Genomic DNA, 225964 nt, shown 5'->3' with positions numbered 1-225964 from the left:
AGGTCCTCGCCGCGCTGGTCGAGACGGGAGTGGGCGGCGAGGTCACGGGGGTCGACGGTGCGGTTCATCTTGGCGGCGCGGCTGGCCTCGGCCTCGTCGTTCGTCTTCTCGGTCAGCATGCGCTCGATGGCGACCTCGGTGGGTTCGAGGTCCATGGTGACGGCGACCGTACGGATCACGTCCGGGGTGTGGACCAGCAGCGGCGCGAGGAAGTTCACGCCGACCGGGGTCATCGGCCACTCCTTGACCCAGGCGGTGGCGTGGCACCAGGGCGCCCGCGTGGACGACTCCCGGGTCTTCGCCTGGAGAAAGGTGGGCTCCATGGCGTCGAGCTCGGCGGGCCAGGCGTTGCGCTTGGTCATGGCCTGGATGTGGTCGATGGGGTGGTCGGGGTCGTACATGGAGTGGATCAGGGAGGCGAGGCGTCCCTGACCGAGCGGCTGCCGTACCCGGATGTCGGCTTCCTGGAGCCGTGAGCAGATGTCGGTCAGCTCACGCGCCATGACGACGGCGAGTCCCGCGTCCCGGTCGACCTTCCGGCCGCCGTGCGGTCGGGCGGCGCGCGCCATGGCGTGGGCCTCGGCGGCCAGTTCACGGGTGAAGTGCATGCAGGCGACCAGATAGGCGCGGTGCTGCTCGCTGCTGGTCGACACCATGGACTGGAGCTGGTCGTAGGACTGCTGGAGCCAGCCAGGGGTGCGGTCGTTGCCGCGCTGGGCGACGTCCTTGGCGTGTGCGTCGGGGTCGGCGGGCAGGGTCCGGGCGAGCATCTGGAGGCGGGTGACGAAGCCGTCGCCGTTCGCCACGTGTTTGAGGAGGGTGCCGAAGCGGTCGACGAGGGCCTCCTGGTCCTCGCTGTCGCGCAGTCCGACGCCGGGGCCCTCGATCTCGATGGCGGCCGTGACGGTCCGCCGGTCGGCGTGCAGCAGTACGGCGATCTCGTCGGGCCCGAAGGGGGCGGCGAGCCAGGTGATCCGCCCGATGCCCGGGGGCGGCCCGATCTCGACCTCACGCCCGTCGGTCCCGGTGCCCGCCTCCATGACGCCCGAACGATAGGTGGTGCCCTGCCGCAGGGTCCGCTTGTAACTGCGGTTGATCTCGAACCACTTGTAGAACGTGCGGTTCTTGTACGGGACGTACACGGCGGCCAGGGCGAGCAGCGGGAAGCCCGTCAGCAGGCCGATGCGCAGTACGAGCGGGAGGCTGATGAGCCCGCACACCATGCCGAGGAAGGCGCCCGCGATGATCAGGGCGATCTCGCCGGTCTCGCGGTTGCGGCCGATGACCGCGTTCGGCCGGGCGCGGCCGATCAGATAGGCCCGGCGGGGCGTGACCTGATGGGGCACATGGGACGTGGTCGTCAACGCCCTTCACCTCCCGTGCGATTGCTGCTGTTGTTGCGGGTGTTGCCGGCATGGGGGGTGTCGGCCGGGCTGGACCGCGGCGAGGGCGCGGCGGTGGGTCCGCCGGAGCCGGGGCCGCGGGTGCTGTGTGCGGCCACGCCGCCGGACATGGAGTTGGCGGGGCGGGGCGGCGCGGAGTGACCGCCGGCGTTGCTGTCGGCGCGGGTGCTGTGTGCCTTGATGCCCTGGGCGACGAGGGTCGCGGGGGAACTGATGACGGCGGCGGCCTTGCGTTCGGCGCCCTGCATGATGCGGTTGTTGCGGCCGGCCGCGATGTCGTCGCCGAAGCCGGGCACAAAGCGGTAGATCATGGCGCTGGAGAAGATCGCCAGCAGGATGATGGCGAGTCCGGAGACCACGGCCGCGACCGCGTTGGGCCCGTCGTCGGTGGCCAGGGCCCCGGCGAGGCCGAGCACGATGACGATGACCGGCTTGACCAGGATGACGGCGATCATGAGTCCGGCCCAGCGGCGGACATGGCCCCAGAGGTTCTTGTCCACGAGGCCCGCGTAGACGACGACTCCGAGGAGGGCGCCGACGTACAACAGGACGGCCCTCAGGAAGAGTTCCAGATAGAGGACGCCCGCCGCGAGGATGGACACCAGCGAGATCAGGATCAGCATGATGGGGCCGCCACCGATGCCTGTGCCCTTGTCCAGGGCGCCGGAGAAGGTGCCGAAGAACGTCTCCGTCTGGTCGCCGGTGGCTTTGGCGAGGACATCGCTGACCGCGTCGGTCGCCGAGACGATCGTGTAGAGGATCAGCGGGGTGAAGGCCGAGGCCAGCACGGTGAGCCAGAGGAAGCCGATCGCCTCGGACAGGGCGGTGCTGAACGGGACGCCCCGCACCGCCCGCTTGGCGACGGCGAGCAGCCAGAGCACCAGGGTGAGGATGGCCGAGGCCGCGAAGACTATGGCGTACTGCTGGAGGAACTTCGGGTTGGTGAAGTCGACGTTCGCGGTCTCCTTCACGGCGCCGTTGAGCTTGTCGACGGTCCAGGAGGCGGCCTCGGCGCAGCCCTTGGCGAGTGCGGAGAGGGGGTCGAGGGCGTTGGTGAGGGGGTTGTCGGTGCCGCCGTGGGTGCCGGAGGTGTTGTCCTTTTCGCAGTACTGCCGTGCGGGGCCGAGAATCAGGTCGCAGTTGCCATCCGGCGAAGTCGGCGTCGGGGAGGGCTCCGCGACGGCTCGGGTGGCCAGCAGGACCGCTGCGGTTTGCACTGTCAACAGTACGGCGGTGACCTTGAGTACTCGGCGTCGGCTACCGGGCATAGGTGAAACCTCCGAACTCCTCGACGGCCTTTGAGATCTCGCCGGACGTCGAGATCTTGTTGTCGCCGTTGACCGGCGCTGGGCCCGACTTCTGCGAGAAGGTGTCGACCTTCCAGTCTCCGCCGGACCAGCGGAGTTGGAGCGTCATGGTGAACCAGTCGCTGCTGACCGGGTTGGTCGAGTCCTCGCCCGCCGTGCCGAACACGCCCGTGCACCACACCTCGACCGTCGCGGCGGTGTCCGCGTACTGAGGGGTTTTGGTGCCGATGGGCATCGCCCGCGAGACATAGGTATGGCCCGCGGCCGGGTTGCCGTTCTCGTCCAGGCCGATCTTGTCCAGGAAGTCCTTGTTGTATGCCTTGTTGAGCTTGTCCTCGAGCGCGGACACCTGGTCGGGGACGAACACCTGCTGCACGATCTCGCTGCGCCGCGCAGGCTTGAGGATGTCGGCTGAAACCAACGCCACCGCATAGTTCGCCGCGGCCGACTGTGCCCCCTGTTCGTCATGGGCGAAGCCCGAGGGGATGTCGTTCGTCTTGGACTGGACCGGGCGGGTGCCGCTGGCCGCCGTCGGGGCCGGGGTTCTCTTGCCGTGGGCGCCGTCCGACGGGGAGTCCCCGCCGCCACGGTTGGCGAAGGCGATCGCCGCGATCAGCAGCACGACCACCCCGACGACCGTGACCAGACCTCGTGACGAGGACCGGCTCCGCCGCGCCCCGCCGTACACGTCACCGCCCCGGTCGGGCAGCCGGGTTCGGGTCTGGCCGACCCCGCCGTACTCCCTGTCGCCTCCGCCGGAGGCACCGTCACCGAGACTCACGCCGCCACGCCCCCTCGACTTCGTAGCCGTTCCGCACCCCGCGTCGAAACGCGTAGTAGTACGACGGTAGCCGTGCTGGTTCCCGCGCGGGCGCGGTGTGGTGACTCGACATCAGGGAAACGCAACCTCAGCCGGTGGGCGCGACGGACGGATGGGTCGGAGGAGGAACCGGGCGCGCCCGGCCGGACACTGATGGTGCGCCGGGCAGGCCCGGCGGTCCGGGGTCGGCCCGGACGGCCGGGGTCAGACGGCCATGCCGTACACGATCGTGAAGAGTGTGCCCAGTGAGCCGATGATGAAGACTCCGGTGAGGCCCGCGATGATCAGGCCCTTGCCCTGTTCGGCGCTGAACGTGTCGCGCAGAGCCGTGGCGCCGATGCGCTGTTTGGCCGCGCCCCAGATCGCGATCGCCAGGCAGAGCAGGATGGCGACGGCCATCACCACCTCGACCATCACGCGAGCCTCGTTGCCCAGGCTTCCAAAAGGACCCCAGTCTGGGGCGATACCGCCGATGATCGTGTTGATGTCACCTTTTGCGGCCGCCAGATGCATGTAAGTCACCGCCCCTAGTGGGTAGTTCCGTATCCCCTGCCACGGTCGCAGAGGCCAGGGACATTGTCGCTGACAATGGCGCCTGCGCATGTCGACTTGGCGTCATTGATTGGCGAGTTTCGTAGCTGTCCCTTGCCTTCGGTCCGCCGAGGGCCGTAGCGGGGGGAATGGAGCGGTGCATCGTGGGGCGTATCGTCCTGTGTGTATCACGGCGGGTCATGCCGGGCAATGAGGTCTCGGGGGAGCCCGCGGTGCGGCTCGGTCCGGCTCGGTCCGGCCGAACGGCCATGGGATACATCTCGCACGTATGTTCGGGGTCGCAGTCTGCCGGGGTGTCCGGGCCGGAGCGGGTGGTGCGCCCGAAGGGGCGAAGTAGATCCCGCTCGAAAGCCCGTGCTGACCTGCGGCGATGAAACCTCACAGAGGATTTTCAGAGTACGCACGGGATTTTTCTCACTTTGGTGGGTCACAGTAAGAGGTGATGAACCGCATCACCGGCCCCTCTCGACACCAGCGGCACGCGTTCCTGGGCGCTCTCGTGCTGCTGGTCGCCGCGACTTCTTCCGTGTCGGCCGCCGACGGTGGTCCCGAACCGCTCGGTGTGTCCGCCGAGGCGGACAGCAGCACGGCCGGCGTCAAGGTCGGTGCGCTCTTCGGCACCAGCGGGGCCCTGGAGGGCGGTCACTTCTGTACCGCCTCCGTGGTGCACAGCAAGCGGGGCAACCTGATCGTCACCGCCGCGCACTGTCTGGGCCGGGGCGCCATGTGGTTCGTCCCCGGCTACCGGGACGGCAGGGCGCCGTACGGGGTGTGGAAGGTGAGCAAGACGTTCGTCGGCGGCTCCTGGAGCGGTGCCCAGAACGAGGACGGCGACATCGCCTTCGCCACGCTGGAATCCGTCAAGGGCGCCCAGGCCGAGGACATCGTCGGGGCCAACAAGTTCGTCACGGGGCGGGAGACCGGGGCCACCGCCGTCACCGTCACCGGGTACCCCAGCTCCCAGGACACCCCGCTGGTCTGCGTCAATACGCCGACCGCCGAGAGCGACACACAACAGCGCATCGAGTGCCCCGACTTCACGGGCGGCACCAGCGGCAGTCCCTGGGTGAACGACGACGGTGAGGTCGTGGGCGTCCTCGGCGGCCATGAGCAGGGCGGCTCCACGCCGGACGTCTCCTACAGCACCGTCCTGGGCGACGAGGCCGCGGCCCTCTACCGGACCGCCTCGGGCTCCTAGTACCGGCACAAACGGCCCCGCCCCCGCCTGTTTCGGCGTCGGCCGCTGCCGGGGAAGTGGCCGATCTCGTACGTTTGGGGCCCGGACCAGGACTTCTCGGAGCCCGGTCGCCGTTTTCGTCTCTACACTGATCCTCGGCGGACTCCCGGGCGGCGAGGGGCGGTTGACGGTGCGTAAGGCGTGGATCTGGGTGACCGTCGCCGTCGGTTCCGCACTGAGCTTTGTGATGCTGCTCGTCATCGGCGTGTACCTGGTCGCCGGAAACCTCGCGGGCGGGGTCGGGAGGGGGGCCGTCCAGCTCGCCAGGAACACCGTGCCCGCCGAATACGTCTCGCTCGTGGAGGAGTGGGGCGACCTGTGCGGCGCGATCAACCCCGCGCTGCTCGCCGCCCAGCTCTACCAGGAGAGCGGCTTCGACCCGAACGCCAAGAGCCCCGCGCAGGCCCAGGGGATCGCACAGTTCATCCCCGGCACCTGGGCCACCCACGGCATCGACGCCAACGGCGACGGGGTGGCCGACGTCTGGGACCCGCGCGATGCGATCCCGTCCGCCGCCTCCTACGACTGCAAGCTCGCCTCCTATGTGAAGGACGCGCCCGGGGACCCCACGGAGAACATGCTCGCCGCGTACAACGCGGGGGCGTACGCGGTCATCAGGTACCAGGGCGTGCCGCCCTACCGGGAGACCCAGAACTATGTGAAGACCATCACGACGCTGGAGGAGAGCTTCGCGGCGCCCAGGCAGCGGGTCGCCCCGTCGAAGCAGGCGGCCGGCGCCATCTACTTCGCGCAGAAGAAGCTCGGCACCCCCTATCTCTGGGGTGGCAACGGTACCCCCGAAGACAGCGGGCGTTTCGACTGCTCCGGGCTGACCAAGGCCGCGTACGAGAGCGTGGGCATCACGTTGCCGCGTGTCGCCAACGATCAGTACAATGCGGGACCGCACCCGAAACGCAGCGAACTGCTGCCCGGGGATCTGGTGTTCTTCTCGCACGACCCGAACGATTCTCGCGCCATCCATCACGTCGGCATCTACGTCGGCGGGGGCTACATGATCGACGCGCCCCGGACCGGTGCCGTGATCCGTTTCGACCCCATCGACACCTCCGACTACTTCGGGGCGACGCGTGTCACCGAAGATGGCGCGAAAGCGCTGCCCACGTCGGTGTGAATCGGGGTGTGAGGGACGTGCGAAAGGAAGGCCGGCGGCCGGAACCCTCTGCTGTACGCACCCCCTGATCTGCGATGACGAGTCTCGCTTCGGTAACGTCTGCATGATCGTTCGGTGGAGTGTGGAACGTAGGGAAGAGGGCTGCACGTTCCTTTTGACGTAGCGCCTCGACGCCGGCAGCAAGGCCCGGCGTGGAGCGGGTCTACGACCACGGGGGTGTTGGAGCGGCGCGCACAGGGGCGCGTCCGCGCGACGGAAAGACGACGAAGGGGCCGCGCACGATGGCTGGACTCGCCGAATCCGGGTCGAACCCCGACGTCGATCTGCTCTATGACATCAATGGCCTGGCCAAGGAAGCCCCGCACTGGTTCGACCGCCTCATCGGGTTCGTCGGTGAGTACGGACTGCTGCTCGCCATGGTGCTGCTGGTCCTGTGGTGCTGGTGGGGCGTGCGCCGCAGAGGCGGCGAGGGCGCGGCGTCCTCCGTGGCCGCGCTGATCTGGGCTCCGCTGGCCGCCGCTCTCGCGGTGCTGGTGAATGTGCCGATCCGGGGCTTTGTGGCACGGCCCCGGCCCTTCGTCGACCATCAGGGACTGGACGTCCTGGTCGCCGGCAAGACCGACTACTCCTTTGTCAGCGACCACGCCACGCTCACGATGGCGATGGCGGCGGGACTCTTCGTCGCCCACCGGACGTTCGGCCTCATCGGCCTCGGCCTGGCGCTCCTCGAAGGGTTCTGCCGGGTCTATATGGGCGTGCACTACCCGACGGACGTCGTCGGCGGCTTCGCCCTCGGTACCGCCGTCGCCCTGTTGCTCTCCCCGCTCGCCGCCGCCCTGCTCACCCCGCTCACCAAGGCGATCGAACGGTCGCCGCGCGCCGGATGGCTGATCCACGCACGCGGGGCAGGGGCCGCGAAGTGCGCGGTCCCCGGTGCCCGGACGTCGTCGCCGCCCGAGGCACGGGACCTGGCAGCCTGACCCCCCAGCGCCCTAAAGCGCCTGCGGGAACGTGAAGAAGCCGTTCGGGTCGTACTGCCGCTTCAGCTGTGCGAGGCGGGGAGCGGCGTCGCCGTAGTACGCCTGTCGCCAGTTCGTCAGGGTCGGGTCCGTGTAGTTCTGGTACGCGGCTCCGGAGGCATGGGTGCGCAGGGAGCCGTGCGCGGACGCCAGCCAGGACCGGGCCGTGGTGCCCGAGGTGCCCGCGCGCCAGCTCGCGATGTACTGGGCCAGCATGCGCGAGCGGCGGTGGACGAAGGCCGTCGCCGTCGGCGCGACCCGGTTGACCGCACCGCCGAGCGCGGTGAACGCCACACTGCCCGCGCCGCCCCGGGTCTGCTCGATCTGCTTCAGGATCGCCGCGATGCCGGCCGTGGGGATCGAGCGGTCGAAGAAGTCCGAGTGGGCCGCATAGGTCTCCCGGCCGAGGGCGCCCTGCGGGGAGTGGCCCGGGGTGCTGCCCGGCAGATGGCACTGGGCGTCGGAGGTGAAGGAGGAGCAGCCCGCGTACACCTCCATGGCCGCCTCGTACGAGCGCCTCCGGAGCGAGACGCTGCTCGCCGGGGAGCCGACCCGCGCGGCCAGCCGGTCGACCGCGTTCTGGAGCTCCCCGTAGGTGCCGAGCGAGAAGGCGGCGACGGAGACGGTGGAGGTGCCGGCGTTCTCCAGATGGCAGGAGGACCAGATCTCGTCGGGCTGGTCGGGGCCCCACTCCTGCCAGGCCGCGAGGACGGCGGCGGCCTTCGACCAGGGCCAGGTCAGATAGGCGGACACCGCCTGGGGTGCCGGGTGGGTCTTGAAGCGCAGTTCGGTGACGACGCCGAAGTTGCCGTTGCCCGCGCCGCGCAGGGCCCAGAAGAGGTCCTTGTTCTCGGTGGCGTTCGCCACGAGTTGTTTGCCGTCCGCGGTGATCAGGGTCGCCTGGGTGAGGCTGTCGCAGGTCAGCCCGTACGCCCGGGAGATCACTCCATGGCCGCCGCCGAGGGTGAGGCCCGAGACGCCGACGCTGGGGCAGGAGCCGCCGGGTATGGTCACGCCCTTCGCGGTCAGGGTGCGGTAGATGTCGATCAGCCGGGAACCGGCGCCGACGACCGCCTCGCCGGTGCTCGCGCGGATCGTGTGCAGGTTGCCCACATCGATGATCAGCCTGTTGTCCCCGGAGGACCAACCCGCGTAGGAGTGGCCTCCGTTGCGGATCGCGACCTTGACGCCGTGGGCGCGGGCGTAGGACAGCGCGGTGCGGATGTCGTCCGCGTGCGCCACATAGGCGACCGCCGCGGGCTTCAGGGAGTCGAAGCGGGTGTTGTAGAGCTGGTGGGCGGTGGACCAGGAGCGGTCGCCGGGGCGGACCAGGGTGCCGTCGAGGTCCCGGGCCAGCGCGGTCCAGGAGGCGGCGGTGGCGCCGGTGGCGGTCGCGGGCGGGGTCGTCCGCAGGGCTGTCGCGGTGGCGGACGCGAAGCCGCTCGCGTCCTTTGCCGCGCCGCTCGCACCGTGTGCGCCGCCGCTGCATGCGGCGGTCACCGCCGTCGCGACCGCGGCGGTGGCTCCGCCCATGAAGGTACGTCGTTGCATATGCGCCTCCCTCGGGTTCCGTGGAACGAGACGGGCCCCCAGGTGGGGGTCCGTAGGGAAGTGCCACAGAATCGCTACGACATCAGTAGGTATGTAATGGGGTCATCCGATATAGACCGGCTGTTCCGGTCTCGACGGGAGCGTGTTCCGAAGGGCGGTTCGACCGGACTTTCGGAAAACGTCCTAGCCGGAAGTGTGCACCTCGGCGTCCGTCCTGGCCAGACTCCGAGCTCTGCGCGCCGGGCCCCGCCAGCCGCATGTGCACCGCGCCACACAGAAACGGCCCTGTTCGACCGTTGTCGTGCGGTGTTCTTCCGGACCGGCGGGGGCGTCCTGTTGTTCCACTTCGACAACGTTACCCAGGGCAGGTGGGCCGCCATGCGATGCGCGTGACGGGTGCTCCCACCCGTCGTTAAGCGGAACGACAGGAGGGGCACCGGGACCGGACCGGCGGGGGGTAGGCGGGCGATGGTGGTGCGGCAGCAGGTTCGGGTCGGTGCGGCGGTCGTGGCGTTGGCGGGACTCCTTCTCTGCGGTGCCCTGCTCACCGGATGTGCGAGCCTCGGGATCGCCGCCGAGGACGCCCGTCCGGGTACGGGGGCCGTCGGGGTGCTCGAGCGGTCCGCCGCGGTCCTGGTGCGGCAGGGCAGTTCCCGGGCGCGTACGTCGATGGAGATGGCCACCGGCGGTACCCGGGTCACCATCCGGGGCGAGGGTGTCTACGACTACCGCGACCGGCTCGGGCGCCTGACCGTGACGCTGCCGCAGGACCCCGCGGGCGCCGAGGAGCATCTCCCCATCACCGAACTGCTCGCACCGGGTGCCCTGTTCATGAAGAACCGGGGTGCGGGGGTGCCCGCCGACAAATGGGTGCGGGTCGACACCACCACGCTGAGCGACGGCAATCTGGTCACCGGCGGCGCCACCGACCCGTACACGGCGGTGGAACTGCTCCGCGGGGTCCGGGCGGCGACCTATGTGGGGCGGGCCGAGGTCGAGGGGGCGTCGGTGCGGCACTACCGGGGGGTCGCCGACATCGGGCTCGCGGCCCGGAGGGCGTCCGCCGGCGACCGGGAGCCGCTGCGGGCGGCCGCGAAGGGGTTCGCCACATCCGAGGTGCCGTTCGACGCCTACCTCGACGACCGGGGCCGGGTCCGCAAGGTCCGCCACCGCTTCAGCTTTGTCAACGGCCGCCGGAAGACCGCGGTCGAGGTGACCTCGACGACCCTGCTCTACGGCTTCGGGGTCCCTGCCGAGGTGCGGCTGCCGGCGTCCGGGGACATCTTCACCGGGGAGATCGCGGCGCAGTGACCCGGGCCGGGGAGCGGGTCGCTTCCCGGCGCCGTGCCGCCGAGCATCGATGCCGCTACCGGCCGGAAACGCCCGGGGCCCGGGTCGGGGCGCGGCCGTGAACTGGTGCCGCTGAGGGGCGGGAAATGGTCCGTCCGTGCCATGCGCCGCCCGTCACAAGCTCCCTACCCTAGGAAGCCGGTGACGGCAGGAAGAGGTGATGCACGTGGCTTCGCTCGGCGGTACCGCAGTTCAGGACCACGTCGCCCTCGCCGAGATCGAGCTGTGCGGCGACCTGATCATCGCGGCCTCGTCCGCGCTGGAGGACCGGCTGAGCCTGGAGAGCATCGACGAGGTGCTGAAGGTGGCCGAGGAACGGCACGCCTCTCGCGGGTGAGCGGCGAGGCGAGGGCGGGTGCGCCGCGGTGCGGGTGACCACCCGGCGGCCCGCGCGGCTGTCGGGGCCGCCGGTTTCCGCGGGCCGTTTTCCGGAAGGCTCCGCCGACGTCCGGCCGTGTTCACGCCGTGTCCAGCGGTTTCCGCAGGGTGGGCGGAGTCCCGCAGTGTGGTCGAAAGATTTCGGAGGGTGTCCGGAAGGTCCCGGTCTCGCGAAATGTTAAGAACGTCACGTCCGGGGTGCCGCGCCGGCGGCGGGTCGGGCCGTCACGCCCGGACCCGCCATCGTCGGCTCATGTCCGCAGCAGGCGGCCGATCGCCTTGGAGGCCTCTTCCACCTTCGCGTCGATCTCCGACCCGCCCTTGAGCGCGGCGTCCGCCACGCAGTGGCGCAGATGCTCCTCCAGAAGCTGCAGCGCGAAGGACTGCAGGGCCTTGGTGGAGGCGGACACCTGCGTGAGTATGTCGATGCAGTAGACGTCCTCGTCGACCATCCGCTGCAGCCCGCGGATCTGGCCCTCGATACGGCGCAGCCGCTTGAGGTGCTCGTCCTTCTGGTGGTGGTAGCCGTGGATGCCGCGGTCGTGGTCGGTCACCACGGTCCCGGTGTCCTCGGAGGGCGCCGTCGCGCCGGCCTCGGTGGTCATCGCGTCCTCCTGATCGACGGTGGTCCGGGGTGCGGGTCGGGACCGGTGGCCTCTGGACCCGCCTTCCCTGTGCCCGCGCAGCGGACATATACCCCCGGCGGGTATATGGTAACGAATTTTGCCGGGTATGCGGCGCTTGCCCGCTTACCCGGCCAAGGTCCGGCACCAGGCTCGTACCACGCCTGTGACCTCTCCATACCGCCCCCGTGCCGACCACGGTGCCCGATGGGCGACACTGGGGGACGGCCCCTTAGCCGTGAACGGATGATGCGCCTAGCATCAGCCTGACCGAAACCGAAGCATCCTGAGGACCCCACGTGCGCTTTCGTCTGACCCCCAGGGAGACGAGCTTCTACGACATGTTCGCCGCATCCGCGGACAACATCGTCACGGGCTCGAAACTCCTGATGGAACTGCTCGGGGCGGACGCCTCCGGCCGGACCGAGATCGCAGAGCGTATGCGGGCCGCGGAACACGCCGGTGACGACGCCACGCACGCCATCTTCCACCAGCTGAACTCCTCGTTCATCACGCCCTTCGACCGCGAGGACATCTACTCCCTCGCGTCCTCCCTGGACGACATCATGGACTTCATGGAGGAGGCCGTCGACCTGGTCGTCCTCTACAACGTCGAGAAGCTGCCCAAGGGCGTCGAGCAGCAGATCGAGGTGCTGGCCCGAGCCGCGGACCTCACGGCCGAGGCGATGCCGAATCTGCGCACGATGGAGAACCTCACCGAGTACTGGATCGAGGTGAACCGCCTGGAGAACCAGGCGGACCAGATCCACCGCAAGCTGCTCGCCCATCTGTTCAACGGCAAGTACGACGCGATCGAGGTGCTGAAGCTCAAGCAGATCGTGGATGTGCTGGAGGAGGCCGCGGACGCCTTCGAGCACGTGGCCAACACCGTGGAGACCATCGCGGTCAAGGAGTCCTGAGCGGTCGATGGACACCCTTGCTCTGATCCTGACCGTCCTGGTCGCGCTCTTCTTCGCGTATACGAACGGCTTCCACGACTCGGCCAATGCCATCGCCACCTCGGTCTCCACCCGTGCGCTGACGCCGCGGGCGGCGCTGGCGATGGCGGCGGTGATGAACCTCGCCGGTGCGTTCCTGGGCAGCGGGGTGGCGAAGACGGTCAGCGAGGGACTGATCCAGACGCCCGAGGGCGGCAAAGGGATGGGGATCCTCTTCTCGGCGCTGCTCGGAGCCATCGTCTGGAACCTGATCACGTGGTACTTCGGCCTGCCCTCCTCGTCCTCGCACGCGCTGTTCGGCGGGATGGTGGGCGCCGCGATGGCGGGCGGTACGACGGTGTACTGGTCCGGGGTCCTGGACAAGATCGTCACCCCGATGTTCCTGTCGCCGGTGGTCGGCCTCGTCGTCGGCTATCTGGTGATGACCGCGATCATGTGGATCTTCCGCCGGACCAATCCGCACAAGGCCAAGCGCGGTTTCCGCATAGCGCAGACCGTATCGGCGGCCGGCATGGCGCTCGGCCACGGTCTTCAGGACGCGCAGAAGACGATGGGCGTCGTGGTGATGGCCCTGGTCATCGCGGACGTCGAGGACTACGGGGACCCGATCCCGGTGTGGGTGAAGCTGGTCTCCGCGGCGATGCTCTCACTGGGGACGTACGCCGGCGGCTGGCGCATCATGCGCACGCTGGGCCGCAAGATCATCGAACTGGACCCGCCGCAGGGGTTCGCGGCGGAGACGACCGGCGCGTCGATCATGTTCGCCACGGCGTTCCTCTTCAAGGCCCCGATCTCGACGACGCATGTGATCACCTCGGCGATCATGGGTGTGGGAGCCACGAAGCGGGTGAACGCCGTGCGCTGGGGCGTCGCCAAGAACATCGTGCTGGGCTGGTTCATCACGATGCCGGCGGCCGCGCTCGTGGCGGCCTGCGGCTTCTGGCTGATCAACCTGGCGTTCCTCTGACCTCCGACCTCGGGCGCGGCCCGGGTGCAGAAAGGTTTCTCCTCCGGGTGGCCCCCCTCGTCGACCCGTGACACCCCCTCGGATGCCCCGTGACACCCTTTGGCTGCCCGTGGCATCCCTTCGGCTGCCTGTGGCATCTCGAGCCGGGTCCGGCCCCGGCGCCGCACCCGGCTCGAGATGCGAGGCGGGACGCGGGGGCAAGACTGGAGCTATGAGCACCAAGGCACTTCTTGAGGACGGGCCGGAGGAACTGGCGGGCACGGTGGTGCCGATCGTTCCTCCGGGGCAGGAGCTGAAGATCCCGCACCGTGGTGGCTATGAGCACTACAAGGTCACCACGCGCCATGAGGAGGTCGAACAGGAGAAGGTCACGGTCTACCGGTGGTGGGAGCGGACGGAAACCGCCGAGTAGCCGGTCCGCAGCCCTTCCGGACATGCGGCGGGGCCCGCCCCCGGGAGCCAGGGGCGGGCCCTCTTCCTCCTCGCGGTGGCACCGCCATGCAGCACCGCGAGGGGTCTTGCCGGACCGTCGGCTCGAGCCGGAACGGTCCGGGATCTCAGCCGAAGCGGCCCGAGATGTAGTCCTCCGTCGCCTGGACCGAGGGGTTGGAGAAGATCCGCTCGGTGTCGTCGATCTCGATCAGCTTCCCGGGCTTGCCCACGGCCGCCAGGTTGAAGAACGCGGTGCGGTCCGAGACACGTGCCGCCTGCTGCATGTTGTGCGTCACGATGACGATCGTGAAGCGTTCCTTCAGCTCGCCGATCAGGTCCTCGATGGCGAGGGTGGAGATCGGGTCGAGGGCGGAGCAGGGTTCGTCCATCAGCAGGACCTTGGGCTCGACCGCGATCGCGCGGGCGATGCACAGGCGCTGCTGCTGGCCGCCGGAGAGGCCCGAGCCCGGCTTGTTCAGGCGGTCCTTCACCTCGTTCCAGAGGTTGGCGCCCTTGAGCGACTTCTCGACGACGTCGTTGAGTTCCGACTTCTTGTAGCTGCCGTTCAGGCGCAGACCCGCCACCACGTTGTCGAAGATCGACATCGTGGGGAAGGGGTTGGGGCGCTGGAAGACCATGCCCACCTCGCGGCGGACGGAGACCGGGTCGATCCCGGGGCCGTACAGGTCCTCGTCGTCCAGCAGCACCTTGCCCTCGACACGTCCGCCCGGTGTCACCTCGTGCATACGGTTGAGCGTCCGCAGGAACGTGGACTTGCCGCAGCCGGAGGGGCCGATGAACGCCGTCACCGATCGCGGCTCGACCGTCATCGAGATGTCCTCGATCGCTTTGTGGGAGCCGTAGTAGGCGGTGAGTCCGCTTACGTCGATTCGCTTGGCCATGACTACTTCACTTCCAGTATCAGTCGCTGAGGGCCCCGCCCGCCGGAGCCGGATATCGCCGCCTCGGGCGGTCCGGCCACGCGGCGGGGGCCGCAAGGGTTAGCGCGGGGCCTTCCAGCGGGCGATGCCGCGGGCCACCAGGTTGAGGATCATCACGAAGGCGATCAGCGTCAGCGATGCCGCCCAGGCACGGTCGTACGCGGCGTCACCGCCCGCGCCGTACTGCTGGTAGATGTACAGCGGCAGCGACGCCTGCGCACCCTCGAAGGGGTTGGCGTTGATGAAGCGGTTGCCGAACACCAGCAGCAGCACCGGCGCGGTCTCGCCCGCGATACGGGCGATCGCCAGCATGACGCCGGTGGTGATGCCGCCGAGGGAGGTCGGCAGGACCACCTTCAGGATGGTGCGCCACTTGGGCACGCCGAGCGCCAGGGACGCCTCGCGCAGCTCGTTGGGGACGAGCTTGAGCATCTCCTCCGTGGAGCGGACCACGACCGGCATCATCAGGATGGCCAGGGCGAGCGAACCGGCGAAGCCGAAGGGCTGCATCTCGAAGATCAGCATCAGGCTGAGGATGAACAGACCGGCGACGATCGACGGGATGCCGGTCATCACGTCGACGAAGAAGGTGACCGCCTTGGCGAGCCTGCCGCGTCCGTACTCCACCAGGTAGACCGCGGTGAGCACACCGATCGGCGCGCCGATCAGGGTGGCGAGGCCGACCTGCTCCAGGCTGCCGAGGATGGCGTGATAGATGCCGCCGCCCGGCTGGGAGTCGGCGACCACGCCCATCGAGTGGGTCAGGAAGTAGATGTCGAGGACCTTCACACCGCGCTTCACGGTCACCCAGACCAGGGAGACCAGCGGGATCAACGCGAGCAGGAAGGCCACCCACACCAGGGCGGTCGCGATGCGGTCCTTGGCCTGGCGGCGGCCCTCGACGCGTGCGGCGATGCCATAGGTGGCGAGAACGAAGACGATCGCCGCGATCACACCCCACTGGACGTGGCTGTGCAGTCCGGCGGCGGTGCCGATGCCGATCGCGACGGCGATCGAACCGGCGGCGATGGCCCAGGGGGACCAGGAGGGAAGGCTGGCGCCGCGCAGGGTGCTGGGGCGCTTGTCGGCGACGGCTGCGGTGCTCATGCGTTGGCCCCCGAGTACTCCTTGCGGCGGGCGATGATCATGCGGGCCGCGCCGTTGACCAGCAGGGTGATGACGAACAGGACCAGACCGGAGGCGATCAGCGCGTCACGGCCGAACTCCGACGCCTCGCTGAACTTGCTGGCGATGTTCTGGGCGAAGGTGCCGCCGCCCGCGTTGAGCAGGCTGCCGTGGATGAGGAAGTCCGGGGAGAGCACGGTGGCGACGGCCATCGTCTCGCCGAGCGCACGGCCGAGGCCCAGCATGGAGGCGGAGATCACGCCGGAGCGGCCGAAGGGCAGCACGGCCATGCGGATGACCTCCCAGCGGGTGGCGCCGAGGGCCAGGGCGGCCTCCTCGTGCATCCGCGGGACCTGGCGGAAGACCTCGCGGCTCACATTGGTGATGATCGGCAGGATCATGATCGCGAGCAGGATGCCGACGGTGAGCATCGAGCGCGGGGGGCCGCCTTCCCAGGAGAGGACGCCGGTCCAGCCGAAGTAGTCGTTGAGCCAGCCGAAGAGTCCGTTCAGCTGCGGTACGAGGACCAGGGCGCCCCACAGGCCGTAGACGATGGACGGCACGGCGGCGAGCAGGTCGATCACATAGGCGATGGGACCGGACACCTTGCGCGGGGCGTAGTGCGTGAGGAAGAGCGCGATGGCGACCGCGATCGGGACCGCGATGACCATGGCGACCACCGAGGAGACCACCGTGCCGAAGGCCAGCACGGCGATGCCGAACACGGGCGGCTGCGTGCCGGTGTTCCACTCGAGGGTGGTCAGGAAGTTGCCGTGGTCCTTGCTGATGGCCAGGGACGCACGGTACGCGAGGAAGGCCGCGATCGCGGCCATGAGTACCAGCAGCAGGATGCCCGAGCCGCGGGAGAGACCGAGGAAGATCCGGTCTCCGAGACGGCTGGTGCTGCGGCGCGCGTGGTTCTGCCCGGCGGCGGAGGGCCGGGGGGTGGGGGGAGGCGCTTCTGTGTTCTCTGTCGTTATGTCCATCGGGATCTCCGGTCTGCGGAGCCACACGCGGTGTGCGGCTCCAGGCGGCGGTGCACCGGACGGGTGCGGTCCGGCCCCGTGTGGGGGCCGGACCGCACTTCATGTCAGCTCAGGCCCTCGATGGTGGTGCGGACCTTGGAGATGATGCTGTCGGGGATCGGGGCGTAGTCGTTGTCGGCCAGGACGCCCTGGCCCTCGGTGCTCGCGATGTAGCGCAGGAACGCCTTGGTGGCGGGCAGGGTGTCCGCCTTGTTGCCCTTGTCGCAGGCGATCTCGTAGGTGACCAGGACCATCGGGTAGGCACCGTCGGCCTTGGTGGCGTAGTTCAGCTCGAGCGAGAGGTCCTTGCCGGTGCCGACGACCTTGGCGTCCGCGATGGCCTTGGTGGCGTTCTCGACGCTGGCCTCGACCGGGGCGGAGGCGCCGGTGTCGATGGCGACCGAGGTCATGTCCTTGGCGTACGACAGCTCGAAGTAGCCGATGGCGCCCTCGGTCTGCTTGACCTGAGAGGCCACACCCGAGGACTGCGGAGCGGACTGACCGCCCTTGGCCTCCCACGCCTTGCCGCCGGCGTACTTGCCCCAGACGGACGGGGCCTGGGCCTTGAGGTACTTGGTGAAGTTGTCCGTGGTGCCGGACTCGTCCGAGCGGTGGAACGCCTGGATCTTGGTGGACGGAAGCTTGGCGTCCGGGTTCAGCTTCTGGATCGCCTTGTCGTTCCAGACCTTGATGTCGCTGTTGAAGATCTTGGCCAGCGTCTCGGCGTCCAGCACCAGGTGGTCCACGCCCGGCAGGTTGTAACCGACGGCGATCGGGCCGCCGACCATCGGCAGGTCGATGCCCTGGCCGTCGGTGCAGACCTTCTTGGAGGCGTCGACCTCTTCGGGCTTCAGCGCGGAGTCCGAACCGGCGAAGGCGACCTGACCCTGGGTGAACGCGGTCACGCCGGCGCCGGAGCCGCCGCCCTTGTAGTTGATCTGCACGCCGGGGCAGGCCTGGGAGAACTGCGCCACCCAGGCGTCGATGGCGTTCTTCTGCGCGGAGGAGCCGTCGGCGAGCAGCTGGCCCTTGGCGTCGTCACACTTGATCGAACTGGCGTTCGCGGACGCGGAGGAGGAGGCGCTCTTGTCGCCGCTGCCCTTGCTCGTGTCGTCGGAGCCGCACGCCGTGAGGGCCAGGGCGCCGGAGACGGCGAGAGCACCGAGGGTGAGGGCCCGCCGGTTCATGCGCTGAAGCTTCACTTTCGAGGAGTTCCTTCCAGGAGCCGCCGGCCTGATTCGGCGGCGTGCGAAGTGTGGGGTGAAGGGGGCGCGTCCGTCAGGCCGTGTCCCCATCCGGTAAGGCCGAAATTAGGCAGATCAGATGAAGCCGCCTGTGGCCGTAAATGAACGGAGGGTGAACCCCTGTGGACGGTGCGGTTAGGTCACGGAACGCTTACATCGAGGACACGGGGTGATTCCGGCTGGTGACCCTGCGGCATGTGACTCCACGCAGCCGATCGTGCCCGTATCGTGCCCGCTCATTCCCTACTGTGTCAGGAAATATGCCCCGTGATGTCCCTCTCGTCGTCACGGAGAGGTGAGAAGAGGGTGACCCGCTACCTCGGGTCCAGCGCGTCCAGGAGGGCGTCCACCAGGTCCCGGTCCCGCGGCTGGGTCAGCCGGTGGCGGGCGTCCGCGGGCGGGAGCCAGAGGAGGCGGTCGACCTCGCTGTTCGGGAGGAAGGAGCCGCCGGTCGCCTCCGCCGCCCAGTAGTCGACCTGCTTGGGCCGGCCGCCCGCCTCATAGCGGACCGTGGGCAGGCGCACCCCGGGAACGGCGCGGCAGCCCGTCTCCTCCTCGACCTCCCGCAGCGCCCCCGCCAGCGGATCCTCACCGCGCTTGAGCTTGCCCTTCGGATGGGACCAGTCGTCGTACTTCGGCCGGTGGACCAGGCAGATCTCCAGTGCGCCGTCGACTGGGGAGCGGCGCCACAGGACACAGCCCGCGGCGTGGACGGTGTCGTCGCTCATGGGGCCGCTCCTGCTCCTCTCCGGTGTCCGTGACGTGCCTCGGTGCTGCTGCGCTCTGCGGGGGCACCCGGCCTACGGCGCTACGGGCCTAGAGGGTCCCCACGGTCTGCTTCTGCCACGCCTGCTGGAAGGCGAACCGAGCCGCCTCCACCTCATGACGCTGATCGGCGTGCAGCACGCCGAGGGCGTACGCCGTCGCCGGGGCGATGCGCGGGGTGCGCGCCGCCGAGGCCGCGGCGGCGGCGGCCTCCGAGGCGTCCCGGTGCCGGTTCAGGGCCTGGCCCGCCGCCGAGAGCCGGGCGTCGACGGCCGCGTCCTCGCCGTAGAGCACCTCCTGGGCGTAGCGGTGCAGCCGCAGCAGCAGCCTGACCTGGTGCCAGGGGCCGTCCTGGGGGTGCGGGGCGGGGTCCGGGGACAGGCCGTGCACCAGGGCCTCGGCGTTGTACGGATGGCCCGCGGTGAGCAGTGGCAGCGCGGCCACCGCGTCGCTCAGCCGCTCGCCGGCCGCGTCGGCCGCCGGGCGCAGGTCGGCACCGGTGGCGGCGGGGGCGAGCGGGACCTCGCTGGCGAGGACGGCGACACTGTCCGCCACCGCGTGGAAGCGGCTCGATCCGAGGGCCCCCAGGGCCGCCGAGTGGGCACGCGTCCGGGCCAGGGTCAGCTGGCGCTCCAGCAGGGCGCCCGCCTTCGCCGCGCCGACGGTCAGACTGCCCCGGTCCGCGACGGCCTGCTGGGCGCGCGGACCGCCGGCGGGTCTGGCCGCGCCCGCCGGCTGCGGGGGAAGTGCCGAGGAACCCGACAGCCGGTGCAGCGCCGCCAGCAGCCGTTCGAGCCGGGCCGCGCAGGCGTGCTCACGGGCGAGTGTGCCCGAGAGCCAGGCGAGCTCGGGGCGCATCCGCTCGGACCACTCGGCGTCCAGGAGGGGACGGAAGGTGTGCAGGGTGCCGCTGATACGGCGGGCCGAGCGGCGCAGGGCCAGCGCCGCTTCCCCGGGATCCTCCGCCCCGCCGGCCGCGCCACCGCTCTCGCGGTGCGCTCGCAGCGACCGGAGGAACTCCGTGGCCTGGGCCCGCAGATAGTCCGCGAGGGCGTCCCCGGTCGGGGTGCCCGCCTGCTCCTCGGGACCCCGCCGCGCCGAAAGCGGTGCGGAGACCGGGAACTGGGGGGAGGGCCCGGCCGGGGGGCCGGTCGGGGGATCAAGGTGTCGTTGTGCCACGCCGGCGCCTCCGGGCGTCTATGAGCATCTCCTGGATGTTCCGCAGGGGCTGGCCGTCCGCGTCGGTGGCGTGCCGGGTCCACTCGCCGTCCGGGCCCAGGTGCCAGGAGTCCGTGGTGTCGGACATGCCGGTCTCCAGCAGCCGGTTGAGGGCCGCCCGGTGAGCCGGGTCGGTGACCCTGACCAGCGCTTCGATGCGGCGGTCCAGATTGCGGTGCATCATGTCGGCGCTGCCGATCCACACCTCGGGCTCGCCGCCGTTGCCGAAGACGAAGACCCGGGAGTGTTCCAGGAAGCGGCCGAGGACGGACCGTACACGTATGTTCTCCGACAGCCCCGGGACGCCCGGGCGCAGCGCGCAGATGCCGCGCACCCATACGTCGACCGGGACGCCGGCATCCGAGGCCCGGTAGAGGGCGTCGACGATCGCCTCGTCCACCATCGAGTTGACCTTGATGCGGACGTACGCCGGCCGGCCGGCCCGGTGGTGCTGGATCTCCTTGTCGATCCGTGAGATCAGACCGTCGCGCAGGGACTTGGGGGCGACCAGCAGCCGGCGGTAGGTCTCCCGGCGGGAGTAGCCCGACAGCCGGTTGAAGAGGTCGGACAGGTCCGCGCCGACCTGCTGATCGGTGGTCAGCAGCCCCAGATCCTCGTAGAGGCGTGCGGTCTTGGGGTGGTAGTTGCCCGTGCCGACATGGCTGTAGCGGCGGAGCGTCTCGCCCTCCTGCCGTACGACGAGGGACAGCTTGCAGTGCGTCTTCAGCCCGACGAGCCCGTAGACCACATGGCAGCCCGCCTCCTCCAGCTTGCGGGCCCAGGTGATGTTGGCCTGCTCGTCGAAGCGGGCCTTGATCTCGACCAGCACCAGGACCTGCTTGCCGGACTCGGCCGCGTCGATGAGCGCGTCGACGATCGGCGAGGTCTCCGAGGTGCGGTACAGCGTCTGCTTGATGGCGAGCACGTCCGGGTCGGCGGCCGCCTGCTCCAGGAACGCCTGGACGGAGGTGGAGAAGCTGTCGTACGGATGGTGCAGCAGGACGTCCCGCTCACGCAGCGCCGCGAAGATGTCGGGCGCGGACGCCGACTCGACCTCGGCGAGGTCGCGGTGGGTGCCCGCGATGAACTTCGGGTACTTCAGCTCGGGACGGTCGAGGTTGGCGATGCCGAAGAGGCCCGTGAGGTCCAGGGGGCCGGGCAGCGGGTAGACCTCGGCCTCGGAGATCTTCAGCTCGCGGACCAGCAGATCGAGGACATAGCGGTCGATGGACTCCTCGACCTCCAGGCGCACCGGCGGCCCGAAGCGGCGCCGCATCAGCTCCTTCTCCAGCGCCTGGAGCAGGTTCTCGGCGTCGTCCTCCTCGACCTCGAGGTCCTCGTTGCGGGTGATCCGGAAGGTGTGGTGCTCCAGCACCTCCATGCCCGGGAACAGCTCCTCCAGATGCGCGGCGATCACGTCCTCGATGGGGACGTAGCGCTGGGCGGATGCCTCCAGGAAGCGGGGGAGCAGCGGCGGGACCTTGACGCGCGCGAAGTGGCGGTGGCCGGAGACCGGATTGCGCACGACGACCGCGAGGTTGAGCGAGAGCCCCGAGATATAGGGGAAGGGGTGCGCGGGGTCGACGGCCAGTGGGGTGAGGACCGGGAAGATCTGGTGGCGGAAGAGCGTGAACAGGCGCGCCTGCTCCTTGTCGGTCAGCTCGTTCCAGCGGACCAGATGGATGCCCTCCTCCGCGAGCGCGGGGGCGACGTCCTCCTGGAAGCAGGCCGCGTGCCGGGCCATCAGCTCCCGGGAACGGGCCCAGATCATCTCCAGCACCTCGCGGGGCTGGAGGCCGGAGGCCGAGCGGGTGGCCACACCGGTGGCGATACGGCGCTTCAGGCCCGCCACCCGGACCATGAAGAACTCGTCCAGGTTGCTGGCGAAGATCGCCAGGAACTTCGCCCGTTCGAGCAGGGGCGTGTTCGGGTCCTCGGCCAGTTCGAGCACGCGCTCGTTGAACTGGAGCCAGCTGCGTTCCCGGTCGAGGAAGCGGCCCGGGGGCAGCTGGGCGCCCTCGGCCTCCTCGTACACGTCGAGATCGGCGTCGATGTCCGGTTCCAGATCGGAGACCGCCCCGGGCACGATGTTCGGGCGGTGCGCGGTGATGGACCCCACGGAGGGCCGCTGGTTCTGCATGGTCGCGCGACCCGAGGGCTCTCCGCCGGGAGGGGTGGGGGCAGGGTGCGCCGGTGCCTGGGCGTTCTGCTGGCTCATAAACCCATTGTTCCGCGCCGACCGGGTGACGGGCGCGTCGGAGGGAGCGGGAAGCGCGGCGGGGGGATGCCCGGGTTCCGCACCGGACCCGGTCTCCGGGGGCCCGGGGAGCGCGCCGGGTCTGTTCTCCGGGGGCGGCGGGGGCTCTGGGGCGGCGGGATGCATTGGCCGAGCGTCGCAAGCCCGTCTGAATCAATGGTTACGGCGACATGACGTACGGGAAAGCGGGGACGGGCTCGCCGACGTCCGGTGCGGTGCCGTGGGGCGCGGCGCGGCGCCGGAGAGTGCGGGGCGGCGCTACGGAGTGCCAGGCGGCGCCACGGAGCGTGAGGGGGCTCGAAGTGAGCGTGTACCGTCCGGTCCCGTCACCTGCGGGAGCGGCCCGTCCGGTGCCTCGCGGAAATTCTTCTCGGAAGGGCGAACCGATCGCGGGGGCTCGTCCGATGAAGGGGCGTGAGGGAAACGAGAAGTGACGGGGAGCTGCTGCGTGCGGCGGCGGACGGGGACCGTCGGGCCTTCGAGGAGCTGTACCGGCGCTATGCGCCCTGGCTCACGGCACGGCTCCGCGGCAGATGCGCCGACAGAGGAGTCGTGGACGACGTCGTGCAGGAGACGTTCCTGGCGATCTGGCGCGGCACCGCGCGCTACCGCGAGGACGGCGATGTGGCCGGCTGGATCTGGCGCGTGGGTGCCCGCCGGCTGGTGGACACGCTGCGCGGCGACGGCGCACGCGGACGGCTGCGCCAGACGCTGGCGCGACTGCGGCACCGCCCTGAGGTCTCCGCGGAGGAGCGGGTCCTGGCAGGAGTGGAGCACGGCGATCTGGCGGGGGCGCTGACCCGGCTCTCGCCCGAGCTGCGGGCCGTCCTCCAGGCGACGGTGGTCGACGGACTCACGACCAGGGAGGCCGCGGTCCTGCTCGGCATTCCCCCCGGCACGGTCAAGACACGGGCGCAGCGGGCGCGCAAGCGGCTGCGGGAGGAGCTGGCATGAGGGACGACAGACACGACGGCACCGGATGGCACGCGGACGCCGAAGACCTTCGCGCCTATCTCCGCGGCGAGCTGGAGGCGCCCCGGCTGTGGTCCGTGGACACGCACCTGCTGGCGTGCGCGCCCTGCCGTCTGGCCCTCGCCGAGGCCGACGATCCACGCGTGCTGGAGCTGGGCTGGGAGCGGCTGGACGCCGAGCTGGACGCCCCCCGGCCGGGTCTTCTGGAGGCGCTGCTGATGCGGTGCGGCGTCGCCGACCACACCGCGCGGCTGCTGGCCGCGACCCCCGTGCTGCGGGCCTCGTGGCTCGGCGCGGTCCTGCTGGTGGTGGCCATGACGGTGGCGACTGTGTACACGGTGGACTCCCCCGCTCTCTTTCTCGCCCTCGCTCCGCTGCTGCCGCTGGCGGGTGTCGCGCTGTCGTACGGTCCGGCCCTCGACCCGACCTATGAGATGGCGCTCGTCGCCCCGCTGCACGGCTTCCGTCTGCTGATGATCCGCACGGTCGCGGTGCTGGTCGCGAGCCTGGGGCTGAACGGCCTGGCGACCCTGGCCCTGCCCGGGTACGGGCTGCGTGCGCTCGCCTGGCTGCTGCCCGCGCTCGCGCTGACCGCGACCGGGCTGGCGCTGGCCGCACGGCTGGGTCAGGTCCTCGCCCCCGTCCTGGTCGGCGGCGGCTGGATCGCCCTGCTGGTGGTGGCGGCGACGACGGGCCACGGGGAGCTCTCGCCTTTCACGGGAGCGGGCCAGGGCGTGGCGGCGGCGGTCGCCGTGACCGGGGCCCTTCTGCTGCACCGTCTGCGCGACACCTTCGACACCTCGTCGGCCCCGTCCCTCGCCCTCGACTTCGTTCACAGGAGTGCCTGATGACCACCGCCCCCACCGTCTCGGCCTCCGGCCTGACCCTGCGCTACGGCGGCACCCCGGCGCTCGACGATGTCTCCCTCCGTCTCCGGGAGGGTGTCACCGGTCTGCTCGGGCCCAACGGCGCCGGCAAGACGACCCTGCTGAGGGTGCTCGCCACGGCCGTGCCCGCCGACCGCGGCGCCTTCACCGTCCTCGGGCACGACCCGGGCACGGCCGCGGGCCGCCAGGAGGTGCGGCGGCTGCTCGGCTATCTGCCGCAGAACCCCGGTTTCCACCCGGATTTCACGGCGTTCACCTTCGTCGACTATGTGGCGATCCTCAAGGAGCTCACCGACCGGGCGGCCCGCCATCGCGAGGTGCGGCGCGTCCTCGAGGCCGTGGACCTCTCCGATGTGCGGGGCACCCGCATCAAGCGGCTCTCCGGCGGCATGCGCCAGCGCATCGCCCTGGCGGCGGCGCTCATCGGCGACCCGGGCCTGCTGCTGCTCGACGAGCCGACGGTCGGTCTCGATCCCGAACAGCGCATGCGTTTCCGGGAGTTGATCGCCCATGCGGGCGAGGGGCGGACGGTGCTGCTGTCCACCCACCAGACCGAGGACGTGGCGATGCTCTGTCATCGCGTCATCGTCCTGGCCCGCGGCCGGATCCTCTTCGAGGGCACTCCGGCGGAGCTCACCGCACGGGCGGCGGGACGGGTGTGGAGCAGTACGGAGCGGGACCCGGCGGCCCGGGCCAGCTGGCGCACGGGCCTGGGCACCTTCCGCAATGTCGGCGAACCGCCCGAGGGCGCCGACCTTCTCGACCCCACCCTGGAGGACGGCTATCTGCTGGTCCTCGACTCGGAGCCCGCGGAGGTGGCGCCCGTATGAGCACCGTCGTCCAGGAGGCCCCCGTGGTCTCCGCCCCTGTGCGGCCCGGCCGCCGCCGCTCGGCCGCCGCGGTCCTTGCGCTCGCCCGGTTCGAGGCCCGTGAACTCCTCCTGCAGATCCCGGTGTTGGTGTTCTTCACGCTGTACATCGGTTACACGGGCTGGAAGCTGTTCTTCCCCGGGGACGGCATGCTCGACTATCCGGTCCTCCAGGACGTCGACCGTGCCACCCAGTCCGGCTCGATGCTCCTCGGTATCCCCGTTCTCATGGGGGTGAACGCCGCCGCGGTGTGCTCCCGGCGCCACGGCCTGGACCAGCACTTCGACGTCCTGGTCGTCGAGCCCTGGCGGCGTACGGTCGCCCATGTGCTGTCCGCGGTGCCGTTCGCGGCGGTCACCGCGCTGGTGGTCGGCGTCGAGTTCTGTGCCGCGGCGCTCACCCCCGGTGCGGCCGGCCGGGGATCGATGGCCGAACTCGTGGTGGGGCCGCTGGTGGTGCTTCTGTCCGGGGTCGTGGGGGTGCTGATCGCGCGGCTGCTTCCGAGCCCGGTCGGCGGTCCGCTGGTCGTGGTCGTCGGTTTCGCCCTGATGATGTTCGGCCTCGCGGCCGTGGGGGACGGAGAGCACTGGCTGCAGTGGCTGTACCCGGTCGTCACCGAGCAGGGCCTCGATCCGATCCCCTCCGGGATCATGGGCCGCCCGGCCGCTTGGCACGCCCTGTATCTGGTGGGCCTGACCGCACTGCTGCTGTGCCTGGCGGTCCTGCTGAGCGGGGGACGCGCCCGTCTGCTGAAGGCGCTGACGGTGGTCACGCTGGCCGCCACGGCCGCGGGAGTCGCCGGACAGTCCCCGAGCCCGGGTGCCGCCCTGGTCGCCGACCGCGCCAAGCTGAGCGGCACTCCGGCGGAGTTCCAGTCGTGCACGGTGTCCGGCCGCTCGACGTACTGCTCCTTCCCGGAGTGGAACGGCTGGCGGAAGCAGTGGGCACAGGTCGTCGACCGGGTCCAGGGCCTCGCGGGCGGCGGTGCCGGAGGGGCGGGGCTGACGATCCGGCAGCGGATACCGGTCGTCTACGACCTGGGCGGCGACTCCGCCATCGATCCCCTGGACACACCGGGCGAGGTCACGGTCGGCACACGCTGGGGCGGCAACCGGGTCCCCGAGTTCGCCGTCGGGGTCGCCGCGGTCCTGGTCGCCGGTGACGAGCAGGCGGCCGGCGGACTGTGCGACGCGCGGATGGTGACCGTGATGTGGCTGGCGATGGCCGCGCAGGACGACCCGATGACGGCCTTCCGCAACGTCCGGCTGAGCGACAGCCTCGAGGGCTCCGCCACCGTCCTGGCGCCCACGAATCCGCTCATCATGAGTGCCGAACAGACCCGGATCGTCCGGGAACTGCTGGAACGTCCGCGGTACGGCGTCACGGCCCGCGTCAAGGCTCACTGGACGGAGCTGACGTCCCCGAAGACCACGCAGGCGAGGGTCGCGGAGCTGCTCGGGGTGCCGGCGGCGCGCGGGGCCGGGCTGGAGGAACCGTGCGCGGGATAGGCGGCGGTCACCTCGGGATCCGCGAGCTGGCGCCTCCGGTGTGGCGGGGCCTTCCCCGGTGGGCCCTGGGCGCCGCCTGCGGGCTGGGTCCTGTCCTCGTCGGACTCGCCCGGCTGATCCCCGGCGGACTCGACGGAGCACTCGCCCTGGTGCTGATGCGGTGCGCCGCGCTCGTGCCGGCCCTGGGCCTGGCGTGTGTGCTGGACGATCCGGCCCGGCACTCCACCGCGACCGTCCCGACCCGGCGGTCGGTGCGGAGCGCACTGCGGATGGCACAGGCGGTGCCGCTCGCCGCACTGAGCTGGACGGCCGCCCTGCTCCTGGTGCCCGGGGACATACGGCCCCCGGCCGGTGACCTCGCCCTGGAGGCGGCGGCGCTCACGGCCCTGGCGCTCGCCGGTGCGGCGGCGGCCGTGCGGTTCACCGAGGCGCCGCAGCCGGGACCGGGCGTGGCGGTACTGCTGCTGATGGGCACGGCGCTCGCGCTGCTGCTGCCCGAGCGATGGTGCCTGTTCGCCCGGCTGGGCAGCACCCAGTGGGCGGAGGCCCATCAGCGGTGGGCGGTACTGCTGCTGCTCACCGTGCCCGTGGTCGCGCTGCTCCTGCCGGAACCGATACGCCGGATGAGGCTGCCGGACGTCGCCCACCGCTGAGGGCACCCACGGCCTCGGCGGCCGTCGCTCAGGTCTCCGTCCGGTACATCAGATCCGTCTCATGGGTGAGGAAGCCCAGCCGCTCATAGACGGCGAGCGCCGCCTTGTTGTCCGCGTCCACATACAGCATGGCGGTCGGGAGGCCCTGGGCGGCGAGGTGGCGCAGACCGATCGTGGTGAGGGCACGGCCGAGGCCCCCGCCCTGGGATCCGGGGCGGACGCCGAGGACGTACACCTCGCCGAGCTGCTCCTCCGCGTGGACCTTGGTCCAGTGGAAGCCGACGAGTTCGGTGCCCCGGGCGTTCTCGCGCTCCGCGAGAAAGAAGCCCTCCGGGTCGAACCACGCCTCGGCCTTGCGGTCGTCGAGATCGCGCTGGCTGAGGGAGCCCTGCTCGGGGTGGTGGGCGAAGGCCGCCGCATTGACGGCGAGCCAGGCCTCGTCGTCCCGGCCGGAGACGAAGGGGCGCACGGTGACGCCCTCGGGCAGCTTCGGCTCGGGCAGGTCGAGACCGGTCAACGGGCGGCGCAGCTGGCGCAGTTCGCGGAAGAGGGTGAGTCCGAGGACCTGGGCCAGATGCCGGGCCGCGGAGTGGCCGCCGTGCGCCCACACCCGCAGTCGCTTGCCGGAGGCGGCGAGCAGGGCGGAGCCGAGCGCCCGGCCGTGGCCATGGCCACGGTGGGCGGGGTGCACGACCAGCTCGGCGGCCGGGGCCTCCACCGGATCGGTGTCCTCCAGCTGGGCGTATCCGACGAGCATGTCGCCGACCGTCAGCAGAAGATGGGACACGCCTTCTCGTCGCCCGCCGCGCAGCTGCAGCCGCCCCTGTTCGGACACGGCCTGCTGTCCGTCGACGCGGGCGGCCTCCGCGAGCAGCGCGAGCACGGCCTCGGCCTGCTCGGGAGAGAGCTCCAGGACGGTGTCGATGGAGCGGGGCGATGCCGGGCGGGCGGTGTCGTCGCTGGTCATGAGTACGAGGGTAAAGGGCGCACACCGGAAAGGGGAGGCAAAGGCAATCTGCTCGTAACCCGGAAACCCCTGTTTTGCTACGCGCGTTGACTCTATCCTGCGCAGGGCCTTTGCAGCGCAATTTCGGACAGCTCACACGGGCGGCCCGGCCCTGCATCCCGGGCTACCCACATACACACTTCACACAGGAGGGCTCATGCCTCCCTCATCCCGTCGTAGACGACGGCTCCACCGCGTTCTCGGGGTCGGAGCGGGTCTGGCCACCGTCGGTGCCCTGGTGGCGGCGCTGCCGGCCATGGCCAACGGCAACGGGCCGAAGAACGACAAGCGTTACCAGGACGTGCAGCTGCTGTCCTTCAACGATCTGCACGGCAACCTGGAGCCGCCGGCCGGTTCCTCGGGCCGGGTCACCGAGGTGCAGAAGGACGGCACCGTCAAGACCATCGACGCGGGCGGTGTCGAGTACCTCGCCACGCACCTGCGGAAGGCCCGCAAGGGCCACGACTTCTCCGTCACGGCCGCGGCCGGTGACATGGTCGGCGCCTCGCCGCTGCTCTCCGGGCTCTTCCACGACGAGCCGACCATCGAGGCGCTCAACGCTCTGAACCTGGACGTCACCAGCGTCGGCAACCACGAGTTCGACGAGGGCGCCAAGGAACTGGCCCGTCTGCGGAAGGGCGGCTGCCACCCGCAGGACGGCTGTTACACCAAGGGCAAGGACAAGTTCCGCGGAGCGGACTTCCCCTACCTGACCGCCAATGTGACGGACGAGAAGAGTGGCAAGCCGCTCCTCGACCCGTACTTCATCTGGCACAAGAAGGACGTCAAGATCGGCTTCATCGGTGTGACGCTCAAGGGCACGCCGAACATCGTCACCGCGGAGGGCGTCAAGGGCCTGAAGTTCGGCGACGAGGTCGAGACGATCAACAAGTACGCCAAGGAGCTCCAGAAGAAGGGCGTCCAGTCGATCGTCGCCCTGATCCACGAGGGCGGCGTGCCCGTGTCGGGCGACTACAACTACAACTGCGACAGCCCGGGCCCGGGCGACGGCATCTCCGGCCCGATCGTCGACATCGCCAAGCGTGTCTCCCCGGCGGTGGACGCGCTGGTCACCGGCCACACCCACCAGGCGTACGTCTGCACGATCAAAGACCCGGCGGGCCAGCCCCGCATGGTGACCTCGGCGTCCTCGTTCGGCCGGCTGTACACCGACACCACGCTGACGTACGACCGGAAGACCGGCGACATCGCCCGTACCGCGGTCGCCTCCGCGAACCACGTGGTCACCCGTGACGTCGCCAAGGCGGCCGACATCACCGCCCTGATCAACAAGTGGAACGTGATCGCGGCTCCCATCGCGTCGCGGCCCATCGGCTACATCGCCGGTGAGATCGGTGTCGAGGGCACCGAGTCCCCGCTCGGCGACCTGATCGCCGACGCGCAGCTCGCTCACGCCAAGTCGCTCGACCCCACGACCGAGCTCGCCCTGATGAACCCGGGCGGCATCCGCGCCCCGCTCACCTACCCCGCGAGCGGTGCCGAGGGAGACGGTGTCGTGACGTACGGGGAGGCGTTCACGGTCCAGCCGTTCGCCAACACCGTGAACCTGGTCAGCCTGACCGGTGCCCAGGTGATCACCGCGCTGCAGCAGCAGGTCAGCGGTGCGAACGAGGCCGCGCCGAAGATCCTGCAGATCTCCGAGGGCCTGACCTACACGCTGGACCTGACCAAGTCGGGTGCCGCGCGTGTGGCCGTGGACTCGATCAAGCTGAACGGCAAGCCGATCGACCCGGCGGCCACCTACCGTGTCGCGATGAACTCCTTCCTCGCGGGCGGCGGCGACGGCTTCACCGAGCTCGGCAACGGCAAGAACATGCTGATCGGCTCGGACGACCTGGCGGCGCTCGAGGCGTACCTGAAGGGCAACTCCTCGGCCACGGCGCCGTACGCGGTCCCGAAGGCGGACCGGATCACGATCGTCAAGTGATCGTCGGCCCGTCCCCGTCCGATGACGTTCCCCGGACGCTCCTCGCGTCCGCCGGCGTCCGTCGGCGGGGACGGGCCGCGCCGTTTCCGCCCCGAGGAGAGCGCCTCCGGCGCCGGCCAGCCCGGCACGATCCGGAGATCAGGGGCCGCCGAAGCGGCCTTCGCCCCTAGCCGCCGGGGGCCGGGCCGAACCCGCGGAGCGCCGGCCGCGGCTCAGGAAAGTCCGCCCGGCACCGTCTCCGGTGGCGTGTCCGGCGGGGGGACGGGCGCCCCGGGCAGTCGTACGGTCGCCAGCGTGCCACCGCCGTCCGCGCGGGTCAGGGACACCTCACCGCCGGCCCCCTGGACCGTGCGGGCCACGATCGACAGTCCGAGACCCGAGCCGGGCAGTGCCCTGGCGCTCGGGGAGCGCCAGAAGCGGTCGAAGACATGCGGAAGTTCCTCGGCCGCGATGCCGGGGCCGTGGTCGCGGACCGTCAGGACACCGTCCGCCAGGGCGACCTCGACCGTGCCGCCCTCGGGGCTGAACTTCACCGCGTTGTCCAGGATGTTCACCATCGCCCGCTCCAGCGTGGCCGGCTCCGCCCGGACGTACCAGGGCTTGAGATCCGCCGTGATCGTCAGCTCCGGGCCGCGCAGCCGGACCCTTCGCAGCGCCTCCTCGACGATGTCCTGCCACTCCAGCACCTGGGTCCGCTCCGCGTGCTGACCCTGCTCCGGCCGTGACAGTTCCTGCAGATCGCCGATGAGCGCGGCCAGTTCGGACATCTGGGCCTTCACCGAGACCAGCAGTGCCGCGCGGTCCGCCGGGGGCAGGGGGCGGCCCGTCTCCTCGCTGCGGGTGAGGAGCTCGATGTTGGTGCGCAGCGAGGTCAGGGGCGTACGCAGCTCGTGGCCGGCGTCCGCGATCAGCTGCTGCTGGAGTTCACGGGAGCTGGCCAGGGCCGAGGTCATCGAGTTGAAGGAGCGGGACAGCCGGGCGATCTCGTCCTCGCTGTGCCGGTCCACCGGAATGTGGGTGGTCAGGTCCTCGGTTCTGGCGATGTGCTCGACGGCCTCGGTGAGCTTGTCGACGGGGCGCAGTCCCGCGCGGGCCACGGCCAGGCCGACCGCACCGGCGCCGATCACTCCCACGCCGGAGACGACCAGCAGCAGCAGGGCCAGGTCCTTGAGGGTGCTCTGGGTGCTCTTGAGCGGCACCGCCACCAGGAGCGCGGTGTCCGGGTACAGCCGGGGCTGGCCGATGCTGCCGGTGGTGACCACCAGGGGCACGGTCAGCACCCGTACGTCGTTGCCCTTGGTGTCCGTGCCGTTGCGGAGGATCCCCTTGCCGCTGGCCGCGCTCCGGATCACGTCCTTGTCGGCGTCGGAGATCTTGACCATGCCCATGGACTGCGCGGAGAGGCAGCTGGCGCCGTCCGCCTTGACCAGCTGGAGGTAGTAGTTCTCGCGGACCCGGAAGTCACCGGCGTCCGACTCGGGGGACTGGGGACAGCTGGCCAGGGTGCCCAGCACCTTGGAGTACTCCTGCGGCCTGGCCGCCGACTTCTGAAGATCGTTGTCCACCTGCTCGTACAGCTTGCCCTGGACGACGAACCAGCAGCTCATCGACACCGCGGCCACCCCGAAGGCCACCGCCGCCGCCACCAGCAGGGCCAGCCGGGAGCGGAGCGGGAGGGAACGGAACCGTCGGATCACTCGGCGCCGCCCTGCCGCAGGACATAGCCCACCCCGCGGACCGTGTGCACCAGTCGCGGCTCGCCGCCCGCCTCGGTCTTACGGCGCAGATACATCACATAGACGTCCAGGGAGTTCGACGACGGCTCGAAGTCGAAGCCCCACACCGCCTTCAGGATCTGCTCACGGGTCAGCACCTGGCGCGGATGGGCCATGAACATCTCCAGGAGCGTGAACTCGGTGCGGGTCAGCTCCACCGGCCGCCCGCCCCGGGTGACCTCGCGGGTCGCCAGGTCCATCCGGAGGTCGGCGAAGGTCAGTGCCTCGTTCTCGGAGGCGCCGACCGCCGCGGCCGCGTACGAGCTGCGGCGCAGCAGGGCGCGGATACGGGCGAACAGCTCGTCCAGTTCGAACGGCTTGACCAGGTAGTCGTCGGCTCCGGCGTCGAGGCCGGTGACACGGTCGCCGACCGTGTCACGGGCCGTGAGCATCAGGATGGGCGTGGTACTGCCCGCGCCGCGCATCCGGCGTGCCGCGGTCAGACCGTCCATGCGCGGCATCTGGATGTCCAGGACGACCAGGTCCGGCTGATATGCGGTCGCCTTCTCCAGCGCGTCCGCGCCGTCCATGGCGACCTCGGTGGCATAGCCCTCGAAGGCGAGGCTGCGCTGGAGTGCTTCGCGCACGGCCGGCTCGTCGTCGACGATCAGGATGCGCTGGGATTCACGGTCGCCTTCGGCGGGGCTCATGGATGTGGAGTTCCTCAAGGTGCGATCGGTCGGGGCTGGACACTTTCAGCCTCGCACGTTTCCCTGCTCGGACGGCAAGGAGCGACTCGGGACCGCTGGGGACCGTACGGCGTACGGGTCAGCCCAGTACGGCGGTCAGGCGGTTCAGCGGGACCTTGCGGCGGTGGGTGCGGGCGGCGCTGGTGCGCAGGCCCATCAGCTGCGGGACCGCCACCTCCGCCACCCGGGTCTCGGGGGCCGAGAGCTCGTCCGTCTCGAGCGTGCGGGAGACGGGCGCGTGCAGTTCGTACGCCACGGCGAGGGCCAGGGAGACCCGGGCCGGGCCGACGGGAGCGGTCGCCTCGTGGAGAACCTGCTTGATCATGTCGTACTCCTTACCCAACGCCCGGCGGGTGCGCGTTCAGCTCTGGGAGCCGGAGCGCAGCGTCGCCAGGTCGGCCTTCACGGTGTTGATCGGGATGGCGAAGCCCAGGCCGACACTGCCCGCACTCGACGATGTCGAGTCCGAACCGGCCGAGTACATCGCCGAGTTGACGCCGATGATGTTGCCGTTCATATCGATCAGGGCGCCGCCGGAGTTGCCCGGGTTCAGGGACGCGTCCGTCTGGATCGCCTTGTAGGTCGTGGTGGAGTTGCCGGTGTCGCCGTTGAACTGGCGGCCACCGAACTCGAAGGGCCACCGGCCGTCGCCCTGGCTCGGTGCCTGGCCCTCGTCGGTCGAGACGGTGACGTCCCGGTCGAGGGCGGAGACGATGCCGCTGGTGACGGTGCCGGACAGGCCCTCGGGGGAGCCGATCGCGACGACCTGGTCACCGACCTGGAGCCCGTCGGAGTCGCCGAGCGTGGCGGCCTTCAGACCGGAGGCCCCCCGCACCTTGATCAGCGCCAGGTCCTTCCTGCTGTCGGTGCCGACCACCTGTGCGGTGTAGGAGGCGCCGCTGCTGGTCGTGACCTTGATGGTGGAGGCGCCGGAGACCACGTGGTTGTTGGTGATGATCTCGCCGGCGTCGGTGACGATCACTCCGGAGCCGGTGGACCTGCCGTCGGCCGAGGTGGCGCTGATCTCCACGATGCTCGGGCTGACCGCCGCGGCCACCCCGGCCACCGTGCCCCGCTTGCCCGTGGGCACCACGGCGGCACTGGTGGAGCTGGAGGTGACCGTGTTCTTGCCGGTCAGCTCCTGGATGCCGTAGGCGGTGCCGCCGCCTATCGCCGCGGCGACGATCGCCACGGCGGCGAGGAGGGCGAGCGGACCCCTGGCGCGCTTCTCCGGTGTGGCCACCGGCTGGGCCGGCGCGTACGAGGGAGGGGGCGGCCAGGTGGGGTTCACGGAAGACGAGACGTACTGCTGGTCGGGGTGCGGGAACTGCTGCCCGGCCCCCTGGGGGTACTCGTTCTCGCCGCTGCTGCGGAAGCTCTCGGTCATGTAAGAGAGAATGTCCCGCGATCATGAGAACCGGCTGAATCACCCCTGAGAAGCCCGACAGAACCGCGTATGTCCGATGTAAAGGCGGCTCGGCCGCGCGGAACCCGAGGTCCTGCGGACCCTGGGGACGCCGTGGTGACACGCGACGCTCGTGACCCGTCGGCGGGTCACGGGAGGACGCCCTAGTCGCATCCGCAGGAGCGCCGTACCACCAGCCGCGACGGAAACAGCTTCAGCCGCTCCCTGCGCGACCCCGCGACCCGCAGCCCGTCGTCCAGCACCAGGTCGACGGCCGCGCGGGCCATCCCGGACCGGTCCGAGGCGACGGTCGTCATCGGCGGGTCCGTGAGGGCCGCCTCCTTGACGTCGTCGAAGCCGGCCACGGCCAGCTCCTCGGGGACGTCGATGCGCAGCTCCCGCGCCGCCCGCAGCACACCGATCGCCTGGTCGTCGGTGGAGCAGAAGATGGCCGGGGGACGGTTCGGTCCGGACAGCAGTTCGAGGCTCACCCGGTAGGCGTCATAGCGGTTGTAGGGCGCCTGGAAGAGCCGGCCCTCGGTGGGGATCCCGGCCTCCTGCATGGCGCGCTGCCAGCCCTCGACATGGTCGGAGACCGGGTCGCCGACCGCCGGGGTCTCCGCGGTGCCGCCCATGCAGGCGACATAGGGGTGGCCGTGCTCCAGGAGGTGGCGGACGGCGAGCTGGGCGCCCCCGAGGTCATCCGTGACCACCGCGACGTCGTCGATCGCCTCGGGCCGCTCGTGCAGCAGCACCACCCGGGCGTCCCATGCCTCGATCTCGGCGGCGGCGTGGTCGCTGAGCGCATGGCTGACCAGGATCAGCCCGGAGACGCGCATGCCGAGGAAGGCCCGCAGATAGTGGACCTCGCGCTCGGCCACATAGTCGGAGTTGCCGACCAGCACCATCTTTCCGCGCTCGGCGGCGGCCTGCTCCACGGCGTGCGCCATCTCCCCGAAGAAGGGCTGGCGGGCATCGGGCACGATCATGCCTATGAGGTCCGTGCGCCGCGACGCCATGGCCTGGGCGACCCGGTCGGGCCGGTACCCCAGTTCCTTGATCGCGGCGAGGACCCGCTCTCGCGTGGCCGGTGCCACCGGCCGGGGTCCGTTGTTGATGACATAGCTCACGACGGCGGTGGACGTCCCCGCCAGTCGTGCCACATCGTCCCGAGTCACCTTGGCCACGCGCGGAGTCTACGCGGATGGACCGGCTCTGGGCAGGGAATACGCCGATTCCGGGGCCCGGCGACAGTGACTTCTAGGCCTCGGCCGCGACCTCGGTCGCCGAGCGCGGTGACGTCTCGTCCGATTCCTCCGTTTTCGGGTGGCTCGATTCGGTCTTCGTCGTCTCCTCCCGGCCGGCGCCGCCCGACCGGGAGCCGCCCGTACCTGAGCGGTCCGGCTTCTCGGGGGTCACAAAGCGGTAGCCCACGTTGCGGACCGTGCCGATCAGCGACTCGTGCTCGGGGCCGAGCTTGGCGCGCAGCCGCCGTACATGCACATCGACCGTGCGGGTGCCGCCGAAGTAGTCGTAGCCCCAGACCTCCTGGAGGAGCTGGGCGCGGGTGAAGACGCGGCCCGGGTGCTGCGCGAGGTACTTCAGCAGCTCGAACTCCTTGAAGGTCAGATCGAGGACGCGGCCCTTGAGCTTGGCGCTGTAGGTCGCCTCGTCCACGGACAGGTCGCCGGTGCGGATCTCCATGGGGGAGTCGTCCGTGATCTGTCGGCGGCCCAGGGCCAGCCGCAGCCGGGCCTCCACCTCGGCGGGTCCCGCGGTGTCCAGCAGGACGTCGTCGATGCCCCAGTCGGCGGTGACGGCCGCGAGTCCGCCCTCGGTGACGATCAGGAGCAGGGGACAGCCGGGTCCCGTGGACCGCAGCAGCTGGCACAGGCTGCGCACCTGGGGGAGATCGCGCCGCCCGTCGACCAGGACGGCGTCGGCGCTCGGGATGTCGATGAGGGCGGGGCCCTCCGCCGGGGCCACCCGCACCTGGTGCAGGAGCAGGCCGAGGGCGGGGAGCACCTGGGCCGACGGCTCGAGGGCGTTGGTGAGGAGCAGCAGAGAACTCATCGCATCCCTCCCCGGGCCTCCAGGCCGTGTCCGAGCCGGGGGGATCCCCCTGCCCGAGCCGTCTTCTGTCCGTGCGCGGTTCGCTCACCCATGACGTCTGGTTCCTCCTCGGTCCCTGCGATGGGGGCACCTCCCGTGTCCCGGTGTCCCGTACCTGAGCGGTCTCCCGCCTCGGCGCGGCACCTCCGAAAGCACAAAAGGACCCGGGGGCTGCGCTGCCCGAGTCCTCTGCCCAGCAGAATAGCCCACATGAGTAACGGTCCGGCAGGTCATATCGGACGATTCGCCGTTCGTCCGCGTCCCGGGGCGTACCACCGCGGCCGTCTGCGGACGTTTCTGCGCACGGCCGACGGGGTGCGGATCGACGCCGCCCACGACCCGGGGGCCGCCGTGGCGCACGGCACCGGAGGCGTTGCCTCCGACGCCCCGGGGGACCTTGCGATCGTCGTCGCGCACGGCTTCACGGGCGATCTGGAGCGGCCCCATGTCCGCCGGGCGGCGGACGTCCTGGCCCGCTACGGTGCGGTGGTCACCTTCTCCTTCCGGGGCCACGGGGCGTCGGGCGGCAGATCGACGGTCGGCGACCGCGAGGTGCTCGACCTGGCGGCCGCGGTGCGGTGGGCGCGCGAGCTGGGTCATACGCGGGTGGTCACGGTCGGCTTCTCGATGGGCGGATCGGTGGTGCTGCGGCATGCGGCACGGCACGAGGAGGGCGCCGGCACCGACGCGGTGGTGGCCGTCAGCGCCCCCGCCCGGTGGTTCTACCGGGGCACCGCCCCCATGCGGCGGCTGCACTGGCTGGTGCTGCGGCCCGAGGGACGTCTGGTGGGCCGCTACGGGATGCGCACCCGGATCGACCACCGCGTCTGGGACCCGGTACCCGCCTCGCCCGTGGAGTCGGTGCCCCTGATCGCGCCGACGCCCCTGCTGATCGTGCACGGGGACCAGGACAGCTATTTCCCCCTCGACCACCCCCGGATGCTGGCCGAGGCCGCCGCCGGCCACGCCGAACTGTGGCTGGAGCCGGGCATGGGTCATGCCGAGCACGCCAGCGACGACGCGCTGCTGGCCCGGATCGGCGGATGGGCGGCCTCGCGCGCGGGCAGGCGCCCGGCGAGGCACTAGCCTGACCGTGTTCACCACAACCGAGTTGAGGAAGCAGATGGCAAAGGGCACGGTGCGTTACTGGGCCGCCGCCAAGGCCGCGGCCGGCACCGACGAGGAGCCGTACGACGCGACCACGCTGGCGGAGGCCCTGGACGCCGCCCGCGGTCGACACCCCGGCGAACTCGTCCGCGTCCTGCGGCGATGCTCCTTCCTCGTGGACGGTGATCCCGTCGGGACCCGTGCGCATGAGACGGTACGGCTGGCCGAGGGCGGCACGGTCGAGGTGCTCCCGCCGTTCGCAGGAGGATGAGCGAAGCGATGAGCAACCAGCCGTACGAGGGCTACGACGCGGGGTACGACCCCTACCGGCAGCAGGGCCGGCCGCAGCAGTCGGGGCCCCAGCAGGGGTGGTACGACCCGAACGCCCACGGCCCGCAGGCCGGTCGTCCGCAGCCGCACCCCCAGCAGCAGCCTTATGCGCAGCGCCGGGAGGGGCAGCCCCACGAGCCCGGGCAGCCGATGCCGCCGCGGACGCCGGGGTACGGGCCGCAGCACGGCTGGGCGGCGGCCGGCGCCGACGGCCTCGGCCACCCCGCCCACACCGCGGCCCCGGAGGCCGGTGCCACCCGGACGGCGGCACCCGAGGCGCCCCCGGTCGACCTCTCCGCCCTGCCCGCCAACCAGCGCGCCCGGCTGGAGGGACGCTCGCCGATCATCGAACCCGGGCTGCAGCCCGCGGTCCTCACCGCGGTCCTCGGGGCGCTGCTCGCGGGGGCCGCGGCCCTCGGGACGTACGCCCTGGTGGTACCGCTGGTGATCCTCCAGGGGGTGACGGCCGCCGGATGGTTCCGGCTGAACGGCATGTGGCCCGCCCGGCAGGGCATCGCACTGGCGTTCCTGGGTGCGGTCACCGCGGACATCGCGCTGCTGGTGGCCGGCCGCGAGAACGCGCCCGCCGCCATCCTCGGCACCCTCGGCGTCTGGGTCCTGCTGGCCCTGGTGCTGCAACTGCGCTCGCACGCCGATCCGGACACCCGGATGCAGGGGCTGATGGCGACCGTCGCCTCCTCGGCCCTGTCGATCGTCGCCACCGGCTATCTCGCCGCCGTGCCGGACGCCGTCACGGTGGGCGCCGTCGCGGTCGCCGTGACGGTCCTGGCGCGGGCGCTGCCGCTGCCGACGGCGGTCTCCGTGGTGGTGGCCCTGCTGGCCGCGGCGGGCGCGGGCATCGCGATGGGCGGCCCCACGGGCCTGGGCACCTCCGGAGCCTTCCTCGGACTGGCCGCGGGCGTCTGCGCCCTGATCGGGCACCGGGTCGCCTCCTACGACTATCCGTCCCGCTTCGTCCACTTCACGGCGGGGGTGGCCTTGCCCCTGACGGCGGCGGCGCCGGTGCTCTATCTGCTGGGACGTGCCCTCGGCTAGTGCTGTGACCGGCAAACCTTCCCGGTCACAGCACTAGGCGCATGTCACAACTGATCGACAATCCTGCTGCGGCAAGGATCCACGGGGTTACAGTCGCGGCGGCAGGCGGCCGGGCTGCACCCTTTCACAGCAGGTCAGCGACTGCCGTCGTCGACCGTCGAGGTGGGGGAAACACCGAGCATGCGCGCACTGCGAATACTTCTGATCGTCGCCGTGATCCTGGGGGGCCTCTTCGTGCTGGTGGACCGCGTGGCGGTGCACTTCGCGGAGAGTGAGGCGGCCGGCAGGCTGAAGACCTCCGAGAACCTGGCCCGGACGCCGGACGTGTCCATCAAGGGCTTCCCCTTCCTCACCCAGGTGGCCGGCGGCGAGCTGGACGACATCGAGGTCGGCATCAAGGACTACGAGGCGCCGACCGGCAAGGGCGACGAGAAGATCCGCATCGACGATCTGAACGCGGACATGAAGGGCGTGAAGTTCTCCGGGAACTACCGCTCCGCCACCGCGTCCACCGCCACCGGCACCGCGCTCATCACCTACGCCGAGCTGCTCAAGACCGCCAACTCCGAGACCACCCAGGTGGCCCCCGGTATCACCGCCCGGGTCATCGGTCTCTCGGACGGCGGCAACGGCAAGATCAAGGTCGCGGTCGAGGTCGAGACGGCCGGCATCAAGGTGCCGACCCCGATCCATGTGCTCAGCTCGGTGACCGTCCAGGGGGACAGCGTGAAGGTGAACGCGGACACCCTGCCCACGTTCGGCCCCGCCGAGCTCGCCGAGGGCCGGATCCGGTCGATCACGGACTTCCAGCAGAAGCTGGACCGGCTCCCCGGTGGCATCCGGCTCGACAAGGTCGAGGCGGCGAAGGACGGGGTGGAGATCACGGTGAAGGGATCGGACGTCAGGCTCGTGGGCTGAGGATCCGTCCTTTCCCCGAACTCGCTTTCCCCGGACTCTCCTGAGCGCTCGGGCTTCCCTCGGACTCGCTTTCCGTGGGCCGGCCCGGGCGCTTCGGCTTTCTCCGGACTCGCCGGACCGGGAATCCTGTGCGAGCGGGCTTACCTACGGCGGGTACGGGTACCTGTGCGTGGTGCGGTGGACGAGTGTCCGAAGAGCGAGACGCCCTTGTCCGTACCGCAGATGGAACGGCGGAAACGGACGCCCGCCCGCCGTTCCGCGGCCGTCCCGGGGCTCTTGTCGTCCCGCATCGTGGACGATCGCATCTCACCATGCGACACCCCGGTGACATGTGCACCGGTCCGTCCCTACGATCGACCCCATGCAGCGACAGGCGGATCTCACGAAGCGGCGGGCAGTAGACCTGTGCCGCGTCGCCGCCATGCTCTGTCGCACGTCCTGAGCGGGAGCTCCGACTCCCGTATTTCGCCGGCCCTGACCTTGTGACACGGGGCCACTGTGTGTCGCGTACGCCCCTGTCGAGCCGCGTACCCGCACCCCATTCGACTCGCACGCCCTGCCGCAACTGCCCCGGAGGAGAAAGCATGAGCCGCAGCGAGGTCCTGGTAGACGCCGACTGGCTGCAGGAGCACCTGGACGACCCGAACATCGCCGTCGTCGAGGTCGACGAGGACACGTCGGCCTACGAGAAGAACCACATCAGGAACGCCATCCGGATCGACTGGACGAAGGACCTCCAGGACCCGGTCCGCCGTGACTTCGTCGACCAGGCCGGCTTCGAGAAGCTGCTGTCCTCGAAGGGCATCGCCAACGACACCCTGGTGATCCTCTACGGCGGCAACAACAACTGGTTCGCGTCCTACGCCTACTGGTACTTCAAGCTCTACGGCCACGACAGCGTCAAGCTTCTCGACGGCGGCCGCAAGAAGTGGGAGCTGGACGCCCGCGAGCTGGTCGAGGAGGTGCCCGCGCGCACCGAGACCGACTACGAGGCCAAGCCGCAGGACGTGTCCATCCGCGCCTTCCGTGACGAGGTCGTCGCCGCGATCGGCGTGCAGAACCTGGTCGACGTCCGCTCGCCCGACGAGTTCTCCGGCAAGCTGCTGGCCCCCGCCCACCTGCCGCAGGAGCAGTCGCAGCGTCCGGGGCACGTTCCGACCGCCCGCAGCATCCCGTGGTCGAAGAACGCCAACGACGACGGCACCTTCAAGTCGGACGACGAGCTCAAGGAGCTCTACGCCGCGGAGGGCGTCGATCTGGCCAAGGACACCATCGCCTACTGCCGCATCGGTGAGCGCTCCGCGCTGACCTGGTTCGTCCTGCACGAGCTGCTCGGCGTCCAGAACGTCAAGAACTACGACGGCTCCTGGACCGAGTACGGCTCCCTCGTCGGTGTCCCGATCGAGCTCGGCCCCGCGAAGTAATCCCGGACCCCGGACCTACCCCGAAGGAAGAACCATGTGTGGAGCGAAGGCCGGCGGCCCCGACGCCTCGACGATCAAGCCCGGTGAGACCACGATCCAGGGCCAGGTGACCCGCGACGGCGAGCCCGTCGTCGGCTATGTGCGCCTGCTGGACTCGACGGGCGAGTTCACCGCCGAGGTTCCGACCTCGGCGACCGGACAGTTCCGTTTCTATGCGGCCGAGGGCACCTGGACCCTGCGCGCCCTGGTGCCGGGTGCCACCGCGGACCGTACGGTCGTTGCCCAGAAGGGCGGTCTGGCGGAGGTCGCGATCGCCGTCTGACGGCACTCTCCACGACGGTCCCAGGGACCGTATGCGCACGGTCGAAGGGCCGCACCCCCGGGGGTTGGACGCTTACCGGTCGGGGTGCGGCCCTTCGGCGTGCACCGGCATAGCCTGGAGGTATGTACGCACGGCGGCGTCACCTCTACTTCGCCATGATGGGTACCTGCATCGGGCTGTTCGTCCTGGCCTGGGGAGTCGTGCGGTTGTGGTCGGTTCCCGCGGCCGTGGGGATGTGCCTGGTCGCGATGGTCATCCCGCCGCTGGCCGCGATGGTGGCCAATCGCCGCGGCCCCGAGGACCGCTGGTGGGACGACCCGTCCGGCGATCCGAAGTCGGACGACTGGTGGGACGAGCTGGACGGCAAGAAACGGCGCTGAGGTGAGCGCGCCTCCCGGTTCCGCGGGAGGCGCACGGCGTCCGTATCGGTACGCCCGGTCGTCGGGTCGGTAATCGATACGCCCGGTCGCGGGTCAGTAGACGAGGGCCTGGGTGTCGTCCGCCAGCGCCTCCTGGACGAACACCTGTGCGCCCGCGATCCGCACACCCTCGATGACGTCCTGCTCGGTGATCTCGCGCCGCGCCGCGCACTGGGTGCACAGGGTGAGGCGCCCGGCCGCCAGCACCGACTCGATCAGGTCGGGCAGCGGTGCCGCGTGCGGCAGTTCGAACTCGGCGGCACGGCCCGGCAGCGCGAACCACGAGGACTCCCCGGTCAGCCAGAGCGAGACATCGACTCCGCTGGCCACGGCCACGGCCGCCACGGTGAACGCCTGGGAGCAGCGCTCGGGGGCGTCCGCCCCGGCCGTCACCTTGATCACGAGCTTCTTCGCCATGATTGAATCGTAATCAGATCCTTTACAACTCTGGGCATTGCCCTGGTGTCTTCTCTCCGGCGCGTGAACGAGAACGCGCTTTCCCGTTGTGTGGGGGACCACCTTGGAAGTACCTGAAAGACCCGAACAGACACCCGAGGTCCAGGAGGGGGCGCAGGTCGCCGTCGAGGTGCCCCGCGCCCGCCGACGTGGGCGTACCGCCTTGCTCATCGCCGCCGCGGCCGTGCTCGGCGTCGTCGCCGGCACCTGCACCGGTTACCTGGTGCAGGTCGGCCGCACCCCGACCCCGTTGCCGCCGTTGTCGCAGCCCGTCGTGAAGCAGGCCAAGGGCGAGGTGGAGCCGTTGTCGGCCGCGCAGGACCGGCGGGTGCGCACCGACGGTGACCTGCGCAAGCTGCTGCTCTCGCGGCCGAGCGGGGCGCGGAACGCGCTGGAATCCGACGGCTGGCTGGACCTCGCCGAATACATGCACTCCTTCGACAAGCCGGCCGTGGCTTTCCAGCATCTGGTCGACATCGAGTTCCGCCGCGTCGCCGTGGCCGCCTGGGAGACCACCGACACGCACTTCGTCGAGATCGACCTCGTGCAGTTCCACCAGGAGGAAGAGGCGGGAGCCCAGGAGCATGCCGACAACGGGATGTACTGGGCGGAGCGGGACTCCGGCAATCACAGCCGGCCCATCCCCGGCACCGAAGAGGGCATGACGTACGTGGACAGCACGCCCGAGCGCAAGCCGGGCTATCTCCCCGTGTACTCGGCCCAGGCGCACGCCTGGCGCGGTGACATCGCGATGGACATCTACATCTACGACACCAAGCCGATACCCGAGAAAGAGATCATGAGTCTGGCCGAACGGCAGGTGGGGCGGCTGTGAGCGAGCACCCGGACAGGGAGACGCCGGAACCGTCCCCCACCACCGATCCGGCCGCCGGGCCCGCGCCGTCCGACGCTCCCCCGCACACCGCGGTCGGGTCCGGACCGGTCGACGGCACGGATGTGGTCGGCGGGGGCCCGGCGGCCGACGGGGCGGATGTGCCCGACGGCGCCGGCACGACCGACACGGCCGGTGCGGGCACGGCCGACACGGATGCGACCGACGACGCGGACATGGCCGACAAGGCTGCGGCCGGCGGGGCGGGCAAGGTCGACAAGGCTACGGCCGACGAGGCGGAAGCGGCTGGCGAAGCCGATGCGGCCGGGGCCGATCCGGTCGGCGGGACCGATTCCGCCGGAGCGGCCGGGTCGGCGGGTGAGGCCGGTCAGGTCGACGGCACTCCCGTGGCCGGGACCGAGCCGGCCGGGCTTGGGCCGTCGGCGGAACCGGAGGCGGGCGCCGCCGTGAAGCCGCGCCGGCGTCGCCGGATCGGTCTGATCGCCGGATGCGCCGTACTGTTCGCCGCGCTCGTCGGCGGCACCGGCTTCACCGTGGTGACCGTCCGCGACGCCGACCGCGACCCCGGTGACCCCGTCTGGCGGCTGCCCGCAAAGGCGTCCTCGGAGGAGAAGCAGCCCGAGGACGCCGGACTGAAGGGGATGCTGCTGCCCTTCGGCGCCAGTGGATACGGGCGCGGCCCGGACCTCGGCCAGTACGGCGCCGACGCCGAGCTGAGCGGAGCGCAGGCCACCGCACTGCGCAAGGAGTCGCTGCGGAACCTGCCCCGCTCCCAGCGGCGGCTGATGGAGAAGCAGATCGACAAGCAGCACATCACCGGCATGGCGATGCGCAGCTATCTCAGCGTCGAGGACCCGGTCAACCAGGACACCGACGACGCCTTCGTCATGGAGATCGTGCTGTCCCGGATGGAGAACCGGGGGGCCGTGCGCTCCCTCACGGCCGTCCAGCAGGAGTTCCTCTCCGCGCTGGACATCTTCCGGGCCGGACCCAGGATCGAGGGCCACAAGAACGCCCGCTGCTTCCTGCCTCCCAAGGACTCCAAGGAAAAGCTCGAGTACCTGTTCTGCAGCGGCTATGTGGGCGACGTCCTGGTCAGCGCCACCGGGTACGGGCTCAAGCCGATGGACACCAAGGAGGCGGCCCGGTTCCTCCGCGACCAGCTCGACCGCATCAAGGACCCGGGGAAGGCCGTATGAGCGAGCAGCAGCAGACACCGGAGACCGCCGCCGCACCGTCGGTGCCGGAGGCGCCGCCGACGTCGGACACACCTCCGGCCGCCGACGCAGCACCGATACCGGAGGTGCCGCCGGCTCCGGAGGCGCCTCAGGACCCCGCCGTACCGTCGCTGCCGGAGATGCCGCCGGTACCGGAGATGCCTCCGGCCGCCGCCGTCCTCCCCGAGCAGCCCGCACCCCGGAAGGACCGGCGGGTCCTGCGGGCCGTACTGCGCTGGACCGCGGCCGTCGTGGTGTTCGCGGTGGCCGGGTCGGGGACCGCGTACGGCATCGTCCGCATGGAGCGCACCGACGTGCCCGGCCTGGCCACCGCCTCGGACGGGCGCTGGGACTACCCGGAGATCGTCAGGCCGCCGCTGCCCTCCGGCAGCCCCGCCCCGCGCGCCGAGTCCAACAAGGCCGGGGCGCACCACGCCGACCTGCGCGCCCTGGTGCTGCCCGCGCCCGAGGGGGCCCGCGAGGACAAGGCCCTGCGCGGCGCGGACGGCTGGCTCCCGACCAAGGATTTCCTCGCGGAGTACGCGCTGCGGGACGAGCGCAAGAAGTTCGGGCAGCAGCTGACCGACCACGGGCTTCGGCATATCGCCGCCCGCGGCTGGACCACGCCGGACGGCACCCGCACCCGGATCTATCTGCTCCAGTTCAACAGTGCCGCGCTCGTGGACCACCTGGTCGGAGAGGGGCTCACCTCCTTCAACAGTCCGGGCTATCAGGTGCGCGGAGCCGAGACGACCGTCGACGAGGACTTCCCGAAAGAGGCCCGCGTCGACGGCGTCTGGTATTCCGTCTACGCCGAGGCCAAGCCGTACGGCGCCGAGCAGGTGCGGCAGGCCTATCTGCTGGCGGGCGACACCCTCGCGGTGATCCTCCAGTCCCGCACGGGCGCCGCCCGCGCCGTCCCCTTCCACCAGACGGTGGCCCTGCAGGGCGAACTGCTCGCCTGAGCGGGTGGGCGTACCTCGCCAAGAGGGCCGGACCCCGGCCGACTAAGCTGGGGTCCGGCCCTCCGTACGTACCACCGCGCTCGACAAGGAGCACCCCGTGGAGATCTTCTTCGCAACCCTGCTGGTCCTGGTATGCGTCGGCGTCCTCGCCTTCGCCGGATTGACCGTGAAGAAGCTGTACCAGGGCCAGCGCTGATCCCCGCGTCCCCGACGTACACGACATCCACGACGCCGCCCACGACGAAAAGCTGCTCATGATCGAGATCCCGTCCGACCTCCACAAGGACCTCGTCCCGCTCGCCTTCCTGCTCGGCAACTGGGCCGGTGCCGGCGTGCACGACTTCCCCGGCTCCGAGAAGTGCAACTTCGGGCAGGAGGTCTCCTTCACCCACGACGGGCGTGACTTCCTGGAGTACCACTCCCACACCTGGGTGCTGGACAACGACGGGAACAAGGTCAGGCCGCTGGAGTCCGAGGCGGGCTTCTGGCGGATCGACGCGGACCGCAAGGTCGAGGTCACCATGGTCCGCGACGACGGGGTCGTCGAGGTCTGGTACGGCGAGATGGCGCAGAAGAAGCCGCAGATCGACCTCGTCACGGACGCCGTCGCCCGGACGGCGGCCTCGGGCCCCTACACCGGCGGCAAGCGGTTGTACGGGTATGTCAAGAGCGACCTCATGTGGGTCGGCGAGAAGCAGACCCCCGAGGTCCCGCTGCGCCCCTATATGTCGGCCCATCTGAAGAAGGTCGTCACCCCGGAGGACGTCGAGCGCTGGGCGAAGGCCCTCCCCGACGACATGCCCGACGACGGCATCGCCTTCTTCAAGTAGGCGGCGGCGCTGGCATCCGTTCCCGGACCGGTGTGTCCATGACCGGACCACGACACGGCCGCCGGTCCTAGACTGGGACCGTGGTGAGCACCGACTGGAAGAGCGATCTCAGGCAGCGCGGCTATCGGCTGACTCCGCAGCGACAGCTTGTGCTAGAAGCCGTGGACACGCTGGAGCACGCGACCCCCGACGACATCCTCTGCGAGGTGCGGAAGACGGCGTCCGGGGTCAATATCTCCACCGTCTACCGGACCCTGGAGCTCCTGGAGGAGCTCGAGCTGGTCAGCCACGCCCATCTGGGGCACGGCGCGCCGACGTACCATCTCGCGGACCGGCACCACCACATCCATCTGGTGTGCCGCGACTGCACCGATGTCATCGAGGCCGACCTGGACGTGGCGACCGAGTTCATCGCCAAGCTGCGGGACAGCTTCGGCTTCGACACGGACATGAAGCACTTCGCGATCTTCGGCCGCTGCCGTAACTGTTCCCTCAAGGGTTCAACTACCCCATCGTAGGCTGGACCCATGAAGAGTCCTCTGCTGTCCCTGCCCGGCGCCGTCCCCGCCGAGGGCGTGGACGAAGGCGTCGCCGCCCACTACGGCGATCTGTTCCGTGAGCAGCGTGCCCTGGCCGACGGCTCCGGGTTCGTGGACCTCTCGCACCGCGGCGTGCTCACCGTCAGCGGCGAGGACCGGCTGAGCTGGCTGCATCTGCTGCTCACCCAGCACGTCAGCGAACTGCCCCCGCACCAGGCGACCGAGGCGCTCGTGCTGTCCGCGCACGGCCATATCGAGCATGCGCTGTATCTGGTCGACGACGGTGAGACGGTCTGGGCCCATGTCGAGCCCGGCACCCAGGACGCGCTGATCGCCTATCTGGAGTCCATGAAGTTCTTCTACCGCGTCGATGTCGCCGACCGGACCGGGGACATCGCCGTGGTGCATCTGCCGGCCGGCTCCATCGCCGAGCCCCCCGAGGGCGTGGTGGTCCGCGAGACGCCCTACGGCCGTGATCTCTTCCTCCCGCGCGCGGACCTGGAGTCGTACGCCGGGAAGAACGGCCCCGCGGCGGGGCTGCTGGCCTATGAGGCGCTGCGTGTCGAGCACCACCGCCCCCGTCTCGGCTTCGAGACCGACCATCGCACCATCCCGCACGAACTGGGCTGGATCGGCACGGCCGTGCATCTGCAGAAGGGCTGCTACCGCGGCCAGGAGACGGTCGCCCGGGTCCAGAACCTGGGCAAGCCGCCGCGCCGGCTGGTTTTCCTCCACCTGGACGGCAGCGAGGTCCATCTGCCCCCGCACGGCACCGAGCTGCGGCTCGCGGACGAGGGCCCCGAGGGACGCAAGATCGGCTTTGTGACGACCTCGGTGCGCCACCATGAACTGGGGCCTGTGGCGCTGGCCCTGATCAAGCGGAACGTTCCGGTCGACGCCCCTCTGATGGCCGACTCGACGGCCGCGGCCCAGGAAGTGATCGTCGAACCCTAGGGGGTCCCCGTCACCGGGCCCGTCGCGGCCCTGTTCGCCGCGGCACCAGTGCCCCGACAGGCAAACGTTGTCCGTCGCGGCACTAGATCTCCAGCAGCACGGTGAACGGGCCGTCGTTCGTCAGCGCCACCCGCATCGACGCACCGAACCGGCCCGTCGCCACCGTCGCGCCCAGCGAGCGCAGCCGGGCGACGACCTCGTCGACCAGCGGCTCGGCGACATCGCCCGGGGCGGCCGCGTTCCAGGTCGGACGGCGGCCCTTGCGGGCGTCGCCGTAGAGCGTGAACTGGCTGATCACCAGCAGCGGTGCGTCGATGTCGGAGCAGGACCTCTCGTCGTGCAGCATCCGGATCGACCAGAGCTTGCGGGCGAGCTGGGCCGCCTTCTCCTTGGTGTCCTCATGGGTGACCCCGACGAGCACACACAGCCCCTCGCCGCTGATCTCGCCGACCGTCTCGCCGTCCACGACGACGCTCGCGCCGTCCACCCTCTGCACCACCGCACGCATGGGGACCATCATGCCGTGCCGCCCCCTGGCCCCGGGCCCCGGGAAGGGGCCGGGGCGCATCGGTCACGCCGGCCGCACGCCGGTGCCGAGGGCGCGACGGCGCAGAGCCGGTGACCGCGCCCCGGGGATCTTTCGCGCGCCCCTGAACGAGGGCCCGCCCCCGCCTGTGCGGTGATTTCTTACGAGGGCATTCTTATCGCCCCTTAACCCTCCATCCGGGGCAGATCAGGGGCACTCAGGCGCATAGCGGCCACTTCGGGTGGCACGATGCCTGTGTTGCGGCGCATCCGTGGGGGGTGCCGCGCCGGTCGAGGGGACGGTACGTACATGAGAACACCGAGCACCGGGCAGCCGCCCGGGGTCGCGGCGCCCGCGCTCGCGGGAGGCGTGGGGGAGTGCCGGGCGCCCGTGCAGCGCACGGACAGCCCGCTGCTGCCCGCGGACCTTCTTCCGGGCTTCTCGGGCAGGGGGTTCCCGCAGCGGCACGACCTGACCGCACTGCGGCTGGCCGAGGTGCGCGTGCTGCGCCGGGACGCCCAGCGGGACGAGGCCGATCTCAGCTATGTACGGCGCCTGATCCAGGGCCGTATCGACATCCTGCGGGCGGAACTGGCCCGGCGCGGGGGCCGGGTGCCCGACGAGGTCGTCAAGCGGCTCCCGGAGATCCTCAGGGACGCTCCGGCCCGCCAGCGCTCCTCGGCCCGCCATGTGACGGTCGGCACACCGCGCAGCGAGGAGTACCGGCGGCTGGCCGCCGAGATGCTCGCCGAGGTCGAGTTGTCGGACCTCCAGGCGCGCACGGACGAGGAGTTGGGGGCCGGCATGGGCCGTCTGGTGCGGTACGAGCGGGCGGTCTCCCGGCGGCGGCAGCAGTTGCAGCGCACCGCGGACGGGTGCAGTGCCGAGATCGCCCGGAGGTACCGTGAGGGAGAAGCACAAGTAGACGACCTGCTCATGTGACGCAGAGGGCCCCGGTGACCCCGGGGCCCCGAGTGTGCACGGCGGCCCCGGGGCTCCGGAGGCCTCCCCGGCCCCGGACACCCCGGCGGTCGCGGCGGCCCGGGAGAGACCGTGGCCGCCCGCGGTGCCGTGCCGGCGGAACCCGCCGGGTGAAGGCCTTCCCCCGGTCCGGGGGCCCGGCCCGCCCGGACGGGAACCGCCCGGGCGGAGCGGCTCCGGGGGCGGGTCCCCGTCCCGAAGGCCACCACCCATGTCGACTTCCGCTCAGCACACCACACTCACCACCCCCGCCCTGCCTCCCGCGACCCCGGTGCTCGCCGAGGTGGTGCGGTCCGGGTTCGTCGAAGGGCGGCACCGAGGAAGCCTCGTGCTGCTCGCCGCCGACGGTTCCGTGGAGTTCGCCCTCGGCGATGCGACGGCACCGGTCTTCCCGCGCTCCTCCAACAAGCCGATGCAGGCGGCCGGCGTGCTGCGGGCGGGCCTCGAACTGGCCGGGGAACGGCTGGCGCTCGCCGCCGCGAGTCATTCGGGCGAGGCGTTCCATCTGGACCTGGTCCGCACCATGCTGACCGAGCACGGGCTGACCGCCGGACAGCTCCAGTGCCCGCCCGACCTGCCGCTCGACCCGGTGGAGGCCGAGACCTATCTGGCGTCCGGCGCGGTGCGCGAGCCGGTGACCATGAACTGCTCGGGAAAGCACACGGCGATGCTGGCGGTGTGCGCGCTGCGCGGCTGGCCGCTGGACTCCTACCTCGACCCCGGGCATCCGTTGCAGCAGCTGATCCACTCGGTGGTGGAGGAGGCGGCCGGGGAACCGGTCGCGGCGGTCGGTACGGACGGCTGCGGGGCCCCGCTGATGGCGATCAGCCTCACCGGCCTGGCCCGTGCCTTCCGCTCCTTCGTCCTGGCCGCACCGGGCACCGCCGAGCGCCGGGTGGCCGATGCGATGCGCGCCCACCCCGAGTACGTCGCGGGGACCCGCCGCCCCGACACCTGGCTGATGCGCGAACTGCCCGGCACCCTCTCGAAGATGGGCGCGGAGGCGGTCCAGGCGGTGGCGCTGCCCGACGGCCGGGCCCTGGCCTTCAAGGTCGACGACGGGGCGACCCGGGCGCTGGGCCCGGTCCTGTCCCGCGCCCTGACCCTGATGGGGGTGGACGCCCCGGTGGTGGAACGCCTCGGCAGGGCACCGCTGCTGGGCGGGGGCCGTGAGGTGGGGGAGATACGGGCGGCGTTCTGAGGCACGGCCGGCCGGCCGGGGGGGGCGCCGGAAATCCCGCGACACCCCCGCCCCCGTCGTTCTAGCGTGTGTCCATGAGCCGCCGCCACAAGGACATCGACATACGCCCGATCGACGAATCAGAGATCAGGGACTGGGGCCGTGCCCTTTTCACCGGCTTTCTGCGTCCGCCGGTCGTCTCGGACAACGACGCCGCCGACCTCGCCACCCATGTCGTGCCGTCCCGGACCCTGGCCGCCTTCGACGACGCCGGGCTGCGCACCGGCGAGGCCAGCCCGATCGTGGCCACCTTCCGCTCCTTCGACCAGGAGCTCACCGCCGTCGGCGGCACGCCGGTGCCCGCCGACGCCATCACCAATGTCTCCGTCACCGCCACCCACCGCCGTCGCGGCCTGCTCACCCGGATGATGGCCCAGGACCTTCGGGCGGCGAAGGAGCGCGGCGATGTCGTCGCCACGCTGATCGCCGCCGAATACCCGATCTACGGCCGTTACGGCTTCGGTGCGGCCGCCCACACCGCCGAGTGGACCGTGGACGTCCCCCGCAGCGGCCTCGACCGCCGCCGCCCCGCGGTGGACGACGGTGGCCGCATCGACCTGGTGGACGGCGCCGACGTCCGCAAGCTCGGCCCCGAACTCCATGAACGGCTGCGCCGTGCACAGCACGGCGTGGTCACCCGCAACGACCGCTGGTGGCAGCTCAGCACGGGTGCGATACATCGCGACTCCCATACCTGGACCGAGCCCAACTACGCCGTGCGCCGCTCCCCGACCGGCGAGATCGACGGCCTCGCCGTCTACACCTGCGACGACCACTGGGGCGACGACAAGAGGCCGCTGAACACGGCGCAGGTCACGAGCCTGATCACCACCGACCCTGCTGCCGAGCGGGCCCTGTGGCACTATCTCTGCTCGATCGACTGGGTCACCACGGTCAAGTCGGGCCACCGGGCGCCCGACGATCTGCTGCCGCATCTGCTGCCCGACCCGCGCGCCGCCCGCCTCACGAGCTACGCGGACTGGCTGTGGGTGCGCATCCTGGACGTCGTACGAGCCCTGGAGGCACGTGCGTACGACGGCTCCGGCGCGCTCGTGCTGGAGGTCGTGGACGAGGCCGGGCTGGCCGGCGGCCGCTATCTGCTGGAGGCGGGCCCGGACGGCGCCGCCTGCACACCGACCGATCGGGAGCCGCATCTGACCCTGTCGGTCGCGGAGTTGGCGACCCTGTGGCTGGGGGACGAGTCCGCCGTGCGGCTCGCGGCGCTCGGACGCGTGCGGGAACAGCAAGAGGGCGCCGCCCGTGTCGCCGACGCCCTGCTGCGTACGTCCAGGCGACCGTGGTGCCCGGACGTCTTCTGAACCCTTGCGGGATCCCCCGGGTGGCGCTCCTTCCCTCCGGGCCTGGTTCGTATGTCTTCTGTGCTGTTCATCCGTAGCGATTCAGTTGTGGTTGTTTCGCCGGTGATTCAGTTGTCGTTGTGATGGTGCAGGTGGTGCGGGTGCTGCATGTACCGCATGTGCTGCCTGCGAGGCGGACCGACCGAGCTCCCGGCTCCCCTCCGGAGGGGAGTACGGCCGTCCGTGTCGCCGGCCTTGAGCGCCACCGTGTCCCCTGCCCGGGAACGTTCACCAACCTCCCGAAAAGGTGACCATGTTGTTTAACTGTGCTCAAGATTGCTCAACTTGCCGAAGTTGGCGACCAACTTCATCTCAGTTATCTCCGTTTGGAGTCGTCTCATAACCACCTCTCGCTGAACTGCCCAAAGATGGCGTGAAGTTGTACCGTTTGGCCGTGGAGCCGGAAAATGCCGCCGTCAATGGGCGGAAGAAGGCGCAACGGCCACAGGCGTCCCACCACGATGTGGCGGACGAACTGCGCAGCCGGATCACCTCCGGAGTCCTGCGCCCCGGTCAGCGCATGCCGACCCAGGCCGAGCTGGCGGAGGAGTTCGGCGTGGAGCGCGGCGCCGTACGGCAGGCGCTGCGCATCCTCAGGTCGGAGCATCTGCTCACCGACATGTCCAAGGGGAGCCCGGCGACCGTCGCGCGGTATGCGCCCGGGACGGAGTCCGGCCCGGAGGCCCCGCCGCAGCCCACCACGGTCGCACTGGCCCCGCGGATGTCCAGCGCCTTCGCGGCCCCGCATGTGGAGATCGACGCCCTGTGTCTGACCTCCGTGTCGCTGACGCTCGCGATGAGCGAGCCGTTGCGTGAGATTCACGCGGGGCGCATAAAACCGGCCAGGATCGATGTACGCGTGCTGCTGCCGAGCGGCCGGATCGAGCTGGCGTTCCCCGCGCCGGTCGAGGGCCCCGGGGAGGACGACCCGGTCCACCGGAACTGGTTGGAACAACGCAACGCCCAGGGTCAGGTCCTCCGGCACAATCTGCTGGCACTGCGCGGTACGCACGGCATCGACGTCCATGTCGCCTTCCGGGCGCTGCCCTTCACCCCGCCGGTGAAGCTGTATCTGCTCAACGGCTCGGAGGCGCTGTTCGCGTACTACACGGTGACCCGCCGCGGCGCCGAGATCGACCACGAGCACCTGGAGATGTACGACGCGGAGGGCACCCGGTCCATGCTGTTCCCCTTCGCCCAGGGGGCGGGGCTGCGGGACACCACCTTTGTGGAGCAGTCCCATCTGTGGTTCAACGCGCTGTGGGAGACCATCAGTTCCGACCTGGAGTTCGGGACATAGGGGCGCCTCTCCTGCGAAGGATGGTTGTAACGTTCGGTCGTGACTCAGGAGAACGTCGCAGTGAACGGCAGTCGAAGGTTCTCGTACCGGGAGATCGCCGACGCGTTGCGGGACCGTATCCGTTCCGGTGCGCTGAAGGCGGGCGACCGCCTGCCCACCCAGGCCGAACTGGCGGCGGAGTTCGCGGTGGAGCGGGGCGCGGTCCGCCAGGCCCTGCGCGCGCTCCAGGAGGACGGACTGCTCAGCGACGTCAGCAAGGGCAGCCCGCCCAGGGTCGCCGTACCCCGGCCGGTCAGGGACGAGCCGCAGCCCACGATGGTCGGTCTGGCACCGAGGCTGGTGGAGGCGTTCGCCGTGCCGCAGGTCCGGGTGGACGCCGCCTGTCTCACCGCGGAGACGCTGATGCTGGCGCTCGGGGAACCGGTGCGGCTGATCCACGAGGGTCGCCTCCATCCCCGGTCCATCGACGTACGGATCCTGCTGCCCTCACGGGAGATCGACCTGGCGTTCCCGACTTCGGTCGAGAGCCCCGGAGGCGACGACCCGGTCCACCGGCGCTGGCTGGAACAGCGCAACGCCCAGGGGCATGTGCTGCGGCACAACCTGCTGGCCCTGCGCTCGACGCACGGCATCGACGTCCGGGTGACCTTCCGGGCGCTGCCCTTCACCCCGCCGGTGAAGCTCTATCTCCTCAACGGGGCGGAGGCGCTGATCGGGTACTACATGCTCACCCGGCGGGAGGAGGAGGTGGAGAGCCGGACCCTGGAGATGTACGACGCCTTCGGCGCCAAGTCCCTGCTCTTCTCCTTCGAACGTGGGGCGAGCCGACGGGACGCGGCCTTCGTCGACCAGTCCCAGAACTGGTTCGACGCCCTCTGGGAAACCATCACGACGGAGCTGACACTCTCCTCGTGACTTCTCATACCCCGGGGCCCGACCCGGCGACAGCAGACACGGATGAGGACACGGAAGAAGACACGAAGAAAGACGCGGAGGGAGACGCGGAGAAGGACGCGGAGAAAGACGCGGGAGAGCTGCGCGCACTGATCATGGACGCACGCTTCGTCCTCTTCGACTTCGACGGGCCGATCTGCCGGCTGTTCGCGGGCTACTCGGCGGCCGGGATCGCCCGGGAGCTGGTTCAGCGGCTGGAGCGCCAGGGCCTGCTGCGGCTGCTGACCGAGGAGGAGCGGCGGGACCCCGACCCCCAGGCCGTGCTGCACGCGGTCGATCGGCGCCGCCGGGGGAGCGAAGTGGTGGCCGATCTGGAGGAGAGGCTCACCCAGGGGGAGCTCAAGGCCGTCACCGGCGCACAGGCCACGGAGCACGCCGACGACTTGATACGCACCTGGAGCGCGGCCGGCGCCCGGCTGGCCGTCACCACCAACAACTCGGCGCGGGCGGCCCACGAATACCTGGTGAACCGGGGCCTGGCCGGCTGTTTCACCCCGCACATCTACGGCCGTACCCGGGAACTCCGCAGGCAGAAGCCCGACCCCTACCATCTGAACCGGGCCCTGCGGGCGATGGGGACGGCTCCCGGGGCCGCCGCCCTCATGATCGGGGACTCTCCGTCGGACCTCCAGGCCGCCGTGCGGGCCGGGGTGCGGTTCCTCGGCTATGCGCGCGACGAGCGCGTGGAGGAACGGCTGCGCACCGCGGGCGCCGAGACGGTCGTGCGCTCGCTGGAACCGGTGCTGCGGATGCTGCCGGTGCCACGGGGCCGGACCTGATCCACCGCCGGGCGAGCGCCGTCGGTATCCGCTACGGAAGCGTCCAGGGCATCGGAAGATCCTTTTCTGGCACCATGCTCATCCGCGGTGGACCACCGTGTTCCGCTTCCGCACCACGGGTGCGCTCTCAGCCAGGGAACGAACGATGTCAGCCGAATGTGTCCCTTCTTCCGCGCGGGAACGTGCCGCCGGGATGAGCGGCGATCCGGGCGCGGTCGAGGGGCCGCTCGAGGGCTATCACCACGAGACCTATGTGATCCCGCTGCCCACCGTGTCCACCGCGGTCGCCGGCCCGGCTCCGGTGCGCGGGAAATGCCGGGAACCGCGGAACGGCCTGCTCTGGTTCGACCGCCGCTGTTTCGCCTCGGAGGAGACGCTGCTTCTCGCCCTGCAGGGCCGTCTCACCCGCATTCCCGATCTCCTCGAGGTGGCCGAGGGCGTCCGCCTGCAGAGGTTCATCGAGGGGCGGACCCTGGGGGCGCTCCACGGGTCGAGCGAGGAGATCCCCGACGACATCGCCGACCAGATCCTCGATCTGTTCCGCCAGATGGCGCGGGTGACACCGCCGTCGCTCGAGGCGGACCGCGTCTGCAGCCCCGAGGACCGGCCCGCCGACGGCGACACCACGGGGTTCCTGGAGCGCCTGATCTGTTTCGCCGAGGAGCGTGTCTACCGGGAGAACGTGACGCGGTTCCCGGGGCTGTACGCCTCCTTCGGGCTGGACGGGGACTCCTTCCACCGGCTCCGGGAACATGTCCTCGGTCTGCGAAGGCGGCCCTTCTGCCTGCTCCATGCCGATCTGCACCGGGAGAACTTCATCGTCGACGACCGGGGCGGCCTCTGGGCCATCGACTGGGAACTGGCGATGCTCGGTGACCCGCTCTACGACCTGGCCACCCATCTCTATCTGATGCGCTATCCGAGCGCCCGGCACGATCTGATGGCGAAGCGCTGGTGCGAGGCGATGGAGGAGGAGCGGGAGGGCAGCTCGAACGGCTGGGAGGAGGACCTCCCCCGACTGCTCGACTTCAAGCGGGCCCAGTCCGTGTTCACCGACATCGTCCGGGCGACCCAGCTCCTCGACTCCCGCCCCGGGACCGGGGAAACGGTCCTGGAGCAGGAGGCGACGAAGGTGCACCGAGCACTCACCGCCGCCGCCGAACCGCTCGCCCTGCACCCCGTTCCCCCGCTGAGCGAGGTCAGGGCCTCCCTCAGCCACTGGAGACGAACCTGACCGGTCGTGTCCTGTTCCGACAAGTGCGGGCGGCCTCGTCCTGGACATATGCCGGTGCCGGTCAGCCGCGGCGGAACCATGACCGTCGGCGATGCGGCCGGGCGGGGCTCTGAGCTGACAGGCGCAGGCCGAGCCCGATCGCGTAGCCGACGAGGCTGTCTTCGGGGCCGTTCTGGAAGCGTTTGATCACGCGTTGGACGGGCCAGATGATCGAGCCGTCGGGCAGGCGGAGAACGATGTTGATCTCGCCGTGCGGGTCCTGATCATCGACCTCCCAGACCCCGCCGAGGCCCTGCCGGACGGTCTCGCCGAGGTAGGCGCCGAGGGCGAACAGCCGCGGCCCCCTATCGGTTGCGAGCAGGCCGCCGTCCGTCGCGATCCCGTGGTCGGAGTGCTCGCTCATGAAGCGCTCGATGTCCGGCAGGCTCTCGGGTGTGAAGTCCGCCCGATAGCCGGAGCTGCCGAGGGCACGGGCGATCCGGGCCGCGCTCGTGCGCACGTCGTCAAGAAGGGAGGCCATGGCCGGATCACCTGACCTTTGCGCTGCCGCAGGTGAAGACCGTTTCCCGAAGGAGCTCTGGTGTGATGCGAAACGAGTCGACGCCATTGATGTCGACGTGATCGGCAGCAGTCGAAGCCATGCCCGAGATCCTCGCTGACGCCACTGACATCGATGCTGATACTCAGGTTCCGGTGGTCGTGGCTCTGCCACTGACTGACGCCCTGCTGGGCTGTCTTCCCACTGTTCTGTCCGGCCGCCGGGACCTGTTCTCATGGCTCCGGCCGGGCGGAACATGACCTGATAGGAGCTTGGTCAGAAGCCCCCTCGATGTCCTGTCTGCGCCACCCGGCCGGCGCCCACCTTCGGCTGGGAAGGCATCATCAGCATGACATCAGCGGTCGTAGACGACACGGCGGACCAGGATGTGTTCGGCGGGGTCGACTCCCATGCCGACACCATCCACGTCGCGGTCATCAGCGACAACGGCGGTCACCTCGCCGACGCCGAGTTCACCACCACCGGCGCCGGATACGCCGCGGCCCTGGCCTTTGTGGCCGCCCACGGCCACGTGATCGCGATCGGGGTGGAAGGCACCGCCTCCTACGGCGCCGGCTTCACCCGCGCCGCGCGCTCGCACGGCCACCAGGTCGTCGAGGTCAACCGGCCCGACCGGGCCGAACGCCGCCGCATCGGCAAGTCCGATCCCATCGACGCCTACGCCGCGGCCCGCGCCGCCCTGTCCGGACGGGCCTCCAGCGCCCCCAAGGACGACACCGTCGCCGGCATACGCGCCCTGCACAACGCCGCCCGCTCCGCCGTCAAGGCCCGCACCGCAGCCCTGAACCAGATCGGCCACATCCTCATCACCGCCCCCGACACCGTCCGCGCCAAGTACGGGCAGCTCAAAGGAACGGACCGCACCGACGCCCTGGCCCGACTGCGGCCCTGCGGGGACGCCGTCCACACCGCGGTCCTCACCGCGCTCAGGAGCCTCGCCCGGCGCGTCAAAGAACTGACCGCCGAGCACGAAGCCCTGACCAAGGCCCTGGACAGCGAGGTCACCGTCCACAACCCCGGACTGCGGGCCTCCTACGGAGTCGGCCCCGACACCGCCGCCCAGCTCCTGCTCACGGCGGGAGGCAACCCCGAACGCATGCGGACCGAGGCGGCCTTCGCGGCCCTCTGCGGAGTCGCACCCGTCCCCGCCTCCAGCGGCCGGACGAACCGGCACCGCCTCTCACGAGGCGGCGACCGGGCCGCCAACGCGGCCCTCTACCGCATCGCTCTCGTCCGTATGTCCCACGACTTGCGCACCCGCGAGTACGTGACACGACAGACCACCGCCGGCCGGACGAAGAAGGAAATCATCCGGTTGCTGAAACGGGCCATCGCCCGGGAGATGTTCCGTTGCCTGACCACCACGGTCGCCGTCCCCGGCATCGCCGACCTGCGGCCTCTGCGGCAGTCCAGGAACATCACGCTCACCGCCGCAGCGAAGCACTTCGGCGTCTGGCCGGCCACCATCTCCACCCTCGAACGCGGAATCCGCCGAGACGACGACCTCGCCCACGCCTACCGCAACTGGCTCCAAGCCGCTTGACAGCAATAGGAGCATCATCGGTGGCTGAGCCATTGACTCGTATCCCACATGCCCGCCGCAGGGGGTGAGGTGGCGCACTTTTGCAAGCGATGTGCTTGCAATTGTTAGCGCGGTTGGGGCAAGGTGGAGGCATGGCATCGCTGAACGTCGGCAATCTCGGTGAGTACCTGCGGGAGCAGCGCCGCAATGCGCAGTTGTCCCTCAGGCAGCTCGCCGAGGCTGCCGGCGTGTCCAATCCGTATCTGAGCCAGATCGAGCGCGGGCTGCGCAAGCCGAGCGCGGAGGTGTTGCAGCAGGTCGCCAAGGCGCTGCGGATCTCCGCCGAGACGCTGTATGTGCGGGCCGGCATCCTCGACGCCGAGCGGGACCGGGACGAGGTGGAGACGCGCGCCGTCCTCCTCGCCGATCCCACGCTCACCGAGCCGCAGAAGCAGGTTCTGCTCCAGATCTACGAGTCCTTTCGCAAGGAGAACGGCTTCGAGATCGTCCGGGCGGACCCGGCTGAAGGACCGGCGGCCCGGAAGGCACAGCACGCGGACGGCCCCTGGGACACCGCAGGCCCCGGCCCTCGCACGGTCGACGGCAGCGATGCCGGTCCGCGGCACACCGACGGCTGACGGGCGCGCCCCGGGATGCCCCGGGACGACCGGCAGACGACGGGGCGACCGGACGACGTCCCACGGACCACCCCAAAACCCTCAGCCGAAAGCCGAAACCGGGAGGACCGTTCCCATGGCCATCACCGACGATCTGCGTAAGACCCTCAGCGACCCGACCCCGTTCTACTTCGCCGCCGGCACCGCCGACCTGGCCCTCCAGCAGGCCAAGAAGGTGCCCGGCCTGGTGGAGCAGCTGCGGGCCGAGGCGCCGGCTCGCTTCGACGCCGTGCGCAACACCGACCCCAAGGTGGTCCAGGAGCGGGCCGCGGCCCGCGCCAAGGAGGCCCGGGTCCGCGTCAAGGAGAGCCAGGAGACCTTCCAGGCGAAGGTCAGCGAGTTCGTCAACGGGCTCGACTCGGACCTCAAGAAGTTCGGCGGCAACCTCGACGCCGACCTGAAGAAGCTCGGCGAGACCGCCCAGGACCTCGCCCTGCGCGGCGTCGGTGTGGCCGCCGAGTACGCGGTCAGGGCGCGGGAGACCTATGAGAAGGTCGCCGAGCACGGCGAGCAGGCCGTGAAGACCTGGCGCGGTGAGGCCGCCGAGGGCATGGAGGACCTGGCCGTCGCCGTCGAGGGCAGGCCGGAACCCGTCGTGGTCAACGACGAGCCTCGGTCGGCCGACGCTGCCGACGCCGAGTCGTCCCAGGTCAGGAAGCCCGTCGCGAAGAAGGCTCCGGCCAAGAAGCCGGTGGCGAAGAAGAGCACGCCGCCGGCCAAGTAGCCGGGACGCCGTCGAAGGACGCGGAACGACGGGTCGGGCACTCCGGGAGAGCCCGACCCGTTCTTACGGATACACGGCGGCCGGACACGGGTACGGTGGCCCTACAGAGGATTCGACCCGGGTGGTGGGCATTGTGCTGATGACGGCTTTCGGCGGCTTTCTGTCGCTGCTCTACCTGGCGATGCTGGTGCTCGCCGTGGTGGCGTTGGTGATGGCCGCGCTGTACCGGGATGACGCGTACCGTGCCGCCGACAAACAGAACAAGGGCTTCTGGCTGATCATCCTGGGGATCGCGGTCGCGGTGAATCTGCTGGTGCCGATACTTTTCCTGCAGATCGCGGGACTGATCGCGACGATCGTCTTCTTCGTGGACGTACGCCCGGCGGTCAGGCAGATCTCGGGCGGTGGCTTCGGCCGACGCCACCGCGGAAGCAGCAGCGACGGCCCCTACGGTCCCTACAACGGCGGACGGTAGCCCCGACGGGCCCCGCGGCCCTGCGTCCCACGGTCCCGGTCTGTGTACAGGCCGGGACTTCGTGCGGTGCGGGGACTTCGTGCCGGCACAGCCGGGTGCCGCCGTACGACTGTGAGGCCCGGCGGGGGCGTGGCGGCAGCGGGCGGGCTCAGGGCGCGCGGTCGAGCAGGACGACCGCCACGTCGTCGGTCAGCTCCCCGCCGTTGAGGTCGCGGACCTCGCGGACCGTGGCGCGCAGCAGCGCCTCGCCGGTGAGTCCCTCCGCCAGTCGGCGGCGGACCAGATCCACCATGCCGTCCTGGCCGAGGCGCTCCCCCTCGTTCCCGACGCGGCCCTCGATCAGCCCGTCGGTGTAGAGCATCAGGCTCCATACGGGGCCCAGCTCGACCTGTATGCGCGGCCAGCGGGCGTGCCCCAGCAGACCCAGCGCCGGGCCGTTGGCGTCGTACGGCAGCAGCTCGGCGGGCCGGTCCGGGCGGGCGATCAGCGGGGAGGGGTGACCGGCCAGGCACAGTCCGGCACGGCGGCCGTCCGGCTCGATGTCCACCGTGCACAGCGTCGCGAAGATCTCCTCGCTGTCTCGCTCGTGCTCCAGGACCTGCTGGAGGGTGGCGAGCAGCTCGTCGCCGCACAGCCCCGCCAGCGTCAGGGCGCGCCAGGCGATGCGCAGCTCCACACCGAGCGCCGCCTCGTCCGGACCGTGTCCGCAGACGTCGCCGATCATCGCGTGCACCGTGCCGTCCGGGGTGCGGACCGTGTCGTAGAAGTCGCCGCCGAGCAGCGCACGGGAGCGGCCGGGGCGGTAGCGGGCCGCGAAGCGCAGCGAGGAGCCGTCCAGCAGCGGGTTGGGCAGCAGACCACGCTCCAGCCGGGCGTTCTCCTGCGCCCGCAGCCTGGACTCGGTCAGCCGTCGCTCGGCCCGGTCGGACCGCTTCCGTTCGACCGCGTACCGCACGGCGCGGCTCAGCAGTCGTCCGTCCAGTTCGTCCCGGAACAGGTAGTCCTGGGCGCCGACGCGTACGGCCTCGGCGCCGCGCTCGGCGTCACCGGACGTGGTGAGCGCGAGGACCGCGTGACGGGGCGCGATCTCCAGCACATGGCGCAACACGGCCAGCTCGTCGTCCTCCACGGCGGACCGGCCGGGGGCGGGCAGCGCGAGGTCCAGCAGGATGCAGTGGACGTCATGGGTGAGCAGCCGCTCGGCCTCGGTGAGATTCCGGGCGGTGCGCAGCCGGATGGGACGGCCGGCCGAGTCGAGCATCTCGGGCACGATCGGTGAACCGGTCGGGTCGTCCTCGATCACCAGCAGCGTGAGCGTGTCGGTCGGGGTCTTGCCGCGGGCGGCCGACCCCGGTACGGCCTGTGTCCCCGGCGGGGACTCGGTTTCAGCCTGAGCACACTCCACGGCCGGGATCGCTCTCTGCCGCGGTACGGGTGCGGGCATTGTCGTCGGGTTCCTTCCCTCCCCCCGAACACGGTGGGGCGAGGGACCTCGACCCACCGACGGGGACACTAGCGGTAGCCGGGCCCCCAACGGAATGCCCGACGGGATGCCGTGGTGCATCCGGCCGGTGGCATATGCCGCATCCGGTATCGCAGTTGGACACCGGGGGCCCCGTCGGGGATGACGAAAGTCACGCAGGGGTGGGGGCTTCGGGGGCGGGACTGCCCCGGGTCCGCCCCTATGGGTCTGCCCCACGATGGGGCCCGTCGCGCAAAGAGGTGCCTGAGTGGGGCGCCCGTCGTCCGTATGGCCCTCTTCACGTGCATGACCCTCGTCACCCACGGTGTCCCATGAGATGGGGCATATCGCCCGAAACGGTGCGTCGGCACGGCCGTTGAGCACCCTCGGTGCCCTCGCCCGCCCCGGTCAGGGAGGGCTCCTGGCTCCGTCTCGCCTCGACCATGGGCCCGCCCCCTCGGCCCCTGTGTGGCGCCGGACTCGGCCTCCGCTCCGGTCGTCGCCCGTTGCCGTGGGGCTCATGCGTCGGGGCGTACGACCCCCAGGATCGGCATCGAGCCCGCGCCCGCGATCGTCACCGTGCGTCCCGGACGCGGGGCGTGGACGATCGCTCCGTCGCCGATGTACATCGCCACATGGCTGGCGTCGTGGAAGTAGATGATCAGGTCGCCGGGGCGCATGTCCTTGACGTCGACATGTCTGAGCTGTCGCCACTGCTCCTGCGAGGTGCGCGGAATGCCCCGGCCGGCCGCGGCCCACGCCTTGGAGGTCAGCCCCGAGCAGTCGTACGAGGCGGGGCCGACGGCGCCCCATACATACGGTTTGCCGATCTGGTCGGTCGCGAAGGTTACGGCCTTCGCGCCCTGCGAGGAGGCCTTTCCGCGGATCTCCTCGAGTATCCCGGTGCCGAGCCAGGCCGTCTGTGCCCGGCGGGCGGCCGCCCGCTCCAACTGCCGCAGCCGCTCCCGCTCCTGCTTCTTCAGCCGCGACTCGAGCTTCTTCGCGGCGGCGATCTGCTTCTCGATCTTCTTCTTGGCCTCGGCCTTGGCCTTGCGGTTGGCCTCGAGTTCGGTCCAGCGGTCGGAGGCGTCGTGCGCGTACTGCTCCAAGTCCTGCTGGGTGCGCGTCATCTCGGCGAGCAGTCCCTCGGTGGCACGCTGCCCCTGGCGCACGGTGCCCACATCGTCGAGGAACTCCTGCGGGTTGTCGCTGAGCCAGAGTCGGACCTCCGGCGGCAGTGCCTCGCCGCGGTACTGGGCGCGGGCCGCGGCGCCCGCACGGTCCTTCAACTCGGCCAGTTTCTCCCGGCCCTCGACGATCTCCTGGGCCAGCCGGACGATCTGCGCCGACTGCTTCTCGGTCTTCTCCTGGGCGGCGTTGTACGCGTCGGTGGCGACCGCGGCGTCGTGATACAGCGTGTCCAACTGTGCGCGGACGGCCTCGAGGTCCTCGTCCGGCCTCATGGCCGGATCCCCGGAGGCGGCTGTCCCCCGGGAGGGTGTGGGCGCCGGGGCCGGCCGTCCCGGGTCGGCGAGCGCCGCACCCGGTGTGCCCAGCACGGTGACCGCACAGACCAGAGCGACGGCCGCCGTGCCCAGGACCCGTTTTCCCGTTCCCATACTTCGCCCCCATATCTGATGTCTCGTCAGTAACGTGCAGACGCCGGGGGGATCGTGCCACGCCGGCGCGCAGAGTGACAGAGGCAGGACTGAGCGCGCGGAAAACTCCTCCTGCTGCCGCACCTAGTGCGACGATCTGCCTCCCCCTTCGGATGCCCCCGTAGACGATCTCCCCGCGAATGTGACGAACGGCTCAGGGGGATCGTTCCCCGCGGATCGGTACGGGTCAGTGCCGGGGTGCCAACGCCCCCCAGGCCACGGTGACTTCTCCCTGGCGCCAGCGCGCGGGGCCGTCGGTCACCGGCCAGTCCGCCGTCAGCCGGCGGACCGTGCGTATCCAGCGCTGGCGCGCGCCGTAGGAGGCATAGGGTGCGGCGGCGGCCCAGGCACGGTCGAAGTCCCGCAGAAAGGCGTGCACGGACTCCCCGGGGACATTGCGGTGGATGAGCGCCTTCGGGAGCCGCTCGGCCAGGTCGGACGGGCGGTCCAGGGAGCCCAGCCGGGTGGCGAAGGTGACCGTGCGCGGGCCCTCGGGGCCGAGGGCGACCCATACATGGCGGCGGCCGATCTCGTCGCAGGTGCCCTCGACGAGCAGTCCGCCGCGGGAGCCGCTCACCGGGTCGGCGGGCGCGAGCCGGGCGCACAGCCGCTGCCAGACGGCGGCGACCTGGTGCTCCTCGTACTGCCGCAGGACGTTCGCGGCACGGATCAGGGACGGCCGGCCCGGCACCGGCACCGGCACCTCGAAGCCACCGTGCCGGAAGACCAGGCCCTCGCGGGTGTACGGACGCGCGGCGGCGACCCGGGAGGGCTCGATCTCGACGCCCACCACACGGGTGCGGGGTGCCGCGGTGCGCAGCCGCCCCAGCAGCTCCACCGCGGTCCAGGGGGAGGCCCCGTATCCGAGGTCGACGGCCACGGGATCCGCCGTGCGGCGGAGCTCCGAGCCGTGGACCGCGGCGATCCATCGGTCCATCCGGCGCAGCCGGTTCGGGTTGGTGGTCCCGCGCGTCACCGTACCCACGGGGCGGGACGCGGCGCGGGTTGACATGCGTATGAGAGTAAGCGGCCCCGAGGAGGGGGTGGGCAGCCTGTGGACAACCCGGGCCTTGTGGATAACCCGAGCCTTGGGTGACCGGCGGGGGGCGACCGACCGGCGGGCCGACCGCCCGGCCCGGCCGCTCGACTGCCCGCCCCGGCTGCCCGGCCGCTCGACCGCCCGCCCGTGTGCAGCTGGCGTACCGGCGCCCGCGTACGCCCATGCGGCTCGAACGGTTGAGCGATAGAAGGTAATGATTCAGCAAAGGCATCCTGGAGGGAAATGGAGCGTCCCCCTCCGGCGTTCGCACTCCTTGGGGGAGGTGAGCGCCTTCCCGTCCGGCATGCCCGCAACAAGGAGGAGCGCCAGGTGAGCCAGTACGTCAGCAGGCTCGGGCGTCGTTCCACAGCGGCTCCCCCGCGGCTGCGGCTGCCGCACCGCAGGCCGCGGCGCGTCGCCATGCTCTCCGTGCACACCTCGCCGCTCCACCAGCCCGGCACGGGCGACGCCGGCGGTATGAACGTCTACATCGTGGAGCTGGCCCAGCGTCTCGCCGCGATCAACATCGAGGTCGAGATCTTCACCCGGGCCACCACGGCCGCCCTCCCGCCCGTGGTGGAACTCACCCCCGGCGTGCTCGTCCGGCATGTCGACGCCGGACCCTACGAGGGGCTCGCCAAGGAGGACCTCCCCGCCCAGCTCTGCGCCTTCACCCACGGTGTGATGCAGGCCTGGGCCGGACACCGCCCCGGTTACTACGACCTGGTGCACTCCCACTACTGGCTCTCCGGCCATGTCGGCTGGCTCGCCGCCCAGCGCTGGGGCGCCCCCCTGGTGCACGCCATGCACACCATGGCCAAGGTCAAGAACGCGTCGCTCGCCGAGGGCGACACCCCCGAGCCCGCCGCCCGGGTGATCGGCGAGACTCAGATCGTCTCCGCGGCCGACCGGCTCATCGCCAACACCGAGGACGAGGCCGGAGAGCTCGTCCGGCACTACGCCGCCGCCCCGGGCAAGGTGGCCGTCGTGCACCCGGGCGTCAACCTGGAGCGCTTCCGGCCCGCCGACGGCCGGGCCGCCGCCCGCTCCAGGCTCGGGCTGCCGCAGGACGCGCTGATCCCCCTCTTCGCGGGCCGCATCCAGCCCCTCAAGGCGCCCGATGTACTGCTGCGCGCCGTCGCCGTCCTCCTCGACGAACGTCCCGAACTGCGCTCCCGCATCGTGGTGCCCGTGGTGGGCGGCCCCAGCGGCAGCGGCCTCACCAAGCCCGAGGGCCTGCAGAAGCTGGCGGCCCGGCTGGGCATAGCGGATGTGGTGCGCTTCCGCCCGCCCGTGGAACAGGAACGGCTCGCGGACTGGTTCCGCGCCGCCTCCGTGCTGGTCATGCCGTCGTACAACGAGTCCTTCGGGCTGGTGGCCATCGAGGCCCAGGCGGCCGGTACCCCGGTGCTCGCGGCCGCGGTCGGCGGGCTGCCCGTCGCCGTGCGGGACGGACGGACCGGCTTTCTGGTCCAGGGACACGAACCGGCCGCCTACGCCCGCGTGCTGCGCGAGTTCGCCGACCGTCCGGAACTGAGCACCCGCATGGGCGCGGCCGCCGCCCGTCACGCCCAGTCGTTCGGCTGGGACACGGCGGCCTCGGCCACGGCCGGGGTGTACACGGCGGCCGTACAGGCGCACCGGCGCCGGGCGCGGACATATCACGGCTGACACCCATCACCGGGCACGCGCATACCACGGCTGACACCCGTCACGTACGCTCCGAGCATGTCTGACGAACAGCGGTCGGCGGGGCGGGTCATCGAAGGGGTCCTCGAGGACGCCGAGCTGGAGTGGGAGAGCCCGCAGCCCGGTTCGTACGTCGTGAAGCTCCCCGGGACGCGCAAGCTGTCGACGACCCTCTCGCTGATCGTCGGCAGGCACTCGCTCTCCCTCAACGCCTTTGTGATCCGGCACCCCGACGAGAACGAGCCCGCGGTGCACCGCTGGCTGCTGGAGCGCAACCTCAAGCTGTACGGGGTGGGTTACGCCGTCGATCCGCTGGGCGACATCTATCTGACCGGCAGGCTGTCGCTGGCCGCGGTCACCGCGGACGAGGTGGACCGGCTGCTCGGCTCGGTCCTGGAGGCGGCGGACGGCGGCTTCAACACCCTTCTGGAACTGGGGTTCGCGACCGCGATCCGCAAGGAGTACGCCTGGCGGGTGTCACGTGGCGAGTCGACCCGCAATCTGGAGGCGTTCCGTCATCTGACCGAACGCCCCGGAAGCTGACCCGCGGCCGGCTTCCCACCGGCCGCTCACTTCCGCGCCGTTCGCGCGTACCGCCCCGGGGGCACCCCCACCAGTTTTCTGAAGTGCCGGGTGAGATGGGACTGGTCGTAGAAGCCGGTCGCCGAGGCCACCTCGCCCGGCGGGAGCCCGGCGAGCAGCAGCCGACGGGCGCGGTCGACGCGGCGGGACATCAGATACTGGTGCGGCGCGATGCCGTAGGCCCCGCTGAACGTCCGTACCAGATGGGCCGGATGGGCGTGGACCAGCGCCGCCGCCTCGTCCAGTGAGATGCCTCCCGTCAGCCGTTCGTCGAGCAGTTCCCGCAGACTGCGGGCGAGCGCCGGGTCGGGGCGCGGACCGGTACGGACCAGTCGCGGCTGGAGATGGGCGCGCAGCCGTTCGCCGATGAGCGTCAGCCTGCTCTCGGCCTCCAGCTCGTCCCCGGGGTGCGTGAGTGCGTGGTGCAACTGCCCGACGCGCCGCCGCAGCACCGGATCGCGCAGATCGGGTGCGTCGACGGCGGGTCCGACGAGGTCCTCGGCCAGCCGGGTACCGTCGAGATACAGGACGCGTTTACGGAAGCCGTGCGGGGTGGCCGGGGCGCCGTTGTGCGGGATGTGCGGCGGCAGCAGGGACACCGTGTCGTGCGGGGTACCGTGCTCGTGCCGGTCGAGGTCGTACCGCACCGCGCCGTCGTCCACGATGAGCAGGGTCCAGGCCTCATGGACGTGCATCGGGTAGGCGTACTCGGTGAAGTGGGCGTGGAAGACCTCCACGACACCCGGGATCCGGGGGCGCCAGGCGGAGACTTCACGCTGGGCGGACATGCAAAGAACGTACAAGACGGTCCCGTGCCCCGCGGAGCAGGCTGAGCATATGAACGACGCCCCACCGATCCGCTTCGACACCAAGATCGCCGTACTGCTGCGTGAGGACCTGGAGACCTGGCAGCGGCTGAATGTCACCGCCTTCCTGGTCAGCGGCCTCGGCCCGGAGATCCCGGAGGTGATCGGCGAGCCCTACGAGGACGCCGACCAGGTGCCGTACCTCCCGATGTTCCGCCAGCCGGTGCTGGTCTTCGAGGGCGGCAAGGAGACGCTGAGGTCCGCCCACACCCGGGCCCTGTCCCGTTCCCTGCCGCGCTCGGTCTTCACCTCGGACCTGTTCGGCACGGGCAACGACCGCGACAACCGGGCGGCCGTACGGGCAGTGCCGACGGGGGAGCTGGATCTGGTGGGGCTCGCGGTGTACGGGCCGAGGAACGCGGTGGACAAGGTCGTCAAGGGGGCCCGGCTGCATCCATGAGGCCGTGTGGGGGCCGGTCCTCAGACCCTGTTGACCGCCGCCTCGGCCCCGGCCTCCGCCGTCGCCGCATCCGTCTTCGCCGCCGTCACCTCGGTTGTCTCCCTGGCCGTCTCCCCGGCCTTCTCCTGTGCCGGGAGGCGGCGCATCAGGAGTGCGTACCCGGCCGCGGCGACCATGCCCACCACCGCGCACATCCCCCACAGCCACTTCGCGCCGAACCGGTCGATGACCAGGCCGGACATCAGCGGGGCGATCAGGGCCGCCACCGCCCAGGACAGGGTGTACATGCCCTGGTAGCGGCCGCGCCCATGGGTGGGGGAGAGGCGGACCACGAGACCGGTCTGGACGGGCGCGTTGACGATCTCCGCCATGGTCCACACACAGACCGTGAGAGCGAAGACGGCGACCGAGCCCGCGAAGGCGGTCAGTCCGAAGCCGTAGCCCGCGAGCAGCGACGAGACGATCAGCAGCTGACGCGGGTCACGACGCTCGATGAACCGGGTGACCGGCAGCTGCAGCGCCACGATCAGAAAACCGTTGACGGCGACCGCCAGGCCGTAGTCGGCGGGGGTGAAACCGGCCCTGCCCATCGCCACCGGCAGGCCCACGGACCCCTGCTGGAAGATGACGGCGACCAGGAAGGACAGCCCGACCACGCTCATGAAGCGGCCGTCGCGCAGCACGGTGCCGAGCCCGACCTCCTCGGCCGACCCCTTGCTGATCCGGGTGGGCCGTGACTCGGGCAGCTTCACAAAGACGACGATCGCGCAGGCCATCGTCATCGCCGCCTCGATCAGGAACCCGGCGAGATAGCTGTACTTGGCGATGAAGCCGGCACCCATGGCGGAGACGGCGAAACCCAGGTTGATCGCCCAGTAGTTGAGGGAGAAGGCCCGCACCCGGTCCTCGGGCCGGACGATGTCGGCCATCATCGCCTGCACCGCGGGGCGGGAGGCGTTGCTCGCCATCCCGACCAGGAAGGCGACGGCGGCGATGGCCACCGGGTCGTGCATGAATCCGAGCAGGGCGACGGAGACGGCCGTGGACGACTGGGCGATCAGCAGGGTCGGCCGCCGCCCGAGCCGGTCGGTCATCACGCCCGCGACGAGGGAGGAGATGACACCGCCCAGGCCGTGCAGGGATGCGACGAGACCGGCGTACGAGGCGGAGTAGCCGCGTCCGAGGGTCAGATAGAGCGCCATGAAGGTGGCGACGAAGGCACCCAGCCGGTTGACGAGCGTGCTGGTCCACAGCCACCAGAACTCGCGGGGAAGCCCGGAGACGGACTCGCGGACGGCACGCCTGAGGGCGGCGACGGGCATGACGGGATCCCCCCGGATGTAAGCGGCTGTGGCGGTGAGCACAACTTACGAGAGCGGCTGCCCGGGCGGCTACTCGATTAACAGAAGCCGTCAACTGTCGGACGGCCCCCTCGGCCGCGGTCCGCCTGCCGGGCGGGCGCGCGGACGATCAAGCGGGTCGATTACGCTCGGGGCCATGGCCGACGCACCGTACAAGCTGATCCTCCTCCGCCACGGCGAGAGCGAGTGGAACGCGAAGAACCTGTTCACCGGCTGGGTGGACGTCAACCTGAACGAGAAGGGCGAGAAGGAGGCGGTCCGCGGCGGTGAGCTGCTGAAGGACGCCGGCCTGCTGCCCGACGTGGTTCACACCTCCGTCCAGAAGCGCGCGATCCGCACCGCGCAGCTCGCGCTGGAGGCAGCCGACCGCCACTGGATCCCGGTCCACCGTTCCTGGCGCCTGAACGAGCGGCACTACGGGGCCCTGCAGGGCAAGGACAAGGCGCAGACGCTCCAGGAGTTCGGCGAGGAGCAGTTCATGCTGTGGCGCCGCTCCTATGACACCCCGCCGCCGCCGCTGGACCGCGACGCCGAGTACTCCCAGTTCTCCGACCCGCGCTACGCGGCCCTGCCGCCGGAGCTGCGCCCGCAGACGGAGTGCCTGAAGGACGTCGTCGTCCGGATGCTCCCCTACTGGTTCGACTCGGTCGTCCCCGACCTCCTGTCCGGCCGCACGGTCCTGATCGCCGCCCACGGCAACAGCCTGCGCGCCCTGGTCAAGCACCTCGACGGCATCTCGGACGCCGATATCGCGGGCCTGAACATCCCGACCGGCATCCCGCTCTCCTACGAACTCGACGCCGACTTCAAGCCGGTCACCCCGGGCGGCACGTACCTCGACCCGGACGCGGCGGCAGCCGCCATCGAGGCGGTCAAGAACCAGGGCAAGAAGAAGTAAGCGGGAACATTCAAGCCCCCTGCCTGCGGATCCCTCGCGGACAGGGGGCTTGTTGCTGTGCTGGGGCCGTCTCTGGGCCGTGAGCTGCTCGACCGGGCCGTCAGGCGACAGGACCGGGAGAGTGTGGTTCCGGCCGCTGCCTCACCTCTGCCCGTCCTCCCGCATCGCGGAGGGCCGCGACCGCACTCTCGGCGATCTCCTCCGGAACGCGATCGAGGATCACAACAGGGGCTTGATCCACCAGGACCTTGCTGCGCCACAGGCTCAGTCCGGTCAGCCGACGTACGACCTGGGCTACGTCGAGTGGACAGGCACCGGGGTGGACGAGCACCAGGTCGTGGGGCACCTCGTCGCAGACCAACGTGAAGTACTCGACCGTCATCCCGGATCTCCTCCCGCTTCTGATCAGGAGCGTAAGTGTCTGGGCCCTCTCAGGCACCGGGCATTTCGCTGCTGAAGACGGCGGCCACGGCCTTGCGGGTGCGCTCCTGGCTGGACGGCATGAGGTGCGCGTACACGCGGAGCGTCAGGCCCGGGTCCGAGTGACCGAGGTACTCGGCGAGGGCCTTGATGTCCTCGCCCGCGTCCAGGAGCACCGAGGCGTAGAAGTGCCTCAGTGCGTGCATGCCGTTCTCGCGTGACTCGGCGTACGACTCGCCCGGCTTCCGCTCGGGGATCACACCGGCACTGGCGAGTGTTCGCTTCCACACCTCCTCGTTGAGCGACGTACGCCAGACGTGCCCGCCACGCGGCCCGGTGAAGATCAGTCGCTTGGTCACCGGAGGCCCGTCCGCCACCTTCCACGGCAAGGTGATCTCGGCCGGCGGGAACCGTGTCATGTGGGCCCGGAGGGCATCGGCGACCGGGCCGGGGAGTGGGACGTCCCGCAGCTTGCCGCCCTTGGGAGGGGCGAACACGGGCTTGCTGCGGCTCAGCTTGAGTTGCTGTACCACGTGGAGCGTCTCCGACTCGAAGTCGATCGCGTCGACGGCGAAGCCGAGGATTTCGCCCTGCCGGAGGACGCAGCCGCCGCCCAGGTCGACCATGGCTTGGTACCTCTCGGGCATGCCGGCCCGGACGGCGAAGACCCGTTCCGGCGTCCAGGGGGCGATGCGCTTGTTGTCCACGGTCGGCGGCCGGACCGAGCGGGCGGCGCACGGGTTCCGGGGAAGGTGCCCGTCATCCACAGCCGCGCCGAGGGCGGCGCGCACGTTGGAGTAGATCGTCCGGGCATACGAGCCACGGACGCCGTTCTCCTGGAGCTGTCGCACCCAATCGCGGATGTGAGCGGGCTGGAAGGAGCCGAGAGAACGCGACCCCAGGTAGGGATAGGCGTGCAACCTGAGCTGCGACTCCATCGAGGCCTGAGTGTTCGGGTCCGGCGCGTGAGTCACCCACTTCTCGGCGTACTGCTGGAAGGTGATCCGGGCCGCGCGGGGGTCGATGTACTGTCCCGCGTCATGTCCGCTTCGGATCCCATCCGAGGGGATACGCCCCAGCCAGGGGATACACATCAGCCTTGGTCAGGTCGGCCGGATTCACGCCGCTAACGAGCTGGTCATAAGTGGTGGCACGCAGCGCCCGCGATGCAAGACGCACCCGCTCCGAGCGCAGGTACCTCGGCGGCCCGTAACCCCAGTCCTCATCCTCGGCAAACGGCTCCTCACCATGGATGACGTCCACCGGGAAGTCGGCACGCGTCAAGAGGAAGCCCAGCATGTCCCAGGTCTTGGACGTGCTGAAATGACGCGCTTTGGTGGGCGCTGGTTCTGACTCCTCCTCGGCGTCCTGGACCTCTTCGGCGAAATCCAGCGCCCAGTCAGGGTCTTGAATCGCCCGGTCGAGCTCAGCAGCCGTAACGCGCAGGTACTCACCGATCATGCTCATGGCCGGAGGCTGGACGAGGCCTCTGACAGCGGTGGGCGGGCAGACCCTCTCAGTTTCCGTCTCATTCAGCCCCGTTCAGCAAGGTTCATCTGAGCCGCCGTGACGGTTCCAACCTCGTCGCGAGCCGCCCACGAACCCAGGTGAACGCCCCCGCGCACACCCCACCATCCCACCACCACAATTGGAAAGCGTGCACATCAAGGAGGAGCGCCGGATGTACTGACCGCGTACGCCTGAGGCCCGGGTGCCGCCAGCCATGCGCCCTCCCCCACGTCTGCACGTTCACGCACGCTGGTCGTTGACAGGTGAGCCGGACTACCGGGGGTGGACGGTGGGCGAGTGGAAGCAGGGGAAGTGTGGTTGGCCAACGGCGGCCGGCGATCGTTGCCAGAACAAGACAGTGAAGGGCACATCGCGCTGCTACCTCCACCAAGGTGACTGGACGAAGCGCGGCCAAGCCGAGCTGAAGAAGAGGACGAGCAAGCGCCGCAAGAAGTGAACCGGAGCCGCGGTGAGTGTCTAACTGCGTGACAACGCCGACGAACATCGGCGGACGAGCGCGAAAGTCTGTGGACCATCAGCGCTGGTGAGACGCGCAGCAGCCCAAGGCGGCGCACCGGTCCAAGTTGCTTCGGGACGAAGAGGTCGTGAGCTAAAGGCCGTCGCGCTCGATCAGCGAGCCGTCAGGGCTCAGTGCGTAGAAGCGCGGCGGAACCATGGCTTCCATGGCTCTGCGTAGCTCCGCTTCCTGTTCTGCAGGGTCAGGCCCGTGCGGGTCACGCACGTGGAATCCGTACAGCTCGATGGCGTCCGCGTCGACGTCATCGGGCTCGGGACGACCCTCCTGGATGAAGCCGCAGAGCGCACGCAGCGCGTCTTCGCCCAAGTCCAAGGGGTGAAAAGGCAGTGCGTACGGCTCTTCCTCCTCGCCGGGCCAGGGAACGATGTCAGCCTGGCGGTCCCCGGCCCAGTAGGGCAGTTCAAAGGGGAGTGGTTCGCCGATGTTCTCGATGATGCCGCTGTCCGGCGACAGGCTCAGGGAGCGGACGAGGCACCCGTCCTCCCACACGGCGAACGCCAGCCAGTCGACGACGCTGTGCATCGCGTGCAGGACGAGCCGCCGGCCGACGCTTGCCGCCACGAGGTGCTCCGGGAGCTGGGAAGGGGCGTCGATCATCACCCTCTGATCACCTATGACATCCAGGCCCGGCCAGCTGGCTGCGTACACCGTCCCCTTCGGCGGGTACACACCGTCCCAGAGATTCGAGCCCTCGCACCCCTCGATCTCCCCGCCCGGGTACAGCCGCCGCATCATGGTGGTCGTCCGGTCGAGATCCGCCGCCCCCACTCGTCGCAGCAACCCCGGCACGTCGCCGTCGGCGTACACCAGCAGTCCCGTCTTGGCTCCCAAAGCCCCTCCCTAGAACGTTGCCCTTGATGGCGGACGCACCATAGCCGCACGCACTGACAACGGAGGTCACCCAGCCCGCCTGCCCAGCTGGGCCGTCTCTGGGCCGTCAGGTGCTGGACGGAGAGGACTGGGCCGTGTCGAAGACGGCGGCCACGGCTTTGCGGGTGCGCTCCTGACTCGACGGCATCAGGTGCGCGTACACGCGGAACGTCAGGCCCGGGTCCGAGTGACCGAGGTACCCGGCGAGGGCCTTGATGTTCTCGCCCGCGTCCAGGAGCACCGAGGCGTAGAAGTGGCGGAGCGCGTGCATGCCGTTCTCGCGGGACTCGGCGTAGGGCTGACGCCGACGACATGCTCAGCCCAGGCGCCCTACTCCGAGACATCACGGTCCTGACCAAGCAGAGCGAGGCTGCGTGGACGACATCACGCGTCCTCGACCTACTGCCGGACGGATCAACCGTTGGCTTCGAGGGCGCCCCCCGCCGGACCGATCACCCAAGGCGCAGTCCTGGAACGTGGCGAACGCACGGCTACAGGGCGCAGGTGCATCCGGCGACGCCGTGCGCACGGCGCGACCTTGTGAGCGCGTTGGGCGGATGGATGGCGCTCCCATCCTCTGAGGACACCGGCCTCTTGATGGCCCTGAACGCCGTCAGCACAGGGTGGTTCATCGAGGAGTGCGGATTGCTCTACCGCAAGTGGCCCGGCCAGAGCACTGCTCAGGACGCTCATCACCACGAGCCGAGCGGCGTGCCCGAATGAAGATCATTGAGGAAGGCGCAGAAGCGTTGGGGAAGCTCAGTACTTGGCACCTGTGAGCGCGATGTGGCCGACCAGGCGGCGTGCCCGACGGGTCGGCACAGTCCCTGCGACTCTCCCGGCTACGCTCGCGCGGGAGCGCCCCGCGGCGCGTGGCTGCGGGGCGCCTTGTGGGGGTTTAGTCGACCGCCTGACCGTCGTACGTACCGCCCACGCAGGGGTTGCCCGGCAAGTCGATCCGGGGCTCTCCGCCGCCCTGCCTGCACTCAGAAGGGCTGACGGCGGATGGGGCACCCTGGGCGGTGGCGGTGGCGGCGCCTGTGAGGCCGAGTCCGGCGAGGGCTGCCGTGGCGATGCCAGCGGCGAGGATTCGTCGAATGCGCATTTGGTTCCCCTTTCACGGATTGCCTCGGCTGGGCCACTAGTCAGCTTGATCTCCACCCATGTGGGTGGCACGGCATGTTGCGCCATTCGGGTGACAGTGCTGTCGGGTGCGGGGTCGGTGACGTGAGGCCACAGGGGCCACGGCGAGCGCGGTTACTGATTTCTGTCACTACTAGTGCCGCATCAGGCGACCTTTGCCCTGGGCATCAGCTGGCACCGGGAATCTCTTGCTCCTTGCTCAGCAAGATCCCGCGTGGTCCGAAACCGGACGCGAAGTAGAAGCCGACGGCGTCCTTGTTCGGAGCGAAGATGCCGGCGTAGATGATCGAGACCCCGCGGTCCAGAGCACAGAGCTTCCCACCGCCTCGATCCGGAGCGGACCGGAGCCCAAGGGAGCCGGTCCGCTCCGTTTGTGCACCATGCGGTAAGAGTTTCCCTACTTCATCAAGGCCCGCGCACGGCGCGGGCGCGCGCCGCCGCTGCGGCGCGGCCTGCCTCCTAATGGCGCGATAAGACGTCGGGCGGTGTCTGATGGCCGATCGTCTTGGACGGGTCGGCATGTGGTGATCCGTAGGTCCATCGCGATGTGCGTGATCGCTGCCACCATCATCTGTGCGTCATTCGATCTCTCGAAGTGGCTCAAGAAGGGCAAGGTGATTGCCATGAAGCTGTGGGTAGGGTGTAAGGGCCGGTCGGCGGCCGCTGTGTCGGGGTGGATCTACGCCTGGTGGAACGGCCACACCGCCACAGAGTCGGGTTGAGCCCAGCAGCCCCCGCATGAGCCGTCGGTGACCATCGCTGGGCCGTCCCTGGGCCGTGCGAGGCGAAGCGACGTTAACAGATGATGACAACTAGTCACCGGGTCTTCGCTGGTCAGAAGGCAGGCGACAGGGAAGCGGTGCACGTGGGAAACTCGGCTCATCACTTCCAGAAGAACTAGCCGATACGTGATCCAACACCGAGTCCCTGCTGGAGCATTGACCCACCGGGCACAGGTGAGCACCATGCGCTTGTGATCAGGCATCATCCTGCGATGGCACAGAGCCATCATGGCAGTTGAACCGCGGCACGATGTGCGTCCGCTGCGTGTGCGTCTGCGCGGCTACTTCCTTGCCGTCCCGATCGCCGCTGGGTGCGTGGTCATAGGTCACTGGTGGGTGCCTGAACCGTGGTCAGCGAGCATAGAGGCCATGCTCTTCGTGCTTGCGGTATCCGTGCTCTATGGCGAGATCCACGCCTGGCGACTCCGTCGTATCCACCGTATGCCGGATTGAGCGGAAAACAACGGGCAGCAACAGTGAGTGTTTAAGTGCGTGACAACGCCAACGCACAGCGGCGAACAACCGCAGACGTCTACGGACCGTCGCAGCAGGTGAGAGACATACCAGCCCAAGGTCAAGTGCCCAGCAAACTTCCTTCGGGACGAAGCGGTCGCTCCGTTAGGGTGCGCCGCATGTCCGACGCCCCGGCCTGTCCCGAGTGCAGCCAGCCCATGAAGTTTGGCGGCTTCGTCGTCTCCAGGAGGGAGGACGATGGTCGGCGGACCTGCCGGGCGTTGTGGAGGTGTAACGGTCGGCATGTCTGGTGGCGTTGGGCCGACCGGTCGGATGAGCCTTTGGAGGTTTGCCCGGTGCCGGAGCTGTTCCGCTGACATCCAACGCTGACATCAACGACCGCGGACGGCGGTGACACACGGCAACCACGTCTGGCACCAGTACACAAGGCGGGCCCCGACCAGGCCGAGGGAAGATCGAACTCCTAAAGCTGTGCTCACCTCGGCGCAGCAGCGCAGAGCCAGCCGGTGAGCGTGGAGAAGTCGGCGTTCATGAGGCCTTTGGTCGGGTCGACGCGATGAAGCAGTGATGGTCCAGGGTGGCTGGCGTCGACCCACAGGCGATCCATGGCACTGATCTCGTCATCGACCCAGAGGAACGGCCGACCGTCGGCCCACTCGACGAGGTGACGGGTCTTCCAATGCAATCCGCGCGGACCTTCGTCGGCACGGAAGTCCGGCCATTCCACGACGGGCAGCCTCGGCAACCCGATGCGTGGGGAGACAGTCTCATTCGCCTCCTCCATCCAGGTCGTCGCCCACACGAGATGGCAGCCCAGAGCCATGAGGCGTGCTCCGAGCCCAGGATCGAGCCGCTTCAACAGCGGGTTCCCCTGACCGGGAGACGTCGAGGAGTCGACGGCAGCGGTCTGTAGGTGACCGGACGACGATCCGAACGGGATGAGCGGACCGTCCATGTCGAGGAAGAGTAAGGGACGCTCCGTCACGCTCTTTCCAGCCCGCACGCGACTGCTTCGGGCAGCTCGGGGGTACCGGGTTCAGACTCCGTACGTGACCGTGCCGTACACGACGAAGGCAATGGCTGCCGTGACCAGACAGCCGAGACGGACGGTGGCCGTCACCAGACCGGTCCGGCGTCGGCGCTCCGAGCTGGACCGAACCATGAGAGTCGTGATGATGAGAGAGGTGACGAGGAGGGCCATGCCCCCGAAGAAGGGCACCGCCTCGGACACATGCCTGCCCATGGGCATGTCGTAGTCCTCGTCAAACGCGGGTATCAGCACACCGATTCCGGTCAGGGTCGTGGCTGACACAAGCGTACAGAGAGCGTCGATCACCAAGGTCGCTGTCCATTCGCTGCCGAGTGCAGGTGAAGGGTGGGGCGTTGATCGCATTGCTGTAACCAATTTTCGATAGGGCGAACGGATCGGCAACGAGCTCTGGTCCGCGCCCCAGGGCGGTTCCAGCAGCCGCTCGGTGACCGGTGCCGGTGCGGGCCCGATCAGACGGAACTCCTCGGCGTTCCACACACCGCTTCTGGCGGGTTCGTCATCCGCTTCCGTGTTGATCAGCGTTCCGGCCGGGCCCAGGAGGACGTCGGCGCCTCCCGTCGTGAAGCGCCCGGCTGTCATCGGGTCGCCGACGAGCACGGGCATGTGCTGCTCTTCGAAAGCCGGTGCCGGAATCACGGCGGGCACCTGGGCGGTCATCTCCGTATCTTCCTCGCCCGGGTCTCAAGCGGGCGGCGCGCATGGCCGGGAACGCGGTGCGACACGCTTCAGGCCGGTTCTGGTTGTGGTTCCGGATGCGGGGCCGGTGCGGCGCTCGGTTCCCAGGCCGTGGTGGTGCGTATGTAGCCGTGGATCACCGAGGCCATCGCCAGGATGAGCAGAGGTCCGGCCACCCATGGATGCTCGGCCATCGTCAGCGGCAGGAAGCGGTAGGACACCAGCAGCGCGGTGAAGACCGTCGCCCCGTGAGCGACCAGCCGGATCCCTGATCGATCCCAGCCACGGTCGTACGACCGCAGAGCCGCCTCGACCGTGAGTACGAACACCACGCCGGCGATGAGGTCCACGCCGTAGTGGTAGCCGAAGCCCAGCGTCGCGGTGAGTGTGGCTATCAGCCAGAACGTGCCGGCGTACCGCAGAACCCGGGGGCCCTTCCGGGAGTGGATGAAGATCGTGACAGCCCACGCCGTGTGCAGGCTGGGCATGCAGTTGCGTGGGGTGATCCCGTCGAACGGTATGGGGTGCGGGGTGGTGATCGGCGACAGCGTCCGGGGCCACAGGTCGGCCACCGCCCAGTGCGCGCTGGACGGAATGTCCGGCGACCACAGGCTGACCGTCGCCCAGTACTCGGTGCCGGTGCCGTAGGCGAAGATCGGTCCGACCACCGGGAAGATCATGTAGAAGGCCGGGCCGAGAAGGCCGACCACCAGGAAGGTGCGTACCAGGTGATGGCCCGGGAAGCGGCGCTCGGCCGCCACGCCGCGCAGTTGGTACAGCGCGACGATCACTGCGGCCACCGCGAGTTGGCCGTAGACGATGTCGAGGAAGTTGAAGCCGACGGGGCCGGTGGCCGCGACGGCCCGGCCCACCAGCCACGACGGGTTGCCCAGCGCGTGATCGGCGGTCGCTACGTACTGGTCGAGCACCATGGGGCGGGTCTTCGAGGTGATGAGCAGCCAGGTGTCGCCGGTCTTGCGGCCGGCCACCAGCAGCAGGCCCAGGCCGACGCCCTTCAGCAGCAGGACGCGTTCCGAGCCGGTGCGGCGGGTGACAGCGATCACCCCACAGCCCAGAATCACCCACAATGCACCGTTCCCGAAGGGCTGGCCGTCGGTCGCCTGGGCGTCCACCGCCCACCGGACCAGTAAGAAGGCGAGGTCGATGGTGATCGCCGCACCCACCGCGATGAACCGTTGCCGCCAGGTGAGGACCACCATCATCAGCGCCAGGGCGGCATACAGCAGGCCGCCCGACTTCGGGGCGGCCACCACCTCTCGTACCTGGTTGGTGATCGGCCCCGGCAGACCGTAGCGACGCGCGGTGAACTCCAGTCCGATGAGGAATCCGAGGGCCACGACACCCGCCACGGCCCAGAGTCCCGCCCGTGACCGGGGCGGGTCCGACGGAGGCGTGCGCAGGGGCGGAGCGGTCATGTCGTCCGCGATCCCGATGCGTCTGTCAAAGCCCCGAGACACCTCATACCCCCTCGATCCGCCCCCTGCACGCCACTCGTGCCCCTTGGTGTGCCCTTCAGAGCGGACAGCCACGGTCGGTAGCGGTGCCCCAGGCCCCTCACGGGGAGGGAAGCACAGTGGATCTACGCAGGTCAATAGCTATGTAATCGGACAAGCGCCGTTTGCTGTCACCGGGCGGTGATCAGAGCTGTGTGATGATGCGCGAAAAATGAGCGGCCCTGGGGCGGGTCAGGAGTGAAAGAAGGGCGGGGCCCATCGTGGGCAAGGGCGGGGAGTCCATACCGGACGAGGAGTGGGAGCGCTTTCTCCGTGAGGCCGAGGCGGGGGCCGGGGGTGCGCCCGAGGAGCCGTCGGCGCGGGCCCGGATGGTGGCGCGGCGGCTGCGGGAGGAGTCCGGCCCTCCGGAACCGTGGCGGAGTCACCGGCCGGCCCGGCCGCGAGGAGGCAAGGGCTGGTACGTGATCGGTCTGCTGGTCGCGGCCGCCCTGCTGGTCGTGGCGCTGGATCCGGGGCGGGTGGCCGGATGGTTCGGAGGAGGGGGCGGCGAGAGTACGCCGCTTGCCGTGGAGTCGGAACGTCCGGACCAACCGCCGCCGACGGAAGCGGTGGCCCTGAAGCCGACCGTGGAGAAGCCGTTCAGGGGGTCGCCCGCGGCGCGGTGGAGCGACGGGACGGCCGGGATCGGTCTGCCCGAGGCGCGGGCGACCGGCTGGATGAGCAAGGAACAGGTCGCGCAGGCGCTGGAGAAGTCCCGGGACTTCCTCGCGGCGTCCAGCCTGGATCCCGGTGTGCTGCGCGGGGAGCGGCCGAAGAAGGCGATCGCGCTGATCAATCCTCATCAGCCGGACGTCCAGGGCTTTCTGACGACCGCGTTCCGCTCGCCCGGCCGGGAGAACGATCCGCTGCTGCTGTTCAGCCGCTTCGACAGCAGGAAGGTCCGGCTGGTCGGGGACGTGATCAAGGTGCGGGGGCGGATCACCTACCGAGAGGGCAAACGCGGTGCGGTCGAGGTGACCACCGATGTCACCTATGTGTATCCCGTGGTGCGCGCTGCCGCGGGAAGCGACGAGGTGGTGCGCACCATCGTGCGCCGTGAGGTCGTGATGAGCTGGGACGACCCGGCGGAGGTCGTCATCGATCCGGGTACGTTCTCCCTCGTCTTCTACACGATGGAATCCACCAACAGCGGCTGCGACACCTTCACCGGCTACCTCACCCCCGAGTTCGGCGCGGACCGCGCGACCACGCCCCCGGGAGACGGGCCCGAGGTCGACCCCTTCGACCGGAGCACATCGATGGAAGCGCGTACGCGGCAGTCCGGCGACTCGAAGTGCGGGACCGCCACACGGTCGTGAGCGGCAGTCAGGTAATCAGCGGCTCGTGGCGTACGGGCCCGGATCGTGGCGTAACGGGCCCGGGTGGCGGGACGCGGGGACGTGGGTGTTCTTGGGGATGGGGGAAAAGCGGATGGCGCGGGATGACGAGCGGGCTCTGGTCGACCGTCCGGGGTGGATGGTGCTCTGCCTCGTGTGGTCCGGATGGTCGGCCGCGAGCAGTGGCCTTTCGGTGTGGCGGCGCATCGGGTGGCTGGTGCTCTTCGTGGCCTGGGCGGTGCTCCTGGTGCGCCATGTGATCAGGTGGCGCCGGGGGCGTTCCTCCCCACCGTCCGGCCTCGACGGCTGAGCTTCCGGGCCGAGCCCGGCGGCGGTCAGAAACACACCGTCGGAAACGGCGGTCGGAAACGGCGGTCAGAAACATGAAGGGGCCCCGGCGCAGCGTGCTGCCGGGGCCCTTCGTCGTCGTGTTGCGGCGGGGGGGGGGCGTGCCGTCGGGCGCCGTCAGCCGCACTGGCAGGGCGCGCCCGACTGGCATCCGCATCCGCAGCCGGAGCCGCAACCGCACGCGCCGACCAGCGGGAGGCTTGTGATCTCGGCGGGCTGCTGGGTCTCGCGCTGCTGGGTGGGGTCGGGCGTGCTGGGGGTCTCGGCCATGGGTCCCTCCTCGACGAGACGGTGCTCCACCCATTGGACGCCCCCATGGGCGGGCGCATCAACGGCGCACGGATGCTCGCCCCTCACCCCGGATCGGGTTCCGCAAGCCCCCGGCAGCCCGGCGCCGGGTGCCTCCCTCGGGCCGGCGCTCCCCACGGGCACCCCGTGAACCGGGGTGGCCGGGGGAGCGGCGGGTCCGGTGGGTCAGGCGCCCTCGACGTTCGAAGCGGACTGGAGTTCGTCCGCGTGTTCGCCGGTCACCAGGAACACCACCCGCTTGGCCACGGCCACCGCATGGTCGGCGTAGCGCTCGTAGTAGCGGCCCAGCAGGGTGACGTCGACGGCGGTCTCGATGCCGTGCCTCCAGCGGTCGTCCATCAGGTGCTGGAAGAGGGTGCGGTGGAGCAGGTCCATCTCGTCGTCGTCCTGCTCCAGCTGGAGGGCCAGGTCGACGTCCTTGGTGATGATGACCTCCGCCGCCTTCGCCATCAGACGCTGGGCGAGCTGGCCCATCTCCAGGATGGTCGCGTGCAGGTCGTGCGGGACGGCGCGCTCGGGGAAGCGCAGTCGGCACAGTTTGGCGACATGCTGGGCCAGGTCGCCGGAGCGTTCGAGGTCGGCGCTCATCCGCAGGGACGTGACCACGATGCGCAGGTCGGTGGCCACCGGCTGCTGCCGGGCCAGGAGGGCTATCGCGCGCGCCTCCAGATCGTGCTGGAGATCGTCGACCTTCTGGTCGGCCTCGATCACGGCTTCCGCCAGCTTCAGATCGCCGTCGAGGATCGCCGTCGTGGCGCGCCCGATCGCCGACCCGACGAGCCGGGCCATGTCGACCAGGCCCTCGCCGATCGAGTCAAGTTCCTCGTGATACGCGTCCCGCATCAGGTGTCCCTCTCTTAGGTCTGCTTCGGGGGCCGGGGCCCGTCGTCACCATGGCGCACGCGGCGCCTACGCACCCCACGCTCCCACGTTCCGGCCCCTACGCGACCGTTTCCGGCATCCCAAATGAATCAGTACTGGCTCCAAGGTGAACTCTGGGCGACGAGTGTTCGAGGTCGCACTCCGATGGCTGTGGGCACGCGTCCGGACGTGCCTAACCTGGGTGCATGGACGTGAACGCGGCGGTCGCCGCAGCGGCAGCGATCGCCGGAGTTCTCACCGGCGTCATCGCGATGCTGGCGTTCCGCTGGAGCGAGCGCGACCAGAGACGCCCCACCCGCACCTCCCTGCACACCGACGCGGTGCTTCCGCCGGGCGTCGACACGGTGCTGTCCGTGCTGCGCTCCTCGGCCGTGGTCCTCGACGAGGCCGACGCCGTGGTCAAGGCCAGCTCGGCGGCGTACGCCCTCGGCCTGGTGCGCGGCGGCAAGCTGGCCGTCGAGCCGATGCTGCAGATGGCCCGCGACACCCGACGCGACGGCGAGATACGCCAGGTCGAACTGGATCTGCCGCGCCGCGGCACCGGGCGCGGCGAGGCCCTCGCCGTCTCCGCGCGGGTGGCGCCCCTCGGCTCCCGGCTGGTGCTGCTGCTCGTCGAGGACCTCACCGAGGCCCGTCGGATAGAGGCGGTGCGCCGCGACTTCGTGGCCAACGTCAGCCATGAGCTGAAGACTCCGGTGGGCGCCCTGTCGTTGCTCTCCGAGGCCGTGATGGACGCCTCCGACGACCCCGAGGCCGTGGAACGGTTCGCGGGCCGGATGCAGATCGAGGCGACCCGGCTGACCAATCTGGTGCAGGAGCTCATCGACCTGTCGCGGGTGCAGAACGACGATCCGCTGGAGGACGCCGAGCCCGTACGCATCGACGAACTCGTCGCCGAGGCCGTCGACCGCTGCCGCCACCAGGCCGGCACCAAGCAGATCACCATGGCCTCGAACGCGGGCCTGCCCGACGGAACCGATCAGGCCGGTGCCGGGCGACGCGTGGGCGGGGCCGACGGTCTGCGCGTGTGGGGCAACCGCGGCCAGCTGGCCGCAGCCCTCGGCAATCTCGTGGAGAACGCCGTCAACTACTCCCCCGCCCGCACCCGCGTCGGCATCGCCGCCCGCAGGGTGTCGGGACCCGGCGGGGATCTGATCGAGATCGCCGTGACCGACCAGGGCATCGGCATCTCCGACAAGGACAAGGAGCGCATCTTCGAGCGCTTCTACCGCGTCGACCCGGCCCGCTCCCGCGCGACAGGCGGTACCGGACTGGGTCTCGCGATCGTCAAACACGTGGTCGCCTCGCACGGCGGGGAGGTCACCGTGTGGAGTTCCGAAGGTCAGGGCTCCACGTTCACTCTGCGGCTGCCGGAGGCGGGTGCGGCCCGTGACCGTGCGACCGATCACCCGTCCGGCCTCGACGAAGAGGACGGCCGACCCGACGGGACGACCACCGTCTCATCCCCGTACGAACCGCTTCCCGCCCCGGAGGTCCTTCCGTGACCCGAGTGCTCGTCGTCGAGGACGAGGAGTCCTTCTCCGACGCCCTGTCCTACATGCTCCGCAAAGAGGGCTTCGAGGTCGCCATCGCGACCACCGGGCCCGACGGCCTGGACGAGTTCGAGCGCAACGGCGCCGATCTCGTCCTGCTCGACCTGATGCTGCCCGGCCTGCCCGGCACGGAGGTCTGCCGACAGCTGCGCGGCCGTTCCAATGTCCCGGTCATCATGGTGACCGCCAAGGACAGCGAGATCGACAAGGTGGTCGGCCTGGAGATAGGAGCCGACGACTACGTCACCAAGCCGTTCTCCTCGCGCGAGCTGGTCGCCCGTATCCGGGCCGTGCTGCGCCGCCGCGGGGAGCCGGAGGAGGTGGCGCCGGCCGCGCTGGAGGCCGGGCCGGTGCGCATGGACGTGGACCGTCATGTGGTCACCGTCTCGGGCTCGAAGGTCGACCTGCCGCTCAAGGAGTTCGACCTTCTGGAGATGCTGCTGCGCAACGCGGGCCGTGTGCTGACCCGGATGCAGCTGATCGACCGGGTCTGGGGCGCCGACTACGTGGGCGACACCAAGACGCTCGACGTCCATGTGAAGCGGCTGCGCGCCAAGATCGAGCCGGACCCGGGTGCCCCGCGCTACCTGGTGACGGTCCGCGGGCTTGGTTATAAGTTCGAACCGTAGGCCGACAGTGGCCCGTGGGGGTGCACAAGGCGTCCACGCGCGCGCAGGAGCCTGACGCCGACCACGCGCGCGTGGGCTTGACGGCCGCCCCGTGCGGTCGCCGTGCGCGGGCGAGGACCGTGCGCCCGGCCCTGAGGCCTTCCCCCACGCATGTGCGAAGGGCGGCACCCTCCCGGGTGCCGCCCTTCGCATGGGTGAGGGGACCGGTCGCCCTTGGCGCGCGGCCACGGGCGACGGAGCGGTCCTGAGGGCGGCGGACGGCGCGGACGGTGCCGCGGGGCCGCCGCCCGGGGCTCAGTGCCCGGCCGAACTCGACTCGGTCGCGGTGGCGGACCCCGTCGCCGCACCCGACGGCTCGGTGGTCTCGGCGGCGGACTCGGTCGCGGTGGCGGCGGGGCTCGGGATGCTGCTCGGGCCCCAGGTGGAGAAGTAGCTCTCGGCCGGCACCACAAAGGCACGCAGGCTGACGCCACCGGCCTTGCTGAAGGTGAAGGTGACCTTCTGGGCGTTGCCGTCCTGGAGGGACGTGGCGTTGTTCAGTACGGCGGACGCGTTGTCCTTGCCACCGATCACCACGGAGCCCTGCGCCGGAACGGTCACCGGGCCGCCCTTGGCGGACGAGAGATCGGCGTTGCCGACGCCCTCCACACTGATCGCGTCCAGCGTCTGGGCGGTACGGCCGCTGTTGAAGACGGTCGCCGAGATCACGGCCGGTCCGGTCGCCTTGGCGCCGGGCTGGGTGATGACGATCGCGTTCTGGATCTTGAGGTCACCGACGCTGGTCGCCGCGTTGTCCGGATGGATCTCGAGTGTCTGGCTGTGGTTGCCGGCGCCGCACGCGGCGAGCGAGGCGATCGAGAAGACGGCGGCGGCGGCGAGGGCGCCGCGTCGAAGGCTGCTGCTCACGGCGGCGGCAACTCCTTGAACGTGGGCGGAGCAGGACGACTCTCTGATAAAGCCGCCCTAAGTGTCTGTCAGCGGCCATAGGTTACCGAGCCGTCCTCGGGCCGCCGCACCCGACCCGCCTCTACGCGTCCGAACCCCCTGCCCGTGACCTCGGCGTCCGCCTCGCCTCCGGTTCCTCCTGTGTCTCATCAGCAACTTTGGCCACGTTGCAGTCCGGCATTCACATAAGCCTCTCGACTCTCGGCGCGGGGGGATTTCCGGTAAGGAATGCACGGCGGTACCGAAAAGCGATCAGGGGGACAACAACCGGGGATCGCGGAGTGTCTTGATCAATTCTGGATTCGTCTCGTACCCGACTCCAGGCACCGAACGGAGTAGCGGAAGTCGACCGCTTGATGCCGGACAAATGAGGGCGTTCCGGGCCTGGCCGGAGACCTTCGATGTGTGTAACGTACGCGTTTCACCCCGCCCGCAGAGCCGCTCCGACCTGCGAATACCCTGTTCCGTTCCCCCCGTGCAGCACGTCCCCGTTGTGCTTGTCAAGCCCCGAGATATGCCCTGACCTGCGAAAACGCCATTCAGAAGACGCGGTATCCGTGTTACCCTGGATAGCCACGGAAGGGGTACCTGTCACATGACGTTCAAGGTTGGCGACACCGTGGTCTATCCCCATCACGGGGCCGCGCTGATCGAGGCCATCGAAACTCGCCAGATCAAAGGCGTGGACAAGACCTACTTGGTGCTGAAGGTCGCCCAGGGCGACCTGACGGTGCGTGTGCCAGCGGACAATGCGGAGTTCGTCGGCGTGCGTGATGTGGTCGGTCAGGACGGGCTGGACCGGGTCTTCGAGGTGCTGCGCGCGCCGTACGCCGAGGAGCCCACGAACTGGTCGCGCCGTTACAAGGCAAATCTGGAGAAGCTCGCCTCCGGCGATGTCATCAAGGTCGCGGAGGTCGTCCGTGATCTGTGGCGTCGTGAGCGTGAGCGCGGACTGTCCGCGGGTGAGAAGCGGATGCTCGCCAAGGCCAGGCAGATCCTGGTGAGCGAGCTCGCCCTCGCGGAGAACACGAACGAGGACAAGGCCGAGGCGCTGCTCGACGAGGTCCTCGCGTCCTGACGCCCATCCCGCTCCCGCACGCTTCCCCGACCGGGAGCGCCGTGGACGGACCGGTGCAGAGCACGTAGGTATATGCCGTGGTGCCCGATGACGCAGTAGCTGTCGCCGGGCGCTGCGGCATGTTCGTACCCGCCCGCCGTACCCGGACCCGCCCTCCTCATACACTGCCCACCCTGACGCGGTGCGCCCGTACCCGGACGGGCATGCTTTCGTTCGCACGCCGGCGGTGATGCGCACGCCACCGCCGACGTCAGCCTTGCCGACGAGCGAAAAGCTGGAGCCCCGCCCGGATGCCGTACGAAGACGGGACAGCCGCACACGGAAAACCCCCGGCCCCCCGGTGTGCCGGGCCCGGACGGACGGCTCGACCGGAGCGTCACGGAAGGGTCCGGTCGAGGCCTTGCGCCCGGCGTTCCCCGTGCTCGCGGTCGCTCGCGCGGGGGACACCCCCAGGCCAATACCCACCACGGCCGAGCACACAAACCTTGACAGGAACCGATGTCTGACGAATCGCACCCTTCGCCCACCGGAGTACGCACGGCGGTCGTGATCCCGGCCGCGGGCCGGGGCGTACGCCTCGGCCCGGGTGCTCCCAAAGCGCTGCGCGCCCTCAGCGGCACGCCCATGCTGGTCCACGCGGTGCGCGCGATGGCCGCGTCCCGCGCCGTCTCGCTGGTGATCGTCGTCGCCCCCTCCGACGGGGTGGCCGAGGTCACCTCGCTGCTCGACGCCCATGTGCCGGCCGGGGACACCGTCGGCCGGACGGACTTCGTCGTGGTGGCCGGCGGGGACACCCGCCAGGAGTCGGTGAAGCGGGGCCTCGACGCGCTGCCGCCGGGACACGAGATCGTCCTGGTCCATGACGCGGCCCGCCCGCTCGTCCCGGTGGAGACGGTGGACGCGGTGATCGAGGCGGTACGGGAGGGCGCGCCCGCCGTGGTTCCCGCGCTGCCGCTCGCGGACACCGTGAAGGAGGTCGAGCCGGCCGGCACGCCGGGCGCGCCGGAACCGGTCGTCGCCACGCCCGACCGCTCCCGGCTGCGCGCGGTGCAGACTCCGCAGGGCTTCGACCGGGCGACGCTGATCCGGGCCCATGAGACGGTCACGGACGAGGTCACGGACGACGCCGGCATGGTGGAGCGGCTCGGGCTGCCGGTGGTCACGGTCCCCGGCCACGAGGAGGCCTTCAAGGTGACCCGGCCCCTGGACCTGGTGCTGGCCGAGGCGGTTCTGGCGCGCAGGAGGCTGACCGATGGCTTCTGAGGCGCCGCTGCTGCCCCGGGTGGGCATCGGGACCGACATCCACGCCTTCGAGGAGGGGCGGGAGCTGTGGTGCGCGGGTCTGAAGTGGGAGGGCGAGGGCCCCGGCCTCGCGGGCCACTCGGACGCGGACGTGGTCGCGCACGCGGCGTGCAACGCGCTGTTCTCGGCGGCCGGACTGGGTGACCTCGGGCAGCACTTCGGCACCGGCAGGCCCGAGTGGTCCGGGGCGTCCGGGGTCACCCTGCTGACGGAGGCCGCACGGATCGTGCGCGCCGCGGGCTTCACCATCGGCAATGTCGCGGTCCAGGTGGTCGGACCCCGTCCGAAGATCGGCAAGCGGCGCGAGGAGGCCCAGCGGATCCTCTCGGAGGCGGCGGGCGCCCCGGTGTCCGTCTCCGGCGCGACCACGGACGGCCTCGGCTTCCCGGGCCGGGGGGAAGGACTGATGGCCGTCGCCACGGCACTCGTGGTGCACACCGGCTGAGGGCGTGCGGGGTACCGTCCCGGCGCCGGTACCCGTGCCGGCTGCCGTTCCAGCGCGCCGGTACCCCGTGCCCGCTGCGGTTCCGTCCGACCGGAGACTCCGACCCGAGATGAGGGAGCCCGGCCGTGCCGGCGGTGACGGTGCGGCACCGGCCTCGGGTTCGTCACGAATGCGGTCACGAATGCGGTCACGAATGCGGACGTCGGCCGCATCAGGCGTGAGGCACCCCCTCCCTCCCACTACCCTGGACACGTGACTATTCGCCTGTACGACACCAGTGCCCGGCAGATCCGTGACTTCGCCCCGCTCACGCCGGGTTGTGTCTCGATCTACCTGTGTGGCGCCACCGTGCAGGCCGCACCGCACATCGGGCACATCCGCTCGGGCCTCAACTTCGACATCCTGCGCCGCTGGTTCGAGTACCGCGGCTACGACGTCACGTTCATCCGCAATGTGACGGACATCGACGACAAGATCATCAGGAAGGCCCACGAGCAGAACCGCCCGTGGTGGGCCATCGGCTACGAGAACGAGCGCGCGTTCAACGACGCCTACCACGCGCTCGGTTGCCTGCCGCCCAGCTACGAGCCGCGTGCCACCGGCCATGTGCCCGAGATGATCGAGATGATGCGCGGGCTCATCGAGCGCGGGCACGCCTACGAGGCCGAGGGCAACGTCTACTTCGACGTGCGCTCCCTGCCGGGCTATCTGTCGCTGTCCAGGCAGGACCTCGACGATCTGCGCCAGCCCTCCGAGGAGGGCGAGACCGGCAAGCGGGACCCGCGTGACTTCGCCATGTGGAAGGCGGCGAAGCCGGGGGAGCCGAGCTGGGAGACGCCGTGGGGACGCGGACGTCCGGGCTGGCACCTGGAGTGCTCGGCGATGGCCCACAAGTACCTGGGCTCCGTCTTCGACATCCACGGCGGCGGCATCGACCTGATCTTCCCGCACCATGAGAACGAGATCGCCCAGGCCGAGGGCTTCGGTGACGAGTTCGCCCGCTACTGGCTGCACAACGCCTGGGTCACCATGAGCGGCGAGAAGATGTCGAAGTCCCTCGGCAACTCCGTGCTCGTGAGCGAGATGGTCAAGCGGTGGCGTCCCATCGTGCTGCGCTACTACCTGGGCACCCCGCACTACCGCTCGATGATCGAGTACAGCGAGGAGTCGCTGCGCGAGGCGGAGTCCGCGTTCGCCCGCATCGAGGGGTTCGTCCAGCGCGTCGTCGAGAAGGCCGGCGGTGTCGTCGAGCCCGCCGACGAGGTGCCGCCCGCCTTCGCCGAGGCGATGGACGACGACCTGGGCGTGCCGCAGGCGCTCGCCGTGGTGCACACCACCGTCCGGCAGGGCAACAGCGCGCTGGCCGCCGACGACAAGGAGGCCGCCGTGGCCCGGCTCGCCGAGGTGCGGGCCATGCTCGGTGTCCTCGGTCTCGACCCGCTGGACGCCGGGTGGGCCGGGGAGGGCGACCAGGGCGAGGATCTGCACGGTGTCGTGGACACCCTGGTGCGGATGGTCCTCGACCAGCGCGAGGCGGCCCGCGCCCGCAAGGACTGGGCCACCGCGGACGCCCTCCGCGACCAGCTCAACCAGTCCGGGCTCGTCATCGAGGACAGCCCGCAGGGCCCGCGGTGGACGCTCGGCCCGCGCTGAGCCGGTCACCGCATCGATGATCGATTGTGCCGTCCGGCCCTCCGGGCGGCACACTGCATGGACGTACAGACGTCAAGCCTCGGGAGACAGATAGCTCATGGCCGCGAACAACCGCCGCATGTCCGGCAAGAAGGGCGCGCAGGTCGGCAGCGGCGGCCAGCGGCGCCGGGGCCTGGAGGGCAAGGGTCCGACCCCGCCCGCCGAGATGCGCAAGGGGCACGCCAAGCAGCGTGCCGCACAGGCGCGGGTGCGCCGCTCCCAGGGACGCCCCCCGCAGCGCCGTACCGGCGCCAAGGGGACCTCCGAGCTGGTCGTGGGGCGCAACCCGGTGGTGGAGGCGCTCCGCGAGGGCGTGCCCGCCTCCACCCTCTATGTCCAGCAGTTCGTCGACAACGACGAGCGGGTGCGTGAGGCGCTGCAGCTCGCCGCCGAGCGCGGCGGGATCAACCTCATGGAGGCCCCGCGCCCCGAGCTCGACCGGATGACCAACGGGCTCAACCACCAGGGTCTGGTCCTCCAGGTCCCGCCCTATGAATACGCCCACCCCGAGGACCTCGCCGAGGCCGCGTCCGACGAGGGGGAGGACCCGCTGATCGTCGCCCTCGACGGGGTGACCGACCCGCGGAACCTCGGTGCCGTGGTGCGGTCCGTCTCCGCCTTCGGCGGGCACGGTGTGGTGGTGCCCGAGCGGCGCGCGGCCGGGATGACCGCCGGCGCCTGGAAGACGTCCGCCGGTACGGCCGCCCGGACCCCCGTCGCCCGCGCCACCAATCTGACGCGCGCCCTGGAGGCGTACAAGAAGGCCGGGATCATGGTCGTCGGGCTGGCCGCGGACGGAGACGTCGAAGTCGGCGATCTCGAGGCCCTCGGGGGCCCGGTCGTGATCGTCGTCGGCAGCGAGGGCAAGGGGCTCTCCCGGCTGGTCGGGGAGACCTGCGACTTCCGGGTGCGGATCCCGATGCCGGGCGGCGCCGAGTCGCTCAACGCCGGTGTGGCGGCGGGCGTGGTGCTCTACGAGGCGGCGCGCAGGCGGGCCTGAACGCCCAAGGCCGTGGTGTGACGGCGCCGTCGACGACGGTGGCGGGCACCCACGGCCGTGCCATGGCACCCGGGGTCCTTCTGTGGCCCCGGGGGACGGTGGGGCAGCAGGGTGGTGCGTGAGTAAACGGGTGTTCGTGTCGTTCCCTCGTACGGGGGTATCGGATCGTTCCGTGCGAGCTTGACGGGGTCCGGACAGAGCCGCCCCGGTCAAGGCAGTGTCCTAACCACACGTCACTCGGTTAGATGAGTGTGGAGACCAGAACACCCCGCACACCGACGGGGGACCGATCGTCGGGATTCGACGACGCTCCCGCGTTGAGCATGGTGAAGGTGCCGAGCGATCCGGCGCAGGTCATCGTCAGTCATGCGAGCTTCCGCGTGCAGTTGGGCGCGTCGCCCCGGCGTGCCCAGTCCCTGCGGGGCGCCGGGTCCCTCGACGCCGGACCGGACGTCGCACACCGGCCTGCCGCCGGCCGTCGTCGGCCCGTCGTCTGGAGCGGGCGGTCCGCGCCCGACGACACCGGTGCCCACCGGCTGCTCCAGGCCGTGCGGACGTCGAGCGTGGTCCACGGTGAGCAGGGGGCCGGGGACCCGGGCGCCACCCAGGTCCTCCCGCGCATCGGGGCCGACGGCCTGCCGGGGACCGGCGGTTACGACGCCAGCTACGGCATGTCCACCCAGGCCGTCGGGGCGCCGGTCGCCGGGAGCCGGCGCGCCCGCCGCCACGGCGGGTCCCCGCTGCTGCCGGGGATGCGCAGCGCCGGCAGCGCCTACGGTGACACCGCCCGGGGCACACCCGGCTACGGCGGGCCCGCGTACGGCGACCAGGACCGCCCCGGATCCTCCTACGACAAGCCGGAGTTCACGGGCCGGGGCCGACGGCGGGCACAGCCGTCCCGGCGGCACGGCGCCCCGCCCGCGTCGGCGGCCGGCGCCTCGCAGGTGCGGCACGCCTACTACCCCGGCCGCCGGTTGAACCTGGCCGTGGTGCTGCTGCCGCTGCGCATCCTCCTCGGCTCCGTCTCCGTCTGCGCCGGGATGGGCAAGCTCTGCGACCCCGTCTACTTCGACGGCGGCAAGCGGGGCTCCCTGGTCGCCTGGCTCGACACCCTGCACCCCTGGGAAGTCGCCGAGCCGCTGCGGCAGTTCGCGCTCCAGCACCCGGTGGGCAGCGGACTGCTCATCGCCTTCCTCCAGGTGATCGTGGGCATGCTCACGGTCCTCGGGCTGTGGCAGCGGGCCGCCGCCGGGGCCGGGGCGCTGCTGTCCGTCGCGCTGATTGTCGCCGTGAGCTGGCGGGCGGCGCCGGTGTACCACGCGTCCGACCTCCTGTACCTCGCCGCCTGGTTCCCGCTGATGCTGGCCGGGGCGCCGGTGTACTCGGTGGACGGCCGCCTCTCGGGCAGCGCCTGGCGGCGGCTGGGCCCCCGGGCGGGCATCTGGGAACTGCGGCAGTACGTACTGCGCCGGGGCGCGCTGGTGGCGGCCCTGGTGACCGGGGTGACCCTGCTGGTCGGCTCGCTGCTCGGCGGGGCGGTGCGGGACGCGAACCGGGTCGTCGTGCCCGGCCCGGGCGAGGCCCCGCGCAATGAACTGCCCGGTTCGCCGCTGCCCGGGACGCCGGAGAAGCGGCACCGGGCGAGCCCCTCGGCCTCCGGGTCGCCGGAGTCGGCGCCGGGCACCACCTCGGCGCCGTCGAGCGCGATCACCACACCGGGCGCGACCGGCAGGGCCGGAGCGGCCGGCGGTGCGACCACCGGTGCGGGCGGCGGAGCCACCGGCTCGGCCTCGGGCGGCCGGCCGAGCCAGACCCAGGGCACCACGGGCCAGGCCCCGCCGCGCCACTCGGCGCCGGCACAGCAGGCCCCCCGCACCAGCTCCGGCCCCTCGTCCTCGGGCGGCACCGGCACGGGCAGCCCCTCGGGCGGCACGAACAGCGGCGGCGGGGGCGGCAGCAGCTCCGGCGGCTCGGACCGTCTGGTGGGCGGGCTGCTGGGGTAACCCCCCGACACGATCACGCCGAAAGGGACCCGCACACCTGGTGTGCGGGCCCCTTTCCATGACGGAAGCCGACGGAGAAGAACCGGGGCGAGGCGACTACGGGCGCCCCGACCGCCCGTCAACGCCCCAGGGCCGCCAGTTCCTTCGCCGCCTCGGTGAGGTCCTTGGCCGTGTCGATGGCCCGCCAGTACGCACCCTGGGGGATCGGGAAGCCCGCCAGGCGGCGCTCCCGGGCCAGGCGCGGGAAGGTGGTGCGCTCATGGTCGCCGCGCTCGGGGAGCATGGTGGCGAACTCGGCGGAGAAGACATAGACGCCCGCGTTGATCTCGAACGTCGACGGCGGGGCCTCGATGAAGTCGGTGACATGACCGAAGCCGTCCGTCTGGACGGCACCCCAGGGGATGCGCGGACGCGCCAGGGCCAGCGTGGCGACGGCGTCGCGCTCGGTGTGGAAGTCCGCCATGTCGCGCAGCGAGAAGCGGGTCCAGATGTCGCCGTTGGTCGCGTACCACGGCCGGTCCGGGTGGGGGAGATGCTTGGCGGCGTGGCGCAGACCGCCGCCGCGCCCCAGGGGCTCCTTCTCGACGACCGTGGTGACATGGACGGGCAGATCTGCCGAGTCCAGCCACTGCCGCAGGACATCGGCGAGATGCCCGCAGGAGACCACGACGTCGGTGACGCCCTCTTCGGCGAGCCAGGTGAGCTGGTGGCCGATGATCGGGGTCCCGGTGCCCGGGATCTCCACCATCGGCTTGGGCCGGTCATCGGTATAGGGACGCAGCCGCGAGCCCTGGCCACCGGCCAGGATGACGGCTTGAACGGGGCGCGAGGCGGCGTTCGGATCGGTCATGACCGAACTGTACGACCCGCGCCCCGACGGCTCCCCGGGCGGTCGGGGCCGGCGCCCGGCGGGCGAGGTCCGCTCGCCGGGCCCTAGCGGTGCTGCGCGGCCACGCCCGAGGCGAAGGAGGTGTCGCAGACCGGGCGGGCGTAGGACTGGGCGCGCGAGGGGCCGTACAGACGGACCGCGGCGCGGCCCAGCGCACGGGCGATGGACACACAGTGCTTCGCCAGCGACGGGCGGCCGTTGACGGCGCGCTGGAGGTCGGTGAGCGCGACGCCCGGATCCTTCTCCTGGAGCTCCAGCAGCAGCCTGTCGCGCAGCAGGTCCTGCGGGGCGCGGGTGGCGGTGCGCGGGGAAAGCTCTTCGGAGGCGGCGGCGAGCACCGAGCTCGACGGGCTCCCCGTCCAGTTGACGCGGGTGACCGCGAGGGTCCCGGACAGCACCAGGACGACGGGCAGTACGAGGGCGAGGGTGCGGCCGATCCCATGGGCGGGGCCACGGCCGTGCCCACGGGGCCGGGGAGGAGTGGAGTGCTTCGTGTGCTTCACGCGAGTGAGGGTAGCGCGGGGTAGTGATTTGGCGACATTTAGTCACCGTTTCGAGGGATGGGAGGTCGCTGATTCCGGGGTAGGGGGTTGACGCGAGCTGCTCGAAATGACGTGTATGCCGGGGTGGTCCCGGACCATGACGAGGGCCCCGCGGCAAACCGCGGGGCCCTCGTCACTCGTCCTGGGGGAATTCACCCCGCCAGGGGGTGCTCCCGGGGGTTCCGGTGGACGGGACCTCAGTCGGAGAGGCGCTCGCCCGTCGAGGTCGAGAACACATGGGTCTCGCCCGCGCGCGGCACGACATGCAGCTGGGCGCCCTTGTCCGGCACCTGGCGGCCGTTGACGCGGACGACCAGGTCCTTGGACTCCCCGCCGACCTCGGCGGTGCCGTAGACATAGCCGTCGGCGCCGAGCTCCTCGACGACGTTCACGGAGACGGCGAGGCCGGCCGGGGCGTCGTCGCTGTCCTTCGACAGGGACGAGGCGGCCGCCCCTCCGCCCAGCTCGACCACGTCGAAGTGCTCGGGGCGGACGCCGACGGTGACCGTGGTGTCGCCCTTGTCGGAGGCGGCCTTGAGGGCCTCGCGGTTGATCGGCACCACGCTGTTGCCGAACTTCACACCGCCGTCGGTGATCGGGACCTCGACCAGGTTCATGGCCGGGGAGCCGATGAAGCCGGCGACGAAGAGGTTGGCCGGGCGGTCGTACATGTTCCGCGGCGAGTCCACCTGCTGGAGCAGGCCGTCCTTCAGCACGGCCACCCGGTCGCCCATGGTCATGGCCTCGACCTGGTCGTGGGTGACATAGACGGTGGTGATGCCGAGACGGCGCTGGAGGGACGCGATCTGCGTACGGGTGGAGACCCGGAGCTTGGCGTCGAGGTTGGACAGCGGCTCGTCCATGAGGAACACCTGGGGCTCGCGCACGATGGCACGGCCCATCGCGACACGCTGGCGCTGACCACCGGAGAGCGCCTTCGGCTTGCGGTCCAGGTACTCGGTGAGGTCGAGGATCTTCGCGGCCTCCTCGACCTTCTTACGGATCTCCGCCTTGTTAACGCCGGCGATCTTGAGCGCGAAGCCCATGTTGTCGGCGACCGACATATGCGGGTAGAGCGCGTAGTTCTGGAACACCATGGCGATGTCCCGGTCCTTGGGCGGCAGGTGCGTGACGTCGCGGTCGCCGATGCGGATGGCGCCGCCGTTCACGTCCTCGAGCCCCGCCAGCATGCGGAGCGAGGTGGACTTGCCACAGCCGGACGGGCCGACCAGGACGAGGAACTCCCCGTCCTCGATCTGGATGTCGAGCGCGTCGACGGCGGGCTTCTCGGAACCCGGGTAGATCCGGGTCGCCTTGTCGAACGAGACAGTGGCCATGCTGAAGGGCCCCCTTCACCGGCAGGAACGTGCCGGACGGTCCGTTGTAAAGGTGGTTGCCACCACGGGGTTCCGTTGTGGTGTGGTCCACGAGGGTGAACTGGCACAGGACGGTACCTGGAGTTTCCCTGATCTGTCAGTACCCGGGGGACTGTGAACTTCGGGGAAATTTTCGCCGGGACCCCGCCGAGACCTGGGTACACTGCACAGGCACATGGCTGCACGCCTCCTTAGCTCAGCTGGTCAGAGCGCCGCTCTTGTAAAGCGAAGGTCGTCGGTTCGAATCCGACAGGGGGCTCCACGCACTACCTGGGACGACGCCCTCACGATCCATGATCGTGAGGGCGTCGTCGGTAGTTCTCGACGGCAGTCCCGCTTACCGGCGCCGTTTGAGCAGGCGGTCCATGTGGCCCATGGCCTCCCGCCGGTCGCCGTCGCTCACGTGGGTGTAGACGTTCACCGTCACCGCGATCTGTGAGTGCCCCAGGATCTCCATCACGGTTCGGGGTGCTGGACGGTCCGCGAAAAGGCTTCCGCCGACGAGGGCTCTGGTCCTATCGTCTGAGCCCGTGACCAGAAACGGCGTTCCATTGCCCCCGACGGTCTACCCGCTCGCCAAGGGGCGTGTGTGGGCCATGCTGGCCGGCTCTCTGGTCTTCGTTGCTCTGGGCATCGTTTTCCTGGTCGCCCACAGCACCGTGACGATGACTGTGGCGGGGGCGCTGGTCGTGCCCTTCTTCGGGTTCTGCTCGGTGAGCATCGTCCAGCGCCTGCTCCGCCACGGCCGACCGGAGCTGGTGCTGGACGACGCGGGAGTGGACCACGCGAGGCTGGGCCGGTTCGGCTGGGACGAGATAGCCGCCGTGCGGATACGCGAGCAGCGGGTGCGTAACACCTCGCAGCGGTTCATTGAGCTAGTGCTGCACGACCCGGACGCCTATCTGGCTCGAGCACCCAAGCTCGTCCGCAGTACTGCGTCCATGAACGCACGACTCGGCTTTGGTCCGGCCAACATGACCACAAACACCTTGCCGGTGCCGCCTGAGGCGATCCTGGACGCGATGCGGCGCCACCACCCCGCACTCGTAGTAGAGCACTGAGCGCGCCCGTTGGCCGACTCGTTTTCCCCAGGTGTCCCCCCGGCAGTGCCTGCTATCAGGGAAAGCACAGGTCGCAGGGCGTGGGCGGAGCCCGCTGTAAATCTGACGGCAGTCGTTGACGGCAACAGGCGTGCACGGCGCCGTACCGCGGAAGGCATACGCACACTCCGTAGGCCGGGACTGAGGCCCGAGGACCTGAACTCGGATTCTGCGGGGGGAACGTGTGAAGCGAAGGCCGTCGGTTCGAATCCGACAGGGGGCTCCATGACGGAACAGCACGAACGCCCCGGGGCGTTCGGCGCGCACGGGGGACCTCAATGCTGGCGGTCGCTCACGGCGCCCGAGCAGGCCCATGCCACACTCGGCAGGCCCGGCTCGCGGGCGTACCTGACTCGGGAGTGCGCAATGGACCCGCGGCTTAGGAGGCTTGGCAACGGCCTGATGACCTGCCTCGCCATGGCTTGGTTCGGCCACCAGGCCCTATACGGCGAGGGGCTGCTACGGATCGGTTCCGCCCTCATGCTGGTGATGACCGTGATCGCGGTTGCAGACGCGGTCCTCAACGACATACGTCGTCGACCGAAGCGGCGCAGATCCCGTGAGCGGGACGCTGGTTGAACCGGCCATGCCGCCACTGGCCCTGGGCGCGCGCAGAGCAGCGCCTCGGCCCACTTGCCCACGTGGCGGCCGCTTCGACCGCTCCCGCCGTACCATCCGGCCTCTTTCGCTCAGCGGATGTCGAAGGTGGCGATGACGCGCGCTGGGGCGCGGAAGGTGTCGAAGCCGAAGGGGGAACGTTCGACCAGGATGTCGACGCCCCCGCCGGGCCCCGTGCGGTAGTAGCTCCAGGCAGGTCCTTTGAGCGCCGGCCCGCACAGTCCCTCGGGAAGTTCGCCGTCGTCCTGGGCGAGCCCGTAGGCACTGCTGTATTTCTTGTCGAACAGGGAGGCCCCCTCCGGGAGGAGCCCCGCGCGGTGCAGGTAGTCCGGCATCTGCTTGCTCAGGAAGGAGACCTGGGCGCTGCCGTTCTTGGTGACGTAGTGAACGTCCGCAGCGTCGGCGGGGATCGGTACACCTCCGGCCGAGATCACTTTCGGTAACATCGTGTCGCTGCCCTCACAGGCTCGGGCATCCCCGAAGGGATGGAACAACTCGTCCTTGAACAACCAGACGAGGCTTCCCGCCCCGAGGACGAGGACGGCCGTCACAGCCGCTAGACAAGACAGCCGCCGCCCCATTCCGGAACGTCCGCGGTCTGTGTCGTCCACATCCGCCAACTCGTGGGAAACCGTTCTCCCGCCGGCCTCTTGCGCATCAGACATGACCGCCCCCATCAAGACGTGCTCGCACGTGACCGCGGCAGCATAGGGGCGACTGGGATATGGCACCGCGCCCCTGGGGCGTTCGGCGTGCGGGTGCGAGGCGTCAGCCGTGCTCGACCGCGAGGATGACCGCGTCCAGGAGCAGCAGAAGCACTCCGGCCGAGAGGACGAGGGCGCCGAGCATCCGGAACCACCAGGACGGCTGCTGATGCTGCTCCACCATGGTCAGGCTCATGGCTGCCCGGGCCTTGTGTTCCAGCTGGGCCTGGCGCATGCGGGTGAGCGCGTCCGCTGTTCCTCGGATGTTGAAGGCGGCCGCGCCACCGCCGAGGGTCGCCAGCAGGCCGAGCATGCCCAGGAGGACCAGGCCGCCGGTCGGTGTGCTCGTGTCGCTCGCAGCGGAGAAGAGTTCCACAGACATGGGCGTGATCATGTCAGCCTGGTCGATGCGCCGAGTGGCGCTGTGATCACGATTTGCGGAACGGGAGTCTTCCCCTGGGGGAAGGCTCCCGTCGTGAGCTCCGCTCGTCGGTGCGGGTGCGCCGACGTGGCCCGGGTCGGCTAGCCGACCGTCACCGTTGTCTCGGCCGTCCCGGCGAGCACCTTGGCGTCACCGGAGTACTTCACGGTCACGGTGTGCTTGCCGGTGGTGCGGAACACCGGCAGCTTGATGTTCGCCACGCCGCCGCCGCTGATCGTGGCGCAGAAGGACCGGCCGTCGACGGTCACCGTGACGGTGCCGGTCGGCTTGGCGCCGGTGGCCGTGACCGTCACATGCGCCATGACCTCGGTCTTGTTCACCACGACCTTGTTCGGGGTGATCTTGAGGTCGATCTTGGAAGCGACCTTCCCGGACTGCGATCCCGTGTTGAGGCCGACGACGACGGGGTCGTGGTCGGAGGCCGAGAACGGGTCGGCGGCGTTGAAGAGCTGCGTGGCGTTGTAGTTGTAGCGGCTGTAGTTGAAGGCGACCGACTCCTGGGCGTTGATCTGCCAGACCGTCGCACCGGTGACCATCGCCTTCGCCGCCGGGCTGGCGACGATGTGGTCGAGGGTGCCCGCGAGGCCGTGGAAGGAGTAGGAGTGGTGGTCCGGGTCGTACGCCGATCCGAGGTCGGTGTAGCCCTGGCCGTACAGGTACTCCATCGGGTCCTCGTGGTTGTAGGCGTTGAAGTCGCCGACGAGGAACAGCTTGTCCGTCTTGAGCGCCCGCGCCTGCTCCTGCGCGAAGGCGAGCATGTCGTGCGCCTGGTGCGTGCGGGTCTCGTTGTACGCGCCCTGGTCGTACGCGGGGCGGGTGTCCTCCTTGTCGCCGGGGTACAGACCGGCGCCGGTTCCGCCCTTGGACTTCAGGTGGTTGGCCACGACCAGGAAGGCGTCGGAGTCGGCGGTGCCGGCCGCCTTGAAGCCCTGGGCCAGCGGCTCGCGCGCGATGGAGAAGTCCTGACCGGGACCGGAGAGGTCCTTCAGGATGTGCGAGGCCCCCACCGGGGAGACCTCGGCCGGCTTGTAGATGAACGCGGTCCGGATGACGTCCTCACTGGCCACCGCAGGACGGTCCGCAGCCGCCGGCGACGGGACGTAGGCCCAGGTACCGGCGCCCGCCTTGGCGTTGAGGGCGTCGACCAGGCCCGCGAGGGCCGTGTCGCGGTCCTCCCCGAACTTGGCCGAGTTCTCGACCTCCTCGAGCGAGACGACGCCGGCCCCGAGGCCGATGATGCCGGTGACGATCTTGCTCTGCTGCCGCTGGAAGCTGACCTGGTCGGCGGCGCCGCGCGGGCCGGTGGCACCGCAGTCGTTGACCGCGATGTGGTTGCCCTGGCGGTCGTTGTAGAAGGAGCACTTGCCCAGGCCGCCGGCGATGTACCGGTCGCCCGTCATCGGGAAGTAGTTCTGCACATTGAAGGTCGCGAGGCGGACCTTGCCGCCCACGGCCGCCGGCTTCGCGTTCTGGGCGCGCATGTCGGAGAACGAGACGATGTCCTTGCCGGCACCGTTGACCTGGCCGGTCGGCTGGAAGTTCCACAGCGAGCCGCGGTACTCCAGGACGACGGGCTTGTGGAAGGTCACCTTGGCGCCCACGCTGACCGGGTTGTCGGCGGTGAGCCAGGGCAGCGGGTCGTTGGCGGCGGGGCTGGTGGCGGTGTAGCTGACGCTCGCGCCGTCGTCGAGGGTGATGGCGTGCGAGGCGTTGTAGTCGGCGGCCTTCTGTGCGGCGTCACTGCCGGCGGGGCCGACATCTGTCGGCTGGCGCAGCACCTTGTCGCCGGCGGCCAGTCCGACCTGGCCGTAGAAGTTGGTGTTGTAGTTGTCCGCCACCGTGAAGTTGCCCTGGGGGGCGATGAGTTCACCCTCGTGCGCTTCCTTCTGGGCGTCGGTCTCCAGGTCGCTCCACGCGATCCTGGTGGCCGTGACGGGCGGAAGCGGGGTGGACAGCTTGGTGACGGTCGGGAAGGTGATCTCGGTCTGGCCGGCGTACTCCTGGACCGTACCGCGCACCTGGACGCTCTCGCCGACCTTCACATCGCCGACCGACTGCGCCCCGTAGACGAACACGGCGTCCGAGGCCCCCGGGGTCTTGTCGTCGGCCACGGTGCCGCCGGCGCCCCCCGTCTCGATGTAGAAGCCGTTGAACCCGCCGGTCGCGTACACGGCCGTGACGACACCCTTGGTGGTGACCGTCTTGCCCGCCAGCGGCGAGGTGTCGGTGTTGGTGCCCTGGATCTGGGCGATGGTCACCTCGCCGGCGTCACCGCTCGTGTCACCCTGACCGGTTTCACCGGCCGAGTTGATCGGGGCGAGCTGTCCGGTGATGAAGTCGGCGTGGTTGTCGTCGGTGTCGGTGCCCTCCGGGGTGCGCACCGCGGCCGTGTCGATGCCGAGGTTGGTGCCCTGGGCCGCGCCCTCGAAGGTGTTCGCGTCGCCGTAGCCGAGCGCGTCCACGAGGTGCGCGGCGCCCGTGATGTCGCCGGTCGGCAGCGTCGGGGCCGTCGTGGTGTCCAGCAGCGCCACGAACGAGCCGCTGTAGTTCATGTTCAGCGAGATCGTCGCGTCGGGCGTCGGCAGCGCGGCCCCGTCTCCCGCGGCGTCGGCGCCGGCCTTGATGAGGAAGTGGCCGTGCGCCGGAATGGTTCCGGAGATCGGGAAGTCGGCCAACGGCGCGCCGGCAGCCCGGTTGTACGCGCCGTAGGCGATCGAGTGGCCGGTCAGATCGACCGCGCGGTCCGTCGGGTTGTAGAGCACGATGAAGTCGTTGGCGAACGGCGCGTTGGTGTAGCCGCCGTCGCCCCAGACCTGGCTGATGACCACATGGTCGGCGCCGGCGCCGGCGGCCTGGGTCGTCAGCGTGAAGGTCGCGTGCTCCGTGACGTCCGCACCGTCCGTGACGGTCAGCTGCACCGTGGCGGAGCCGGTCGCGTCGGGGGTGCCGGTGATGCGGCCGGTGGCCTTGTCGATCGAGGCCCAGGCCGGCAGGCCCGTCGCGCTCCAGGTGTACGGCGACGTGCCGCCGGTCGCCAGGGGCGTGAAGGAGAACGCCGTGCCGACCGTGGCGGTCCGGGGGCCGATCGTGGCGACGGCCAGCTTGCCGGCGGCGCTGCCGTCGTACGTGGAGTTGCGCGGGTTCGGCGCCGCGACCACGAAGTCGGCGTTGTTGTTGTCGGTGTCCACCCCGGGGGCCCTGCGGGTGACGGCCATGGTGTTGCTCGGCGCGGGAGCGTCGCCGCCCTCGACGATCGAGCCGCTGCCGAAGCCGACCGTGTCGATGACGGCACCGGTCGCATCGGCCAGCGTCACCGAGCCGTCGGTCGCCGACATCGCCAGCTGGCCGCTCGCGTCGGGGGTGGGCAGCGGCGTGGTGCCGCCGGTGCCCTGGGCCTCCTGGATCAGGTAGTAGCCGTGGGCCGGCACGCTGCCCGAGAGAGCCGTCGTCCCACCGAGGTTGCCCTTGGCGCTGTAGTACGACACCGCCCAGCCGCGCACGTCGACGGACGCGTCGGTGGGGTTGAAGAGCTCGATGTAGTCGTTGGTGTAGGTGGAACCGGAGTTTCCACCGCCGCCGTACACCTCGTTGATCACCAGTCCGGTACCGGCCGGGTTGGCGTGGGCGGGCGCGGCTATGAAGCCGCTGAGACCGGTCACGGCCATCGCGAGGGCGGTGGCCGTGCACAGCGCCCGGCGGGACCGGGCACTTCTCGGGAGGGGCTGAGACATGAAGTTGCTCCTGGAACTAGGGAGAAACAAGCCACATGTGAGCTCGAACCCGAGCAATGCAAGGGGAGGGAAACCAGCAGATCCCGGCCGGGATGCGAACGGCATGTGAAATGCCCTCCTGGTTTTCCCCAGGGCGACCGGGACGCCGTTCGATCGGATGTCAGGTCGGCGCGGCCGACCGCACCCTGCGTCAGCGCGCCTGTCTCGGCCCGGTGTTCGCCCTCGGGCGTCATCCGGACCGCCGGGCTCTCCGCTTTTCCGGCGCCGGTGTCCGGTGCGGGGATCAGTCCCGACGGAGCAGTTCCGCCAGGACCTTCCGCAGGGTGGCCTCCGGGTCCGCCGCGGCCTTCTCGGAGCGCCAGGCCACAAAGCCGTCCGGACGGACCAGGAGCGCGCCCTCGGTCGTGATGCCGTGGGCGCGGGCGAAGTCGGGCGGGCCCGAGTCGTCGCCGGGGTCACCGTCGAGGGCCAGGTCGGCGCCGGGGCCCGGGCCGATCCGGTGGGCGTCGAGCGGTACGGCGGCGCTGCGGGCCACCCGGTGGGCCGCCTGCTGCCAGCCGGCCGTGCCGCGCGCGTCGTCGAGCAGCACCAGGGACCGTTCGTACAGATCGAGTGTGGAGAGCCGTCCCCCGGGCCGGCGCAGCCAGAGGTGGGGGGCGCGGCTTCCGGGCCGTCCGGCCGGGCGCAGCGGGTCGGGCGCCGGCCGGTTCTCGCCGGCGCCCACCACGGCGCCCTCGGGGTAGTGGTGGCCCAGGACGATGTCGAGCAGACCGTCACCGCGGCCGGCCTCGATCAGGCCGGGGGCCGGGGAGAAGCCCGGATGGGCGTGTTCCACGGAGCGGGCCGAGGCGCGGGCGCCGGTCGCCAGGGCCACCGGGCGGCGCTCGGTGCCGTAGGTCTCGAGGAGTCCCGGCCCGGCCCAGCCGCCGAGGACGGCGGCCAGCTTCCAGGCCAGGTTGTGCGCGTCCTGGATGCCGGTGTTGGAGCCGAACGCCCCGGTGGGGGACATCTCATGGGCGGCGTCCCCGGCGAGCAGGACCCGGCCCTGCCCGTACCGGTCCGCGACCCGTTCCGCCGCGTGCCAGGACGCCCGGCCGGTGATCTCCACATCGAGGTCCGGGACGCCGGTGGCCCGGCGGATGTGCCGGGCGCACCGCTCGGCGGTGAAGTCCTCGGGCCGCTCGCCCCGTTCCGGGTGCCAGGGCGCGTGGAACACCCAGTGCTCCTTGTTGTCGACGGGCAGCAGGGCGCCGTCGGCCTCGGGGCCGTTGAGATAGCAGCAGAGGAAGCGCCGGTCACCGACCACGTCGGCGAGCAGCCTGGACCGGAAGGTGACGCTCACATTGTGGAAGAGGTCGCCGCGCCCGCTGTGCCCGATGCCGAGCCGGCGCCGCACCGGGCTGCGCGGGCCGTCCGCCGCGACCAGACAGTCGGCGCGGACGGTGTACCGCGTGGCGCGCTCCCGGTCCCGTACGACCGCGGTCACCCCCTCGGGGTCCTGCGCGAAGGACTCCATCTCATGGCCGAACCTGAGGTCGCCGCCGAGCTCCCGGGCGCCGTCCAGCAGGACGGGCTCCAGGTCGTTCTGGCTGCACAGGCACCAGGAGGTGGGGCTGTGGCGGGCGAGTGAGCCGTCCGGGTCGATGTGCCGGAACAGCCATGCGCCGCCGTCGCCGGCCAGTGACCGGGTCCGCAGGATGCCGTGGTTGCCCGCCAGCAGCGAGGCGGCCGCCCTGATGTCCGCCTCGATGCCGGCCACCCGGAACAGCTCCATCGTCCGCACGTTGTTCCCCCGTCCGCGCGGATGCACGGAGGTGCCCGGGTGACGCTCGACGAGGGTGTGCCGCACCCCCTGGCGGCCCAGGAACAGGGACAGCGACAGGCCCACCAGCGAGCCGCCGACGACGAGGACCGGAACCCGGTGGCCGGTTTCTTGGTGCATCGGAGCCTCCGGAGGCAGCGGGGCGGGTGCGGGACGCGCTGCAGTTTCCATGCCCGGTGGGGGCGGGTCCGCGGGGCCGGTCACCCGCGTGGTTCAGGCCCGCGTGTCGCGTCACCCACGTGGTTCATACGAGTCGCGCACGGACGGGGACCGGCACACGATCGAGGAACGCTGACGTCGTGTCACCCGCGGCCGACGTTGACCTCTGCTCCCCCTCCCGAAGGAGAAGTGCGCAGCATGACCACAACGTCTGAACGTGTTTCAGAACCGCTGACGCAATCGGCGTCGAGACGGGTCTCCCAGTCCGTGTTCGACGGCTCCAGGCTCCGTGTCGTCCTTCTGGTGAACGTCTACGACGGGGCCCAGCAGCAGTTCCTGGAGGCGTACGAACACCTGTGCAGTCAGGTCGCGTCCGTGCCCGGGCATGTCAGCGACCAGCTCTGCCAGTCGATCGAGAACCCCTCCCAATGGCTGATCACCAGCGAGTGGGAGAGCGCCCCGCCCTTCCTCGCCTGGGTGAACAGCGAGGAGCATGTGCAGATGGTGCGGCCGCTGCACAGCTGCGTCCGGGACACCCGTTCGCTGCGGTTCCACATCGTGCGCGAGACCAAGGGTGTGGCGTCGGCCGGCTCCGCCGCGCGCCGGCTCCAGAGCGCCCCCCGGATCGGTGACGGCAAGATCCGGCACGCGCTCACCTTCACCGTCAAGCCGGGCAGCGAGCCGGAGGTCGCCAAGATCCTGGCGAACTACGCCCCGCCCGAGGCGCGGGTGGACGCCACCACCCGGCTGTGCCGCACCTCCCTGTTCATGCACGGCAATCGGGTCGTACGGGCCATCGAGGTGGAGGGCGACCTGCTCGCGGCGCTGCGCCATGTCGCCGTCGAGCCCGCGGTGCGTGCCGCGGAGGAGGCCCTCAACCCGTATCTGGAGCAGGAGCGGGACCTCAACGACCCGGAGGTCGCGCGGGTCTTCTTCACCCGGGCGGCGGTCCCGGCCGTCCATCATGTGACGTCCGGTCAGGAGTGTCCGGAGGCGGAGCGGCATGCGCTGTACTACCCGGCCCGCCAGGGCTGTGGCATGCGGCTGGCCCGGCTGCTGGCCCAGCAGGACGAGGCGGCGGCGGACGACCCGGGCAGCCCGGTCTGCGGCAGCACGATCTTCCAGCGCGACGACATCGTGGTGCGGCTGATCGATGTGCGGGGCGGCCTGGACGCCGACCCGGTGCTGTCTCTCGGACTCCCTGACCCGGCGCAGGCGGCCGAGCTGACCACCCTCCTGGACGGCGCCGCCGTCGGTGCGGACGGCGCCGCGCTCAAGGGCGGCGACCTCGCTCACTTCCTCACCCTCGCCCGCATGGCCCTCATCACCGACCGCCGGTCGTCCCCCGACGCCTGACCGGTACCCGCGGGCCGCGGCGGCCACGCCCGGCCGGTGCAGCACACCAACGGAGGAATCGACGTGATCAAACCCCGTCCCAGAATCGTGGATCTCAGCGAAATCGATCCCAACCGCAGACGCGGCGGCGATCTGCGCGCCATGCTCACCCCGGCCACGGTCGGCTCCACCAGCGGTTTCATGGGTGTCGCCATCATCCAGCCGGGCGAGCGTATCGGCGAGCACTACCACCCGTACTCCGAGGAGTTCGTGTACGCCGTCTGCGGGAAGCTGGAGGTGGATCTGGACGGCGACCCCCACCCGCTGCGGCCCGAACAGGGGCTGATGATCCCCGCCTATATGCGGCACCGCTTCCGCAACGTCGGTGACAGGGAGGCCCGCATCGTCTTCCATCTGGGTCCGCTGGCCCCGCGCCCGCAGCTCGGCCATGTGGACACGGAGGAGAACGAGGTCGCCCTCGCCGCGGAAGGAGCCGAGGCGGGCGGTGCCCGGTCGGCCGACCGAGGTCAGGTCCGTTCATGACCCGGCGCGTGGCGGTCACCGGCATAGGCGTCGTGGCACCGGGCGGCATCGGCGTCCCGGCGTTCTGGGATCTGCTCGCCAACGGCCGTACCGCGACGCGGGGCATCACCTTCTTCGACCCTTCCGGGCTCCGCTCGCGGATCGCCGCCGAGTGCGACTTCGACCCGGCGGCCCACGGGCTGGACCCGGAGCAGACCGAGCGTGCCGACCGGTACATCCAGTTCGCCCTGGTCGCCGGGGAGGAGGCGGTACGGGACGCCGGCCTCGACCTCGCCCGGGAGGACCCCTGGCGGGTCGCGGTCTCCCTGGGGACCGCGGTCGGCGGCACCACCCGTCTGGAGCACGACTACGTCCTGGTCAGCGGCGGCGGGCAGCGCTGGGACGTGGACCACCGCAAGGCGGGTCCCCATCTGCACCGTGCCTTCTCGCCCAGCACGCTGGCGTCGATGGTGGCGGAGCGCTTCGGGGCCCGCGGGCCGGTGGGGACCGTCTCCACGGGCTGCACCTCGGGCCTGGACGCGGTCGGGTACGCCTTCCAGGCGGTCGAGGAGGGCAGGGCCGACATCTGTGTGGCGGGTGCCTCGGACTCGCCGATCTCCCCGATCACCATGGCCTGCTTCGACGCCATCAAGGCCACCTCCCCCAACAACGACGACCCCGCCCACGCCTCCCGTCCCTTCGACAACAACCGTGACGGGTTCGTCATGGGGGAGGGCGGCGCGGTGCTCGTACTGGAGGAGCTGGAGCACGCCCGGGCCCGCGGCGCCCGGGTGTACTGCGAGATCAGCGGCTACGCCACCTTCGGCAACGCCTACCACATGACCGGGCTGACCAGCGAGGGTCTGGAGATGGCGCGGGCGATCGAGGTGGCGCTCGATCACGCACGGCTGGACGGCTCCGCGATCGACTACGTCAACGCGCACGGCTCGGGCACCCGGCAGAACGACCGGCACGAGACCGCCGCGGTGAAACGGGCCCTCGGACAGCACGCCTACGACATCCCCATGAGCTCCATCAAATCCATGGTGGGCCACTCCCTCGGCGCGATCGGCGCGATCGAGGTCGTGGCCTGCGTACTGGCCCTGGACCGCCAGGCCGTCCCGCCGACCGCGAACTACGAGACCCCGGACCCCGAGTGCGACCTGGACTATGTGCCGGGCGTCGCGCGCGAGCGAAGACTCGGCAGCGTGCTCTCCGTGGGCAGCGGGTTCGGGGGCTTCCAGTCCGCGGTGGTCCTGACCGGGCCGAGGGAGAGGACACGATGAGCGCAGCGAACGAAAGGCGCGCCGCCGTCACCGGAATTGGCGTCGTCGCGCCCAACGGAACGAGTCTCGACACCTTCTGGAAGTCGACCAGGGAGGGCCTGAGCGTCCTGGACCGCGTCACCCGCGACGGCTGTGAGCATCTGCCGCTGAAGGTGGCGGGTGAGGTCCGGGCCTTCGAGCCGTCGTCCGCCGTCGAGGAACGCCTTCTGGTGCAGACCGACCGGTTCACGCACTTCGCGATGGCCGCGGCGGACCTCGCCCTGGAGGACGCCCGGCTCGGCCGGGACGTCGCCGACGACGCGCCCTTCTCCCTGGGCGTGGTCACCGCGGCCGGGTCCGGCGGTGGTGAGTTCGGCCAGCGGGAGCTGCAGCAGCTGTGGGGAAAGGGCAGCCGTTACGTCGGGCCGTACCAGTCCATCGCCTGGTTCTACGCGGCCAGCACCGGCCAGATCTCCATCCGCCGCGGGTTCAAGGGCCCCTGCTCGGTGCTCGCCGCGGACGAGGCCGGCGGTCTGGACGCCCTCGCGCATGCCGCGCGGACCGTGGAACGCGGCACCGATGTGATGGTCGCCGGTTCGACGGAGGCACCGCTGGCCCCCTACTCGGCGGTCTGCCAGCTCGGTTACCAGGAGCTGAGCACCGACGCCGACCCGGCCCGGGCCTACCGCCCGTTCACCGCCGGGGCCTGCGGTTTCGTGCCCGCCGAGGGCGGCGCGATGCTCGTGGTGGAGGCGGAGTCCGCGGCCCGCGACCGGGGCGCCCGGGTACGGGCCTTCCTCGCGGGACACGCGGCGACCTTCACCGGGGCCTCCCGCTGGGAGCTGTCCCGGGAGGGGCTCGCCCAGGCGATCCGCGGCGCCCTGGACGAGGCCGGCTGCGCCCCCGAGGAGGTCGACGTCGTCTTCGCGGACGCCCTCGGCCTGCCGGCGGCGGACCGCGCCGAGGCGCTGGCCATCGCCGATGTGCTGGGGGCGCACGGCCGGCGGGTGCCGGTCACGGCGCCCAAGACCGGCATAGGCAGGGGCTACTGCGCGGCGCCCGTACTGGACACCGCGGCGGCGGTGCTCGCGATGGAGCACGGCCTGGTCCCGCCCACCCCCAACGTCTTCGACATCTGCCATGACCTCGACCTGGTGACCGGTCGTGCCCGTGCCGCCGAGCTGCGCACGGCGCTGGTCCTCAGCCGGGGACTCATGGGATCGAACACGGCGCTCGTGCTGCGGCACGGCGCGGCCGCCTAGTGCCGCGTCAGCCGACGAGGCCGCCCTGGAGCAAAGGAGAGGAATCGCATGAGCGACCGAATCACCGTGGAAGAACTGTCCGAACTGATGAAGAAGGCCGCCGGGGTCACCGTCGCGCCCCAGGAACTCGAGGAGCGGCGCGACTCCGGCTTCGACGCCTTCGGCATCGACTCGCTGGGTCTGCTGGGCATCGTGGGCGAACTGGAGAACAGGCACAACGCCCAGATGCCGCCCGACGCTGAGCGCTGCAAGACCCCCCGGCAGTTCCTCGACCTCGTCAACAGCACACTCATGGCAGGAGCCTGACATGGCCGGACATACGGAGAACGACATCGTCATCGCCGCACCGGTGGACCTGGTGTGGGACATGACCAACGACCTGGAGAACTGGCCGCGGCTGTTCAGCGAGTACGCCTCCTGCGAGGTGCTCTCCCGGGAGGGGGACCGGACGACGTTCCGGCTGACCATGCACCCCGACGAGAACGGCACGGTGTGGAGCTGGGTCTCGGAGCGGGAGACGGACCGTGCGGCGCTCAGCGTCAAGGCCCGCCGGATCGAGCCCGGGCCCTTCGCGTACATGGACATCCGCTGGCGGTACGAGGAGGTGCCGGACGGGACCCGGATGGTGTGGACACAGGACTTCGAGATGAGGCCGGAGGCGCCCGTCGACGACGCCTGGATGACCGACAACATCAACCGGAACTCCAAGGTCCAGATGGCTCTGATCCGGGACCGCATCGAACAGGTCGCCGCCGCGCACCGGCCCGCGCCGGCCCTGAGCGACTGACCCGGACGGAGGACAGGCCCATGCACCAAGCCCTGATCGTCGCCCGGATGGCTCCGGGGACCGCTCCGGACATCGCCAAGGTGTTCGAGGAGTCCGACCGGGGAGAGCTGCCGCATCTCGTCGGGGTCACCCGGCGCAGCCTCTTCCAGTTCGGGGACGTCTACATGCATCTCGTCGAGTCCGATCGCGAGCCCGGCCCCGCCATCGCCAAGGTGGCCCAGCACCCCGCCTTCCGGGACATCAGCGAGCGGCTGACGGCGTACGTCAGCGCGTACGACCCCGAGACCTGGCGCTCCCCGAAGGACGCGATGGCACAGCGCTTCTACCACTGGCAGCGCGGCTCCGTCGCCTGATCCGTCCGCACCGCCACCAGTCGCCGGGCCCGCGTCAATCGTGGGCCCGGCGGCCGTCGGCAGGGGGGACACGGCCCCGCGCCGACCGAGGCGGAGCACGCCGGGCCGGTCGGGGCGGATCATGCCGGGACGGTGCATTCGAAGGCGTGCAGATAGGGGTTGACCGGGCGGATCGTGTCGATCACCAGGCCCGCGCCGGTCAGCCGGTCGGTCATGCTCTTCGTGGTGTGCTTCGCCCCGCCGACGTTGAGCAGCAGCAGCAGGTCCATGGCGGTGCTGAACCTCATGGAGGGGGTGTCGTCGACCAGGTTCTCGATGACCACGACCCTCGCCCCGGGGCGGCCCGCCCCGATCACATTGCGCAGGGTCCGGGCGGTGCTCTCGTCGTCCCACTCCAGGATGTTCTTGATGATGTAGACATCGGCCCTGACCGGGATGGCCTCGCGGCAGTCGCCGGGCACGATGCGCACCCGGCCGGCGAGGGAGCCGCCCTCACGCAGCCGGGGGTCGGCGTTCTCCACCACCCGCGGCAGGTCCAGCAGGGTGCCCTGCATCGAGGGGTATTTCTCCAGCAGGCTCGCCACCACATGCCCCTGGCCGCCGCCGATGTCGGCGACCGAGGAACTGCCGGACAGATCGAGGAGTTCGGCCACGTCCCGGGCGGACTGCACGCTGGAGGTCGTCATGGCCCGGTTGAAGACATCGGCGGACTCGGGGGCGTCCTCGTTGAGATAGGTGAAGAACTCCTTGCCGTACAGGCCTTGGACGACATTGCGGCCGGTGCGCACCGCCTCGTCCAGCTGGGGCCAGGCGTCCCAGGTCCAGGGCTCGGTGCACCACAGCGAGATGTTGCGCAGGCTGTTCGGGTCGTCCTCGCGCAGCAGCCGGGACATCTCGGTGTGCTCGAAGGTGCCGTCCTCCCGCTCGGTGAAGACGCCGTAGCAGGACAGGGCCCGCAGCAGCCGGCGCAGCGGGCGGGGCTCGGTCTTCACCGCGGCCGCGAGGTCCTCCACGGGCATCGGTCCGTCCCCGAGCGCGTCGGCCACGCCCAGTCGGGCGGCCGCGCGCAGGGCGGCGGCGCACGCCGCCCCGAAGACGAGCTCCCGCAGCCGCATGGACGGCGGTGGGGCGGTGCTCGCGGTCGTCGCTGAGGCAGGGGTTGCGGTCGTCATGTGCCGCTCTTCCTCTCTGGGTCCTTGAGTCGGTGGCCGCTCTCCGGCCCTCGAGCCGGTGGCCGGACGGTCAGCACAGTCCCGAGGGTTTGGAGGACTTGCAGGAGTTGTCCTGGAAGGTGTTGTCCTTCCCGGTGTCCGCGTTGACGAGGTCCGCCGGGGTGTTGCGCATCAGGGTGTTGCCGCTGACCTGGTTCTTCTCGCTCAGGGCGCCCACCATGCTCTTGAAGAGCACGATGCCGCCGGAGAACGGGGAGACGCCGGTGCCGGCCTGGTCCGTGACCACGTTCCGGGTGACCAGGGCGCTCTCGGTGCCGGTCAGCACGATCCCGGCCCCCTGGACCTCCGGCAGCCGGTCGGCCTTCGGGCAGGACTTGTTGTTGCCGTGGACGAAGTTGTCGCTCACGGTCAGGGCCCCGCCGCGTGGCTTGTTCTCGTCGCCGACGACGAACACCGCCGCGCAGTTCTTGGTGAAGTCGTTGTTGGAGACGGTGAGGTTCCGCAGCCGCCGCAGGGTGACGCCGACCCGGTTGTCCTCCAGCTGGTTGCGTGCGACCACCGTGCCCCGGGTGTCCTGGGCCCCGCCCTCGGCGTCGGTCATATTGGCGAGGAACAGGCCCGCGTTGTCGCTGCCGCGGACGGTGTTGTCCAGGAACGTGCCATGAGTGGAACGTTCCTGTGCGATGCCCCACTGCTTGTTCTGCTCGGCGCTCACCTGGCGGACGGTCAGCCGGACGGTCCGTGTCGCCCACAGTCCGTTCTTGGCGAAGCCGGACAGGGTCAGCGCCTCCACGGTGGCGTCCTCGACCGGGTGGCCGTCCGTCCCTTCCACACAGATACCGCTGCCCGCTCGCGCACAGGCGTTCGAGTTCGGGCCCGGTGTGATCACGGTGCTCGGGCCCACACCGCGCAGGGTCACCCCGGACTTGGTCATCCGGACGCTCTCCCGGTAGGTGCCGCCGGTGAGGAGAATGGTGTCTCCCGATCTGGCGGCGTCCACCGCCTTCTGGATCGACTGCCCGGGACGCACCACATGGGTGTCAGGACCCGCGGCGGTCGCGGCCGTGCAGCCGATCCCCGCCCCGGCGAGCGTCGCGAGGCAGGCGACGTAGCGGATGTGGCGTTTGATCATATTCTGTACGCTATGACCTGATGAGCCGTTGAACGCCGGATCGGCCATCCGGCGGCGTGTCTATGGATGCCGCCGTCGCGAGGCCGCGGAGCGCCGGAGCGACGTGCGAGGGCGGGGCCGGCGTGATGAGGGCGGGGCTCCGTGGTCGAAGTCGGTGTCACCCCACTGCCGTAGCCCCGCGCCGCCGGTGCGGACCACGACCGGGCCTACAGCGGCCGTCGAACGCCTCTGCGGGGCGGCCGGCTCGCTGGGCGCATCGATCACATGTCCGACCATACTTGCCCTTATGGGCAGGGCCGGAAGGACCAGGCGGGTGCTCGGGGCGGCGGTGGCGTACGTCCGCAGTGCGCCCGGGACCTACCTCTGGCTGGCGATCCTGTTCGTCACCACCGTCGCCCTGCACCATATGACGCCGCGGTTCGAGGAGGACTTCCTGCGCCAGCGGTCCACCAACATCGACGAACTGTCGTCCGACCCCGTGCGGGTGCTCATCACCAGCGCGATGTGGATCGACGGGCACTGGCTGCCGTACGCCGTGCTCTACACGGTCTTTCACGCACCGGCGGAGCGCTGGCTGGGCACCGCGCGCTGGCTGGCCGTCTGTGTCGCCGCCCATGTGCTGGCCACGCTGGCCAGCGAGGGCGCGCTGCTGCTGGCGATACGGGGCGGGGCCGCCCCGCGCTCGGCGGCGGGCACCCTGGACATAGGCGTGAGTTACGCCCTGGCCGGGGTGGTCGCCGTGCTGGCGTACCGGATCGCGGTGCCCTGGCGCCAGGTGTATCTGGCGGTGGTGGCGCTGGTGTACGGCGTCCCGCTCGCCCTGTCCGTCACCTTCACCGATTTCGGACATGCCATCGCGGTGCTGGTCGGTCTGGCGTGCCGTCCGCTGACCCGGGGGCGCGGAAAACCATGGAATCCGAAGGAGACACTGACCACTCTCAGGGGTTAACGTCCGCCTCATGAGCAGCAGCGCAGTGAGCGGGACCGTCAACGGCGGCGTGTCCTTCTGGTACGCCGACGACGGTCTTCCCGTGCAGCGGGATCCCCTCGCCGGGGACGAGTCCGCCGATGTGGTGGTCGTCGGCGGCGGCTACACCGGTCTGTGGACCGCCTACTACCTGAAGAAGGCGGCGCCCTTTCTGCGGATCACCGTGCTGGAGCAGAAGTTCTGCGGCTACGGCGCCTCCGGGCGCAACGGCGGCTGGCTCTACAACGGCGTCGCGGGCCGTGAGCGGTATGCGAAGCTGCACGGCCATGAGGCCGCCGTACGGCTGCAGAAGGCGATGAACGCGACGGTCGCCGAGGTCGTACGGGCCACCCGGGAGGAGGGCATCGAGGCCGATGTGCACGTCGGCGGTGTCCTGGAGGTGGCGTACACGCCCGCACAGCTGGCCCGGCTCAAGGAGTTCCACGCACGCGAGCTGTCGTACGGCGAGAAGGACCGTGAGCTGTACGGCGCCCGTCAGACCGCGGAGCGGATCCGGGTCGCGGACGCGGTCGGCTCCTCCTGGACCCCGCACGGGGCGCGGCTGCACCCGGTGAAACTGGTCAAGGGGCTCGCGGCGGCCGTCGAGGCGCTCGGTGTGACGATCCATGAGCGGACCCCGGTCACCGAGATCCGCCCCAAGCACGCGGTGACGCCCTACGGCACGGTCCGGGCGCCCTACATCCTGCGCTGCACCGAGGGGTTCACGGCGTCGTTGAAGGGCCAGCGGCGCACCTGGCTGCCCATGAACTCCTCCATGATCGCGACCGAGCCGCTGAGCCAGGAGCAGTGGGACGGGATCGGCTGGGAGGGGCGCGAGACGCTGGGCGACATGGCGCACGCCTATATGTACGCACAGCGCACCGCCGACGGCCGGATCGCGCTCGGCGGCCGGGGCGTGCCCTACCGCTTCGGCTCCCGCACGGACAACGACGGCCGCACCCAGCCCGCCACGATCGAGGCGCTCCACGACATCCTGGTCCGCTTCTTCCCGTCGCTGGCCGGGGTGCGGGTGACCCATGCCTGGTCGGGGGTGCTGGGGGTGCCGCGCGACTGGTGCGCCACGGTGACCCTGGACCGCTCGACGGGCCTGGGCTGGGCGGGCGGTTATGTGGGCTCGGGCGTCGCCACCACCAATCTGGCCGCACGCACCCTGTGCGACCTCGTCCAGCAGGACTCGGGGCAGGCGGGTCCGACCGAGCTGACCGCGCTGCCCTGGGTGAACCACCGGGTGCGCAAGTGGGAGCCGGAGCCGCTGAGATGGCTCGGGGTGCACGGCATGTACGCCACCTACCACACGGCGGACCGGCGCGAACGGCTGACGCACAGCGTCGAGTCGGCGAGGCTGGCCCGGCTCGCCGACCGGGTGGCGGGACGGCACTGACGCCCCCGCGGAGCCGGTGGGGCGGGTGTGTGAGACTGCGACCGTGATCCGTACCGCGACCCCCGCCGACGTCCCCGTCATCCACACCCTGATAGCTGAGCTGGCCGCCTACGAGAAGGTGCCCCACGAGGCACGCGCGACCCGCGAGCAGCTGCACGAGGCGCTGTTCGGCGAGCGCCCCGCGGCGTTCGCACATGTCGCCCAGGAGGACGGGGGCGAGGTCGTCGGCTTCGCCCTGTGGTTCCTGAACTTCTCCACCTGGCGGGGCGTGCACGGCATCTATCTGGAGGACCTGTACGTACGCCCCGGCGCCCGCGGCTCCGGCCACGGCAAGGCGCTGCTGACGGAGCTGGCCCGGACCTGTGTGGCCCGCGGCTATGAGCGCCTGGAGTGGTCGGTCCTCGACTGGAACCGCCCCGCGATCGACTTCTACGAGGCCATGGGTGCCCGCCCCCAGGGCGAGTGGACGGTCTACCGCCTGACCGACGAGGCCCTGACCGCTCTGGGCACACCGAAGTAGCCCCGCGGGCCCGGTCCTCCGGACCGGGTGACCGGCTCGGGTCAGGTGCGGACCCAGAGACAGAACGGGTGCCCGGCCGGGTCGAGATACACCCGCACGTCGTCCTGGGTCTGGTGCTGGGCAGGTGTGGCGCCCGCGGCGACCGCGTGGGCGGCGGCACGGTCGAGGTCGTCGACCTCGATCTCCAGGTGGATCATCATCTGCTGGTCGCCGGGGCCGGCGGGCCAGACCGGTCTGACGTAGGAGGTCTCGGTCTGGAAGGAGAGCCCCGGACCTCCTTCCGGCGGGGTGAGCTTGACCCAGTCGCGTTCCTGGCGCTCGACGGGCCAGCCGAGCAGCCGCTGGTAGAAGGCGGCCAGCTCATGGGCGTCGGGCGCGTCGAGGCAGACGGTCGACAGAGTCAGCCGTGGCGGATGGTTCACAGGGCCTCCCGGGGAGGACGGGGATCGATTCGACCGGGCCGGGTTCCGGTGCGGGGCTCGCGCCGCCGTTCAGTCGTCTCCGGTCACCCGGAGGCCCAGCGCGGAGGCCAGGGCGGGGGCCAGGCCCAGGAGTTGGGGGTGGGTGATCACCGCGCCGGAGAGGCGGTCCACCCCGCGGGTGATGTCCAGCTCCGCCGCACGGCGCAGGTCCACGTCCACCAGGGTCGCCGCGGTGAGGTCGGCGGCCTTCAGTACGCAGCCCACGAACGCGACCCGCTCCAGCCGGGCGTCCCCGAAGTCCGGCTCGACCAGGACACAGTCCTCGAAGACGACGTCCTTGAGCCGTGCCTTGCGCAGATTCAGATAGTCGATCTTGCCGCCGCGCACCAGCACCCGCTCCAGCACCGCGCCGTGCAGCTGCACCCCGCCGAGTCGGGCGTCCACCAGCTCCACATCGCGCAGGCTCGCCTCGGCGAGGTCCGTGCCCACGCCCCGGACGCCGGTGAGGACGCAGTCCAGCACCCGGGCGCGGCGCAGGGCCGTCTCGTCCAGCGCGCAGCCGGTCAGCGCGCAGTCCATGAAGCGGGCGCCCCCGGCGTCCTGCCCCGCGAAGTCGGTGTCCCGGAACTCCAGCCCGTCGTAGTCCCCGTCCGGTGCCAGCTCACCGTCCGCGAACGCCACCAGCTCCGGGAGCCGCACCTGGGGCCGCCGTGCCGCCTTCACCACCTGCTTGCTCCGCACCATGCCCCCCATGGTGCACCGCCCCACCGACAATCCCCCCGGGCGGTGCCCCCGGCGCCCGTCAGAGCGCATCCGGCTGTGCGCACGAGGTCCGTACCGCGTCGGCCCAGCCGTGACCGGCCTCGACGACGCCCCGCTCGGCGAGCCGTTGCCGCGCTTCTGCGATGGCCTGCGTCTTCGGAAGTATGACGGGCCGCGATCCCGGCCTCGTGCCCACCGTCACGCCTTGACCTCAGGTGCGCTTGAGGTTGAAGGGTGGGTTCTCGGACCACAGACACGAGGAGCCCACCCCATGCACGCGATCCGTCTGCACGCCTTCGGCCCCGCCGGGAATCTGCGCTACGAGGAGGTCGAGGACCCCGAACCGGGGCCGGGTCAGGTGCGCGTCGCCGTCGCCGCGGCCGGTGTGCATCTGCTGGACACGGCGCTCAGACAGGGGGCGACGGGCCCGGCGCCGGGCCCGGTGTCCCTGCCCACCGTCCCCGGGCGTGAGGTCGCCGGCACCGTCGAGTCCGTCGGCCCGGGGGTCGACCGGGGACTGCTCGGCACGGAGGTCGTCGCCCATCTCGGTTTCGCGCCGGGCGGCTATGCCGAACTCGCCGTCACGGAGGCCGACCGCCTGCACCGGATACCCGGGAACCTGGACCCCGCCCGGGCGGTCGCCATGATCGGCACGGGCCGTACCGCGATGGGGATCGCGCAGTTCGCCGACCTCGGCCCCGGTTCCGTGGTCCTGGTCCCGGCCGCCGCGGGCGGCATCGGCACCCTCCTGGTGCAGTACGCCGTGCACGCGGGTGCCACGGTGATCGGGCTCGCGGGCGGCCCGGAGAAGACCGTGCGGGTGCGGGAGAACGGTGCTCGCCTCGCGGTCGACTACACGGATCCGGACTGGGCGGCACGGCTCGGGGACTTCCGCGGCCGGGTCACCGTGGTCTTCGACGGCGTGGGCGGCGAGGTGGCGCGTACGGCGGTGGGGATGCTCGCGCCCGGCGGCAGGCACCTCGTCTTCGGCTGGTCCGCCGAGGGCATCGGGCGCGGCGGGCCGTATCTGGTCGAGGGCGTCTCCGAACAGGTGCTCGGCCCCGCGATGCTGCGGAGAACGGGCGGTGCCGACCCGTTGCGCACCCTGGAGACCCGGGCGCTCGCCGAGGCCGCGGCGGGGCGTCTGGTGCCGGCCGTCCAGCGCTTCCCGCTCGCCCGGGCGGCCGAGGCCCACCGGGCGCTGGAGACCCGGGGCACCGTCGGCAAGGTCGTCCTGGAGCCCTGAGCGCGGCGCCGGGGAAGGGGGTGGAACCCCCTCGAAGCACCGGAGTTCCGAAGGTGCGGTGTCCGGTGATCCATGGTCTTCTGGCCGGGTGAGCGCCACCAGCCCGGATGCCGGTGCGGCAGCCGACGAGGCCGATCCCCGCCGCTGGTGGATCCTGGTGATCATCGCGCTCGCCCAGCTGATGGTGGTCCTGGACGCGACGATCGTCAATATCGCCCTGCCGTCCGCCCAGCGGGACCTCGGCATCTCCGACGCCGACCGGCAGTGGGTGATCACCGCGTACACCCTGGCCTTCGGCGGACTGCTCCTGCTCGGCGGCCGGATCGCCGATCTTCTGGGCCGCAGACGGACGTTCGTCGTCGGACTGATCGGCTTCGCCGGGGCGTCCGCGCTGGGCGGCGGGGCCGGCAGCTCCGGCATGCTCTTCGGCGCCCGCGCGCTCCAGGGCGCCTTCGCCGCGGTGCTGGCCCCCTCCGCGCTCAGTCTGCTGACGACGACGTTCACCCACCCCCGGGAGCGCGGCAAGGCCTTCGGCATCTACGGGGCGATCGCGGGCAGCGGTTCGGCGATCGGGTTCATCGCGGGCGGGCTGCTGACCCAGTATCTGAACTGGCGCTGGTGCCTGTACGTCAACATTCCCGTCGCGGTCGTCGCCGTCCTGGCCGGCCTCGCGCTGCTGGACGGCGGCCCCGGCCAGCGGGGTGCCCGCCTCGATGTGCCCGGGGCGGTGCTGGGCCCCGGCGGGCTGGTCGCGGTCGTGTACGGCTTCAGCGAGGCCGAGCCGCGGGGCTGGACGGATCCGGTGGTGCTGAGCCTGTTCGCGGTGGGCGTGGCCCTGCTCGCCGCGTTCGTGTGGTGGCAGACCAGGGCACCGCACCCGCTGCTGCCGCTGCACCTCGTCCACGACCGGGACCGGGCGGGCTGCTTCGCGACGATGGCGCTGGCCGTCGTCGGGATGTTCGGCCTGTTTCTGTTCATGACCTACTACCTGCAGATCGTGCTGGGCTATTCGCCGCTCAGGACGGGCCTGGCCTATCTGCCGCTGACGGCCGCGACCATCGTGGGCTCGACGCAGGTCTCCGCCCGGCTGCTGCCCCATGTGGCGCCGCGCGCGCTGATGGTGCCGGGGCTGCTGCTGGCGGCGGGCGGACTGGTGGTCCTCACCCGGATGACGGTGCACTCCGACTACACCACCGAGATCCTGCCCGGCCTGGTGCTGATGGGACTGGGGATGGGCCTGACCTTCATGCCGATCTTCGCCACCTCGACCGCCGGGGTCGCCCCGCACGACTCGGGGGTGACCTCGGCCACCGTCAACACCGCACAGCAGGTGGGCGGTTCCATGGGCACGGCGCTGCTGAACACCATCGCGACGACCGGCAGCACCGCGTATGTCGCCGCCCGTCTGGGCGACCCCGCCCGCAAGGCGCTGGTGGTCCGCGAGGGCATGGTGCACGGCTACACCGTCGCGATCTGGTGGGCGGCGGGCGTCATGCTGCTGGCGGGCCTGGTCGCGGGCCTGACCATCCGGGTGAAGCCCCCGGCCCACGGTGCCGCCGGGGCGGCGCTGCCGCAGGGCGCGCGGCGCCTCTGACCGTCGGCCGCGCCCGTGGACGCACCGGCTCCGGCCGCCGCCCGATGCCGCTCCGGCCGTCAGCCGATGCGCGGGAAGCGGGCCTGAAGGGTCCAGATCGCCGGGTTCTCGCCGAGGTCCTCGTGCAGGTCCACCAGGTCGGCGACCAGGTCCTGCAGAAAGTCCCGGGCCTCGCGGCGCAGTTCGGTGTGGGGGAAGGTCAGCGGTGGCTCGGCCGCGGGCAGCCACTCCGCCTCGATGTCCACCCAGCCGAAACGGCGTTCGAAAAGCAGCCGGTCGGTCGACTCGGTGAAGTCCAGCTCGGCCTGCTGCGGCCGGGCGGCACGGCTGCCCAGGGGATCGCGGTCCAGCCGCTCGACGATGTCGCACAGCGCCCAGGCGAAGTCCAGCACCGGCACCCATCCCCAGGCTGTGGACAGCTCCCGGTCCGACTCGGTGTCCGCGAGATAGACGTCACCGCAGAACAGGTCGTGGCGCAGCGCATGGACGTCCGCGCGGCGGTAGTCGGTCTGCGGGGGGTCGGGGAAGCGGTTGGAGAGGGCGTAGCCGATGTCGAGCACGGGGGGATGGTGTCACGCCGCGCCCGCCCCGACTGTCGCGGGCGGCACCCTAGGATCGCGACCGTGCCCCGTTTCGTACGTCTTGTTCCGGTCTTGTCCCTTACCTTGCCCCTGACCCTGTCGCTGGCCCTCGCGCTCGGCGCGTGCGGGGGTGGTGTGCGGGGCACTCCCGGTGCCGCCGGGGTGCGGGATCCCCTCTTCCCGGCCATGGGCAACGGCGGGTACGACGTACTGCACTACGACCTGACCCTCGCCTACGACCCGGGCCCCGGCCGGCTGGCCGGCACCGCGGTGATCACGGCACGCGCCACCCGGGACCTCTCCGCGTTCGATCTGGATCTGACCGGTCTGGAGGTCGAGAGCGTCACCGTGGCGGGCCGCGCCGCTCCCTGGAGCCGCGGCGGCCAGGAGCTGACCGTGCGTCCGCAGGGCGGTCTCGGGGAGGGCGAGCGGTTCCGCACCACGGTGCGCTACTCGGGCACCCCAAAGACCATCACCGACCCGGACGGCGCGAGGGAGGGCTGGCTGCGGACCGCCGACGGCGCGCTGGCGCTCGGGGAGCCGAACGGTTCGATGGCGTGGTTCCCGGGCAACCACCACCCCTGCGACAAGGCGGCCTACGACATCCGGGTCACCGTGCCCGAGGGGCTTCAGGCGGTCTCCAACGGCGAGCTGACGGGCCGGACCACCGGGGCGGGCCGCACCACCTTCGTCTGGCACAGCGCCGAGCCGATGGCGAGCTATCTGGCCACGGTCGCGATCGGCCGGTACGGCATCACCCGTTCCACCCTGGGCGACGGACTGCCGGTGTATCTCGCCGTCGACCCGGACCAGGCGGGGGCCGGCCGCGAACTGGTGGCGAGGATCCCGCAGGTCATGGAGTGGGCGGAACGCACCTTCGGCCCGTATCCCTTCTCCTCCGTCGGTGCGATCGTCGCACGGCCGGGTGCCGCCGGGTACGCCCTGGAGACCCAGACCCGCCCCGTCTTCCCCGGAGCCCCCGACACCCGGATGCTCGTCCATGAGCTGGCCCACCAGTGGTACGGCGACTCCGTCACCCCGAAGAGCTGGCGGGACATATGGCTCAACGAGGGCTTCGCGACCTATGCGGAGTGGCTGTGGCAGGAGGACCACGGCGGGCGGACGGCCCAGCAGGTCTTCGACGCGCTCTACCGGGGCGACCGCGGTGCCGTCCCCGCCGGCGGGGAGAAGATCTGGGCGTTTCCGCCCGCACGGCAGCCGGGCGCCGCGCATGTCTCGGACAGCCCGGTCTATGTGCGCGGCGCGATGGTGCTCCACAAGATCCGGCAGTCCGTGGGCGACCCGGCCTTCCGGGAGATCCTCCGGGGCTGGGCGGCCGCCCACCGCCATGGCAACGCGGACACCGCCGACTTCACGGCCTATGTCGAGAAGAAGACGCCGGGCAAGGACCTCCGGGAGATCTGGCGCGACTGGCTCCACGGAAAGGGAAAGCCCGGACACGAGTAGCCGCGGGGCTGCGAGGTCCGGTGCTTTCCCCCTGCCGACGGGCATACGGGAGCCCCGGCCGCGGGGTGTCGCGGCCGGGGCTCCCGTGGTCGGGCTTCGGCCCGGCGGGGTCAGACGTTGACGCCGTAGTCCTGGGCGATGCCGACCAGGCCCGAGGCGTAGCCCTGGCCGACGGCGCGGAACTTCCACTCCGCGCCGTTGCGGTACAGCTCGCCGAAGACCATGGCGGTCTCGGTGGCCGCGTCCTCCGAGAGGTCGTAGCGCGCGATCTCCTGGCCGCCGGCCTGGTTGAGCACGCGGATGTAGGCGTTGCGCACCTGCCCGAAGTTCTGCGAGCGGGACTCGGCGTCGTAGATGGAGACGGGGAAGACGACCTTGTCGACGTCGGCCGGCAGCCCCGCGAGGTTGACGTTGATGGCCTCGTCGTCGCCGTCGCCCTCACCCGTGCGGTTGTCACCCGTGTGGACGATCGTGTTGTCCGGGGTCTGCTTGTTGTTGAAGAAGACGAAGTGCTGGTCGGAGTAGACCTGGCCCTGGGTGTTGACCGCGATCGCGGAGGCATCCAGGTCGAAGTCCGTGCCGGTGGTGGTGCGGACGTCCCAGCCGAGGCCCACGGTGACGGCGGTCAGGCCCGGAGCCTCCTTGCTGAGCGAGACGTTGCCGCCCTTGGACAGGCTTACAGCCATTGTGGGAGTCCCTTCCCTCGTTCGACTACGCGGTGCGGTGACTGTGGACTTCGTACGGCACGAAGCTACAGCCATCCCTACCAACGCCGAGGGGGGTCCCGGAGGTTCCGGGTCCCTTTACTTTCTTTACCTGCCGGCCCGGCCGCCCGACGAGCCCGGGGGCGACGTTATTGGGGTGACGCGGGGCGGACGGCCGCGCGACCATGGGGACATGTCCGGTCCCTATGTCGTCCGCGGCTCCGTCTCGCTTCCCGAGGCCGAGCTCATGTGGCGTTTCTCGCGCTCCTCGGGCCCCGGCGGACAGCATGTCAACACCACGGACACCCAGGTGGAGTTGCGCTTCGACCTCGCGAGGACCGAGGCGCTCCCCCCGGTGTGGAAGGAGCGCGCGCTGGAGCGGCTCGCGGCGCGGCTGGTCGACGGGGTCCTGACCGTGCGCGCCTCCGAGCACCGTTCGCAGCTGCGTAACCGCGAGGCCGCCGCGGTCCGCCTGGCCGCCCTGCTCGCCGAGGCGACGGCGCCCCCGCCCAGGCCCCGGAAGCCGACCAGGATCCCCCGTGGCATCAACGAACGGCGGCTGCGCGAGAAGAAGCGGCGCTCGGATACCAAGCGGGGCCGGACGGGGCGGGACTGGTCCTAGCCTTCTCAGCCCAGGTGCCGGTAGCGCCCCCGGAAGTACATGAGCGGTCCGCCGTCCGCGCTCGGCAGCCCGGCCGTCAGGACGCGCCCGATCACCAGGGTGTGGTCGCCCGCCGGTACGCGCTGTTCCGTCCGGCACTCCAGGGTCGCCAGGGCGCCGCCGACGAGCGGGGCGCCGGAGACCTCGCCGTGGACGTGGGGGATGTCCGCGAACAGCAGCCGGTCGCTGATGCGGCCCTTCATCGCGAAACGGCCGGCGATGTGCCGCTGGCTCTCCGAGAGGACCGAGACGGCCCACAGCGGCTGCTCGGCGAGCAGGTCGTCCATCCGGGAGCCCTCGCGCAGGCTGACCAGGACCAGAGGCGGGTCGAGGGACACCGACACAAAGGCGGTCGCCGTCATGCCGACGTCCTCGCCGCCCGGTCCCTCCGGGTCCAGCGCGGGTTCGTGCGAGGTCACCAGGACCACGCCCGCGGCCAGCCGGGACATGGCGGCGCGGAACTCGTCGTTGCTCACCCCCTCAGGATGCCCGGAGGAGGGCGGGACGGCGGGCGAGGGCGGGACGGCAGGAGTCTTCAGCACGCCGGGAACGCTAGTCGGCGCGCCCCGGCGCCCACATCGGCCCCGGGCCCGAACCGTGACCTAGGACCTACGGCGGACCCGGAGGTCCGCACCCGGGCGGCGGCGGAGGGTCCGCGGCCCCCGGAGGGGTGTGTCAAGAGGGGCGTCCGTAAACTCAACGCACCCCAGATGAAGATCAGTTGCGACGTATGATCACGGGGTCTGCACACTTCCCGAATCTGCCTCCGGTAAACGCAGCGGGAAGACGCGGAATCTCCACTCAATTGCTCATGTTTTGCTGTGACTTGAGTCACAGGAAGCGTTATTTGTTGACCCTGTGTACCTAGTGGGCAGCGCACTGTGATTCAGTGGCGGATGTGCTGTACGACGCCACAGGTGAAGGGTGCCGGGCGGCACACCGGGGAAACCGGAAGGCCGGGAGAACCGCAGTACGCCGAGGCGTCCCTGGAGTTGCCGCGAGACCTTCAAGGGGGGAGGCGAATGGAGACCGATTCCGAGCCGTACGTCCGCCTTGCGACCCTGCGGCAGCTGCATCAGGTGATGGCGGACATGAACACCGCCCGCAGCCTGGCCGACACGCTGCAGACCGTCGCCGACGGCATCGTGACCGGCCTCGGCTACGAGCTGGCGGCCGTCAATCTCGTGCGCTCCGACGGTGACCTCGTCGTCGCCTCACTGGCCGGGGACTCCGCCGCCGAGGCGCTGATCTCCGGCCGCGTCGGCTCCCGCGCCTCCTGGGAGCGCCGGCTGATCATGGGCCAGGCCTGGGGTGATCTGCGGTTCATACCGCACACCGAGGGCTGGGTGCTCGACGACGACGATGTGCCGCAGTGGTTCACCGACGGCCCCGAGCCCCGCTTCGAGGACGAGTGGCACCCCTGCGACCGTCTCCTCGCGCCCATGTACACCCCGGGCGTCCAGGGCGGTGGCGAACTCCTCGGGGTGATCTCCGTCGACCGGCCGCGCAACGGACGCAGGCCCGGCGCCTGGGGCCGCGAGGCGCTCCAGATGTACGCCTTCCAGGCCGCCATCGCCATCAGCAACGCCCGGCTGCGGGCCAATATGCAGCGCGCCCTGGTCCGGCTCGAGCGGGAGCAGCAGGCCCTGCGGGCCAGCGAGGAGTCCTTCCGGCAGGCCTTCGAGTACGCCCCCTCCGGCATGGCCATCGCCGAGATGGGTGGCGACCAGCACGGGCGGATCCTGCGGACCAATGACGCGCTGTGCCGGCTGCTGGGCCGGCCCGCCTCCGCGATGCGCCGCTACTCCTTCTCCGACCTCGTCCACCCCGAGGACATCGGCACCCTGCTGCGCACCTCCGCCGAGGGCGGCCGGGCCGAGCTGCGGCTCGGGCGCCGGGACGGCACCTTTGTCTGGGTCAGCCTGCGCAACTCCGTCGTCGCCGACGCCGCCGACGGGCCCCGCTTTCTGCTCACCCATGTCGAGGACATAGAGGAGCGCAAGCGCCGCGAGCTCCAGCTCGCCCACCGGGCCTCCCACGACTCGCTCACCGGACTGCCCAACTCCGCGGAGCTGCGCTCCCGGCTGTCCGCCCGGCTGTGCTCCCGCCCGCACTCGGTGCCGCCGAACCCGGCCGACTCCCTGGACGCCGCCTACGAGGGCCGTGGGGCCGACCACCCGGCGGCCTTCGACGAGAACGGCCACGGCTTCGACTTCCACACCGGTGCGGGACCGTACGACGCCTTCGACCACCATGTGCACACCGTCGCCCCCGAGGGGGACACCGACGACGGCACCAAGGGGCTCGCGGTGCTCTTCTGCGACCTCGACGGCTTCAAGTCGATCAATGACCGGTTCGGCCACAACGCGGGCGACGCCGTGCTCATCGAGGTCGCCGGGCGGCTGAGCCGGGGCGTGCGCGACGGGGACACGGTCGCCCGGCTCGGCGGCGACGAGTTCGTGGTCCTCGCGGACGGCCTCGGCAAGGCCGACGCCCAGGACCTCGCGGTGCGCCTGCGCAACGAGATCATCCAGCCGATCAGGGTCGACGGACGGGTCATGCGCGTGGGCGCGAGCTTCGGCATCGGATGGGCACACTGCGGCATGACGGCGGACGAAGTATTGAAGTCAGCTGACGAGCGGATGTACGTAGAGAAACGTTCTCGTCCCAAACAACATCGCCGTGCGGGATGAACCGCAGGTCATCGGACGAGTGACTAGAGGAACAGCCGTACGGGCTCCGGGGAACGGGTAGGCTCGCCATTCAGCCACGCACCATCTTGACCCGCACCTGTTGAGGAGTACCAAGGGATGACGCCCGGCAACAGCGGCGCGAGCACGCCCGAGGACGACGACCCGTTCGGCTACCTCTACGCCGACGGGCAGGCCAACGGCGCCCAGCCGCCGACCGGTGGCTACGGCTACCCGGGCTCCGTCAACAGAGTGCGTGCGGTCGGTGAGCGCCAGTACGGCCAGCAGCAGGCCCCGGCCGGTTACGGCCAGGTGCCGCAGCAGGGGTACGGCCAGCAGCCCAACCCGAACTACGCGGCGCCCGAGACGGCGCCGGGCGGCGCGCCCCAGTCCCGCCAGTCGCCCCCGGGCGGCGGCCGCGGCCGGGGACCCAACACCAAGGGCCTGCTGATCGGGGCGATCGCGGTGGTGGCCGCGGTGGTGATCGGCATCACCATCGCGATGATGAACGGCGACTCCAAGAACGACGACACCGCGGGCAACCAGCCCTCCGCCGGGGCGTCCGCCTCGCAGAGCGCCGATCCCAGTCCCTCCGGCGGCGACAAGGCCCCCCAGGAGCTGCCGAAGTCGGACGCGCAGCTGCTGAGCCTCTCGCCGGACATGTCGACCTCCAAGGAGGTCCCCGGCGCCCAGTCCGAGGGCGGTCTGTATGTCGTGGGGCTCAACCAGCCCGGCGCCCAGGTCACCTGGACCCTCAACAACATCCCGAAGAGCGGCGACTACACCGTGTTCGTCCGCTACGGCGTCCCCGGCGAGGACGCGAAGACGACGCTCACCGTGAACGGCACCGAGGTCGGCCGCAAGCTCAACATGGCCAACTTCGCAGGAGCCGAACAGGGCGACTGGGAACACGGCTGGACGAAGACCTACGCCTGGATCAATCTCAACGAGGGCAAGAACACCATCTCCCTCTCCTGCCAGGACGGCGATCAGTGCAACGCCTACCTCGACCAGTTCTGGCTGAAGGCGGGCAAGGTCACGAGCTGACCCTCGGGACCCGGTGAGGGACCCGGACGGTCAGGGCAGCAGACGCTCTTCCTTGGCCACGGCCACGGCACCGGCGCGGGTGTCGACGCCGAGCTTGTCGTAGATGCGCCCCAGGTGTGTCTTGACCGTGGCCTCGCTCAGAAACAGGGCCTTGGCGATGTCCCGGTTGGTCAGCCCGCGCGCCAGCTGGCCGAGGATGTCGCGTTCACGGTCGGTGAGGCCGGGACGCGGGCTGCGCATCCGGGTCATCACCCGCTGGGCGACGGGCGCGGACAGGGCGGTGCGTCCGGCGGCGGCGCTGTGGATCGCCGTGAACAGCTCGTCGGGGCGCTCGGCCTTGAGCAGATAGCCGGTGGCGCCCGCCTCGATGGCACGGGTGATGTCGGCGTCCGTGTCATAGGTGGTCAGGACCAGCACATGGACCGCGCCACCGGAGCCGGCGGTGATCCGGCGGGTGGCCTCGACTCCGTCCATCGCGTCGCCGAGCTGCAGATCCATCAGGACCACATCGGGGACGAGCTTGGCGGCGAGCGCGACGGCCTCCGCCCCGCTGTCCGCCTCGCCCACCACGTCGATCCCCGGGGCGCTGCCGAGCAGGGCGCGCAGACCCGCGCGGACCACGGCGTGGTCGTCGCACAGCACCAGCCGGACCGGCGCCGGTGCTGTGCGTCCGGCCGGTTCGGTGGGTTCGGTCCTGGTCATGGCGTGGGAACCTCCTGCGCGGCGGTGGGACGGTGCGGGACGGCGGCGGAGACGACGGTGCCGTCACCGGGCGCGGACTCGACGGTGAGGGTGCCGCCCAGCTGGCCGACCCGGGCACGGATCGCGGGCAGACCGTGTCCGCGGACCCCGACGGCGCGCCCCGGCAGTGCGGCGGTGTCGAAACCGCGGCCGTCGTCGGCGATGTCCAGCCGGACCTGGTCCTCCAGATAGGTGAGGGTGAGCGCGGCCCGGGTGGCACCGGAGTGCTCCCGGACATTGGCAAGGGCACCCTGCGCGATGCGCAGCAGCGCGGACTGCACCCGGTCCGGCAGCCCGTACGGCGCCGGTGTGCCGTCGACGAGACAGGTCACGGTGCGTCCGGCCGTGGTCTCGCGGGAGGCGAGGCCCCGCAGCGCCGCCTCCAGGCCACCGCCCTCGGCGAGGTCGGCGGGTGCGAGGTCGTGCACGAACCGGCGCGCCTCGGCCAGGCTCCGCTCGGCGATCGAACCGGCGGTGCGCAGATGCTCCCTGGCCCGCGCCGGCTCGCTCTCCCAGGTCCGGTCGGCGGCCTGGAGAAGCATCCGCTGGCTGGACAGGCTCTGGGCGAGCGTGTCATGGATCTCCATGGCCAGCCGCTGACGCTCGGCCAGGGTGCCCTCGCGGCGCTCGGTGGCGGCGAGTTCGCGCCGGGTGCGCACCAGGTCGCGGATCAGGGCGGCCTGCCGGGTTGCCTGCCGGTCCATATGGGTGAAGACCGCGGCCGCCAGGGCGGCGACGGACGGCGGACCGATCACCAGGTCCAGGTCGAAGCGGTCGGCCAGCCGCAGCTGGGCGACGACCACGAAGGCGGTGAAGAACACCACCAGGGTGTACGCGGCGGGCGTCGGCAGGGTGCGCAGCGCGGTGTAGAAGAGCGGCACCGCGCACCAGGCGAAGCTGGGAGCCAGGGCGACCAGTGCGGCCCACACGCCGACCAGCCCGCCCAGCCACACCAGCCTGGTGAGGGGAGGCCGCCCGGGGCCCGCGGCGGAGGAGCCCCGGGAGGAGAGGGACACCGGCCCGGGGACGGCTGCCCTGCCGGGGACGGATGCGCCGGCCGCGGTGACCGCCGTGCGCCGGCCGGTGACGTACAGCAGGGCCAGCGCGCCGGCCAGGGCCAGGACGGCGGGCACCTGGGGCTGGGCGTGGTGCCGCAGGACATACCGGAACAGCGCGGAGCCGAGCAGCAGGAAGAACGTCAGATGGATGACGAACGCCAGTCGGCGGGCTTCCCCGCCGACGGTGCCCGGACCTTGCGGGGACGGCAGTTTCCAGGACGGCATGGGCTGCTCCTCCCCGGGACGTACGGACACGGCGACGGACGGCGACGGACATGGCGGCGGACAGACCCGGGACGGCCTCGGCGGGAGGGCCCCGAGTCGGGCGAACAGGGTCATTGTCGCCCGGTGGGAACGGCGGCGGGTCAACCGATCGGATGACCCCCGCGTCGTCCGTCCGCGCGCCGGGACCAGCCGGTACGCCGACGGGCGGGCGGCCCGGGCGGGCCGAGAGTGGAGGTGCGGCGCAGGGCGCGCCGCGTCCTCCGTCACCCGTACAAGCACGGCCGATCCGGCTGACCGGGTGCGGAGGAAGGCGACACGACTGGAGAGGTACCCGTGATGCAGCACAAGGCCAGGAAGTTCTCCGCCCGCGCCAGGATCGTCACCGCCGCGGCGGCCCTGGCGGTGGTCGGTGCCGGCGCGGCCGGCGCGGTGTCCGCCTCCGCCGACACTCCGGCCGCCGCTCCGGCCGCGGTGAAGAACAGGGCCACGACCACCAGCACCCATCTGACGGCCGAGGCCGCCACCGACGCCGCGCGGGCCGCCCTCAAGGCCGCCCAGCAGGAGGGCCAGCGGGTGACCGTCGCGGTGGTGGACCGTAACGGCAACACGATCGTCACCCTGCGCGGCGACGGCGCCGGACCCCAGTCCTACGACTCGGCGATCAGGAAGGCCTACACCGCCGTCTCCTGGAACGCGCCCACCTCCGAGCTGGCCAAGCGGCTGGACTCGGCGCCGACCCTCAAGGACATCCCGGGCACGCTGTTCCTGGCGGGCGGTGCCCCGGTGGCCTACGGCAACGCCCCGATCGCGGGCATCGGGGTGGCGGGTGCCCCCTCCGGCGACCTGGACGAGAAGTTCGCCCGGGCCGGGGTCGCGGCGATCAGCAACGGGCGCTGATTCCATCGCACCTCCCGAGCGAGTGACGTCCTCTGATGAAACGCGTCCCCGAACGGGAGAGCGCTCGGCCGCCGCGGCGCGTGGGAGCTACTGCCCCGCGCGCCGCCGGCCGTGCCGGGCTCTCCCGCCGTCCCGGCCCCAGCCCCTTGTTCCGCTTCTGCTTCTGTGTCCCTGCTTTGCTTGTCGTCCTGGCGGCCGTTGTCGTCGCGTTGTCCGTCGCCGCCCCCTGGAGGAGTCCCGTCGTGGCCAAGAAGTCACCTTCCCCGACCGACCGTGCCCTGCTGGACGCCGCACAGCACGGCGATGTCGCGGCCGTCCGTGCGGCGCTGGCAGCCGGCGCCGACCGGGAGGCGCGCGACGAGCAGGGCCGTACGCCCCTGCTGCGGGCCGCCCTCGCCGACGAGCCGGCGGTGGCGGAGGTGCTGGTCGGTGCGGGCGCGGACGTGAACGCGCAGGACGACCGGTCGGACAGTCCCTGGCTGGTGACCGGTGTCACCGGCAGTGTGGCGATGATGCGCGCCCTGCTGCCCGGCGGGCCGGACCTGACGCTGACCAACCGGTACGGCGGGGTGTCGGTGATCCCCGCGAGCGAGCGTGGTCATGTGGCCTATGTGCGGGCGGTGCTGGCCGAGACCGACATCGACGTGAATCACGTCAACCGGCTCGGCTGGACGGCGCTGCTGGAGGCGGTGATCCTCGGCGACGGCGGGCGCACCCACCAGGAGGTGGTGGAGGTGCTGCTCGCGGCGGGTGCCGACCCGCTGCTGCCGGACGCCGAGGGGACGACGGCCCGCGCCCATGCCGAGCGCCGCGGCTTCCGCGCGATCGCGGAGGTGCTGCGCGAGGCCGAGATACGGACGGACCCGGAACGCGGCGGGACCGGACGGCCCTGAGCCGGCACACCACGGCAACCGTGCCGGCACCGCCGGCCCGTCAGGGCGCGGTCCTGTCGGGCCGACCGGTGTGGAAGTCGGTGTGCAGCTCGCGCATCCGGCCGGTCAGGGCCGGTACGGGCCCCTGCACCGTCAGGCCGGGCACCACGTCCTGGATCGGCAGACAGCGTACCGGGGACGGTGCCACGCCGAGCTCGGCCAGCCAGTCGGTCAGCTGGGCGGCCGAGTGCACATAGACGATCCGGCCGAGACCGGCCCAGCCGTGGGCCGCGGCACACATGGGGCAGTGCTCCCCGGAGGTGAAGACGGTGGCCTCCGCGCGCTGCCGCGCGGTGAGACGGGCGGTGGCCCAGCGGACCAGCTCGAACTCGGGGTGCCGGGTGTTGTCGCCCAGCGTCCGCACCCGGTTGCGGTCCTCCGCCAGGGCCTGGCCGTCGGCACCGACCAGGACCGAGCCGAAGGGCTCGTCCCCGGCGCGCAGTGCCTCGGCCGCCAGTTCCACGGCGCGCTCCAGATGCCGCATCTCGGCGCCGGTCGGTTCGACGAGGGTCATGGTCGGCTCCCTCAGAGGGCGACGGGCGCGCCGGCGACGCGGCGTTCGCCCTGGTTGCGGTCCTGCCAGAGCCGGTAGACCTCGACCGCTCCCTCGCGCGGCTCGTAGCGCATCGGCAGCCGGCGCTCGTCCCAGTTCTTGGCGAACTCGCCGTAGAACGTGTCCAGTTCGAAGTACTTGCGGTCGTCCACATAGTGCGGTTCATAGGCGTCCCGGGTGGTGAGGAAGACCACTTCGTCCGGTGAGCAGTAGTACAGCGACCCCAGGCACATCGGGCACGGGTGGGCGAGCACGTAGATGGTGGCGCCGACGAGGTGCTCGGTGCCCAGCTCGGTGCATGCCTCGCGGACGGCGAGGATCTCGGCGTGCGCCGTGGGGTCGCCGGTCTGGGCGACCCGGTTCGGGCTCTCGGCCAGGATCTCGCCGTCCTTGACGATGACGGTCGCGAACGGCCGGCCGCCCTCGGCGACATTGCGGCGGGCGAGGTCGATGGTGTGCTGTGCGAAGTCCATCGCGGGTGTCCCTTCGGTGAGGGGAAAGAGGGAGAAGGGGGGAAGGGGGAGGAGGTGGGAAAAGGGGAGGAGGCCGGGGCGGACGGGCGGGCCGGTCCGCCCCGGAGCCGGTTCGGTCCGGGCGGATCAGAAGGGCTTGGTGGGCAGGTACTTGCCGTCCAGGGTGATCACCGCGCGCTCGCCGCCCTCGGGGTCGGCGACCTTCTTCACCTCCAGCTTGAAGTTGATCGCGGAGATGATGCCGTCACCGAACTGCTCGTGCACCAGGGCCTTCAGCGTGGTGCCGTACACCTGGAGCATCTCGTAGAAGCGGTAGATGGTCGGGTCGGTCGGGATGCCACCGGGGATCGAACCGCGGGTCGGGATCGTCTGGAGCAGCGTCACGGCGTCGGCGTCCAGGCCGAGCAGCTCGCCGACGGCCTGCGCGGAGGCCTCGGGCAGGGCGTGCTGACCGAGCACGGCGGCGGTGGTGAAGGCCACCGACAGGCCGGACGCGTCGGCGATCTGCTGCCAGGTGAGGTCCTTGCGGGTCTTGGCCTCGACCGCGGTGATGGCGAGGGTCTCACGGGCGGTGGGGTCGAACTGGGCGTGCGGCATGGGGGGTTCCTCTCTGTTCACGGGGTGGGGGGGGACACCCGGTCTCCTGCGAAGTCGCAGGGCCGGGTCGAAGGGGGCCCGGGCCGGCCGGAAGGCGCCGGGCCGGTGGTCAGGCGGCGCCCGCGGTGGCCCGGTCGTCGGTGCCGACGGTCTCGACGCCTCCGGTGGCGATGTCGTAGACCCAGCCGTGCAGGGTGAGGGCGCCTTCGGCCCGGGCACGGGCGACCGAGGGGTGGGTGGCCAGGTTCGCCAGCTGGGCGAGCACGTTCTGCCGCACCAGCGCCGCGACGTCCCCGCGGGCGGCGGTACGGGCGCGGGAGGCGTCCGCGTGCCGCAGCCACCGGGCGACCGCCGGCACCTCGCGCAGATCATGGGCCTCGGCCAGGGCCGTCATGGCGCCGCAGCCGGAGTGCCCGCACACCACGATGTCGGACACGCCCAGGACGGCGACGGCGAACTCGATGCTCGCCGCCACGGCGTCCGGGTCCGGTGCGTGGGCCGGGACGAGATTGCCCGCGGTGCGGACGACGAACAGCTCGCCCGGTTCACTGGCCGTGATCAGCTCCGGGACGACACGGGCGTCGGAGCAGCCGATGAACAGGGTGTGCGGTGTGTGGTGCGTGGCGAGGCGGGCGAAAAGGTCCGCCTTGACGGGGTGCACATCCCGCTGGAAACGCGTGACGCCCTCGGCGAGGTCGCGCATGAGTCACTCCCCTCGGTGGGTTTCCGGCCTTTCAGGACCCGGTGAATCCACCATGCATGACCTGGCTCTATAGAGTCCAAGACGCAGTGCCCATGTCTCCCATTGCTCATATCTATACTTGTTTTCATGGCTCCGGAACTGCGTCATCTGCGCTATCTGCTCGCCGTGGCCGAGCACGGCAGCTTCACGCGTGCCGCCGAGGAGCTGCGCATCTCCCAGCCCACGCTCTCCCAGCAGGTCAGACAGCTGGAGCGGATCGTGGGGGTGCCGCTGCTCGACCGCACCGGACGCAGTGTGCGGCTCACCGACGCCGGCGAGACCTATGCGCGCCATGCCCGTCGGGCCCTCAGGGACCTGGAGGCCGGCCGGCGTGCCGTCCAGGACGTCCAGGACCTGAGCCGCGGCCATCTGCGCCTGGCCGCGACGCCGACCTTCAGCGCCTATCTGGTGGGCCCCCTGGTCGCCGCGCTGCACGACCGGCACCCCGGCATCACCCTGGACCTCAGAGAGCTGACCCAGGACCGCATCGAGTCGGACCTGCTCGCCGACGACCTCGACCTCGGCATCGCCTTCTCCGGTCCCCATCTGCCCGGGGTCTCGTCGACGACCCTGTTCACGGAGACCCTGAGCCTGGTCACCGGCGACCACGACCCCGGGGACGGCCCGCCCCGCCCACTACCGGTACGGGACCTGGGCGAGCGGCAGCTCGCCCTGCTGAACGGTGACTTCGCCACCCGGAGCCATATCGACGCCCATTTCGCGGCCCACCGGATACGGCCCCGTATCGCGGTGGAGGCCAACTCCGTCCAGGCCCTCGTCGAGATAGTGCGGCGCGCCCCGATCGCCACCGTGCTCCCGGACGCCGTCACCCACGACCATCCGCATCTGCGCCCCGTCCCTCTGGAACCCGCCCTGCCCGCACGCACCGTCACCCTGCTGCGGCGCGGGAGCAGCTATCAGAGCGCCGCCGCCCGCGCCTTCACCCGTCTCACCCAGGACCTGGTCCGGGCCCGCGGCTACCCCGGCGCAGGGCAGTGAGGCGTTCGGGAGGCGACCCCCGCCGGGGTGCCGTCAGGCCGCGTTCGCCTCTTCGGTCACGGTGACGCGGCCCAGCAGTTCCTCGTAGGCCCGGCGGTCGAACTCGCCCGCCGCGGGTGCCAGGACCGTCGCCGTGGACAGGGCCACCGCCCGGGCCAGCCGCGCGGGCCACGGCAACCCGTCCACCAGGCCCGACAGCAGGCCCGCCACCGCCGAGTCGCCCGCGCCCGTGGGGTTGCCCCGGAGCCGGTGCGGCGGGCCGGCCCGCCAGTGGCCCTCCGCGTTCACGGCGAGCAGACCCTGGGCGCCCAGCGAGGCGATCACGGTGTGCGCCCCGCGCCTGCGGGCGTCCCGGGTGGCCCCCAAGGGCTCGTGGGAACCGGTGAGTTCGGCCAGTTCGTCGGCGTTCGGCTTGACCATGTCCGGGCGGGCGGCGACCCCCCGGCGCAGCGGCTCGCCACTGGTGTCCAGCAGCACGGGCACGCCCGCCGCCCGTGCGGTGCGCACCAGTTGGGCGTACGCCCCCACGGGCACCCCCGGCGGCAGGCTGCCGCACAGGGCCACCGCCGCCGACGAGCGCACCTTGTTCTCGTAGGCCTCCAGAAAGGCCGACCACTCGGCGGGTGTGATCACCGGTCCCGGCTCGTTGAGCTGGGTGGTGTCCCCGGTCGTCCCGTCGACCACCGCGACGGTGCGCCGGGTCGCGCCCCCGACCGGGAGCAGCGCGTCCACCACGCCGTGGGTGCGGGCGAGTTGCTCCCGCAGCAGGCGGCCCGTCCCGCCGCCGGCGAAACCCGTGGCCGTCACCTCGTGGCCGAGCGCGGCGAGCACCCGGGCCACGTTCAGCCCCTTGCCGCCGGGCCGTTCGGCCACCTCGGAGACCCGGTGCGAGCCGTGCGGCCGCAACGTCCGTACGCGATAGGTGATGTCGAGAGCGGTGTTCAGCGTGACCGTCAGGATCACGGGACCTCCCCCGAGAGTCAGGACGGCGCGGTCCGTGCGCCCCGGAACCCGGGCTCCGGAGGTGATCCGGGAGGCGGACCGCGCTCGCCGTCGGCGTGTGCGAAGGCTCGATCATGCCAAAGGAGAGGGTGCCGGCCCAGCCCCCGGGGGCCACCACACCCCGTCAACTGGGAGATGAATCACCCCAGTCGGGGATCGACCACCCACTCGCCGCGGCGCATCACGCCCTTGAGGACGAAGTCCTCGTCCAGCAGCACCAGGTCGGCGTCCTTACCGGGCTCCAGGGAGCCCACCCGGTCGTCGACGCCCAGCAGCTTCGCCGGGTTGGCCGAGAGGGCCGCGACGACGTCCTCCACCGGCAGCCGGTCCACGGTGACCGCACGCCGGAACGCGCGGTCCAGGGTGAGCGTCGAACCGGCGATCGAGCCGCCCTCCACCAGACGCGCCACACCGTCGCTGACCTCGACCTCCAGCGGGCCGAGCAGATATCGGCCGTCGCCGGAGCCCGCCGCGTCCATCGCGTCCGTGATGAACGCGACCCGCGCCGCGCCCGCGTGATGGAACGCCAGCTGGAGGGAGGCCGGATGCAGATGGGTGCCGTCGTCGATCAGCTCGACCGTGATCCGCTCGTCCTCCAGCAGCGCGGCGATGGGGCCGGGCGCGCGATGGCCGAGCTGGGGCATCGCGTTGAAGAGATGGGTGGCGACCGTGGCGCCCGCGTCGATGGCCGCCACCGTCTGCTCATAGGTGGCGTCCGTGTGCCCGATCGCCGCGATCACTCCGTGCTCGGCGAGCAGCCGTACCGAGTCCAGGCCGCCGGGCAGCTCGGTGGCGAGCGTGACCATCTTCGCCCGGCCGCGGGCGGCGTCGATCAGCTTGCGGACCTCCGCCGGATCCGGGTCGCGCAGCAGCGCCTCGGAGTGGGCGCCCTTGCGGCAGGGCGAGATGAAGGGGCCCTCGAAGTGGATGCCGGCGATATCGCCCTGCTCGGCCAGCTCGGACAGCAGTCCGGCGTGCCCGACCAGGACGTCCATGTCGTCGGTGACGGTCGAGGCCACCACGGTGGTGGTGCCGTGCAGCCGATGGGTGCGGACGGCCGTGAGGGCGTCCTCGGCCGTGCCGGAGAAGGAGGCGCCGCCGCCGCCGTGGTTGTGCATGTCGACGAAGCCGGGGACCAGCCAGTGCCCCCGTACATCGATGATCTCGGCGTTTTCGGCGTTTTCGGCGGTCTCGGTGTCCGGGACGGGGGATCCGGCCGGGCCCGTGGGGGAGTGCCCGGCGATCCGGGTGCCCTCCACGACGAGGCGGCCGCCGTCCACGGTCCCGGTGGGCAGCACCACCCGGGCACCGGCGAGGATCTTGCGCGTGGCCATCAGGTGGTTACCTCCGCAGGGTCGGTGGATTCGAGGAGATCCCAGGCGAGGAGTCCCGCGCCCAGGCATCCGGCGGTGTCCCCGAGCGCTGCGGGGACGATCGACGGCAGCTTCTGGAAGGTGACCCGCCGCCGGACGGCGTCCCGCAGCGGGGCGAACAAGGTCTCTCCCGCCTCGGCGAGCCCGCCGCCGATGATCAGGGTGCGGGGGTCCAGCAGGGTGAGCGCGGTGACCAGGCCGTCGGCGAGCGCGTCCACGGCCTCCTGCCAGACCCGCAGGGCGTCACCGTTGCCGGATGCGACGGCCTTCGCGCAGTCCGCCGCGTCCGCCTCCGGGTCCCCGGTGGCCTCGGCCCACGCCCGGCTCACTGCCGAGGCCGACGCATAGCGCTCCAGACAGCCCTGCTGACCGCAGGGGCAGGGGGTGCCGCCGGGCCGTACGACGACATGGCCGATCTCGCCCGCGAAGCCGTGGGCGCCGGCCTCGACCCGGCCGCCGATGCCGATGGCGCCCGCGATGCCGGTGCCCAGCGGCACGAACAGAAAGCGGTCGGCTCCCCGGCCCGCGCCGATACGGCCCTCGGCGAGCCCGCCGCTGCGCACATCGTGCCCGAGCGCCACGGGTACGCCGCCCAGCCGGCGGCCGAGCAGTGCGCGCAGCGGGACGTCACGCCAGCCGAGGTTGGCCGAGTAGACGGCGACGCCCTCGTCGGCGTCGACGATTCCGGGGACGGCGACGCCGACCGCGGCGGCGGGTGCGCCGAGGTGCCGCTCTCCGTGCGCGCGCAGCTCGGCGGCGAAGGCGAGGATCGACTCCACCACCGCGTCGGGCCCCCGCTCGCGCCCGGTGTCCCGGCGCGTCTGATGCAGCAGCTCGCCCCCGGCCCCCACCAGTGCGGCCTTCATCCCGGTGCCGCCCACATCGAGGGCGATGACATGTTCCACGAGAACAGTGTGGCGCGTACACCCGGAAGAGGTCTAGTCCACTTACACGGGGGGATCCCTTCCGGACGGCCCGCACCCCGGGCGACGGCACCGGGTCCGGGGCGCACCGGGCCGGGGGAAGCGCCGAGTCACCCTCCCCGGGCCGGGCGGAAGCGCTGGGTCACCCCCCGGACCGGGGGCCGGGCTGCGGTGCGCCCGGTGACCGTGGGAAGCGGTGGAGCGGCGCTCGCCGCTCCTGGCATGCCTGCGTCCGGGGGTGGCAGCCGCGCATGACGCCCCCCTGTCCGGGGGCGGCAGCCGCGCACGGTGCCGGGCCGGGTGGCCGGCGGTGATGTCGGTGGGGCCGGTTACCGTGTCGGGCATGGAGGAGCTGACCGTGCGGGAGAAGGCGATTCTCGCCCTGGAGGAGCGGGGATTCCCGGGGCCCGGGGCCAAGGAGCGGGCCATACGGGAGCGGCTCGGGCTGGCGCCCGTCCGGTACTACCAACTGCTCAACGCCCTGCTGGACGATCCGAGGGCCCTGGCGCACGCCCCGGTCACCGTCAACCGGCTCCGCCGGGTCCGGGAGTCCCGCCGAGCGGAGCGCTGAGCCCGCCGCGCAGCGGATCGCGGCGACCGAAAAGCGCCGTGCGCATGCCCCGAGTCATGGGTGGGCCCCGCCCCGCGCCGCTAGGGTCGTGCCATGGGCAGCCATAGGGACTCCTTGCCGACGCCCGCCACCCAGGCAGGGCGCGACGGACTCGACGCCATCCTGGAGCGGCCGGGGCGGGCCGTACTCGCCTTCGACTTCGACGGGACACTCGCCCCGATCGTCCCCGACCCCGACCAGGCCCGCGCCCACCCCGACGCGGTCCCCGCCCTCGCGGCCCTCGCCCCGAAGGTCGCCTCCGTCGCGGTCGTCACCGGCCGCCCCGCCGGGGTCGCCGTCCGCCACGGCGGCTTCGCCGGCGTACCCGGACTCGACCGGCTGGTCGTCCTCGGCCACTACGGCGCCGAACGCTGGGACGCCCGCACCGGCACCGTCCACGCCCCCGCCCCCCATCCCGGGGTCGCCGCCGTCCGCGCCGAACTGCCCGGCCTCCTCGACCGGATCGGGGCCTGGCACGGCACCTGGATCGAGGAGAAGGGCCGCTCCGTCGCCGTCCACACCCGCCGCGCCGAGGATCCGTCGGCCGCCTTCGAGGCCCTCCGCCGGCCCCTCGCCGACCTCGCCGCCCGCCACGGTCTGATCGTCGAACCCGGCCGTATGGTCCTGGAGCTGCGCCCCCCGGGGATGGACAAGGGCGTGGCCCTGCGGGAGTACGTCCGCGAGATCGGCGCCGGAGCGGTGCTGTACGCCGGTGACGACCTCGGCGACCTCTCCGCCTTCGCCGCCGTCGACAAGCTCCGCTCCGACGGCGTGCCCGGACTGCTCGTCTGCAGCGGCAGCGAGGAGGTGGCGGAACTGGCCGAGCGCGCGGACCTCGTGGTCGACGGCCCGGAAGGCGTGGTGCGCCTCCTGAGGGCCCTGGCACGACGACTGCCCTGACCGGCCGGTCCCGCCCCGTCGGCAGGCACCCGGCGGCCGGTCATCCCTCCAGGGCCGCCAGCTGGTCCAGGAACCACCGGGCCGGGGGAAGTGCCGTGGCCTGGGCGGTGAGGCGCTTGGTGCGTTCCGTGCGCTCCCCGGAAGGCATCGACAGCGCCGTGTGCAGGGCCGCCGCCGTGCCCCCGATGTCGTAGGGGTTCACCGTCAACGCCTCCTCGCCCAGCTCCTCATGGGCCCCCGCCTCCCGGGACAGCACCAGCGCACAGCCCTCGTCGGAGACCACCGGGACCTCCTTGGCAACCAGGTTCATGCCGTCCCGGATGGGGTTCACCAGGGCGACGTCCGCCAGCCGGTAGGCCGCCAGCGAGCGCGCGAAGTCGTCCTTCACATGCAGCTCGACGGGGGTCCAGCCGGGCGTCCCGTAACGGGAGTTGATCTCCGTGGCCACCCGCTGGACCTCCGCCGTGTAGGCGCGGTACACGGCCAGGTCCTGGCGGGACGGATAGGCGAAGGCGATGTGCACGACCCGTTCGCGCCACTGCGGATACGACTGGAGCAGCTCCTCGTACGCCAGCAGCCCGCGCACGATGTTCTTGGACAGCTCGGTGCGGTCCACCCGCACGATCGTCCGGCGGGGACCCCCGTCGGGGGCCGTGCCGATCTGCCGCCGCAGCGTCGCCATCCGCTCGTCCACGTCCGGCCGGTGCGCCCGTTCCCGGAGGAACTCGGCGTCCGCGCCCAGACCGTGCACCCCGACACGGGTGCCCGAGGGGATGCCGGGGCCGAGGACCGCATGACAGCAGTCCGTGAAGGCGTCCGCCCAGCGCCGGGTGAGGAACGCCGCCCGGTCCGCGCCCAGGATCCCGCCGAGCAGCTGCGCCGCGATGTCGTCGGGCAGCAGCCGGAAGTAGTCCGGCGGCGCCCAGGGGGTGTGCGAGAAATGGCCGATCCGCAGATCGGGCCGCAGCTCGCGGAGCATCCGGGGGGCCAGCGCGAGGTGGTAGTCCTGGATCAGCACCGCCGCCCCCTGACCCGCCTCCTCGGCCAGCGCCTCGGCGAACGCGCGGTTGTAGGACTCGTACGCCGCCCACTGCCGCCGGAACCCCGCGTCGAAGACCGGCTCCAGCGGCGTCTGATAGAGCATGTGGTGGATGAACCAGAGCACCGAGTTGGCGATGCCGTTGTACGCGTCGCTGTGCACCTGGGCATCGATGTCCAGCATCCGCACGCGCCGGCCGCCGGTGTCGGCCGGGTCGAGCGCGCCACCGGTCCGCCGTACGGCCTCCCGGTCGCCGTCGCCCAGGGCGGAGCAGACCCAGACGGCGTCGGTGTCCGGGCCGATCGCCGACAGACCCGAGACCAGTCCGCCACCGCCGCGCCGCGCGGTGAGCCGCCTGTCCTCGTCCAGCGCGTACGAGACCGGGCCGCGGTTGGAGGCGACGAGTACGGATGCCGTATGCGTGGAAGCCATGCCACGAAACTAGCCCGACCCGAAAACGCTCAAACGTACGGTTCGGCCGTATGCGGACCTTGGCGCAGGCCCTGGGCGAGGCCCCGCGCGGGAGCCGCACGCGGCCGTGCACCCTAGGCGGCCTCGCGCTCCAGATACTCGGTGATCTCCACCATCGGCGGCCGCTCCTCCGTGTCCACCGCATAGGTGCGTGGCTCGAAACCGCCCTCGCCCCGTTCGAACTGGGTGAGGGAGGGCCGGATCAGATGGCCCCGGGCGAGCCGGAGCTGTGCGGTGCGGTAGATCGCGGCGGCCATCCGGCCCAGCGCCCGGCCGTCCTGGTGGCGGTGGATGCGCACGCCCACATCGACCTGGGCGAGGGCGTCCAGGCCCACCAGATGCAGGGCGTCGACCAGCATGCCCAGCTCCACCCCGTACCCGACCGGGAACGGCAGCCGTTCCAGCAGGGAGCGGCGGGCGGCGTACTCACCGCCGAGCGGCTGCACGAAACCGGCCAGCTGCGGCCAGTGCATATTGAGCAGCGGGCGTGCCATCAGTTCGGTGACGCGTCCGCCCTGGCCCGCCGCGACCGCGCCGGCGGCGCCCTCGCCCGCCACGGTCAGCGGCCGGTCGTACATCGCCTTGACGAGGTCCACCCCCGGGTCGGTGAGCAGCGGGCCCACGATCCCGGTGACGAAGTCCGAGGAGAACTCCCTGAGGTCCGCGTCGACGAAACAGACGATGTCCCCCCGGGTGACCAGCAGCGAGCGCCACAGCACCTCGCCCTTTCCGGGCACGGCCGGGATGCGCGGCAGGATCGTGTCGCGGTGCACCACCCTCGCGCCGGCCGCCGCGGCGACCTCGGAGGTGCGGTCGGTGGACCCGGAGTCCACGACCACGATCTCGTCGACGAGCGGCACCCGCCGCATCAGGTCGCGACGGATGACGGAGACGATCTCGCCGACCGTCCGCTCCTCGTCGAGGGCGGGCAGCACGACGCTGACGGACGAGCCCGAGGCGCCCTTGGCGGCCAGGATCCTGTGGAGCGGGCGATCGGCGACGGACCAGGAACGGGTGCTCAGCCAGCGCTCCACTTCTTCCAGCACGGTCTGCGGCTCCTCACGTTTCACGGGGCGATGTGATCCATCTCGCGGTTCGGACGACTATCTCAACCGTCCTTGCCTTCGGTTACAGTCTTGAACAACGCCGGTGACCGTCGTATGTCGGGGGTCACCCCGGCTGTCACCAGTGAAACAACCGCATACAGCTCATCCAGAGGGGCAGAGGGAAACGGCCCGATGAAGCCCCGGCAACCCTCCAGTCGGTTCTCGTAGATCAGTGATGATCGTTTTCGCGAGGCTCCCGGCTAGGGAAGGTGCCAAATCCGTCTCACGGCGAAACGCGTCGTGAGGAAGATGAGGAGAAAGGGCCTCGCCTCATATGGCTGCGCAGACAGTTGCACGCACCACCGACTCCGTGAACCTCGGTCCCGCCGCGGCACTCTCCTGCCGGGAATGCGGCCATCGGGTGCCGCTCGGCCCGGTCTTCGCCTGCGAGGAGTGTTTCGGCCCGCTGGAGATCGCCTACGACTTCTCCGGCTATGACACGGAGGAACTGCGGAAGCGGATCGAGTCGGGCCCCGCGAACATCTGGCGCTATGCGCCGCTGCTGCCGGTCCCGTCGGACGTCGCCGACAAGCCCAACCTGAACCCGGGCTGGACCAAGCTCGTCCAGGCCGACAACCTGGCGCGCGAACTGGGCGTGACCGGCGGGCTGTTCGTGAAGGACGACTCCGGCAACCCCACCCACTCCTTCAAGGACCGGGTCGTCGCCCAGGCGCTGGAGGCGGCCCGCGCCTTCGGCTTCACCACCCTCTCCTGCTCCTCCACCGGCAATCTGGCGGGCGCGGTCGGCGCCGCCGCGGCCCGTGCGGGACTGCGCTCCTGTGTGTTCATCCCGCACGACCTGGAACAGGGCAAGGTCGTCATGGCCGCGGTCTACGGCGGCGACCTCGTCGGCATCGAGGGCACCTACGACGATGTGAACCGCTTCTGCTCCGAGCTGATCGGCGACCCGGCCGGTGAGGGCTGGGGCTTCGTCAACGTCAACCTCCGCCCGTACTACGCGGAGGGGTCCAAGACCCTGGCGTACGAGATCGCCGAGCAGTTGGGCTGGCGGCTGCCCGAACAGATCGTGGTCCCGATCGCCTCCGGCTCCCAGCTGACGAAGATCGACAAGGGGTTCCAGGAGCTGATCAGGCTGGGGCTCGTCGAGGACACGCCGTACAAGATCTTCGGTGCGCAGGCCGAGGGATGCTCGCCGGTGTCGGCCGCGTTCAAGGCCGGCCATGACGTCGTACGGCCGCAGAAGCCGGACACCATCGCCAAGTCGCTGGCGATCGGCAACCCGGCGGACGGCCCGTACGTCCTGGACATCGCCCGCCGCACCGGGGGAGCGGTGGAGGATGTGACGGACGAACAGATCGTCGACGCCATCAAGCTGCTGGCCCGCACCGAGGGCATCTTCGCGGAGACCGCCGGCGGTGTGACCGTCGGAGTGACGCGCAAGCTCATCGAGAACGGCGTCCTCGACCCGTCGAAGACGACGGTCGTGCTCAACACGGGCGACGGACTCAAGACGCTGGACGCGGTGGCCGGCACCGGGCTCACCGCCACGATCCGCCCGAACCTCGACTCCTTCCACGAGGCCGGGCTCGCGTGAGCGCCCGCCCCGCACTTCTCACCCCGACCGGAGGTCCCACCCCATGAGCGTCAACGTCCGCATTCCCACCATCCTGCGTCCCTACACCGGCGGCCGGGCCGAGGTGAGCGCCGACGGCGCCACCGTCGCGGAGGTCATCGCCGACCTGGAGAAGAACCACGCCGGCATCGCGGCCCGCGTCCTGGACGACCAGGGCAAGCTGCGCCGCTTCGTCAATGTGTACGTCAACGACGACGACGTCCGCTTCGAGCAGGGCCTTCAGACGGCGACGCCGGACGGCGCGGGGATCTCCATCATCCCGGCGGTCGCGGGCGGCTGACGGCGCCTCACCCCCGTGATCGTCGGCCCTCCGGCCGCACCGGTCTCCGAGAGTTCATCGAATTGCCCTCTCCGCGAGTGAAGCGGAGGGGGCAATTCTGCATGGTTGAGCGCGGTACAGTTGGGGAACGCGCTCCCGGTCATCCCGCTGAATGCTCTGAGTTCCTGTCGCGGGTCCGATGAGAAACAGCCAAAGTGTGCAGGGCTTTTGCGCCATTCATTCTATTTACGGGGCCCGACTTGCCCTGAATTCGGGCAAATTATTCATATATCTCCGACCGGCCAGGCCTGGATTTCTCGTCCGATTGACCTGTTGCAGACGGCAGTTGGACAGATACATTCAGCCGCGGTCGACGCGTTCCGGCGCACGCCCCCAACCGTTGGGGGGTGAGGTCTGACCCGGATCCGCGAAGTGTGGATCTGTGCAAGGGCCAGTAATAGGGGAGTTAGGCATGGCTCAGGGCACCGTCAAGTGGTTCAACGCGGAGAAGGGGTACGGCTTCATCGCGGTCGACGGTGGTGCGGATGTTTTCGTCCACTACAGCGCCATCCAGATGGACGGCTACCGCACCCTGGAGGAGGGCCAGCGGGTCGAGTTCGAGATCTCGCAGGGTCAGAAGGGGCCGCAGGCGGACATGGTCCGCGTGGCCGGCTGAAGTCGCGCGCCGACGACTGAAACCGTTCGACGTGTCGAGGGGCTCGTATCCCACCCGGGATACGAGCCCCTCGTCCCGTTCCCCTCGCCCCATCGGGTGACCACGGCCTCATGAGCCCGGGGTGTCCCGTCGGGGCACCGGCCCGTCCACCGGCGGTCCGCCGCCCGGTTCGAGCCCGGTTCGCGGGGCGTCTCGCCCGGGTCTGTCCCGGACCGCTGCGCCCGGAACGGGATAGTTCTGCCTGCCTGCCTGCCTGCCTGCCTGCCTGCCCGCCTGCCCCGGTCCGGCCCGCTCTGTGGGGCGGTACCGCGCCCTGGTGCCGTCGATGCTGCGGGACGCGCCGAGTCCGTTCGTCGGCGTTTCCCCGCCCGGCTCGGATCCGTTTCGTGAGGCTGCTCGACCCGGTGTCCAGGCCCTGGACGGCTGGGCCGGACGGCTGCCTTCGGCGCCCCCTCAAGGACCGCGCTTCGCGGGCGCACCTTGCACTCGGAGGGGGCGAGTGCTAATCATTGGCGTTAGCACTCTGAAGGTGAGAGTGACAAAAGAGGACCGGGTCGGTGAGGCCACGGGCCGGGTGGGGCAAGGAACCTCCGGTCGGGGCCGTCCGTCGCGGGCGCGGGCGCGGTCCGAAGTCATCACCCCCAGTCCTGGGAGGACCACTTCACATGGCCAAGATCATCGCGTTCGACGAGGAGGCGCGGCGTGGCCTCGAGCGCGGCATGAACCAGCTCGCGGACGCCGTCAAGGTGACCCTCGGCCCCAAGGGCCGCAACGTCGTCCTCGAGAAGAAGTGGGGAGCCCCCACGATCACCAACGATGGTGTGTCCATCGCCAAGGAGATCGAGCTCGAGGACCCGTACGAGAAGATCGGCGCCGAGCTGGTCAAGGAAGTCGCCAAGAAGACGGACGACGTCGCCGGTGACGGTACGACCACCGCGACCGTGCTCGCCCAGGCGCTGGTCCGCGAGGGCCTGCGCAACGTCGCCGCCGGTGCCAACCCGATGGCCCTGAAGCGCGGTATCGAGAAGGCCGTCGAGGCCGTCTCCACCGCCCTGCTGGAGCAGGCGAAGGACGTCGAGACCAAGGAGCAGATCGCCTCCACGGCCTCCATCTCCGCCGCCGACACCCAGATCGGCGAGCTGATCGCCGAGGCCATGGACAAGGTCGGCAAGGAAGGCGTCATCACCGTCGAGGAGTCGCAGACCTTCGGTCTCGAGCTCGAGCTCACCGAGGGCATGCGCTTCGACAAGGGCTACATCTCGGCGTACTTCGCCACCGACATGGAGCGTATGGAGGCCGTCCTCGACGACCCGTACATCCTGATCGCCAACTCCAAGATCTCCAACGTCAAGGACCTGCTCCCGCTCCTGGAGAAGGTCATGCAGTCGGGCAAGCCGCTGCTGATCATCGCCGAGGACGTCGAGGGCGAGGCCCTGTCGACCCTGGTCGTCAACAAGATCCGCGGCACCTTCAAGTCCGTCGCCGTCAAGGCCCCGGGCTTCGGCGACCGCCGCAAGGCCATGCTCGGCGACATCGCCATCCTCACGGGCGGCGAGGTCATCTCCGAGGAGGTCGGCCTCAAGCTGGAGAACGCGACCCTGGACCTCCTGGGCCGCGCCCGCAAGGTCGTCATCACCAAGGACGAGACGACCATCGTCGACGGCTCCGGCTCCGCCGAGCAGGTCCAGGGCCGGGTCAACCAGATCCGCGCCGAGATCGAGAACAGCGACTCCGACTACGACCGCGAGAAGCTCCAGGAGCGCCTCGCGAAGCTGGCCGGCGGCGTGGCCGTCATCAAGGCCGGTGCCGCCACCGAGGTGGAGCTCAAGGAGCGCAAGCACCGCATCGAGGACGCCGTCCGCAACGCCAAGGCGGCCGTCGAGGAGGGCATCGTCGCCGGTGGTGGCGTGGCCCTGCTCCAGGCCTCCCAGGTCTTCGAGAAGCTGGAGCTCGAGGGCGACGAGGCCACCGGTGCCGCCGCCGTCAAGCTGGCGCTCGAGGCCCCGCTGAAGCAGATCGCCGTCAACGCCGGCCTCGAGGGCGGTGTCGTGGTGGAGAAGGTGCGCAACCTGACCCCGGGCCACGGCCTGAACGCCGCGACCGGCGAGTACGTCGACCTGGTCAAGGAAGGCATCATCGACCCGGCGAAGGTGACCCGTTCCGCGCTGCAGAACGCCGCCTCCATCGCCGCGCTGTTCCTCACCACCGAGGCCGTCATCGCCGACAAGCCGGAGAAGACCGCCGCGCCTGCCGGTGGCGGCATGCCGGGCGGTGACATGGACTTCTGAGCCTGACACCAGGCTCGGACAGCACGTCCATCCCGAGGGCGGCACTCCCTGGAAACAGGGGGTGCCGCCCTCGGGCGTGTCCGGGGGCGGGCAGGCCCCCCGGGCCGGGGCACCGGCGGACGGCACCGCCACGTCGCCGTGAATTCACTTGCTTAAGTCAATCAATCGGAATAACGTTGCCTGAGTCAAGCACACCTGCCACGCCCCACGGAGGCCCCCTGTCATGTCCGACGCACTAGCCCGGCCCGTCGGAGCCGAAGAGACCGCGCCGAGAGCGAACGTCCTGGTCGTGGTCCTGGCCTTCGGCGGGATCGTCGTCTCGCTGATGCAGACGCTGGTCATCCCGATCGTCCCGAAGCTGCCGACCTATCTGCACGCCTCGTCGTCGGACACCGCCTGGGCCGTCACCGCGACCCTGCTCGCCGCCGCCGTGGCCACCCCGGTGATGGGCCGCCTCGGTGATATGTACGGCAAGCGCCGGATGCTGCTGGTGGGCCTGTTCATGCTGGTCGCCGGCTCGGTCACGGTGGCCCTGAGCGACACCCTCACCCCGGTGATCGTGGGACGCGCCCTCCAGGGCATGGCCTCCGGTGTCATCCCGCTCGGCATCAGCATCATGCGGGACGAACTGCCCGCCGAACGGCTGGGTTCGGCGACCGCGATGATGAGCGCCTCGCTCGGTGTCGGCGGCGCCCTGGGTCTGCCCGCCGCAGCGGTGATCGCCGACAACTTCAACTGGCACATGCTGTTCTGGACCTCGGCCGCGCTCGGCGTCGTCGCCGCCGTCCTGGTGCTGATGCTGGTGCCGGAGTCGTCGGTGCGCAGCGGTGGCCGGTTCGATCTGCTCGGCGCCCTCGGCATGGCCGCGGGTCTGGTCTGTCTGCTGCTGGCGATCTCCAAGGGCGGGGACTGGGGCTGGGGCAGCGGTACGACGCTCGGTCTGTTCGCCGCCGCCGTGCTGATCCTGCTGCTGTGGGGCTTCTTCGAACTGCGTATCGAGGAGCCGCTGGTGGACCTGCGCAGCACCGCCCGCCGTCAGGTGCTGGTCACCAACCTCGCCTCGGTGGCGCTCGGCTTCGGCATGTTCGCGATGTCCCTGGTGATCCCGCAGATCCTCCAGATGCCCGCGGCCACCGGCTACGGACTGGGCAAGTCGCTGCTGACGGCCGGTCTGGTCATGGCGCCCTCCGGCCTGGTGATGATGGCGACGGCGCCGGTCTCCGCCGCGGTCTCACGCGCCAAGGGCCCCAAGGTGACCCTGATGATCGGTGCGCTGATCGTGGCCGCCGGCTATGGCATCAACATCGCCCTGATGGACCAGGTCTGGCACTTCGTACTGGTCTCCTGTGTCATCGGCGCCGGTATCGGCTTCACCTACGGCGCGATGCCCGCCCTCATCATGGGTGCCGTGCCCGCCTCCGAGACCGGGGCCGCCAACAGCCTCAACACCCTGATGCGTTCGATCGGTACGTCGACCGCGAGCGCGGTGGCCGGTGTGATCCTCGCCCGTATGACCACCGACCTCGGTCCCCTCTCGCTGCCCTCGGAGGCCGGCTTCAAGACGGTCCTGGCCATCGGAGCCGGCGCCGCGCTCCTCGCCTTCGCCGTGGCGTCCTTCATCCCCCGCCGCGGCCCGGCCGCCGACCACCCCACCCCCACCACGGAAGCCGACACCCGCGAAGCCGCCGACGCCAAGGCGTAGGCCTCCGGCCCCAGCGTCGGTCGAAAATCTCCCGGCCGGCCACCGCCCCCCCAGGGCGGTGGCCGGCCGTCTCGCTATGCGGAGCATGAAAAGCGGGGCGGCGGCGCCCTTGGCAGGCGCGTAGGCGCTCGGTGGGATCAGTGGTCCTGTTGCATCGTCGGGTGGCTGGTCGGGGCCGTGGCCTCGGTGGCTGCCCAAGCGGACAGGAGCTGGAGTTTGTCGTGGTCGGGGGTGTGGGGTGGGGCGCTGTAGGCGGTGAGGGTCAGGCCGGGCTGGGAGGGGAGCTCCAGGGCGTCGAAGTCGAGGGTGATCTCGCCGATGGCCGGGTGGTGGAAGGCCTTGCGGCCGCTGTGGTGGAGGCGCACATTGTGCTTGGCCCAGGCGGTGCGGAACACATCGCTGCGGGTGACCAGTTCACCGATCAGCCCGGTCAGCTCGCTGTCCCCGGGAGCGCGGCCGGCCTCGGTGCGCAGCAGGGAGACGGTGGCGTTCACCGACTCCTCCCAGCTGGGGAAGAAGTCCCGTCCGGCGGGGTCCAGGAACTGGAACCGGGCGAGGTTGACCGGCCGGCGTGCGCCGCTCGTGTAGAGCGGGCCGTACAGCGCGCGTCCGAGCTGGTTGGTGGCCAGGACGTCCAGACGGCCGTTGCGGATGAAGGCCGGGCAGTCGGTCATCGAGTTCAGTACCCGCACCACGCTGTCGGGCAGGGGCCCGCGCGGGCGCCTGGCGCGGCGGGCCGGGCGCTTGGCGGCGGCGCGGGCCAGATCATGGAGATGGGCCCGCTCGGCGTCGTCGAGTTGTAGGGCGTTGGCGACGGAGTCGAGGACCTCCTCGGACGCGCCGCCCAGATGGCCGCGCTCCAGACGCACGTAGTAGTCGATGCTGACACCGGCCAGCAGGGCGACCTCCTCGCGGCGCAGGCCGGGCACGCGCCGATTGCCGCCGAAGGCGGGCAGCCCCGCCCGCTGCGGGGTGATCTTGGCGCGACGGGAGGCCAGGAACTCGCGGATGTCGCTCTCGGTGCTCACCTTTCCCAGGCTAAGGGGGCCTCTCCGCGCCTGGGGGGTTCTGCCGGTACCTGTAATACCAGGCCCTTCTCCCACCCTGTGACCTGCGGTTTCCTCGAATTCGGCACACCGCACCGTCTGCACCGAGGAGCTGTACTTCCGCATGAGCAAGGTCTTCTTCATCACCGGCGCCGGTCGAGGCCTGGGCGCGGACATCGCCCGGCAGGCCCTGGCCGCAGGCCACCGGGTCGTGGCCACGGGCCGTCGCCCCGAGCGTGTCCTTCACGCCCTCGGCGGCGCACAGGACGGGCTGCTGGCCACCGCGCTGGACATCACCGATCCCGAAGCCGCCGAGAACGCCGTGCGGGCGGCCGTCGACCGCTTCGGACAGATCGATGTGCTGATCAACAACGCGGCCAATTTCTACGCCGGATTCTTCGAGGAGCTGTCCGAGCGGCAGGTCCGCGCGCAGATCGAGACGAACCTGTTCGGACCCATGAACGTCACCCGCGCGGTGCTGCCCGTGATGCGCACCCGGCGCGCCGGGCACATCATCACCATCTCCTCCCTCGCCGGTGTCGTAGGGGTCGACTTCTGCGTCGCCTACGCCGCCGCCAAGTTCGGTGTCGAGGGCTTCATGGAGAGCCTGCACCACGATGTGGAGCCGTTCGGGATCCGCACCACGATCGTGGAGCCCGGCTTCTTCCGTACCGAACTGCTGGTCGACGCCTCCACCACATTCGCGGACGGCTCGATCGACGACTATGCCGAACGCACCGCCGCCACGCAGAAGCACTGGAGGGCGATGAACGGCCGGCAGGGCGGCGACCCTGCCAGGCTGGCCGACGCCCTGCTGAAGGTCGTCGGCCTCGATCAGCCGCCGCTGCGGTTCGTCGCCGGTGACGACTGCCTCCAGGCGGTCGAGGCCAAGGCCCGGGAGTTGCTCGCCCAGGTGGAAGCCTCACGCGAGCTGGGTTCCGGCCTCGCCCACACCGACGCCGCCTGACCGCCCCGCCCCTCGCAGCACCAGGAGACCGAGCCATGGAACACACCACCAGCACCCCGACCGCGAAGGCTCCCACCGAGCGCTTCACCGGCGACGTCTACGTCAACCTGATCGAAACCCCCACCGAGCCGGCCCGCCTGGCCGTCGGTCTGGTCCGCTTCACACCGGGGGCCCGGACCAACTGGCATTCCCACGCCAACGGCCAGATCCTCCACATCACCGACGGGGTCGGCCTCGTCGGCACCCGCGACGGCCAGGTGGTGCGCGTCGGTGCCGGTGAGACCGTCAGGTGCCCCTCCGGTGAGGAGCACTGGCACGGCGCCACCGACACCCGTCTCATGGCGCATCTCGCCATCGTGGTCGGGGACGGCGACGGTGACGGCACCACCTGGCTGGAGCCGGTCACCGACGCGCAGTACGCCGCTGCCGGGCGCGACGCCACGCAGGTCAGGGACCTGACGTAGCGCCGGGGCCGTCAGCCGACGGGGGGCGGGACCGCGCCGCCCGACTGGAGGCTGCGCTGCTCGTTCTCCACCGCCTCGTAGATCAGGCCCTGGAGGCCCTCCGGGTTCGCCACATGCTTCAGTTCGAGCATTCCGTGCTCCGAGGCCGACTGCACGGTCAGCGTCCCCTCGTGCAGGATGCGCTCCCACAGAGTGGCCTTGAACTCCACGTCGTTGACCCGGGTCAGCGGGATGCTGTGCCCCGTCTTCGTCAGGAAGCCCCTGCGCACGGAGACCCGCTTCGTCGTGACGACGTACACGATGCTGCGCCATATCAGCAGCGGCCGCAGCCAGTACCAGACGGAGACGGCCACCGCGACGGCCAGCACCACATAGCGGGCCACGGTGGCCCAGTCCTTACCGGACGGAATCACCCACAGCAGCGCGCCCGCCACGATCCAGACGAGCACCAGGACGACGAACTCGCCCACCATCTGGGTCCAGTGCTGGCGCGTCGCGTGTATCAGTTGCTCGTCATCGGCCAGATGACGGTCCACGTTCACCATGGGCCGCATCCTGGCACATCAGCCCGCGCATGAGTATGGTCACCGCCGCCCGAGGGGGCGCGTTGTGCGCTTCGGACGGGTGCCGGGCTGTTTGGATCAGTCGGCGTAATCCTTCAGCTCCTCGGTGTTCAGCGTGAAGCTTACGGGGGCGGGTAGTTCCACCGGGGATCCCCAGGGGGAAGAGGCGGACTGCTGATAGCTGCCTCCCTTCGGGTCGCTGAACACGACGACCGTCTGGTTGTCCCGGTCGATGAGCAGGTAGATCGGGATGTCGGCCGTTGCGTAGCCGACAGGCTTGTCCACCCGGTCCCGCTGGTCCGTGTCGCGGTCGTGCGAGGTGATCTCGACGGCCAGCAGGATGCCTTCGGACCCTGACCACTCGCCGTGCCCCTTGAAGTGGCCCCGGGGCGCCAGCGCCCCGTCCGCGCGGGCGCGGCCCTTCCGGTACGCCTCGGCCCTGACGCCCGACTCCGGGTAGAGCCGGAGATCAGGGCGATGCTTCATGCACTGTTCCGCCAGCCAGACGAAAATTTCCCGGTGATTGCCGTCCGGCATCGCCTTGACCTCTACTTTTCCCTTGATGTACTCCAGCCGGACGGTCTCGGGGGCCGCTGCGGCGAGCTCCTCGAACTCGTCGACGTCGAGCGGCCCGTGCCGGATGCACAGCCTTCCGCCCAGGAACTCAAGCCGGTTGCGGAGCTCCCTCGGAGCCCTGCGGACGAGTTCTTCGAAGTCCTCGACGGACATCTGCGGGCGTTCGGAGCGGTCAGGGCGGTCAGGGGTCATGGCGTCGCCTCCTTGCCCCCATCGTGCCCCGGGGTGGTGCGGACGGCTCGTAGGTGCTGTCATGCGGTTCTCCGTTCGTGTCCTCAACGGGGTTTCGGCGCCATGGCGGCTCTGATACCCGCGGCGTGGGTGCGGACCGCGGAGGTGGGCAGGGGCGCGGGACCGGGAGTGGGGCCGCCGGGGCCGCCTCGGCAGGCGTCGCAGCTGCCTTCCGGCAGCGCCTCCGGGCGGCCCGGGAGGCCGCACTCCGCGCACTCCAGGAGGCGCAGGGGCCGACGCGGTGGCTCGGGTACGGGCTCGGGCGGAAGCTTGTCGGTCAGGCGCCTGCGGACCAGGGCGGCCGGGTGATGCACCCGGGTGGGCAGTCCGGAGGTCAGGGCGCGGAGCACGGCCTCGTCCGTGGCGCCCCGCGCGAACCACTCCGTCAGCAGCGGGGCGAGCCGTGCGCAGTCGGACTGGGACAGCGACAGGACGGGGGCCGTACGGCCGAGGGCGGCGAGGAGGACATGGGCGCGGGAGCGGGTAGGCGGGCGGTGTGCGTCGGGTGGTGGTTCCTGCGGTACGTCGCCCCGGACGAAGGCCGCCCACCAGGCGTCGTCCCGTGCGGTACGGGAGAACCACGATCGGGTGACCCAGCGGGTGCCGCCGTCCTTTGTCGTCACGCGCTCCCGGCCCCGGCGCAGATGGCCCGCCCGCTGGATGCGATTGAGCGCGGTACGCAGGGCGCACTGGCCGTAGGGGAGCGTCCTGGCCAGCGTCTTCACCGAGATGTCGGAGCCCTCGGGGAGGCGGTCGACATAGCCCGCGACGGCCGCCTCGCGGGGCGGGAGGTGGTCGAAGTCGTGGTTGGTGCGGGGGAGTTGGCCGGGGGTGGCGCGTTTTCCATAACCCGGATTGGCCATGGGGTGCGTGGACGCGTGCGCGAGCGCCGGGGCGAGGCTAGGCTGGGCAACAGCCATGGGATCGACCGCTTTTCGATCTCGTAGGTCAAGCCCCCGCAGGTGTTGGTAGCACCGGGCGGGGGCTGTTCGTTATGCGGGCACGCTAGAGCCTCGTCACTGCGTGTCGCAAGTCGAATGCGCCAAGTCAACTCTAAGGGTGGGAGGGTGGGTTCAGACCCGCTGACCATTCCTTGAAAAGAGGGCTCGGGGCTCGGTGCCCGAAGCTCAAGGGGCCGTGTCGGCGGCGTTCTTCACGTCCGAGAGGAAGGCCGACCAGACCTCCGCCCGGAACACGAGCTTCGGGCCGTGGGGGTTCTTGGAATCGCGGACGGGGACGAGGGCGGGGTGGCCGTCGGCCACCTCCAGGCAGTTGTCACCGCTACCGCCGCTGTACGTCGACTTGCGCCAGCGGGCTACTTCCAGGCAGTTGCCGCCGCTCCCGCCGCTGTAGCTGGACTTGTGCCAAGTCGCCGCGTCGAGGTCGTACTCAGGCATGCTCCTCATGGGAGTAATCCTGCGCCAACGCCTCGATGAGGGCCAGGGAGTTCTCCGGGGAGAGGGCGCAGGCCGTGAGGAGTTCATAGGTGAACTTCTGGTGTCTGACCACGGCCGGATCATCCTCCAGGCGCCCGGTGCCCACCCCTTCGAAGTAGACGAGAGGAGGCGCGTCCTCGAAGTCCATCAATTTGATGGCGCCTTCCATCGCCGCGTGCGCCCCCGCGTCAAACGGAAGTACCTGCACGACGGCCCGGTTCCGGCGGACCAGGCCCGCGATATGGCGCAGCACCTCCGCCATCACTTCCGGTCCTCCAACCTTCCGACGCAGCGCCGCCTCGTCAAACACCGTCCACAACAACGGATCTGTTGGGTCGTCCAGGAGATGGGTCCGCTCCATGCGTGCCGCCACCAACTCGTCGATCTGCTTCTGTGGTGCTGTGGGCTGATAGGCGCGGAAGACGGCCCGCGCATAGGCGGAGGTCTGGAGCAGTCCAGGAATCAGAAGGGACACGTACTCCCGGATGGCCGTGGCCCGCGCCTCCGCCTCCGCTGCCTCCGCGAAGTGTTCCGGGTAGCGGGAGCGGGCCGCCGCCGTGCAGTTGCGGGCGAAGAAGTCCTCCGTGCCCAGGGCCTCGTCCAGCATCCGGGCGAAATCGGGCTGCATCCGTCGGGTCCCGGCCTCCAGCTGGCCGATGAAGGACCCGCTCACAAAGAGCCGTTGGCCCAGCTCCTCCTGGCTCAGGCCGGACTTCTCGCGGGCGTGGCGCAGCTCGGCGCCCAGCAGGGCCCGGGGGGACGAGGAGGGGTCGAGGTCCTTGGGTCCTGGCATGGGTGGCTCCTGTCGCACGTCACACACTCGGCCTTGTTGGGACGTCGTATCTGGCCAGGTTAGGCACCGGGTATGCACGCTGTGTGGTGAATCGGAAACTCAGCGTGGAGGGAGCGAAGGTGCGGTCCACCGAAGAGGTCGTCCAGGCGTTGCAGGCTGCTCTGGAGAGGGTCGGAGTGGTGTTGCCGTCCCTGCGGGTCGATCCGGTCACCGGTGCGAGCGATGAGCCGTTCGCGCTGGTGGACCTGGGGCGCTGCAATGTGCGGACGGCGCAGCGGCTGACGGATGTGCTGTGTGCGATGCCGGTGGGGGAGGAGCTGAGGGCGCGGGTGCGGCAGTTGAACCGGGAGCGGCGGATGCCGTGATCCGCGCGTCGGGGGCTGCCGGCGACCGCCCGGTCAGCCGGTCGGGTGCGCCGTGTCGTCCAGGGCGGCTCGCAGATGCCCGCCGTTCTCCGCGAGGAGCCGGGCCGCCGTCGGTCCGTCCACTCCGGCGAGGATCGTCAGGATCGCGTCCTTGACCTCGCCCCCGGTGGCCGTGAGGGCCCGTTCGATCTCCTCGTCCGTCGCGCCGGTGGCCAGGGCCACGATGCGGCGGGAGCGGGCGCGCAGCTTGTCGTTGGAGGCGCGGACGTCGACCATCAGATTTCCGTAGGTCTTGCCCAGCCGGATCATGGTGATGGTCGACAGCATGTTCAGGACCAGCTTCTGCGCGGTGCCCGCCTTCAGACGGGTCGAGCCGGTCAGCAGTTCGGGGCCGACCACGATCTCGATGCCGTGGTCGGCGGCGGCCGCGAGGGGGCTGCCCGCGTTGCAGGACAGGCCGACCGTGAGCGCGCCGAGCGCCCGGGCGTGCCGCACCGCGCCGACCGCGTACGGGGTGCGGCCCGAGGCCGAGACGCCGACCACCGTGTCACGGTCCGTCAGCCCCAGCGCGTCCAGGTCCGCCGCCGCCAGCTCCCCGGAGTCCTCGGCGCCCTCCACCGAGGTCACCATGGCCTCGGGGCCGCCCGCGATCAGGCCCACCACCCGGGAGGGGTCGGTGTTGAAGGTGGGCGGGCACTCGGAGGCGTCCAGCACACCGAGCCGCCCGGCGGTGCCCGCGCCCGCGTAGACGAGCCGGCCGCCCCGGGCCATCCGGGGGGCGATGGCGTCGATCGCGGCGGCGATCTCCGGGAGCCGGGCGGCCACGGCGGTCGGGACGGTCGCGTCCTCGCCGTTCATGAGCGTCGCGATCTCCAGCGTCTCCAGCCGGTCGATCCCGGCCAGTTCGGGCCGGAACGCCTCGGTGGTCAGCGTCTCCAGCTCGGCGCGGAGGTCACGGGGGTGGGAGGAGGAGGCCATGGGGTTGCTCTTTCCGGTGTGGCGCCGGTCGGTAGGGAGGTGGGGTGGGGGTGGGTCAGCGCTTGGTCCCGCCGCGGGGGCGGTGACGGTGCGCCAGGGCCTCGTAGGAGGCGGACAGGGCGGGCGCGGCGGTCTCATAGGTCCGCTGGGCGACGCCGATGAACAGGCAGTCCACGACGAGGAGCTGGCTGGTGCGGGAGGACATCGCGGCGGGCCGCAGCTCGCTCTCGCGCGCGGTGGACGTGGTCAGTACATGGTCGGAGTACTGGGTCACGGCGCCGTCCGGGCGGCCGGTGATCGCCACGGTGGTCGCACCGTGTTCGAAGGCGACCCGCAGCGGTTCGATGACATCGCCGGTGGATCCCGAGTGCGTGATCGCGATCGCCACGTCCTTGGCGCGCAGCTGCACGGCGTTGGTGACGGCGAGATGCGGGTCGCTGTGCGCATGGGCGACCAGACCTATCCGCAGCAGCTTCTGGACCAGGTCCTGAGCGACCAGCCCGGAGGCCCCGACGCCGTACACATCGATCCGGCGGGCGGCGGCGAGCGCGGTGACGGCGGCGGCGAGCTGCACGGTGTCGAGTCCGGCCGCGGTGTCGGCCAGGGTCTGCTGCTCGTCGTACGCCAGCTTCGCGACGACGTCGGCGATCGGGTCGTCGACCGCGATGTCGGCGGTGACGGAGGGGGCGCGCCCGGACTGCTGCTGGGCGGCGAGGCCCGCGAGGGCGAGGCGCAGGTCCCGGTAGCCGGGGTAACCGAGCAGGCGGGCCGTCCGGACGACCGTGGCCTCGCTGGTCCCGGTCAGCTCGGCGAGCCCGGTGACGGTGAGCGCGGCGCAGCCCGCCGGGTCGGCGGCGACGGCCTCCGCGACGCGCTGCATGGACCGGGTCATGGAGGGCCCGAGGGTCCGCACCTTGGCGGCGAGCGCGGCGGGGGCGGGCGGGCTCGTCGGCGCCGTCGGCGACTTCCGTGCCGCCGACGCGCCCGCGAAACTTTCCTTCACGTCCTGGGCCATGCAGTGAAAAATATTTCCGGTTCGGAGGTGCGGTCAAGAGTGCGCACAATGGGTCCATGGATCCCGTCAGCCCGCTGGAACAGGCCTTGCACGCTGCCCGCGCCCTTGTGCTGGCCGATCTGATCGCGGGCGAGGTCGCCGATGCGGACGTGGTCTCGCTCGTCGAGGAGTCCGTGGTGCAGCGCCGCTGGTGGGTCGAGCAGTGGCCGGAGGGCGTGGAGTATGTGGCGGGGCTGATCGCGCAGGACGTCCAGGACGCCCTGCTGGAGCGGTACGGGCGCTGGCCGCTGTGCCCCGTCTGCCGCTCGGGCGACCCGCACGCCCTCGACATCGAGCCGGAACTCGGGCCCGACCCGCACTGGGTGTGCCTCGAGGCCGGGGTGAAGGTCGCGGCGGTGGGCTCGCTGGGGCGGGCGACGGGCGGGATGCCCTCCTCGTGACGACGGGGCGTGACGACGGGGCGCGGGCTCAGCCGTTCAGCGCGTACGCGAAGGTCTCCTCGTCCTCACCCACCCGGGTGAATCCGGCCCGTGAGACCACGGCCTGCGAGGGGAGGTTCGCCCGCTCGACGATCGCCGTGAGGGTGCGGACGTCGCCCCGGGCCAGCGCCCAGCCGCTGAGCGCCCGCAGCGCCTCGGTCGCATAGCCGTGACCGCGGGCGCGCACCGCCAGGTCGTAGCCGACCTCCGCCTTGCCCTCCTCGTCCGGGGCGCCGTGGAAGCCCATGCCGCCGACCGCGCGGCCGTCCTCGGAGCGTACGAGCACGAACATGCCCCACTCCGGCCGGTGCGTCCCGGACCGGTACGCCTTCACCAGCGCCCCGGCGGCGTCCCTGGTGCTCTCGAAGGGGCCGCCGTCGACCCACTCGAAGCCGCCGGTGCCGCCGACGGCGAGGTCGGTGGCGGCCGCCGGGGTGACACCCTCCAGGGTCAGCCGCTCGGCGGGGATCACCGCGTTGTTGGTCCAGTGCCAGCCGGCCACCGGTGCGCGTCCGGGAAGCTCGCCGCGGCCGGTGGCCCACAGCAGGGTGCGCCAGTGGTCGGGGCCGGGCCGCACATGCGGGAAGATCCGGGTCAGCACGCCCTCGCACAGCTCGGCGGGCGGCTCATAGGGGAGGCCGAGCCCCTCCGCGATGTCATGGGTGTGCAGCAGCACCTCGGTGATGCCCATCGCGGCGAACCCCTCCCGGTTGGCGCTGCGGAAGGGGAAGGGGTGGAAGGCGCGCGCCTCGCGGGGCGCGGTGGCGACGGCGGCGGCCAGCAGCGCCCCCGTCAGCTCGATGCTCCGCACGGCCTCCCGGTTGTCGGCCTCCTCGTCCAGGGTGATCTCGAGGGGCAGATACGCGTCCTGGGCCCGCCCGGCCAACTGCCCCGCGTAGACGACGAGATCGCTCGCGATGTGCCCGGCGGTGCGGCGGCAGCTCCACTCCAGCCGGCCCGCCCGCACCGACTCCCAGTCCTGGTCCAGCGCCGTCCGCAGTACGGCCGCACAGCTCGCGACGGCCTCCGTCACCTGTTCCCCGCCCATGGTTCGCATGCCGGTGAGGATAGGGGCTCAAGTTCCGATCCTGCCCCTCGCAACCGTCCCTCAGCGAGTGCTCTCCTGGAACCGCGCAGCGAACGGGCTGTCGCATGCAAGGGGGAGGTTTGCATGAGGAAGCAGACCAGGGCACGCAAGGCGTTGCTCGGCCTGGTCGCGCCGGCCGGCGCGACGGGGCTGCCCGCCGATGAGTTCGGCGGGGCCTCGTCGTGTGTCTGCGTTGTCGTCGCTACCGCCGCGGTGCCTCGACCAGTGCATGACCGACAAGCAGGCACCGTGATGCCCGCTCTCGGAGCTGGAGCGGGCAGTACCCGCGGCGCGCGGCACGGCGGCTGAAGCGAGGGCGTACGGCAACCGTCGCCCACAAGTGGACTTGTCGGGCGACGGTTCCAGTCTCCATGGGGAGGCCAGCGCCTACGGCTTCACAGGATCACCGTTCCCCAGCTCCAGCCACCACACGTCGTTGTCCCGGACAAGGTCCAGCACCTGTCTCTGTCCGTCGCCGAAGCGAAGTTCGACGGCGGCCAGACCCGGTACGACGGGGTCCGATACGGCTGCTTCGACCGGCTCGCCGGCGTGTGCGGCGTACTTGGAGATCAGGCCTTGCGCGGCCCGCTCTCGGGCGGTGTACCACGGTGCGCCGATACGCGCCAGGTCCGCGGCGTTACCGGCCTGAAGGCGTTGGACGTACACCTTGACGAGCGGTTCGACCTCGTCGGCGACCTCCTTCGCCTCAGGGTAGGTGGACTCTACGGGGCGGAACGTCACGTTCACCGCGGGCGTAGCCCGCAGCGCGTAGGGGACGGAGGACTCCTGGAGCAGCCACCACGCGGCGGCAGCCGCTCCCAGAAGGGCCAGAGCCGTCACCATGACCCACAGACGCTTTTTGGGGAGTTCGGGCATCAGTACCAACCCGGCTTGATACGGACAATGTCCGCCCAGGTGCCCCGCTGGCTGTTGATGTAGACATCGAGGTGCTGGTCCAGACGGTTGTTGTTGTGCGCGCTCACGTAGGCCTTTCCGTTCTATCCCACTTGCCGTCCCGCTTGACCCGAATCGGCCCGGCGTACGCCTCGGTCTCCAGCTCACCGCTGGGCAGCGCGTACGTTGTCGAATCCGCCGTCCGCTCGGACAGCACCTCGATCTTCCGGTCCTGCAGGCGTGCCATCAGCATTGCCGACGCCTCGGTCTGCGCCTCCGCAGGCCCCGACGCCTTGATGAAGTCGGACTGCGCCGACTCGGATGACGTGGCCGCCGTGGCGTCGGCGAACGCTCGCCCAGTGTCCTGCGAAACCAACGCGACCTCGGCAGCCATGGCCATTACCAAGCCAAGGGCAGCCTGCCGCAGTCGACGCGACCGTCGAACGCGTCCTGAGCGTGATCCGCTAGGGATCACTGGTCTATGACGATGACGCATGGTCAAGTCCCCCCCAGGGTTGCTATCTGATCGACCAACAGGTCGAGCTGATCATGCGAGCCAGGGAGGCGAACAGGTCGAGATCACCTCGAGGAATAGTAAATGAAAGGTCAAGACTTAAAGGCTCGCCAAGCTATCGACGAGGCGCATCGCTGCGACATATTCAGATTGTCGTAATCGTGGCGACGGGTAACTCAAACGTGTGGTTACGTGACAGCGTCATCCCGGCTCCAGGATGCGATTCACTCGAAAGCTCGGGGAACTCCCGCCTCCACAACCGCCGCGGCAGGCTGCCCTGCGCAGGACCGAACCGGCCCCTGCGCGCGATCCACCTGGACGACTTCTACCGCCTGCTGCACGTCCGGCATCGCTTCGTTCTCTCTCAGACGTCGGTCCGTACCGAATTTTCCTGTGCTGCCGGAAGTACGGCGACCACCCGCGAGGTCTCTCCGCGCCGCTGGAGGCGCAGCGAGAGGGCCGCCGCGCCGGTGGCGGTCACGGTCAGCGCGGCGCCCGCCCAGGCGGTCGAGGTGAAGCCGAGGCCCGCGTCGATGACCGTGCCGCCGAGCCAGGGGCCGCCGGTGTTGCCGAGGTTGAAGGCCGCGGTGGTGGTGGCACCGGCCAGGGTGGGGGCGGCCCCGGCCACGTTGAACAGGCGGGCGTTGAGGGCGGGGGCGGTGTAGAAGGAGGTGATGCCGAGGAGGAAGGAGAGCAGCACGGCCGCGGTGGCGTAGTGCCCGAGGAGGGCGAGGACGACCAGCACGGTCGTGGAGGCGCCGGTGCCGGTCAGCAGGACCCCGAAGAGGTGTGCGTCGGCGACGCGTCCGCCGATCGTGGTGCCGATCAGCGCGCCGATGCCGAACAGGGCGAGCACGGTGGGCACCCAGCCGGAGTCGAGCCCGGCCACATCGGTGAGGAGCGGGGCGAGGTAACTGAAGGTGCAGAAGACACCGCCGGCGGCCAGCATCACCGTGGTGATGGCGAGCCACACCTGGGGGTCGCGGTAGATGAGGACCTCGCGCCCGAGCCGCGGCTTCTCCTCCGGGAGCGGGATGCGCGGGATCAGGGTGACCACACCGACGAGGGCGACGGCCGAGGAGGCGGCGACGGCCCAGAACGCGGAACGCCAGCCGAGGTGCTCCCCGAGGAAGGCGCCCGCGGGCACGCCGAGCACATTGGCGATCGACAGACCGCCGATCATCACCGCGAGGGCGCGGGCCCGGGAGCCCTCGGACACCATGGCGACGGCGACGGCCGCACCGACGGCCCAGAACCCGGCGCAGGCCAGCGCGCTGAGCACCCGGGACGCGAAGAGCACACCGTACGAGGGCGCCAGCGCGCCGGCCACCTGCCCGAGCCCGAACAACGCGATCAGCGAGACCAGCGTGGTACGCCGCGGCAGCCGCAGGGTCGCCACCGCCAGCAGCGGAGCCCCGACGACCATGCCGATCGCGAACGCCGAGATCAGCAGCCCGGCCCGGGGGATCGAGACCCCCATGTCCTCGGCGAGCGGCGGAAGCAGCCCGGAGAGCATGAACTCACTGGTACCGAGCGCGAAGACGGACAGCCCGAGGACGTAGACGGCCAGGGGCATACGGGAGGGCACGGCAGAAGCGGGCATGTCCATGGGCAACCGCCGGGCGGGGGAGCGCATTCCCCCGGGGCCGGCGTCGTGGTGGGCCCGGTGGGATTTCCGCTGCTGGTGGGCCGGGGAGTCGTACGCTTGGATTGGACTAGACCTATAGTCGCTCCAGGGGAACACCGACGGAAGGGGACCTATGAGCACGGGTGCAGTCCTGGAGGTGATCGCCCTCGGGGTCGAGGACGCGGTCGCCGCCCAGGCCGGAGGCGCGGACCGGCTCGAGCTGGTCACCGACATCGCCGCCGACGGGCTCACCCCGGCGGTGGAGACCTTCGCCGGGATCCGTGCCGCCGTGGGCATTCCGTTGCGGGTGATGCTCCGGCTGCGGGACGGGTTCGCGGCCGGTGACGTCGAGGCGCTGGTGCGGGTGGCGGGTGAGCTGCGCGGGGCCGGTGCCGAGGAGTTCGTCCTCGGGTTCCTGGGTGCGGACGGCGGGCCCGACCTCGGTGTGCTGGAGCGGCTGCTCGGGGAGCTGGGCGGCTGCCGCTGGACCTTCCACCGTGCGATCGACCACGCCGCCGACCGGGACGCCCTGCGCAAGCAGCTCGCCGAGCTGCCGGGTCTGGACGCCTATCTCACGGCCGGTTCGGCGGACGGCGTGGACGACGGACTGGACACCCTGCTCACCGAGGCCGCCCGGTCCGGCGACCCCGGCTACACCCAGCAGCTCCTCGTCGGCGGCGGCCTCCGCCTGGACCATGTCCCGCGGCTGCGCGCCGCCGGAATCGACGCCTTCCACATCGGCGGGGCGGCCCGGGCCGACGGCTGGAACACCCCGGTGTCGGCGGAGGCGGTACGGGAGTGGCGTACGGTCCTGGACCGGTGAGTCCGGGGTTTGCCGGTTGCCGGTGACGGTTCGGGCACGGTGTGCGGCACCGGTACCGGCACCGGCATCGGTACCGGTGATGCCCGGTCCTGCCCGCTCTGGGTGACGGGCCGAGGAGGGGCGTGCGGACCGGCGCCGGTGAGTTCCGGTCCTTCCGCTGCCGGTCCTTCGGCTTCCGGCTCTTCCGGTTCCCGCGCTTCCCGCGCCGGGCGTATCCGGCGCGGGCGGGGCCGTGTCAGTCCAGCTGGGGCGGCAGCGGGGCCGCGTGGGTCACGATCAGGCCCGAGACCGCACGGGTCAGGGCCACATACAGGCGGCGCAGTCCGGTCCGTTCGTCCGGTTCGCCGTCGACGACCGCGCTGGGCTCGTCCAGGACGACGTAGTCGTACTCCAGACCCTTGGCGAGAGAGGCCGGGACCAGGGTCAGCCGGGTCTCCTGGGTCGTCTCCTCACCCGGGCCGAGATACCCGAGGCCCGCCGCGGTGAGCGCCTCCGCGAGCACCGGCACCCGGGCGTCGGCGGCGATCAGGCCGACGGAGCCCTCGTTGCGCAGCAGCTCCGCGCAGGCGGCGACCACCTCGGCGGCGTCGCCGACCGGGCGCACCGCGAAGAAGCCCGGGTTCTCCCGCACCGACGCCACCGGCGCCAGGCCCGGCGCGATGTGCGGCAGCAGCCGGGAGGCATAGCGGATCACATCCGTGGGGACGCGGAAGCCGGCCGTCAGTTCCTCCGTCAGCGCGTCCGGCTTGCCCAGATGGGCCAGTGCCTCCGCCCAGCTGCGCGTCGCCCAGGGCGTGGTGCCCTGCGCCAGATCGCCGAGCACGGTCGCGGAACCGGTCGTACAGCGCCGGCCGACCGCCCGGTACTGCATGGGGGAGAGGTCCTGCGCCTCGTCGAGCACCACATGCCCCAGCGAGTGGGTGCGCTGGACCAGATCGGTGGCCTCGTCGATCAGCACGGCGTCCGCGGCCGACCACTTGGCGGACTTCACCGAGCGGACCGGCTTCGCCCAGAGGATCTCCTTGCGCTCGTCCTCGTCGAGGATCCCGTCCGCGTGCGCGGCGAGGAAATCGGCGTCGGTGAGCAGCCGCAGGACCAGCTTGGCCGGGTCGACCGGCGGCCAGACCGCCTTGACCGCGGCCTTCACGGCGGCATTGCGGGCGACGGCGTCCTGCACCCGGTCGTCCGGCGCCTCCCCGGACCGCTCCATCTGGACGAGTACGGCATGCGCGATCCGCTGCGGCAGGGCGTCGCGGGCGGCGCCGTACCGGATGTCCCGGTCCAGCAACTCCCGGACGATCTCCTCCAGTTCATAGGCGGCCACCCGCCAGCGCCGGGAACCGCGCACCACCACGACCGTCTCGGTGGGCAGGGTCACATGGGAGCGGACGGCCCTGCGCAGCACCTCCGCCATCCGGGCGTCGCCCTTGACGACGGCGGCAGCGGCGGAGTCGGTGCCGCGCACCTCGACATGCGCCACCAGGTCGTCGACCGTGGCCTGCTTGACCTCCAGCTCGCCGAGCGCGGGCAGCACCTGCTCGATGTAGTGCAGAAAGGACGCGTTCGGCCCGATGACCAGGGTGCCGGTGCGGGCGAGCCGCTCACGGTGGGCGTAGAGCAGATAGGCGACCCGGTGCAGGCCGACGGCGGTCTTCCCGGTGCCGGGACCGCCCTGCACACAGACCGTGCCGGACAGATCGCTGCGGACGATCTCGTCCTGCTCGGGCTGGATGGTGGCCACGATGTCGCGCATCGGGCCGACGCGGGGGCGCTCGATCTCCTGCTGGAGCAGCTTGCTGGTGGTGGCGGCCTCGGCGGGGTCGGACAGATGCTCGTCCTCGTAGGCCGTGAGGTCCCCTCCGGTGTAGCCGAAGCGCCGGCGCAGCGCGATGTCCATCGGGTCCTTCTTGGAGGCCCGGTAGAACGGCTGGGAGACCGGCGCACGCCAGTCGATCACCATCGGGTCGCCGTCGGCATCGTGCACATGACGGCGGCCGATGTAGAAGCGGTGGTCCTCCTCCCCCTGAGCATCGGTCCCCCGCCCCACGCCCTGCGCCGGGTCGGCGCCCGGGGCGTGGAGATAGTCGAGGCGGCCGAAGAACAGCGGGGTGTGGCTGAGATCGGCGAGGGCCTTGATGCGCTCGTCGATCTGTCGGGCGAGGACCTCGGCGTTGACCCAGTTCGCGGTGACATCGCGGATGTCGAGGTTCTCCACGTCCTCGCGCATCGCGCGCAGTGCGGCCCGGGAGGACGTGAGATGGGCGCGCTCCCGGGACAGCGGATCACCGGCGGACGGGTCGGACGGGCCGGATGCGTCGGACCGTGCGCCGGGGTGGGACGGGACGGTGGGAACAGGAACGGACGAACGGGACGGCGTGGACACGGAAAGGTGCCTCCGGGGCGTGGCCAGGGGCCGGTCGGGGCGGATGCGTGCCTCGGCCGGCTGCGGCGGTGACGGGTGGCGGTTCTGCCGTCCGGTTTCCGTCCGGACGACGGCTCTCCGTGAAGGGAGGCGGGCAAGGGAGGGGATTCTAGGTGACGGCGAGGACGGCGGCCAAACGGTTTTTCCGGCACGAGGGACCCCGACCGCCTCCGTGTCTCGGGGTCGCGGCCCCGAGAACCCCTGGGGGACGGGCTCCATCCCGGGGATGACCGGGGCGGACCACAGGGGGACGGAAGAGCCGGGCGGATTACATCCTTGGTCCGACGCCGTTCGGGTTCACCGGTTCCACCATGGAGATATGAGCGCAGCAAGCTTCACACCCTCCCGCCAGGGGCCACCGGCCGGTGCGACCGCCGTCGACGGCCGGCATCGCCGCCATCTCCTGGGCGACGCCCTGCGCGCCGTCAAGGTCTTCGCGGGCGCCGCGCTGGACGTGGTCCTGCTCGGCGAGTACAGCGAGGAACGAATCGTCCACCGCCATCCCTGACGGCGCCCCCGCGCCCTCCGGGCCGCGGGCCACAGCCGGGCGGCACCGCCCGGAGGGAGATACCTCCGCCATCACCCTGACGTTCCGTGACGGTTTGCGTGTGCTCTGTGACGGCTTCTCCGCCTCGGCCCCGGGCGCGCCCGTTCAGGCCGAGTCGAGCAGGTCGTCCGCGTCCATGATCCGGTAGGCGTAGCCCTGTTCCGCCAGGAAGCGCTGGCGGTGGGCGGCGAAGTCCTGGTCGATGGTGTCGCGGGCGACGATCGAGTAGAAGTGGGCCTGGTGGCCGTCGGCCTTGGGGCGCAGGACCCGGCCCAGCCGTTGTGCCTCCTCCTGCCGTGAACCGAAGGTCCCCGACACCTGGATGGCGACGGTCGCCTCCGGCAGGTCGATGGAGAAGTTCGCGACCTTGGACACCACCAGCACATTGAGCTCGCCCTCGCGGAAGGCGTCGAAGAGCTTCTCGCGCTGGGCGTTGGAGGTCTCGCCCTTGATGACCGGGGCGCCCAGATGCTCGCCCAGCTCGTCCAGCTGGTCGATGTACTGCCCGATCACCAGGATCTGCTGCCCGGCGAAGCGACGCACCAGGGCCTCGGCCACGTTCCGCTTGGTGTCGGTGGTCGCGCAGAACCGGTACTTCTCCTCGGCCTCGGCGGTGGCGTAGGAGAGCCGCTCGGACTCGGTGAGGTCGACCCGCACCTCCACACAGTCGGCGGGCGCGATATAGCCCTGGGCCTCGATCTCCTTCCAGGGCGCGTCGAACCGCTTGGGCCCGATGAGGGAGAAGACGTCCGACTCGCGGCCGTCCTCCCGCACCAGGGTGGCGGTCAGCCCGAGCCGCCGCCGCGCCTGGAGGTCCGCGGTGAACTTGAAGACGGGTGCGGGCAGCAGATGCACCTCGTCGTAGACGATGAGGCCCCAGTCGCGGGAGTCGAACAGCTCCAGATGCGGGTAGACACCCTTCCGCTTGGTGGTCAGCACCTGGTAGGTGGCGATGGTGACCGGCCGGATCTCCTTGCGGGTGCCGGAGTACTCGCCGATCTCGTCCTCGGTGAGCGAGGTCCGCTTCACCAGCTCGTGCTTCCACTGCCGGGCGGAGACGGTGTTGGTGACCAGGATCAGGGTGGTGGCCTTGGCCTGGGCCATGGAACCGGCGCCGACCAGGGTCTTGCCGGCGCCGCAGGGCAGCACCACGACCCCGCTGCCGCCGTGCCAGAAGTTCTCCACGGCCTGCTTCTGATAGGGCCGCAGCGTCCAGCCGTCCTCGCGCAGCTCGATCGGGTGCGCCTCGCCGTCCACATATCCCGCGAGGTCCTCGGCGGGCCAGCCCAGCCTGAGCAGGGCCTGCTTGATCTGCCCGCGCTCGGAGGGGTGGACGATCACGGAGTCCTGGTCGATACGGGCCCCGACCAGCGGGGCGATCCGCTTGGAGCGCAGCACCTCCTCGAGCACGGGCCGGTCGGTGGTGGTCAGCACCAGACCGTGGGCGGGGTGCTTGGTGAGCGTCAGCCGCCCGTAGCGGTCCATCGTCTCGGCGATGTCGACCAGCAGCGCATGCGGCACCGGATACCGGCTGTACTGCATCAGCGCGTCCACGACCTGCTCGGCGTCGTGCCCCGCGGCCCGGGCGTTCCACAGCCCGAGCGGGGTCACCCGGTAGGTGTGGATGTGCTCCGGGGCCCGCTCCAGTTCGGCGAAGGGCGCGATGGTCCGGCGGCAGGCGTCGGCCTGTTCGTGGTCGACCTCAAGAAGCAGGGTCTTGTCGGACTGGACGATGAGCGGACCATTCACACGCGGCACCTTTCCGTGTGGTCAAACATCCAGTGTGCCCGATACGGCACCCGTACCGTGTTCCTCGTATCGCGTTGGAGGGGGACCGGTCCGTCAGGTCGCCTCGTCCGCGAGTTCGGCCACGCCCGTGATCCGGTGCAGCGGATAGGTGCGTACCTCGTCGGCCGTGTGGTCGTACGCCGTGACGAAACCGCCCTCCACCCGGATCGGGGCGATCACCCGCTGGCTGGCGGAGCCCTCGGCGTTGACATACCCGATCCACAGGGACTCCCCGGTGAGGACGGCGGCCTGCACGGTGGCCAGGGTCTCGGCGGCCGTGGTGCGGGGTGGATCCCCCTCGCCGGAGGAGGACCCGGTGGGCTTGCGCGGGGCGGTGGACGCCAGATCGCCGGCGCGGATGGCGCGCAGGGCCGCCGTCAGCAGCGCGGCGTCGGGCACCGGGGGCCCGTCCGGGACCGGCTCCGGCGGGGTGCGGGGCGGGCTGCGGTGGGCATGGGCGCGGGCGATCAGGATGTCGCCCTCCGCGGACTCCGCGGCCGGGGCGAGACCCATCGCGCGCAGCCCCTCGAGGAGCGCCGCCGGGTCGGTGCGGGCGGCCAGGACCGTGGGGGCCAGGCGGCGCAGACGCAGCGGCGCCGCCCGTTTGTCGGCGAGGATCTCGGTCAGCAGGGCCTCGTCGTCGCAGCGCAGATAGGCCGAGGCCGCGCCGACGCGCAGCTGCCCGTGCCTGCGGGCCACATCGTCGATCAGATACGCCAGCGGCTGCGGGACCGGGGTGCGCGAGTGGGCGGCCAGGAAGGCGTGCAGATCGGACGCCGTACGGCCCGCGTCCAGGGCCCGGCGCACGGAGGCGGGGGTGAAGCGGTAGACCGTCGCGCCGCCCTTCGACTCGACGTCCGCGAGCACATCGAGCGTGTCGGCCAGCGGCCGCATCAGCGGGCCCGGGGCCACCGCCGTCAGGTCCGCCTGGAGCAGGACATGGTCCAGGGGCTCGGGCAGCAGCGGCGCCAGCAGCCGGGCGGCGTGGACGGCGGCGGCCGCCCGCCCTTCCGTGGTGAGGGGTTCGGGAGGGGCCGGGCGGTGGTGCTGCCGGTGCACGGGCAGCTTGTCGCCCGGGCCGGCCGGACCGACGGCGGGCAGATGCTCCGGGTGCTCGCCGAGCAGGGCACGGCCGTGCGCGGACAGGGCGCCCCGGCCGGTGACGCCCAGCAGCTCCGCCTCGGACAGCGTCCACCGGGCGAGGCGGGCGCGCAGATCGTCGGCGGCCGGGCGGTCACCGCGCAGCGGGCGCTCCCAGCGGAGCCGGGCCAGGATCGCGTCGAGACCGGCGGACGCGCCCTCCGGGAGCCCGGCGAGCAGGGTCAGCACCCGGTGGCGGACCTCCGGCGCGGGGGAGCGGTCCAGGCCGGGGCCGAGCGCGGAGAGCGTACGGTCCTTGGCGTCCCGGCCGCCGACCAGACCGGCGGTGCGGGTCGCGGTCAGCCAGGCCGTGGCCAGCCGGCTCCAGCGTTCGGCGGCGGGCAGCTCCAGCCACTCGTCGTACGCCGGGGTGGCCGCATACCGCTCGTCGGGCTCGCCGTCCGAGGCCAGCAGGCCCGCCGCGTAGGCGAGTTCGACCCAGAAGGCGGCCACCGGCTCGGAGGCGTCGAGCGCCACGGCGGTCCGCTTCAGATCGCGCACGCTCAGCCCGCCCGCGCGCAGCACCGCCGGGCCGCCCTCGTCCCAGTCCTTGAGCAGCTCCGCGACGGTCGCCAGCGCGGTGTACGCCTGACCGGCCGCCGTCGCGTCCACCGTCGCCGGAGCATGCGTGGCCGCGGCCTCCACCACGGGCGGCAGCGGCTCGGTGTGCCGGTGCGCCCGGCCGGACCGCAGATGCAGGGCCACCTCGCGGGGCAGTGTGACGGTGCCCGGGGCAGTGGGCAGCAGCAGACCGCGGTCCAGGAGCCAGCGCAGATGGGGCGCCGGATCCGCGGTGACCTGGCCGTACGGCGGACCCCACACCAGGCGGGACAGCACCTCGAGGGACTCCGCGGGGGCGGTCGTGAGGAGGGCGGACATCCGGGCGCGGCCGGTGAACAGCGCCGTCAGCGCGCCCACGGCGGACACCGCGTCAGGGGTGGTCGGCAGCCCGGCGGTGGCCAGGATCTCCTGGACGCGGCCGGGGGACATCCCGGAGGTCGCCTCGGCGACGGTGGGGCCAAGGCCGGTGGGGGAGGGGTGCTGCGGGGAGGGGGCGAGCAGCTCCCGGGCCGTGCGGACGAGACGGAGCCGGTCGTCGCCGCCCCAGACCAGGGCCTGCTCGCGCAGCGTGGCCAGGGCGTGGGGCAGGGCCTCGGCGGTCACCGGGTCCGCCTCCGGGCCGCCGTCGCCGGCCATCAGCCCGAGCAGTTCGTCGTACGACGCGGGGTCCCCGGCCACGGCCAGGGCCTCCGCGGCCCCCAGCGCGAACCGGTCCAGCCGTTCCAGCGCGCGGACGACGCTCGCACGGGTGGCGGCGCGGCCGGCGAGCTGGGTGAGGTCGGTGGGGAGGGGGACGACGAGGTCCGGGCGCGCGCGGAGCAGGGCGGACAGGGAGGCGTCGTCCCGGGTGCGCAGAGATTCGGCCAGCGAACGCGGCGCCGTGGCCGGGGCTTCCTGGTGCGAACGCTCCTCGGGGCTCATCCGGCCAACGGTAGCCGCTGCACATGACAGGGAACCCCTCCGCCGTCCACGGAACAGACCGATCGGCCCCTTCGAAGCCGCACGACCGCCCCGCCCGCACCGCGAGGGCCGACGCGGCCGGCCCCGCATCCCCGACGGCGAACGAAACGGCCGAACTGCACGGGCGGGGCCCCGGGTTGGAGAGAGCCGCCGAGGGCTGCGGGCCGTGCGGGAGGGCCCGGTCGGCTGTGGGGGAGGGACCCGTCGGCCGTCGGGTGGGCGGGGCCCGTGGGCGCGGGGGCCTACGGGTTCGGATGCGGGCGGAGTCGGTACATCGTGCCGCTGGAGTCCCGGCTGCGGGGGCTCGGACGGGTGCCTCCGGGGGCTGTGCGGGCGGACCCCGTCGGCCGTCGGGTGGGGGGAGTCCGTCGGTGGCGCGGGGGTCTGTGGGTTCGGATGCGGGCGGAACCGGCACATCGCGCCCCTGGAGCCCCTGGCGGCGCAGGCCCCGACGAGTGCCTTCGGGGGCTGTGGGGGCGGGTCCCGTCGGCCGTGGGGCGGGTGGGCGGAGTCCGTCGGTGGCGCGGGGACTCGTGAGTCCGGCGGTGGGCGGAACCGGCGCGTTGCGGGGTGGGGCGGGGAGGTCGTCCGTGGGCCGTGGGGCGGCCCGGGGAGTGCGGGAGGGAATGGCGGGAACCGCGTGGCAGGAGCCCCCGAGGGCCGGGTGGGCGGGATACGGTACCCGGGAGAATGGCGCACCCCGGAGGGGCTTCGTGGGGATCGAGAGCGACCAACTGGTCTTCGACTTCCTGAGTCGGGTCGGAGACCTGGCCCAGCAGCGTCAGCTGCCGTCCGCCGCGCGGATGCGGCTGGTGTCCGGGCTGCGGGACGAGATCGACCGGAACCGGGCGAAGTCCCCGGTCGACAACCCGGCCACGGTCCGCCGCATCCTCGGCCGCCTCGGCACCCCGGACGAGATCGTCGCCACCGCGTCCGCGGACGCCCCCGGCGGCGCCGTCGAGAGCCCTCCCGCCGCCGTCCCCGTCCAGCGCGCCAAGGACTCCGAGGACCGCACCTCGGGCCTGCGGCGCCTGGTGCCCCGCCCCCGCCCGGCCGAACCGGCCCCCGCCGACAGCTTCCCGGACGCCCCGACCCCGCCCCATCTGGCCACCGCGGAGGAGCTCGGCCGGAGCGCCGTCCGGCCCGACTGGTGGCGTGTCGAGGGCGGAACGGGCGGCGGGTTCGACCTCGACCACGGCGTCCCGGGCTTCGTCGGCGGAGTGGAGATCCCCGAACTGCTGAAACCGCCGCCCGGCAAGGACACGGCGAAACCGGAGGCGGGACCGGAGGCGGAGAAGGAACCGGCCGAGGCGGAGGCCGCCGACGAGGCCCCCGCCCCGCGCCGCCGGCTGCCCCGGCTGGGCCTGAGCGGACGGCAGAACCCCCTGCTGCTCCTGGCCGCCGTCCTGCTGGTCGCCGGGGCCGTCCTCGGCAACTGGATCGCCCTCGGCCTCGGCTGGCTCATCGCCTGGCTGTCCCGCCGGCTGACGCCCGCCGAGTCCAAGTGGGCGGTCATGGGCCTGCCCGGTCTGGTCGCCGCCGCCGGTCTCGTCTGGCTCTGGGGCCGCACCGACGGCCGCTGGGGCACCCCCATCACCGCGGGGCACATGGACGACGCGGTCGCCGGGACCTGGCCGTGGGTGGTCAGGGGAGCCGCCGTCGCCTCCGCCCTCTACCTGGTCTGGCGCTCACAGCGGTCCAGGTGACGGCGGCCCCGTGCGACCCCGGGGCGCCCGTGCCCCTGCCCCGGTCGCCCCGATGGGACAATCGCCCATATGACCACTCGTGCCCTCACCGTCGGCTTCGACCTCGATATGACGCTGATCGACTCCCGGCCCGGCATCCGCGCCTGCTACCAGGCGCTCTCCGCACGGACGGGGACACACATCGACGCCGACCTGGCCGTCACCCGGCTCGGGCCGCCGCTGGCGGAGGAACTGGTCAACTGGTTCCCCGAGGAACGGATCGACGCCGCGGCCGAGCTCTACCGCGCGATGTACCCCGGCGTCGCGATCGCCGCGACTCCCGCGCTGCCCGGCGCCCGCCGCGCGATCGAGGCGGTACGGGCGGCCGGCGGGCGGGCGATCGTGGTCACCGCGAAGTACGAGCCCAACGCCAAGCTGCATCTGGAGCACCTCGGCATCGAGCCCGACGCGGTGATCGGCGATCTGTGGGCGGAACAGAAGGCACAGGCGCTGGTCGAGCACGGCGCGGCCGTCTATGTCGGGGACCACGTCGGGGACGTCCGGGGCGCCCGCACCGCCGACGCGTACTCGGTGGGCGTCGCCACCGGCCCCTGCGCGGCCGACGAACTGCGGGCCGCGGGGGCGGATGTGGTCCTCGCGGACCTCACCGAGTTCCCCGCCTGGCTGACGACGTACGTACCCCGATAGAGGCCCGCGGGGAGCCCGCTACGACCGGACGCCCTCGCGTGCCCGCCTGCGGCCCTCCGCGATCGACCGGAGCAGACCCGCCCCGGCCATCAGGAAACCCACCCCCATGAGCATGCTCAGCCCGAACATATAGGTGGGGAAAGGCTTGGTGCCGAGCAGCAGGGGGACCAGAGTGACCGCAGTGGCCACCGCTCCGAGGAAGAACACGAGGGCGCCGGCACGGATCAGCCCGTCGCCGGCCGCGGCGGAATTCGCTTGGGTTTTGTCACGCACCGGACCAGGGTAGTTCCCAGCGGAAGGAACAGGCCGGCGGCGTCTTGTCACCGGCCCCCGGACCATTAGCCTTGGTACCGGCGGGTCCACACGGCCCGCCGCAGCCTTATCCAGAGCGTTTTTCGAAACACTTCGCAGACGCAGACGCAGTTTCCGACGAGTACGAGGACGAGGACAGACGTGCCCACCGGCAAAGTCAAGTGGTTCAACAGCGAGAAGGGCTTCGGCTTTCTCTCCCGTGACGACGGCGGCGACGTCTTCGTCCATTCCTCGGTTCTTCCCGCCGGCGTCGATTCCCTGAAGCCGGGACAGCGCGTGGAGTTCGGGGTCGTCGCCGGTCAGCGCGGCGACCAGGCGTTGTCGGTCACGCTTTTGGATCCGACCCCGTCGGTCGCCGCCGCCCAGCGCAAGAAGCCGGACGAACTCGCCTCCATCGTCCAGGATCTGACGACCCTGCTGGAGAACATCACCCCGACGCTGGAGAACGGCCGCTACCCCGACAAGACGTCCGGCAAGAAGATCGCGGGCCTGTTGCGCGCGGTCGCCGACCAGCTGGACGTCTGACCCGGGTCAGGGAAAGACGAGCGCATCCGGGCCGAGGGGCGGTACCAGCCCCTCGGCCGCCGCGCGGGTGAGCAGCCCCCGGATCGCGGCATAGCCGTCCACGCCCAGCTCGGCCGTGAACTCGTTGACATAGAGACCGATGTGCTGGTCCGCCACGGCCGGGTCCATCTCCTGCGCGTGCTCCATGACATAGGGGCGTGAGGCCTCGGGGTCGTCCCAGGCCGCACGGACCGAGGCACGGGCCGACTCGGCGAGCAGCTCCAGGGTGTCCGCGCCCAGCGAGCGCTTGGCGATGATCGCGCCCAGCGGGATCGGCAGGCCGGTGGTGTCCTCCCAGTACTCGCCCAGGTCGGCGAGCTTGTGCAGCCCGTAGTCGCGGTAGGTGAACCGTGCCTCGTGGATGACGAGACCCGCGTCGACCTTTCCGTCCCGCACGGCGGGCATGATCTCGTGGAACGGCAGCACCACGATCTCGCCGACCCCGCCGGGCACGGAGTCCGCGGCCCACAGCCGGAAGAGCAGATAGGCCGTGGACCGCTCGCTCGGCACGGCCACGGTCCGTCCGGTCAGCGCGGCAGGCTCCAGCGGGGAGGCGCCGTCCCCGTCCCCCGGCTCCCGGGTGAGCACCAGGGGGCCGCAACCACGGCCCAGCGCACCGCCGCACGGCAGCAGGGCGTACTCGTCGAGGACGTACGGCAGCACCGCGTAGGACACCTTCAGCACATCGAACTCGCCGCGCTCGGCCAGCCCGTTGGTGATGTCGATGTCGGCGAAGGTGACGTCCAGGGCGGGCGCGGAGGGGATGCGGCCGTGGGCCCAGGCGTCGAAGACGAAGGTGTCGTTCGGGCAGGGGGAGTACGCGATCCGGAGGGGCTCGGGTGTGGTGGTCATGCTGGGTTCCAACTCTCCAGGACGGGTGCGAGCTTCCCGAAGCCCTCGGTGAGGGCAGTGAGGGCGTCGCCGATGCGCCAGGCGGCACGGTCACGCGGGCCGACGGGATTGGAGACCGCCCTGACCTCCACGACGGGGGTGCGGTGCGCGGCGGCGGCCTCGGCGACGCCGAAGCCCTCCATCGCCTCCGCCAGGGCGCGCGGATGCCGGGCACGCAGCTCGGCGGCGCGGGCGGCGCTCCCGGTCACGGTGGACACGGTGAGCACGCCTCCGGTGAACGCGTCGGCGGCGGTGGCGAGATCTCTTACGAGTGGTTCCGGCGGGCGGTGCCGGACGGTGCCGAAGCCGAGCTCGGTGACGGGCAGAAAGCCGTCCGGGGTCTCGGCGCCGAGGTCGGCGGCCACGATCTCGTCGGCGACGATCAGCGAGCCGACCGGTGCGTCCGGGGCGAAGCCGCCCGCGATGCCGGCACAGACGACCAGGCCGTAGGGGGTGCCGCCGAGGGCGGCGGCGGTGAGCGCCGCGGCGGCGGAGGCTGCGGCGAGGGCCGGGCCCACGCCCGCGGCGAGCAGGTCGAGGGCGCCGACGCGGTGCAGGGTGGCACCGGGGAGCGGGATCTCGACGGCCGGGGAGCAGAACGCCCCGGCCACCGCGTCCCGCTCGGCCGGGACCGCGGTGGCCACCAGGACGCGACTGCGGGATCCCGGCTCCGTCCGAGCGGGGGAGATCTCCGTCGAGGACGTGATCAGGAGGACTTCTCCAGCTTGAAGGACCACAGACCGGTCACCTTGGTCTCGCCCTCCCGGACGGAGACGAGGGTGGAGTTGCCCGTCGCACCGTACTGGGCGTTGAAGAAGACGCTGCCCGGGATCGTGCGGTAGGTCTTGGTGCTGGAGTCGGTCAGCGGCTGGCCGTTCATCAGGATCGCCCAGCCGTTCTCGGCGATGCTCGGGTCCACGCCGAAGCGGACCGTCTCATCGGGGTCGACCTTGATCGACTTGATGCCGGTCAGCTTGGGGTCGAGGCACTTCTTCAGCTGGGCGAGCCCGACTTCCTTGCCGTCCTTGTAGCAGTCGGTCTGGGTGCTCACCGAATCCGTGCCGACCGTGAGGGTGGCCATCGGCGTCGGCTTGGTGCAGGCGGACAGCAGGAGAAGTCCGGCGGAAACGGCGCCGAGAGCGGCTACGGCGCGACGGGAAGGCAGTGCGGTCATGGCCGAAGGCTATCCGGCACGCCGGGTCCCCCGCCCATGCGGGGTGCGCGACGTGCCGCGCACTCGTGCGATCAGGTGCCGTGCACTTCCAGGCCGTCCGCCGTACACCCGGGAGGGCCGGCGGCCCACCCACGGGAGGGCCGGTACGCCGGGAATGAGGGCCTTCAGGTCGGAAGGAGAAGGTTCGTCGGGTGCGGGGCTTCCGGGCGGGGTGCGGGGTTTCCGGGCGGGCAGGCATCGGTATGCCGGGCCGGGGGCTCCGCGTTCGCCGGTCAGGTCACCCGGGGCTGGGGCGCGCCGCCGTGGCGGGCGGCGGCCAGCAGACCCCGTACGGTCGTCAGCCAGCCCGCCGCGACGATCGCGGCGCCGATCGCGAGCCCCAGCACCCCGTTCAGCGGCAGCACGATGCCGATCGCCCCGCCCAGCACCCAGGCCATCTGCAACAGCGTCTCGGAGCGTGCGAACGCCGAGGTGCGGACCAGTTCCGGCACGTCCCGCTGGATCAGCGCGTCCAGCGACAGCTTGGCGAGCGCCTGCGCGAACCCGGCGATCGCCGCCAGGAACGCCACCAGGAAGGCACTGAAGAAGAGCGCCGCGGTGATCGCCGCACCCAGCACGATCGCCACCACCGTCACGATGATCACTTCCGGGGCGCGTGCCTTCAGCCAGGCGCCGACGGCCGTGCCCAGCGCGTTGCCGGTGCCCGCGGCGACGCCCACGATGCCCAGGGACACCGCCGCGCTCTCGCCCGCGAGCGGGTGCTCGCGCAGCAGGAAGGCCAGGAAGAAGATCAGGAAGCCGGACAGACAGCGCAGACAGGCGTTGGCGCCCAGGGCGTAGGTGACGGCGGGGCCGACCGAACGCAGCCCGGGGCGGCGCGCGGGGCGGTGGTGCGGCCCGCGCCGCCGCTCGGCGTCCGCGGCGAGCAGCGCCACGTCCTCGCCCTTGGCGGAGTCGACCTTCGGCGGCAGCGAGAACGACAGGAACGTTCCCGCGACGAAGATCACGAAGGCCCCGTACAGCGGCCAGCCCGGGCCGATCATCTGTAGCCCGGCGCCCACCGGCGCGGCCAGGCCGGTGGCGAGGAGACCGCCGAGGGTGACCCGGGAGTTGGCCCGCACCAGGGAGAAACGCGGCGGCAGCAGCCGCGGCACCACCGCGCTGCGCACCACCCCGTACGCCTTGGACGCGACCAGCACACCGAGGGCGGCCGGGTACAGCTCCAGACTGCCGTCGGCCACCGCCCCCGAGATGATCAGCGCCAGCAGGGCCCGGGCGAGCATCGCGCCCGCCATCGCGGCCCGGCGCCCGTGCGGAAGCCGGTCCAGGAGGGGGCCGATGACGGGCGCCAGGACCGTGAACGGGGCCATGGTGATGGCCAGATAGAGCGCGACCCGGCCACGGGCCTCGTCGGTCGGCACGGAGAAGAACACGGTGGAGGCGAGAGCGACGGTGATCATGACGTCGCCTGCGCCGTTCACCGCGTGCAGTTCGATCAGCTTGCCGAGCCCCGACTCGCCCGCCCCATGGGCGTGGGTGACCCTGCGGATACCGCGGGCGGCACCGGTGACAGGCAGATGCAGGGCGCGGCCGACCGCGCGGACGGACCCGCCGAACCGGCCCGAACCGCTCTTTCGGCCACGCCCCTCGACCCCGCCGACCCCGGCGGTTCCATGGGGCGATCTCGCGGCTGCCACCCCGTCATAGTGCCCCGAGAACGGCGGGGGTAGTGCCGCAACCGCGCGTATGGGGGTCGCGGGGTGTCGTACGGGGCCGCCCGGAGCAGGGGAGAAACGGGGAGAAGGAACCGTCCGGGAGCCCCCGGCCCGGGGCGCCGAGGACCCTGCTCGGGGAATGCCCGGCGACACGGTGTGGGCCCGGAGGCCAGGAGAAGGTAGCGTGCGTAGCGCGTCGTGGCGGTTGTTCTCGGCCGCGCGCCTCTCATCGATCCCGCAGAATGGGTGGTGTAGGTGCGCCCGAGTGCGATCGGGCGCGGACGTCGACGCGGCCCGCTGGTCCGCTCCGTCCGCACCCCCAGCCGGGAATGGCGCACCCGTGAGACGCGTAGGAGAGAAGCGATACCTGTGAGCGCAGCGACAACGCGAAGCCGCCGCACCCCCGACCGCCTGTGCGCCGAGGCCATCGACCTCGCCCGCTCCGCCGCGGAGGAGGTCGCCGCGCCCGGTGTCGTCGGCGAGCACATGGGCATGGTGTCCGAGGGTGACCGTGTCGTCACGCACTTCTTCGAGTGCAAGGAGTTCGGGTACCGCGGCTGGCGCTGGGCGGTGACGGTCGTACGGGCCTCCCGGGCGAAGGTCGTCACCCTCGACGAGACGGTTCTGCTGCCTGGCTCCGACGCGCTGCTCGCCCCGGAGTGGGTGCCGTGGAGCGAGCGGCTGCGCCCCGGTGACCTCGGTCCCGGCGATCTGCTGCCGACGGACGCGGAGGATCTGCGGCTGGAGCCCGGCTACTCCGGTGAGGACGAGCCGGCGCCGAACTCCGCGGTCTCCGGGGAGATGGCCGAGCTGGTCGAGGCGGAGGACGCGGAGGTGACCGCCGGGGCCCCGGCGAACCTGCCCATCACGCCCTTGCGCGGCACGATCGCGGCGGTCGCGGAGGAACTGGGCATGCGCCGCGCCCGGGTCCTGTCCCGCTACGGCCTGCACACGGCGGCGGACCGCTGGGAGGAGGCCTTCGGCGCGAAGACGCCCATGGCCCAGGCGGCGCCCGCGACCTGTGTCTCCTGCGCCTTCCTGGTGCCGGTCGGCGGCTCCCTGGGGCAGGCCTTCGGGGTGTGCGCCAACGAGTTCGCCCCGGCGGACGGCCGGATGGTCTCCCTGTCGTACGGCTGCGGGGCCCACTCGGAGGCCGCCGTGATGCCGAAGACCCCGCGGCCCGCCCCTCCGGTGGTCGACGAGACCCAGGTCGAACCCTTCCCGCTGCGCCCCTCCCCCGATTCCGGCTCGGTCCCGCCCGTCCCGGACGAGACCACCGCGGAACTCGGCCACTCCTGACGGGGGCTCCGGGCCCCGGTGCGGGCTCGGCACCGCCCCGAGCGCCTGCGCGTGAGCCCCGGTGCGGGGCCTCGCCGCTCTGAGCCTCTGGGTGCCCCCAGAGTCCGGTGTGGGCTGTCCCCGCTCCAAGCCTCTGCGTGCGTGAGCCGCGGCGCGGGCCTGCCACCGATTCGAGCGCCTGCGCGGCCGAGCCGTGATGCGGGCCCGTCGCGGCGGCCTCCCCGCATGGGGCGGTCCTCGAGTCACCCCGCCGCCTGGCGCGGTGAAAAGCGGGGGCGAGGTTGCTGTAGCCGGGTGGCCGGGTGTGGGACGTCGTGGAGGCGTGATGTTGTGGCCGAGTGCCTCGGTCTCTTGGTGCGCGCGGGGCGGGTGCCCTTGCGGCGGTGCCGCGCGTGAGGCTGCGGCGGCCCGTAGGCGGCCGGGCGCGGTGTCGCGACGGCGGGCGGCCGCCGTCGTCCGCGCTCCTCGCTCGCACGGCGGGCTACGGCGTCCTCCGTGGCTACGCCGACGCCCTGCGCGCGAGCGGAACCGGGTGGATCACCATAGGCCGGACGGGGCCGCTCGGCACGGTGGAGCCGAGGCGACGGCCGCCCCGGCAAGGGCGGGGCGACGCGGCCGGGCTCTGATGCCGGTGGGGGCGTCGTGGGCCGGACCGTCGTGGCGGGGTGACCCAGGCGATCCGGGCGGACCGGTGGGTCAGGGCGTATCGCGCGGATCGGGCAGCAGCCCGGTGCGGTCGGCGCGCGGTGGGCGGGCCGGTGGTCCGGTCCGCGTGGGCCGGCGGCGGATCGTGCGGACCGGTGCGGCCGGTGGGAGATGGGCCGGTGTTCCGGTCCCCGTGGGTCGGTGGGGGCGTGGGTGTCATCGGCAGGGGGTACCTTCGTGCCGCGGCGAGCAGCCTCCCGCCGCGAGAGGGAGAGTGAAAGCGTGAGCAAGTTCGTGCGGCCTGCGGCCGAGGGCGCGGACCCGTTCGGCACGGCCCGCCTGCGGCGCGGGGTGCTGGACGCCTGGGCCACCAGCGCGGCCCGGTTTCGCGAGGACGCCAACGCCGAGGAGGACCTGGTCCTCGGCGGGTACCGCGACCGCCTGGTCGTCGAGCTCGCGCAGAACGCCGCCGACGCGGCGGCCCGGGCCGGGGCCCCCGGCAGGCTGCGGCTCACCCTCCGCGACGGTGTGCTCGTCGCCGCCAACACCGGCGCCCCCCTCGACGAGGCAGGCGTCGAGTCGCTGTCCACCCTGCGGGCCTCCGCCAAGCGCGACACCCAGGACTCCGCCGTCGGCCGCTTCGGCGTCGGCTTCGCCGCTGTCCTCGCCGTCAGTGACGAGCCCGCGGTCGTCGGACGGCACGGCGGTGTCCGCTGGTCCCTGGCCGAGGCCCGCGAACTGGCCGGCGAGACCGCCCGGCACAGCCCCGGCCTGGGTGACGAGATCCGCCGCCGCGACGGGCACGTTCCGCTGCTGCGGCTGCCGCTCGCCGCCGAGGGCACCGCCCCCGACCCGTACGACACCGTGGTCATCCTCCCGCTGCGCGACGCGGCCGCCGCCGACCTCGCGGAACGGCTCCTGACGGCCGTCGACGACGCGCTGCTGCTCGCCCTGCCGGGCCTCGAGGAGGTCGTCGTCGAGATCGGGGACGCGGCCCCGCGCACCCTGCGCCGCCGCACCGACGGCGCCGACATCGTGGTCGAGGACTCCAGCGAGGGCAAGGGCACCACCCGGTGGCGTACGGTCTCCCGGCACGGCGCCCTCACCCCCGAGCTGCTCGCCGACCGTCCGGTCGAGGAGCGGCTGCGCCCGTACTGGTCCCTCACCTGGGCCGTGCCCGTGAACGCCGACGGCACCCCCGCCGGGCCCCGTACCGCACCGGTCGTGCACGCCCCCACCCCCAGCGACGAGGCGCTCGGCGTGCCCGCGCTGCTGATCGGCTCGTTCCCGCTGGACACCACCCGCCGCCATGCCGCCCCGGGCCCGCTGACCGACTTCCTGGTGGCGCGCGCGGCCGACGCCTACGCCGAACTCCTCGCCGACTGGCGGCCGGTGACCGCCGGCATCATCGACCTGGTCCCGGGCCCGCTGGGCCGGGGCGAGCTGGACGGCGCCCTGCGCCGGGCGATCCTGGACCGGCTGCCGCGCACCGCCTTCCTGCCGCCCGCCCATGACGCCGGCGAGGACTCCGAGCTGCCCGAGGCGCTGCGCCCGAGGGACGCCGAGGTCGTCGAGGGCGCCGGCGCCGAGACCGTACGGGTCCTCGCCGAGGTGCTGCCCAGCCTGCTGCCCGCCGGCCTGGAGCGCCGGGCGGAGCTGCGGACGCTGGGGGTCGCCCGGGTACCGCTGACGGAGGCGGTCGACCGGCTCGCGGGCCTGGAGAAGGAGCCCGAGTGGTGGTGGCGGCTGTACGACAGCCTGGCCGGGGTCGAACCGGACCGGCTGTCCGGACTGCCCGTGCCGCTCGCCGGGGAGCCCTCCCAGGGGTTCGGCTCCGGGGGCGCGCGGACCACCATCGGGCCCCGGCAGGTGCTGCTGCCGACCTTCGACGGACCCCCGGTCGCCCCCGACGCCCTGACCCGGCTGGGCCTGAAGATCGCCCACCCGGACGGCGCCCACCCCCTGCTGGAGAAGCTCGGCGCCCTGCCGGCCACCCCGCGCGCCGTGCTCACCACCCCGCAGGTGCGGGCCGCCGTCGCCGCCTCCCTCGACGACGAGGGCTCCGGCTGGGACCAGGACGGCCTGGACGCCGAGGAACTGATGGACACCGTGCTCGCCCTGGTCCGCGAGGCGGGGCTGGAACCCGGTGACGAGCCCTGGCTCGGCGCCCTCGCCCTGCCCGACGAGGACGGCGAACTCGCCCCGGCCGGGGAACTGGTCCTGCCGGGCAGCCCCTTCGCGAGCGTCATGCGCGAGGGAGAACTCGCCTTCGTGGACGAGGAGGTGGCCGAGCGCTGGGGCCGGCAGCCGCTGGCCGCCTGCGGGGTGCTGGCCGACTTCGCCCTGGTCCGCGCCACCGATGTGGTCCTCGACCCGGACGAACTGGAGCCCCGCGAGTCGGACTTCGCCGAACCCGACGACGTCGGGCTGCTGGACGCCGTGGACGTGTGGTGCGAGGACGTCCTCGACCGGCTGCGGCTGTCCCCGGCACCGCGCGACGGTGACGAGGAGGGATGGTGGCCGGGCGGCGGGCGCACGTCCGTACCGCCGGTGGCCACCGAGATCGTCGCCGTGCGCGACCTCGATCTGGTCGACGACGACCGCTGGGCGCAGGCGCTCGCCCTGCTCTCCCGGCCCCCGCTGCGGGACGCGCTCACCCAGCCGGTGCGGATCCTGCTGCCGGACGGCACCCATGAGACCGTACGGCCGTACACGGCCTGGTGGCTGCGCGGTCATCCGGTGCTCGGCGGGCGGCGGCCCGCAGGACTGCGCGCCGCGGGCGGCGACCCGCTGCTGCACGGCCTGTACGACGAGGCCGACGCGACCGGCTTCGACGACGAGCAGGTGCTGCGCGCCCTCGGTGTACGGACGTCCGTGGCCGCCCTGCTGGAGGAGCCCGGCGGCGCCGCCGAGCTGCTCGACCGCCTCGCCGACCCGGAGCGGCCGGTGTCCCCGGCCCGGCTGCACGCCCTGTACGGGGCGCTGGCCGGGCTCGACCCGGAGCAGGTGACCCTGCCGGACGAGCTCCGCGCGGTCGTCGACGGCCGGGTGCGCGTGGTGGACGCCGCCGATGCCGTGGTCGTCGACTCACCCGATCTGATGCCCTTCACCGAGGGTGTACCGCTGCTGCCGGTACGCCCGGCGCGGGCCGCCGATCTCGCCGAGCTGTTGCAGGTGCGGAGGCTGAGCGAGTCGGTGACCGGTGAGGTGACCTCCGAGGGCGTCGAGCACGCCGTACCGGAGTCCGTACGGACCCTGCTCGGTCCGTCCACCCCGGCCTCGTACCTCGAACACGAGGAACTCGTCGTCGACGGTGTGGAGATCGACTGGCGTCTGGCCTCCGGAGGCGTGCTGCACGCCGCCACCCTGGAGGGCGTCGCCGCGGGGCTCTCCTGGGCCGCGGGCCAGTGGCCGCGCCGTTTCGAGGTCGCGGCCCTGCTGGAGGACCCCTCCCGCACCGAGGAACTGGCCCGGGACCGCTGGTTCGACTGAGCCCGCACGACCTCCAGGAAATCTTCACAAGGTCGTACAACTTTTCACTCATGCGGCCGGTCTCGTCTGTGGAGTCAACAGGCTTCACAGACGAAACCGGGCATCGCGGAAGCCGTACCACCCCGCGTGCCCCTGCAACGTGGGGAAGACTCATGCGCATTCGTGCCTCCGTCGCCCTGGTGACCGGCGCCCTGGCCCTCACCGCCCTGGCCGCGCCGACCGCACAGGCCGCGGACCCCTCCGCGGGCCTCGCCGCGAAGGTCACGTCCTTCGCCTCCGTCTCGCCGAAGGACGACAGCACGGGCGACACCAAGATCTCCAATGTCGTCGTCAACGGCGGCAAGGCGGTGGTCCTCGGTTCCACCACCAAGAAGAGCTTCACGCTCACCTTCACCGCGTCCGACGACTCCGGCATCGACTGGGCGTTCGCGCTGCTGTGGCACGGTTCGACCTTCGAGAAGTCCGACAACGGCGCCCTCCCCGACGAGGGGGACAAGGCCAAGTGCACCGTGGTCGACAGCACGACGGTGAGCTGCAAGGAGACCTTCACGGTCGACGCCAAGTACGACCTGCTCAACACGAACGCGGGTGCCTGGAAGGTGTGGGTGGTCGCGCAGGCCAAGGACACCGACTACGTGCAGAAGGACAACGCCAAGAGCTTCTCCCTCCAGCGCGCCTCCAAGCTGACCGCCGACGCCACGCCGGAGCCGGTGAAGAAGGGCAAGACCCTCACCGTCAAGGGCAGGCTGACCCGCGCGAACTGGGACACCAACAAGGACGCGGGCTACAGCGGCCAGTCGGTGAAGCTGCAGTTCCGTAAGAAGGGCAGCTCCGCCTACACCACGGTCAAGACCGTCAAGACGGACAGCAAGGGCAATCTGAAGACGACCGTCAAGGCGTCCGTGGACGGCTACTACCGCTACTCCTTCGCGGGCACCTCGACCACGCCCGCGGTCAACGCGGCGGGTGACTTCGTCCAGGTGAAGAAGTAGGCCCACCCCAGAGGGTGACGCGGTGCCCGCCGGGTACCGCGTCACCCCGGGAGACCTCCGGGCCGGCGGTCAGGCCGGGAAGCGGCGGTCGATCCACTTCCACAGGAACTCCAGGGCCAGCGCCGACACCGCCGCGACGCCCACGGCGATCCACGGGACCATGAGCCCGACCAGCTTCAGCGCGAAGAAGTGCTGGAGCGCGGGGACCGCCAGGACGCACAGGAACGCCACCGCCATCGCCGCCACCAGGGTGATCCGCCACCAGGTGTAGGGGCGGGCGACGATCGCCAGCACCCACATGGAGATCAGGAACAGCGTGAGGGTCGCCGCGCTGGTCTCCGCGTCCAGCGCGTCCGGGCCCGTGTAGGTGTGGCGGGCGATCAGATAGGTCACGAAGGTGGCGACCGCCGCCACGGCCCCGCCCGGGATCGCGTACCGCATCACCCGCCGTACGAAGTGCGGTCGCGCCCGCTCCTTGTTGGGGGCGAGCGCCAGGAAGAAGGCCGGGACCCCGATCGTCAGGGTCGACAGCAGCGTCAGATGCCGGGGCAGGAACGGGTACTCCACCTGCGAGCACACCACCAGCACCGCCAGCAGCACCGAGTAGACCGTCTTCACCAGGAAGAGGGTGGCGACCCGGGTGATGTTCCCGATCACCCGCCGGCCCTCGCCGACCACCGAGGGCAGCGTCGCGAAGCTGTTGTCGAGCAGCACGATCTGCGCCACGGCCCGGGTCGCCTCGGAGCCCGACCCCATCGAGACGCCGATGTCCGCGTCCTTGAGCGCCAGTACGTCGTTCACCCCGTCGCCGGTCATCGCCACCGTGTGCCCGCTCGACTGGAGGGCACCCACCATGTCCCGCTTCTGGCGCGGGGTGACGCGCCCGAACACGGTGCCCTTGTCCAGCGACTTCGCCATCTCGTCCTGGGTGGCGGGCAGCCGGCGGGCGTCCAGGACGTGCCCGGAGATGCCCAGCTTTCCGGCCACCGCCCCCACGGACACCGCGTTGTCGCCGGAGATCACCTTGGCGTGGACGTTCTGTTCGGCGAAGTAGCGCAGGGTCTCGGCGGCGTCCGGGCGCAGCCGCTGCTCCAGGACCACCAGGGCGGTGGGCCGGGCGCCGTCCTTGACCCGGCTGTCGTCCAGCTCCCGTGACGCGCGGGCCAGCAGCAGCACGCGCAGCCCCTGCTCATTGAGCCGTTCGGTCTCGGCCAGGGCCGGGTCGTGGGGGTCGAGCAGGACGTCCGGGGCGCCGAGCAGCCAGGTGCTGGACTCGCCGTCGCCCTCGCTGAAGGAGGCGCCGCTGTACTTGCGGGCGGAGGAAAAGGGCAGTGCCTCGGTGCAGCGCCAGTCCTCGCTGTCCGGATAGGCGTCGATGATCGCCTGGAGGGAGGCGTTGGGACGCGGGTCCGACTCGCCGAGGGCGCCGAGGACCTTGCGGATGTAGGTCTCGTCGGCGCCCTGGAGCGGCCGCAGTTCCGTGACGTCCATGCCGCCCTCGGTGAGCGTGCCCGTCTTGTCCAGACAGACGATGTCGACGCGGGCGAGCCCCTCGATCGCGGGCAGCTCCTGGACCAGGACCTGCTTGCGCCCCAGCCGGATCACCCCGATGGCGAAGGCCACCGAGGTCAGCAGGACGAGCCCCTCGGGGACCATGGGCACGATGCCGCCGACCGCTCGGGCCAGGGAGTCCTTGAAGTCGTACTGCTGGGCCACGAGCTGGCTGAGGGCGAGGCCCACCGCGGTCGGCACCATCATCCAGGTCACATATTTGAGGATCTGGGAGATACCGGTGCGCAGCTCGGAGTGGACCAGGGTGAAGCGGGTCGCCTCCTCCGCGAGCTGGGCGGCGTAGGCCTCACGTCCCACCTTGGCCGCCCTGAAGGCGCCGCCTCCCGCGACGACGAAGCTGCCGGACATCACGGCGTCACCGGCCTGTTTGAGGACGGGATCGGCCTCGCCGGTGAGCAGCGACTCGTCCACCTCGAGCCCGTCGGCCTCGACGCAGACGCCGTCGACCACGACCTTGTCCCCCGGTCCGACCTCGATGACGTCGTCCAGCACGATCTCCGAGGTGCCGATCTCGCCGACCACGCCGTCCCTGCGCACCATGGGTCTCGCCTCGCCGATCACCGCGAGCGAGTCCAGGGTCTTCTTGGCGCGCCACTCCTGGATGATGCCGATGCCGGTGTTGGCGATGATCACATATCCGAAGAGGCTGTCCTGGAACGGCGCCACGAACAGCATGATCAGCCAGAGCACGCCGATGATCGCGTTGAAGCGGGTGAAGACGTTCGCACGGACGATCTCGCCCAGGGACCGGCTGCTGCGGGCCGGAACGTCGTTGACCTGACCGCGGGCCACCCGCTCGGCCACCTCGGCTGCGGACAGACCCCGGGTCCGCTCGGGCAAGGGCGCGGGATGCACGGGATCGAGTTCGGCGCCCGCGTCGATATGCGTCATGCAATCGACGGTACGTGCGTATGGGTGCGTTCACCCGCCGAGGCCCGGGTCCGGGCCGGAATCCGGCCGGGGGAGAAGGGCGCGCCCGGTGGGTTCCCGTGTCCGGTGGGGGGCGGTGCGGTGCGGGCGGCTCGCGTGTCAGGTGCGGTGGGCTATCGCTCGGTGGTGGCGGCGGCCCGCTTGATGGCCGCGTCGCGCTTGCGGACGTACCAGATGCCGAGGCAGCCCAGGCCGCCGCCGGCCAGGCAGGTCCACAGCCACCAGGTGTGCCCGTGGTCGGCGAACCAGCCGTAGAAGGGCAGCTGGGCCAGGAACAGGACGAACCAGAGGATCGTGCCGCCGGTGATGGTGGCGACCACGGGGCCCTCTAGGGGCTCCGGCGCCTCGTGCCTGGGGGTCCACTTCGCCATGCGCACAGCTTACGAGGGGCCCGTCCGGCACCGGGGGACGGGCCTGGGACGGGCCTGGGACGGGCCTGGGACGGGCCTGGGGCAAGCCCGAGGCCGGGCCCCACCGGGGTCTACGCGCGGAGATAGCATTCCCTGCCTTATATGTTCATACTGAAACGGTTCGAGTCTGGCCACTAATGTTCGTATGAAACACCAACGAACAGACGGGGAAGGTTCGTCGGTGACGGGCGACGGCGAGACTCGATCACGTTTGTCCCGATCCCCGCATCATCGAGGTCCCCATGCTCTCCCTGGCACCCGCCAAGGTCCCCGAACCGCAGGAGCCGGCCACCCGGCCCCCGTCCGGCGCCATCGACCGCTTCTTCAAGATCTCCGAGCGGGGCAGCACGCTCGTACGGGAGGTGCGCGGCGGTTTCGCCACCTTCTTCGCGATGGCGTACATCATCGTGCTGAACCCGATCATCCTCGGCAGCGTGCACGATGTGGACAAGCACTATCTGAACCACGGCCAGCTGGTCACCGCGACCATCGTGACCGCCGCCTTCACCACGCTGCTCATGGGTGTCATCGGCAATGTCCCGATCGCCCTCGCGGCCGGCCTCGGGGTGAACACGGTCGTCGCGCTCCAGCTCGCCCCGCGTATGACATGGCCCGATGCGATGGGAATGGTCGTCCTGGCCGGTTTCGTGGTGATGCTGCTGGTCGCCACGGGTCTGCGCGAGCGGGTGATGAACGCCGTGCCGCTCGGACTGCGCAAGGGCATCTCGATCGGTATCGGTCTGTTCATCATGCTGATCGGGCTGGTCGACTCCGGGTTCGTCAGCCGCATCCCCGACAAGGCGAACACCACGGTTCCGCTCCAGCTCGGCATCGACGGTCACCTCACCGGCTGGCCGGTCCTGATCTTCGTCCTCGGTGTGCTGCTCACCTTCGCGCTGATCGTCCGCAAGGTGCCGGGTGCGATTCTGATCTCGATCGTCGGGATGACGGTTCTGGCGCTGGTCGTCAACGCGGTCGCCAAGATCCCCTCCTGGGGCCTGACCGTCCCGAAGTGGCCCGGCAACCCGGTCGCCACGCCCGACTTCGGCCTGCTCGGCAAGGTCAGCCTGTTCGGCGGCTTCGGCAAGGTGGGCGTGCTGACCGGGATCCTCTTCGTCTTCACGGTCCTGCTGTCGTGCTTCTTCGACGCGATGGGCACGATCATGGGCATCGGCGACGAGGCCAAGCTGACCGACGCCGAGGGCAATATGCCGGGCATCAACAAGGTGCTCTTCGTCGACGGCATCGCGGTCGCGGCGGGCGGCGCCGGCTCCTCCTCGGCCACCACCTGCTTCGTGGAGTCCACCGCGGGTGTCGGGGAGGGCGCGCGCACGGGCTTCGCCAACATCGTCACCGGCGGCCTTTTCGTGGTGGCTCTCTTCCTGACCCCGGTCGCCACGATGGTCCCGTCCCAGGCGGCCACCCCGGCGCTGATCGCGGTCGGCTTCCTGATCCTGTCCAACTCGATCAAGGAGATCGACTGGACGGACTACACGATCGCCATCCCGGCCTTCGTCACGATGCTGGCGATGCCGTTCACCTACTCGATCACCAATGGCATCGGCATGGGCTTCATCACCTTCGTGGTGCTGCGCCTGGCGGCGGGCCGCGGCCGCGAGGTACCGGTCCCGATGTACGCGGTGGCGGCGGTCTTCACCTTCTACTACCTGATGCCGGCGCTGGGGCTGACCTGATCCGTCGGGTCTGACCTGACCTGATCAATCCCTCAGGTCACTCCTTGAAGTGCTCTCCCGGCTGAAGCCGGGAGATTCCTGCTTACCTTGCGGCAACGGGCTTGACGTGCTTCGCACGCCTGACGACTGCCCTCCCGGCAGCCGGGACGAGCGCGAGGCCCATCCGGTACAGGTGCAAGACGTTCCGGGCTGCGTTGTGATCGGCATTGCCCGACCAGCCGCAGTCTGGGTTCTTGCACACGAACACGGCCTGGCTCTCCCGGTTGCCGGGCGCGGTGAAGCCGCAGGCTGAGCAGCGTTGGGAGGTGCCCGGGGCGGGGACCTTATGCAGGGTGCCGCCGAGCCGGGCGGTCTTGTACGTCAGCATGGTGACCGTGCGGCCCCATGCCTCCCTGCTGATGGAGCGGTTCAGCCCGGACTTCTGGGCAACGTTCTTCCCTGGCTCCTCGATGGTTCCCCTGGCCGACTTGACCATGTTCGTGATGGTGAGTGCTTCGACCACGACGGTGCCGTATGTGCGGGCGATGGCGGTGGTCGTTCGGTGCTGCCAGTCCAGGGCCCTGCGCTTGGCTTTCGCGCGGAGTCCTGCGATCTGGTCGTAGGTGCGGTGCAGCCGGCGGCTGGTGCGCTCACCGGGCTTGCGGTGCTGCTTGCGCCGGGCGGCGCGCCGCTCCAGGTGCACAAGCCTGGCCTTCTCCTTCTCCGTCAGCCATTCGGCGTGCTCGTACCTCTCGCCGTCCGAGAGGGCGATGGGCACGGTGACGCCCACGTCGATGCCGACCTCCGGCCCCTGGTGGGGCTCGGGCTTGACCTCGACGCTCTGGACACGGAAGGCGATGTGCCAGCCGAGCGCGTCCTTGACCAGCCGTGCCCCGGTGATCCGATTCTCCGCGTTGGCATGCTTGCCCACGGGCAGGTCCTTGGTCCACCGGAACCGGAGCCGGCCCACCTTGGGAATGTTGACCATGCCCCAGCGGCGGTGCACGCGCACGATGTTCAGGTCCCGGCCCTGAGGAACATCCACGGACATCACCGTACGGAAGCGGCCCTTGAAGTTCGGGGCGCCGGCGCGGCCGTCCCAGCAGTTCTTCCACGCCTGGAAGTACGTCTTCAGGACTGCTTGCGCGGCCTGCGCGGGAAGGACGGCAAGGAAGTCGATGTCCTTGCGGGCCTGCCGTACGGCGGCATCCGCGTGTGCGAGAGTCCGCTTTTCCTTCGGCATCATCTGCCACCAGGCGTGCAGCAGGTTCCACATGGTGCGGGCCGCGTGCGCCTGGCCATCAGTCCTCAACGCCTCGGCAGGCGACAGCGCAAGCCGGGCACGATGCCCGCACTGCCGCTTGACCAAGGTACCGTGACTCACGATCGAGACCATAGCGTTGGTTTACACCAGCAACGTCCCGTCTGACCCTCACCCCGGAGACGCAGAGCACTCCGGCGCTCTGCGCCCCCGGGCCAAGGATGGCCTTCACCCCCGCCCTGAAGGGCGGAGCACTAGCCAAGATCAGAGGTAGAAGCGCTCCGTCTCCTCGACGGCGGTCTTGAACCGTTCGTCGAAGTCATCCCGAATGAGCGTCCGGACGACATAGTCCTGGACGCTCATTCCTCTTTTCGCGGCGTGCTGCCGGAGCCGTTCGAGCAGCTCTCCGTCCAGCCGCACGCTGAGCACACTGGTCGCCATGGCCATGAGAGTTGCCGGACGCGGACGGGCTGCGTGGGTGTTCTAGGGCCGGATCACTCATATGGGTGAAAGCGTGCGGGTGAGGCGCTCCACGGGAACCAAACGGGGCCGAGTGCCCGCGGTGATGGGAGTCACCCGGTGGGCGGTGTCCTCCGGGTGGTCTTTAGGGAAAGTAATGAGTTACCCTAAAGAGCATGGTTGACCTGATCCATGGCGACGACGCTGCCGCCGTGAACGCTCTCCGTTCCGCTGTGATGCGGCTCTCGCGCCGGCTCAAGCACCAGCGGGTCGACGAGTCGCTGAGCCCGACCGAGATGTCGGTGCTCGGCACCCTGGCCCGCTGCGGCTCCGCCACGCCGGGCGAGCTGGCCCGCAAGGAGCATGTCCAGCCGCCCTCGATGACCCGCATCGTGACGCTGCTGGAGGGCAAGGGCCTGGTCAAGCTGGAGCCACACCCCGATGACCGGCGTCAGAAGGTGGTCACAGGGACCGAGCGGGCCGCGGCGATGCTCGAGGAGAGCCGTCGCAAGCGGAACGCGTTCCTGGCCGGACTGGTCGAGGGCCTGGACGAGGACGAGTGGGCCAAGCTCCGCGAAGCAGCCCCGGTTCTGGAGAAGCTCGCGCACCTCTGACCGGGGCGCGACCGTGACAGACGCGGACCCCACCCGCGTACGCAAGACGCCGTCATCGCAAGGAGGCGAACCCTTTTGAGTACGGGATCCGGAGCAGACTCCGCCCCCGCACCAGCCGCCCACGACTTCCCGTCCGCCCACGAGAGCCACCCGACCGACCGAACCGCCTCCTCTGCTTCCGAGTGCCCTCCGCCGGCCGCCTCCGGGCTTCCCGCGGCGCCGGCTGCCTCCGGGGGCCCCGCGCCCGCCGAGCGCCGTACGCCCGAGCGCCGCAAACCCGGGATGTTCAGCTCGCTGCGCGTCCGGAACTACCGGCTGTTCTTCCTGGGCCAGGTCGTCTCCAACACCGGCACCTGGATGCAACGCATCGCCCAGGACTGGCTGGTGCTGAGCCTGACCGGCTCCTCCACCGCCGTCGGTGTCACCACGGCGCTGCAGTTCCTGCCGATGCTGCTCTTCGGCCTGTACGGCGGCGTCCTCGTCGACCGCCTCCCCAAGCGCCCCACGCTGCTGGTCACCCAGTCGGCCATGGGCGCCACCGGCCTCGCCCTCGCCTTTCTGACGCTTTCCGGCCATGTCCAGGTCTGGCATGTCTATCTCGCCGCCTTCGCCGTCGGACTCGCCACGGTTCTGGACAACCCGGCCCGGCAGTCCTTCGTCTCCGAGATGGTCGGCCCCGGCCAGCTCCAGAACGCGGTCAGTCTGAACTCGGCCAACTTCCAGTCCGCCCGGCTGGTCGGCCCCGCGGTGGCGGGCGTCCTGATCACCGGCGTCGGCACGGGCTGGGCCTTCCTGCTCAACGGCCTGTCCTTCATCGCCCCCATCGCGGGTCTGATGCTGATGCGGGCCCGTGAGCTGCATGTAGTGGAGCCCACTCCGCGCGGCCGGGGCCAGCTCCGTGAGGGTCTGCGCTATGTCGCCCGCCGTCCGGAGCTGATCTGGCCGATCGTCCTGGTCGGGTTCATCGGCACCTTCGGCTTCAACTTCCCGGTCTGGCTGTCGGCGTACGCGGACCATGTCTTCCATGCGGGTGCCGGGGCCTACAGCCTCTTCAACACCCTGATGGCGCTCGGCTCGCTCGCGGGCGCCCTGCTGGCCGCCCGCCGCGGTACGACCCGGCTGCGCGTGCTGATCGCGGCGGCCGCCGCCTTCGGCGCGCTGGAGATCGTGGCCGCCGTGGCCCCGTCGCTGTGGTTGTTCTCGCTGCTGATGGTCCCGATCGGGATCTTCGGCCTCACGGTGAACGTCACCGCGAACACCGCGGTCCAGATGGGCACCGACCCGGCGATGCGCGGTCGCGTCATGGCCCTGTTCATGATGGTCTTCATGGGCGGTACGCCGCTGGGCGCGCCCCTGGTCGGCTGGGTCACCGATGTGTACGGCGCCCGGGTCGGCTTTGCACTGGGCGGTCTGATCTCGGCCCTGGCGGCCGCCACCATCGGCGTGTTCCTGGCCCGCGCCGCCGGCGTCCGCCCCACCGTGGGCTGGCACCGCGGCCACCCCCGGGTCCGCTTCGTCCCCCGCGAGCAGCCACAGCCGGTGGTGACCGCGGTGTGATTCGGGGGAGGGGCGCCCCGAAAAGCGCCCCTTCCCACGAGCCACGGCCAGCGCGCGGCGTCATGAGGACCGTCGGTCACTGACCGAGCTTCGTGCTGCGCACCCGTGGGTCGTCGGCGGCCTGGGCCGGGGGGACGCGGTGGCCGCGGGACTCGGCCACGCGCAGTACGTCAGCCAGGCATTCGGACAGCCGGATCGCGGTGTAGCGGACCTCGACATTCGGGGACAGTGGGTCCTCCAGCAACCGCCGGGCCCTGACGAGCACATCCAGACCTTCGGCCAGTTGCCGGGCCTCCGTCTCGTCCGCCAGGCGGGAAAGATATCCGCCCTCGGCCGCTTCGGCGAGGAAGCAGGGCTTGCCGTCCGGCGAGAGCCAGGGCAGCAGCCGGAGTGTGGTGCGGGGGTCCATCAGACCGCCACCCCCTCCGTGCCGATCACCTGCCGGTGTGCGGGGCGGTGGATAGGGTCGTGCATGTCGACGCTCCTTGTCAGCGTTGGTCGCGCCCCGGGAGGTCCAGCCACCTCGCCGGGGTCCTCTGCTCTCCGAAGCTAGCCAAGGATGCACCCCTCTGCATACAAGTACAGAGGGATCCACCTGAACGTGCTGGTCGCAAGATGCCTACGTTGGACGTATGAGCGACACAGAGGATGTGAAGCAGGCCCTGGACCCGATGAGCGCCAGGCCGCTCTATGTCCAGCTGGCCGACGTCATCGCACAGCAGATCGAGACGGGAAAGCTGGCCCCGGACAGGCCGATCCCCTCGGAGAACCATCTCGCCGACGCGTACGGTGTGGCCCGGCTCACCGCACGGCGGGCCGCGCGGGAACTGCGTGAGCGGGGGCTCGTCGTGACCGTCCGCGGCAAGGGCTCCTTCGTCGTCGAGCAGCCGCAGGCCGACCCGGCCGAGAAGACGGACGGCGGGACCGTCGGCTGACGGTGGCTGGGTGGTTCGTTCCCTGCGAGGGTGATCTCATGAGGCTCTTCGTCGCGGTCGTGCCGCCTCCGGAGGCGATTGATGAGCTGGCCGTCGCCGTGCGCGGGCTGGAGCGGATGCCGGGCGCGGGCGGGCTGCGCTGGACCGGGCGGCCTGCCTGGCACTTCACGCTCGCCTTCTACGGGGAGGTGGCCGAGGGGGTCGTACCGGAGTTGTCCGAGCGGCTGGCGCGGGCGGCCCGGCACAGCGAGCCGTTCCCGCTGGCGCTGTGCGGGGGCGGTCACTTCGGGGGCCGGGCCCTGTGGGTGGGGGCGTCCGGGGACCTGGAGGCGCTGCGGCTGCTGGCCGACCGCGCAGAGGCCGCGGGCCGGAAGGCGGGCCTGGAGGTGGGGGAGCACCGGGGCTATCGCGCGCATCTGACGCTGGCCCGCGGTCGCGGAACGGCGAACTTCCGGCCGTATGTGGCGGCGCTGGACGCGTTCGCCGGGTGTGCGTGGACGGTCGGTGAGCTGCATCTGGTGCTCAGCCGGCTGCCGGTGTCCGGGGTACCGGGGGAGCAGCCGCGCTACGAGACGCTGGAGCAGTGGGGGCTGGGGCGGGGCTGGGCGGCCCTCGGCGCAGAGGAGTGACGAGACCCGGTTAGTCTCGATACGTGGACCCGAAGACTCGTAACCGGATCATGGCCGGTGTGCTTGTGATGATGTTCGTGGTGGTGGCGATGGCGGCTGCGATCGGAAGGTAGAGCCGACGCGATCTCCTGACGGCGATACCCCGAAGGGGCCGTCTCCCCTCTCGGAGGCTGGTCCGGGGCAGCAGGCGGCTGCGAGCAGTCGGGCCCGGTCACGCAACCGAGGCCAGGACAGGGGCGACGGGAACCGATGGGGCCGGCTGCTCGGCCCACACGATCTTCCCGGTGGGGGTGAAGCGGGTTCCCCACCGCTCGGCGAGCTGGGAGACGAGGTAGATTCCGCGACCGCCCTCGTCCATCGCCGCTGCGTAGCGCAGGTGCGGGGAGGTACTGCTGCCGTCACTGACCTCCACGACGAGGCTGGTGCCACGCAGAAGGCGCAGGTGGACAGGGGGTGCCCCGTAGCGGATGGCATTGGTGACCAGCTCGCTGAGGATCAGTTCGGTGGCGAATGCCGTCTCCCCCAGATTCCAGTCGGCCAGCGTCGCGAACACCTCAGCGCGCAGGGCGGGCACCGCGGCGGGAAAGGCCGGGATGTCCCATTCGGCGATACGGTCATGCGGAAACGCACGGGTGCGAGCGACCAGAAGAGCGACGTCATCGACTGGACGAGCGGGTCGCACTGCATCCAGGACCGTCTGGCACGTCTCCTCCGGGTCCATCCCCGCGCCGGAGAGCGTGTCGCACAGCAGCTTCAGGCCGGCCTCGACATCGCGGTGCCGGTCCTCGACGAGCCCGTCGGTGTAGAGCACGACCTGCGTGTCCTCCGGCAACTTCCGCTCAACGGCCTCAAAGCGCAGGCCGCCTATACCCAGCGGAGGGCCTGCGGGCAGGTCGAGAAGCTCCGCGCGGCCGTCCGGATCGACGATGGCGGGCGGAAAGTGACCAGCTCTTGCCATCGCGCAGATGCGGGAGACCGGGTCGTAGATCGCATACAGGCAGGTGGTCCCGGCGGTCCCGTCCTCGCAGGTGCCCGCCTCCGCATCCATTTGAATCACCACGTCGTCGAGTCGGGCCAGTAGCTCGTCGGGCGGCAGGTCAAGGGTGGAGAAATTGCGGACGGCGGTGCGCAGCCGACCCATGGTGACGGCGGAGCGCAGGCTGTGGCCGACCACGTCCCCGACCACCAGCGCGGTGCGGTGGCCCGGGAGAGGGATCACGTCGAACCAGTCCCCGCCGACCTCGGCCTCGGCCGGTACGTAGCGGCACGCCACCCGGACGGTGCTGGTGTCCGGCAGCACCCGGGGCAGCAGGCCGCGCTGCAGCGTGGTGGCGATGGTGCGCTCGCGGCTGTAGCGGCGAGCCAGATGAGAGACCGCAAGGCCGACGACGAGCAGCAACACGGCGGTGACGATGTCGTCCGAGTTGTTGAAGCGGGTGAAACTTTCGTACGGGGTGGTGAAGAAGTAGATGTACCACACGGCGGCGGACAGGGCCGTGAGGGCCGCAGCACCACGGTTGCCGAGAGCTGCCACCGCCGAGACGACCAACATCAGAATCAGGACCGCGTTGGTGTCGGACAGGATCGCCCGGATGGGCAGCAGGAGCAGGCAGACGGCGGGTGGGACTGCTACTGCCGCAAGGAGCGCGGTCAGCCCCCTGGCCGGATCACGAGGCATGCCACACCTCCCCATCTCTCCGGTGTAGCAGGGCTGACATGGCGCTGCCAGTCGATACGGGTCAGCGCGGTGCCTCGACCGGGGTGGGGCGGTGCCGTCCCCGAGTCCGCGGAGAAGCGTGGACATGCCGCATTGATGGGCTTCGTCCGCCATGTCCCCGACGGCGTCCCGAGGGGCCCTGGTCATCCCGGACGCGCTCCTGGGCGGTGGCCCCGGGACGGTGTACTCTCCAGGGCCACCGACGTCAGCCGGTTAGCGGACCCGCCGGACGGCGACCCGGCCTTCGAGCGGCTACCAGGCGAACGCCTCCGGCGAGGGGCCCGGTCCCGGGAAGATCTCGTCGAGGCCGGACAGAACCTCGGCGGAGAGCTCCAGCTCGACCGCCCGCAGCGCCGACTCCAGCTGCTCGGCGGTGCGCGGACCGACGATCGGGCCGGTGACGCCGGGGCGGGTCAGCAGCCAGGCGAGGGCGGCCTCACCGGGCTCCAGGCCATGCTTGTCGAGCAGGTCCTCGTAGGCCTGGACCTGGGCCCGCCCGGCGGTGTCGGCCAGCGCGTCCGCCGCACGTCCGGTGGCGCGGCGCCCGCCCTCGACCTCCTTCTTGATGACTCCGCCGAGCAGACCGCCGTTCAGCGGCGACCACGGGATGACCCCGAGCCCGTAGTCCTGCGCCGCCGGGATGACCTCCATCTCGGCGCGGCGCTCCGCCAGGTTGTAGAGGCACTGCTCGCTGACCAGGCCGTAGGAGCCGCGTCGTGCGGCGACCTCGTTCGCCTGGGCGATCTTGTAGCCCGGGAAGTTGCTGGAGCCCGCGTAGAGGATCTTCCCCTGCTGCACCAGTACGTCGACGGCCTGCCAGATCTCGTCGAACGGGGTGGCCCGGTCGATGTGGTGGAACTGGTACAGATCGATGTGATCCGTCCGCAGCCGCTTGAGGCTGGCGTCGACCGCGCGGCGGATGTTGAGCGCGGAGAGCTTGTCGTGGTTGGGCCAGGCCTCACCGCCAGCGGCCATGTTGGAGTAGACCTTGGTGGCGAGGACCACCTTGTCGCGCCGGTCGCCGCCCTGAGCGAACCAGTTTCCGATGATCTCCTCGGTACGGCCCTTGTTCTCGCCCCAGCCGTACACATTGGCGGTGTCGAAGAAGTTGATGCCCGCGTCCAGCGCCGCGTCCATGATCGCGTGGCTGTCGGCCTCGTCGGTCTGCGGACCGAAGTTCATGGTCCCGAGAACGAGCCGGCTGACCTTGAGTCCTGTGCGTCCGAGCTGCGTGTACTTCATGGTCACAAGCCAACGTCTTGGAGTGCGCTCGACGCAAGGGGGAACGCCGCCGCGAGCGCCGGGCTCAGTCCCGAGGCAGCCCGGCGGTGTCGAAGGCGAGCTCGAGGGGGGTGTCGGTCATGTCGATGACTCCGCCGTAGGCGACGGAGAGTTCGCTGGTGTACTCGCCGTCCTTGGGCTGGGTGTAGAGATGGCTCCTGCCCTGGTAGGGGTCGGCCACGAGGTGGACTGGGACTTCGGCGAGGGCGTAGGCGGTCTTCCCGTGTGTCCCTCGGGGACGGGCACCTTCTCGAGCCGCTCGAACGCCTCATCCAGGCGGCGCGCGTTGTCGCTCACGGCCATCACGATCCCGTCTTCCAGGACGTCGCGGCTCAGTCCCGCGGGAACTCGTCGGTCTTGAGGGTGAGGCCGACCACGGTGTCGGTGAGGTCGAGGTCTTCTCCGAAGGGCACCTTGGTCTCGGTCGCGTAGTCCCCGTCCTTGGGCTGGGTGTAGAGGTGGCACCTGCCCTGGTAGGGGTCGACGACGAGGTAGACGGGGACTTCGGCGAGGGCGTAGGCGGTCTTCTTGGGGCCGTAGTCGTTGAGGGCGGTGCTCTTGGAGAGGACTTCGGCGACGAACTCGACGTCCTGATGCCGCCAGCGTCCGTGGTCACCCCTCACCGCTCCCTCGGCCAGCGCCGCCGCGTCACAGGCGAAGCCGTTCAGATGCCCGGGGAAGTCGATACGGACGTCGGATGCCATCCGATTGCGCGGATACCTGCCGTACAACTGCTGAAGGATGTCGAAGACGATCTCAAAATGAGTCTGCCGCTGCGGTGACATGAAGATGTTCCCCCCGACGATCTCGACCTTTGTTCCCTCGGGGACGGGCATCTTCGCAAGTGCCTCGAACATGGCGTCCAAGGTCAGCTCGCCGCTCTCTTCGGCCATCTCGGTCCTGTCGTCGAGGACGATCATCGTGGCGCTCCTCCCCGGCCGCTCCCGCGTGAGTGCGGCCGCGCGGTCCAACGATACGCACGGTGACCGGGGTGCGCCGGAATTCGGCCAGGTTTCCGGCCACGCGGCTACTCAGGCGGCCGGTCGCGAGGGAACTCCTCGGTGTGCAGGGTGAGGTCGAGGAGGGTGGTGGTCATGTCTACGTCCGTGCCGAAGGCGACGGAGAGTTCGCTGGTGTACTCCCCGTCCTTGGGCTGGGTGTAGAGGTGGCACCTGCCCTGGTAGGGGTCGACGACGAGGTAGACGGGGACCTCTGCGAGGGCGTACGCGGTCTTCTTGGGGCCGTAGTCGTTGGAGGCCGTGCCCTGGGAGATGACCTCGGTGACGAACTCGACGTCCTGGTGGCGCCAGCGGCCCTCGTCGTCCTTCCGTGCGGAATCGCCGAGCACGGCCACGTCGGGGCAGAAGCCGTTCTGGTGGCCCGGGAAGTCGATCCGGACGTCCGAGAACACCCTGACATCCATCCCGAATCTGTCTTCGACAGCCCGCACGATCCGGCGGATGATCTCCCAGTGGGTGTCGCGCTGCGGCGTCATATGGATGTTGCCCCCGACGATCTCGACCCGGAATCCTTCGGGGACGGGCATCCGCTCGATGCGCCGGAACCACTCGTCCAGGCGCCTGGTGTTCGCGTCGGCCATCGCGATCTCCTCGTCGAGGACGGTCATCGTGGCGCTCCTCCCCGGCCGCCCTCCGCGCAAGTGCGGCCGCGCGGTACAACGATACGTACGGTGAGGGGGGACACGCCCGGAATCGATCAGTACGCGCGGTACGGCTCTCCCAGCCCCCACTCCTGGTGCATCGCCTCCGCGAACGCCTCCGCGATCCGGTGCTCGCCGTGTGTGTTGGGGTGGGTGCCGTCGTAGGTGTCCCTGTGGAGGTCGTACGCGGGCGGCGGGGCCAGCAGGAGCGGGGAGCGGGGTTCGTCCAGGTCGGCGACCGTCTTCTCCAGGAGGTCGTTGAAGAGCGCGACCTGGGCCGCGAAGAGGGTGTCCGTCTGCGCCCGGATGTTCGGTATCACCGGGAGCAGCACCATGTGGATGCGCGGGTTCGCCGTACGGGCCCGGGTCACGAAGGCGCGTGCGTTGTCCGCCGTCTGCTCCGCGTCCGTGTAGAAGCCCAGGTCGATCAGGCCCAGGGCCACCAGCAGCACATCCGCGCGGGACTGCCGTACGGCGTCGGCGATCAGGGGCGCCATATGCAGCCAGCCCTCGCCCCAGCCCGCCAGATGGGTGCGCGGGAAGTCCGGTTCGGCGTAGGCGTAGGACGTCGGCGCGTCCGCCGTCTTGTCGTAGAGGGCTTCGCGGGGGCCGACGAGAGTGCACGGACCGCTGTAGGTCGCGCAGAGGTGCTGCCACATCCGGTAGCGCCAGGTGTGCTCGCCCGCGCCCCCGATGGTCATGGAGTCGCCTACCGGCATAAACCTGAGCATCCACCCATCATGGACGATCGCCGTGGGAGGCGGGGCGGGGGCGGGGGAGCGGTCGGGGAGGTGACGCGCGCCACGCGGGCCGGTGCCGGGCGCCCGGGGGCGTGGCCGGGCCCCTGAACTGCGGCGCCGGATGGCAGGCTTGGGGCATGCGTCGATCGTTCGCGTTCCTCTCCGCGGTCCTGCTCATCGGTGTGCTCGCCGCACCCGCGTCCGCCGCCGGCGACGACGGCTTCACCATCGAGGATCCCCGGATCACCGAGTCCAGCGGTCTCGCCGCCTCGCACCTCCACCCGGGGATCTACTGGACCCACAACGACAGCGACGACGGCCCGTACATCTATGCCGTGGACAGCCGCACGGGCAGGACGGTCGCCACCGTCACCTTCCGTGGCGTCGGCGCGCCCCGTGATGTCGAGGCGATCTCCATCGGACCGGGGAACCGGATCTACCTCGGTGACATCGGCGACAACTTCGGCGGCAGATGGCCGCACGTCTGGATCTACACCTTCGCCGAGCCCACGGTGCTCGAGGACCAGACGGTCCAGGCCACCCAGTACGTGGTCACCTACGAGGACGGGCCGCGCGACGCCGAGTCCCTGGTGGTGCACCCCGGAACCGGGCGCGTCTACATCATCGACAAGAAGGAGGACGGCGGTCACCTCTACGAGGGGCCGGACCGGCTGTCCTCGACCGGGACGAACGTCTTCCGGCCCGTCGCCCCCGTGGATCTGTGGGCCACCGACGCCGCCTTCTCCCCGGACGGTGAACAGCTCGCCGTGCGCGGCTACTTCGGCGGTATCGCCTACGCCTGGAACGACGGCCGGATCAAGCGGCAGGACCGGCTGAGCGTCCCGCTCCAGCGGCAGGGCGAGTCCGTGACCTACACCGTCGACGGGTCGAAGCTGATGTACGGGAGCGAGGGCGCCGGCAGCCGGGTGCAGTCCGGGGACCTGCCCGGCCGCCAGGAGGACGGTCACGGCGGGGGCTCCGGGGCCTCCTCGGGCAAGGGCGGCGCCCAGGCCGGGAGTGCCGGTGAGCAGGTCCCCGACACCGACTACAAGGTCGGCGGCCTGGTCATCGTCGTCGGCCTCGCTCTGGTGTTCGGCATCAAGCGGCTGGTCCGCCGCCCCCCGCGGCAGTAGCCGTACCCGCTCCGGTCGCCCCCGGCGCCGCGGGGACGGACGCCGGGGTGCGGACCGATGGCGCGCACGACTCTTGACGTGGCCATGATGTGCCCGTTTTCCTAAGGGATGCGCGGTGCATGGGAGCGCTCCCATCCGTTCCGGGGCCGTGCCTTTCCGAGAGGAACCCACGATGTTCCGCAAGGTGCGAAGGGCGCTGTGTGCGGTCGCCGCAGCGCTTGTGCTACCGCTGGCGGGTGCCGGTACGTCCCATGCCGACGCCACCGCAGGCTCCGGCTACTGGCACACCAGCGGGCGGCAGATCCTCGACGCGTCGGGGCAGTCCGTCCGTATCGCCGGCATCAACTGGTTCGGCTTCGAGACCAGCAATCTGGTGGTCCACGGTCTCTGGTCGCGCGACTACAAGAGCATGATCGACCAGATGAAGTCGCTCGGCTACAACGCCATCCGGCTGCCCTACAGCGACGACATCTTCAAGAGCGGCTCCGTCCCCAGCAGCATCGACTTCTCCAGCGGCAAGAACGCCGATCTGCAGGGGCTGAACTCCCTCCAGGTCATGGACAAGATCGTGGCGTACGCCGGCCAGGACGGGCTGAAGGTGATCCTGGACCGTCACCGGCCCGACTCGGGCGGTCAGTCGGCGCTCTGGTACACCAGCGCGGTCCCGGAGAGCACCTGGATCGCCAACCTCAAGGCGATCGCGACCCGCTACAAGGGCAACTCCGCGGTGATCGGCATCGATCTGCACAACGAGCCGCACGACCCGGCCTGCTGGGGCTGCGGCGACCAGGCGACGGACTGGCGCCTGGCCGCGCAGCGCGGCGGCAACGCGGTGCTGTCGGCCAACCCCGACCTGCTGATCTTCGTGGAGGGCATCCAGACCTACGCGGGGGTCTCCGGCTGGTGGGGCGGCAACCTGATGGGCGCCGGGCAGTACCCGGTGCAACTGGACGTGCCCAACCGGGTCGTCTACTCGGCGCACGACTATGCGACGAGCGTGGCCCAGCAGACCTGGTTCAGCGACCCGGCGTTCCCGAACAACATGCCGGGCATCTGGGACAAGTACTGGGGCTATCTCTTCAAGCAGAACATCGCCCCGGTGTGGGTGGGTGAGTTCGGCACCACGCTGCAGTCGACGGTGGACCAGAAGTGGCTGGCGGCCCTCGTGTCGTACATGCGCCCGACGGCCGGGAACGGCGGCGACTCCTTCTCCTGGTCCTTCTGGTCGTGGAACCCCAACTCCGGGGACACGGGCGGCATCCTGAAGGACGACTGGTCGACCGTGGACACGGTGAAGGACGGCTATCTGGCGAGCATCAAGGCGCCGGGCTTCCCGGGCACGGGCGGCGGTGACGGTGGCGGCAACGGCGGCGGCAACGGTGGTGGCGGGACCACCGCGGCCTGCAAGGCCGCCTACACCGTCAGCAGCGACTGGGGCAGCGGCTTCAACGCCGATGTGACGGTGACCAACACCGGCACCAAGGCGATCAGCTCCTGGAAGGTGACCTGGACATGGAGCGGGTCGCAGAAGGTCAGCAGCATGTGGAACGCGAGCTACACCCAGTCGGGCGGGACGGTCACCGCGGTGAACGCCGCGCACAACGGCAGTGTGGCGGCGGGCGGTTCGGCGAGCTTCGGGTTCAGCGGGGCGCCCGGCGGCGGCAGCGTGCCGAGCCTGAGCTGCACGGCCTCCTGAGCCGCGTGGCGGTGTGAGCTGCGTACGGGGGTGTGAGGCGCGCGAAGGGGCGCCCGGTCCATACCGGGCGCCCCTTGTCGGAGTGGCGAAGTCCCTGCCCGGTGTCCTCCAGGACACCGGGGCCGGACGCGGTCTAGAGCTTCTCGATCACATGGTCGACGCAGCGCGTCAGCGCCTCGACGTCCGCCGGGTCGATCGCCGGGAACATCGCGATGCGCAGCTGGTTGCGGCCGAGCTTGCGGTAGGGCTCGGTGTCGACGATGCCGTTGGCGCGCAGCACCTTGGCGACGGCCGACGCGTCGACCTCGTCCGTGAAGTCGATCGTCCCGATGACCTGCGAGCGCTTGGCCGGGTCGGTGACGAACGGGTTGGCGTACTTGATGTCCTCGGCCCAGCCGTAGAGCGTGCGCGCCGAGGTCGCGGTGCGGCGCACCGCCCAGTCGAGGCCGCCCTGGCCGTTGAACCACTCCAGCTGCTCGTTCAGCAGGAACAGGGTGGCCAGGGCCGGGGTGTTGTACGTCTGGTTCTTGCGGGAGTTGTCGATCGCCGTGGGGAGGCTGAAGAACTCCGGGACATGGCGGCCGGAGGCGTGCACCCGCTCGGCGCGCTCGATCGCGGCCGGCGAGAAGACGCCGATCCACAGTCCGCCGTCGGAGGCGAAGGACTTCTGCGGGGCGAAGTAGTAGACATCGGTCTCGGCGATGTCGACCGGGAGGCCGCCGGCGCCGGAGGTGGCGTCCACCAGGACCAGGGCGCCCTCGTCGGCGCCCGCGACCCGCTGGATCGGCATCGCGACACCGGTGGAGGTCTCGTTGTGGGTGAAGGCGTAGACGTCGACGCCCGCCTCGGCCTGCGGCTCGGGGTGGGTGCCGGGGTCGGCGGAGATCACCGTCGGCTCGGCGAGCCATGGGGCGAGCTTCGCGGCCTTGGCGAACTTGGAGGAGAACTCGCCGAACGTGAGGTGCTGCGACTTGTTCTCGATCAGACCGTGGGTCGCGATGTCCCAGAACGCGGTGGAGCCGCCGTTGCCCAGGACGACCTCATAGCCGTCGGGGAGCTGGAACAGCTCGCTGATGCCCTCGCGCACCTTGCCGACCAGGTTCTTGACCGGGGCCTGGCGGTGGGATGTGCCGAGCAGGGAGCGACCCGTGGCGGCGAGGGCGTCCAGCGCCTCGACCCGCACCTTGGAGGGACCCGCGCCGAAACGACCGTCGGCGGGCTTGATGTCAGCGGGAATCTGGATATCAGCCACGAACCGGAGAGTAGTCCTTCGGAGAAACCGGACGGAAACGTGTCCGTTCGATGAGACGACTCCCTCCGGTCCGTGGATTCGTACGGAACCACAGGGGTCGCGAGCCCGCGACCCCGCGAGCCCGGCATGATCCGGACGACGGGCGGGGCCACGCCGGTTCGGACGGGCCGGGCCGCCCGGGTCCAAAGGGGGGTGCCCGCCCCGGGGCGGGCATGCGGGCCGCGCGGAAGGGGGAGGCGTCGCTCCTGTGTTTGCCGGGTGATGGCCGTTTCCCGGGTGACGACGCGTACGCCGCCGGGCAGCGCCACGGAGGCCGGCGGACGGCGGCCCGGCCTTCCGCGGCCGGGCGGCGCTCTCGGCGTCGAGGCCGGAGACGAACGGGTCCACAGACGAACAGGTCCGGAGACGAACAGGTCCGGAGACGAACAGGTCCGGAGACGAACGGGTCCGGCGCCGGTGATCAGGCCGAAGGGCCTCCGACCGCCGGGGTCGGAGTGAATGTCACCGGCAGCGCGGTGAGGCCCCGCAGCCACGGCGAGGAGCGGCGGGTCAACTCCGCCTCGGGAACGGCGAGATCGATGTCCGGCAGCCGGTCGAGCACCACCTCGATCCCGGTCCGCGCGATCACCTCCGCCAGCTCCTGCGCGGGCCACGGACAGCGGTGCTCCCCGTGGCCGAAGGAGAAGTGCGCGTTGTTGCCGCCGGTGAGCGCGGAGCCGTCGGTGCGCACCTGGGGGTCGCTGTTGGCGCCCTGGAGACCGAGCAGCAGGAGATCGCCGGCGCGGATGTGACGGCCGCCCAGGTGGATGTCGCGGGAGGCCCAACGGCCCGCGACGTTCTGGGTGGGGGAGTCCTCCCACAGCACCTCGTTCATGGCCTCGGCGATGCTGTTGCGCCCGCCGAAGAGGGAGGCGGCGAAACGGTCGTCGGTCAGCATCAGCCGCAGCGAGTTGCCGATCCAGTCCGTGGTCGGCTGGTGGCCCGCGGCCAGCATCACCATCAGGTCCTGGACGATCTCCTCGTCGGTGAAGCCGTTCTCGTCCGCGAGCATCCGCGAGACCACGTCGTCCGCCGGTTCCTTCTTGCGCTCGGCCAGCAACCGGGCCATGGAGGCGGCCAGCAGCCTCTGCCCCTCGATCGCCCGCTCCCGCCCGTCGATCATGTCGTTGAGGGCGGTGACCAGTTCGGGACCCTGCTGCTCGGAGAAGCCGTACAGCCGCGCGAGGACACGGACCGGCAGCAGCATCGCGTACTGGGTGACGAGATCCGCCGAACCGTCGCCGCAGACCGTGTCGATCAGCTCGTCGGCGACCCGCTCGGCGTGGGCGCGCAGTTCGTAGGGGTCGACGGTCTCCAGCGCGGCGCTGACCATCGCGGCGCGCTCGCGGTGGCGGGCGCCGACGGTGTGAATGATCGAGGACTGTCCCCGGCCGATCACCGGCAGCAGCGGCCAGTCGTCGGGGACGTCCTCCCACCGGTTCCACAGGCCGGAGTCCCGGCTGAAGAGCACCGGGTCACTGGTGACCTGATGCAGCTCGCGATAGCCGAGCACCAGCCACGCGGGGATGCCGGCGTCGAGCAGCACGGGTGCCACGGCACCGTGCTCGCGCCGCATCTCCCGGTAGAGCACGGCGGGTTCGGCCTGGAACCGGGGCCCGCTCAGGGGCACGGGGGCGGGGGTCACACCAGCTCCTGTTCGGACGGGGGTGTCTGGGTGGCGTAGTACTGCCGCACATGTTCGACCAGCGTGATCAGGACCTGTTTGGAGGAGTCGCGTTCCCGCGCGTCGCAGTCGATCAGCGGGACGTCGGGGTCGAGGTCGAGCGCCGCACGGATCTCGTCGGGGGTGTGCCGGGGGCCGCCGAAGTCGTTGCAGGCCACGATGAACGGCGTGCCGTGGCGCTCCAGTCGGTCGATGGCGTACCAGGAGTCGTCGATACGCCGGGTGTCGAGGAGGACGACCGCGCCCAGCGCGCCGGAGAAGAGCCGGTCCCACAGGAACCAGAACCGCTCCTGCCCGGGCGCGCCGAACAGATACAGCACATTGTGCGAGTCCAGGGTGATACGGCCGAAGTCGAAGGCGACGGTGGTGGTGGCCTTGTGCTGCACCCCGCTCACATCGTCGACGGTCTCACCGGCCCGGGTCATCGTCTCCTCGGTGCTGAGCGGGCGGATCTCGCTCACCGAGCGGACCATGGTCGTCTTGCCGACGCCGAGGCCGCCGACGATCACGATCTTCAGGCCGTTGTCCGCCTGGGCACCCAGCGGAGTGCGGCGGTCAGAGGTTGCGGAGTCCAACGAGCACCTGCTCCAGGAAGTCGGGATCGGGAAGTGCCGCGGTGCGGGGGTGGCGGGCGCTGACGCGGCCCGCGGCCAGCAGGTCGGAGAGCAGGATCTTGATGATGCTCACCGGCAGCCCCAGTTCGGCGGCGATCTCCACCACCGCCGTGGGCTGCCGGCACATCCGCAGGATCGCGGCGTGCTCCGACTGCAGGCCGGACACCGGGTCGCACTCCGCGACCACGAGGGTCACCACGTCCCACCGGTCCGACGCGTCCGACCGGCTGCGGCCCCCGGTGAGGGTGTACAGCCGGTCGGGCGCGTCGTCCCTGCCGGGGCGGCTCATGACTGCCGCGGCGGCGCGCTCAGGTGTGCGCCGAGTTGTTCCACGAGTTCGCTCATGTTGTGCCCGACCAGTCCCGCGTCCGCGTCCTCGCCGGTGACCAGGGCGAGATGGGCGCCCTCGCCCGCCTCCACGATGAACAGGACTCCGCCGTAGAACTCGGTCATCGCCGAGCGCACGCCCCCGCTGCCGTCGCCGAACTCCACGGAGGCGCCGTGGGACAGCGACTGGATGCCGGCGGAGATCGCGGCCAACTGGTCGGCCTGGTCGGCGGAGAGCTCCGGGGTGCGGCACAGCTTCAGCCCGTCCCGGGACAGCACCAGTGCGTGCCGGGCACCCGGGGTGCGCTCCAGCAGTCCCTCGATGAGCCAGGTGAGCTTCTCGTCGACAGTCGTGGTGGCGGTCATGAAGTGGTGTCGCCTTCCGGGTGGGAGGGGGTGGCGGCGGATTCCGGTGCGGTCGGTTCCGGCACGGGATCGGCTGCCGCTGTCTCTGGTGCGTGGGGTTCGGGTGCCTCGGGTGGGTGTGCTCCCTCGGGGGTGGCGGGCGCCGTCCTCTGCGGGGGCTCGGTCTCGGCCGTGGTGTCCTGGGGGGCGGTCGGGTCCGGCCGGGCGCCGCGGACGGCCTCGCGGAAGGAGCCGAAGCGGGGGGCCCGGACCTTGGCTTCGTCGGGGGTGCGCGGCTCGCGCGCGGAGCGGGCCGCGGCCCGGTCGCGGACCTGTTCGGCCTCGGCGAGGGCCCGGCCGCGGCGGCGCCGGGGGAGACCGCCGGTGCCGGGGCCGTCCTTCGCCGGTACGTCGTCCGCGGAGGTGCGCACGGACGTGCGCTCGGACGTGCGCGCGGAGTCGTGTACGGAGTCGTGCACGGGCTTGTGGGTGGACGTGTGCGCGGACGGCCGGTGCGCCGGGGAGTCCGTTCGGGGGGACCCATGGGCCGGGACCGGGCCGGGGCCGAGGTCCTCGACGGCGCGGGCGGCGGAGTACGAGGGGCGCCGGCCGGGCGCGGTCCGAGCGGCCGGTGCCGGGGCGGGCTCGGTGGCGGGCGGCGGCGTCGGCCGGGTCAGGACGGCGTGCGGGATCAGCAGCAGGGCGCTCGTGCCGCCGCGCGCCGACGGCCGGAAGGACACCCGCAGCCCGTGCTTGCGGGCGAGCCGGCCGACGACCGTGAGACCGAGCCGGGTGCCGGTGAGCATGCTCAGCTCCGCGTCGCCGGAGACCGCGCGCTCGGCGCGGCGCAGCTGCACCTCGCCCATGACCAGGCCCGCGTCCTCCACCGAGACGATGACCCCCGCCGGGACCTCCTCGACATAGACATGGACCTCGGCGGTCGGTGGGGAGAAGTTCGCGGCGTTGTCCAGGAGTTCGGCGAGCGCGTGCATCACACCCTCGGCGGCGTGACCGGCGACCGCGGCCTCGCTGGAGGAGTGGACACGGATCCGCTGGTAGCCGCTGATGCGGCCCATGGCGCCGCGCAGGATCGACTCCATGACGATGGGACGCGCCCAGCGCCGGCCGGAGCGGGCGCCCGCGAGGACGGCGACGGAGTCGGCGAGACGGCCCGCCTGGGCGGTGTGGTGGTCGAGGTGCAGCAGATCGGAGAGGACGTCCTCGTCCGCGTGCCGCTCCTCCATCGCGCGCAGGTCGGCGAGCATGCCGGTGGCCAGGGCCTGCATCCGGCCGGCCACATTGGCGGTCATGGCGAGCGCCGCGTCCCGGGCGTTCGCGGTCTTGCGGACGCGCTGGACGAGGCGGAGCCGGTCCGCGGTGAGCTTGGCGACATCGGAGGCGAGCCGGTCGCGCCGGCGGTCGGACTCCTCGGTCAGCTCGGCGCGCTGCCGGGCGAACTCATCCGTGAGACGGGCCCGCTCCCGGGCGAACTCCTTGATGAGCCGCTTCCGTTCGTGGGCGAACTCCTCGGCCAGCCGGACCCGTTCCTCGACCAGACCGTCCGTCAGCTGCTTGCGTTCGATGCCGAACTCCTCGGCGAGCCGCGCCCGTTCCTGAAGGAGCCGGCTCGCGTCCTGAGCCAGGGTGTCGATCCGGCGGCGGGCCAGCGACGCCGACCGGGTGCCGTGGACCGCGAGGGCGACCGTCACACAGAGTGATAAGGCTGCGGCCCCGCCGCCCCAGGCCAGGGGGACACGGACCGTCGTCGGCGCCGCCAGGACCGCGGCGACGACGGCGAGTCCCGCCACCGCGGCGGTGCCCAGGGCGGCGGGTGCGACGGCACGGAGATTAGCGCGTACGCCTGACGGCGTGAGGGCGGTCATGCAGGGTGTCCTCGGTCGGCCTCGGTTTGTCCAGGACGTTCGGGGCGCGCGGGGCCAGAAAGGGAGCGGCGTCCCGAGGGTGATCAACTAGGCGTGACTATAGGAGAGTCGGCGTACGGAACGAGCACGTCCCGTTGCCGGACTCATCATACGATCGTGCGAGAAGCGGATGGCGGCACGCCCAGGACGGTCACTGTCAGTGGTCGGAGGCATCCTGGGAGCATGACGGATACGGGGAAGCGACGGCGGGAGACGCCGGGCGTGGACGGCGCCGCGCTGGCCGCCGAGCTGCGCGCGGCGGTGCGCGGCACGGTCGATCTCGGGACGACGGCGCGGGCGCTGCACACCATGGACGCGTCCAACTACCGTCGGGTGCCGCTGGGCGTGGTGGCTCCCCGGGACGCGGACGACGTGGCCGCGACGCTGGCCGTGTGCCGTGCGCACGGCGTGCCGGTCGTCCCCCGCGGCGGCGGTACGTCGATCGCCGGACAGGCGACGGGCACGGGCGTGGTGCTCGACTTCACCCGGCATATGAACCGGCTGCTGTCCCTGGATCCCGGGTCCCGCACGGCGGTGGTGCAGCCGGGCCTCGTCCTGGACCGCCTCCAGGAGGCCGCCGCCCGCCAGGGTCTGCGTTTCGGCCCGGATCCCTCCACCCACGCCCGCTGCACGCTCGGCGGAATGATCGGCAACAACGCGTGCGGCTCCCACTCGGTGGCCTGGGGCACCACGGCGGACAGCGTGCGCGAGCTGTCGGTGCTCACCGCGCGCGGCGAGGCGCTGAGAGCGGGCCGTTCCTGGCAGGGCGCTCCCCAGGGGCTGCGGGACCTGGTGGAGGGCGAGCTGGCGTTGCTGCGCACGGGCTACCCCGCCCTCCCGCGCCGTATCTCCGGGTACGCCCTGGACGCGCTGCTGCCGGAGAAGGGCGCGGATGTGGCCCGCTTCCTGTGCGGTTCCGAGGGCACGCTGGGGGTGCTGACCGAGGCGGTGGTCGGCCTGGTCGAGGCGCCGCGAGCCACCGCGCTCGCCGTGCTGGCGTATCCGGACGAGAGCGCGGCCGCCGAGGCCGCGGCCGGGCTGCTGCCGCTGGGGCCGCTGACCGTGGAGGGCATGGCGGCCGATCTGGTGCCGCCGTCCGCGGGGCTGCCGAGGGGCGGCGCCTGGCTGTTCGTGGAGACCGGCGGCGCGAGCGGGGCGGAGGCACGCGCCCGGGCGCAGTCGGTCGTCCGGGCCGCGGAGGTCATGGATGCCCTGGTGGTCACCGATCCGGCCGGACAGCGTGCGCTGTGGCGGCTGCGTGAGGATGCTGCCGGGGCGGCCACCCGGATCCCCGCCCCGGGGCCCGGGTCCGGGACGGACACCGAGGCATGGCCCGGCTGGGAGGACTGCGCGGTGCCGCCGGCCCGACTGGGCGCCTATCTCCGGGATTTCCGGCGCCTGCTGGCCGAGTACGGTCTGCGCGGGGCGCCCTACGGCCACTTCGGGGACGGCTGCATCCATGTCCGGATCGACTTCGACCTGGTGACCCCCGGGGGCGTCGCCCGTTTCCGCCGCTTCTCCCAGGACCTGGCCGCACTGGTCGTCTCCCACGGGGGCTCCCTCTCCGGGGAGCACGGGGACGGCCAGGCGCGGGCGGAGCTGCTCCCGGCGATGTACGGGCCGGAGCTGGTGGCCCTCTTCGAGCGCGCCAAGGACCTCTGGGACCCGGACGGCCTGCTCAACCCGGGCATGCTGGTGCGGCCGGACCGGCTGGACGAGAACCTCCGGTTCGCGGTGCTGCCCCGGGAGCCGGTGGAGGTCGCCTTCGGCTATCCGGCGGACGGCGGCGACTTCTCGGCCGCGGTGCGCCGGTGCGTGGGGGTCGCCAAGTGCCGTACGACGACGGTGTCCGGGGACGCGGTGATGTGCCCCTCGTTCCGGGCGACCGGCGAGGAGGAGCACTCCACGCGCGGGCGGGCCCGGCTGCTGCACGAGATGCTGGCGGGCGAGGTGGTCACCGACGGCTGGCGGTCCCCGCAGGTGCGGGACGCGCTGGATCTGTGCCTGTCCTGCAAGGGCTGCCGCACGGACTGCCCGGTCGGCGTCGACATGGCCACCTACAAGGCGGAGTTCCTGCACCATCACTACGCGGGGCGGCGCAGACCGGCCGCGCACTACGCCATGGGACGGCTGCCGGTGTGGCTGCGGGCGGTCGACCGCACCCGCGCCGCTCGGCTGGTGGGCGCCCTGGCGTCGGTGGGGCCGCTGGCGGCGCTCGGCAAACGGCTGGGCGGGATCGCCCCCGAGCGGGACCTCCCGCGCCCGGCCGTGGAGACCTTCAGCCGCTGGTGGGCACGGAGATCCCGGGAGCAGGGGGGCCGGAGGACGTCCGGTGCCGGTGCGCGGGTGGTCCTGTGGCCGGACACCTTCACGGAGCACTTCACGCCGACCGTGGGCCGGGCCGCCGTACGGGTGCTGGAGGCGGCGGGCCTGACGGTGGACCTGCCGCCGACGGTGCGCGGGGAGGCCGTGGCGGACGACGGTCCCGGGCGCCGGCTCGCCGCTCGCCGGGCCCGTGTCTGCTGCGGTCTGACCTATGTCTCCACGGGACAGCTGGACCACGCCCGCACCGTGCAGCGCCGGACGCTCGACCTGATGGGACCGGTGCTGGCGGCCGGTCTCCCGGTGGTCGTCCTGGAGCCGAGCTGTGCCGCCGCCCTCCGCACCGACCTCCCGGAGCTGCTGCACGACGATCCCCGCGCACCACGGCTGGCGGCCGCGGTGGTGACCTTCGCGGAGGCCCTGGAGCGGTACGCCCCGGACTGGACACCGCCGCGGGTCGACCGCCCGGTGGTCGGTCAGACCCACTGCCATCAGCATGCGGTGCTGGGCGACGCGGCCGACCGCGGGCTGCGCGCGGCGGCGGGCCTCACCGGCGAACTGGCCGGTGGCTGCTGCGGGCTCGCGGGCGACTTCGGCTTCACCCGGGGCCACTACGAGGTCTCGACGGCCTGCGCGGAGGAGCAACTGCTCCCGGCGGTGCGGTCGGCGCCCGGGGACGCAGTGGTCCTCGCGGACGGCTTCTCCTGCCGCACCCAACTGGAACAGCTCGCGGGCCGCAGAGCACGGCATCTGGCAGAGGCCCTGGCCCAGGGCCTCGACGGCCCGGAGGGGACCGGGGAAGGGGCGCCGGGGCGGTGAACTCCTGGCGGTAGGGACGGTGTCCGCCGTCGGTTGCCCGGGCCTGCTCGGTTTCGAGGGGCGGCACGGGCGGTCAGGTGGTGGACCGCCGGGGGCGTCCCGATTGACCGTTCGGAAGGGGCGCCGGGGCGGTGAACCCCTGGCGGTAGGGACGGTCTCCGCCGTCGGCCCCCCGTGGGCCTGCTCGGTTTCGAGGGCCGGCACCGGCGGTCAGGCGGTGACCGCCCGGGGTCTCCCGAGCGCCCTTTCGCCGCACAGGGCGCCGTATCGCAGGGGTAGCGTGCCGCTGAGCCGGTGGTGCCGGCCGGCCCCGTTCAGGCCTCCGGCTGCGCGGGCGGTCCGCCCCGGCCGACCTGGGTCCGTACCGCTCCCATGCTGGCCGCGATGACCAGCACGATCGCGACCGCCTGGAGCGCGGTCAGGGCCTGGTCGAGGATCAGGAAGCCCGCGGTCGCCGCGATGGCCGGTTCCAGGCTCATCATGATCGCGAAGGTGGAGGCCGGCAGACGGCGCAGGGCGAGGAGTTCCAGGGTGTAGGGAAGGACCGAGGAGAGCACCGCCACGGCCGCGCCGAGCCCGACCGTCGTCGGCACCAGCAGCTTCGAGCCCGACTCGGCGATCCCCAGCGGCACGAAGAGCACCGCGGCCACCGCCATCGCGAGCGCGAGCCCGTCGGCCTGCGGGAAGCGCCGTCCGGTACGGGCGCTGAAGACGATGTAGGCCGCCCACATCGCGCCCGCGGAGAGCGCGAAGGCGACGCCCGCCGGATCCAGGTCCCCGAAGCCTCCACCGCCGAGCAGGAAGACCCCGGCCAGGGCGAGCCCCGCCCAGAGCAGATTCACCGCGCGGCGGGAGGCGAACACCGACAGGGCCAGCGGGCCGAGCACCTCCAGGGTGACCGCGGGGCCCAGCGGAATGCGGTTCACGGACTGGTAGAAGAGGCCGTTCATCCCGGCCATGGCGATGCCGAAGACCACCACGGTTCCCCAGTCGGCGCGCGAGTGCCCGCGCAGCTTGGGGCGGCAGACCAGCAACAGGACGACGGCCGCCACCACGAGCCGCAGGGTGACGACGCCGAGCGCACCGGCCCGTGGCATCAGGCTCACCGCGAGGGCGGCGCCGAACTGCACGGAGACGCCCCCGGCGAGCACCAGCCCCACCGGCCCCAGGGAACCCCGCCGGGGCGGTCCGCCGGGCGCCGGGGGCGCGGAGTCCGGCGCGGCGGCCACCGGGGCCGGGGTGGAGGGGGCGGAGCTGGGGGTGTTCACGGGGCCTTCCAGTTCAGTCGACGTGGAGTTTGTTCAGCATGCTGTACCTGTGGGTCCAGGGTAATGGACTTGTCCAGGGGTTCTGCTCGGGGTGTGCTGGGGGTGTGCCTGCGGCGCCTCCCCGGCGCCTCCCCGGCGCCTCCCCGATGTCGCCCCGGCGCCTCCCCTGTATCTCCCCGGCCCGGCCCGTCCCGGACGCCGCGGCCGGAAATTCATGCAAGCACGCTTGCTTGTTTCCGGGGCCGCTGCCATGCTCCCCAGGCACACCGCCGTCCCCCGAGGGGAGCGCACCGTGTCCGACGCACCGCCCGTGACCGACGAGTACGGCGCCCGGGAGCCCGACGGACCGTGCGGCCCGCCCGCCCCGCCGGGCCGGTTCGTCCCGCCTGTCCAACCCGCCCCGCCCGGCCGGTCCATGTCGCCCCGCCGCCCCGGTGCGGCCCCGTGACCGGCGGCCCGGCGGCACACCGCCCCCTGCTCATAGGCAATGCCTCCGGCTTCTACGGCGACCGTTTCGACGCCCTGCGGGAGATGCTCACCGGCGGTCCCCTGGACATCGTCACCGGCGACTATCTCGCCGAGCTGACGATGCTGATCCTCGGCCGCGACCGCCTGAAGAACCCCGCAGGGGGCTATGCGCGCACCTTCCTCGGCCAGTTGGAGGAGTGCCTGGGCCTCGCCCGGGAGCGGGGCGTGCGGATCGTGACGAACGCGGGCGGCCTCGCCCCGGCCGGACTCGCCGACGCCGTACGGAAGTCGGCGGACCGTCTCGGCATTCCCGTACGCGTCGCCCATGTCGAGGGCGACGACCTCACCGCCTCCTTTCCGGGCGCCCTGGCCGCCCATGCCTATCTGGGCGGCCAGGGCATCGCCGCCTGTCTGCGCGAGGGAGCCGATGTGGTGGTCACCGGACGCGTCACGGACGCCGCGCTCGTCACCGGGCCCGCCCTCGCCCACTTCGGCTGGGGAGCCGGGGAGTACGACCGGCTGGCCGGCGCGATGGTCGCCGGGCACATCCTGGAGTGCGGGGCCCAGGCCACCGGCGGCAACTACGCCTTCTTCACCGACCATCCGTCCGAACTGCTGCGCCGGCCCGGTTTCCCGCTCGCCGAACTCCATGAGGACGGCAGCAGCGTCATCACCAAGCACGACGGCACCGGCGGTGTGGTGGACATCGGCACGGTCACCGCGCAGCTCCTCTACGAGACGGCCGGCGCCCGCTATGCCGGGCCCGATGTCACCGCCCGCCTCGACACGGTCCGGCTCACCCGGGAGGCGCCCGACCGGGTGCGCGTCCGGGGGGTGCGCGGCGAGGCCCCGCCCCCGGCGCTCAAGGTCGGCGTCAACCGTCTCGGCGGCTACCGCAACGAGGTCGTCTTCGTGCTGACCGGACTCGACATCGAGGCCAAGGCCGCGCTGGTCAGGGACCAGATGGAGGCCGCCCTGGCAGCCGCCGGGATCGTCCCGGGGGCTTCCGACTCCGCCGGAGCAGAGGGGAGTTCCGGGGTGCGCGTGCGCTGGGACCTCGTCCGTACCGACCACCCCGACGCCCCCACCGAGGAGACGGCCGGCGCCCTGCTCCGGCTGGTGGTGCGCGGCCCCGACCAGGAGAGGGTGGGCCGGGCGATCGGCGGCGCCGCCGTCGAGCTGGCGCTGGCGAGCTACCCCGGCTTCCATCTGGTCGCGCCCCCGGGCAAGGGCACGCCCTACGGGGTCTTCGAGGCTGCCTTCGTGGACCGCGGTGCCGTGCGGCAGATGGCGGTGCTCCCCGACGGGCGGCGGATCCCCGTGCCCCCGGCCCCCGGCACCTGTCCCCTCGCCGAGGTGCCTCAGCCGCCCCTGCCCGAACCCCTGCCCCCGGGACCGACCCGGCGCGCTCCCCTCGGACGCGTCGCCGGGGCCCGCAGCGGGGACAAGGGCGCAGACGCCAACATCGGGGTGTGGGTGCGCACCGAGGAGGCCTGGCGCTGGCTCGCCCACACCCTCACCGTCGACCGGCTGCGCACCCTGCTGCCGGAGACCGCCGGTCTGACCGTCGTCCGCCATGTGCTGCCGAATCTGCGCGCCCTGAACTTCGTCGTCGAGGGGCTCCTCGGCGAGGGCGTCGCCGCGCAGCACCGCTTCGACCCGGGTGCCAAGGGCCTGGGCGAATGGCTGCGCTCCCGCCATCTCGACCTGCCGGAGGCCCTGCTGTGACGGTCCTCGCGTCCACCCTGGACGTCCACGGCCCCGACTACCGCGCCCGTCGCGCCGCCATGCTGGACCGGCTCGCCGCCCTGGACGCCGAGCATGCCAAGGCACTGGCCGGGGGAGGGGAGGCGTACCTCGAACGGCACCGGGCCCGCGGCAAACTGACGGCCCGTGAACGCGTCGAACTACTGCTCGACCCCGACACCCCGTTCCTGGAACTGTCCCCGCTCGCCGCCTGGGGCAGCGACTACCCGGTCGGCGCCTCCCTGGTCACCGGCATCGGGGTGGTCGAGGGCGTCGAATGCCTGATCACCGCCAACGACCCGACCGTGCGGGGCGGCGCCAGCAACCCCTGGAGCCTGAAGAAGGCCCTGCGCGCCCATGAGATCGCGTTCGCCAACCGGCTGCCGTGCATCAGCCTGGTGGAGTCGGGCGGCGCCGATCTGCCCTCCCAGAAGGAGATCTTCATCCCTGGCGGCGCGGTTTTCCGCGACCTCACCCGGCTGTCCGCCGCCGGGATCCCCACCGTGGCGGTCGTCCTCGGCAACTCCACCGCCGGCGGCGCGTACATCCCCGGCATGTCCGACCACGTGATCATGGTCAAGGAGCGCGCCAAGGTGTTTCTCGGCGGGCCGCCCCTGGTGCGGATGGCGACCGGGGAGGAGAGCGACGACGAGTCCCTGGGCGGCGCCGAGATGCATGCCCGGGTGTCGGGCCTCGCGGATCACTACGCCCTCGACGAACGGGACGCCCTGCGGCAGGCCCGCCGGGTGGTCGCCCGTCTCAACCACCGCAAGGCGTACCCCGATCCCGGTCCCGCGGGCCCGCCCCGCCACGACCCGGAGGAACTGCTCGGGATCGTGCCCGAAGATCTGAAGGTGCCCTTCGATCCGCGGGAGGTCATCGCCCGGGTCGTCGACGACTCCGACTTCGACGAGTTCAAGCCGCTGTACGGGACGAGCCTCACCACCGGGTGGGCCACCCTGCACGGCTATCCGCTCGGGGTGCTGGCCAACGCCCGGGGCGTGCTCTTCAGCGAGGAGTCCCAGAAGGCGGCCCAGTTCATCCAGCTGGCCGACCAGCGCGACATCCCGCTGCTGTTCCTGCACAACACCACCGGCTATATGGTCGGCCGGGAGTACGAGCAGGGCGGCATCGTCAAACACGGCGCGATGATGATCAACGCGGTGTCCAACAGCCGGGTCCCGCATCTGTCCGTGCTGATGGGCGCCTCCTACGGGGCGGGGCACTACGGGATGTGCGGGCGGGCGTACGATCCCCGCTTCCTGTTCGCCTGGCCCAGCGCCAAGTCCGCCGTGATGGGCCCGCAGCAGCTCGCCGGGGTGCTGTCGATCGTGGCCCGGCAGTCGGCCGCGGCGAAGGGCCGTCCGTACGACGAGGACGCGGACGCCGCCCTGCGCGCCATGGTGGAACAGCAGATCGAGTCCGAGTCCCTGCCGATGTTCCTGTCCGGGCGGCTGTACGACGACGGGGTCATCGACCCCCGCGACACCCGCACCGTCCTCGGCCTGTGCCTGTCCGCGATCCACACCGCGCCCTACCAGGGCGCGCGTGGCGGATTCGGCGTCTTCCGGATGTGAGGCCCATGATCACTTCCCTGCTGGTGGCCAACCGCGGTGAGATCGCCTGCCGCGTCTTCCGTACCTGCCGTGAACAGGGCATCCGTACCGTCGCCGTGCACTCGGACGCCGACGCCGAGGCGTTGCACGTCCGCCTGGCCGACGCGGCGGTACGGCTGCCGGGGGCGGCGCCCTCGGACACCTATCTGCGCGGCGATCCGATCGTGCGGGCGGCCCTCGCGGCCGGGGCCGACGCCGTGCACCCGGGCTACGGCTTCCTCTCCGAGAACGCCGGCTTCGCGCGCGCGGTGCTCGACGCGGGCCTGGTGTGGGTTGGACCGCCGCCGGAGGCGATCGAGGCGATGGCCTCCAAGACCCGCGCCAAGAAGTTGATGGGCCTGGAGCCGCTGACCACGGTCACCGCCGCCGATCTGCCCGTGCTGGTCAAGGCGGCGGCGGGCGGCGGCGGACGCGGGATGCGGGTGGTGCGGGAGCTGGACGCCCTGGACGCCGAACTGGCGGCCGCGCGCGCGGAGGCGCTGAGCGCGTTCGGCGACGACGAGGTGTTCGTCGAGCCCTACATCGAGGACGGACGCCATGTCGAGGTGCAGCTTCTCGCCGACACCCACGGCACGATCTGGACGCTCGGCACCCGCGACTGCTCGCTCCAGCGCCGCCACCAGAAGGTGATCGAGGAGGCTCCGGCGCCCGGCCTGGCACCCGAACTCATCGCCTCCCTCTGTGAGTCGGCGGTACGGGCGGCCCGCGCCGCCGGCCATGTGGGGGCCGGGACGGTGGAGTTCCTGGTCGCCGACGGCCGGGCGCACTTCCTGGAGATGAACACCCGGCTCCAGGTGGAACACCCGGTCACCGAGGCGGTGTTCGGCATCGACCTGGTGGCCCTCCAGATCCGGATCGCGGAAGGGGCGGCCCTGGAGGGTGAGCCGCCCCGTGCCCGGGGGCATGCGGTCGAGGCCCGGCTGTACGCCGAGGACCCGGCGCGTGGATGGGCCCCGGGGACCGGCACCCTGCACCGCCTGGCCGTCCCGGGGGTGCGGCTGGACACCGGGTACGCGGACGGCGACACGATCGGGGTCCACTACGACTCCCTGATCGCCAAGGCCGTCGCCCACGCCCCGACCCGCGCCGAGGCGGTCCGCAGGCTGGCCGGAGCGCTGGAGCGGGCCACGGTCCACGGACCGGTGACCAACCGTGAGCTGCTGGTCCGGTCCCTGCGCCACGAGGAGTTCACCGCCGCCCGGACGGACACCGGCTTCTACGACCGCCGGCTGCCCGCGCTGACCGCCCCGGCACCCGATCCGTACGCACCCCTGGCTGCGGCGCTGGCGGACGCGCACGGGCGCTCACGGTTCGGCGGCTGGCGCAATCTGCCCTCGCAGGGGCAGCTCAAGCGCTATCTGATGGCGGGCGAGGAGCACGAGGTGCGCTACCGCCACACCCGTACGGGCCTGGAGGCGGAGGGCGCGGACGGGGTGCGGGTGGTGCACGCCGACGACCGCCTGGTGGTCCTCGAAGTGGACGGCGTCCGGCGGAGGTTCGAGGTGGCGCGATACGGCGACCGGGTCCATGTCGGAGGGACGGTGCTCACCGCCCTGCCCCGCTTCCCCGAGCCCGCCCCCGACCACGCCCCCGGCTCGCTGCTTGCCCCCATGCCCGGCACGGTCGTCCGGGTCGCCGAGGACCTGGCCGCAGGAGACCCCGTACGGGCCGGGGAGCCCCTGGTCTGGCTGGAGGCGATGAAGATGCGGCACACCATCTCCGCACCGGCCGCGGGCACCCTCAGGGCCCTGTACGCCGCCCCCGGCCTCCAGGTCGAGGTCGGCGCCCTGCTGGCCGTGGTGGACACCGAGACCCCGCACTAGACGCACCACCCAACGGACCGGACCAGCCCAGGAGGCCGGCATGAGCCCCGTCATGGAAACCGCAGAGCACCAGGCCCTCCGCTCGGCCGTGGCCGCCCTCGGCAGGCGCTACGGCCGTGACTACCTCACCGGCGTCGTCGCCGCCGGCGGCCGGCCCACCGAACTCTGGGCCGAGGCCGCGAAACTCGGCTATCTCGGGGTGAACCTTCCGCAGGAGTACGGGGGCGGAGGCGCCGGGATCGCCGAACTCTCCATCGTCCTGGAGGAACTGGGCGCCGCGGGCTGCCCCCTGCTGATGCTGGTCGTCTCGCCCGCCATCTGCGGCACGGTGATCGCCCGCTTCGGCACCGACGCCCAGAAGGAGCGCTGGCTGCCGGGCCTCGCGGACGGCACCCGCACCATGGCCTTCGGCATCACCGAACCCGACGCCGGCTCCAACTCCCACCGCATCACCACCACCGCCCGCCGCGACCCGGACAGCGGCGACTGGCTGCTCACCGGCCGCAAGGTGTTCATCTCCGGGGCGGACACCGCCGATGCGGTGCTGATCGTGGGCCGCACCGAGACCGCGTCCGGACCAGAGGGCCGCACCGGCCGCCTCAAGCCCTGCCTGTTCATCGTCCCGCGCGACGCCGAGGGCTTCCAGCGGCGGCCCATCGCCATGGAACTCCACGCGGCCGAGAAGCAGTTCGAACTCACCCTGGACGAGGTGCGGCTTCCCGCCGACGCACTCGTCGGCGACGAGAACGCGGGGCTGCTCCAGCTGTTCGCCGGGCTCAACCCCGAGCGGGTGATGACCGCCGCCTTCGCGATCGGCATGGGCCGCCACGCCCTGGCCCGGGCCGTGGAGTACGCCCGGGAGCGGGCCGTCTGGGGGCGGCCCATCGGCGCCCACCAGGCGATCGCCCACCCCCTTGCCCAGGCGCACATCGACCTCGAACTGGCCCGGCTGATGATGCAGAAGGCCGCCCTCCTCCATGACTCCGGGGACGACCTCGCCGCCGGGGAGGCCGCCAACATGGCCAAGTACGCGGCCGGAGAGGCCTGTGTGAGGGCCGTCGACCAGGCGGTGCACACCCTCGGCGGCAACGGCCTCACCCGCGAGTTCGGGCTCGCGTCGCTCATCACGGCCGCACGGGTGACCCGGATCGCGCCGGTGAGCCGGGAGATGATCCTCAACCATGTCTCCCACCAGACCCTGGGCCTGCCGAAGTCCTACTGACCGCACCTCGGGGAGCGGAGATGACGGAACTCGTACGCACCGCGCGGGAGCGCGGCATCACCACCCTCACCCTGGACGCGCCCGCCCGCCGCAACGCCCTGTCGGCCGCGCTCGCCGACGCCCTGGCCGAGGCGCTGGCCCGCTGCGGCGGGGACCGCGGCACCCGCGCCGTCGTCCTCACCCACGCCGGGAACACCTTCTGCGCGGGCGCCGATCTGCGCGATCCGCCGCGCCCGGAGGCGCTGGTCGAGCTGATGCGGGGGATCGTCGAACTGCCCGTCCCGGTCGTCGCCCGGGTGGACGGGCATGTCCGGGCGGGCGGACTCGGACTGCTGGGCGCCTGTGACATCGCGGTCGCCTCCACCGCGGCCACCTTCGCCTTCACCGAGGTGCGGATCGGCCTCGCCCCCGCCGTGATCTCCCTTCCGCTGCTGCCCCGCGCGGACCCGCGCGCGCTGGCCCGCCACTGCCTCACCGGCGAACGCCTCGACGCCGCCGAGGCCGTGCGCGCCGGGCTGCTCACCGCGGCCGGTGCGGACGTCGACGAGGTGCTCGCACCGGTGCTCGACGGACTGCGCAGGGCCTCCCCCCAGGGCCTGGCCGAGACCAAACGACTGCTCACGGCTACTGTGCTTCAGACCTTCGACCGGGACGCGGACGCCCTGACCGCGCTCTCGGCCCGGCTGTTCGCCTCTCCGCAGGCCCGCGAGGGGGCGACGGCCTTCCTCGAACGACGGGATCCCACATGGGTGGTGTGAACACGGTCGAACGCGGCCCCAAGCAGGACCGCAGCCGGGCCACCCGGCAGCGGCTGCTCGAGGCCGCCGTGGCCTGCCTCGCCGAACACGGCTGGGCGGGCTCCACGGTCTCGGTGGTCGCCGAGCACGCCGGGGTCTCCCGGGGCGCCGCCCAGCACCACTTCCCGACCCGGGAGGACCTGTTCACCGCGGCCGTGGAGTATGTCGCCGAGGAACGCTCCACCGCCCTGCGGGCCCTGTTCCCCGAGGGCACGGCCGATCGCCGCGCGGTCGTCGCCGCCCTGGTGGACCTGTACACCGGGCCGCTGTTCCGGGCCGCCCTGCATCTCTGGGTCGCCGCCTGCGACGAGGACCGGCTGCGCCCCCGGGTCACCGAACTGGAGGCCCGCGTCGGCCGCGAGACCCATCGCATCGCCGTCGAACTGCTGGGCGCCGACGAGTCCCGCCCCGGCGTCCGCGAGACGGTCCAGGGACTGCTCGACCTGGCCCGTGGCCTCGGCCTCGCCCATCTGCTCACCGACGACGGGGCCCGCCGCGAGCGGGTGGTGGCCCAGTGGGCGACGCTGGTGGCCGAGGCGCTGGACTGACCACGCCCTCCCGGTCCTCGTCCCGCCGACCGGACCGCCGACGGCTGTGAACCACGACACATACGCACCGGGAGTCCGGCAGTACCCTGACCCCATGCCTCCGATGCTCGTCCGACGCCGCCACGTGGACTACGGACGCGTCACGAGCATGGGCTGTCGGCGCATCGCCTGATCCAGCCCCTCTTTCCCCTTCACCTGGCACCCGGGCCCCGCCCCACCCTTCGGCGGCCGCCCGTGCCCCCGTACACCCTGCGGACGCCTCTCATGACGAACCCGTCGTACGACCAACTCCCGATCATCGACCTCTCCGCGGCCGACCGCGGCCCCCGGGACCGGGCGGAGCTCCATGCCCGACTGCACAGCGCCGCCCATGATGTGGGCTTCTTCCAGCTGGTCGGGCACGGCGTCACCCGGGCCGAGACCGATGCCCTGCTCGACGCCATGCATGCCTTCTTCGCCCTGCCGGAAGCCGACCGCCTCGCCCTGGACAACGTCAACTCGCCGCACTTCCGCGGCTATACGCGCACCGGCGACGAACGCACCGGAGGCACCCGCGACTGGCGCGACCAGCTCGACATAGGCGCCGAACGCCCCGCCCGGGTGCCCGGCCCCGGCGAGCCCGCCTACTGGTGGCTCCAGGGCCCCAACCAGTGGCCCGCCGCCCTCCCCGGGCTGCGCACCGCCGCACTCGCCTGGATCGACCGGCTCAGCGAGGTGGCCCAGCGGCTGCTGCATGAACTGCTCGCCGCGATCGGCGCACCCCCCGACTTCTACGACCCGGTCTTCGGCGAGCACGCCCACCCCCACCTCAAGCTGGTGCGCTACCCCGGCAGCGCGGGCGACGGAGCGGACCAGGGCGTGGGCGCGCACAAGGACTACGGGTTCCTCACCCTGCTGCTCCAGGACCGCATCGGCGGGCTCCAGGTGCAGCGCGAGGACGGACTGTTCCACGAGGTGCCGCCGCTCGAGGGCGCCTTCGTGGTCAACCTGGGCGAGCTGCTGGAAGTGGCGACCGACGGCTATCTGATGGCCACCAACCACCGGGTCGTCAGCCCGCCCGGCGCCACCGAGCGGTTCTCCGTGCCGTTCTTCTACAACCCCCGTCTCGACGCCCGCGTGGAACCGCTGCCCTTCCCGGGCGCCGACATCGCGCCCGGCATCACCGACGACCCGGCCAACCCGCTGTACGCGGATTACGGATTCAACGAGCTGAAGGGCAAGTTGCGCGCGCATCCGCTGGCCGCCGAGCGCCACCATGCGGAGCTGCTGACCGGCGTATGAGGCGCAACCCCACGGGGGGTCGGGCCCGGCCCCCTGGGGGCGCCGGGCGTCGTACGACGGGTGCCGGTGCCGGTGCCGGGTGCTGTCCGCCCGGCCCGGCGGTCCGGCGGTTCAGTGCGAGATGTTCTCGTAGCCCTCGATCTCCTGGGGGCCGCGCGGGCCGGGGCCCACATAGCGCGCGGACGGGCGCACCAGCCGGCCCGTGCGCTTCTGCTCCAGGATGTGCGCGGACCAGCCCGCGGTACGGGCGCAGGTGAACATCGAGGTGAACATGTGCGCGGGGACCTGGGCGAAGTCGAGCATGATGGCCGCCCAGAACTCGACATTGGTGGCGAGGACCCGGTCGGGACGGCGGTTGTGCAGCTCCTCCAGGGCCGCCTTCTCCAGCGCCTCGGCGATCTCGAACCGAGGGGCGCCCAGCTCCCGGGCGGTACGGCGCAGCACCCGCGCCCGGGGGTCCTCGGCGCGGTACACCCGGTGGCCGAAGCCCATCAGCCGCTCGCCCCGGTCCAGGGCCTGCTTCACATAGGCCGTCGCGTCGCCCGTCCGCTCGATCTCCTCGATCATGCCGAGCACCCGGGAGGGCGCGCCCCCGTGCAGCGGTCCGGACATGGCACCCACCGCCCCGGACAGTGCGGCGGCCACATCGGCGCCCGTGGAGGCGATGACCCGGGCCGTGAAGGTGGAGGCGTTCATGCCGTGCTCGGCGGCGGACGTCCAGTAGGCGTCGACGGCCGCGACATGCCTGGGGTCCGGCTCGCCCCGCCAGCGGATCATGAACCGCTCCACGATGGAGCCCGCCTTGTCGATCTCCCGCTGCGGCACCATCGGCAGCCCCTGCCCGCGGGCCGACTGGGCGACGTACGACAGCGCCATGACGGCGGCGCGCGCCAGGTCCTCGCGGGCCTGCCCGGCGTCGATGTCCAGCAGCGGTTTCAGACCCCACACCGGGGCGAGCATGGCGAGCGCCGACTGGACGTCCACGCGGATGTCACCGGAGTGGACCGGGATCGGGAAGGGCTCGGCGGGCGGCAGTCCGGGATCGAAGGCGCCGTCCACGAGCAGCCCCCAGACATTGCCGAAGGAGACACGGCCGACCAGGTCCTCGATGTCGACGCCCCGGTACCTCAGGGCGCCGCCCTCCTTGTCCGGTTCGGCGATCTCCGTCTCGAACGCGATGACTCCCTCGAGCCCGGGTACGAAGTCGGACATCAGGCGGCTCCTTGTGATGGTGCGGCGGATGCGATGGGTTTCCCCCGGCTCCGTTCAGGAACCGACGGGAGGGAAGCGTGAGCCGGGTGTGGGGGTACGGGAAGGGGTTTCCGCCCCGGCGCCCTGTCCTCGGCGTTCTCGGTGGCATCTGCACGATATCTCTGAGTGCCATCTTTGGGGAGGGGTTGCGGCACTCAGTGCCACAGCGATGAGGTATACCCCCCGCGGAAACCGTGCGGGCATACGGCAGGATGACGGCGTGACCGACCGCTTCCCGGACGAACCCGCATCCGAATCCGAGGGACGCCCCGCCGGCTCCGCCGCGGAGCCCGAGCTCGAACCCATCGTCGAACGCGCGGCCGAGGGCCCCGTCGAGGACCTGGCCCATGACCCCGCCGAGATGCGGGCGCACTACCGCGCCGAGGGGCTCGACGCGTCCTCGCTGGCTTCCCGCCCGATGGACCAGTTCGCCCGCTGGTTCAAGCAGGCCGCCCAGGCCGCCGTGGCGGGGATGATCTTCGAGCCGAACGCGATGGTGGTCTCCACCGCGGACGCCGACGGCCGCCCCAGTTCACGCACGGTCCTGATGAAGCAGTACGACGAACAGGGCTTTGTCTTCTACACCAACTACGACTCCCGCAAGGCCCGGGAGCTGGCGGCCAACCCCTCCGTCTCGCTGCTGTTCCCCTGGCATCCGATGGCCCGCCAGGTGATCGTCACCGGCACCGCGCGCCGCACCGGCCGCGACGAGACCGCCGCCTACTTCCGTACCCGTCCGCACGGCTCCCAGCTCGGCGCCTGGGCCAGCACCCAGTCCTCGGTCATCCGCTCCAGGGACGAGCTGGACGCCGCCTACGAGGAGCTGAGCAGCCGCTATCCGGAGGGCGCCCAGGTCCCGGTGCCGCCGCACTGGGGCGGCTTCCGTATCGCTCCCCTGACGGTCGAGTTCTGGCAGGGCCGGGAGAACCGGCTGCACGACCGGCTGCGCTATGTGGCCCGACCGGACGGCACCTGGAGGGTGGAGCGACTGAGCCCCTGAGGCCGGGGAATGCGCACCGGGTCCGCCCGAACGCGGACGGCCCGTGAACGCAGACGACCCGCGAGTCCGGGTCCTCCGCCTGAGGGCGGGGAGCCGGCCGGACGTGCCGGCGAACTCGCGGGTCGGGTGGACTGCTGGGATTGGGCCGGCTGCACGCCGTCTCGCGCGCTGGTCCGGCACCGCACTGGATGTGGTGACGGGCCGCTAGCCCGCAGCCACCTCACGCGTCCGGTTGTCATACATCTGCCGAACCACCTCCCTTCTCGTGTATCCCACACCTTAGGAAGGGCCCGGAGAGCATTCAACTGTTTTTCCGAGCGGCCGACGGACCTCGCGGGACGGCCCCGGGCGGGGCCGGCTCGGTCAGGTCGCGAAGATCTCGGCCAGGAACGGTCCGATCGCCGAGTGCCAGGCCTCCGGCTGCTCATGATGGACGAAGTGGCCGGCGTCGGACAGCTCCGCGTACCGGCCGTCCGGCAGCACCCGCACCATCTCCTGGGCCTCCGCCCGGCCCAGCTCGCCGTCCAGACCGCGCAGCACCAGCGCGGGGCACCTCACCTGCGCCAGCTCCTCCCAGTGCGCGTCATACACCCAGGTCTCGCGGGACTTCAGCATCTGCGCCGGTTCGAAGACGGGCCGCCAGCCGTCCTCCGACTCGGTCATCACCTCGGCGTAGAACTCTCCGCGGGCCGGGTCGGGGCGCTCCACCCAGGGGTCCTCCTCGCCGAACCACTTCCGTACATCGGCGAGGCTGGCGAAGGGCAGCGGCCAGGTCTTGAACCAGTTCTCCCACTCGCGCTGCGAGGCGGCCCCGAGCGCCGAGGCCCGCATGTCACAGATGACCAGCCCGCGCACCAGGTCGGGCCGCTTGGCGGCGAGCTGCCAGGCGGTGAGCGCGCCCATGGCGTGGCCGACGAGGACCGCCGGGGCGAGGCCCAGCTGTTCGAGGGCCGCCTCGGCGTCGTCGATGTACGCCTCCCGGGTGTACTCCCCCTCGGGCGGCTTCTCGCTCTGGCCGTGGCCGCGCTGGTCGAGTGCGACGGTGCGATGCCGCTCGGAGAGCCGGCGGGCGGTGGGCGCCCAGTGCGAGGCGCGCCCCATCAGGCCGTGCAGTAACAGCACTCCCGGCGCCCGGTCGCCCTCCCCGGCTCGGGGCGGGTCGGCGAAATCCCAGGCGGCGAGGCGTACGCCGCCCGCACCGGTCACGTCGATGCGCCGCACCATCGTTCTGGCACCCCCCTGCTCCGCTCGGGCCGTGTGCCGCCGCGCCGGGCGGCCGGTCCCTGAGCTCGTCGTACTGACCGGTCACCCCACGCTATCGAATAGTCATTCGAAAATGCCGTTTCCGGAGGCAACACCCCTCCTTCGAGTGACGTCCCCCGAGGATTGGCCGTGGATTCCGCGGGGAGATCTTCAGCGGGGGGCGGACCGCTCGGGGAAAACGGTCCGAGGGGGGACGACCTTGAGAGCTCGGGGCTCCAGGTCGGAACTGGGGAGGACAGGCCCCGGCGCCCACGGCGCCGGGGCCCTTCCCCTGTCCGCGGCACATCCGTGCGCCCCCTCCCCGGTGGGGTGACATCGCTGTCACCCATGGCCAAGAGCCCTCAGGTCATATGCCTCACGCAACAGCCTCGCACGTAAGCCGTCCGAACGCTGCGGTTCCGCACACTGAATCTTGGTTGCAGAAAGATCGCGGAATCATCACAACAACCCCTGAAGTCGCAGGAGTTGATCCGATGAAATCACCGGAAGGCTCAGGGTGCCGACACCCGCCCGGGACCATCGGTGCTGGTCCCGGCCGCCGGGCGGGGCCGTCGTGCTAATGCTTGGTCACGAAGACCGTGCTAGCGCTTGGCCACGAAGACATGGGACGCGATGTCCGCCTCCAGCTCGGCCGCCTCGCCGCCGCTGCCGACCAGGACACCGCCCGCGGACTCCGTCACACTCACCACCGAGCCGGGCTGCACGCCCGCCCGGCGCAGGGTGTGCATCAGCTGGGCGTCCGTCTGGATGGGCTCGCCGATACGCCGTACGACCACCGTCTTGCCGCCCGTGCCCGGGTCCAGCTCGGCCAGGGACACCATGCTCGCGTCCAGGAACGGGTCCGCGCCGTCCTTCTCGCCCAGCTCCTCCAGACCCGGAATCGGGTTTCCGTACGGCGACTCGGTGGGGTGACGCAGCAGCTCGAGCACCCGGCGCTCGACCGCCTCGCTCATCACATGCTCCCAGCGGCATGCCTCGGCGTGCACCTGCTCCCACTCCAGGCCGATCACATCGACCAGCAGACACTCGGCGAGACGGTGCTTGCGCATCACCCGGGTGGCCAGACGACGGCCCTCGTCGGTGAGTTCCAGATGCCGGTCGGGGGCGACGGCCACCAGTCCGTCGCGCTCCATCCGCGCCACGGTCTGGCTGACCGTCGGCCCGCTCTGGTCGAGCCGCTCGGCGATCCGGGCGCGCATGGGGACCACGCCTTCCTCTTCCAGCTCGAGGATGGTGCGGAGATACATCTCCGTGGTATCGATCAGTCCGGACATACGTGCCCCTCGATGAGATGTGCCGGAGGCTCGACGGCTCACCGGCGCGTGCGCTGGCCCTGGACTCAATTCTGACGCATCCCGCTGACAACCGGGGTGTGGTGGGCGAACCCGGGGGGATCGCCGGTCCCGGGCGGCGCGGCGCACACCGCACACGCCCCGCCTCCGCGTCGTATTGACATCCCACTCGTCGGGACCGCACCGTGATCCGCGACACGGGCCGTCATGGGCGACGGCACCCGGCCGCCGCGCGGTCGCCGTCCGGCGGAACGGGACACCGAGACTTCGAAGGGGCGTCGCGGATGAGCCAGGAGCCGAGTGCGGGGGAGCCGGGAGCCGGAAAGCCGGGTGGCGGTCCGTCGCGGGACGGCGCAAGCGCCTTGGCCGGACGGTTCTTCGACGCGGCGATCGAGCTGTTGCGGCGGGTGCGGGACGAGGACGCGGAGCAGATCGAGGCGGCCGGCACCCTGATCGCGGACACCGTCGCCACCGGCGGCCGGCTGTTCGCCTTCGGCGCCGGGCACTCCTCGCTGGCCGCGCAGGACCTCGTCTACCGTGCGGGCGGTCTCGCCCTGATGAATCTGCTCACCGTCCCCGGGGTGGTCGGCGTCGATGTGATGCCCGCGACCCTGGGCTCGGCGCTGGAGCGGGTGGACGGACTGGCGAGCGCGGTCCTCGACTGCAGCCCGCTCAGATCCGGCGATCTGCTGGTGATCATCTCCCTGTCCGGCCGCAACGCGCTCCCCGTGGAGATGGCGATGAACGCCCGCGCGCTCGGCATCAGGGTCGTCGGGGTGACCTCGCTGGCCTATGCCTTGAAGACCACGTCGCGGCACGCCTCGGGCACCTATCTCAAGGACCACTGCGACCTGGTCCTCGACTCGAAGATCGCGGTGGGCGACGCGGAACTCGACCTGGACACCGTCCCCGCCCCCTTCGCCCCCGCCTCCACGGTCGTCACCACGGCGCTGCTCCAGGCCGTCATGGCGACGGCCGCGGGTGTCCTCGCGGACCGCGGCATCGAACCGCCCCTGCTGCGGTCGGGGAACGTCGACGGCGGCCATGAGTGGAACAGCCGGGTGTTCCGGGAGTACGGCGACCGGATCTTCTACCGCAAGGAGTAGCTCCCCGGCGGTCCGTCCCGTCCGGCGGTCCCGGGCCCGCGCTACGCCTCCGGCGCCGTCCCCGGTGCGTCGTCCGGTGCGCCGGTGCCGGCCAGGTCCAGGGCGGCGGCGATCCGCACCGCGACATCCTCCCCGTACACCGCGTCGGGCCGCTCGAACCGGCTGCGGCCCGCCCCGCGCAGAAAGGTCACCACCCCCAGCGT

General features: G+C 71.3%; 213 protein-coding genes, 1 tRNA gene, 3 pseudogenes and 1 riboswitch (2 of these 218 running past the window's edge). Of the genes and pseudogenes, 110 read left to right on the top strand and 107 right to left on the bottom strand.

What is annotated here, in order from left to right:
* The 4 genes from CP978_RS16410 to CP978_RS16395 all read right to left on the bottom strand — a co-directional run.
* Positions 1-1364 carry the 5' portion of an SCO6880 family protein gene (locus CP978_RS16410; RefSeq protein WP_043441663.1) on the bottom strand. 196 nt of this gene lie to the left of the window's left edge, so 1364 of the gene's 1560 nt are visible here — the first part of the coding sequence; its start codon is at positions 1362-1364; its stop codon lies off the left edge, out of view.
* A complete protein-coding gene (locus CP978_RS16405; protein WP_043441660.1) occupies positions 1361-2671 on the bottom strand; it encodes a membrane protein in 1311 nt (436 codons plus the stop codon). Before CP978_RS16405 ends, CP978_RS16410 begins: the two co-directional genes overlap by 4 nt.
* Positions 2661-3491, bottom strand: coding sequence for a DUF8175 domain-containg protein (locus CP978_RS16400; protein ID WP_043441657.1), 831 nt, complete (start codon positions 3489-3491; stop codon positions 2661-2663). The genes CP978_RS16405 and CP978_RS16400 overlap by 11 nt, the downstream gene beginning before the upstream one ends.
* A 243-nt stretch (positions 3492-3734) precedes the next feature.
* Entirely contained in the window at positions 3735-4043 is a 309-nt protein-coding gene (locus CP978_RS16395) for a hypothetical protein (RefSeq protein WP_043441655.1), read from the bottom strand.
* A gap of 481 nt (positions 4044-4524) precedes the next feature.
* On the opposite strand from CP978_RS16395, the gene CP978_RS16390 reads away from it, so the two are divergent.
* From CP978_RS16390 to CP978_RS16380, 3 genes are all read left to right on the top strand, one after another.
* Positions 4525-5280: a trypsin-like serine peptidase gene (locus CP978_RS16390; RefSeq protein ID WP_043441652.1), complete on the top strand. Its 756-nt coding sequence runs from the start codon at positions 4525-4527 to the stop codon at positions 5278-5280.
* Between the two features lie 163 nt (positions 5281-5443).
* Positions 5444-6451, top strand: a complete 1008-nt coding sequence (locus CP978_RS16385; RefSeq protein ID WP_043441649.1) for a C40 family peptidase — start codon at positions 5444-5446, stop codon at positions 6449-6451.
* A gap of 281 nt (positions 6452-6732) precedes the next feature.
* Positions 6733-7431: a phosphatase PAP2 family protein gene (locus CP978_RS16380; RefSeq protein WP_043441647.1), complete on the top strand. Its 699-nt coding sequence runs from the start codon at positions 6733-6735 to the stop codon at positions 7429-7431.
* Between the two features lie 12 nt (positions 7432-7443).
* Here CP978_RS16380 and CP978_RS16375 read toward each other — a convergent pair whose 3' ends face one another.
* Positions 7444-9021 (bottom strand): FAD-binding oxidoreductase, encoded by a 1578-nt coding sequence (locus CP978_RS16375; protein WP_043441644.1) that lies wholly within the window; start codon positions 9019-9021, stop codon positions 7444-7446.
* 468 nt (positions 9022-9489) lie between these two features.
* On the opposite strand from CP978_RS16375, the gene CP978_RS16370 reads away from it, so the two are divergent.
* Positions 9490-10332 carry an SCO4651 family lipoprotein gene (locus CP978_RS16370; protein ID WP_043441642.1) on the top strand — a complete coding sequence of 281 codons (843 nt, stop codon included), beginning with the start codon at positions 9490-9492 and terminating at the stop codon, positions 10330-10332.
* Between the two features lie 199 nt (positions 10333-10531).
* The gene (locus CP978_RS34900) at positions 10532-10708 is read left to right on the top strand and encodes a hypothetical protein (RefSeq protein ID WP_167748011.1); all 177 of its coding nucleotides are present in this window, start codon (positions 10532-10534) and stop codon (positions 10706-10708) included.
* Between the two features lie 292 nt (positions 10709-11000).
* Here the strand turns inward: CP978_RS34900 and CP978_RS16365 are convergent, their stop codons facing one another.
* A complete protein-coding gene (locus CP978_RS16365; protein WP_043441640.1) occupies positions 11001-11354 on the bottom strand; it encodes a metal-sensitive transcriptional regulator in 354 nt (117 codons plus the stop codon).
* 317 nt (positions 11355-11671) lie between these two features.
* Between CP978_RS16365 and CP978_RS16360 the strand changes: the two genes are divergently transcribed.
* The 3 genes from CP978_RS16360 (at position 11672) to CP978_RS16350 (ending at position 13710) form a co-directional block, all read left to right on the top strand.
* Positions 11672-12292 (top strand): DUF47 domain-containing protein, encoded by a 621-nt coding sequence (locus CP978_RS16360; RefSeq protein ID WP_043441637.1) that lies wholly within the window; start codon positions 11672-11674, stop codon positions 12290-12292.
* 7 nt (positions 12293-12299) lie between these two features.
* A complete protein-coding gene (locus tag CP978_RS16355) occupies positions 12300-13298 on the top strand; it encodes an inorganic phosphate transporter (protein WP_043441634.1) in 999 nt (332 codons plus the stop codon).
* A 211-nt stretch (positions 13299-13509) separates the two neighbouring features.
* Positions 13510-13710, top strand: coding sequence for a DUF5988 family protein (locus tag CP978_RS16350; RefSeq protein ID WP_043441631.1), 201 nt, complete (start codon positions 13510-13512; stop codon positions 13708-13710).
* Between the two features lie 145 nt (positions 13711-13855).
* Here the strand turns inward: CP978_RS16350 and pstB are convergent, their stop codons facing one another.
* From pstB to CP978_RS16315, 7 genes are all read right to left on the bottom strand, one after another.
* On the bottom strand, positions 13856-14632 hold the full coding sequence (pstB, locus tag CP978_RS16345) for a phosphate ABC transporter ATP-binding protein PstB (protein WP_043441629.1): 777 nt from the start codon (positions 14630-14632) through the stop codon (positions 13856-13858).
* Positions 14633-14731: 99 nt separating this feature from the next.
* Positions 14732-15778, bottom strand: coding sequence for a phosphate ABC transporter permease PstA (pstA, locus tag CP978_RS16340; protein ID WP_043441626.1), 1047 nt, complete (start codon positions 15776-15778; stop codon positions 14732-14734).
* Positions 15775-16782 carry a phosphate ABC transporter permease subunit PstC gene (pstC, locus tag CP978_RS16335; RefSeq protein ID WP_043441624.1) on the bottom strand — a complete coding sequence of 336 codons (1008 nt, stop codon included), beginning with the start codon at positions 16780-16782 and terminating at the stop codon, positions 15775-15777. Before pstC ends, pstA begins: the two co-directional genes overlap by 4 nt.
* Positions 16783-16886: 104 nt before the next feature.
* Positions 16887-18023, bottom strand: coding sequence for a phosphate ABC transporter substrate-binding protein PstS (gene pstS, locus CP978_RS16330; RefSeq protein WP_043441622.1), 1137 nt, complete (start codon positions 18021-18023; stop codon positions 16887-16889).
* Between the two features lie 356 nt (positions 18024-18379).
* Positions 18380-18793 (bottom strand): NUDIX hydrolase, encoded by a 414-nt coding sequence (locus CP978_RS16325; RefSeq protein WP_043441620.1) that lies wholly within the window; start codon positions 18791-18793, stop codon positions 18380-18382.
* A gap of 88 nt (positions 18794-18881) precedes the next feature.
* Positions 18882-20009: a CHAD domain-containing protein gene (locus tag CP978_RS16320; protein WP_150478234.1), complete on the bottom strand. Its 1128-nt coding sequence runs from the start codon at positions 20007-20009 to the stop codon at positions 18882-18884.
* Complete coding sequence (locus CP978_RS16315) at positions 19990-22266, bottom strand: RNA degradosome polyphosphate kinase (protein WP_052454145.1); 2277 nt, start codon at positions 22264-22266, stop codon at positions 19990-19992. Before CP978_RS16315 ends, CP978_RS16320 begins: the two co-directional genes overlap by 20 nt.
* A 453-nt stretch (positions 22267-22719) precedes the next feature.
* Between CP978_RS16315 and CP978_RS16310 the strand changes: the two genes are divergently transcribed.
* Genes CP978_RS16310 through CP978_RS16290 form a run of 5 tightly spaced genes read left to right on the top strand, consistent with a single transcriptional unit; the run spans position 22720 to position 27194 of the window.
* Positions 22720-23259 (top strand): RNA polymerase sigma factor, encoded by a 540-nt coding sequence (locus tag CP978_RS16310; protein ID WP_043441614.1) that lies wholly within the window; start codon positions 22720-22722, stop codon positions 23257-23259.
* Entirely contained in the window at positions 23256-24125 is an 870-nt protein-coding gene (locus CP978_RS16305) for a zf-HC2 domain-containing protein (protein ID WP_043441612.1), read from the top strand. The genes CP978_RS16310 and CP978_RS16305 overlap by 4 nt, the downstream gene beginning before the upstream one ends.
* Entirely contained in the window at positions 24125-24994 is an 870-nt protein-coding gene (locus CP978_RS16300) for an ABC transporter ATP-binding protein (RefSeq protein ID WP_043441609.1), read from the top strand. The genes CP978_RS16305 and CP978_RS16300 overlap by 1 nt, the downstream gene beginning before the upstream one ends.
* Positions 24991-26541: a hypothetical protein gene (locus CP978_RS16295; RefSeq protein ID WP_043441607.1), complete on the top strand. Its 1551-nt coding sequence runs from the start codon at positions 24991-24993 to the stop codon at positions 26539-26541. The genes CP978_RS16300 and CP978_RS16295 overlap by 4 nt, the downstream gene beginning before the upstream one ends.
* Complete coding sequence (locus CP978_RS16290) at positions 26529-27194, top strand: ABC transporter (protein ID WP_227745389.1); 666 nt, start codon at positions 26529-26531, stop codon at positions 27192-27194. Before CP978_RS16295 ends, CP978_RS16290 begins: the two co-directional genes overlap by 13 nt.
* A gap of 28 nt (positions 27195-27222) precedes the next feature.
* Here CP978_RS16290 and mshD read toward each other — a convergent pair whose 3' ends face one another.
* On the bottom strand, positions 27223-28161 hold the full coding sequence (gene mshD / locus CP978_RS16285; protein WP_043441604.1) for a mycothiol synthase: 939 nt from the start codon (positions 28159-28161) through the stop codon (positions 27223-27225).
* A 196-nt stretch (positions 28162-28357) separates the two neighbouring features.
* Between mshD and CP978_RS16280 the strand changes: the two genes are divergently transcribed.
* Complete coding sequence (locus CP978_RS16280; RefSeq protein ID WP_043441601.1) at positions 28358-30148, top strand: bifunctional metallophosphatase/5'-nucleotidase; 1791 nt, start codon at positions 28358-28360, stop codon at positions 30146-30148.
* A gap of 212 nt (positions 30149-30360) precedes the next feature.
* Here the strand turns inward: CP978_RS16280 and CP978_RS16275 are convergent, their stop codons facing one another.
* The 6 genes from CP978_RS16275 to CP978_RS16250 all read right to left on the bottom strand — a co-directional run bounded on the left by CP978_RS16275 (position 30361) and on the right by CP978_RS16250 (position 36090).
* Positions 30361-31845, bottom strand: a complete 1485-nt coding sequence (locus CP978_RS16275) for a sensor histidine kinase (RefSeq protein WP_043441599.1) — start codon at positions 31843-31845, stop codon at positions 30361-30363.
* A complete protein-coding gene (locus tag CP978_RS16270) occupies positions 31842-32573 on the bottom strand; it encodes a response regulator transcription factor (RefSeq protein WP_043441597.1) in 732 nt (243 codons plus the stop codon). The genes CP978_RS16275 and CP978_RS16270 overlap by 4 nt, the downstream gene beginning before the upstream one ends.
* A 118-nt stretch (positions 32574-32691) precedes the next feature.
* Positions 32692-32937, bottom strand: coding sequence for a hypothetical protein (locus tag CP978_RS16265; protein ID WP_043441594.1), 246 nt, complete (start codon positions 32935-32937; stop codon positions 32692-32694).
* 36 nt (positions 32938-32973) lie between these two features.
* Positions 32974-33999 (bottom strand): S1C family serine protease, encoded by a 1026-nt coding sequence (locus tag CP978_RS16260; protein ID WP_043441593.1) that lies wholly within the window; start codon positions 33997-33999, stop codon positions 32974-32976.
* A gap of 182 nt (positions 34000-34181) precedes the next feature.
* Complete coding sequence (locus CP978_RS16255) at positions 34182-35204, bottom strand: LacI family DNA-binding transcriptional regulator (RefSeq protein ID WP_079162174.1); 1023 nt, start codon at positions 35202-35204, stop codon at positions 34182-34184.
* Positions 35205-35277: 73 nt separating this feature from the next.
* Complete coding sequence (locus CP978_RS16250) at positions 35278-36090, bottom strand: response regulator transcription factor (protein ID WP_043441588.1); 813 nt, start codon at positions 36088-36090, stop codon at positions 35278-35280.
* A gap of 249 nt (positions 36091-36339) precedes the next feature.
* Between CP978_RS16250 and CP978_RS16245 the strand changes: the two genes are divergently transcribed.
* From CP978_RS16245 to CP978_RS16215, 8 genes are all read left to right on the top strand, one after another.
* A complete protein-coding gene (locus CP978_RS16245) occupies positions 36340-37215 on the top strand; it encodes an alpha/beta hydrolase (RefSeq protein ID WP_052454144.1) in 876 nt (291 codons plus the stop codon).
* 37 nt (positions 37216-37252) lie between these two features.
* A complete protein-coding gene (locus tag CP978_RS16240) occupies positions 37253-37507 on the top strand; it encodes a MoaD/ThiS family protein (RefSeq protein ID WP_043441585.1) in 255 nt (84 codons plus the stop codon).
* Positions 37508-37515: 8 nt separating this feature from the next.
* Complete coding sequence (locus CP978_RS16235; protein WP_150478233.1) at positions 37516-38622, top strand: hypothetical protein; 1107 nt, start codon at positions 37516-37518, stop codon at positions 38620-38622.
* Positions 38623-38802: 180 nt separating this feature from the next.
* Positions 38803-39540, top strand: coding sequence for an LmeA family phospholipid-binding protein (locus CP978_RS16230; protein ID WP_043441582.1), 738 nt, complete (start codon positions 38803-38805; stop codon positions 39538-39540).
* A gap of 361 nt (positions 39541-39901) precedes the next feature.
* On the top strand, positions 39902-39982 hold the full coding sequence (locus tag CP978_RS36405) for a putative leader peptide (RefSeq protein ID WP_355139345.1): 81 nt from the start codon (positions 39902-39904) through the stop codon (positions 39980-39982).
* A gap of 142 nt (positions 39983-40124) precedes the next feature.
* On the top strand, positions 40125-40964 hold the full coding sequence (locus tag CP978_RS16225; protein ID WP_043441580.1) for a sulfurtransferase: 840 nt from the start codon (positions 40125-40127) through the stop codon (positions 40962-40964).
* A 34-nt stretch (positions 40965-40998) separates the two neighbouring features.
* Complete coding sequence (locus CP978_RS16220) at positions 40999-41286, top strand: DUF1416 domain-containing protein (protein ID WP_043441578.1); 288 nt, start codon at positions 40999-41001, stop codon at positions 41284-41286.
* A gap of 122 nt (positions 41287-41408) precedes the next feature.
* Positions 41409-41666: a DUF3099 domain-containing protein gene (locus CP978_RS16215; RefSeq protein WP_043441576.1), complete on the top strand. Its 258-nt coding sequence runs from the start codon at positions 41409-41411 to the stop codon at positions 41664-41666.
* Positions 41667-41759: 93 nt separating this feature from the next.
* Here the strand turns inward: CP978_RS16215 and CP978_RS16210 are convergent, their stop codons facing one another.
* Positions 41760-42122 (bottom strand): DsrE family protein, encoded by a 363-nt coding sequence (locus tag CP978_RS16210; RefSeq protein WP_043441575.1) that lies wholly within the window; start codon positions 42120-42122, stop codon positions 41760-41762.
* 103 nt (positions 42123-42225) lie between these two features.
* Here CP978_RS16210 and CP978_RS16205 point away from each other — a divergent pair, with 103 nt between their 5' ends.
* The 6 genes from CP978_RS16205 (at position 42226) to ygfZ (ending at position 47519) form a co-directional block, all read left to right on the top strand.
* Positions 42226-42996: a hypothetical protein gene (locus CP978_RS16205; protein WP_079162173.1), complete on the top strand. Its 771-nt coding sequence runs from the start codon at positions 42226-42228 to the stop codon at positions 42994-42996.
* Positions 42993-44213: a hypothetical protein gene (locus CP978_RS16200; protein ID WP_227745388.1), complete on the top strand. Its 1221-nt coding sequence runs from the start codon at positions 42993-42995 to the stop codon at positions 44211-44213. The genes CP978_RS16205 and CP978_RS16200 overlap by 4 nt, the downstream gene beginning before the upstream one ends.
* Complete coding sequence (locus tag CP978_RS16195; RefSeq protein ID WP_221500915.1) at positions 44210-45196, top strand: hypothetical protein; 987 nt, start codon at positions 44210-44212, stop codon at positions 45194-45196. The genes CP978_RS16200 and CP978_RS16195 overlap by 4 nt, the downstream gene beginning before the upstream one ends.
* A gap of 254 nt (positions 45197-45450) precedes the next feature.
* Positions 45451-46026 carry a heme-binding beta-barrel domain-containing protein gene (locus CP978_RS16185; RefSeq protein ID WP_043441568.1) on the top strand — a complete coding sequence of 192 codons (576 nt, stop codon included), beginning with the start codon at positions 45451-45453 and terminating at the stop codon, positions 46024-46026.
* Positions 46027-46106: 80 nt separating this feature from the next.
* A complete protein-coding gene (locus CP978_RS16180) occupies positions 46107-46544 on the top strand; it encodes a Fur family transcriptional regulator (RefSeq protein WP_043441566.1) in 438 nt (145 codons plus the stop codon).
* A 9-nt stretch (positions 46545-46553) separates the two neighbouring features.
* Entirely contained in the window at positions 46554-47519 is a 966-nt protein-coding gene (gene ygfZ, locus CP978_RS16175; RefSeq protein WP_043441564.1) for a CAF17-like 4Fe-4S cluster assembly/insertion protein YgfZ, read from the top strand.
* Between the two features lie 82 nt (positions 47520-47601).
* Here the strand turns inward: ygfZ and dtd are convergent, their stop codons facing one another.
* Complete coding sequence (gene dtd, locus CP978_RS16170; protein ID WP_043441562.1) at positions 47602-48027, bottom strand: D-aminoacyl-tRNA deacylase; 426 nt, start codon at positions 48025-48027, stop codon at positions 47602-47604.
* 327 nt (positions 48028-48354) lie between these two features.
* Here dtd and CP978_RS16165 point away from each other — a divergent pair, with 327 nt between their 5' ends.
* From CP978_RS16165 to CP978_RS16135, 7 genes are all read left to right on the top strand, one after another.
* On the top strand, positions 48355-48987 hold the full coding sequence (locus CP978_RS16165) for an RsiG family protein (RefSeq protein ID WP_063839059.1): 633 nt from the start codon (positions 48355-48357) through the stop codon (positions 48985-48987).
* A gap of 250 nt (positions 48988-49237) precedes the next feature.
* Complete coding sequence (locus CP978_RS16160) at positions 49238-50227, top strand: asparaginase (RefSeq protein ID WP_043441558.1); 990 nt, start codon at positions 49238-49240, stop codon at positions 50225-50227.
* A gap of 74 nt (positions 50228-50301) precedes the next feature.
* Entirely contained in the window at positions 50302-51585 is a 1284-nt protein-coding gene (locus tag CP978_RS16155) for a GNAT family N-acetyltransferase (protein ID WP_043441555.1), read from the top strand.
* Between the two features lie 427 nt (positions 51586-52012).
* Entirely contained in the window at positions 52013-52924 is a 912-nt protein-coding gene (locus CP978_RS16150) for a winged helix-turn-helix domain-containing protein (protein ID WP_079162172.1), read from the top strand.
* A gap of 39 nt (positions 52925-52963) precedes the next feature.
* A complete protein-coding gene (locus CP978_RS35685; RefSeq protein ID WP_227745387.1) occupies positions 52964-53839 on the top strand; it encodes a GntR family transcriptional regulator in 876 nt (291 codons plus the stop codon).
* Positions 53785-54657 (top strand): HAD family hydrolase, encoded by an 873-nt coding sequence (locus tag CP978_RS35680; protein ID WP_043448736.1) that lies wholly within the window; start codon positions 53785-53787, stop codon positions 54655-54657. Before CP978_RS35685 ends, CP978_RS35680 begins: the two co-directional genes overlap by 55 nt.
* A gap of 193 nt (positions 54658-54850) precedes the next feature.
* Positions 54851-55891 carry a phosphotransferase gene (locus CP978_RS16135; RefSeq protein ID WP_227745386.1) on the top strand — a complete coding sequence of 347 codons (1041 nt, stop codon included), beginning with the start codon at positions 54851-54853 and terminating at the stop codon, positions 55889-55891.
* A 61-nt stretch (positions 55892-55952) separates the two neighbouring features.
* On the opposite strand, the gene CP978_RS16130 is transcribed toward CP978_RS16135, so the two are convergent.
* The gene (locus CP978_RS16130; RefSeq protein ID WP_052454143.1) at positions 55953-56411 is read right to left on the bottom strand and encodes a hypothetical protein; all 459 of its coding nucleotides are present in this window, start codon (positions 56409-56411) and stop codon (positions 55953-55955) included.
* Between the two features lie 367 nt (positions 56412-56778).
* Between CP978_RS16130 and CP978_RS16125 the strand changes: the two genes are divergently transcribed.
* The 4 genes from CP978_RS16125 to CP978_RS16110 all read left to right on the top strand — a co-directional run bounded on the left by CP978_RS16125 (position 56779) and on the right by CP978_RS16110 (position 59848).
* Positions 56779-57993, top strand: a complete 1215-nt coding sequence (locus CP978_RS16125) for an IS110 family RNA-guided transposase (RefSeq protein WP_043438800.1) — start codon at positions 56779-56781, stop codon at positions 57991-57993.
* Positions 57994-58124: 131 nt separating this feature from the next.
* Positions 58125-58610 (top strand): helix-turn-helix domain-containing protein, encoded by a 486-nt coding sequence (locus CP978_RS16120; protein WP_043441545.1) that lies wholly within the window; start codon positions 58125-58127, stop codon positions 58608-58610.
* Between the two features lie 115 nt (positions 58611-58725).
* Positions 58726-59373, top strand: coding sequence for a hypothetical protein (locus CP978_RS16115; RefSeq protein ID WP_043441543.1), 648 nt, complete (start codon positions 58726-58728; stop codon positions 59371-59373).
* A gap of 139 nt (positions 59374-59512) precedes the next feature.
* Entirely contained in the window at positions 59513-59848 is a 336-nt protein-coding gene (locus CP978_RS16110) for a DUF2516 family protein (protein ID WP_202470129.1), read from the top strand.
* 148 nt (positions 59849-59996) lie between these two features.
* Here CP978_RS16110 and CP978_RS16105 read toward each other — a convergent pair whose 3' ends face one another.
* From CP978_RS16105 to CP978_RS16095, 3 genes are all read right to left on the bottom strand, one after another.
* Positions 59997-61292 carry a PP2C family protein-serine/threonine phosphatase gene (locus tag CP978_RS16105; RefSeq protein ID WP_043441542.1) on the bottom strand — a complete coding sequence of 432 codons (1296 nt, stop codon included), beginning with the start codon at positions 61290-61292 and terminating at the stop codon, positions 59997-59999.
* 536 nt (positions 61293-61828) lie between these two features.
* Positions 61829-62929, bottom strand: a complete 1101-nt coding sequence (locus tag CP978_RS16100) for a C40 family peptidase (protein WP_043441540.1) — start codon at positions 62927-62929, stop codon at positions 61829-61831.
* A 226-nt stretch (positions 62930-63155) separates the two neighbouring features.
* Positions 63156-63980, bottom strand: coding sequence for a class I SAM-dependent methyltransferase (locus CP978_RS16095; protein ID WP_174498641.1), 825 nt, complete (start codon positions 63978-63980; stop codon positions 63156-63158).
* Between the two features lie 357 nt (positions 63981-64337).
* Here CP978_RS16095 and mshA point away from each other — a divergent pair, with 357 nt between their 5' ends.
* Both mshA and CP978_RS16085 read left to right on the top strand, forming a co-directional pair.
* Positions 64338-65678 (top strand): D-inositol-3-phosphate glycosyltransferase, encoded by a 1341-nt coding sequence (gene mshA / locus CP978_RS16090; protein WP_043441536.1) that lies wholly within the window; start codon positions 64338-64340, stop codon positions 65676-65678.
* 57 nt (positions 65679-65735) lie between these two features.
* Positions 65736-66239 (top strand): type III secretion system chaperone family protein, encoded by a 504-nt coding sequence (locus CP978_RS16085; RefSeq protein ID WP_043441535.1) that lies wholly within the window; start codon positions 65736-65738, stop codon positions 66237-66239.
* Between the two features lie 26 nt (positions 66240-66265).
* On the opposite strand, the gene CP978_RS16080 is transcribed toward CP978_RS16085, so the two are convergent.
* A complete protein-coding gene (locus tag CP978_RS16080; protein ID WP_043441533.1) occupies positions 66266-67066 on the bottom strand; it encodes a helix-turn-helix domain-containing protein in 801 nt (266 codons plus the stop codon).
* Positions 67067-67115: 49 nt separating this feature from the next.
* On the opposite strand from CP978_RS16080, the gene CP978_RS16075 reads away from it, so the two are divergent.
* A complete protein-coding gene (locus tag CP978_RS16075; RefSeq protein ID WP_043441531.1) occupies positions 67116-67544 on the top strand; it encodes a DUF2000 domain-containing protein in 429 nt (142 codons plus the stop codon).
* A gap of 20 nt (positions 67545-67564) precedes the next feature.
* Here CP978_RS16075 and CP978_RS16070 read toward each other — a convergent pair whose 3' ends face one another.
* The gene (locus CP978_RS16070) at positions 67565-68866 is read right to left on the bottom strand and encodes an MDR family MFS transporter (protein ID WP_043441530.1); all 1302 of its coding nucleotides are present in this window, start codon (positions 68864-68866) and stop codon (positions 67565-67567) included.
* A 175-nt stretch (positions 68867-69041) separates the two neighbouring features.
* On the opposite strand from CP978_RS16070, the gene CP978_RS16065 reads away from it, so the two are divergent.
* Positions 69042-69803, top strand: coding sequence for a phosphoglyceromutase (locus CP978_RS16065; protein WP_043441529.1), 762 nt, complete (start codon positions 69042-69044; stop codon positions 69801-69803).
* Between the two features lie 100 nt (positions 69804-69903).
* On the opposite strand, the gene CP978_RS16060 is transcribed toward CP978_RS16065, so the two are convergent.
* The 8 genes and pseudogenes from CP978_RS16060 to CP978_RS16015 all read right to left on the bottom strand — a co-directional run bounded on the left by CP978_RS16060 (position 69904) and on the right by CP978_RS16015 (position 78635).
* The gene (locus tag CP978_RS16060; protein WP_043441528.1) at positions 69904-70185 is read right to left on the bottom strand and encodes a ribosomal protein L7/L12; all 282 of its coding nucleotides are present in this window, start codon (positions 70183-70185) and stop codon (positions 69904-69906) included.
* Positions 70186-70234: 49 nt separating this feature from the next.
* Positions 70235-71257: pseudogene (locus CP978_RS16055) on the bottom strand (tyrosine-type recombinase/integrase); the annotation flags it as partial.
* A gap of 4 nt (positions 71258-71261) precedes the next feature.
* Positions 71262-71690, bottom strand: a complete 429-nt coding sequence (locus CP978_RS16050) for a YfbM family protein (RefSeq protein WP_227745385.1) — start codon at positions 71688-71690, stop codon at positions 71262-71264.
* A 652-nt stretch (positions 71691-72342) separates the two neighbouring features.
* Positions 72343-73101, bottom strand: coding sequence for a DUF6928 family protein (locus CP978_RS16045; protein ID WP_043441527.1), 759 nt, complete (start codon positions 73099-73101; stop codon positions 72343-72345).
* Between the two features lie 106 nt (positions 73102-73207).
* Positions 73208-73441 (bottom strand): annotated as a pseudogene (locus tag CP978_RS16040) (tyrosine-type recombinase/integrase); the annotation flags it as partial.
* Positions 73442-76014: 2573 nt separating this feature from the next.
* A complete protein-coding gene (locus tag CP978_RS16025; RefSeq protein ID WP_052454574.1) occupies positions 76015-76494 on the bottom strand; it encodes an HAD domain-containing protein in 480 nt (159 codons plus the stop codon).
* An 81-nt stretch (positions 76495-76575) separates the two neighbouring features.
* Positions 76576-77247, bottom strand: a complete 672-nt coding sequence (locus CP978_RS16020) for a hypothetical protein (protein WP_043441521.1) — start codon at positions 77245-77247, stop codon at positions 76576-76578.
* 68 nt (positions 77248-77315) lie between these two features.
* Entirely contained in the window at positions 77316-78635 is a 1320-nt protein-coding gene (locus CP978_RS16015; protein ID WP_043441520.1) for a phosphatase PAP2 family protein, read from the bottom strand.
* Between the two features lie 365 nt (positions 78636-79000).
* On the opposite strand from CP978_RS16015, the gene CP978_RS16010 reads away from it, so the two are divergent.
* Positions 79001-80098: a hypothetical protein gene (locus tag CP978_RS16010; RefSeq protein ID WP_043441519.1), complete on the top strand. Its 1098-nt coding sequence runs from the start codon at positions 79001-79003 to the stop codon at positions 80096-80098.
* Positions 80099-80210: 112 nt separating this feature from the next.
* Entirely contained in the window at positions 80211-80426 is a 216-nt protein-coding gene (locus CP978_RS16005; RefSeq protein WP_144401456.1) for a hypothetical protein, read from the top strand.
* A 155-nt stretch (positions 80427-80581) separates the two neighbouring features.
* On the opposite strand, the gene CP978_RS34895 is transcribed toward CP978_RS16005, so the two are convergent.
* The gene (locus tag CP978_RS34895; RefSeq protein WP_167748009.1) at positions 80582-80734 is read right to left on the bottom strand and encodes a hypothetical protein; all 153 of its coding nucleotides are present in this window, start codon (positions 80732-80734) and stop codon (positions 80582-80584) included.
* 204 nt (positions 80735-80938) lie between these two features.
* On the bottom strand, positions 80939-81616 hold the full coding sequence (phoU, locus tag CP978_RS16000; RefSeq protein ID WP_043441517.1) for a phosphate signaling complex protein PhoU: 678 nt from the start codon (positions 81614-81616) through the stop codon (positions 80939-80941).
* Between the two features lie 224 nt (positions 81617-81840).
* Between phoU and phoR the strand changes: the two genes are divergently transcribed.
* Entirely contained in the window at positions 81841-83160 is a 1320-nt protein-coding gene (gene phoR / locus CP978_RS15995; protein WP_043441516.1) for a two-component system sensor histidine kinase PhoR, read from the top strand.
* Positions 83161-83165: 5 nt separating this feature from the next.
* On the top strand, positions 83166-83837 hold the full coding sequence (gene phoP, locus CP978_RS15990; protein ID WP_464823599.1) for a two-component system response regulator PhoP: 672 nt from the start codon (positions 83166-83168) through the stop codon (positions 83835-83837).
* Positions 83838-84131: 294 nt separating this feature from the next.
* On the opposite strand, the gene CP978_RS15985 is transcribed toward phoP, so the two are convergent.
* A complete protein-coding gene (locus tag CP978_RS15985) occupies positions 84132-84743 on the bottom strand; it encodes a copper chaperone PCu(A)C domain-containing protein (RefSeq protein ID WP_043441513.1) in 612 nt (203 codons plus the stop codon).
* A gap of 634 nt (positions 84744-85377) precedes the next feature.
* On the opposite strand from CP978_RS15985, the gene CP978_RS15975 reads away from it, so the two are divergent.
* The 6 genes from CP978_RS15975 to CP978_RS15950 all read left to right on the top strand — a co-directional run bounded on the left by CP978_RS15975 (position 85378) and on the right by CP978_RS15950 (position 92302).
* Positions 85378-85860 (top strand): CarD family transcriptional regulator, encoded by a 483-nt coding sequence (locus CP978_RS15975; protein WP_003953493.1) that lies wholly within the window; start codon positions 85378-85380, stop codon positions 85858-85860.
* Positions 85861-86358: 498 nt separating this feature from the next.
* Complete coding sequence (gene ispD / locus CP978_RS15970) at positions 86359-87123, top strand: 2-C-methyl-D-erythritol 4-phosphate cytidylyltransferase (protein ID WP_043441512.1); 765 nt, start codon at positions 86359-86361, stop codon at positions 87121-87123.
* The gene (gene ispF, locus CP978_RS15965; RefSeq protein ID WP_043441510.1) at positions 87113-87607 is read left to right on the top strand and encodes a 2-C-methyl-D-erythritol 2,4-cyclodiphosphate synthase; all 495 of its coding nucleotides are present in this window, start codon (positions 87113-87115) and stop codon (positions 87605-87607) included. The genes ispD and ispF overlap by 11 nt, the downstream gene beginning before the upstream one ends.
* 252 nt (positions 87608-87859) lie before the next feature.
* Positions 87860-89260, top strand: coding sequence for a cysteine--tRNA ligase (gene cysS, locus CP978_RS15960; RefSeq protein ID WP_043441509.1), 1401 nt, complete (start codon positions 87860-87862; stop codon positions 89258-89260).
* 97 nt (positions 89261-89357) lie between these two features.
* On the top strand, positions 89358-90299 hold the full coding sequence (rlmB, locus tag CP978_RS15955; RefSeq protein ID WP_043441507.1) for a 23S rRNA (guanosine(2251)-2'-O)-methyltransferase RlmB: 942 nt from the start codon (positions 89358-89360) through the stop codon (positions 90297-90299).
* A gap of 245 nt (positions 90300-90544) precedes the next feature.
* Complete coding sequence (locus tag CP978_RS15950; protein ID WP_221500914.1) at positions 90545-92302, top strand: DoxX family protein; 1758 nt, start codon at positions 90545-90547, stop codon at positions 92300-92302.
* Between the two features lie 118 nt (positions 92303-92420).
* Here CP978_RS15950 and CP978_RS15945 read toward each other — a convergent pair whose 3' ends face one another.
* From CP978_RS15945 to CP978_RS15935, 3 genes are all read right to left on the bottom strand, one after another.
* The gene (locus CP978_RS15945; RefSeq protein WP_043441504.1) at positions 92421-93152 is read right to left on the bottom strand and encodes a nucleotidyltransferase family protein; all 732 of its coding nucleotides are present in this window, start codon (positions 93150-93152) and stop codon (positions 92421-92423) included.
* Between the two features lie 83 nt (positions 93153-93235).
* Positions 93236-93694, bottom strand: a complete 459-nt coding sequence (locus tag CP978_RS15940) for a hypothetical protein (protein ID WP_043441503.1) — start codon at positions 93692-93694, stop codon at positions 93236-93238.
* Positions 93695-93930: 236 nt separating this feature from the next.
* Positions 93931-95070: an ABC transporter ATP-binding protein gene (locus tag CP978_RS15935; protein ID WP_043441502.1), complete on the bottom strand. Its 1140-nt coding sequence runs from the start codon at positions 95068-95070 to the stop codon at positions 93931-93933.
* A gap of 224 nt (positions 95071-95294) precedes the next feature.
* On the opposite strand from CP978_RS15935, the gene CP978_RS15930 reads away from it, so the two are divergent.
* Positions 95295-95371, top strand: a tRNA-Thr gene (locus CP978_RS15930).
* 75 nt (positions 95372-95446) lie between these two features.
* On the opposite strand, the pseudogene CP978_RS15925 reads toward CP978_RS15930, so the two are convergent.
* Positions 95447-95581 (bottom strand): annotated as a pseudogene (locus CP978_RS15925) (site-specific integrase); the annotation flags it as partial.
* A gap of 58 nt (positions 95582-95639) precedes the next feature.
* Here CP978_RS15925 and CP978_RS15920 point away from each other — a divergent pair.
* A complete protein-coding gene (locus tag CP978_RS15920; protein ID WP_227745383.1) occupies positions 95640-96170 on the top strand; it encodes an STM3941 family protein in 531 nt (176 codons plus the stop codon).
* Between the two features lie 728 nt (positions 96171-96898).
* On the opposite strand, the gene CP978_RS15915 is transcribed toward CP978_RS15920, so the two are convergent.
* The 4 genes from CP978_RS15915 to CP978_RS15900 form a co-directional block, all read right to left on the bottom strand.
* Positions 96899-97261 (bottom strand): hypothetical protein, encoded by a 363-nt coding sequence (locus CP978_RS15915; protein ID WP_227745382.1) that lies wholly within the window; start codon positions 97259-97261, stop codon positions 96899-96901.
* Between the two features lie 334 nt (positions 97262-97595).
* On the bottom strand, positions 97596-97913 hold the full coding sequence (locus CP978_RS15910) for a hypothetical protein (protein WP_043441498.1): 318 nt from the start codon (positions 97911-97913) through the stop codon (positions 97596-97598).
* 140 nt (positions 97914-98053) lie between these two features.
* Positions 98054-101704 (bottom strand): ExeM/NucH family extracellular endonuclease, encoded by a 3651-nt coding sequence (locus CP978_RS15905; RefSeq protein ID WP_052454140.1) that lies wholly within the window; start codon positions 101702-101704, stop codon positions 98054-98056.
* 283 nt (positions 101705-101987) lie between these two features.
* On the bottom strand, positions 101988-103646 hold the full coding sequence (locus tag CP978_RS15900; protein ID WP_043441496.1) for an FAD-dependent oxidoreductase: 1659 nt from the start codon (positions 103644-103646) through the stop codon (positions 101988-101990).
* Positions 103647-103883: 237 nt separating this feature from the next.
* Between CP978_RS15900 and CP978_RS15895 the strand changes: the two genes are divergently transcribed.
* The 7 genes from CP978_RS15895 to CP978_RS15865 all read left to right on the top strand — a co-directional run bounded on the left by CP978_RS15895 (position 103884) and on the right by CP978_RS15865 (position 109209).
* Complete coding sequence (locus CP978_RS15895) at positions 103884-105041, top strand: SchA/CurD-like domain-containing protein (RefSeq protein ID WP_043441493.1); 1158 nt, start codon at positions 103884-103886, stop codon at positions 105039-105041.
* Between the two features lie 63 nt (positions 105042-105104).
* On the top strand, positions 105105-105563 hold the full coding sequence (locus CP978_RS15890) for a cupin domain-containing protein (RefSeq protein WP_043441490.1): 459 nt from the start codon (positions 105105-105107) through the stop codon (positions 105561-105563).
* Entirely contained in the window at positions 105560-106828 is a 1269-nt protein-coding gene (locus tag CP978_RS15885) for a beta-ketoacyl-[acyl-carrier-protein] synthase family protein (RefSeq protein WP_150478232.1), read from the top strand. Before CP978_RS15890 ends, CP978_RS15885 begins: the two co-directional genes overlap by 4 nt.
* Positions 106825-108069: a ketosynthase chain-length factor gene (locus CP978_RS15880; RefSeq protein ID WP_043441484.1), complete on the top strand. Its 1245-nt coding sequence runs from the start codon at positions 106825-106827 to the stop codon at positions 108067-108069. The genes CP978_RS15885 and CP978_RS15880 overlap by 4 nt, the downstream gene beginning before the upstream one ends.
* Positions 108070-108117: 48 nt before the next feature.
* Positions 108118-108375: an acyl carrier protein gene (locus CP978_RS15875; protein ID WP_043441481.1), complete on the top strand. Its 258-nt coding sequence runs from the start codon at positions 108118-108120 to the stop codon at positions 108373-108375.
* Between the two features lies 1 nt (position 108376).
* A complete protein-coding gene (locus CP978_RS15870; RefSeq protein ID WP_043441478.1) occupies positions 108377-108856 on the top strand; it encodes an SRPBCC family protein in 480 nt (159 codons plus the stop codon).
* Positions 108857-108876: 20 nt separating this feature from the next.
* Positions 108877-109209, top strand: a complete 333-nt coding sequence (locus tag CP978_RS15865) for a TcmI family type II polyketide cyclase (RefSeq protein WP_043441474.1) — start codon at positions 108877-108879, stop codon at positions 109207-109209.
* A gap of 119 nt (positions 109210-109328) precedes the next feature.
* Here CP978_RS15865 and CP978_RS15860 read toward each other — a convergent pair whose 3' ends face one another.
* Positions 109329-110381, bottom strand: a complete 1053-nt coding sequence (locus CP978_RS15860; RefSeq protein ID WP_052454139.1) for a methyltransferase — start codon at positions 110379-110381, stop codon at positions 109329-109331.
* Positions 110382-110451: 70 nt separating this feature from the next.
* On the bottom strand, positions 110452-111513 hold the full coding sequence (locus CP978_RS15855; protein WP_043441467.1) for a right-handed parallel beta-helix repeat-containing protein: 1062 nt from the start codon (positions 111511-111513) through the stop codon (positions 110452-110454).
* 286 nt (positions 111514-111799) lie between these two features.
* On the opposite strand from CP978_RS15855, the gene CP978_RS15850 reads away from it, so the two are divergent.
* The 3 genes from CP978_RS15850 to CP978_RS15840 are packed head-to-tail and all read left to right on the top strand — an operon-like array spanning position 111800 to position 114402.
* Complete coding sequence (locus CP978_RS15850) at positions 111800-112462, top strand: rhomboid-like protein (RefSeq protein WP_079162165.1); 663 nt, start codon at positions 111800-111802, stop codon at positions 112460-112462.
* Between the two features lie 10 nt (positions 112463-112472).
* Positions 112473-113882, top strand: coding sequence for an NAD(P)/FAD-dependent oxidoreductase (locus CP978_RS15845; protein WP_043441464.1), 1410 nt, complete (start codon positions 112473-112475; stop codon positions 113880-113882).
* Between the two features lie 43 nt (positions 113883-113925).
* The gene (locus tag CP978_RS15840) at positions 113926-114402 is read left to right on the top strand and encodes a GNAT family N-acetyltransferase (RefSeq protein WP_043441461.1); all 477 of its coding nucleotides are present in this window, start codon (positions 113926-113928) and stop codon (positions 114400-114402) included.
* 41 nt (positions 114403-114443) lie between these two features.
* On the opposite strand, the gene CP978_RS15835 is transcribed toward CP978_RS15840, so the two are convergent.
* Both CP978_RS15835 and CP978_RS15830 read right to left on the bottom strand, forming a co-directional pair.
* A complete protein-coding gene (locus tag CP978_RS15835; protein ID WP_043441458.1) occupies positions 114444-114824 on the bottom strand; it encodes a VOC family protein in 381 nt (126 codons plus the stop codon).
* 69 nt (positions 114825-114893) lie between these two features.
* On the bottom strand, positions 114894-115577 hold the full coding sequence (locus CP978_RS15830; protein ID WP_227745381.1) for a pentapeptide repeat-containing protein: 684 nt from the start codon (positions 115575-115577) through the stop codon (positions 114894-114896).
* A gap of 280 nt (positions 115578-115857) precedes the next feature.
* On the opposite strand from CP978_RS15830, the gene CP978_RS15825 reads away from it, so the two are divergent.
* Both CP978_RS15825 and CP978_RS15820 read left to right on the top strand, forming a co-directional pair.
* Complete coding sequence (locus CP978_RS15825) at positions 115858-116832, top strand: zinc-binding dehydrogenase (RefSeq protein WP_043441455.1); 975 nt, start codon at positions 115858-115860, stop codon at positions 116830-116832.
* A gap of 88 nt (positions 116833-116920) precedes the next feature.
* Positions 116921-118426, top strand: coding sequence for an MFS transporter (locus tag CP978_RS15820; RefSeq protein WP_043441452.1), 1506 nt, complete (start codon positions 116921-116923; stop codon positions 118424-118426).
* Between the two features lie 59 nt (positions 118427-118485).
* Here CP978_RS15820 and CP978_RS15815 read toward each other — a convergent pair whose 3' ends face one another.
* Complete coding sequence (locus CP978_RS15815) at positions 118486-118986, bottom strand: hypothetical protein (RefSeq protein WP_043441449.1); 501 nt, start codon at positions 118984-118986, stop codon at positions 118486-118488.
* A gap of 6 nt (positions 118987-118992) precedes the next feature.
* Here CP978_RS15815 and CP978_RS15810 point away from each other — a divergent pair, with 6 nt between their 5' ends.
* Entirely contained in the window at positions 118993-120474 is a 1482-nt protein-coding gene (locus CP978_RS15810; protein WP_079162163.1) for a M1 family metallopeptidase, read from the top strand.
* 110 nt (positions 120475-120584) lie between these two features.
* On the opposite strand, the gene CP978_RS15805 is transcribed toward CP978_RS15810, so the two are convergent.
* Entirely contained in the window at positions 120585-121160 is a 576-nt protein-coding gene (locus CP978_RS15805; RefSeq protein ID WP_043441443.1) for a TerD family protein, read from the bottom strand.
* A 211-nt stretch (positions 121161-121371) separates the two neighbouring features.
* Here CP978_RS15805 and arfB point away from each other — a divergent pair, with 211 nt between their 5' ends.
* Positions 121372-121800 carry an alternative ribosome rescue aminoacyl-tRNA hydrolase ArfB gene (gene arfB / locus CP978_RS15800; RefSeq protein WP_043441441.1) on the top strand — a complete coding sequence of 143 codons (429 nt, stop codon included), beginning with the start codon at positions 121372-121374 and terminating at the stop codon, positions 121798-121800.
* 5 nt (positions 121801-121805) lie between these two features.
* Here arfB and CP978_RS15795 read toward each other — a convergent pair whose 3' ends face one another.
* Complete coding sequence (locus CP978_RS15795; RefSeq protein ID WP_079162162.1) at positions 121806-122381, bottom strand: flavin reductase family protein; 576 nt, start codon at positions 122379-122381, stop codon at positions 121806-121808.
* Between the two features lie 480 nt (positions 122382-122861).
* Between CP978_RS15795 and cdgB the strand changes: the two genes are divergently transcribed.
* Both cdgB and CP978_RS15785 read left to right on the top strand, forming a co-directional pair.
* Positions 122862-124532, top strand: coding sequence for a diguanylate cyclase CdgB (gene cdgB, locus CP978_RS15790; RefSeq protein WP_043441436.1), 1671 nt, complete (start codon positions 122862-122864; stop codon positions 124530-124532).
* Between the two features lie 117 nt (positions 124533-124649).
* Positions 124650-125576 carry a carbohydrate-binding protein gene (locus tag CP978_RS15785; protein ID WP_043441434.1) on the top strand — a complete coding sequence of 309 codons (927 nt, stop codon included), beginning with the start codon at positions 124650-124652 and terminating at the stop codon, positions 125574-125576.
* 30 nt (positions 125577-125606) lie between these two features.
* On the opposite strand, the gene CP978_RS15780 is transcribed toward CP978_RS15785, so the two are convergent.
* Both CP978_RS15780 and CP978_RS15775 read right to left on the bottom strand, forming a co-directional pair.
* A complete protein-coding gene (locus tag CP978_RS15780; protein ID WP_043441432.1) occupies positions 125607-126278 on the bottom strand; it encodes a response regulator in 672 nt (223 codons plus the stop codon).
* Positions 126275-127600 carry a sensor histidine kinase gene (locus CP978_RS15775; protein ID WP_052454138.1) on the bottom strand — a complete coding sequence of 442 codons (1326 nt, stop codon included), beginning with the start codon at positions 127598-127600 and terminating at the stop codon, positions 126275-126277. The genes CP978_RS15780 and CP978_RS15775 overlap by 4 nt, the downstream gene beginning before the upstream one ends.
* Before the next feature lie 336 nt (positions 127601-127936).
* On the opposite strand from CP978_RS15775, the gene CP978_RS15770 reads away from it, so the two are divergent.
* A complete protein-coding gene (locus tag CP978_RS15770; protein ID WP_043441430.1) occupies positions 127937-128497 on the top strand; it encodes a GlcG/HbpS family heme-binding protein in 561 nt (186 codons plus the stop codon).
* A 242-nt stretch (positions 128498-128739) separates the two neighbouring features.
* Positions 128740-129390 carry an ankyrin repeat domain-containing protein gene (locus CP978_RS15765; RefSeq protein WP_043441426.1) on the top strand — a complete coding sequence of 217 codons (651 nt, stop codon included), beginning with the start codon at positions 128740-128742 and terminating at the stop codon, positions 129388-129390.
* Positions 129391-129430: 40 nt separating this feature from the next.
* Here CP978_RS15765 and CP978_RS15760 read toward each other — a convergent pair whose 3' ends face one another.
* From CP978_RS15760 to CP978_RS15745, 4 genes are all read right to left on the bottom strand, one after another.
* Entirely contained in the window at positions 129431-129943 is a 513-nt protein-coding gene (locus tag CP978_RS15760; protein ID WP_043441423.1) for a nucleoside deaminase, read from the bottom strand.
* Between the two features lie 11 nt (positions 129944-129954).
* Entirely contained in the window at positions 129955-130455 is a 501-nt protein-coding gene (locus tag CP978_RS15755; RefSeq protein WP_043441421.1) for a nucleoside deaminase, read from the bottom strand.
* Between the two features lie 126 nt (positions 130456-130581).
* Positions 130582-131052: a cyanase gene (gene cynS / locus CP978_RS15750; protein ID WP_043441419.1), complete on the bottom strand. Its 471-nt coding sequence runs from the start codon at positions 131050-131052 to the stop codon at positions 130582-130584.
* A gap of 109 nt (positions 131053-131161) precedes the next feature.
* Entirely contained in the window at positions 131162-131755 is a 594-nt protein-coding gene (locus CP978_RS15745; RefSeq protein ID WP_043441417.1) for a carbonic anhydrase, read from the bottom strand.
* Between the two features lie 126 nt (positions 131756-131881).
* On the opposite strand from CP978_RS15745, the gene cynR reads away from it, so the two are divergent.
* Entirely contained in the window at positions 131882-132793 is a 912-nt protein-coding gene (gene cynR, locus CP978_RS15740) for a transcriptional regulator CynR (RefSeq protein ID WP_043441415.1), read from the top strand.
* A 33-nt stretch (positions 132794-132826) separates the two neighbouring features.
* On the opposite strand, the gene CP978_RS15735 is transcribed toward cynR, so the two are convergent.
* From CP978_RS15735 to CP978_RS15725, 3 genes are all read right to left on the bottom strand, one after another.
* Complete coding sequence (locus tag CP978_RS15735) at positions 132827-133756, bottom strand: 1-phosphofructokinase family hexose kinase (RefSeq protein ID WP_043441412.1); 930 nt, start codon at positions 133754-133756, stop codon at positions 132827-132829.
* 179 nt (positions 133757-133935) lie between these two features.
* Positions 133936-135129 carry an N-acetylglucosamine-6-phosphate deacetylase gene (gene nagA, locus CP978_RS15730; protein WP_043441409.1) on the bottom strand — a complete coding sequence of 398 codons (1194 nt, stop codon included), beginning with the start codon at positions 135127-135129 and terminating at the stop codon, positions 133936-133938.
* Positions 135129-136073, bottom strand: coding sequence for an ROK family protein (locus tag CP978_RS15725; protein WP_043441406.1), 945 nt, complete (start codon positions 136071-136073; stop codon positions 135129-135131). Before CP978_RS15725 ends, nagA begins: the two co-directional genes overlap by 1 nt.
* A gap of 361 nt (positions 136074-136434) precedes the next feature.
* Between CP978_RS15725 and CP978_RS15720 the strand changes: the two genes are divergently transcribed.
* Both CP978_RS15720 and otsB read left to right on the top strand, forming a co-directional pair.
* Positions 136435-136662: a DUF3263 domain-containing protein gene (locus tag CP978_RS15720; RefSeq protein ID WP_043441403.1), complete on the top strand. Its 228-nt coding sequence runs from the start codon at positions 136435-136437 to the stop codon at positions 136660-136662.
* 93 nt (positions 136663-136755) lie between these two features.
* Positions 136756-137601: a trehalose-phosphatase gene (gene otsB / locus CP978_RS15715; protein ID WP_043441400.1), complete on the top strand. Its 846-nt coding sequence runs from the start codon at positions 136756-136758 to the stop codon at positions 137599-137601.
* Between the two features lie 40 nt (positions 137602-137641).
* Here otsB and CP978_RS15710 read toward each other — a convergent pair whose 3' ends face one another.
* Positions 137642-139072, bottom strand: coding sequence for an alpha,alpha-trehalose-phosphate synthase (UDP-forming) (locus CP978_RS15710; RefSeq protein ID WP_043441398.1), 1431 nt, complete (start codon positions 139070-139072; stop codon positions 137642-137644).
* A gap of 113 nt (positions 139073-139185) precedes the next feature.
* Positions 139186-140157: a glucosyl-3-phosphoglycerate synthase gene (locus tag CP978_RS15705; protein ID WP_043448707.1), complete on the bottom strand. Its 972-nt coding sequence runs from the start codon at positions 140155-140157 to the stop codon at positions 139186-139188.
* A gap of 159 nt (positions 140158-140316) precedes the next feature.
* Positions 140317-140473: riboswitch (SAM riboswitch) on the top strand.
* A gap of 18 nt (positions 140474-140491) precedes the next feature.
* Between CP978_RS15705 and thrC the strand changes: the two genes are divergently transcribed.
* The 5 genes from thrC to CP978_RS15680 all read left to right on the top strand — a co-directional run bounded on the left by thrC (position 140492) and on the right by CP978_RS15680 (position 146736).
* Positions 140492-141772: a threonine synthase gene (gene thrC / locus CP978_RS15700; protein ID WP_043441394.1), complete on the top strand. Its 1281-nt coding sequence runs from the start codon at positions 140492-140494 to the stop codon at positions 141770-141772.
* A gap of 43 nt (positions 141773-141815) precedes the next feature.
* Positions 141816-142091, top strand: coding sequence for a ubiquitin-like small modifier protein 1 (locus CP978_RS15695; RefSeq protein WP_043441392.1), 276 nt, complete (start codon positions 141816-141818; stop codon positions 142089-142091).
* A gap of 451 nt (positions 142092-142542) precedes the next feature.
* A complete protein-coding gene (locus CP978_RS15690) occupies positions 142543-142746 on the top strand; it encodes a cold-shock protein (protein ID WP_003986833.1) in 204 nt (67 codons plus the stop codon).
* A gap of 665 nt (positions 142747-143411) precedes the next feature.
* Positions 143412-145034, top strand: a complete 1623-nt coding sequence (groL, locus tag CP978_RS15685; protein WP_043441388.1) for a chaperonin GroEL — start codon at positions 143412-143414, stop codon at positions 145032-145034.
* A 223-nt stretch (positions 145035-145257) separates the two neighbouring features.
* Positions 145258-146736 carry an MFS transporter gene (locus CP978_RS15680; protein ID WP_043441384.1) on the top strand — a complete coding sequence of 493 codons (1479 nt, stop codon included), beginning with the start codon at positions 145258-145260 and terminating at the stop codon, positions 146734-146736.
* A gap of 137 nt (positions 146737-146873) precedes the next feature.
* Here CP978_RS15680 and CP978_RS15675 read toward each other — a convergent pair whose 3' ends face one another.
* Complete coding sequence (locus CP978_RS15675; RefSeq protein WP_043441382.1) at positions 146874-147764, bottom strand: helix-turn-helix transcriptional regulator; 891 nt, start codon at positions 147762-147764, stop codon at positions 146874-146876.
* Between the two features lie 142 nt (positions 147765-147906).
* Here CP978_RS15675 and CP978_RS15670 point away from each other — a divergent pair, with 142 nt between their 5' ends.
* Both CP978_RS15670 and CP978_RS15665 read left to right on the top strand, forming a co-directional pair.
* Entirely contained in the window at positions 147907-148749 is an 843-nt protein-coding gene (locus tag CP978_RS15670; protein WP_043441378.1) for an SDR family oxidoreductase, read from the top strand.
* Positions 148750-148784: 35 nt separating this feature from the next.
* The gene (locus CP978_RS15665) at positions 148785-149213 is read left to right on the top strand and encodes a (R)-mandelonitrile lyase (RefSeq protein WP_043441376.1); all 429 of its coding nucleotides are present in this window, start codon (positions 148785-148787) and stop codon (positions 149211-149213) included.
* Positions 149214-149224: 11 nt separating this feature from the next.
* Here CP978_RS15665 and CP978_RS15660 read toward each other — a convergent pair whose 3' ends face one another.
* The 5 genes from CP978_RS15660 to CP978_RS15640 all read right to left on the bottom strand — a co-directional run bounded on the left by CP978_RS15660 (position 149225) and on the right by CP978_RS15640 (position 152812).
* Positions 149225-149758 carry a PH domain-containing protein gene (locus CP978_RS15660; protein ID WP_043441373.1) on the bottom strand — a complete coding sequence of 178 codons (534 nt, stop codon included), beginning with the start codon at positions 149756-149758 and terminating at the stop codon, positions 149225-149227.
* Positions 149759-149854: 96 nt separating this feature from the next.
* Positions 149855-150544 carry a Uma2 family endonuclease gene (locus CP978_RS15655; protein WP_227745380.1) on the bottom strand — a complete coding sequence of 230 codons (690 nt, stop codon included), beginning with the start codon at positions 150542-150544 and terminating at the stop codon, positions 149855-149857.
* Positions 150545-150627: 83 nt separating this feature from the next.
* Positions 150628-151503: a hypothetical protein gene (locus tag CP978_RS15650; protein ID WP_174498640.1), complete on the bottom strand. Its 876-nt coding sequence runs from the start codon at positions 151501-151503 to the stop codon at positions 150628-150630.
* Positions 151504-151710: 207 nt separating this feature from the next.
* Positions 151711-151989: a DUF397 domain-containing protein gene (locus CP978_RS15645; protein ID WP_043441368.1), complete on the bottom strand. Its 279-nt coding sequence runs from the start codon at positions 151987-151989 to the stop codon at positions 151711-151713.
* Positions 151973-152812 carry a helix-turn-helix domain-containing protein gene (locus CP978_RS15640; RefSeq protein WP_043441367.1) on the bottom strand — a complete coding sequence of 280 codons (840 nt, stop codon included), beginning with the start codon at positions 152810-152812 and terminating at the stop codon, positions 151973-151975. The genes CP978_RS15645 and CP978_RS15640 overlap by 17 nt, the downstream gene beginning before the upstream one ends.
* Positions 152813-152931: 119 nt before the next feature.
* On the opposite strand from CP978_RS15640, the gene CP978_RS15635 reads away from it, so the two are divergent.
* On the top strand, positions 152932-153177 hold the full coding sequence (locus CP978_RS15635) for a hypothetical protein (protein WP_043441366.1): 246 nt from the start codon (positions 152932-152934) through the stop codon (positions 153175-153177).
* A gap of 33 nt (positions 153178-153210) precedes the next feature.
* Here CP978_RS15635 and murQ read toward each other — a convergent pair whose 3' ends face one another.
* Positions 153211-154155, bottom strand: coding sequence for an N-acetylmuramic acid 6-phosphate etherase (gene murQ, locus CP978_RS15630; RefSeq protein WP_043441365.1), 945 nt, complete (start codon positions 154153-154155; stop codon positions 153211-153213).
* Positions 154156-154210: 55 nt separating this feature from the next.
* A complete protein-coding gene (locus CP978_RS15625; RefSeq protein WP_063839057.1) occupies positions 154211-155170 on the bottom strand; it encodes a MurR/RpiR family transcriptional regulator in 960 nt (319 codons plus the stop codon).
* Between the two features lie 56 nt (positions 155171-155226).
* Between CP978_RS15625 and CP978_RS15620 the strand changes: the two genes are divergently transcribed.
* The gene (locus CP978_RS15620; protein ID WP_043441363.1) at positions 155227-155610 is read left to right on the top strand and encodes a hypothetical protein; all 384 of its coding nucleotides are present in this window, start codon (positions 155227-155229) and stop codon (positions 155608-155610) included.
* 28 nt (positions 155611-155638) lie between these two features.
* On the opposite strand, the gene CP978_RS15615 is transcribed toward CP978_RS15620, so the two are convergent.
* The 4 genes from CP978_RS15615 to CP978_RS15600 form a co-directional block, all read right to left on the bottom strand.
* Positions 155639-156706, bottom strand: coding sequence for a GNAT family N-acetyltransferase (locus CP978_RS15615; protein WP_043441362.1), 1068 nt, complete (start codon positions 156704-156706; stop codon positions 155639-155641).
* Between the two features lie 417 nt (positions 156707-157123).
* Positions 157124-157612, bottom strand: a complete 489-nt coding sequence (locus CP978_RS15610) for a hypothetical protein (protein WP_242647114.1) — start codon at positions 157610-157612, stop codon at positions 157124-157126.
* Positions 157613-157715: 103 nt separating this feature from the next.
* Entirely contained in the window at positions 157716-158024 is a 309-nt protein-coding gene (locus CP978_RS15605; RefSeq protein WP_150478231.1) for a hypothetical protein, read from the bottom strand.
* A 484-nt stretch (positions 158025-158508) separates the two neighbouring features.
* Positions 158509-159720 (bottom strand): Cmx/CmrA family chloramphenicol efflux MFS transporter, encoded by a 1212-nt coding sequence (locus tag CP978_RS15600; RefSeq protein ID WP_174498724.1) that lies wholly within the window; start codon positions 159718-159720, stop codon positions 158509-158511.
* 184 nt (positions 159721-159904) lie between these two features.
* Here CP978_RS15600 and CP978_RS15595 point away from each other — a divergent pair, with 184 nt between their 5' ends.
* On the top strand, positions 159905-160594 hold the full coding sequence (locus tag CP978_RS15595; protein WP_043441355.1) for a copper homeostasis protein CutC: 690 nt from the start codon (positions 159905-159907) through the stop codon (positions 160592-160594).
* 235 nt (positions 160595-160829) lie between these two features.
* Here the strand turns inward: CP978_RS15595 and CP978_RS15590 are convergent, their stop codons facing one another.
* On the bottom strand, positions 160830-162977 hold the full coding sequence (locus CP978_RS15590; RefSeq protein WP_079162160.1) for a HelD family protein: 2148 nt from the start codon (positions 162975-162977) through the stop codon (positions 160830-160832).
* A 358-nt stretch (positions 162978-163335) separates the two neighbouring features.
* On the opposite strand from CP978_RS15590, the gene CP978_RS15585 reads away from it, so the two are divergent.
* Entirely contained in the window at positions 163336-163524 is a 189-nt protein-coding gene (locus CP978_RS15585; RefSeq protein ID WP_043441354.1) for a hypothetical protein, read from the top strand.
* Positions 163525-163668: 144 nt separating this feature from the next.
* Here CP978_RS15585 and CP978_RS15580 read toward each other — a convergent pair whose 3' ends face one another.
* Together CP978_RS15580 and CP978_RS15575 are read right to left on the bottom strand one after the other, a co-directional pair.
* A complete protein-coding gene (locus CP978_RS15580) occupies positions 163669-165312 on the bottom strand; it encodes a DNA repair helicase XPB (protein WP_043441351.1) in 1644 nt (547 codons plus the stop codon).
* A gap of 93 nt (positions 165313-165405) precedes the next feature.
* Entirely contained in the window at positions 165406-167973 is a 2568-nt protein-coding gene (locus tag CP978_RS15575) for a helicase C-terminal domain-containing protein (protein WP_043441349.1), read from the bottom strand.
* A 752-nt stretch (positions 167974-168725) separates the two neighbouring features.
* Here CP978_RS15575 and CP978_RS15570 point away from each other — a divergent pair.
* Positions 168726-169718, top strand: coding sequence for a membrane protein (locus CP978_RS15570; protein WP_043441347.1), 993 nt, complete (start codon positions 168726-168728; stop codon positions 169716-169718).
* 69 nt (positions 169719-169787) lie between these two features.
* Positions 169788-170405 carry an HAD family hydrolase gene (locus CP978_RS15565; protein ID WP_043441344.1) on the top strand — a complete coding sequence of 206 codons (618 nt, stop codon included), beginning with the start codon at positions 169788-169790 and terminating at the stop codon, positions 170403-170405.
* An 18-nt stretch (positions 170406-170423) separates the two neighbouring features.
* On the opposite strand, the gene CP978_RS15560 is transcribed toward CP978_RS15565, so the two are convergent.
* Positions 170424-170678, bottom strand: coding sequence for a hypothetical protein (locus CP978_RS15560; RefSeq protein WP_043441342.1), 255 nt, complete (start codon positions 170676-170678; stop codon positions 170424-170426).
* Positions 170679-170858: 180 nt separating this feature from the next.
* Here CP978_RS15560 and CP978_RS36090 point away from each other — a divergent pair, with 180 nt between their 5' ends.
* Positions 170859-171242, top strand: a complete 384-nt coding sequence (locus tag CP978_RS36090; RefSeq protein ID WP_043441338.1) for a cold-shock protein — start codon at positions 170859-170861, stop codon at positions 171240-171242.
* Positions 171243-171248: 6 nt separating this feature from the next.
* On the opposite strand, the gene CP978_RS15550 is transcribed toward CP978_RS36090, so the two are convergent.
* From CP978_RS15550 to CP978_RS15535, 4 genes are all read right to left on the bottom strand, one after another.
* Entirely contained in the window at positions 171249-172133 is an 885-nt protein-coding gene (locus CP978_RS15550) for a 1,4-dihydroxy-6-naphtoate synthase (RefSeq protein WP_174498639.1), read from the bottom strand.
* Positions 172130-172861 (bottom strand): futalosine hydrolase, encoded by a 732-nt coding sequence (locus CP978_RS15545; protein WP_079162528.1) that lies wholly within the window; start codon positions 172859-172861, stop codon positions 172130-172132. The genes CP978_RS15550 and CP978_RS15545 overlap by 4 nt, the downstream gene beginning before the upstream one ends.
* Before the next feature lie 17 nt (positions 172862-172878).
* Entirely contained in the window at positions 172879-173346 is a 468-nt protein-coding gene (locus tag CP978_RS15540) for a hypothetical protein (RefSeq protein ID WP_043441332.1), read from the bottom strand.
* A 272-nt stretch (positions 173347-173618) separates the two neighbouring features.
* Positions 173619-175043 (bottom strand): MFS transporter, encoded by a 1425-nt coding sequence (locus CP978_RS15535; protein ID WP_043441329.1) that lies wholly within the window; start codon positions 175041-175043, stop codon positions 173619-173621.
* 387 nt (positions 175044-175430) lie between these two features.
* Here CP978_RS15535 and CP978_RS15530 point away from each other — a divergent pair, with 387 nt between their 5' ends.
* The 3 genes from CP978_RS15530 to CP978_RS15520 all read left to right on the top strand — a co-directional run bounded on the left by CP978_RS15530 (position 175431) and on the right by CP978_RS15520 (position 181489).
* Positions 175431-176360, top strand: a complete 930-nt coding sequence (locus CP978_RS15530) for a DUF3027 domain-containing protein (protein WP_043441326.1) — start codon at positions 175431-175433, stop codon at positions 176358-176360.
* A 927-nt stretch (positions 176361-177287) separates the two neighbouring features.
* Complete coding sequence (locus tag CP978_RS15525; protein ID WP_043441323.1) at positions 177288-180497, top strand: sacsin N-terminal ATP-binding-like domain-containing protein; 3210 nt, start codon at positions 177288-177290, stop codon at positions 180495-180497.
* 152 nt (positions 180498-180649) lie between these two features.
* Positions 180650-181489, top strand: coding sequence for a DUF5707 domain-containing protein (locus CP978_RS15520; protein WP_043441320.1), 840 nt, complete (start codon positions 180650-180652; stop codon positions 181487-181489).
* 69 nt (positions 181490-181558) lie between these two features.
* On the opposite strand, the gene CP978_RS15515 is transcribed toward CP978_RS15520, so the two are convergent.
* Positions 181559-183952, bottom strand: a complete 2394-nt coding sequence (locus CP978_RS15515; protein WP_043441317.1) for a cation-translocating P-type ATPase — start codon at positions 183950-183952, stop codon at positions 181559-181561.
* Positions 183953-184104: 152 nt separating this feature from the next.
* Entirely contained in the window at positions 184105-184362 is a 258-nt protein-coding gene (locus CP978_RS15510; RefSeq protein WP_052454137.1) for a DUF2530 domain-containing protein, read from the bottom strand.
* A 281-nt stretch (positions 184363-184643) separates the two neighbouring features.
* Here CP978_RS15510 and CP978_RS15505 point away from each other — a divergent pair, with 281 nt between their 5' ends.
* Positions 184644-186095 carry an NCS2 family permease gene (locus CP978_RS15505; protein ID WP_043441312.1) on the top strand — a complete coding sequence of 484 codons (1452 nt, stop codon included), beginning with the start codon at positions 184644-184646 and terminating at the stop codon, positions 186093-186095.
* 82 nt (positions 186096-186177) lie between these two features.
* Here CP978_RS15505 and CP978_RS15500 read toward each other — a convergent pair whose 3' ends face one another.
* Together CP978_RS15500 and CP978_RS15495 are read right to left on the bottom strand one after the other, a co-directional pair.
* Positions 186178-187458: an RNA-guided endonuclease InsQ/TnpB family protein gene (locus tag CP978_RS15500; protein ID WP_107070532.1), complete on the bottom strand. Its 1281-nt coding sequence runs from the start codon at positions 187456-187458 to the stop codon at positions 186178-186180.
* A gap of 141 nt (positions 187459-187599) precedes the next feature.
* Entirely contained in the window at positions 187600-187782 is a 183-nt protein-coding gene (locus CP978_RS15495; RefSeq protein ID WP_043441308.1) for a ribbon-helix-helix protein, CopG family, read from the bottom strand.
* A 188-nt stretch (positions 187783-187970) separates the two neighbouring features.
* Here CP978_RS15495 and CP978_RS15490 point away from each other — a divergent pair, with 188 nt between their 5' ends.
* Together CP978_RS15490 and CP978_RS15485 are read left to right on the top strand one after the other, a co-directional pair.
* Positions 187971-188408 carry a MarR family winged helix-turn-helix transcriptional regulator gene (locus CP978_RS15490; protein ID WP_043441306.1) on the top strand — a complete coding sequence of 146 codons (438 nt, stop codon included), beginning with the start codon at positions 187971-187973 and terminating at the stop codon, positions 188406-188408.
* A gap of 75 nt (positions 188409-188483) precedes the next feature.
* Positions 188484-189965 (top strand): MFS transporter, encoded by a 1482-nt coding sequence (locus tag CP978_RS15485; protein WP_376697935.1) that lies wholly within the window; start codon positions 188484-188486, stop codon positions 189963-189965.
* A gap of 76 nt (positions 189966-190041) precedes the next feature.
* Here the strand turns inward: CP978_RS15485 and CP978_RS15480 are convergent, their stop codons facing one another.
* Positions 190042-190374, bottom strand: coding sequence for a hypothetical protein (locus CP978_RS15480; RefSeq protein ID WP_043441301.1), 333 nt, complete (start codon positions 190372-190374; stop codon positions 190042-190044).
* 223 nt (positions 190375-190597) lie between these two features.
* Between CP978_RS15480 and CP978_RS15475 the strand changes: the two genes are divergently transcribed.
* Together CP978_RS15475 and thpR are read left to right on the top strand one after the other, a co-directional pair.
* The gene (locus tag CP978_RS15475; RefSeq protein ID WP_043441299.1) at positions 190598-190900 is read left to right on the top strand and encodes a GntR family transcriptional regulator; all 303 of its coding nucleotides are present in this window, start codon (positions 190598-190600) and stop codon (positions 190898-190900) included.
* A gap of 38 nt (positions 190901-190938) precedes the next feature.
* Positions 190939-191529 carry an RNA 2',3'-cyclic phosphodiesterase gene (gene thpR, locus CP978_RS15470; protein WP_043441297.1) on the top strand — a complete coding sequence of 197 codons (591 nt, stop codon included), beginning with the start codon at positions 190939-190941 and terminating at the stop codon, positions 191527-191529.
* 211 nt (positions 191530-191740) lie between these two features.
* Here thpR and CP978_RS15465 read toward each other — a convergent pair whose 3' ends face one another.
* The 6 genes from CP978_RS15465 to CP978_RS15440 form a co-directional block, all read right to left on the bottom strand.
* Complete coding sequence (locus CP978_RS15465; RefSeq protein WP_052454136.1) at positions 191741-193207, bottom strand: ATP-binding SpoIIE family protein phosphatase; 1467 nt, start codon at positions 193205-193207, stop codon at positions 191741-191743.
* A gap of 291 nt (positions 193208-193498) precedes the next feature.
* Complete coding sequence (locus CP978_RS15460) at positions 193499-194488, bottom strand: aldo/keto reductase (protein WP_043448695.1); 990 nt, start codon at positions 194486-194488, stop codon at positions 193499-193501.
* A gap of 64 nt (positions 194489-194552) precedes the next feature.
* Positions 194553-194708 (bottom strand): hypothetical protein, encoded by a 156-nt coding sequence (locus CP978_RS15455; protein WP_311775018.1) that lies wholly within the window; start codon positions 194706-194708, stop codon positions 194553-194555.
* 151 nt (positions 194709-194859) lie between these two features.
* Entirely contained in the window at positions 194860-195447 is a 588-nt protein-coding gene (locus CP978_RS15450; protein ID WP_043441296.1) for a Uma2 family endonuclease, read from the bottom strand.
* Between the two features lie 107 nt (positions 195448-195554).
* On the bottom strand, positions 195555-196154 hold the full coding sequence (locus CP978_RS15445; RefSeq protein ID WP_043441294.1) for a Uma2 family endonuclease: 600 nt from the start codon (positions 196152-196154) through the stop codon (positions 195555-195557).
* A gap of 89 nt (positions 196155-196243) precedes the next feature.
* Positions 196244-196918 carry a GDSL-type esterase/lipase family protein gene (locus CP978_RS15440; protein ID WP_043441293.1) on the bottom strand — a complete coding sequence of 225 codons (675 nt, stop codon included), beginning with the start codon at positions 196916-196918 and terminating at the stop codon, positions 196244-196246.
* A gap of 146 nt (positions 196919-197064) precedes the next feature.
* On the opposite strand from CP978_RS15440, the gene CP978_RS15435 reads away from it, so the two are divergent.
* Together CP978_RS15435 and CP978_RS15430 are read left to right on the top strand one after the other, a co-directional pair.
* A complete protein-coding gene (locus CP978_RS15435; protein ID WP_043441291.1) occupies positions 197065-198060 on the top strand; it encodes a hypothetical protein in 996 nt (331 codons plus the stop codon).
* A gap of 172 nt (positions 198061-198232) precedes the next feature.
* Positions 198233-199756, top strand: coding sequence for a cellulase family glycosylhydrolase (locus CP978_RS15430; protein ID WP_043441290.1), 1524 nt, complete (start codon positions 198233-198235; stop codon positions 199754-199756).
* Between the two features lie 133 nt (positions 199757-199889).
* On the opposite strand, the gene serC is transcribed toward CP978_RS15430, so the two are convergent.
* The 6 genes from serC to CP978_RS15400 form a co-directional block, all read right to left on the bottom strand.
* Entirely contained in the window at positions 199890-201008 is a 1119-nt protein-coding gene (gene serC, locus CP978_RS15425) for a phosphoserine transaminase (RefSeq protein WP_043441287.1), read from the bottom strand.
* 460 nt (positions 201009-201468) lie between these two features.
* Positions 201469-202692, bottom strand: a complete 1224-nt coding sequence (locus CP978_RS15420; protein WP_043441285.1) for a cytochrome P450 — start codon at positions 202690-202692, stop codon at positions 201469-201471.
* Positions 202689-203306 (bottom strand): GTP-binding protein, encoded by a 618-nt coding sequence (locus CP978_RS15415; RefSeq protein ID WP_227745379.1) that lies wholly within the window; start codon positions 203304-203306, stop codon positions 202689-202691. Before CP978_RS15415 ends, CP978_RS15420 begins: the two co-directional genes overlap by 4 nt.
* Positions 203287-203634 carry a DUF742 domain-containing protein gene (locus CP978_RS15410; RefSeq protein ID WP_043441283.1) on the bottom strand — a complete coding sequence of 116 codons (348 nt, stop codon included), beginning with the start codon at positions 203632-203634 and terminating at the stop codon, positions 203287-203289. The genes CP978_RS15415 and CP978_RS15410 overlap by 20 nt, the downstream gene beginning before the upstream one ends.
* Positions 203631-204038 carry a roadblock/LC7 domain-containing protein gene (locus tag CP978_RS15405; protein WP_043441281.1) on the bottom strand — a complete coding sequence of 136 codons (408 nt, stop codon included), beginning with the start codon at positions 204036-204038 and terminating at the stop codon, positions 203631-203633. Before CP978_RS15405 ends, CP978_RS15410 begins: the two co-directional genes overlap by 4 nt.
* Positions 204035-205900 carry an ATP-binding protein gene (locus CP978_RS15400; protein ID WP_043441279.1) on the bottom strand — a complete coding sequence of 622 codons (1866 nt, stop codon included), beginning with the start codon at positions 205898-205900 and terminating at the stop codon, positions 204035-204037. The genes CP978_RS15405 and CP978_RS15400 overlap by 4 nt, the downstream gene beginning before the upstream one ends.
* A 222-nt stretch (positions 205901-206122) precedes the next feature.
* Between CP978_RS15400 and CP978_RS15395 the strand changes: the two genes are divergently transcribed.
* Positions 206123-209080 (top strand): FAD-binding and (Fe-S)-binding domain-containing protein, encoded by a 2958-nt coding sequence (locus CP978_RS15395; RefSeq protein ID WP_052454135.1) that lies wholly within the window; start codon positions 206123-206125, stop codon positions 209078-209080.
* Between the two features lie 314 nt (positions 209081-209394).
* On the opposite strand, the gene CP978_RS15390 is transcribed toward CP978_RS15395, so the two are convergent.
* Entirely contained in the window at positions 209395-210348 is a 954-nt protein-coding gene (locus CP978_RS15390; RefSeq protein ID WP_043441276.1) for an EamA family transporter, read from the bottom strand.
* A gap of 444 nt (positions 210349-210792) precedes the next feature.
* Here CP978_RS15390 and CP978_RS15385 point away from each other — a divergent pair, with 444 nt between their 5' ends.
* The 7 genes from CP978_RS15385 (at position 210793) to CP978_RS15355 (ending at position 219849) form a co-directional block, all read left to right on the top strand.
* A complete protein-coding gene (locus CP978_RS15385) occupies positions 210793-212544 on the top strand; it encodes an acyclic terpene utilization AtuA family protein (RefSeq protein WP_043441274.1) in 1752 nt (583 codons plus the stop codon).
* Entirely contained in the window at positions 212541-214139 is a 1599-nt protein-coding gene (locus CP978_RS15380; protein WP_043441272.1) for an acyl-CoA carboxylase subunit beta, read from the top strand. Before CP978_RS15385 ends, CP978_RS15380 begins: the two co-directional genes overlap by 4 nt.
* A gap of 5 nt (positions 214140-214144) precedes the next feature.
* Positions 214145-216001 (top strand): acetyl/propionyl/methylcrotonyl-CoA carboxylase subunit alpha, encoded by a 1857-nt coding sequence (locus CP978_RS15375; RefSeq protein WP_043441270.1) that lies wholly within the window; start codon positions 214145-214147, stop codon positions 215999-216001.
* A gap of 40 nt (positions 216002-216041) precedes the next feature.
* Entirely contained in the window at positions 216042-217223 is a 1182-nt protein-coding gene (locus tag CP978_RS15370) for an acyl-CoA dehydrogenase family protein (protein WP_043441268.1), read from the top strand.
* A gap of 20 nt (positions 217224-217243) precedes the next feature.
* Positions 217244-217981 (top strand): enoyl-CoA hydratase family protein, encoded by a 738-nt coding sequence (locus CP978_RS15365; protein WP_043441265.1) that lies wholly within the window; start codon positions 217244-217246, stop codon positions 217979-217981.
* Positions 217969-218568: a TetR/AcrR family transcriptional regulator gene (locus CP978_RS15360; protein WP_043441263.1), complete on the top strand. Its 600-nt coding sequence runs from the start codon at positions 217969-217971 to the stop codon at positions 218566-218568. The genes CP978_RS15365 and CP978_RS15360 overlap by 13 nt, the downstream gene beginning before the upstream one ends.
* 264 nt (positions 218569-218832) lie before the next feature.
* Positions 218833-219849, top strand: coding sequence for an isopenicillin N synthase family dioxygenase (locus CP978_RS15355; protein WP_043441261.1), 1017 nt, complete (start codon positions 218833-218835; stop codon positions 219847-219849).
* 111 nt (positions 219850-219960) lie between these two features.
* Here CP978_RS15355 and CP978_RS15350 read toward each other — a convergent pair whose 3' ends face one another.
* A complete protein-coding gene (locus CP978_RS15350) occupies positions 219961-221061 on the bottom strand; it encodes a citrate synthase 2 (RefSeq protein WP_043441259.1) in 1101 nt (366 codons plus the stop codon).
* A 400-nt stretch (positions 221062-221461) separates the two neighbouring features.
* Between CP978_RS15350 and pdxH the strand changes: the two genes are divergently transcribed.
* Complete coding sequence (gene pdxH, locus CP978_RS15345; RefSeq protein WP_052454572.1) at positions 221462-222100, top strand: pyridoxamine 5'-phosphate oxidase; 639 nt, start codon at positions 221462-221464, stop codon at positions 222098-222100.
* Between the two features lie 363 nt (positions 222101-222463).
* Here the strand turns inward: pdxH and CP978_RS15340 are convergent, their stop codons facing one another.
* Both CP978_RS15340 and CP978_RS15335 read right to left on the bottom strand, forming a co-directional pair.
* On the bottom strand, positions 222464-223324 hold the full coding sequence (locus CP978_RS15340; protein WP_043441256.1) for an alpha/beta fold hydrolase: 861 nt from the start codon (positions 223322-223324) through the stop codon (positions 222464-222466).
* A 620-nt stretch (positions 223325-223944) separates the two neighbouring features.
* Complete coding sequence (locus CP978_RS15335) at positions 223945-224637, bottom strand: iron-dependent transcriptional repressor DtxR (protein WP_043441254.1); 693 nt, start codon at positions 224635-224637, stop codon at positions 223945-223947.
* A 302-nt stretch (positions 224638-224939) separates the two neighbouring features.
* Here CP978_RS15335 and CP978_RS15330 point away from each other — a divergent pair, with 302 nt between their 5' ends.
* On the top strand, positions 224940-225761 hold the full coding sequence (locus tag CP978_RS15330; protein ID WP_079162158.1) for an SIS domain-containing protein: 822 nt from the start codon (positions 224940-224942) through the stop codon (positions 225759-225761).
* A gap of 41 nt (positions 225762-225802) precedes the next feature.
* Here CP978_RS15330 and CP978_RS15325 read toward each other — a convergent pair whose 3' ends face one another.
* A protein-coding gene (locus CP978_RS15325; protein ID WP_043441249.1) for a PAS domain-containing protein crosses the window boundary here: on the bottom strand, positions 225803-225964 show its final stretch. Its footprint extends 1248 nt past the window's final position; only the last 162 of its 1410 coding nucleotides appear in the window; the start codon falls outside the window, past its right edge; the stop codon is at positions 225803-225805.

The organism is Streptomyces nodosus (assembly GCF_008704995.1).
GTDB classification, from domain to species: Bacteria; Actinomycetota; Actinomycetes; order Streptomycetales; family Streptomycetaceae; genus Streptomyces; species Streptomyces nodosus.
Note: the sequence above shows the minus strand (reverse complement) of the source record. Positions and strands in the feature narration are given on the sequence as shown.

Excerpts from the sequence above, each read along its gene's own strand:
- CP978_RS16405 (WP_043441660.1), bottom strand. The coding sequence starts at position 2,671 with ATGCCCGGTAGCCGACGCCGAGTACTCAAGGTCACCGCCGTACTGTTG.
- CP978_RS16395 (WP_043441655.1), bottom strand. The coding sequence starts at position 4,043 with ATGCATCTGGCGGCCGCAAAAGGTGACATCAACACGATCATCGGCGGT.
- CP978_RS16390 (WP_043441652.1), top strand. The coding sequence starts at position 4,525 with ATGAACCGCATCACCGGCCCCTCTCGACACCAGCGGCACGCGTTCCTG.
- CP978_RS16380 (WP_043441647.1), top strand. The coding sequence starts at position 6,733 with ATGGCTGGACTCGCCGAATCCGGGTCGAACCCCGACGTCGATCTGCTC.
- CP978_RS16375 (WP_043441644.1), bottom strand. The coding sequence starts at position 9,021 with ATGCAACGACGTACCTTCATGGGCGGAGCCACCGCCGCGGTCGCGACG.
- CP978_RS16370 (WP_043441642.1), top strand. The coding sequence starts at position 9,490 with ATGGTGGTGCGGCAGCAGGTTCGGGTCGGTGCGGCGGTCGTGGCGTTG.
- CP978_RS34900 (WP_167748011.1), top strand. The coding sequence starts at position 10,532 with ATGCACGTGGCTTCGCTCGGCGGTACCGCAGTTCAGGACCACGTCGCC.
- CP978_RS16365 (WP_043441640.1), bottom strand. The coding sequence starts at position 11,354 with ATGACCACCGAGGCCGGCGCGACGGCGCCCTCCGAGGACACCGGGACC.
- CP978_RS16355 (WP_043441634.1), top strand. The coding sequence starts at position 12,300 with ATGGACACCCTTGCTCTGATCCTGACCGTCCTGGTCGCGCTCTTCTTC.
- CP978_RS16350 (WP_043441631.1), top strand. The coding sequence starts at position 13,510 with ATGAGCACCAAGGCACTTCTTGAGGACGGGCCGGAGGAACTGGCGGGC.
- pstB (WP_043441629.1), bottom strand. The coding sequence starts at position 14,632 with ATGGCCAAGCGAATCGACGTAAGCGGACTCACCGCCTACTACGGCTCC.
- pstA (WP_043441626.1), bottom strand. The coding sequence starts at position 15,778 with ATGAGCACCGCAGCCGTCGCCGACAAGCGCCCCAGCACCCTGCGCGGC.
- pstC (WP_043441624.1), bottom strand. The coding sequence starts at position 16,782 with ATGGACATAACGACAGAGAACACAGAAGCGCCTCCCCCCACCCCCCGG.
- CP978_RS16325 (WP_043441620.1), bottom strand. The coding sequence starts at position 18,793 with ATGAGCGACGACACCGTCCACGCCGCGGGCTGTGTCCTGTGGCGCCGC.
- CP978_RS16315 (WP_052454145.1), bottom strand. The coding sequence starts at position 22,266 with ATGAGCCAGCAGAACGCCCAGGCACCGGCGCACCCTGCCCCCACCCCT.
- CP978_RS16305 (WP_043441612.1), top strand. The coding sequence starts at position 23,256 with ATGAGGGACGACAGACACGACGGCACCGGATGGCACGCGGACGCCGAA.
- CP978_RS16300 (WP_043441609.1), top strand. The coding sequence starts at position 24,125 with ATGACCACCGCCCCCACCGTCTCGGCCTCCGGCCTGACCCTGCGCTAC.
- CP978_RS16295 (WP_043441607.1), top strand. The coding sequence starts at position 24,991 with ATGAGCACCGTCGTCCAGGAGGCCCCCGTGGTCTCCGCCCCTGTGCGG.
- mshD (WP_043441604.1), bottom strand. The coding sequence starts at position 28,161 with ATGACCAGCGACGACACCGCCCGCCCGGCATCGCCCCGCTCCATCGAC.
- CP978_RS16280 (WP_043441601.1), top strand. The coding sequence starts at position 28,358 with ATGCCTCCCTCATCCCGTCGTAGACGACGGCTCCACCGCGTTCTCGGG.
- CP978_RS16270 (WP_043441597.1), bottom strand. The coding sequence starts at position 32,573 with ATGAGCCCCGCCGAAGGCGACCGTGAATCCCAGCGCATCCTGATCGTC.
- CP978_RS16265 (WP_043441594.1), bottom strand. The coding sequence starts at position 32,937 with ATGATCAAGCAGGTTCTCCACGAGGCGACCGCTCCCGTCGGCCCGGCC.
- CP978_RS16260 (WP_043441593.1), bottom strand. The coding sequence starts at position 33,999 with ATGACCGAGAGCTTCCGCAGCAGCGGCGAGAACGAGTACCCCCAGGGG.
- CP978_RS16250 (WP_043441588.1), bottom strand. The coding sequence starts at position 36,090 with ATGAGTTCTCTGCTGCTCCTCACCAACGCCCTCGAGCCGTCGGCCCAG.
- CP978_RS16245 (WP_052454144.1), top strand. The coding sequence starts at position 36,340 with ATGAGTAACGGTCCGGCAGGTCATATCGGACGATTCGCCGTTCGTCCG.
- CP978_RS16240 (WP_043441585.1), top strand. The coding sequence starts at position 37,253 with ATGGCAAAGGGCACGGTGCGTTACTGGGCCGCCGCCAAGGCCGCGGCC.
- CP978_RS16235 (WP_150478233.1), top strand. The coding sequence starts at position 37,516 with ATGAGCAACCAGCCGTACGAGGGCTACGACGCGGGGTACGACCCCTAC.
- CP978_RS16230 (WP_043441582.1), top strand. The coding sequence starts at position 38,803 with ATGCGCGCACTGCGAATACTTCTGATCGTCGCCGTGATCCTGGGGGGC.
- CP978_RS36405 (WP_355139345.1), top strand. The coding sequence starts at position 39,902 with ATGCAGCGACAGGCGGATCTCACGAAGCGGCGGGCAGTAGACCTGTGC.
- CP978_RS16225 (WP_043441580.1), top strand. The coding sequence starts at position 40,125 with ATGAGCCGCAGCGAGGTCCTGGTAGACGCCGACTGGCTGCAGGAGCAC.
- CP978_RS16220 (WP_043441578.1), top strand. The coding sequence starts at position 40,999 with ATGTGTGGAGCGAAGGCCGGCGGCCCCGACGCCTCGACGATCAAGCCC.
- CP978_RS16215 (WP_043441576.1), top strand. The coding sequence starts at position 41,409 with ATGTACGCACGGCGGCGTCACCTCTACTTCGCCATGATGGGTACCTGC.
- CP978_RS16210 (WP_043441575.1), bottom strand. The coding sequence starts at position 42,122 with ATGGCGAAGAAGCTCGTGATCAAGGTGACGGCCGGGGCGGACGCCCCC.
- CP978_RS16195 (WP_221500915.1), top strand. The coding sequence starts at position 44,210 with ATGAGCGAGCAGCAGCAGACACCGGAGACCGCCGCCGCACCGTCGGTG.
- CP978_RS16185 (WP_043441568.1), top strand. The coding sequence starts at position 45,451 with ATGATCGAGATCCCGTCCGACCTCCACAAGGACCTCGTCCCGCTCGCC.
- ygfZ (WP_043441564.1), top strand. The coding sequence starts at position 46,554 with ATGAAGAGTCCTCTGCTGTCCCTGCCCGGCGCCGTCCCCGCCGAGGGC.
- dtd (WP_043441562.1), bottom strand. The coding sequence starts at position 48,027 with ATGCGTGCGGTGGTGCAGAGGGTGGACGGCGCGAGCGTCGTCGTGGAC.
- CP978_RS16165 (WP_063839059.1), top strand. The coding sequence starts at position 48,355 with ATGAGAACACCGAGCACCGGGCAGCCGCCCGGGGTCGCGGCGCCCGCG.
- CP978_RS16160 (WP_043441558.1), top strand. The coding sequence starts at position 49,238 with ATGTCGACTTCCGCTCAGCACACCACACTCACCACCCCCGCCCTGCCT.
- CP978_RS16155 (WP_043441555.1), top strand. The coding sequence starts at position 50,302 with ATGAGCCGCCGCCACAAGGACATCGACATACGCCCGATCGACGAATCA.
- CP978_RS16135 (WP_227745386.1), top strand. The coding sequence starts at position 54,851 with ATGAGCGGCGATCCGGGCGCGGTCGAGGGGCCGCTCGAGGGCTATCAC.
- CP978_RS16130 (WP_052454143.1), bottom strand. The coding sequence starts at position 56,411 with ATGGCCTCCCTTCTTGACGACGTGCGCACGAGCGCGGCCCGGATCGCC.
- CP978_RS16125 (WP_043438800.1), top strand. The coding sequence starts at position 56,779 with ATGACATCAGCGGTCGTAGACGACACGGCGGACCAGGATGTGTTCGGC.
- CP978_RS16120 (WP_043441545.1), top strand. The coding sequence starts at position 58,125 with ATGGCATCGCTGAACGTCGGCAATCTCGGTGAGTACCTGCGGGAGCAG.
- CP978_RS16115 (WP_043441543.1), top strand. The coding sequence starts at position 58,726 with ATGGCCATCACCGACGATCTGCGTAAGACCCTCAGCGACCCGACCCCG.
- CP978_RS16110 (WP_202470129.1), top strand. The coding sequence starts at position 59,513 with ATGACGGCTTTCGGCGGCTTTCTGTCGCTGCTCTACCTGGCGATGCTG.
- CP978_RS16105 (WP_043441542.1), bottom strand. The coding sequence starts at position 61,292 with ATGCCCGCACCCGTACCGCGGCAGAGAGCGATCCCGGCCGTGGAGTGT.
- CP978_RS16100 (WP_043441540.1), bottom strand. The coding sequence starts at position 62,929 with ATGGGAACGGGAAAACGGGTCCTGGGCACGGCGGCCGTCGCTCTGGTC.
- CP978_RS16095 (WP_174498641.1), bottom strand. The coding sequence starts at position 63,980 with ATGTCAACCCGCGCCGCGTCCCGCCCCGTGGGTACGGTGACGCGCGGG.
- CP978_RS16085 (WP_043441535.1), top strand. The coding sequence starts at position 65,736 with ATGTCTGACGAACAGCGGTCGGCGGGGCGGGTCATCGAAGGGGTCCTC.
- CP978_RS16080 (WP_043441533.1), bottom strand. The coding sequence starts at position 67,066 with ATGTCCGCCCAGCGTGAAGTCTCCGCCTGGCGCCCCCGGATCCCGGGT.
- CP978_RS16075 (WP_043441531.1), top strand. The coding sequence starts at position 67,116 with ATGAACGACGCCCCACCGATCCGCTTCGACACCAAGATCGCCGTACTG.
- CP978_RS16070 (WP_043441530.1), bottom strand. The coding sequence starts at position 68,866 with ATGCCCGTCGCCGCCCTCAGGCGTGCCGTCCGCGAGTCCGTCTCCGGG.
- CP978_RS16065 (WP_043441529.1), top strand. The coding sequence starts at position 69,042 with ATGGCCGACGCACCGTACAAGCTGATCCTCCTCCGCCACGGCGAGAGC.
- CP978_RS16060 (WP_043441528.1), bottom strand. The coding sequence starts at position 70,185 with ATGACGGTCGAGTACTTCACGTTGGTCTGCGACGAGGTGCCCCACGAC.
- CP978_RS16050 (WP_227745385.1), bottom strand. The coding sequence starts at position 71,690 with ATGAGCATGATCGGTGAGTACCTGCGCGTTACGGCTGCTGAGCTCGAC.
- CP978_RS16025 (WP_052454574.1), bottom strand. The coding sequence starts at position 76,494 with ATGGACGGTCCGCTCATCCCGTTCGGATCGTCGTCCGGTCACCTACAG.
- CP978_RS16020 (WP_043441521.1), bottom strand. The coding sequence starts at position 77,247 with ATGACCGCCCAGGTGCCCGCCGTGATTCCGGCACCGGCTTTCGAAGAG.
- CP978_RS16005 (WP_144401456.1), top strand. The coding sequence starts at position 80,211 with ATGGCGCGGGATGACGAGCGGGCTCTGGTCGACCGTCCGGGGTGGATG.
- CP978_RS34895 (WP_167748009.1), bottom strand. The coding sequence starts at position 80,734 with ATGGCCGAGACCCCCAGCACGCCCGACCCCACCCAGCAGCGCGAGACC.
- phoU (WP_043441517.1), bottom strand. The coding sequence starts at position 81,616 with ATGCGGGACGCGTATCACGAGGAACTTGACTCGATCGGCGAGGGCCTG.
- phoR (WP_043441516.1), top strand. The coding sequence starts at position 81,841 with ATGGACGTGAACGCGGCGGTCGCCGCAGCGGCAGCGATCGCCGGAGTT.
- CP978_RS15975 (WP_003953493.1), top strand. The coding sequence starts at position 85,378 with ATGACGTTCAAGGTTGGCGACACCGTGGTCTATCCCCATCACGGGGCC.
- ispD (WP_043441512.1), top strand. The coding sequence starts at position 86,359 with ATGTCTGACGAATCGCACCCTTCGCCCACCGGAGTACGCACGGCGGTC.
- ispF (WP_043441510.1), top strand. The coding sequence starts at position 87,113 with ATGGCTTCTGAGGCGCCGCTGCTGCCCCGGGTGGGCATCGGGACCGAC.
- rlmB (WP_043441507.1), top strand. The coding sequence starts at position 89,358 with ATGGCCGCGAACAACCGCCGCATGTCCGGCAAGAAGGGCGCGCAGGTC.
- CP978_RS15950 (WP_221500914.1), top strand. The coding sequence starts at position 90,545 with ATGAGTGTGGAGACCAGAACACCCCGCACACCGACGGGGGACCGATCG.
- CP978_RS15945 (WP_043441504.1), bottom strand. The coding sequence starts at position 93,152 with ATGACCGATCCGAACGCCGCCTCGCGCCCCGTTCAAGCCGTCATCCTG.
- CP978_RS15935 (WP_043441502.1), bottom strand. The coding sequence starts at position 95,070 with ATGGCCACTGTCTCGTTCGACAAGGCGACCCGGATCTACCCGGGTTCC.
- CP978_RS15910 (WP_043441498.1), bottom strand. The coding sequence starts at position 97,913 with ATGTCTGTGGAACTCTTCTCCGCTGCGAGCGACACGAGCACACCGACC.
- CP978_RS15905 (WP_052454140.1), bottom strand. The coding sequence starts at position 101,704 with ATGTCTCAGCCCCTCCCGAGAAGTGCCCGGTCCCGCCGGGCGCTGTGC.
- CP978_RS15900 (WP_043441496.1), bottom strand. The coding sequence starts at position 103,646 with ATGCACCAAGAAACCGGCCACCGGGTTCCGGTCCTCGTCGTCGGCGGC.
- CP978_RS15895 (WP_043441493.1), top strand. The coding sequence starts at position 103,884 with ATGACCACAACGTCTGAACGTGTTTCAGAACCGCTGACGCAATCGGCG.
- CP978_RS15885 (WP_150478232.1), top strand. The coding sequence starts at position 105,560 with ATGACCCGGCGCGTGGCGGTCACCGGCATAGGCGTCGTGGCACCGGGC.
- CP978_RS15880 (WP_043441484.1), top strand. The coding sequence starts at position 106,825 with ATGAGCGCAGCGAACGAAAGGCGCGCCGCCGTCACCGGAATTGGCGTC.
- CP978_RS15875 (WP_043441481.1), top strand. The coding sequence starts at position 108,118 with ATGAGCGACCGAATCACCGTGGAAGAACTGTCCGAACTGATGAAGAAG.
- CP978_RS15870 (WP_043441478.1), top strand. The coding sequence starts at position 108,377 with ATGGCCGGACATACGGAGAACGACATCGTCATCGCCGCACCGGTGGAC.
- CP978_RS15865 (WP_043441474.1), top strand. The coding sequence starts at position 108,877 with ATGCACCAAGCCCTGATCGTCGCCCGGATGGCTCCGGGGACCGCTCCG.
- CP978_RS15860 (WP_052454139.1), bottom strand. The coding sequence starts at position 110,381 with ATGACGACCGCAACCCCTGCCTCAGCGACGACCGCGAGCACCGCCCCA.
- CP978_RS15855 (WP_043441467.1), bottom strand. The coding sequence starts at position 111,513 with ATGATCAAACGCCACATCCGCTACGTCGCCTGCCTCGCGACGCTCGCC.
- CP978_RS15850 (WP_079162165.1), top strand. The coding sequence starts at position 111,800 with ATGGGCAGGGCCGGAAGGACCAGGCGGGTGCTCGGGGCGGCGGTGGCG.
- CP978_RS15845 (WP_043441464.1), top strand. The coding sequence starts at position 112,473 with ATGAGCAGCAGCGCAGTGAGCGGGACCGTCAACGGCGGCGTGTCCTTC.
- CP978_RS15830 (WP_227745381.1), bottom strand. The coding sequence starts at position 115,577 with ATGGGGGGCATGGTGCGGAGCAAGCAGGTGGTGAAGGCGGCACGGCGG.
- CP978_RS15825 (WP_043441455.1), top strand. The coding sequence starts at position 115,858 with ATGCACGCGATCCGTCTGCACGCCTTCGGCCCCGCCGGGAATCTGCGC.
- CP978_RS15810 (WP_079162163.1), top strand. The coding sequence starts at position 118,993 with ATGGTGTCACGCCGCGCCCGCCCCGACTGTCGCGGGCGGCACCCTAGG.
- CP978_RS15805 (WP_043441443.1), bottom strand. The coding sequence starts at position 121,160 with ATGGCTGTAAGCCTGTCCAAGGGCGGCAACGTCTCGCTCAGCAAGGAG.
- arfB (WP_043441441.1), top strand. The coding sequence starts at position 121,372 with ATGTCCGGTCCCTATGTCGTCCGCGGCTCCGTCTCGCTTCCCGAGGCC.
- cdgB (WP_043441436.1), top strand. The coding sequence starts at position 122,862 with ATGGAGACCGATTCCGAGCCGTACGTCCGCCTTGCGACCCTGCGGCAG.
- CP978_RS15785 (WP_043441434.1), top strand. The coding sequence starts at position 124,650 with ATGACGCCCGGCAACAGCGGCGCGAGCACGCCCGAGGACGACGACCCG.
- CP978_RS15780 (WP_043441432.1), bottom strand. The coding sequence starts at position 126,278 with ATGACCAGGACCGAACCCACCGAACCGGCCGGACGCACAGCACCGGCG.
- CP978_RS15775 (WP_052454138.1), bottom strand. The coding sequence starts at position 127,600 with ATGCCGTCCTGGAAACTGCCGTCCCCGCAAGGTCCGGGCACCGTCGGC.
- CP978_RS15770 (WP_043441430.1), top strand. The coding sequence starts at position 127,937 with ATGCAGCACAAGGCCAGGAAGTTCTCCGCCCGCGCCAGGATCGTCACC.
- CP978_RS15760 (WP_043441423.1), bottom strand. The coding sequence starts at position 129,943 with ATGACCCTCGTCGAACCGACCGGCGCCGAGATGCGGCATCTGGAGCGC.
- CP978_RS15755 (WP_043441421.1), bottom strand. The coding sequence starts at position 130,455 with ATGGACTTCGCACAGCACACCATCGACCTCGCCCGCCGCAATGTCGCC.
- cynS (WP_043441419.1), bottom strand. The coding sequence starts at position 131,052 with ATGCCGCACGCCCAGTTCGACCCCACCGCCCGTGAGACCCTCGCCATC.
- CP978_RS15745 (WP_043441417.1), bottom strand. The coding sequence starts at position 131,755 with ATGCGCGACCTCGCCGAGGGCGTCACGCGTTTCCAGCGGGATGTGCAC.
- cynR (WP_043441415.1), top strand. The coding sequence starts at position 131,882 with ATGGCTCCGGAACTGCGTCATCTGCGCTATCTGCTCGCCGTGGCCGAG.
- nagA (WP_043441409.1), bottom strand. The coding sequence starts at position 135,129 with ATGGCCACGCGCAAGATCCTCGCCGGTGCCCGGGTGGTGCTGCCCACC.
- CP978_RS15720 (WP_043441403.1), top strand. The coding sequence starts at position 136,435 with ATGGAGGAGCTGACCGTGCGGGAGAAGGCGATTCTCGCCCTGGAGGAG.
- otsB (WP_043441400.1), top strand. The coding sequence starts at position 136,756 with ATGGGCAGCCATAGGGACTCCTTGCCGACGCCCGCCACCCAGGCAGGG.
- CP978_RS15710 (WP_043441398.1), bottom strand. The coding sequence starts at position 139,072 with ATGGCTTCCACGCATACGGCATCCGTACTCGTCGCCTCCAACCGCGGC.
- thrC (WP_043441394.1), top strand. The coding sequence starts at position 140,492 with ATGGCTGCGCAGACAGTTGCACGCACCACCGACTCCGTGAACCTCGGT.
- CP978_RS15695 (WP_043441392.1), top strand. The coding sequence starts at position 141,816 with ATGAGCGTCAACGTCCGCATTCCCACCATCCTGCGTCCCTACACCGGC.
- CP978_RS15690 (WP_003986833.1), top strand. The coding sequence starts at position 142,543 with ATGGCTCAGGGCACCGTCAAGTGGTTCAACGCGGAGAAGGGGTACGGC.
- groL (WP_043441388.1), top strand. The coding sequence starts at position 143,412 with ATGGCCAAGATCATCGCGTTCGACGAGGAGGCGCGGCGTGGCCTCGAG.
- CP978_RS15680 (WP_043441384.1), top strand. The coding sequence starts at position 145,258 with ATGTCCGACGCACTAGCCCGGCCCGTCGGAGCCGAAGAGACCGCGCCG.
- CP978_RS15670 (WP_043441378.1), top strand. The coding sequence starts at position 147,907 with ATGAGCAAGGTCTTCTTCATCACCGGCGCCGGTCGAGGCCTGGGCGCG.
- CP978_RS15665 (WP_043441376.1), top strand. The coding sequence starts at position 148,785 with ATGGAACACACCACCAGCACCCCGACCGCGAAGGCTCCCACCGAGCGC.
- CP978_RS15660 (WP_043441373.1), bottom strand. The coding sequence starts at position 149,758 with ATGGTGAACGTGGACCGTCATCTGGCCGATGACGAGCAACTGATACAC.
- CP978_RS15655 (WP_227745380.1), bottom strand. The coding sequence starts at position 150,544 with ATGACCCCTGACCGCCCTGACCGCTCCGAACGCCCGCAGATGTCCGTC.
- CP978_RS15650 (WP_174498640.1), bottom strand. The coding sequence starts at position 151,503 with ATGGCTGTTGCCCAGCCTAGCCTCGCCCCGGCGCTCGCGCACGCGTCC.
- CP978_RS15645 (WP_043441368.1), bottom strand. The coding sequence starts at position 151,989 with ATGAGGAGCATGCCTGAGTACGACCTCGACGCGGCGACTTGGCACAAG.
- CP978_RS15640 (WP_043441367.1), bottom strand. The coding sequence starts at position 152,812 with ATGCCAGGACCCAAGGACCTCGACCCCTCCTCGTCCCCCCGGGCCCTG.
- murQ (WP_043441365.1), bottom strand. The coding sequence starts at position 154,155 with ATGGCCTCCTCCTCCCACCCCCGTGACCTCCGCGCCGAGCTGGAGACG.
- CP978_RS15625 (WP_063839057.1), bottom strand. The coding sequence starts at position 155,170 with ATGGCCCAGGACGTGAAGGAAAGTTTCGCGGGCGCGTCGGCGGCACGG.
- CP978_RS15620 (WP_043441363.1), top strand. The coding sequence starts at position 155,227 with ATGGATCCCGTCAGCCCGCTGGAACAGGCCTTGCACGCTGCCCGCGCC.
- CP978_RS15615 (WP_043441362.1), bottom strand. The coding sequence starts at position 156,706 with ATGCGAACCATGGGCGGGGAACAGGTGACGGAGGCCGTCGCGAGCTGT.
- CP978_RS15610 (WP_242647114.1), bottom strand. The coding sequence starts at position 157,612 with ATGCCCGAACTCCCCAAAAAGCGTCTGTGGGTCATGGTGACGGCTCTG.
- CP978_RS15605 (WP_150478231.1), bottom strand. The coding sequence starts at position 158,024 with ATGGCTGCCGAGGTCGCGTTGGTTTCGCAGGACACTGGGCGAGCGTTC.
- CP978_RS15600 (WP_174498724.1), bottom strand. The coding sequence starts at position 159,720 with ATGCCCCTGGCCGTCTACGTCCTCGGGCTGTCCGTCTTCGCGCTCGGT.
- CP978_RS15595 (WP_043441355.1), top strand. The coding sequence starts at position 159,905 with ATGAGCACGGGTGCAGTCCTGGAGGTGATCGCCCTCGGGGTCGAGGAC.
- CP978_RS15585 (WP_043441354.1), top strand. The coding sequence starts at position 163,336 with ATGAGCGCAGCAAGCTTCACACCCTCCCGCCAGGGGCCACCGGCCGGT.
- CP978_RS15575 (WP_043441349.1), bottom strand. The coding sequence starts at position 167,973 with ATGAGCCCCGAGGAGCGTTCGCACCAGGAAGCCCCGGCCACGGCGCCG.
- CP978_RS15565 (WP_043441344.1), top strand. The coding sequence starts at position 169,788 with ATGACCACTCGTGCCCTCACCGTCGGCTTCGACCTCGATATGACGCTG.
- CP978_RS15550 (WP_174498639.1), bottom strand. The coding sequence starts at position 172,133 with ATGACCACCACACCCGAGCCCCTCCGGATCGCGTACTCCCCCTGCCCG.
- CP978_RS15540 (WP_043441332.1), bottom strand. The coding sequence starts at position 173,346 with ATGACCGCACTGCCTTCCCGTCGCGCCGTAGCCGCTCTCGGCGCCGTT.
- CP978_RS15520 (WP_043441320.1), top strand. The coding sequence starts at position 180,650 with ATGCGCATTCGTGCCTCCGTCGCCCTGGTGACCGGCGCCCTGGCCCTC.
- CP978_RS15515 (WP_043441317.1), bottom strand. The coding sequence starts at position 183,952 with ATGACGCATATCGACGCGGGCGCCGAACTCGATCCCGTGCATCCCGCG.
- CP978_RS15510 (WP_052454137.1), bottom strand. The coding sequence starts at position 184,362 with ATGGCGAAGTGGACCCCCAGGCACGAGGCGCCGGAGCCCCTAGAGGGC.
- CP978_RS15505 (WP_043441312.1), top strand. The coding sequence starts at position 184,644 with ATGCTCTCCCTGGCACCCGCCAAGGTCCCCGAACCGCAGGAGCCGGCC.
- CP978_RS15495 (WP_043441308.1), bottom strand. The coding sequence starts at position 187,782 with ATGGCCATGGCGACCAGTGTGCTCAGCGTGCGGCTGGACGGAGAGCTG.
- CP978_RS15490 (WP_043441306.1), top strand. The coding sequence starts at position 187,971 with ATGGTTGACCTGATCCATGGCGACGACGCTGCCGCCGTGAACGCTCTC.
- CP978_RS15480 (WP_043441301.1), bottom strand. The coding sequence starts at position 190,374 with ATGGACCCCCGCACCACACTCCGGCTGCTGCCCTGGCTCTCGCCGGAC.
- CP978_RS15475 (WP_043441299.1), top strand. The coding sequence starts at position 190,598 with ATGAGCGACACAGAGGATGTGAAGCAGGCCCTGGACCCGATGAGCGCC.
- thpR (WP_043441297.1), top strand. The coding sequence starts at position 190,939 with ATGAGGCTCTTCGTCGCGGTCGTGCCGCCTCCGGAGGCGATTGATGAG.
- CP978_RS15465 (WP_052454136.1), bottom strand. The coding sequence starts at position 193,207 with ATGCCTCGTGATCCGGCCAGGGGGCTGACCGCGCTCCTTGCGGCAGTA.
- CP978_RS15460 (WP_043448695.1), bottom strand. The coding sequence starts at position 194,488 with ATGAAGTACACGCAGCTCGGACGCACAGGACTCAAGGTCAGCCGGCTC.
- CP978_RS15450 (WP_043441296.1), bottom strand. The coding sequence starts at position 195,447 with ATGATCGTCCTCGACGACAGGACCGAGATGGCCGAAGAGAGCGGCGAG.
- CP978_RS15445 (WP_043441294.1), bottom strand. The coding sequence starts at position 196,154 with ATGACCGTCCTCGACGAGGAGATCGCGATGGCCGACGCGAACACCAGG.
- CP978_RS15440 (WP_043441293.1), bottom strand. The coding sequence starts at position 196,918 with ATGCTCAGGTTTATGCCGGTAGGCGACTCCATGACCATCGGGGGCGCG.
- CP978_RS15435 (WP_043441291.1), top strand. The coding sequence starts at position 197,065 with ATGCGTCGATCGTTCGCGTTCCTCTCCGCGGTCCTGCTCATCGGTGTG.
- CP978_RS15430 (WP_043441290.1), top strand. The coding sequence starts at position 198,233 with ATGTTCCGCAAGGTGCGAAGGGCGCTGTGTGCGGTCGCCGCAGCGCTT.
- CP978_RS15410 (WP_043441283.1), bottom strand. The coding sequence starts at position 203,634 with ATGAGCCGCCCCGGCAGGGACGACGCGCCCGACCGGCTGTACACCCTC.
- CP978_RS15405 (WP_043441281.1), bottom strand. The coding sequence starts at position 204,038 with ATGACCGCCACCACGACTGTCGACGAGAAGCTCACCTGGCTCATCGAG.
- CP978_RS15400 (WP_043441279.1), bottom strand. The coding sequence starts at position 205,900 with ATGACCGCCCTCACGCCGTCAGGCGTACGCGCTAATCTCCGTGCCGTC.
- CP978_RS15395 (WP_052454135.1), top strand. The coding sequence starts at position 206,123 with ATGACGGATACGGGGAAGCGACGGCGGGAGACGCCGGGCGTGGACGGC.
- CP978_RS15375 (WP_043441270.1), top strand. The coding sequence starts at position 214,145 with ATGATCACTTCCCTGCTGGTGGCCAACCGCGGTGAGATCGCCTGCCGC.
- CP978_RS15370 (WP_043441268.1), top strand. The coding sequence starts at position 216,042 with ATGAGCCCCGTCATGGAAACCGCAGAGCACCAGGCCCTCCGCTCGGCC.
- CP978_RS15365 (WP_043441265.1), top strand. The coding sequence starts at position 217,244 with ATGACGGAACTCGTACGCACCGCGCGGGAGCGCGGCATCACCACCCTC.
- CP978_RS15360 (WP_043441263.1), top strand. The coding sequence starts at position 217,969 with ATGGGTGGTGTGAACACGGTCGAACGCGGCCCCAAGCAGGACCGCAGC.
- CP978_RS15355 (WP_043441261.1), top strand. The coding sequence starts at position 218,833 with ATGACGAACCCGTCGTACGACCAACTCCCGATCATCGACCTCTCCGCG.
- CP978_RS15350 (WP_043441259.1), bottom strand. The coding sequence starts at position 221,061 with ATGTCCGACTTCGTACCCGGGCTCGAGGGAGTCATCGCGTTCGAGACG.
- pdxH (WP_052454572.1), top strand. The coding sequence starts at position 221,462 with ATGCGGGCGCACTACCGCGCCGAGGGGCTCGACGCGTCCTCGCTGGCT.
- CP978_RS15340 (WP_043441256.1), bottom strand. The coding sequence starts at position 223,324 with ATGGTGCGGCGCATCGACGTGACCGGTGCGGGCGGCGTACGCCTCGCC.
- CP978_RS15335 (WP_043441254.1), bottom strand. The coding sequence starts at position 224,637 with ATGTCCGGACTGATCGATACCACGGAGATGTATCTCCGCACCATCCTC.
- CP978_RS15330 (WP_079162158.1), top strand. The coding sequence starts at position 224,940 with ATGAGCCAGGAGCCGAGTGCGGGGGAGCCGGGAGCCGGAAAGCCGGGT.